Source organism: Bradyrhizobium sp. 6(2017) (genome assembly GCF_011058295.2).
Lineage (GTDB): Bacteria > Pseudomonadota > Alphaproteobacteria > Rhizobiales > Xanthobacteraceae > Bradyrhizobium > Bradyrhizobium septentrionale.
Window position 1 is genome coordinate 7,212,775 of sequence record NZ_CP049289.2, and the last position, 229,068, is coordinate 7,441,842.

Annotated in this window: 209 protein-coding genes, 1 other RNA gene, 7 pseudogenes and 1 riboswitch (2 of these 218 cut by a window edge); of the genes and pseudogenes, 110 read left to right on the forward strand and 107 right to left on the reverse strand. The window is 64.6% G+C overall.

What is annotated here, in order from left to right; translation table 11 throughout:
* The 11 genes from G6P99_RS34295 to G6P99_RS34345 form a co-directional block, all read right to left on the reverse strand.
* On the reverse strand, positions 1-1,041 hold the 5' portion of the coding sequence (locus G6P99_RS34295) for an AAA family ATPase (RefSeq protein ID WP_165125153.1). 201 nt of this gene lie to the left of the window's left edge; the window shows 1,041 of its 1,242 coding nt (coding positions 1-1,041); the start codon lies at positions 1,039-1,041; its stop codon lies off the left edge, out of view.
* Positions 1,028-1,654, reverse strand: coding sequence for a DUF7146 domain-containing protein (locus G6P99_RS34300; protein ID WP_165125156.1), 627 nt, complete (start codon positions 1,652-1,654; stop codon positions 1,028-1,030). Before G6P99_RS34300 ends, G6P99_RS34295 begins: the two co-directional genes overlap by 14 nt.
* A 265-nt stretch (positions 1,655-1,919) precedes the next feature.
* On the reverse strand, positions 1,920-2,186 hold the full coding sequence (locus G6P99_RS34305) for a hypothetical protein (RefSeq protein ID WP_234622333.1): 267 nt from the start codon (positions 2,184-2,186) through the stop codon (positions 1,920-1,922).
* A gap of 259 nt (positions 2,187-2,445) precedes the next feature.
* Positions 2,446-2,721 carry a hypothetical protein gene (locus tag G6P99_RS34310; protein WP_246709695.1) on the reverse strand — a complete coding sequence of 92 codons (276 nt, stop codon included), beginning with the start codon at positions 2,719-2,721 and terminating at the stop codon, positions 2,446-2,448.
* A complete protein-coding gene (locus G6P99_RS34315; protein WP_165125159.1) occupies positions 2,718-2,900 on the reverse strand; it encodes a hypothetical protein in 183 nt (60 codons plus the stop codon). Before G6P99_RS34315 ends, G6P99_RS34310 begins: the two co-directional genes overlap by 4 nt.
* A gap of 56 nt (positions 2,901-2,956) precedes the next feature.
* Positions 2,957-3,208 (reverse strand): hypothetical protein, encoded by a 252-nt coding sequence (locus tag G6P99_RS34320; protein ID WP_165125162.1) that lies wholly within the window; start codon positions 3,206-3,208, stop codon positions 2,957-2,959.
* A complete protein-coding gene (locus G6P99_RS34325; RefSeq protein ID WP_246709696.1) occupies positions 3,177-3,671 on the reverse strand; it encodes a hypothetical protein in 495 nt (164 codons plus the stop codon). The genes G6P99_RS34320 and G6P99_RS34325 overlap by 32 nt, the downstream gene beginning before the upstream one ends.
* A complete protein-coding gene (locus G6P99_RS34330; RefSeq protein WP_165125164.1) occupies positions 3,661-4,263 on the reverse strand; it encodes a hypothetical protein in 603 nt (200 codons plus the stop codon). Before G6P99_RS34330 ends, G6P99_RS34325 begins: the two co-directional genes overlap by 11 nt.
* Positions 4,260-4,841, reverse strand: coding sequence for a class I SAM-dependent methyltransferase (locus G6P99_RS34335; protein ID WP_165125165.1), 582 nt, complete (start codon positions 4,839-4,841; stop codon positions 4,260-4,262). The genes G6P99_RS34330 and G6P99_RS34335 overlap by 4 nt, the downstream gene beginning before the upstream one ends.
* Positions 4,841-5,155, reverse strand: a complete 315-nt coding sequence (locus G6P99_RS34340) for a hypothetical protein (protein ID WP_165125167.1) — start codon at positions 5,153-5,155, stop codon at positions 4,841-4,843. The genes G6P99_RS34335 and G6P99_RS34340 overlap by 1 nt, the downstream gene beginning before the upstream one ends.
* A gap of 156 nt (positions 5,156-5,311) precedes the next feature.
* Positions 5,312-5,563 carry a hypothetical protein gene (locus tag G6P99_RS34345; protein ID WP_165125169.1) on the reverse strand — a complete coding sequence of 84 codons (252 nt, stop codon included), beginning with the start codon at positions 5,561-5,563 and terminating at the stop codon, positions 5,312-5,314.
* Between the two features lie 379 nt (positions 5,564-5,942).
* On the opposite strand from G6P99_RS34345, the gene G6P99_RS34350 reads away from it, so the two are divergent.
* The 17 genes and pseudogenes from G6P99_RS34350 to sbmA all read left to right on the forward strand — a co-directional run bounded on the left by G6P99_RS34350 (position 5,943) and on the right by sbmA (position 17,852).
* Positions 5,943-6,563: a YqaJ viral recombinase family protein gene (locus G6P99_RS34350; RefSeq protein WP_165125171.1), complete on the forward strand. Its 621-nt coding sequence runs from the start codon at positions 5,943-5,945 to the stop codon at positions 6,561-6,563.
* A 161-nt stretch (positions 6,564-6,724) separates the two neighbouring features.
* Positions 6,725-7,561, forward strand: coding sequence for an ERF family protein (locus tag G6P99_RS34355; protein ID WP_165125173.1), 837 nt, complete (start codon positions 6,725-6,727; stop codon positions 7,559-7,561).
* Positions 7,558-7,992, forward strand: coding sequence for a hypothetical protein (locus G6P99_RS34360; protein ID WP_165125174.1), 435 nt, complete (start codon positions 7,558-7,560; stop codon positions 7,990-7,992). Before G6P99_RS34355 ends, G6P99_RS34360 begins: the two co-directional genes overlap by 4 nt.
* A 171-nt stretch (positions 7,993-8,163) precedes the next feature.
* Positions 8,164-8,511 carry a hypothetical protein gene (locus G6P99_RS34365; RefSeq protein ID WP_165125176.1) on the forward strand — a complete coding sequence of 116 codons (348 nt, stop codon included), beginning with the start codon at positions 8,164-8,166 and terminating at the stop codon, positions 8,509-8,511.
* A 26-nt stretch (positions 8,512-8,537) separates the two neighbouring features.
* The gene (locus tag G6P99_RS34370) at positions 8,538-8,720 is read left to right on the forward strand and encodes a hypothetical protein (RefSeq protein WP_334261812.1); all 183 of its coding nucleotides are present in this window, start codon (positions 8,538-8,540) and stop codon (positions 8,718-8,720) included.
* A 12-nt stretch (positions 8,721-8,732) separates the two neighbouring features.
* Positions 8,733-8,894: a ribbon-helix-helix protein, CopG family gene (locus tag G6P99_RS34375; protein ID WP_165125182.1), complete on the forward strand. Its 162-nt coding sequence runs from the start codon at positions 8,733-8,735 to the stop codon at positions 8,892-8,894.
* Complete coding sequence (locus G6P99_RS34380) at positions 8,891-9,481, forward strand: hypothetical protein (RefSeq protein WP_165125185.1); 591 nt, start codon at positions 8,891-8,893, stop codon at positions 9,479-9,481. The genes G6P99_RS34375 and G6P99_RS34380 overlap by 4 nt, the downstream gene beginning before the upstream one ends.
* A 39-nt stretch (positions 9,482-9,520) precedes the next feature.
* Positions 9,521-9,922, forward strand: coding sequence for a hypothetical protein (locus tag G6P99_RS34385; protein WP_165125188.1), 402 nt, complete (start codon positions 9,521-9,523; stop codon positions 9,920-9,922).
* A gap of 52 nt (positions 9,923-9,974) precedes the next feature.
* Positions 9,975-10,808, forward strand: coding sequence for a hypothetical protein (locus G6P99_RS34390; protein ID WP_165125191.1), 834 nt, complete (start codon positions 9,975-9,977; stop codon positions 10,806-10,808).
* Complete coding sequence (locus tag G6P99_RS34395; protein ID WP_165125194.1) at positions 10,805-11,134, forward strand: DNA-directed RNA polymerase subunit alpha C-terminal domain-containing protein; 330 nt, start codon at positions 10,805-10,807, stop codon at positions 11,132-11,134. Before G6P99_RS34390 ends, G6P99_RS34395 begins: the two co-directional genes overlap by 4 nt.
* Positions 11,131-11,781: a hypothetical protein gene (locus tag G6P99_RS34400; RefSeq protein ID WP_246709698.1), complete on the forward strand. Its 651-nt coding sequence runs from the start codon at positions 11,131-11,133 to the stop codon at positions 11,779-11,781. Before G6P99_RS34395 ends, G6P99_RS34400 begins: the two co-directional genes overlap by 4 nt.
* A gap of 18 nt (positions 11,782-11,799) precedes the next feature.
* Positions 11,800-12,114, forward strand: coding sequence for a helix-turn-helix transcriptional regulator (locus tag G6P99_RS34405; protein WP_035978766.1), 315 nt, complete (start codon positions 11,800-11,802; stop codon positions 12,112-12,114).
* A 46-nt stretch (positions 12,115-12,160) separates the two neighbouring features.
* Positions 12,161-12,981: pseudogene (locus tag G6P99_RS34410) on the forward strand (IS630 family transposase).
* 447 nt (positions 12,982-13,428) lie between these two features.
* Positions 13,429-15,273 (forward strand): alpha,alpha-trehalose-phosphate synthase (UDP-forming), encoded by a 1,845-nt coding sequence (locus G6P99_RS34415; protein WP_165125197.1) that lies wholly within the window; start codon positions 13,429-13,431, stop codon positions 15,271-15,273.
* Positions 15,274-15,865: 592 nt separating this feature from the next.
* Positions 15,866-15,988 (forward strand): annotated as a pseudogene (locus G6P99_RS34420) (GTP-binding protein); the annotation flags it as partial.
* An 81-nt stretch (positions 15,989-16,069) separates the two neighbouring features.
* The gene (locus tag G6P99_RS34425; protein WP_084518314.1) at positions 16,070-16,270 is read left to right on the forward strand and encodes a hypothetical protein; all 201 of its coding nucleotides are present in this window, start codon (positions 16,070-16,072) and stop codon (positions 16,268-16,270) included.
* Positions 16,271-16,661: 391 nt separating this feature from the next.
* Positions 16,662-17,852: a peptide antibiotic transporter SbmA gene (gene sbmA, locus G6P99_RS34430; protein ID WP_029078764.1), complete on the forward strand. Its 1,191-nt coding sequence runs from the start codon at positions 16,662-16,664 to the stop codon at positions 17,850-17,852.
* A gap of 913 nt (positions 17,853-18,765) precedes the next feature.
* Here sbmA and murD read toward each other — a convergent pair.
* The 7 genes from murD to rsmH are packed head-to-tail and all read right to left on the reverse strand — an operon-like array spanning position 18,766 to position 27,478.
* Positions 18,766-20,166, reverse strand: a complete 1,401-nt coding sequence (gene murD, locus G6P99_RS34435) for a UDP-N-acetylmuramoyl-L-alanine--D-glutamate ligase (protein ID WP_029078908.1) — start codon at positions 20,164-20,166, stop codon at positions 18,766-18,768.
* Positions 20,167-20,174: 8 nt separating this feature from the next.
* Positions 20,175-21,281 carry a phospho-N-acetylmuramoyl-pentapeptide-transferase gene (mraY, locus tag G6P99_RS34440; RefSeq protein ID WP_029078909.1) on the reverse strand — a complete coding sequence of 369 codons (1,107 nt, stop codon included), beginning with the start codon at positions 21,279-21,281 and terminating at the stop codon, positions 20,175-20,177.
* Between the two features lie 10 nt (positions 21,282-21,291).
* Complete coding sequence (locus tag G6P99_RS34445) at positions 21,292-22,725, reverse strand: UDP-N-acetylmuramoylalanyl-D-glutamyl-2,6-diaminopimelate--D-alanyl-D-alanine ligase (protein WP_029078910.1); 1,434 nt, start codon at positions 22,723-22,725, stop codon at positions 21,292-21,294.
* Positions 22,722-24,200, reverse strand: a complete 1,479-nt coding sequence (locus G6P99_RS34450) for a UDP-N-acetylmuramoyl-L-alanyl-D-glutamate--2,6-diaminopimelate ligase (RefSeq protein WP_029078911.1) — start codon at positions 24,198-24,200, stop codon at positions 22,722-22,724. Before G6P99_RS34450 ends, G6P99_RS34445 begins: the two co-directional genes overlap by 4 nt.
* A gap of 49 nt (positions 24,201-24,249) precedes the next feature.
* Positions 24,250-26,016, reverse strand: a complete 1,767-nt coding sequence (locus tag G6P99_RS34455) for a peptidoglycan D,D-transpeptidase FtsI family protein (RefSeq protein ID WP_165129075.1) — start codon at positions 26,014-26,016, stop codon at positions 24,250-24,252.
* Positions 26,017-26,027: 11 nt separating this feature from the next.
* A complete protein-coding gene (gene ftsL / locus G6P99_RS34460) occupies positions 26,028-26,480 on the reverse strand; it encodes a cell division protein FtsL (protein ID WP_035976317.1) in 453 nt (150 codons plus the stop codon).
* A 2-nt stretch (positions 26,481-26,482) separates the two neighbouring features.
* Positions 26,483-27,478 carry a 16S rRNA (cytosine(1402)-N(4))-methyltransferase RsmH gene (rsmH, locus tag G6P99_RS34465; RefSeq protein WP_029078913.1) on the reverse strand — a complete coding sequence of 332 codons (996 nt, stop codon included), beginning with the start codon at positions 27,476-27,478 and terminating at the stop codon, positions 26,483-26,485.
* 470 nt (positions 27,479-27,948) lie between these two features.
* On the opposite strand from rsmH, the gene G6P99_RS34470 reads away from it, so the two are divergent.
* Entirely contained in the window at positions 27,949-28,824 is an 876-nt protein-coding gene (locus G6P99_RS34470; protein WP_029078914.1) for an N-acetylmuramoyl-L-alanine amidase, read from the forward strand.
* Between the two features lie 122 nt (positions 28,825-28,946).
* Here G6P99_RS34470 and G6P99_RS34475 read toward each other — a convergent pair whose 3' ends face one another.
* Entirely contained in the window at positions 28,947-30,182 is a 1,236-nt protein-coding gene (locus G6P99_RS34475; protein WP_029078915.1) for an RNA polymerase sigma factor, read from the reverse strand.
* Between the two features lie 69 nt (positions 30,183-30,251).
* Positions 30,252-30,611 carry a YciI family protein gene (locus G6P99_RS34480; RefSeq protein WP_165125200.1) on the reverse strand — a complete coding sequence of 120 codons (360 nt, stop codon included), beginning with the start codon at positions 30,609-30,611 and terminating at the stop codon, positions 30,252-30,254.
* A gap of 236 nt (positions 30,612-30,847) precedes the next feature.
* Here G6P99_RS34480 and G6P99_RS34485 point away from each other — a divergent pair, with 236 nt between their 5' ends.
* Together G6P99_RS34485 and G6P99_RS34490 are read left to right on the forward strand one after the other, a co-directional pair.
* Complete coding sequence (locus G6P99_RS34485) at positions 30,848-31,003, forward strand: hypothetical protein (RefSeq protein WP_165125203.1); 156 nt, start codon at positions 30,848-30,850, stop codon at positions 31,001-31,003.
* A gap of 8 nt (positions 31,004-31,011) precedes the next feature.
* Positions 31,012-31,212 carry a hypothetical protein gene (locus tag G6P99_RS34490; protein WP_029078917.1) on the forward strand — a complete coding sequence of 67 codons (201 nt, stop codon included), beginning with the start codon at positions 31,012-31,014 and terminating at the stop codon, positions 31,210-31,212.
* 21 nt (positions 31,213-31,233) lie between these two features.
* Here G6P99_RS34490 and G6P99_RS34495 read toward each other — a convergent pair whose 3' ends face one another.
* Positions 31,234-31,665, reverse strand: coding sequence for a PAS domain S-box protein (locus G6P99_RS34495; RefSeq protein ID WP_029078918.1), 432 nt, complete (start codon positions 31,663-31,665; stop codon positions 31,234-31,236).
* A 95-nt stretch (positions 31,666-31,760) separates the two neighbouring features.
* Positions 31,761-32,663, reverse strand: a complete 903-nt coding sequence (locus G6P99_RS34500; RefSeq protein WP_029078919.1) for a LysR family transcriptional regulator — start codon at positions 32,661-32,663, stop codon at positions 31,761-31,763.
* Between the two features lie 149 nt (positions 32,664-32,812).
* Here G6P99_RS34500 and rnpB point away from each other — a divergent pair.
* Positions 32,813-33,227, forward strand: an RNA gene (rnpB, locus tag G6P99_RS34505) — RNase P RNA component class A.
* Between the two features lie 254 nt (positions 33,228-33,481).
* The gene (locus G6P99_RS34510) at positions 33,482-35,137 is read left to right on the forward strand and encodes a hypothetical protein (RefSeq protein WP_029078920.1); all 1,656 of its coding nucleotides are present in this window, start codon (positions 33,482-33,484) and stop codon (positions 35,135-35,137) included.
* Between the two features lie 308 nt (positions 35,138-35,445).
* On the opposite strand, the gene G6P99_RS34515 is transcribed toward G6P99_RS34510, so the two are convergent.
* Entirely contained in the window at positions 35,446-36,897 is a 1,452-nt protein-coding gene (locus tag G6P99_RS34515) for a GntP family permease (RefSeq protein WP_165125206.1), read from the reverse strand.
* A 4-nt stretch (positions 36,898-36,901) separates the two neighbouring features.
* On the reverse strand, positions 36,902-37,921 hold the full coding sequence (locus tag G6P99_RS34520; protein ID WP_029078922.1) for a patatin-like phospholipase family protein: 1,020 nt from the start codon (positions 37,919-37,921) through the stop codon (positions 36,902-36,904).
* Positions 37,922-38,150: 229 nt separating this feature from the next.
* On the opposite strand from G6P99_RS34520, the gene G6P99_RS34525 reads away from it, so the two are divergent.
* Positions 38,151-38,513, forward strand: coding sequence for a ClpX C4-type zinc finger protein (locus G6P99_RS34525; protein WP_029078923.1), 363 nt, complete (start codon positions 38,151-38,153; stop codon positions 38,511-38,513).
* Between the two features lie 268 nt (positions 38,514-38,781).
* Positions 38,782-39,309, forward strand: a complete 528-nt coding sequence (locus G6P99_RS34530; RefSeq protein ID WP_029078924.1) for a hypothetical protein — start codon at positions 38,782-38,784, stop codon at positions 39,307-39,309.
* A 69-nt stretch (positions 39,310-39,378) separates the two neighbouring features.
* Here the strand turns inward: G6P99_RS34530 and G6P99_RS34535 are convergent, their stop codons facing one another.
* Positions 39,379-40,095 (reverse strand): alpha/beta fold hydrolase, encoded by a 717-nt coding sequence (locus G6P99_RS34535; protein ID WP_165125209.1) that lies wholly within the window; start codon positions 40,093-40,095, stop codon positions 39,379-39,381.
* A 107-nt stretch (positions 40,096-40,202) separates the two neighbouring features.
* Between G6P99_RS34535 and G6P99_RS34540 the strand changes: the two genes are divergently transcribed.
* The gene (locus G6P99_RS34540) at positions 40,203-40,946 is read left to right on the forward strand and encodes a sulfite exporter TauE/SafE family protein (protein ID WP_165125212.1); all 744 of its coding nucleotides are present in this window, start codon (positions 40,203-40,205) and stop codon (positions 40,944-40,946) included.
* A gap of 30 nt (positions 40,947-40,976) precedes the next feature.
* Here the strand turns inward: G6P99_RS34540 and G6P99_RS34545 are convergent, their stop codons facing one another.
* From G6P99_RS34545 to G6P99_RS34560, 4 genes are all read right to left on the reverse strand, one after another.
* Positions 40,977-42,362, reverse strand: a complete 1,386-nt coding sequence (locus G6P99_RS34545; RefSeq protein WP_029078927.1) for an MATE family efflux transporter — start codon at positions 42,360-42,362, stop codon at positions 40,977-40,979.
* A gap of 84 nt (positions 42,363-42,446) precedes the next feature.
* Entirely contained in the window at positions 42,447-44,249 is a 1,803-nt protein-coding gene (locus G6P99_RS34550) for an ABC transporter ATP-binding protein (protein ID WP_165125215.1), read from the reverse strand.
* A gap of 365 nt (positions 44,250-44,614) precedes the next feature.
* Positions 44,615-46,204 (reverse strand): DHA2 family efflux MFS transporter permease subunit, encoded by a 1,590-nt coding sequence (locus tag G6P99_RS34555; RefSeq protein ID WP_029078929.1) that lies wholly within the window; start codon positions 46,202-46,204, stop codon positions 44,615-44,617.
* Positions 46,205-46,255: 51 nt separating this feature from the next.
* Positions 46,256-47,575 carry an HlyD family secretion protein gene (locus G6P99_RS34560; protein ID WP_029078930.1) on the reverse strand — a complete coding sequence of 440 codons (1,320 nt, stop codon included), beginning with the start codon at positions 47,573-47,575 and terminating at the stop codon, positions 46,256-46,258.
* Between the two features lie 190 nt (positions 47,576-47,765).
* On the opposite strand from G6P99_RS34560, the gene G6P99_RS34565 reads away from it, so the two are divergent.
* Together G6P99_RS34565 and G6P99_RS34570 are read left to right on the forward strand one after the other, a co-directional pair.
* A complete protein-coding gene (locus tag G6P99_RS34565) occupies positions 47,766-48,410 on the forward strand; it encodes a TetR/AcrR family transcriptional regulator (RefSeq protein ID WP_029078931.1) in 645 nt (214 codons plus the stop codon).
* A 151-nt stretch (positions 48,411-48,561) separates the two neighbouring features.
* Positions 48,562-49,404, forward strand: a complete 843-nt coding sequence (locus G6P99_RS34570) for a GNAT family N-acetyltransferase (RefSeq protein WP_029078932.1) — start codon at positions 48,562-48,564, stop codon at positions 49,402-49,404.
* Positions 49,405-49,449: 45 nt separating this feature from the next.
* Here G6P99_RS34570 and G6P99_RS34575 read toward each other — a convergent pair whose 3' ends face one another.
* Complete coding sequence (locus G6P99_RS34575) at positions 49,450-52,119, reverse strand: flavin-containing monooxygenase (RefSeq protein ID WP_029078933.1); 2,670 nt, start codon at positions 52,117-52,119, stop codon at positions 49,450-49,452.
* Positions 52,120-52,522: 403 nt separating this feature from the next.
* On the opposite strand from G6P99_RS34575, the gene G6P99_RS34580 reads away from it, so the two are divergent.
* Positions 52,523-53,011, forward strand: coding sequence for a twin-arginine translocation pathway signal (locus G6P99_RS34580; RefSeq protein ID WP_029078934.1), 489 nt, complete (start codon positions 52,523-52,525; stop codon positions 53,009-53,011).
* 20 nt (positions 53,012-53,031) lie between these two features.
* A complete protein-coding gene (locus G6P99_RS34585) occupies positions 53,032-53,661 on the forward strand; it encodes a ferric reductase-like transmembrane domain-containing protein (RefSeq protein ID WP_029078935.1) in 630 nt (209 codons plus the stop codon).
* Between the two features lie 63 nt (positions 53,662-53,724).
* Here G6P99_RS34585 and G6P99_RS34590 read toward each other — a convergent pair whose 3' ends face one another.
* Positions 53,725-54,429 carry an SDR family oxidoreductase gene (locus G6P99_RS34590; RefSeq protein WP_029078936.1) on the reverse strand — a complete coding sequence of 235 codons (705 nt, stop codon included), beginning with the start codon at positions 54,427-54,429 and terminating at the stop codon, positions 53,725-53,727.
* A gap of 90 nt (positions 54,430-54,519) precedes the next feature.
* Entirely contained in the window at positions 54,520-54,714 is a 195-nt protein-coding gene (locus tag G6P99_RS34595; protein WP_029078937.1) for a hypothetical protein, read from the reverse strand.
* Between the two features lie 213 nt (positions 54,715-54,927).
* Here G6P99_RS34595 and G6P99_RS34600 point away from each other — a divergent pair, with 213 nt between their 5' ends.
* On the forward strand, positions 54,928-55,746 hold the full coding sequence (locus G6P99_RS34600; RefSeq protein WP_029078938.1) for an extracellular solute-binding protein: 819 nt from the start codon (positions 54,928-54,930) through the stop codon (positions 55,744-55,746).
* Here the strand turns inward: G6P99_RS34600 and G6P99_RS34605 are convergent.
* From G6P99_RS34605 to G6P99_RS34620, 4 genes are all read right to left on the reverse strand, one after another.
* Entirely contained in the window at positions 55,720-56,418 is a 699-nt protein-coding gene (locus G6P99_RS34605) for an ABC transporter permease (RefSeq protein ID WP_029078939.1), read from the reverse strand. The genes G6P99_RS34600 and G6P99_RS34605 overlap by 27 nt on opposite strands.
* Before the next feature lie 171 nt (positions 56,419-56,589).
* Positions 56,590-56,973: a response regulator gene (locus G6P99_RS34610; RefSeq protein ID WP_029078940.1), complete on the reverse strand. Its 384-nt coding sequence runs from the start codon at positions 56,971-56,973 to the stop codon at positions 56,590-56,592.
* Positions 56,974-57,085: 112 nt separating this feature from the next.
* On the reverse strand, positions 57,086-58,297 hold the full coding sequence (locus G6P99_RS34615; protein WP_029078941.1) for an extensin family protein: 1,212 nt from the start codon (positions 58,295-58,297) through the stop codon (positions 57,086-57,088).
* Positions 58,298-59,055: 758 nt separating this feature from the next.
* Positions 59,056-59,400, reverse strand: a complete 345-nt coding sequence (locus G6P99_RS34620) for a hypothetical protein (RefSeq protein WP_156928412.1) — start codon at positions 59,398-59,400, stop codon at positions 59,056-59,058.
* A gap of 210 nt (positions 59,401-59,610) precedes the next feature.
* Between G6P99_RS34620 and G6P99_RS34625 the strand changes: the two genes are divergently transcribed.
* The 5 genes from G6P99_RS34625 to G6P99_RS34645 all read left to right on the forward strand — a co-directional run bounded on the left by G6P99_RS34625 (position 59,611) and on the right by G6P99_RS34645 (position 64,506).
* Positions 59,611-60,315, forward strand: a complete 705-nt coding sequence (locus tag G6P99_RS34625; protein ID WP_029078943.1) for a DUF2147 domain-containing protein — start codon at positions 59,611-59,613, stop codon at positions 60,313-60,315.
* 181 nt (positions 60,316-60,496) lie between these two features.
* Positions 60,497-61,597 (forward strand): helix-turn-helix domain-containing protein, encoded by a 1,101-nt coding sequence (locus tag G6P99_RS34630; protein WP_029078944.1) that lies wholly within the window; start codon positions 60,497-60,499, stop codon positions 61,595-61,597.
* Between the two features lie 120 nt (positions 61,598-61,717).
* A complete protein-coding gene (locus G6P99_RS34635; RefSeq protein WP_029078945.1) occupies positions 61,718-62,332 on the forward strand; it encodes an inner membrane-spanning protein YciB in 615 nt (204 codons plus the stop codon).
* Positions 62,333-62,488: 156 nt separating this feature from the next.
* The gene (locus G6P99_RS34640; RefSeq protein WP_245284544.1) at positions 62,489-62,815 is read left to right on the forward strand and encodes a hypothetical protein; all 327 of its coding nucleotides are present in this window, start codon (positions 62,489-62,491) and stop codon (positions 62,813-62,815) included.
* Between the two features lie 158 nt (positions 62,816-62,973).
* Positions 62,974-64,506: a FecR domain-containing protein gene (locus G6P99_RS34645; RefSeq protein ID WP_371261139.1), complete on the forward strand. Its 1,533-nt coding sequence runs from the start codon at positions 62,974-62,976 to the stop codon at positions 64,504-64,506.
* A 69-nt stretch (positions 64,507-64,575) separates the two neighbouring features.
* On the opposite strand, the gene G6P99_RS34650 is transcribed toward G6P99_RS34645, so the two are convergent.
* From G6P99_RS34650 to G6P99_RS34660, 3 genes are all read right to left on the reverse strand, one after another.
* On the reverse strand, positions 64,576-65,403 hold the full coding sequence (locus G6P99_RS34650) for a class I SAM-dependent methyltransferase (protein ID WP_029078948.1): 828 nt from the start codon (positions 65,401-65,403) through the stop codon (positions 64,576-64,578).
* A gap of 115 nt (positions 65,404-65,518) precedes the next feature.
* Positions 65,519-65,932 carry a hypothetical protein gene (locus tag G6P99_RS34655; protein ID WP_156928413.1) on the reverse strand — a complete coding sequence of 138 codons (414 nt, stop codon included), beginning with the start codon at positions 65,930-65,932 and terminating at the stop codon, positions 65,519-65,521.
* A 79-nt stretch (positions 65,933-66,011) separates the two neighbouring features.
* Positions 66,012-66,317 carry a nickel-binding protein gene (locus G6P99_RS34660; RefSeq protein ID WP_029078950.1) on the reverse strand — a complete coding sequence of 102 codons (306 nt, stop codon included), beginning with the start codon at positions 66,315-66,317 and terminating at the stop codon, positions 66,012-66,014.
* A 172-nt stretch (positions 66,318-66,489) separates the two neighbouring features.
* On the opposite strand from G6P99_RS34660, the pseudogene G6P99_RS34665 reads away from it, so the two are divergent.
* Together G6P99_RS34665 and G6P99_RS34670 are read left to right on the forward strand one after the other, a co-directional pair.
* A pseudogene (locus G6P99_RS34665) lies at positions 66,490-66,714 on the forward strand (winged helix-turn-helix domain-containing protein); the annotation flags it as partial.
* 189 nt (positions 66,715-66,903) lie between these two features.
* A complete protein-coding gene (locus tag G6P99_RS34670; protein ID WP_246709902.1) occupies positions 66,904-68,316 on the forward strand; it encodes a hypothetical protein in 1,413 nt (470 codons plus the stop codon).
* On the opposite strand, the gene G6P99_RS34675 is transcribed toward G6P99_RS34670, so the two are convergent.
* Together G6P99_RS34675 and asd are read right to left on the reverse strand one after the other, a co-directional pair.
* Positions 68,317-69,114, reverse strand: coding sequence for an NUDIX hydrolase (locus tag G6P99_RS34675; RefSeq protein WP_084518323.1), 798 nt, complete (start codon positions 69,112-69,114; stop codon positions 68,317-68,319).
* Positions 69,115-69,238: 124 nt separating this feature from the next.
* Positions 69,239-70,108 (reverse strand): archaetidylserine decarboxylase, encoded by an 870-nt coding sequence (gene asd, locus G6P99_RS34680; protein WP_029078952.1) that lies wholly within the window; start codon positions 70,106-70,108, stop codon positions 69,239-69,241.
* A 34-nt stretch (positions 70,109-70,142) separates the two neighbouring features.
* Between asd and G6P99_RS34685 the strand changes: the two genes are divergently transcribed.
* The gene (locus tag G6P99_RS34685) at positions 70,143-71,807 is read left to right on the forward strand and encodes an aminotransferase class III-fold pyridoxal phosphate-dependent enzyme (RefSeq protein WP_029078953.1); all 1,665 of its coding nucleotides are present in this window, start codon (positions 70,143-70,145) and stop codon (positions 71,805-71,807) included.
* A 282-nt stretch (positions 71,808-72,089) separates the two neighbouring features.
* Here the strand turns inward: G6P99_RS34685 and G6P99_RS34690 are convergent, their stop codons facing one another.
* The 3 genes from G6P99_RS34690 to G6P99_RS34700 form a co-directional block, all read right to left on the reverse strand.
* Positions 72,090-72,707, reverse strand: a complete 618-nt coding sequence (locus tag G6P99_RS34690; RefSeq protein ID WP_029078954.1) for a hypothetical protein — start codon at positions 72,705-72,707, stop codon at positions 72,090-72,092.
* 247 nt (positions 72,708-72,954) lie between these two features.
* Positions 72,955-73,644 (reverse strand): class I SAM-dependent methyltransferase, encoded by a 690-nt coding sequence (locus G6P99_RS34695; RefSeq protein WP_029078955.1) that lies wholly within the window; start codon positions 73,642-73,644, stop codon positions 72,955-72,957.
* Between the two features lie 33 nt (positions 73,645-73,677).
* Positions 73,678-74,733 (reverse strand): glycosyltransferase family 4 protein, encoded by a 1,056-nt coding sequence (locus G6P99_RS34700; RefSeq protein WP_165125218.1) that lies wholly within the window; start codon positions 74,731-74,733, stop codon positions 73,678-73,680.
* A 138-nt stretch (positions 74,734-74,871) separates the two neighbouring features.
* On the opposite strand from G6P99_RS34700, the gene G6P99_RS34705 reads away from it, so the two are divergent.
* The 5 genes from G6P99_RS34705 (at position 74,872) to G6P99_RS34725 (ending at position 81,154) form a co-directional block, all read left to right on the forward strand.
* The gene (locus tag G6P99_RS34705) at positions 74,872-76,254 is read left to right on the forward strand and encodes a TAXI family TRAP transporter solute-binding subunit (protein WP_029078957.1); all 1,383 of its coding nucleotides are present in this window, start codon (positions 74,872-74,874) and stop codon (positions 76,252-76,254) included.
* 116 nt (positions 76,255-76,370) lie between these two features.
* Complete coding sequence (locus G6P99_RS34710) at positions 76,371-77,153, forward strand: sulfite exporter TauE/SafE family protein (RefSeq protein WP_035976367.1); 783 nt, start codon at positions 76,371-76,373, stop codon at positions 77,151-77,153.
* Positions 77,154-77,339: 186 nt separating this feature from the next.
* Positions 77,340-78,029 (forward strand): L,D-transpeptidase, encoded by a 690-nt coding sequence (locus G6P99_RS34715; protein ID WP_165125221.1) that lies wholly within the window; start codon positions 77,340-77,342, stop codon positions 78,027-78,029.
* 206 nt (positions 78,030-78,235) lie between these two features.
* On the forward strand, positions 78,236-79,804 hold the full coding sequence (locus tag G6P99_RS34720) for a DUF4403 family protein (protein ID WP_029078960.1): 1,569 nt from the start codon (positions 78,236-78,238) through the stop codon (positions 79,802-79,804).
* 135 nt (positions 79,805-79,939) lie between these two features.
* Positions 79,940-81,154, forward strand: a complete 1,215-nt coding sequence (locus tag G6P99_RS34725) for an ABC transporter substrate-binding protein (RefSeq protein WP_029078961.1) — start codon at positions 79,940-79,942, stop codon at positions 81,152-81,154.
* A gap of 140 nt (positions 81,155-81,294) precedes the next feature.
* Here the strand turns inward: G6P99_RS34725 and G6P99_RS34730 are convergent, their stop codons facing one another.
* From G6P99_RS34730 to G6P99_RS34750, 5 genes are all read right to left on the reverse strand, one after another.
* Positions 81,295-81,510, reverse strand: coding sequence for a dodecin family protein (locus G6P99_RS34730; RefSeq protein WP_029078962.1), 216 nt, complete (start codon positions 81,508-81,510; stop codon positions 81,295-81,297).
* A 192-nt stretch (positions 81,511-81,702) separates the two neighbouring features.
* Positions 81,703-81,990, reverse strand: coding sequence for a hypothetical protein (locus G6P99_RS34735; RefSeq protein ID WP_165122994.1), 288 nt, complete (start codon positions 81,988-81,990; stop codon positions 81,703-81,705).
* A 282-nt stretch (positions 81,991-82,272) separates the two neighbouring features.
* Entirely contained in the window at positions 82,273-82,965 is a 693-nt protein-coding gene (locus tag G6P99_RS34740) for a TetR/AcrR family transcriptional regulator (RefSeq protein WP_029078964.1), read from the reverse strand.
* Between the two features lie 88 nt (positions 82,966-83,053).
* Positions 83,054-83,842, reverse strand: coding sequence for an enoyl-CoA hydratase/isomerase family protein (locus tag G6P99_RS34745; RefSeq protein WP_029078965.1), 789 nt, complete (start codon positions 83,840-83,842; stop codon positions 83,054-83,056).
* 32 nt (positions 83,843-83,874) lie between these two features.
* On the reverse strand, positions 83,875-85,620 hold the full coding sequence (locus G6P99_RS34750; protein WP_029078966.1) for a CocE/NonD family hydrolase: 1,746 nt from the start codon (positions 85,618-85,620) through the stop codon (positions 83,875-83,877).
* Positions 85,621-86,026: 406 nt separating this feature from the next.
* Here G6P99_RS34750 and G6P99_RS34755 point away from each other — a divergent pair, with 406 nt between their 5' ends.
* The 6 genes from G6P99_RS34755 to G6P99_RS34780 all read left to right on the forward strand — a co-directional run bounded on the left by G6P99_RS34755 (position 86,027) and on the right by G6P99_RS34780 (position 94,731).
* The gene (locus tag G6P99_RS34755; RefSeq protein WP_029078967.1) at positions 86,027-87,331 is read left to right on the forward strand and encodes an MFS transporter; all 1,305 of its coding nucleotides are present in this window, start codon (positions 86,027-86,029) and stop codon (positions 87,329-87,331) included.
* 72 nt (positions 87,332-87,403) lie between these two features.
* Positions 87,404-88,558 carry a mandelate racemase/muconate lactonizing enzyme family protein gene (locus G6P99_RS34760; RefSeq protein WP_035976324.1) on the forward strand — a complete coding sequence of 385 codons (1,155 nt, stop codon included), beginning with the start codon at positions 87,404-87,406 and terminating at the stop codon, positions 88,556-88,558.
* 226 nt (positions 88,559-88,784) lie between these two features.
* Complete coding sequence (locus G6P99_RS34765; protein WP_029078968.1) at positions 88,785-89,858, forward strand: HlyD family secretion protein; 1,074 nt, start codon at positions 88,785-88,787, stop codon at positions 89,856-89,858.
* Positions 89,855-92,185, forward strand: a complete 2,331-nt coding sequence (locus G6P99_RS34770) for an ABC transporter permease (protein ID WP_035976325.1) — start codon at positions 89,855-89,857, stop codon at positions 92,183-92,185. The genes G6P99_RS34765 and G6P99_RS34770 overlap by 4 nt, the downstream gene beginning before the upstream one ends.
* On the forward strand, positions 92,172-93,143 hold the full coding sequence (locus G6P99_RS34775; protein ID WP_029078970.1) for an HlyD family secretion protein: 972 nt from the start codon (positions 92,172-92,174) through the stop codon (positions 93,141-93,143). Before G6P99_RS34770 ends, G6P99_RS34775 begins: the two co-directional genes overlap by 14 nt.
* 190 nt (positions 93,144-93,333) lie before the next feature.
* Positions 93,334-94,731 (forward strand): glycerophosphodiester phosphodiesterase family protein, encoded by a 1,398-nt coding sequence (locus G6P99_RS34780; RefSeq protein ID WP_245284545.1) that lies wholly within the window; start codon positions 93,334-93,336, stop codon positions 94,729-94,731.
* Positions 94,732-94,892: 161 nt separating this feature from the next.
* Here the strand turns inward: G6P99_RS34780 and acpA are convergent.
* Positions 94,893-96,016 (reverse strand): annotated as a pseudogene (gene acpA / locus G6P99_RS34785) (acid phosphatase).
* Positions 96,017-96,141: 125 nt separating this feature from the next.
* Between acpA and G6P99_RS34790 the strand changes: the two are divergent.
* Positions 96,142-97,368, forward strand: a complete 1,227-nt coding sequence (locus tag G6P99_RS34790; RefSeq protein ID WP_165125224.1) for a cytochrome-c peroxidase — start codon at positions 96,142-96,144, stop codon at positions 97,366-97,368.
* A gap of 40 nt (positions 97,369-97,408) precedes the next feature.
* Here the strand turns inward: G6P99_RS34790 and G6P99_RS34795 are convergent, their stop codons facing one another.
* The 3 genes from G6P99_RS34795 to G6P99_RS34805 all read right to left on the reverse strand — a co-directional run bounded on the left by G6P99_RS34795 (position 97,409) and on the right by G6P99_RS34805 (position 99,228).
* Complete coding sequence (locus G6P99_RS34795; RefSeq protein WP_029078972.1) at positions 97,409-97,615, reverse strand: hypothetical protein; 207 nt, start codon at positions 97,613-97,615, stop codon at positions 97,409-97,411.
* Positions 97,616-97,951: 336 nt separating this feature from the next.
* A complete protein-coding gene (locus tag G6P99_RS34800) occupies positions 97,952-98,470 on the reverse strand; it encodes a PRC-barrel domain-containing protein (RefSeq protein ID WP_029078973.1) in 519 nt (172 codons plus the stop codon).
* A gap of 356 nt (positions 98,471-98,826) precedes the next feature.
* Complete coding sequence (locus G6P99_RS34805; RefSeq protein ID WP_029078974.1) at positions 98,827-99,228, reverse strand: PRC-barrel domain-containing protein; 402 nt, start codon at positions 99,226-99,228, stop codon at positions 98,827-98,829.
* A gap of 284 nt (positions 99,229-99,512) precedes the next feature.
* Between G6P99_RS34805 and G6P99_RS34810 the strand changes: the two genes are divergently transcribed.
* Together G6P99_RS34810 and G6P99_RS34815 are read left to right on the forward strand one after the other, a co-directional pair.
* Entirely contained in the window at positions 99,513-100,250 is a 738-nt protein-coding gene (locus G6P99_RS34810) for a response regulator (RefSeq protein WP_029078975.1), read from the forward strand.
* A 2-nt stretch (positions 100,251-100,252) separates the two neighbouring features.
* On the forward strand, positions 100,253-101,611 hold the full coding sequence (locus G6P99_RS34815; protein ID WP_029078976.1) for an ATP-binding protein: 1,359 nt from the start codon (positions 100,253-100,255) through the stop codon (positions 101,609-101,611).
* A gap of 28 nt (positions 101,612-101,639) precedes the next feature.
* On the opposite strand, the gene G6P99_RS34820 is transcribed toward G6P99_RS34815, so the two are convergent.
* A complete protein-coding gene (locus G6P99_RS34820) occupies positions 101,640-101,834 on the reverse strand; it encodes a hypothetical protein (protein ID WP_029078977.1) in 195 nt (64 codons plus the stop codon).
* Between the two features lie 375 nt (positions 101,835-102,209).
* Between G6P99_RS34820 and G6P99_RS34825 the strand changes: the two genes are divergently transcribed.
* The 7 genes from G6P99_RS34825 to G6P99_RS34855 all read left to right on the forward strand — a co-directional run bounded on the left by G6P99_RS34825 (position 102,210) and on the right by G6P99_RS34855 (position 108,738).
* Complete coding sequence (locus G6P99_RS34825) at positions 102,210-102,746, forward strand: lytic transglycosylase domain-containing protein (protein WP_029078978.1); 537 nt, start codon at positions 102,210-102,212, stop codon at positions 102,744-102,746.
* A 200-nt stretch (positions 102,747-102,946) separates the two neighbouring features.
* Positions 102,947-103,090: riboswitch (TPP riboswitch) on the forward strand.
* Positions 103,078-104,103 (forward strand): FAD-dependent oxidoreductase, encoded by a 1,026-nt coding sequence (locus G6P99_RS34830; protein ID WP_029078979.1) that lies wholly within the window; start codon positions 103,078-103,080, stop codon positions 104,101-104,103. Its footprint overlaps the riboswitch before it by 13 nt.
* Positions 104,104-104,110: 7 nt before the next feature.
* The gene (thiS, locus tag G6P99_RS34835) at positions 104,111-104,308 is read left to right on the forward strand and encodes a sulfur carrier protein ThiS (RefSeq protein ID WP_029078980.1); all 198 of its coding nucleotides are present in this window, start codon (positions 104,111-104,113) and stop codon (positions 104,306-104,308) included.
* Positions 104,309-104,491: 183 nt separating this feature from the next.
* The gene (locus G6P99_RS34840) at positions 104,492-105,274 is read left to right on the forward strand and encodes a thiazole synthase (protein WP_029078981.1); all 783 of its coding nucleotides are present in this window, start codon (positions 104,492-104,494) and stop codon (positions 105,272-105,274) included.
* Positions 105,261-105,869 carry a thiamine phosphate synthase gene (locus G6P99_RS34845; protein ID WP_029078982.1) on the forward strand — a complete coding sequence of 203 codons (609 nt, stop codon included), beginning with the start codon at positions 105,261-105,263 and terminating at the stop codon, positions 105,867-105,869. Before G6P99_RS34840 ends, G6P99_RS34845 begins: the two co-directional genes overlap by 14 nt.
* A gap of 181 nt (positions 105,870-106,050) precedes the next feature.
* Positions 106,051-107,949, forward strand: a complete 1,899-nt coding sequence (thiC, locus tag G6P99_RS34850; RefSeq protein ID WP_029078983.1) for a phosphomethylpyrimidine synthase ThiC — start codon at positions 106,051-106,053, stop codon at positions 107,947-107,949.
* Positions 107,950-108,342: 393 nt separating this feature from the next.
* Positions 108,343-108,738 (forward strand): hypothetical protein, encoded by a 396-nt coding sequence (locus tag G6P99_RS34855; RefSeq protein ID WP_029078984.1) that lies wholly within the window; start codon positions 108,343-108,345, stop codon positions 108,736-108,738.
* 267 nt (positions 108,739-109,005) lie between these two features.
* Here G6P99_RS34855 and G6P99_RS34860 read toward each other — a convergent pair whose 3' ends face one another.
* Positions 109,006-110,679 carry a flavin-containing monooxygenase gene (locus tag G6P99_RS34860; RefSeq protein WP_029078985.1) on the reverse strand — a complete coding sequence of 558 codons (1,674 nt, stop codon included), beginning with the start codon at positions 110,677-110,679 and terminating at the stop codon, positions 109,006-109,008.
* A gap of 155 nt (positions 110,680-110,834) precedes the next feature.
* Here G6P99_RS34860 and G6P99_RS34865 point away from each other — a divergent pair, with 155 nt between their 5' ends.
* Entirely contained in the window at positions 110,835-111,233 is a 399-nt protein-coding gene (locus G6P99_RS34865; RefSeq protein ID WP_029078986.1) for a hypothetical protein, read from the forward strand.
* Positions 111,234-111,476: 243 nt separating this feature from the next.
* The gene (locus G6P99_RS34870; RefSeq protein ID WP_029078987.1) at positions 111,477-111,992 is read left to right on the forward strand and encodes a mismatch-specific DNA-glycosylase; all 516 of its coding nucleotides are present in this window, start codon (positions 111,477-111,479) and stop codon (positions 111,990-111,992) included.
* A gap of 129 nt (positions 111,993-112,121) precedes the next feature.
* Here the strand turns inward: G6P99_RS34870 and G6P99_RS34875 are convergent, their stop codons facing one another.
* Positions 112,122-112,556, reverse strand: a complete 435-nt coding sequence (locus G6P99_RS34875; RefSeq protein ID WP_029078988.1) for a hypothetical protein — start codon at positions 112,554-112,556, stop codon at positions 112,122-112,124.
* A 281-nt stretch (positions 112,557-112,837) separates the two neighbouring features.
* Between G6P99_RS34875 and G6P99_RS34880 the strand changes: the two are divergent.
* The 3 genes and pseudogenes from G6P99_RS34880 to G6P99_RS34890 all read left to right on the forward strand — a co-directional run.
* Positions 112,838-113,047, forward strand: a pseudogene (locus G6P99_RS34880) (YeeE/YedE family protein); the annotation flags it as partial.
* 150 nt (positions 113,048-113,197) lie between these two features.
* Positions 113,198-113,677 carry a DUF6691 family protein gene (locus G6P99_RS34885; protein ID WP_029078989.1) on the forward strand — a complete coding sequence of 160 codons (480 nt, stop codon included), beginning with the start codon at positions 113,198-113,200 and terminating at the stop codon, positions 113,675-113,677.
* Positions 113,678-113,682: 5 nt separating this feature from the next.
* Positions 113,683-114,078 carry a RidA family protein gene (locus G6P99_RS34890; RefSeq protein ID WP_029078990.1) on the forward strand — a complete coding sequence of 132 codons (396 nt, stop codon included), beginning with the start codon at positions 113,683-113,685 and terminating at the stop codon, positions 114,076-114,078.
* Between the two features lie 360 nt (positions 114,079-114,438).
* Here G6P99_RS34890 and G6P99_RS34895 read toward each other — a convergent pair whose 3' ends face one another.
* On the reverse strand, positions 114,439-115,200 hold the full coding sequence (locus tag G6P99_RS34895; protein WP_029078991.1) for an SOS response-associated peptidase: 762 nt from the start codon (positions 115,198-115,200) through the stop codon (positions 114,439-114,441).
* Positions 115,201-115,263: 63 nt separating this feature from the next.
* Here G6P99_RS34895 and G6P99_RS34900 point away from each other — a divergent pair, with 63 nt between their 5' ends.
* The 5 genes from G6P99_RS34900 to G6P99_RS34920 all read left to right on the forward strand — a co-directional run bounded on the left by G6P99_RS34900 (position 115,264) and on the right by G6P99_RS34920 (position 117,769).
* The gene (locus G6P99_RS34900; protein ID WP_029078992.1) at positions 115,264-115,764 is read left to right on the forward strand and encodes a hypothetical protein; all 501 of its coding nucleotides are present in this window, start codon (positions 115,264-115,266) and stop codon (positions 115,762-115,764) included.
* 41 nt (positions 115,765-115,805) lie between these two features.
* Complete coding sequence (locus G6P99_RS34905; RefSeq protein ID WP_165129077.1) at positions 115,806-116,225, forward strand: NUDIX hydrolase; 420 nt, start codon at positions 115,806-115,808, stop codon at positions 116,223-116,225.
* 99 nt (positions 116,226-116,324) lie between these two features.
* Positions 116,325-116,702, forward strand: a complete 378-nt coding sequence (locus G6P99_RS34910) for a TIGR02301 family protein (RefSeq protein WP_029078994.1) — start codon at positions 116,325-116,327, stop codon at positions 116,700-116,702.
* The gene (locus tag G6P99_RS34915; protein ID WP_165125227.1) at positions 116,692-117,348 is read left to right on the forward strand and encodes an HAD family hydrolase; all 657 of its coding nucleotides are present in this window, start codon (positions 116,692-116,694) and stop codon (positions 117,346-117,348) included. The genes G6P99_RS34910 and G6P99_RS34915 overlap by 11 nt, the downstream gene beginning before the upstream one ends.
* 154 nt (positions 117,349-117,502) lie before the next feature.
* Positions 117,503-117,769, forward strand: a complete 267-nt coding sequence (locus G6P99_RS34920) for a hypothetical protein (protein ID WP_028332620.1) — start codon at positions 117,503-117,505, stop codon at positions 117,767-117,769.
* Between the two features lie 12 nt (positions 117,770-117,781).
* Here the strand turns inward: G6P99_RS34920 and G6P99_RS34925 are convergent, their stop codons facing one another.
* Positions 117,782-119,116 (reverse strand): dihydroorotase, encoded by a 1,335-nt coding sequence (locus tag G6P99_RS34925; RefSeq protein ID WP_029078996.1) that lies wholly within the window; start codon positions 119,114-119,116, stop codon positions 117,782-117,784.
* 128 nt (positions 119,117-119,244) lie between these two features.
* Here G6P99_RS34925 and G6P99_RS34930 point away from each other — a divergent pair, with 128 nt between their 5' ends.
* The 5 genes and pseudogenes from G6P99_RS34930 (at position 119,245) to G6P99_RS34950 (ending at position 124,820) form a co-directional block, all read left to right on the forward strand.
* A complete protein-coding gene (locus G6P99_RS34930) occupies positions 119,245-120,126 on the forward strand; it encodes a YgfZ/GcvT domain-containing protein (protein WP_165125230.1) in 882 nt (293 codons plus the stop codon).
* Entirely contained in the window at positions 120,123-120,749 is a 627-nt protein-coding gene (locus tag G6P99_RS34935) for a DNA-3-methyladenine glycosylase I (RefSeq protein WP_029078998.1), read from the forward strand. The genes G6P99_RS34930 and G6P99_RS34935 overlap by 4 nt, the downstream gene beginning before the upstream one ends.
* Positions 120,746-121,357, forward strand: coding sequence for a YfbR-like 5'-deoxynucleotidase (locus tag G6P99_RS34940; RefSeq protein WP_029078999.1), 612 nt, complete (start codon positions 120,746-120,748; stop codon positions 121,355-121,357). Before G6P99_RS34935 ends, G6P99_RS34940 begins: the two co-directional genes overlap by 4 nt.
* Before the next feature lie 126 nt (positions 121,358-121,483).
* Positions 121,484-121,987: pseudogene (locus tag G6P99_RS34945) on the forward strand (tyrosine phosphatase family protein); the annotation flags it as partial.
* 112 nt (positions 121,988-122,099) lie between these two features.
* Positions 122,100-124,820: a DUF2339 domain-containing protein gene (locus G6P99_RS34950; protein WP_029079001.1), complete on the forward strand. Its 2,721-nt coding sequence runs from the start codon at positions 122,100-122,102 to the stop codon at positions 124,818-124,820.
* A gap of 4 nt (positions 124,821-124,824) precedes the next feature.
* On the opposite strand, the gene G6P99_RS34955 is transcribed toward G6P99_RS34950, so the two are convergent.
* From G6P99_RS34955 to G6P99_RS34995, 9 genes are all read right to left on the reverse strand, one after another.
* The gene (locus G6P99_RS34955; protein ID WP_165129079.1) at positions 124,825-126,564 is read right to left on the reverse strand and encodes a methyl-accepting chemotaxis protein; all 1,740 of its coding nucleotides are present in this window, start codon (positions 126,562-126,564) and stop codon (positions 124,825-124,827) included.
* 352 nt (positions 126,565-126,916) lie between these two features.
* Positions 126,917-127,150 carry a DUF6894 family protein gene (locus tag G6P99_RS34960; protein ID WP_016844381.1) on the reverse strand — a complete coding sequence of 78 codons (234 nt, stop codon included), beginning with the start codon at positions 127,148-127,150 and terminating at the stop codon, positions 126,917-126,919.
* Between the two features lie 154 nt (positions 127,151-127,304).
* On the reverse strand, positions 127,305-127,883 hold the full coding sequence (locus tag G6P99_RS34965) for a hypothetical protein (RefSeq protein ID WP_029079002.1): 579 nt from the start codon (positions 127,881-127,883) through the stop codon (positions 127,305-127,307).
* Positions 127,884-128,070: 187 nt separating this feature from the next.
* Positions 128,071-129,057, reverse strand: coding sequence for an MDR family oxidoreductase (locus G6P99_RS34970; protein ID WP_029079003.1), 987 nt, complete (start codon positions 129,055-129,057; stop codon positions 128,071-128,073).
* 44 nt (positions 129,058-129,101) lie between these two features.
* Complete coding sequence (locus G6P99_RS34975; RefSeq protein WP_029079004.1) at positions 129,102-130,346, reverse strand: MFS transporter; 1,245 nt, start codon at positions 130,344-130,346, stop codon at positions 129,102-129,104.
* A gap of 253 nt (positions 130,347-130,599) precedes the next feature.
* A complete protein-coding gene (locus tag G6P99_RS34980; protein ID WP_029079005.1) occupies positions 130,600-132,078 on the reverse strand; it encodes a cell wall hydrolase in 1,479 nt (492 codons plus the stop codon).
* A gap of 123 nt (positions 132,079-132,201) precedes the next feature.
* Positions 132,202-132,495, reverse strand: a complete 294-nt coding sequence (locus G6P99_RS34985) for a hypothetical protein (protein WP_156928416.1) — start codon at positions 132,493-132,495, stop codon at positions 132,202-132,204.
* Between the two features lie 37 nt (positions 132,496-132,532).
* The gene (ppdK, locus tag G6P99_RS34990) at positions 132,533-135,460 is read right to left on the reverse strand and encodes a pyruvate, phosphate dikinase (protein ID WP_029079007.1); all 2,928 of its coding nucleotides are present in this window, start codon (positions 135,458-135,460) and stop codon (positions 132,533-132,535) included.
* A gap of 91 nt (positions 135,461-135,551) precedes the next feature.
* Positions 135,552-135,707, reverse strand: a complete 156-nt coding sequence (locus G6P99_RS34995) for a DUF3096 domain-containing protein (RefSeq protein ID WP_084518327.1) — start codon at positions 135,705-135,707, stop codon at positions 135,552-135,554.
* A gap of 235 nt (positions 135,708-135,942) precedes the next feature.
* On the opposite strand from G6P99_RS34995, the gene G6P99_RS35000 reads away from it, so the two are divergent.
* On the forward strand, positions 135,943-136,302 hold the full coding sequence (locus G6P99_RS35000) for a DUF1236 domain-containing protein (protein ID WP_029079008.1): 360 nt from the start codon (positions 135,943-135,945) through the stop codon (positions 136,300-136,302).
* Between the two features lie 116 nt (positions 136,303-136,418).
* Here the strand turns inward: G6P99_RS35000 and G6P99_RS35005 are convergent, their stop codons facing one another.
* The 9 genes from G6P99_RS35005 to G6P99_RS35045 form a co-directional block, all read right to left on the reverse strand.
* The gene (locus G6P99_RS35005) at positions 136,419-137,519 is read right to left on the reverse strand and encodes a hypothetical protein (RefSeq protein WP_029079009.1); all 1,101 of its coding nucleotides are present in this window, start codon (positions 137,517-137,519) and stop codon (positions 136,419-136,421) included.
* 139 nt (positions 137,520-137,658) lie between these two features.
* The gene (locus G6P99_RS35010) at positions 137,659-138,030 is read right to left on the reverse strand and encodes a GFA family protein (RefSeq protein WP_198031129.1); all 372 of its coding nucleotides are present in this window, start codon (positions 138,028-138,030) and stop codon (positions 137,659-137,661) included.
* 2 nt (positions 138,031-138,032) lie between these two features.
* Positions 138,033-138,626 (reverse strand): class I SAM-dependent methyltransferase, encoded by a 594-nt coding sequence (locus tag G6P99_RS35015; RefSeq protein WP_029079011.1) that lies wholly within the window; start codon positions 138,624-138,626, stop codon positions 138,033-138,035.
* Between the two features lie 3 nt (positions 138,627-138,629).
* Positions 138,630-140,858, reverse strand: a complete 2,229-nt coding sequence (gene glyS, locus G6P99_RS35020) for a glycine--tRNA ligase subunit beta (protein ID WP_029079012.1) — start codon at positions 140,856-140,858, stop codon at positions 138,630-138,632.
* The gene (locus tag G6P99_RS35025) at positions 140,858-141,793 is read right to left on the reverse strand and encodes a glycine--tRNA ligase subunit alpha (protein ID WP_029079013.1); all 936 of its coding nucleotides are present in this window, start codon (positions 141,791-141,793) and stop codon (positions 140,858-140,860) included. Before G6P99_RS35025 ends, glyS begins: the two co-directional genes overlap by 1 nt.
* A 266-nt stretch (positions 141,794-142,059) precedes the next feature.
* A complete protein-coding gene (locus G6P99_RS35030; protein WP_029079014.1) occupies positions 142,060-142,251 on the reverse strand; it encodes a hypothetical protein in 192 nt (63 codons plus the stop codon).
* A gap of 116 nt (positions 142,252-142,367) precedes the next feature.
* Complete coding sequence (locus tag G6P99_RS35035) at positions 142,368-143,279, reverse strand: S49 family peptidase (RefSeq protein WP_029079015.1); 912 nt, start codon at positions 143,277-143,279, stop codon at positions 142,368-142,370.
* 245 nt (positions 143,280-143,524) lie between these two features.
* Positions 143,525-144,352 (reverse strand): tRNA1(Val) (adenine(37)-N6)-methyltransferase, encoded by an 828-nt coding sequence (locus G6P99_RS35040; protein WP_246709700.1) that lies wholly within the window; start codon positions 144,350-144,352, stop codon positions 143,525-143,527.
* Complete coding sequence (locus G6P99_RS35045) at positions 144,345-144,572, reverse strand: DUF2007 domain-containing protein (RefSeq protein WP_021080019.1); 228 nt, start codon at positions 144,570-144,572, stop codon at positions 144,345-144,347. Before G6P99_RS35045 ends, G6P99_RS35040 begins: the two co-directional genes overlap by 8 nt.
* Before the next feature lie 134 nt (positions 144,573-144,706).
* Here G6P99_RS35045 and G6P99_RS35050 point away from each other — a divergent pair, with 134 nt between their 5' ends.
* Positions 144,707-145,717 carry a polyprenyl synthetase family protein gene (locus tag G6P99_RS35050; protein WP_029079017.1) on the forward strand — a complete coding sequence of 337 codons (1,011 nt, stop codon included), beginning with the start codon at positions 144,707-144,709 and terminating at the stop codon, positions 145,715-145,717.
* Between the two features lie 444 nt (positions 145,718-146,161).
* Here G6P99_RS35050 and G6P99_RS35055 read toward each other — a convergent pair whose 3' ends face one another.
* Positions 146,162-147,001 carry an AraC family transcriptional regulator gene (locus G6P99_RS35055; protein WP_029079018.1) on the reverse strand — a complete coding sequence of 280 codons (840 nt, stop codon included), beginning with the start codon at positions 146,999-147,001 and terminating at the stop codon, positions 146,162-146,164.
* Between the two features lie 254 nt (positions 147,002-147,255).
* Here G6P99_RS35055 and G6P99_RS35060 point away from each other — a divergent pair, with 254 nt between their 5' ends.
* Together G6P99_RS35060 and G6P99_RS35065 are read left to right on the forward strand one after the other, a co-directional pair.
* Complete coding sequence (locus tag G6P99_RS35060; RefSeq protein ID WP_029079019.1) at positions 147,256-148,479, forward strand: ABC transporter substrate-binding protein; 1,224 nt, start codon at positions 147,256-147,258, stop codon at positions 148,477-148,479.
* A 148-nt stretch (positions 148,480-148,627) separates the two neighbouring features.
* Complete coding sequence (locus G6P99_RS35065; RefSeq protein ID WP_029079020.1) at positions 148,628-149,731, forward strand: mandelate racemase/muconate lactonizing enzyme family protein; 1,104 nt, start codon at positions 148,628-148,630, stop codon at positions 149,729-149,731.
* Between the two features lie 101 nt (positions 149,732-149,832).
* On the opposite strand, the gene G6P99_RS35070 is transcribed toward G6P99_RS35065, so the two are convergent.
* Positions 149,833-150,204 (reverse strand): hypothetical protein, encoded by a 372-nt coding sequence (locus G6P99_RS35070; protein WP_029079021.1) that lies wholly within the window; start codon positions 150,202-150,204, stop codon positions 149,833-149,835.
* Between the two features lie 195 nt (positions 150,205-150,399).
* On the opposite strand from G6P99_RS35070, the gene G6P99_RS35075 reads away from it, so the two are divergent.
* A complete protein-coding gene (locus tag G6P99_RS35075; protein ID WP_029079022.1) occupies positions 150,400-150,624 on the forward strand; it encodes a hypothetical protein in 225 nt (74 codons plus the stop codon).
* An 86-nt stretch (positions 150,625-150,710) separates the two neighbouring features.
* Here the strand turns inward: G6P99_RS35075 and G6P99_RS35080 are convergent, their stop codons facing one another.
* From G6P99_RS35080 to G6P99_RS35090, 3 genes are all read right to left on the reverse strand, one after another.
* Positions 150,711-150,848, reverse strand: coding sequence for a hypothetical protein (locus G6P99_RS35080; RefSeq protein ID WP_165125233.1), 138 nt, complete (start codon positions 150,846-150,848; stop codon positions 150,711-150,713).
* A gap of 18 nt (positions 150,849-150,866) precedes the next feature.
* Positions 150,867-151,301, reverse strand: a complete 435-nt coding sequence (locus G6P99_RS35085) for a cupin domain-containing protein (protein WP_029079023.1) — start codon at positions 151,299-151,301, stop codon at positions 150,867-150,869.
* 320 nt (positions 151,302-151,621) lie between these two features.
* Complete coding sequence (locus G6P99_RS35090; RefSeq protein WP_029079025.1) at positions 151,622-152,278, reverse strand: glutathione S-transferase; 657 nt, start codon at positions 152,276-152,278, stop codon at positions 151,622-151,624.
* 173 nt (positions 152,279-152,451) lie between these two features.
* Between G6P99_RS35090 and G6P99_RS35095 the strand changes: the two genes are divergently transcribed.
* Complete coding sequence (locus G6P99_RS35095; RefSeq protein ID WP_029079026.1) at positions 152,452-153,675, forward strand: polyhydroxyalkanoate depolymerase; 1,224 nt, start codon at positions 152,452-152,454, stop codon at positions 153,673-153,675.
* Between the two features lie 220 nt (positions 153,676-153,895).
* Positions 153,896-154,684 carry an extracellular solute-binding protein gene (locus G6P99_RS35100; protein ID WP_029079027.1) on the forward strand — a complete coding sequence of 263 codons (789 nt, stop codon included), beginning with the start codon at positions 153,896-153,898 and terminating at the stop codon, positions 154,682-154,684.
* 167 nt (positions 154,685-154,851) lie between these two features.
* Here the strand turns inward: G6P99_RS35100 and G6P99_RS35105 are convergent, their stop codons facing one another.
* From G6P99_RS35105 to G6P99_RS35130, 6 genes are all read right to left on the reverse strand, one after another.
* Complete coding sequence (locus G6P99_RS35105; RefSeq protein ID WP_029079028.1) at positions 154,852-156,588, reverse strand: bifunctional protein-serine/threonine kinase/phosphatase; 1,737 nt, start codon at positions 156,586-156,588, stop codon at positions 154,852-154,854.
* A gap of 60 nt (positions 156,589-156,648) precedes the next feature.
* Positions 156,649-157,467, reverse strand: coding sequence for a formate/nitrite transporter family protein (locus G6P99_RS35110; RefSeq protein ID WP_165125236.1), 819 nt, complete (start codon positions 157,465-157,467; stop codon positions 156,649-156,651).
* A 392-nt stretch (positions 157,468-157,859) separates the two neighbouring features.
* Positions 157,860-158,606, reverse strand: coding sequence for a transporter substrate-binding domain-containing protein (locus tag G6P99_RS35115; protein ID WP_084518333.1), 747 nt, complete (start codon positions 158,604-158,606; stop codon positions 157,860-157,862).
* Positions 158,607-158,762: 156 nt separating this feature from the next.
* Positions 158,763-159,167, reverse strand: coding sequence for a DUF4399 domain-containing protein (locus G6P99_RS35120; RefSeq protein ID WP_371261140.1), 405 nt, complete (start codon positions 159,165-159,167; stop codon positions 158,763-158,765).
* Positions 159,168-159,225: 58 nt separating this feature from the next.
* Positions 159,226-160,821, reverse strand: a complete 1,596-nt coding sequence (locus G6P99_RS35125) for an SUMF1/EgtB/PvdO family nonheme iron enzyme (RefSeq protein WP_029079032.1) — start codon at positions 160,819-160,821, stop codon at positions 159,226-159,228.
* A 210-nt stretch (positions 160,822-161,031) separates the two neighbouring features.
* A complete protein-coding gene (locus tag G6P99_RS35130) occupies positions 161,032-162,222 on the reverse strand; it encodes an MFS transporter (protein ID WP_029079033.1) in 1,191 nt (396 codons plus the stop codon).
* Between the two features lie 74 nt (positions 162,223-162,296).
* Between G6P99_RS35130 and G6P99_RS35135 the strand changes: the two genes are divergently transcribed.
* Together G6P99_RS35135 and G6P99_RS35140 are read left to right on the forward strand one after the other, a co-directional pair.
* Complete coding sequence (locus G6P99_RS35135) at positions 162,297-163,109, forward strand: AraC family transcriptional regulator (protein WP_035976328.1); 813 nt, start codon at positions 162,297-162,299, stop codon at positions 163,107-163,109.
* Between the two features lie 158 nt (positions 163,110-163,267).
* The gene (locus G6P99_RS35140) at positions 163,268-164,632 is read left to right on the forward strand and encodes a malonyl-CoA decarboxylase (protein ID WP_029079035.1); all 1,365 of its coding nucleotides are present in this window, start codon (positions 163,268-163,270) and stop codon (positions 164,630-164,632) included.
* A 164-nt stretch (positions 164,633-164,796) separates the two neighbouring features.
* Here the strand turns inward: G6P99_RS35140 and G6P99_RS35145 are convergent, their stop codons facing one another.
* The 9 genes from G6P99_RS35145 to G6P99_RS35185 form a co-directional block, all read right to left on the reverse strand.
* Positions 164,797-167,166, reverse strand: coding sequence for a TonB-dependent receptor (locus G6P99_RS35145; RefSeq protein ID WP_245284547.1), 2,370 nt, complete (start codon positions 167,164-167,166; stop codon positions 164,797-164,799).
* Positions 167,167-167,479: 313 nt separating this feature from the next.
* Positions 167,480-168,541, reverse strand: a complete 1,062-nt coding sequence (locus G6P99_RS35150; RefSeq protein ID WP_029079037.1) for a hypothetical protein — start codon at positions 168,539-168,541, stop codon at positions 167,480-167,482.
* A gap of 167 nt (positions 168,542-168,708) precedes the next feature.
* Positions 168,709-169,878: a mandelate racemase/muconate lactonizing enzyme family protein gene (locus G6P99_RS35155; RefSeq protein ID WP_029079038.1), complete on the reverse strand. Its 1,170-nt coding sequence runs from the start codon at positions 169,876-169,878 to the stop codon at positions 168,709-168,711.
* A 138-nt stretch (positions 169,879-170,016) separates the two neighbouring features.
* Positions 170,017-170,289, reverse strand: coding sequence for a DUF3297 family protein (locus tag G6P99_RS35160; protein WP_029079039.1), 273 nt, complete (start codon positions 170,287-170,289; stop codon positions 170,017-170,019).
* A complete protein-coding gene (locus G6P99_RS35165) occupies positions 170,286-170,768 on the reverse strand; it encodes a glutathione peroxidase (protein WP_165125238.1) in 483 nt (160 codons plus the stop codon). The genes G6P99_RS35160 and G6P99_RS35165 overlap by 4 nt, the downstream gene beginning before the upstream one ends.
* A 5-nt stretch (positions 170,769-170,773) precedes the next feature.
* Positions 170,774-172,165, reverse strand: coding sequence for an amidase family protein (locus G6P99_RS35170; RefSeq protein ID WP_029079041.1), 1,392 nt, complete (start codon positions 172,163-172,165; stop codon positions 170,774-170,776).
* A gap of 72 nt (positions 172,166-172,237) precedes the next feature.
* On the reverse strand, positions 172,238-172,807 hold the full coding sequence (locus tag G6P99_RS35175) for a c-type cytochrome (protein WP_029079042.1): 570 nt from the start codon (positions 172,805-172,807) through the stop codon (positions 172,238-172,240).
* Positions 172,808-172,939: 132 nt separating this feature from the next.
* Positions 172,940-174,214, reverse strand: coding sequence for a PQQ-dependent sugar dehydrogenase (locus tag G6P99_RS35180; RefSeq protein WP_205751530.1), 1,275 nt, complete (start codon positions 174,212-174,214; stop codon positions 172,940-172,942).
* A gap of 182 nt (positions 174,215-174,396) precedes the next feature.
* Complete coding sequence (locus G6P99_RS35185; protein ID WP_029079044.1) at positions 174,397-174,654, reverse strand: DUF6894 family protein; 258 nt, start codon at positions 174,652-174,654, stop codon at positions 174,397-174,399.
* Positions 174,655-174,977: 323 nt separating this feature from the next.
* Here G6P99_RS35185 and pqqA point away from each other — a divergent pair, with 323 nt between their 5' ends.
* From pqqA to G6P99_RS35220, 7 genes are all read left to right on the forward strand, one after another.
* Positions 174,978-175,058 (forward strand): pyrroloquinoline quinone precursor peptide PqqA, encoded by an 81-nt coding sequence (pqqA, locus tag G6P99_RS35190; protein ID WP_035635412.1) that lies wholly within the window; start codon positions 174,978-174,980, stop codon positions 175,056-175,058.
* A 163-nt stretch (positions 175,059-175,221) separates the two neighbouring features.
* On the forward strand, positions 175,222-176,151 hold the full coding sequence (gene pqqB / locus G6P99_RS35195) for a pyrroloquinoline quinone biosynthesis protein PqqB (protein WP_029079045.1): 930 nt from the start codon (positions 175,222-175,224) through the stop codon (positions 176,149-176,151).
* 20 nt (positions 176,152-176,171) lie between these two features.
* The gene (gene pqqC / locus G6P99_RS35200; protein WP_029079046.1) at positions 176,172-176,927 is read left to right on the forward strand and encodes a pyrroloquinoline-quinone synthase PqqC; all 756 of its coding nucleotides are present in this window, start codon (positions 176,172-176,174) and stop codon (positions 176,925-176,927) included.
* Between the two features lie 11 nt (positions 176,928-176,938).
* On the forward strand, positions 176,939-177,247 hold the full coding sequence (gene pqqD / locus G6P99_RS35205; RefSeq protein WP_029079047.1) for a pyrroloquinoline quinone biosynthesis peptide chaperone PqqD: 309 nt from the start codon (positions 176,939-176,941) through the stop codon (positions 177,245-177,247).
* Positions 177,244-178,464, forward strand: a complete 1,221-nt coding sequence (gene pqqE / locus G6P99_RS35210) for a pyrroloquinoline quinone biosynthesis protein PqqE (RefSeq protein WP_029079048.1) — start codon at positions 177,244-177,246, stop codon at positions 178,462-178,464. The genes pqqD and pqqE overlap by 4 nt, the downstream gene beginning before the upstream one ends.
* The gene (pip, locus tag G6P99_RS35215) at positions 178,454-179,428 is read left to right on the forward strand and encodes a prolyl aminopeptidase (RefSeq protein ID WP_029079049.1); all 975 of its coding nucleotides are present in this window, start codon (positions 178,454-178,456) and stop codon (positions 179,426-179,428) included. Before pqqE ends, pip begins: the two co-directional genes overlap by 11 nt.
* 31 nt (positions 179,429-179,459) lie before the next feature.
* Positions 179,460-180,284: a glutamate racemase gene (locus G6P99_RS35220; RefSeq protein WP_029079050.1), complete on the forward strand. Its 825-nt coding sequence runs from the start codon at positions 179,460-179,462 to the stop codon at positions 180,282-180,284.
* A 147-nt stretch (positions 180,285-180,431) separates the two neighbouring features.
* Here G6P99_RS35220 and G6P99_RS35225 read toward each other — a convergent pair whose 3' ends face one another.
* The 3 genes from G6P99_RS35225 to G6P99_RS35235 are packed head-to-tail and all read right to left on the reverse strand — an operon-like array spanning position 180,432 to position 185,515.
* Positions 180,432-181,625, reverse strand: a complete 1,194-nt coding sequence (locus tag G6P99_RS35225) for a DUF1501 domain-containing protein (protein ID WP_165125241.1) — start codon at positions 181,623-181,625, stop codon at positions 180,432-180,434.
* A gap of 15 nt (positions 181,626-181,640) precedes the next feature.
* Entirely contained in the window at positions 181,641-183,185 is a 1,545-nt protein-coding gene (locus tag G6P99_RS35230; protein WP_029079052.1) for a DUF1800 domain-containing protein, read from the reverse strand.
* A 35-nt stretch (positions 183,186-183,220) separates the two neighbouring features.
* Positions 183,221-185,515: a caspase family protein gene (locus G6P99_RS35235; RefSeq protein ID WP_165125243.1), complete on the reverse strand. Its 2,295-nt coding sequence runs from the start codon at positions 185,513-185,515 to the stop codon at positions 183,221-183,223.
* 193 nt (positions 185,516-185,708) lie between these two features.
* Here G6P99_RS35235 and G6P99_RS35240 point away from each other — a divergent pair, with 193 nt between their 5' ends.
* From G6P99_RS35240 to G6P99_RS35255, 4 genes are all read left to right on the forward strand, one after another.
* Positions 185,709-186,380 carry a DUF4286 family protein gene (locus G6P99_RS35240; RefSeq protein ID WP_029079054.1) on the forward strand — a complete coding sequence of 224 codons (672 nt, stop codon included), beginning with the start codon at positions 185,709-185,711 and terminating at the stop codon, positions 186,378-186,380.
* Between the two features lie 241 nt (positions 186,381-186,621).
* Complete coding sequence (locus G6P99_RS35245; protein ID WP_029079055.1) at positions 186,622-188,421, forward strand: FAD-dependent oxidoreductase; 1,800 nt, start codon at positions 186,622-186,624, stop codon at positions 188,419-188,421.
* A complete protein-coding gene (locus G6P99_RS35250; RefSeq protein WP_029079056.1) occupies positions 188,391-190,238 on the forward strand; it encodes a 2-oxoacid:acceptor oxidoreductase subunit alpha in 1,848 nt (615 codons plus the stop codon). The genes G6P99_RS35245 and G6P99_RS35250 overlap by 31 nt, the downstream gene beginning before the upstream one ends.
* Positions 190,235-191,290, forward strand: a complete 1,056-nt coding sequence (locus G6P99_RS35255) for a 2-oxoacid:ferredoxin oxidoreductase subunit beta (protein WP_029079057.1) — start codon at positions 190,235-190,237, stop codon at positions 191,288-191,290. Before G6P99_RS35250 ends, G6P99_RS35255 begins: the two co-directional genes overlap by 4 nt.
* 167 nt (positions 191,291-191,457) lie before the next feature.
* Here G6P99_RS35255 and G6P99_RS35260 read toward each other — a convergent pair whose 3' ends face one another.
* From G6P99_RS35260 to G6P99_RS35275, 4 genes are all read right to left on the reverse strand, one after another.
* A complete protein-coding gene (locus tag G6P99_RS35260) occupies positions 191,458-192,654 on the reverse strand; it encodes an ABC transporter substrate-binding protein (RefSeq protein ID WP_029079058.1) in 1,197 nt (398 codons plus the stop codon).
* 261 nt (positions 192,655-192,915) lie between these two features.
* Positions 192,916-194,460 carry a SpoVR family protein gene (locus G6P99_RS35265; RefSeq protein ID WP_029079059.1) on the reverse strand — a complete coding sequence of 515 codons (1,545 nt, stop codon included), beginning with the start codon at positions 194,458-194,460 and terminating at the stop codon, positions 192,916-192,918.
* Positions 194,460-195,731 carry a YeaH/YhbH family protein gene (locus G6P99_RS35270; RefSeq protein WP_029079060.1) on the reverse strand — a complete coding sequence of 424 codons (1,272 nt, stop codon included), beginning with the start codon at positions 195,729-195,731 and terminating at the stop codon, positions 194,460-194,462. The genes G6P99_RS35265 and G6P99_RS35270 overlap by 1 nt, the downstream gene beginning before the upstream one ends.
* Before the next feature lie 112 nt (positions 195,732-195,843).
* Entirely contained in the window at positions 195,844-197,787 is a 1,944-nt protein-coding gene (locus G6P99_RS35275) for a PrkA family serine protein kinase (protein ID WP_028342433.1), read from the reverse strand.
* 506 nt (positions 197,788-198,293) lie between these two features.
* Between G6P99_RS35275 and G6P99_RS35280 the strand changes: the two genes are divergently transcribed.
* The 8 genes and pseudogenes from G6P99_RS35280 to G6P99_RS35315 all read left to right on the forward strand — a co-directional run bounded on the left by G6P99_RS35280 (position 198,294) and on the right by G6P99_RS35315 (position 207,240).
* Entirely contained in the window at positions 198,294-198,920 is a 627-nt protein-coding gene (locus G6P99_RS35280) for a hypothetical protein (RefSeq protein WP_035976373.1), read from the forward strand.
* A 68-nt stretch (positions 198,921-198,988) separates the two neighbouring features.
* Positions 198,989-199,434 (forward strand): annotated as a pseudogene (locus tag G6P99_RS35285) (DsrE family protein).
* Positions 199,435-199,672: 238 nt separating this feature from the next.
* Positions 199,673-202,519 carry a bifunctional transaldolase/phosoglucose isomerase gene (locus G6P99_RS35290; RefSeq protein WP_165125246.1) on the forward strand — a complete coding sequence of 949 codons (2,847 nt, stop codon included), beginning with the start codon at positions 199,673-199,675 and terminating at the stop codon, positions 202,517-202,519.
* Between the two features lie 11 nt (positions 202,520-202,530).
* Positions 202,531-203,514 (forward strand): phosphogluconate dehydrogenase (NAD(+)-dependent, decarboxylating), encoded by a 984-nt coding sequence (gnd, locus tag G6P99_RS35295; protein ID WP_029079063.1) that lies wholly within the window; start codon positions 202,531-202,533, stop codon positions 203,512-203,514.
* A 144-nt stretch (positions 203,515-203,658) separates the two neighbouring features.
* Complete coding sequence (zwf, locus tag G6P99_RS35300) at positions 203,659-205,152, forward strand: glucose-6-phosphate dehydrogenase (protein WP_245284550.1); 1,494 nt, start codon at positions 203,659-203,661, stop codon at positions 205,150-205,152.
* A 2-nt stretch (positions 205,153-205,154) separates the two neighbouring features.
* Positions 205,155-205,907 carry a 6-phosphogluconolactonase gene (pgl, locus tag G6P99_RS35305; RefSeq protein WP_029079065.1) on the forward strand — a complete coding sequence of 251 codons (753 nt, stop codon included), beginning with the start codon at positions 205,155-205,157 and terminating at the stop codon, positions 205,905-205,907.
* Between the two features lie 41 nt (positions 205,908-205,948).
* Positions 205,949-206,437, forward strand: a complete 489-nt coding sequence (locus tag G6P99_RS35310; RefSeq protein WP_156928426.1) for a gluconokinase — start codon at positions 205,949-205,951, stop codon at positions 206,435-206,437.
* The gene (locus G6P99_RS35315; RefSeq protein ID WP_165125249.1) at positions 206,434-207,240 is read left to right on the forward strand and encodes an HAD family hydrolase; all 807 of its coding nucleotides are present in this window, start codon (positions 206,434-206,436) and stop codon (positions 207,238-207,240) included. The genes G6P99_RS35310 and G6P99_RS35315 overlap by 4 nt, the downstream gene beginning before the upstream one ends.
* A 21-nt stretch (positions 207,241-207,261) precedes the next feature.
* On the opposite strand, the gene G6P99_RS35320 is transcribed toward G6P99_RS35315, so the two are convergent.
* Positions 207,262-209,070, reverse strand: coding sequence for a glycoside hydrolase family 15 protein (locus G6P99_RS35320; RefSeq protein WP_029079068.1), 1,809 nt, complete (start codon positions 209,068-209,070; stop codon positions 207,262-207,264).
* A gap of 18 nt (positions 209,071-209,088) precedes the next feature.
* Positions 209,089-211,047, reverse strand: a complete 1,959-nt coding sequence (malQ, locus tag G6P99_RS35325; RefSeq protein WP_029079069.1) for a 4-alpha-glucanotransferase — start codon at positions 211,045-211,047, stop codon at positions 209,089-209,091.
* Between the two features lie 203 nt (positions 211,048-211,250).
* On the opposite strand from malQ, the gene G6P99_RS35330 reads away from it, so the two are divergent.
* The 6 genes from G6P99_RS35330 to treY are packed head-to-tail and all read left to right on the forward strand — an operon-like array spanning position 211,251 to position 225,305.
* On the forward strand, positions 211,251-213,212 hold the full coding sequence (locus G6P99_RS35330; protein WP_029079070.1) for an alpha-1,4-glucan--maltose-1-phosphate maltosyltransferase: 1,962 nt from the start codon (positions 211,251-211,253) through the stop codon (positions 213,210-213,212).
* A 10-nt stretch (positions 213,213-213,222) separates the two neighbouring features.
* Positions 213,223-216,528 (forward strand): maltose alpha-D-glucosyltransferase, encoded by a 3,306-nt coding sequence (gene treS, locus G6P99_RS35335; protein WP_029079071.1) that lies wholly within the window; start codon positions 213,223-213,225, stop codon positions 216,526-216,528.
* Positions 216,525-218,672, forward strand: a complete 2,148-nt coding sequence (gene glgB / locus G6P99_RS35340) for a 1,4-alpha-glucan branching protein GlgB (protein WP_029079072.1) — start codon at positions 216,525-216,527, stop codon at positions 218,670-218,672. Before treS ends, glgB begins: the two co-directional genes overlap by 4 nt.
* Positions 218,673-218,675: 3 nt before the next feature.
* The gene (gene glgX / locus G6P99_RS35345) at positions 218,676-220,748 is read left to right on the forward strand and encodes a glycogen debranching protein GlgX (protein ID WP_029079073.1); all 2,073 of its coding nucleotides are present in this window, start codon (positions 218,676-218,678) and stop codon (positions 220,746-220,748) included.
* A complete protein-coding gene (treZ, locus tag G6P99_RS35350; protein ID WP_165125252.1) occupies positions 220,745-222,517 on the forward strand; it encodes a malto-oligosyltrehalose trehalohydrolase in 1,773 nt (590 codons plus the stop codon). The genes glgX and treZ overlap by 4 nt, the downstream gene beginning before the upstream one ends.
* A gap of 4 nt (positions 222,518-222,521) precedes the next feature.
* Complete coding sequence (treY, locus tag G6P99_RS35355; protein ID WP_029079075.1) at positions 222,522-225,305, forward strand: malto-oligosyltrehalose synthase; 2,784 nt, start codon at positions 222,522-222,524, stop codon at positions 225,303-225,305.
* 9 nt (positions 225,306-225,314) lie between these two features.
* Here the strand turns inward: treY and G6P99_RS35360 are convergent, their stop codons facing one another.
* The gene (locus G6P99_RS35360) at positions 225,315-225,623 is read right to left on the reverse strand and encodes a polyhydroxyalkanoic acid system family protein (RefSeq protein ID WP_029079076.1); all 309 of its coding nucleotides are present in this window, start codon (positions 225,621-225,623) and stop codon (positions 225,315-225,317) included.
* A 165-nt stretch (positions 225,624-225,788) separates the two neighbouring features.
* Between G6P99_RS35360 and G6P99_RS35365 the strand changes: the two genes are divergently transcribed.
* Positions 225,789-225,953 carry a DUF3309 family protein gene (locus G6P99_RS35365; RefSeq protein ID WP_021080901.1) on the forward strand — a complete coding sequence of 55 codons (165 nt, stop codon included), beginning with the start codon at positions 225,789-225,791 and terminating at the stop codon, positions 225,951-225,953.
* A 180-nt stretch (positions 225,954-226,133) separates the two neighbouring features.
* Here the strand turns inward: G6P99_RS35365 and ligD are convergent, their stop codons facing one another.
* On the reverse strand, positions 226,134-228,779 hold the full coding sequence (gene ligD, locus G6P99_RS35370) for a DNA ligase D (RefSeq protein ID WP_165125254.1): 2,646 nt from the start codon (positions 228,777-228,779) through the stop codon (positions 226,134-226,136).
* Between the two features lie 106 nt (positions 228,780-228,885).
* On the opposite strand from ligD, the gene G6P99_RS35375 reads away from it, so the two are divergent.
* A protein-coding gene (locus G6P99_RS35375; RefSeq protein WP_029079078.1) for a Ku protein crosses the window boundary here: on the forward strand, positions 228,886-229,068 show its 5' end (the start). The gene runs 705 nt beyond the window's last position; the window shows 183 of its 888 coding nt (coding positions 1-183); its start codon is at positions 228,886-228,888; its stop codon lies beyond the right edge, outside the window.

The window sequence follows — 229,068 nt, forward strand, 5'->3', positions numbered from 1 at the left end:
GCGCCACGTCCCGCCACGGATCACGATGGCGACCTGATCGAAGTCGCTGCCGGTCACGCCGGTGAGCGGATCGGGCCATTCCCAATGCGTGACGACGCCGACGCTGTCGCCGCCCGCGGGGCCGTTCTCCAGCCAGACGCTTGCGAGCCGGAACCAGTCCGAAGCGACCACGGGCGGCGCAAGATTCGCCTTGTCGTTGAAAGCGCGGAAGAACAGCCGATGATTCTCGACACCAGCCTTCGCGCCGTCCTCCTCGCTCATCTGGTTGAGCGCCCTCGCCACGCGCGCCGCATCGGTGAGCGCCTTGGCTCCCCGGCTCGAATCGGTCGTCACCTCGGTGCCCGCTGGAGCCTTGCGGGTATGATGCACGAGATGGATGGCGCAGTTGGCCAGCTCGGCGACCCGGCTCCATTCCTTCGCGATCATGTCGATGGCTGAATTGTCGTTCTCGGAAACCTCATGGCAGCTGACGAACGGATCGACCTCCAGCACATCGATGCCGTGCTCCCTGAGCTGCTGCACGAGGTTCTCGATCACGGGCCGCAGGATGATCGTGCCGCCGCGAATCTCCTTGGCGATCACCAGCGCATGATCGCGGCCCGAATTGACGAACAGCCGGTCGCTGATGTCATCCACCGTCAGGTGATAATGCTTCGCCGCCGCCTGTATCTTGCGCGTGGTCTCCTCCTGCGGGTCTTCGAGATTCCACAGCCAGACCTTGAGCCTGCGCACCGGCAGCACGCCGAGCAGATCGCGGCCAGAGACCATCGCCAAGGCTTCTGCAGCGATCAGGGATGACTTGCCGATGCCGCCTGGCGCAATGGTCACGGTGAGAAATCGCCGCACCAGCAGCCTTCCGTAGAGCCATTCGCGCAGCGGGATGTTCGCAGGATCGGTCCAGATGTACGGCGCCGCAATGATGACGACGCGCTGCTGCTCGCCTTCCTCGGCGCGACCGCGCTTGCGGCGCGCATCATCGAACGGCACGATGATGTCCGCTGGCGAGAGCGTCTTGTGATCCTCATCCTCAAAGTCTGGCACAGCGAGCGCTCCAGACATCGGCTTCGTCCCAGCCCTCTCGCTTCGGTGTTTCGACTTCGACTTGCTTTCCGGCTTTCAGCCAGCGATCCATGCAAACGCCAGCGGCCTTGTGTCCGGGCCTGCACCAGATGCCGCCGATCTTCTGCAGCGGATCATGATCGGCCCAGATCACCAGCCGGTCGATGTCGCCGATCACCGGGAAGGTCTGGATCAGCGATGTCGAGCCAAGCGCCCATGTCGGCGCGTGATCCATCGCGATGCAGGCAAGCGCGGTCTCCGGCCCTTCGGCGATATGCAGCGTGCTGCCGATCTTCGGCTGCAGCTGCATCGCAGCGCCGCTGCAGGTGCCGAGCATCATGCCCTTGCCGATCTTGCGGCCTTGGCGATCCAGAAACAGCCGCTGAACTGCGGTGACCGCGCGGCTTGAGATCGAGCGCATCGCGATCACCACCGCAGGATGCTCGCCACTTTCGCGCGGGCAAGCCGGATGAAACCGAATGTCCTCGATCTCCATCGCCACTGACCAGAGATCGCGGCTCTCGAAATAGCTTTGTGCGAGCGTGCCCCTGATCGGCTGCGCATCATCGAAAGCGCAGCGCGCCAGCATGCGCATGCGATGCTCGCGCTGATCGCTAAGCGTTTCACGTGAAACTGGTTTTTGTTCTCGATGAGGTTCAGACATATCCGATGAAGACCAAAGCCCGCGCGAGCGAAGCACAACAATTATGTCTACGGGTTCGCAGCCCGCCAAGCATCGGACCTGCACGCTCTCGTGGCCATCGAAGATGATCATGCTCGGGTTGCGATCCTCATGCGCGACGCAGCGGCACTTCCATTGCCTGCCGGATCGCACGGCCCCGAGCGCCTGGGCGAGCTGTTCAGCTGTCATGGCTCACCCCCAATTGCTTGCATGGCAGCGCGGATGAAAGCGCTCGCTGGTCGGTGATCAATGGCGTTACCGAGGGCGCGCAGCTTATCCACGCGGGCGGGAATCCCATCAGCCACGAGACGAAGTCCGGATTTAACGCGCCGCACTTTCCCGTCGATGCGACAGTGCGCGAGATCGAACTGATCACTCCCGAATTGAACACTTGCCGGGGCAATTGATCGAGCCGCTTGCGATTCCGCTCGCGCTTGATCGACATGCCCGGTGTATCCTTCCAGTCTCTGTTCGATGCCGTTGACCAGAAGGCCCACGAACCAGTATCGGTCGCGCAGCTGCTCCGCACCCGCGCATGCGGCCTCGACAGGGAGCGCCCCCACGGCGTAACCCAGCGCTTCCAGATCACCTCGCACAAGTCGGAGCCAGCGAGGAGCGGTCGCAAGTTGTTCGCCAAAGACCGTTGCAGGTCGTCGCTCGCCGATGAGCCGAGCCCAAGTCGGCCAAAGGTGCCGTGGGTCTGCCTATCCAGCCTGCTTGCCGATGAGCGAGAACGGCTGGCAGGGGCAACTTCCTGTCCAAACAGGTCGAGCGTCAGGCCATCGCGCTCCTCGCAGGGCGAGCGACCATCCGCCGATGCCTGCGAAGAAATGGCATGGGTCGAATCCGGCAAGGTCGGCAGGTCGAACATCGACAATTGATCGTGTATCGACTTCGCCGTCGGCGATGAGCCGTTCGTTGATGAGATTGCGCAGCCATCCTGCGGCATAGGCATCGATCTCGTTGTAGTAAGCAGTCACACCAGCCGTTCCTGCGCGACCTGCTTGCGATAGTCCTCGGCAATGGCGTCCATCAGCTCCAGCTCGCGATTCGCCAGCGCTTGCGCGATCTTGCCGCGCTCGACCAGCCGCAGATAAATTCGGCGGCGATATTTCAGCTCGCGTTCGGCGCATTGCAGCTTGTCGTGGGCAGTGATCATGCGTCGCCCTCCAGCTGATCGACGACCGCGCCGACGACCGATGTCGACGCGCCTTGCTATCGCGCGTGATCGCGCTCCTGATGTTGGCCAGCTCGGCCCCGTACTGCAGTGCCAAGGCTGAGCAGCACAGCGCCGTCGCGCGCTATCGCTTCGACTTGCTCGCCGGATTTGCCGCCGTTGATGAAGACCTCACCAAGCGCGCCGTCATCGTAGAAGCCGAGCGTGATGGTGTGGCTCTTGGCGAGACCGCCGAAGCTGATCTCGAAAGTCTCGCAGCTACGGCGCTGCGGCAGGATGCGGCGCTGCATGCGGCCCTCCCTTCTTGCGGACCACGCGACCGTATCGCTCCAGTGCATCGGCATGGGCCAGCTTGGCCAATGCCTCGCTGCGAAGGCGGGAGACATTGAAGGCGATATCGGCAGCAGACAGCTCTTCGAGCCTCACATAGACAGGCTCTTCATTTTTTCCCGCGGTACGCACTTTCGGGTAACGCCACTGCAGGTCTGGAAACAGCGCATGCTGACGTGATCCCTCATCGTCGTCGTCGTTCGCCTTGCCGCCGTCCTCGAAAAGATCGCGCAACACTGAGCGGGCAATCTGGCGCAGCTCCAGATGGCAACCCAGCTGCACAAGCATCGGCGCTACTTTCTTCGGATCAAGTTCAAGCATCGCCTCGGTCGCAACCCAGCTCGGGCTGATGCTAGTCTCGCTGCGGCGTTGGTCGATGATGCGGACGATAATGTTGATCAGTACTTGCGCCTCAGGTGCCATCGGTTGCTCCTATTCGTTTGAGCCACGCAGCGACGCGCGGCGCGAGGGTGTGAACATCGTCCAGCATGTCGGGCGTCATGGTTTCGAGAATGTCTTCCGGATGGCGGTGCAGCAGCCCATCGTCGCGGGCGAAATCCATCAGCCGACCCCATAACCACAGCGCTTCCTTGGCGACTGGCGTGATCTTCGGCGGCTCGGTGGCGCGGATGATGCCGTTGGTGGTCGGCATCTGCGTCTGATCGGTCAGCGCAGCCTCGAATTGCTTCTCGGGAATCGCCGCCAGCTTTTGCCAGTTGGCGGACTGCTTGTGGGTGATGCCGTTGGCTTTCAAAGAACTGCTGCCCTCGGGGTAGCGGTTCTTTTTGCTGGGCTGGCCGCCCTTCGCCTTCGGCAGCTTGCGCAGCAACTCGCCAGCTTTGCGCTCGGCGCGCAGGCGTATCTCGCAGGCCTGTCGCTCAGCCTCGGTGTTGTGCGCCTGGCGCGAATAGTGCTCTAGCGCCACCGCCCTGTCGCGGATCGCTTTGACTTCATCGACCTTGTAAGCGGCACCGATTGCGCGGCACATCGCATCGTATTTCGCCAACTGCGTCATGCTCGCCCCTCCCACGAAATGCGCGAGAGCAGCGTCGGCCCTCGATGGCGGCGATCCCAGACGATCCAGCAGAAGGCCATCGCGCTCACGGCGCGGCGGCCCTTCCAGCCAGCCCGATGCATCATCGGCAGGCGCTGGCGGAAGACGTAGACTCGCGCGGGCGGCTGCTCATCGAGACAGAACATCCGTGCTCGGCCAGCTGCGTGGCAGGGATGGCCAGCCTCAAGGAAGCCGAGCCGCATCAGCATAGCGACGTAAGGGCTCAGCTCGATGGCATGCGCGGCGAAGCGCGCTGCGATCTGGAATGGCGGATTCGTCACGATGCCGCGCGTCAGCTTCGGCATGCGCTCGCTGATCAGGAAGTCGCGGCCTCGCGCGATGTCGCTGGTCGCTACGCGATGGCCAGCTCGGCGCAGCACGCGGCTGATCGCACCGTTGCCGTCTGCGGGCTCCCAGATGCGGCGCGGCAATTTCTCGACGCTCAGCAGGGCATAAACGGCAACCGATGGGGTCTCATAGAGATCGCGCCCGCGCACAGCGCGCGGATGCGCCTTCGATTGCGTCGAGAGCGCCACCATCAGTGCACCTCGAACCTCGAGCGCAAGATTCCGGCTTGCTTCAGGGTGGCGACGGCATCATCGAGCGAGCTGGTGACGAGCACCGCGAAGCCACAGGCGACGAGATGCGCCAGCACTTCACTCTGATCTTCCGACACGCGCCCCGTCTTGAAGCGCTTCAGCTCCAGCCAGAACACGTGCGCGTTGGGGCCGACGAAAATAAAATCCGGCCAGCCTGGCATCGCGCCCATGCGCTGCAGTCGCTGACCGCTCAGCGAGTATCGCCTGCCGGTGCGTGGATCAACGCGATGCTCGCGCGCTTCGCCGATCGGCAAGTGCGTGAACTTCCAATGCGGGTTAATCCAGCGCTTGCAGATGTCAGCGAGCGTAGCGTGCGTTGCGAACTCCAGCGGCGGCGGCGGCGCGATGCCTCGTTGCCTCTTGCCCTTGAACAGCGATAGTTGGCGCATGGCGGCTCCCTCCGCGCTTCATCAAGCGGCCTGTTCGTTGTTGTTTTCCGTTGTGCCGTAGAAGCCCCAGAGCGAGATCGGCGCAAAGTAGCCTTCGTCCGCGAGCGCGGCGCGCATACAAAAATAATATTTGCTCGGGAAGAGTCCGCGATACCTGCGCCAATTGCAGACAGCGGCGCACGTCTGGCCGGTGATGCGACCGACAGCCACAGGGCCGCCGAGCGCATCGACAACATCGTTGAATGACCAGAGTGGTTGTAGAGGCCGCGTCATGATGGCGGCATGCTGGGCTTCAAATTATATTTCAGTCAAATGCGCGAGCCGGTCTTCATTGGCCGCACGCGAGCGCAAGGCTGAGGCCAGATAAGTTCAGCTAGGTCCACATCAGCTCAGGTCGCCGCAAACTATTTTTTTGTATGCGAAAAGTGACAGCGCCGCGCTCGAAAAGAATCGCGGCTGCCTCTTGACGCAACAAATTTTTCTGCGCGAAATCACAATGCGCTGAACCTCGCTGCACGTAGATACGGGACGCCGCAGCAGGTGGGAGGACAAAAACTATAATCCAATCGCAGAGCAACAGCCTGCGGCGCACAACACGGAAGCCATCCGGCTTATAGCGTACCTCAACCTGCACTTGCGGGGAGGCGTCCCTATGTCTGAGTTCGACTACCAGATCGGCCGCTTCACTGGCACCAGCGCCAATGTGGTGATGCATGGCAGCGAAGCCGACTGGATCAAGCATTATCGCATGAGGGCCGCGCTCGATTCGCCTGATCCGCCGAACTGGGCGATGCGAGCTGGCGCTCATATGGAAGCCCTCGTGCTTGACTGGCTCGAAGAACATAGCAGCCCGATCACGCGGCGCGGCGAAGTGGTTTACCATCCCGAGATCGCGGACGTATGCGCCAAGCTGGACGGCTATCGCGCCGCCGATGACGCCATCATCGAGGTGAAGTTTCTGTCGCCGCAGCGGCACAGGGACGAGTATCTCCCCGCATACTATCCGCAGACCATGCTGCAGCGGCTCTGCACCGGGGCCAGCAAAGTCGTGCTGGTTGTCGCACAGGGCACCAACGAGCCTATCGACTTCGAGATGGCACATGACGCCGATTACGCCGTCGAGCTGATGCGGCGCGCGGGCATCTTCCTGAACTGCTTACGCACCCTGACGCCGCCTTATCCGATCCCGCCAGCGCCGCCGCCGCCCGAGCGCTGGCGCACGCTCGATATCATCGCCGAGCCGACCAACTGGAGCAGCGAGCTGCTGCTCTAACTTGCCGAATATGACAGCACGGCCGCCGCCGCCAAGCTGCACGATGAGATGGGCAAGGCCGCCCGCGATCTCGTCCCCGATGATGTCGGCAAGGTCTTCGCTGGCGACTTCCAGATCACCCGCAGCCGCAAAGGCGTGCTGTCGATCACGAGGAGAGCCGCATGAACAATCAGCTGCAAGCCACGAGGGACTATCACAGCGTGATCGAACGCGCCGCGATGGACCCGAATTTCGACGTGGACAAGCTGGAGCGCTTGGTCGCGATGCAGGAGGCCAGCCAGCAGCGAAGTGCCGATCAGCTGTTCAACGAGGCGCTGTCGAAGGCCGAAGCCGAGATGAGCGTGATCTCGACCAACGCCAACAATCAGCAAACCAAGTCGCGCTATGCCACCTTCGCGCGGCTCGATGGCGAAATTCGTCCGATCTATACCGGCCACGGCTTTGGCATCCAGTTCAACACCGAGCCGATGGGCGAGCCGAACGTGATCCGGGTCGTCGGGATGCTGTCGAACGGGATGGCCCAGCGCCGCTTCCAGGTAGACATGCCCATCGTCACGCAGGGCATTCGCGGGCAGGACATGATGACCCGCACGCACGCGACGATGTCCGCGATCTCCTACGGCAAGCGTGCACTGGAGATCATGATGTTCAATCTTGCCATCGGCGATGACGACGACGGCAACCGCGCTGGCGGCTCTTATCGCCCGCCAGCGCCAGCGCCAGCGCCGCGCTCGATGGATGAGCTGACCGATCCGCACACTGGCGAGGTCGTGGACCACGTCGATCCCTTCAGGCTGGAAATGCACGAGGGCCAGACGTGGGCCGCCTTCATCGAGCCGCTGCAGCGCTATCTCAAACACTGCAGGAGCATCGCCGAGTGGGACGAGTGGCGGCTGCTGAATCAGGACTTGCTGCTGAAGCTGAAGGAGACGAAGCCGCAGCTATTCCGCCTGTTCGAAAAGAACATCGAAGCCAAGCATGAGGAGCTGACAAAATGAGGTGGGTGCTGACGCCTGTTGGCCTTGAACCGTTCGACGCCGCAGCGCGGGAGTTTCATCGAAGCCAGACCAGCGGCGAGCCGATCACCACGCAGGTGATCGAGATCGAGGCTCTCCATGACCGGGACATGATCGAGCACCGCCGCATCATGGCCACCATCAACGATCTGGCCAAGGCGCTGCGCACCACACCAGAGCGAGTGCGCGCCGAGCTGCTGGTCGCGACCGGCAATTTCCAACTGCTCGGCGAGCTGCTGGGCCGCGAGGTGGTCGCCATCAATTCGATGTCGCGCAGGAACATGAAGGATCACGAACTGCACGAGTTCTGGGATGAGGCGAAGGAAGTGATCAACACGAAACTGCTCGCACGAATTGCCGACCCTGCCGAGAAGGATCGCTTGGCGGCAATGCTATCGCTGCAGCCTGCGTGACCGTATCACGCGCGGCTGCGGTTGGTCCGAAGGCTCGCCGTCCTAACACTGCGCCCCAGCCCTGAGAGGGCGGCGGGCCGAAGGATCGAAAACCAAAACCCAACGGAGGAGACCTCGATGACGGAGATGAATGGCGTCCAGCATGATCCCAGCGAAGAGACCGCCGAGCTGATGCTGCGCGACCTGGAGCGGCTGGCGGCACGCGCCGATGAGCCGTCGATCCGCGTGCAGGAGCTGGTCAAGGCAAAGATACAGCCCTTCGATCAGCAATCGCACGATCAGATGATCAAGTCCGTCGATCAGCTGGCCACCGATTGGGTCAGCCAGCTTGAACATTCCCGGCAAAACAACAAGGCGGTCGAACAGCTCGTGCTCGAACGCGCGGCCAAACTCAGGCATGACATCACCGTCCTGCATGTGCTCGGCGCTGCGGCGCGGGCTGAAGCTGCGCGCGGCGACGAGGTCAATTCCAAATTGGCGCAAGAGATCGACAAGCTGGGCGAGGATCGCGCGGCATGAGGCGCGGCAGCACGATCAAGAAGAAGATGAGCGTCTGGCACTGCCTTGAGCGGCTGGCCGCCGAAAGGAATCCGCGCCTGATCGCGCTGATCGAGATCAAGGACGCGCAGCAGCTACTGAAGCTGCGCGCAGCCCTGCAGGCCTTGGCGGCCGGCAAGGCCAGCAAAGCGCAAATCGCCAACGCCAAACGGCTGCTGGCGCAACCATGAGAGGTCGAGTCCATGAGGCGGAAGATTGTCGCCGCGCTCGATGACCACGACTATGAGCAGCTGGAGCTGCTCGCGACGCTGAGCAGGATCAAGCGGCCCGAGCTGCTGCGCCGGATCATCAGGGCGTATCTCGACAAGGGCAACGCCAACCTCGCCACGGAGCGGGCCAAATGACCGAAGAGCCGCGCAAGCTGAGCCGCCACGAGACCCACGACCTCTCGATGATCATCAAGGACCGCACCAAGGTGCTGCGGGCGCATGCCGAGGAGCAGGCGGCGGCCTGCATGGCCGATTTCGAGCGGCAGATGGCGACGGTCTACACCTTCGATCAGGACGAAGTCTGGCAAAAGGCGACGCAGGAAGCGCAGCGCGTGGTGCAGGAATCGCAGGCCACCATCGCCAAGCGATGCAAGGCGCTCGGCATCCCGCCGACATTCGCGCCGTCGATCAGCGCGAGCTGGCAGGGGCGCGGCGAGAATATGCTGTCAAGCCGTCGCGCCGAGCTGCGCCGCGTGGCCAAGTCATCCATCGACGCGATGACCAAGGCGGCGATCACCAAGATTGAGAAGCAAGCGCTCGATCTGCGCACGCAGGTGATCGGCATGGGCCTGCTGTCGGCCGATGCGAAGATGTTCTTGGAGAGCCTTGCGCCCATCGAGGAATCGATGCGGCAGCTCGACTTCGGCGAGATCGAAAAGAAGCTGGAAAACGAGCAGCAGCTGCGCCTGGCGGATCGCAGACGGCTCTATGGCGGTGAGTGAAATCAGGGCTGGGACATAACCAAGGAAGGGAGAACCAGAATGACTGGAGATATTGCTAAACTCCACTCAACCCTGCCGACGACTGCTGCAGGTTGGGTCGCCCGCGCGAAGCAGCAGGCGCAACCAAAGCTGTACCATCAGCTCCTGCCGGTTTTCAGGAAGCTGGCGCTGGAGAACGAAAAGTTTCTTGCGCTGATCTCAGCAGGCGATGATGAGGACTCGGTCGAAGGCCGCTGCAAGTTTGACGACTTCGAGGCATCTCGCCTGTTGCGAGATGCTGTCGCAGACCAGCCCGAGATCGCATCGCGGAACATGGAGGAATATCTCAAGGCGTTCCGCAAGCTGCAGCGTGATCATCACTGCACTCGAAACGAATTGAGCGAAGAGCGCCGCCGCCTCCGCGACGAGCGGGATCAGGTACGGGCCCAAGCCGCCGAGTGACAGCAAAAGGGGCCGGGGTGATCTATACCCCGGCCAACCTTCCAGAGGGCAAATGAGCAATTCCGAGAGAGTAGTCCCGCTGCCGATCCGCGCCAAACTGATCTGCTCTGCATGTGGTGCTCCCGGCGAAGGCAGCTGCCGATGCGGGGCACCTTACGTATCGCCGGGAGACCGAGCAGAGGAAGCGGTCAAGGCTCACCCGGAAAAATCCGACCGCGCCATCGCCGCTGATCTCGGCGTCGGCACCATGACGGTCAGCAGAGCGCGTAAGAGAGCAACTGTACCAGATGGGACAGTTGGAAAGCGCACCGGCAAGGACGGCAAGGCGCGCAAAACGCCGACGAGTAAGCGGTATCACGCGCCGAAGCGGCACTATGCCGAGCCGGTCGTAATCGCGCTCGCCGATCAAGACAAGACCAGCGCCGAGATCGCCAAGCAAACCGGGATCGGCAAGCGGCAGGTGCGTCATATCATTGAGCGCGAGCAGGTGCGCCGCGAGGCGAAGGCCGAAGCGGCTGATCCCAGCGCGCTGGCAGAGCAGAAAAGGCTTGCCAGTCTCTCGCGCCAGCTGGAGGCAGACTTTGAGTGCCGCGTCACGGAGCGGTATCAGCAGCTGCTCGAAAATATCTGGCCGCGCCTGAAGGAGCGCGAGGCACTGGCTGATCGCGTCATCGTTTCTCGCAAGGGTCTGATGGATCGCCGCACCTACGTCAAGATTCTTGCGCGGCTGCATCCCGACATGGGCGGCAATGCCGAGCTGTTCGATATGTTCAAGCGCCTCGAAACGCTGCTGCTCAATGAGCAGGAGTGCCCCACCGAGCGAGTCGGGTTGCCGCGCACGGCTGCAGAGTGGGAAGAGCGCATGCGCAGCAAGATGCAGCCGTGACCGGCAACCATATGTGGATCACTGAAATGGAGGAAACCATGAGCGAGCAGAGCACCACCGCCACGCCATTGTCGGCACTCGCTGAGCGCGCCACCGCCAGCGGTGCATGGTGGAAGGAAGAAGCACTGGAGCAGCGCAACGAGCTGGAGCTGCCGACCCGCGTGCTGCACGTGCTCGATAACGCTGGCATCACGACCATCGAGCAGCTGAAGGCGGTGGGGCCGCACCGGCTGCGCAAGCTGGATGGCATCGGCAAGCTGGGATTTGAGCAGATCATCACGCTGTTGCGAGCGCTCGACCGGCAGAGCAATGGCGGTGAGCGATGAGGCGCGAGCTGAACCAGCGCATCCGGCATCTTGAGCTGCCGGATCGGATGCGGCATTTGCCGGTCAACGATCAGGGATTCCCGGTGCCGTACTTCGTGCCCTACGTCAACGGCGAGCCCGAGTTTCGCGGCTTCGATGGCGAGAAGATGGTGATCTGCGTGTGGCACAAGCGCTGCTGGCTTTGCGGCGAGCCGCTCGGCAAGTTCATGTGCTTCGTGATCGGCCCGATGTGCGCCGTCAATCGCGTCAGCGCCGAGCCGCCGAGCCATCGGGGCTGCGCGCTCTACGCGGTGCGGGCCTGTCCATTCCTGACGCAGCCGAAGATGCGCCGCAACGAGAAGGACGTGCCCGAGCATCTTGAACCTGCTGGCCTGATGCTGCGCAGGAATCCGGGCGTGACGCTGATCTGGACGACGCTGCGCTACACGATCTGCAGGGATGGCCACGGTGGCGCGCTGTTCAATGTCGGCGATCCCGAGCGCGTCGAGTTCGTCGCCGAGGGCCGCGCCGCGACCCGCGCCGAGGTGATCGCCAGCATCGATAGCGGCCTGCCGGTCCTGCGCGAGATGGCCGAGCGCGACGGGCCTGATGCCGTCGCCGAGCTGCAGACGATGTACGACAAGGCAATGGAGCTGGTGCCTGCATAAGCTGATGAGTCTTTTGCAGTGAAGGAGGAAAGCAGTCGCCTGGGGCACGTAGAGAGCGCAGAGGGAAAGGAGCGCGAGGTGCTGGAAATGGACGACGTAAAGAAGGGAGCGCGGCGGATGCTCACGATGGATCAGGTGCTGGAGCTGGTGCCGGTCGGCAAGTCAACGCTGAAGCGCATGGTCAAGAACGAGGAGTTTCCAAGTGCGCATTACATCAGCCCGAAAAAACTGGTCTGGTATGAAGATGAGATCGAGCTATGGCAGGGAAGCCTGCCAGCCGAGAGCCGCCGCAAGCGGGCCGAGCGGAGGGCCAAAGCTGGCCAGGGGGGCTAACTAGTACCCACTTTTCTTGGAACGTGAGTCGCGATTCAAGATATGGATGATCCCCGAAGCAAGAGAAGTCCACCTTTCGCGGAGAGACCGCAAGGTTCTTGAGGCGTGCTGTCGCTCGCCGGTGACGCTGCAGCGCGATTTGAAGCGGGCGCGGATAGTTCTGTTGGCGGCGGACGGGCGCAGCACCCGCTCGATCGCCAAAGAAGTCGGAGTCCAGCCGCGGATTGTCAGCCTTTGGCGACACCGCTATGCCGATCATGGCCTTGAAGGACTGCACGACAAGCCGCGGCCCGGCAAGCAGCCGATCTATACGAAGGCCACCGACAAGCGGATTCTGAAGCTGCTGCATAAGCCGCCACCGCAGGGGTTTGCGCGCTGGACTGGCCCGCTGCTGGCCGAGGCGCTGGGCGATGTTGATGTCCAATATGTCTGGCGGTTCCTGCGTAGCCACAAGATTGACCTTGCGGCTCGCAAGTCCTGGTGCAAGAGCAACGACCCGAACTTTACGGCCAAAGCCGCCGATGTTGTTGGCCTCTACGTCGCCCCGCCCGCGAAGGCCATTGTGCTATGCGTGGACGAGAAGCCCTCGATCCAAGCTTTAGAGCGAGCGCAGGGTTATCTGAAGTTGCCCAATGGCCGCGCCTTGACCGGCCAGAGCCACGATTACAAGCGGCATGGCACTACGACATTGTTTGCGGCGCTCGAAGTCGCCACCGGAAAGATCATCGCGGCTCATTCAAAACGCAGCTTCAGGAACACATCGATGCCTACGTCAACGCGGACAACGACAAAGCCGAGCCCTTCGTCTGGACCAAGAAAAAGGTTCGTCAACGCCCCTTCAAAGGCCGCCGTATCACTCAGCTCTGATTCCGGCTACTAGGATTGGTAGTTGACCGGGGCGCATCTCGGTATGAACGTTGCAGTCGCGGTCACCTCCTTGAGAGTCATGAGATGGCCGTCCATTATTGGGCGTCGCCGAAATTCAAAAGCGCATCCATCCACGATGATCGAGACGCTGGAAACGGAATGACAAATGATGATCGGCGCGACCATCATGGCCTCACCAAGACCGCCCGATGACGGCAACGATCCTGCGTGCGTTCATAAAGGCGATGAAGTCAAACGCTGTCGTCTTACAATCCGACATGCCGGCGCCTATGCCACCATCGCGCCGCAGTCCTGCATAGGAGTACCGATGTCCCTATTTGGCTCCGCGACTGGTCAGCTTCCTGAAAGCTAGAGCTATTGATCTGCAACTGCATCAAACGGAAAACATCGTCAAACGGAGTTACCATCGTCAAACGGAGTTACAAAGTGGTTCGTATCCATGACACGCTCGACGCGGCAGCATCGGTTTCCGGCAGCACATCACACGCCACTCAGCAAGATGAAACCACTGGCCAAGCGGCGTTCGACCTGCACCTGGATGAGATACCGCTGGAGCGGGAGCAACAAGCCGATGCAGGTCCTTCCCATGCTGTTGTCTCGGTTGACGTGGAGGATCGCCTCGATACGGTAAACCAGCAACCCGACATGAAGCTTGTTGTCGTTTCGAACCGCGTCGCGCCCTTCGACCCCAGTAAGCCCCAGACCGGCGGGCTTGCCGCGGCCCTCGAGCCGGTTGTGGAACGTTCCGGCGCGGTCTGGATGGGCTCCTCGGAGAAGCGCGGCGACGGGACCGAGCAGCCCCTCCCGCTCGTGAAGACCGGTGCAGGCGATGTGGCGAGGCTCGATCTGCCCGCCGCCGACTATCCTGGCTATTATCGAGGTTTTTCGAATTCGACGTTGTGGCCGGCATTGCACTCCCTACCGGACCGGATGTCGGGCTCGGAAGAGGATTATGGCAGCTATCGAAAGATCAACGACTTTATGGCACGTGCGGCGTTCGATTTGCGGGATCGGGACGCATTCTGGGTGCATGATTATCATTTGCTTCCGCTCGGTGCCGATCTGCATAAGCTCGGCATTGAGCGGCCAACCGGCTTTTTCCTACATACGCCATGGCCGGCGCCTGACATGATAGAGCGCGTACCACACCATCGCGAACTGATGACGTCGATGCTGAAGTACGATCTGCTCGGCTTTCAGACGAACCGGGATCTGAACAATTTCCTGGCCTGTCTCCAGACCCATTTCGGCCTGGAGAGCAAGGATGGCGTCGTGACCTCCGAGCGTGGTCAGACGCGACTTCGAAAATTCCCAATCGGTATCGATCCCAAGCAGTTCGCAGGGTATCTTGCGGCAGACCTCTCGCCCGCAGAGCAAGAAAAAATCTCGTCATTATTGCAGAATTTCGAGGGAGCGAAGTTTGCGATCGGCGTAGACCGACTCGACTACACGAAAGGTATCGACAAACGGGTCGAAGCTTTCAATCAGCTTTTAGCGGCCGAGCCGCACAGCATCTCGCTGTTGCAGATAGCGCCGTCTTCACGCGCCGACGTCGAAGAGTATCAAAAATATAAAGACGACGTGGAGAGCGCGATCAACCACGTTAATGCCGAGCATGGCACAGACGAGTGGAGTCCGATCCACTACAGGAATGACTCATTCAGCCAGGCTGCACTCGCGCGCCTCTACCGCGCGGCGCATGTCGGCGTCGTGACACCGTTGCGTGATGGAATGAATCTTGTCGCTAAGGAGTATGTTGCTGCACAAGATCCGAGGGATCCCGGCGTTCTGGTACTATCGAAGTATGCGGGTGCGGCTGAAGACTTCAACGAGGACGAGGCGCTGCTGGTGGATCCGAACCGTCCAGAAGAGATCGCGGCCGCAATTTCCAAGGCGGCCCACATGCCGCTTGAGGAGCGCGTCAAGCGCTGGCGGTCGATGATGGACAAACTTGAATCCTATACCATCCACGACTGGTCGGCGGACTACGTTCGGGAACTGGACAAAGGCCGCGTCACGGTTCCGGCTGATCAGTTCCAGTATCTCGGTCTCGGCTGGACCAACGAGGCCCAAATGCCCCTGTATCAGAACTATGCCGAGGCGCTGACCGCCTACAACGAGATCGATCCCTCGGATGCCGCTTTGAAGGAGGCCGCCTATGCAGACGTGAGGTCGGCCTTTGAGGCGTTAGCGGCTCCACTGAAGCATACGCAGGACAGACTCTGGGATCTGCCGGCGGCGACAGCTTCGCTCGCCAGTCGTCGCGGATAAGAGCCCGGTGCCGGGAATGACTGATTGGGAGAACGCGCTTCTGTAGCAGGACAGAGGAACAAGCCAGATCTGGGGCGCTGACGCGGTTCTCGCGGGCCGCGCAGGCCCGCATGGTGATCGGGAACGTGAATAAGCTGGGCTAGGGACCCCAACCAGCTCGCCAAGCGAATCATTGATATCGCCACTGGCGAGACGCCCGATCGCGATCTTACGCAGAGAAAGAGGGCAAAGACCCGGCTGCGGTGGCGCTAGGCAAGAAGGGCGGGAAGGCGCGGGCGGATACGCCATCGGGAAGGGGCACTCAGTAAGTGCCATATGGCGGGAAGCGAGATCGACACCATTTTCGGCTTCGAAAAGAGTCCACACCCTCACGAAACTGTCGGTGGGCGCAAAGTCGGTCGTAGTAGTCGGGTTGAGCCAAAGCGAATTTTTGACGCCATCGATGGTCGGATATTTGGACCGCCGTTTGGGCGTCAAGTCGCCCTGGTTCGCCGTTTAAGCACTACCGCTTTCCTCAATTAACCAAGCGAAATCTTTCGGGGGCAGTTTTCAAACTGACCCACTACCCAAAGCTGGCTAGGGGGCTAAAGCAGTCGAGGGCGGCCCCCAACGCCCTTGGAAGTTAAGCGAACCGCGTCAAACCCGTCTGGTCTTTATCGGCCGTGATCTGCCGATCAATATCCTCAAGCAAGGCTTTGAGGCCTGCTGCGCGTAACTGGCGGCATGCGATGGTTACTTGAAGCAAATGGGCAGCCTCTCGGTCTACGTCCGTTTACGCGCATTCACAAGGAGCGCAATGGGCGACGTCATTCGATTTACTCAAAGATCCGAGATCGAGCGGGCTCGTTTGATTCGAGAAGCTCGCGCGATCTACGCCAGCATATTCCCGCCGAACGATGCGGTCAGCCAACAGCCGGATGGCCGCCCCTCTCAAGGGACGCTACCGGGCGCATCGGATCCGATCCCTTTTTGCAAACTCGCAGTCGAGGGCGAATGACGGCATCCAACTTCTTTACGCAGCCAACTCTGCGTAACGGCTTCTGGTAAATTTGAGAAGTCGAGCAATGTCCGCTATTCGGTCGTTATCCGGGGGTAACCGGACGTATCGCGGAGACCGCATTCGGGCGCGAATGACTCATCGACCGCCCAGCAATCTATTTCAGAGCTCAAATCAAACATCTTCGGCGGGCAAGTCTGAGCCAGCATGAGAAGGAACTGCCAATGAAACGGCGAGCGTTCATATTCTGAGCCGATGGGGCTTGCGGCCCAGAGCCGATTAGTTTCGATTGGCTGGGATGATCTGGCTTATGCCGCCTACGGTGGCCCCTGCATGCTCGGTCTTCTATAAGAAAGCCCGCAAATTCTCTGACCCGAGCGGGATACCAAACATGTTCGTTTCATTTTTCCCCCGACCCAAGCTGTTCTTTCTGTCGGTAGTTGTCTGGACGGCGCTGGCAATGGCGGTTTGGTATGGCTTTGCCAAAAATTTCTTCCAAGCGGCTGAACAGCCGGTCGGCCTGGCGACGTTCTGGGCGGCACCGGCGCTCTGGTTCGATCTCTATTTTGCCCTGTGCGCCGCGCTCTTCGCGGCGGCCTGGATTGTGTTGGCGCCGCATCCCTGGGCGAATTGGTCTATTCTCGGCTCGGCGCTGATCCTGTTCACCTCCTACTTCCAGGTCCAGGTCAGCGTCGCGATCAACAGTTGGTATGGACCGTTCTACAACCTCGTCCAGGCCGCGCTTTCAAAATCAACGCCGGTCACGGTCGAGCAGTTCTACGGTGAATTGTCGACCTTTGCCGGCATCGCAGTGGTCGCGGTCGCGGTCGGTGTGGTGACGCGATTCTTCGTGAGCCACTACATCTTCCGCTGGCGGACCGCGATGAACGATTTCTATGTCACCAACTGGCCGCGGCTGCGCACGATTGAAGGCGCCTCGCAGCGGGTGCAGGAAGACACCATGCGCTTCGCGACCACCGTGGAAGGTCTCGGTGTCAATCTCATCAGTGCCGTGCTAACGCTCTTGGCCTTCCTGCCGGTTCTGATGAAGCTGTCCGGCGACATCACGGAGCTGCCGCTGGTTGGCGTCATCCCCTATCCGCTGGTGTTCGCCGCCGTGATCTGGTCGGTGCTCGGCACTGGCGTTCTCGCGCTGATCGGCATCCGCCTGCCGGCAATCGAATTTTTCAACCAGCGGGTTGAAGCGGCCTATCGCAAGGAGCTCGTGCTCGGTGAGGATGAAGCTGCCCGTGCCGATCCACCGACATTGAGCGTGCTGTTTGGTGATATCAGAAGGAACTACTTCCGGCTTTACCTGAACTTCATGTACTTCAACATCGGCCGCATCGTCTATCTGCAGACCGACGTCGTCTTTCCCTACCTCCTGCTCGCACCGACGATCATGGCCGGCAAGATCACGCTCGGTTCGATGAACCAGATTCTGAATGCGTTTTCGCAAGTGCGAACCTCGTTTCAGTATCTCGTCAATTCGTGGAGCACGATCGTTGAACTGATTTCGATCTATCAGCGGCTGCGGGCTTTTGAGGCTAAGATCGGTGGCCAGTCCCTTTCCTTCGATTGAGAGAGGGACGGAGCCCCTATCGTTGCGATGATCTCGCCTGCTGGGACGTCCGTATGAGTCCGTTCGTGGCACATAGCTGCCCCGGACGTGTGCGACGGCACGTCCGCAGTTGGCGAAAGCCGACACCGCATTCCAGGCGCATCCGTTGGCATCCAGCCCGAAAAAAATTCGGTCAGATACGAAGATGAGTCGAGAGCTGGCAGGTGAACCTGCCAGCGGAGAGCCGCGCCAAGCGGAAGCGCAAGGCGGGATAGCGTGGCTCAGCTGGGGCCATATACGCTAGGCCGGGGCCGTAGGGGCTCAGGGGCCTTTATATACTAAGCCGGGGCCTATTCGGGGCCTGAGCCTGCCAGCTCAGGTCCTTCGCTTTTCCAAGGCATTGAAAAGCCAACATTATTTATTCGCAAAGGGCTCTGGACAACAGGCCCACACGACTTCGCCGTCCGCTTCGCGCGCTCTCGTCAGTCACACGCTCGGCGTCCACCGCATCCCACACCGCGTTCGTGACGACCGCGAAGCGCCCCTCGATCGGGTGAGACGGGCGAACCATACACCGAGTGTTCTGATAAATAGAAATGTTTTTGTTGCGGGGGCTTGCGCCGTCGGGCAACTCAGTGATTGGCGCGTAAGGGAGGCACCGGCGGAAGGGTTCCCTCCCCCTTGCGGGGGAGGGTTAGGGAGAGGGGTGCCACACGACGTACTCTCTCCGCATTTGTCGCCGAGGCAAGCGAACAAGTTGCAAGAGCGATGCGTTCAACAATCAGCTCAGCCCGCGGCCACCCCTCTCCCCACCCTCTCCCGCAAGGGGGGAGGGAGCCTGAGAGACGTGCTCACCTCGCATACGATGAAGAAAAACCAATTCCCATCGATACTGTCCGGCCAGCGCTCTACCCATCCTCCGACGTCGGAAACGTCACACCATCGGCTTGACGCCGGGCAGTGCCTGGACGATGTCGCGGAAGGCGGCGCCGCGGATTTCGAAATTGCGGTACTGGTCGAACGAGGCGCAGGCCGGCGACAGCAGCACGACGGCCTCGGAGAGCCCCGACACCTCGGCATCGCGCGCGGCGCTGGCGATCGCGGCGTCGAGCGTGCCGGACATTTCGTGCGGCACGCGCTCGCCGAGCGTGCCGGAAAACTCGGCTGCCGCCTCGCCGATCAGATAGGCCTTGCGGATGCGCGGGAAATAGCCGGTGAGACCCGTGATGCCACCGGCCTTCGGCTTGCCGCCAGCGATCCAGAAGATGTCGGCGAAGGACGACAGCGCATGCGCGGCCGCATCCGCATTAGTGCCTTTGGAGTCGTTGACGAACAAGACGTTGCCGCGGCGGCCGACCTGCTCCATGCGATGCGCGAGACCCGGAAAACTGCGCAGGCCGTTCTGCAGCACGTCGGTCGTAATCCCCATCGCGAGCGAACAGGCCGAGGCGCAGGCCGCGTTCTGCGCATTGTGCAGGCCGCGCAGCGAACCGATGCCGCCGAGGCGCGCGATCTCGCTGCGCGCTGCGCCCGATGCACGCACGATGGTCTCGTGCTCGACATAGAGGCCGTCGGGCAGCGGGTTCTTGACGGAGATGCGCACCACGCGCTTGCCGGCGCGATCGAGCCTATCGGCGATATCGCGGCACCAGCCGTCATCGACGCCGACGATCGCGGTGCCGCCCTGCTGCACGCCCGCGACCAGCCGCTCCTTCACCGCGGCGTAATGCGCCAGCGTGCCGTGGCGATCGATGTGGTCCTCGCTGATATTGATCAGGATGCCGACCGAGGGATCGAGCGACGGCGCGAGGTCGATCTGGTAGGACGACATCTCGATGACATGGACGCGGCCCATCCGCGGCGGCTCCAGCGACAGGATCGCGGTGCCGATATTGCCGCCCATCTGGGTGTCGTAGCCGGCGACCTTCATCAGATGCGCGATCAGCGCCGTGGTGGTCGACTTGCCGTTGGTGCCGGTGATGGCGACGAACGGCGCGTTCGGCGCGTGACGGCGCCGCTCGCGGCAGAACAATTCGACGTCGCCGATCACCTCGACGCCGGCATCGCGCGCCTTCAGCACGCTCCAGTGCGGCGCCGGATGGGTCAGCGGCGCGCCGGGCGTCAGGATCAGCGCGGCGAAATTCGCCCACGAAAGGTTACGCAGATCCGCGGTGGTGAAGCCGGCCTGCGCGGCCTTGGCGACGTTGTCGGCACTGTCGTCAGCCGCGATCACTTCCGCACCACCGGCCTTCAGCGCATGGCAGCTCGCAAGCCCGGAGCCGCCGAGCCCGAACACTGCGACCGTCTTGCCGGAGAAGGAGGTGACCGGGATCATGGCGGCGCTCAGCGCAGCTTGAGGGTGGACAGGCCGGCGAGCGCCAGCATTACCGAGATGATCCAGAACCGGATCACGATCTGCGGCTCGGTCCAGCCCTTCTGCTCGAAATGATGGTGCAGCGGCGCCATCCGGAACACGCGTTTTCCGGTGAGCTTGAACGAGGTGACCTGCACGATGACCGAGACCGCCTCCAGCACGAACAGGCCACCGATCACGGCGAGCACGATCTCGTGCTTCACCGCAACCGCGGTGGCCCCGAGCATGCCGCCGAGCGCCAGCGAGCCGGTGTCGCCCATGAAGATCGAGGCCGGAGGCGCGTTGAACCAGAGGAAGCCGAGGCCCGCGCCAAGCACCGCGCCGCACAGCACCGCGAGTTCACCGGTGCCGGCGACGTAATTGATCTGCAGATAGTCGGAGAACACCGCGTTGCCGGTCAGATACGAGATCATGCCGAAGCTTGCGGCCGCGATCATCACGGGCACGATGGCAAGACCGTCGAGGCCGTCGGTGAGGTTCACGGCATTGCCGGCGCCGACCATCACGAAGGCGCCGAAGATCACGAAGAACCAGCCGAAATTGATCACCATGTCCTTGAAGAACGGGATCGCCAGCGAGGTCGAGGACACGTCGCGGCCGAGCCGGACCAGCGCGTAGCAGGCGGCAATCCCGATCACCGCCTCGATCAGCAGCCTGAGCTTGCCGGCGAAGCCAGAGTGTGACTGCTTTGTGACCTTCAGATAATCGTCATAGAAGCCGACGAAGCCGAAGCCGAGCGTCACCGCCAGCACGATCCAGACATAGGGATTGAGCGGATTGGCCCAAAGCAGCGTCGACACCACGAGCCCGGACAGGATCATCAGCCCGCCCATGGTGGGCGTGCCCTTCTTGGAGATCAGATGCGACTGCGGACCATCGGTGCGGATCGGCTGGCCCTTGCCCTGCCGCAGCCGCAAATGATCGATGATCCAGGGCCCGAACAGGAACACGAACAGCGCGCCGGTCACCATCGCACCGCCGGTGCGGAAGGTGATGTAGCGGAACACGTTCAGGCCGCTGCGGAATGCCCCAAACCCCGGAACGGTGTTGGACAGCTCGATCAACCAGTAGAACATTCAAAAGGTCCTATACCGCTTCTTCGTGCGCGGCCTTGCCGGGGAAGCGTTTTTCCAGCGCGCTGACAATGAGCTTCATCTTCGATCCCAGCGAGCCCTTCACCATGATCACGTCACCGGCACGGACCGCGGCGACCGCCTGCGCTTCGAGCGTCGCCGAGCTCTCGGCATAGCCTCCCCGCTTGCCGGTGGAAAGGGCATCCCACAAATTCCGCATCAACGGACCACAACAATATACGAGGTCGATGCGGTTGGCGGTCACGGCTTCGTTGAGGCCGCGGTGCAAATCCGGCCCGGTCGGCCCGAGCTCGAGCATGTCGCCGAGCACCGCGATGCGGCGGCCATGCGGCCCGGTTTTGGCCTGGCCGAGCACGTTGAGGGCTGCGCCCATCGAGGCCGGATTGGCGTTGTAGCTTTCGTCGATCAGCGTCGCCTCGCCATGGCCGACCTCGAGCGTGCGGCGGAGGCCACGCCCGGTCGGCGCCTCGAGCTGCGACAGCGACAGCGCCGCGCGCGCGATATCGGCGCCGAGCAGCGAGGCGCCCGCGAGCACCGCGAGCGAGTTCATCGCCATGTGGCGGCCGGGCATGCCGATCTTGTAGGTGATGTCATGGTCCAAGATATCCGCATGCACGGCCGAACACGTCGCGTGCAGCGAGAGGTCGATCAGCCGCGCCTCGGCGCGCTTGTCGGTGCCGAACGACACGATGCGCGAGATGCCGGCCTGCTTGGCCTGCTTCTGCAGCCGCGCGAATTGCCCATTGTCGCGGTTGAGCACCACCGCGCCGCCGGGCTCGACGCCGGAGAAGATCTCCGCCTTGGCGTCGGCGATCGCCTCGATGCCGGAGAAGAACTCCAGATGCACCGGCTCGATCGTGGTGATGATGGCGACATGCGGCCGCACCAGCTTCACCAGCGGCGTGATCTCGCCGGCATGGTTCATGCCGATCTCGAACACCGCAAAGCGCGTGCTCGCAGGGCAGCGCGCCAGCGACAGCGGCACGCCCCAATGATTGTTGAACGACGCCACCGAGGCATGGGTCTCGCCCTGCGCCGACAGCACGCGGCGCAGCGCCTCTTTTGTCGAGGTCTTGCCGACCGAGCCTGTCACCGCGATGATCTTTGCGTTGAGCCGCGCACGCGAGGCGTGGGCGAGCTCGACGAGACCGGCGAGCACGTCGTCGACCACCAGCAGCGGCGCGTCGGCGGGAAATTTTGCTCGTTGCGCGGTCTCGACCACGGCAAGCCCGGCGCCGGCCTTCAGTGCCGCCTCGACGAAGGCGTGGCCGTCATGGACGTCGCCCTTGATCGCGAAATAGGCTTCGCCCTTTGCAATGCTGCGGCTGTCGATCGAGAGCCCGGTGACGCCCTCCGGCAGCGTGCCTTGGGTGGCGGCGTGCATCGCTTTCGCCATCGCATCCGAGGTCCACAACATCGTGCTCATGCGCCGCCCTCCGCAGCCAATGCATTGGCAACCGCTTCATGATCGCTGAACGGCAAGGTCGTGTTGCCGACGATCTGCCCGACCTCGTGGCCCTTGCCGGCGACGACCAGCGCATCGCCCGGTTCGAGGCCGGCGATCCCGGCGCGGATCGCCGCGGCGCGGTCGCCGATCTCGCGCGCGCCCTTCGCCGTCGCCATGATCGCGGCGCGGATCGCCTCCGGCTTCTCGCTGCGCGGATTGTCGTCGGTGACGATGACGTGATCGGCATTCTCGGCCGCGATCGCGCCCATGATCGGACGCTTGCCGGCGTCGCGGTCGCCGCCGGCACCGAAGATCACGACGAGCTTGCGCTTCGCATAGGGCCGCAGCGCCTGCAGCGCCTTGGCGAGCGCATCGGGCTTGTGCGCGTAGTCGACGAAGATCGGCGCACCATTGTGCTCGCCGACGAATTCCAGCCGGCCTTTGGCGCCTTCGAGATGCTCAAGAGTGCCGAACACGTCATCCGCGGCGCTCCCGGTGCCGATCGCAAGGCCCGCCGCGACCAGCGCATTCTCGATCTGGAATTCGCCGACCAGCGGCAGCCGGATCGCGTGCCGGCGCCCGCGGTGCTCGATCGCGAGCTTCTGGGCAAAGCCCTCGATGGCGGCATCGACCAGCTTGATGCCCTCGCCCGCATCGGCGTTGCGGCCGACCGTGATGATGCGCAGGCCGCGCGCCCGCGCCGCATCGATCACTTCGCCCGAGCAATCATGATCGGCCGAGATCACGGCAGCGCCGCCATCCGCGACGAGATCGCGGAACAGCCGGAGCTTTGCATTCAGGTAATGCGCGACGTCGGGATGATAGTCCATGTGGTCGCGCGACAGATTGGTGAAGCCGCCGGCTTCGATGCGCACGCCGTCGAGACGATACTGGTCGAGGCCGTGCGAGGAGGCCTCAAACGCCAGATGGGTGACGCCGTCGCCTGAGATCTCCTCGAGCTGGCGATGCAGCGCAATCGGATCGGGCGTGGTCAGCGAGCCGTAGACGGTGCGCTTGTCCGACACGAGGCCAATGGTGCCGATGCTCGCGGAGGAGTGACCGAGCCGCTGCCAGATCTGGCGCGTGAAGGCGGCGACCGAGGTCTTGCCGCTGGTGCCGGTCACCGCCGCGATCGTCTTGGGCTGGCGCGGATAGAATTTCGCCGCGGCAAGCGCCAGCGCGCGGCGCGGATTGGGCGTGATCACGAACGGCGCGCGGGCGTGACCCTGGCCTTTGCCTTGACCTTGCGGCAGATGGTCGCTGGCGACTGCGACCGCGCCTGCGGCAATCGCCGCATCGACGAAACGCGCGCCGTCGGTCCGGCTGCCTGATAGCGCGAAGAACAGGTCGCCCGGCTTCACCGCACGGCTATCGACCGCAAGCCCTCCGACCGTGACAGAGGAGGCACTCGGATCGATCGTGGCGTCATCGCTGAAGAGGTCGCGAAGTCTCATGATCTTCCAGTCTGGCCGGCGCTGTTCTGGCGCCGCGTTCATGTACGCCTTACTGGGTTGTTCTGGATGCCGCAAGAATAAGGCGGTCGGACGGCGGCAGGTCGAACCGAGGTTCGACGCCCAAAAGCGGCGCAATTCGGGCGATCACATTGCCGCCGGTCGGCACCGCATTCCAGCCCGAAGTGATGAAACCATAGGTCTCCTTCAGGGGCTGCGGTTCGTCGAGCATAATCAGCAGCTGGTATTTCGGATTGTCGGCGGGCAGGATCGCGGTGAACGCGTTCAGCACCTTCTTCTTCGCGTAGCGGCCGTTGATCACCTTCTCCGCTGTGCCGGTCTTGCCGCCGATATAATAGCCCTTGACGTCGGCCTTCTTGGCGGTGCCGATCTCGGCGTTAAGCCGCATCAGATAACGCATCTTGTCCGAGGTCTCGGGCTTGATGACGCGTTTGGCGAGCGCCATCGCTTCCCGCTCGGTGCGCTTGAGGAAGGTCGGCGGGATCAGATAGCCGCCATTGACCAGCGCATCGATGCCCATCACCGCCTGCAGCGGCGCCACCGCGACGCCGTGACCGAACGAGATGGTGACGGTGTTCAGTTCGCCCCACTTCTTCGGCACGATCGGCGAGGCGCTCTCCGGCAGTTCGGTGCGCAGCCGCTCGAGCTGTCCCATCTTGCGCAGGAAGGCCTTGTGCGCGTCGACGCCCATCGCCAGCGCAATGCGCCCGGCGCCGATGTTGGAGGAATAGTAGAACACCTCCTTCATGTTGATCATGCGGCCCATGTTGTGATCGTCATGGATCGCGAACTTGCCGTAATGCAGCGGGCCGCGCGCATCCCACATCGAGTTGAGGTCGAACCGGCCGCTATCCAGCGCCATCGCCAGCGTGAACGCCTTGAAGGTCGAGCCCATCTCGTACACGCCGGTGGTCAGGCGGTTGATGCGATCGGGATCGTGCGCCTCCTTCGGATTGTTCGGATCGAAATCGGGCAGCGACACCATCGCCACGATCTCGCCGGTGCGCACGTTGGAGACGAGGCCCGAGGCGGCCTTGGCCTTGAACTTCTCCTTGGCCTTGATCAATTCGTCGCGCAGCGCGTGCTCGACGCGCAGGTCGACCGACAATTCAACCGGCTTCTGCAGCCGGTCGGTGGCAAAGCCCGCGCGATGCAGATCGGCCAGACCATTGCTGTCCAGCCACTTCTCCATGCCGGCGATGCCCTGATTGTCGATATTGACGAGGCCAATCAAATGGGCGACCTCGTTGCCGGTCGGATAGACGCGCTTGTTCTCGCGCAGGAAGCCGACGCCGGGAAGGCCGAGGCGGTGGATGTCGGACTGCTGCTTCGGCGTGATCTCGCGCTTCAGCCAGACGAAACCCTTGCGCGACGACAGGCGGTCGCGGACCTCGCCGGTGTCGAGATCGGGCAAGGTCGCGGTCAGAAGCTCGATCGCCTCGTCCTTGTCGATGAGGCGGCGCGGCTCGGCGAACAGGCTCGGCGCCTTGACGTCGGTGGCGAGGATTTCGCCGTTGCGGTCGGTGATGTCGGGCCGGGCGGTTGCGATCGCATCCTGCGAGGCGGCGCGCCGCGCGCTGTGGCTATCGGCGCCGACCGCGAACAGCATCAGCCGTCCGGCCAGCACGCAATAGACCACGGCAAAGGCGACAATGGCCAAGCCGACGCGCGCGCGCGCCTTCGCGGCACGATCGACATTGCTGCCGTACAGCAGCGTGCGGATCAGCCGCTGGCTCCAGGGTTCGGGCTTGGGCTCGGGCTTGCCGGCCGGTTTGTTGGCGGGTGCCGGATCGGTCATGGCTGGTCCCGTCATTGCTGATCTCCCCCGCCCTGATCGGTGTCCGCGGTGGGCGCAGGCTGGTCGGCGGTCGGCTGGTCTGACGCCGGCTTCGCAATCGACCCGGTGGTGCTGTCGGGCGCCGCGGCGGCCTCGATGGTGTCGATCATCGCGCCGATCGGATCGCGCGAACCGGGCCGCGTGAAGTTCGGCGGCCGCTCCGGCAGGTTCTTCAGGGAATCATACTGGTTGGCGTTGACCGGCTTCAACGGCAGATGACGCTCGGCAAGCCCCTGCAGCCTGAGCGGCGCGTCGAGCTTGGCCCATTCGGCGCGCAAGGTGGCGATCGCGTTGCGCTGCTCGCGAATTTCCGCGTTGAGCTGCAACACGCGTTCGACGCGGGCGGTCGATTCCATCTTGATGCGGTAGACGTAGGATGCCGCGAAGATCAGCATGCCGATGACGAGGAGATGGAGAAGGCGCATCGTCACCCTCCCCGCTTCAGGTCTGATAGCCGCGGCCACGACGGCAGGTCGTCGTCGACATGCACTGGCGCTGTGGTGCGTTCGGCCGCACGCAGTTTTGCGGAACGCGCGCGCGGATTGGCGGCGAGTTCGGCTTCGCCCGGCGTCACCGGACGCTTGGTGAGGATCTGAAAGCTCGGCGCTGCCTGCGCGAGCTCGGGCAGATGCCGCGAGCCGCCGGCGACCTTGCCGCGTTCAGTGAGGAAATTCTTGACGATGCGGTCTTCCAGCGAGTGGAACGAGACCACGACGAGCCGTCCGCCCGGCTTCAGCACACGCTCGGCCGCGGCGAGCGCGCGATGCAGCTCGTCGAGCTCTTCATTGACGAAGATGCGCAGCGCCTGGAAGGTGCGCGTCGCCGGATGGATCTCGTTCGGCTTAGCGCGCACGACCTTGGCGACGATGTCGGCCAGCGCCTGCGTCGTCGTGATCGGCGCGTCCTTGCGCGCGGCGACGATGGCGCGGGCAACGCCGCGCGAATGACGCTCCTCGCCGAAGATATAGATGATGTCGGCGAGCTCTTTCTCCGAAGCGGTCGCCACTACATCGGCCGCGGTCGGGCCGCTCTGTCCCATCCGCATGTCGAGCGGACCGCCGAGGCGGAACGAGAAGCCGCGCTCGGCCTGGTCGAGCTGCATCGAGGACACCCCGACGTCCATCACGACACCGTCGACCGCATCACACCCCTGCCCGGCGCAGACCTCGGCAAGATCCGAGAAGCGGTCCTCGACCAGCGTCAGCCGGCCGCCGGCGCCGTCGACCAGATCAAAGCCGCCTGCTATCGCGGTGCGGTCGCGGTCGATGCCGATCACGCGCGTGTCGGCGACATCGAGGATCGCACGGCTGTAGCCGCCGGCGCCGAAGGTCGCGTCGACATAAATGCCACCGGCGCGCGGATCGAGATACGCGACCGCCTCGCGGCCCAGCACTGAAATGTGACGGGGCGCACGCTCGCTCATGCGCCGCCCCTGGGCAGGGCCGCGTAACTGGCATGCAAGCTGGCTGCGCGCCGACTCATTGCGCCTCGAATCCTCGCGCTTTACCTGACCGTTCCTGCGAAAAAGCCGCTGTGTGATACCAGCGCCAACTCCCGTCCTCGGCCGCAAATCCTGATATCCGACCGGAATTGGGAGGGTTTCCATGGGATTTCGCGCAAAAGCGGACCTTGGCCGTCCCCCAAAAACGGTTCGGCACTTCAGCTCTCAGTAACGGCACTTAACGTTAAGAAAACGTTGATGATCGGTTAGCGGAATCGCGCGCCTTTGATCCACTTTCGAGTGATACCCTTGGCCGCTACTCCGGGCACAATTGTGCGCTCTGGAACCGGCGGGCCGATTGCGCGGCCCTGCACGGTAAAGGAATAGTAAACGCCTATTTGTTTATCCATATGTCAAAATGCTTTCTCCTGGTTCGGGTTTGAGTGATTCGTATGGCTTCAGGTTCGTCTTCGTCCGGCAACGCTGATCAGAAGCGTCAGCGCGCCCTCCCTGTTCCGAAGGGAGTGGCCGACGCGAAGACGTTCACGCCGGATTCCTCGATCGCCTCCGACGTGATCCCGTCGGTCAATTTCGGCGATCGCGCCAATGACCGGCAGCCCGACATGATCCTGCTGCACTACACCGGGATGCCCGACGTCGAGGGCGCGATCACGCAGCTCTGCACCGCCGGCACCGAGGTCTCGGCGCATTACATCGTGCTCGAGGACGGACGGATCGTGCAGTGCGTGCCGGAGAGTAAGCGCGCCTGGCACGCCGGCGTGGCGGCGTGGGCCGGCGAGGACGACATCAATTCCTGCTCGATCGGCGTCGAGATCGTCAATCGCGGTCACGATTGGGGTTATCCCGATTTTCCGCTGCGCCAGATCGCCGCTGTCATCGCGTTGTGCCGCGGCATCATGCTTCGCCGCAAGGTGGTCTCGCATCGGGTGCTCGGCCATTCCGACGTGGCGCCGGCGCGCAAGAAGGATCCCGGCGAGAAATTCCCGTGGCACTCGCTGGCCAATTCCGGCGTCGGGCACTGGGTGCAGCCGGCGCCGATCGTGCGCGGCGACGCGCTGCAACTCGGCGCGATCTCGGACAACGTCTCCAACATGCAGGCCGCGTTCCGCCGTTACGGCTACAACATCCCGACCAACGGCAAGTTCGACGGCGCGACCATGGAGGTCGTCACCGCTTTCCAGCGTCACTTCCGTCCCGAGCGGATCGACGGCATCGCCGACCGCTCCACCATGGCGACGCTGCACGCGCTGCTCGAAAGCCTGCCGCCGGATGCGGCGGCGCCAACGGTGGTGGCGAAGGCGAAGTAGGGTTTGGCTATAGCCTCTCCGCCGTCATTGCGAGGAGCGAAGCGACGAAGCAATCCATCTCACCGCTTGCGGCCCTATGGATTGCTTCGCTTCGCTCGCAATGACGCGGAGACTTTTGTGGTTCACCCCAGCTCCGCGATCCGCCGCGCATAGAGCCGCCGCAGCGGTTCGAGCTGTGTCGCGGCGGTGGCTGTGAGATACGCCGCGCGCGCTTCGTCCTTGCGGCCGAGGCGGCGCAGCAAATCGGCCCGCACCGCGGGAAGCTGGTCGTATCCCTTCAGGCTGCCGCGGGCGTCCAGCGCATCGATCAGGTCGAGCGCCCGTGCCGGGCCGTCGACCATCGACACCGCGGCAGCGTGGTTGAGCTCGATCACCGGCGACGGGCTGATGCGCAGCAGCACCTCGTAGAGACCGGCGATCTGCGCCCAGTCGGTATCCTCATAGCTCGGCGCACGCGCATGCAGCGCGGCGATCGCGGCCTGCACCGCATAGGATTGCGGCCGGCCCGGCATCCGCAGCGCCGCCTCGACCAGCTCGAGGCCTTCGGCGATCTGCTTATTATCCCACAGAGAACGGTCCTGCTCCTCGAGCAGCACGATGTCGCCGCCGGCGGTCTGGCGGCCGGCACGGCGCGCATCGTGCAGCAGCATCAGCGCCAACAGGCCCTTGATCTCGCCGCGCGCCGGAATCAGCGCATCGAGCAGCCGCGCCAGGCGGATCGCCTCGCGCGCAAGATCGGGCCGCATCAGATCCTCGCCGGAGGTCGCGGCATAGCCTTCGGTGAACACGAGGTAGATCACCGCGAGCACGCCCGCAAGGCGCGGCTCCAGCGCCTCGCGCTCCGGCACCTCATAGGGAATGCCCGCGAGCTTGATCTTCTGCTTGGCGCGCACGAGGCGCTGCGCCATCGCGTCCTCGCTGACCAGGAACGCGCGCGCGACCTGCGCCGTGGTCAGCCCGCATACCGTACGCAAGGTCAGCGCGACCTGTACCTCGGCAGCAAAGGACGGATGGCAGCAGGTGAAGATCAGCCTGAGCATGTCGTCGTCGAGCGATGCATCGGCCGGCTCGGGCGGCGCCTTCGCATCCAGCAACAATTGATGCGTCAGCTCCTGCTGCTTGCCGCGAAAGCTGACGGCGCGGCGGACGCGGTCGATCGCCTTGTTGCGGCCGACGTTGACCAGCCAGGCGCGCGGATTGGCGGGGAATTCGTCGATCGGCCAGCGCTGCAGCGCGACCGCGAAGGCGTCCTGCAGGGAATCCTCCGCCAAATCGAAATCGCCGACGAGACGGATCAGCGTCGCGAGCGCCCGGCCCGCCTCGTCGCGGAAGATTTTCTCGATCTGGCTCGGAGTCATGTCCATCCATCGTTACTCAGCGGCCGCGCCAGGCGACGCGGCCGCTGCATTCATGATGCGACAATGGCGTCATCGCGGGTTGTCGTAGATCATCACCGGCCTGACTTCGATCGATCCGTCCCTGGCGCCGGGGATCCGCGCCGCAAGGCCAAGCGCAGTGTCGAGATCCTTGGCCTCGACCAGATAATAGCCGCCGAGCTGTTCGCGGGTTTCCGCAAACGGACCATCCGTCGTCAGCGTCTTGCCGTCACGGACCCGCACCGTGGTTGCCGTCGACACCGGCTGCAGCCCGTCGCCCGCCTTGAAGTGGCCGCTCTGGATGATGGACTGGGTGTAGACTCCGTACTCCGCCGACAGGGCCTTGCGGTCGTCAGAGGTCATGTGCGCGTATTGCGCGTCGCTCCGGTAGATCAGCAGCAAATATTGCATCTCATCTCTCCTCTTGATCGGCTGGATCGCCGACACCCAGTCGAACGGGCGACACGAAAGACGACATCGTCAGGATAAATTATTTGGCCGCCCGGCGTGAATGCATCTCCCGCCTGGCGATGGTCGGACCAGGCCAATGCTTATATCGGATAATTCGATAGTAACAGCCAATATTGTTCGTTTGTCTAACTCATCGCGGCGCGTAGCCTTGAGGCCGGATGCTCGGAGGACTCGCCATGAGATCACTGCAGCAAACAGCAACGCACCTTTCGCGGCTCCTGCTGCGGACGCTGTACCGAATCCTGCGCAGCCGGATCGTGACAAGACCGGGCCACCGCGCCAGCCAGATCGCGTCCGCCATCGCCGCGAGCGGCAATCCCCTAGGCGTGTGAGGCCGGCAATGCAACGGGTAACCGCGCGTTTGAAGGCGATGCGTCAGCTGATCGCCGACGAAGGGCTGACCATCGCGATCCTGGCGGCGGTTGCGTCCGTCACGGTGATCGCGTTTGGCTTCCGTGCGGAAGCCGACATCGTGGTCTCGATGCTGATCATCGGCCTCGTCACGGCGCTGGCCGAAACTCGTCTGCGATCGGGAAAATAGCTGGCGTTCGCACGGCCGGCTTCATGATGACGATCCGGCTTGCTGCGCCGCGCGGCGACGCAATTCCTTGAGTTCCTCGAAACGCTTGGTCACGTCGCGCATCACGGCCACGGTGCCGGCGACGTGTCCCGCGTCGTGCAGCATCACGATGGTGAATTCGACGGAGATGCGTGCGCCGTGCTTCGTCAACGCAGGCACCGACAACAGATCGCCCTGACCGTAACGGCTCGCCCCGGACGCCATCGCGTGCCGGTAGCCGGCCCAGTGACGCGCACGCAAGACTTCCGGAATGATCAGGTCGAGCGATTGCCCTATCGCTTCGTCGGCTGTGAAGTCGAACATCCTGACCGCACCGGGATTCCACAAGGTGATGCGGCCTCTCGCATCGGTCGCAACGATCGCGTCGGACGCGCCATTGAGCAACGCGTCTCCCACCGCTGCCGCAATATCCATCGCTTGACCTCCAGCTGATCCCGATCCCGTTCTGAACTCGGACGTTCGCGCTGACAAGCGAAGAATCGCGATGCAATCGATCGGCAATACCGATATCAATCGCGCCGCCTGCGCACGCCCGGCTTCGCCCGTGCGACGTCCGCGCCGGAGCGGGCCTGGGATGCCGCGAGGCGGTGCATGATCTCGACCGCGCGCGCCAGATGGTCGTCCTGGCTATCAGCCGGATAGGCGACATAGGCCGGCATCGCAAAGCTGGGCGCGCCGGCGACGGCGTGGAGCCGCCGCGCCTTCAGGAGCGGCTCGACGATGCGGCGCGCGAAGAAGCCGGAGCCGCCATTCTCCAGAAGGTGCTGCAATCCAAGCCAGCCGATATTCACCGTCAGCGCGGGGCCGGCGAAGTTCGGAAACAGCGTAGAGTGACGCGCGTACAATTCAGCGCCCCAATCGACATAGACATAGCCCTGCCCCGGCTCCGGTGCGCTCTTGGGATCGGTCGAGACCAGGATGAGCTGCTCCTCGAACAACTGTTCGACCTTGAGGCCGGGGCGGCTCTGCGGCGTGTACATCACGCCGATATCGATGCGGCCCTCGACCAGCCCCTGCATCAATTCGGGCTCGAGCGCGCTCTCGGCGCGGATCGAGACGTCGGGATGTGCCTGCGTCATCAGCGGCAGCCAGCGCAGCAAATACTCTTCCCAAAGTCCGATGCGCCCGCCGACCACCAGCGTCGCGGAAAACCCCTTGGGGATTCCGACATCCTGGCGCGCCTGCTCGACGGTACGAACCAGCACCGAGGCGTGCCGCTGAAACTGCCGGCCCGCCGGCGTCAGCGTGGTGCCTGCCTTGTTGCGCACGAACAGCACGCAGCCGAGCTGCTGCTCCAGCGTGTGAATGCGGGTGCTGACCGTCGACTGGCTGACGTGCAGGCGTTCCGCCGCGGCGATGAAGTTGCCGGCGCTCACCACCGTCAGGAACGTTCGGGCCAGTTCGGTGTCCATTGCGAGAAACCCTTTGGCGCGAAACCCTTGGATCGATGAATTCGATATCAAAGGGTTATCCTTCGCGAATGTCAAAACCGGGCAAATCGGCCCGAGTTAGCCATCGCAATCGCTTGACGCGGACCTCCAAAGCCCGCATGCGTAGCCCGTCAGTCGGCCGGACGGCCGCTCCCGCTGGTGCCAAAAGGCCGCGGGGGAGGAAAGTCCGGGCTCCATCGACATACGGTGCCGGATAACGTCCGGCGGGGGCGACCCCAGGGAAAGTGCCACAGAGAACGAACCGCTCCCTCCTCGGAGGAAGTAAGGGTGAAAAGGTGCGGTAAGAGCGCACCGCGTTTCCGGCAACGGAAACGGCATGGCAAACCACACCGGGAGCAAAACCGAATAGGGACGGCAACGCGGTTAGTTCGCGCATGCGCGATAACACCGCAGGGCGATGTCAGGCCCGCTGTCCGGGTAGGTTGCTCGAGGCAAGGTGCAAACCTTGTCCCAGAGGAATGGCCGTCACGTACCATTCGCAAGAATGGTGCCCTACAGAACCCGGCTTACAGGCCGGCTGATATCCTAAAGCGTTTTCGAGCGAAGTGGAGTTCCGGTTCGCGTGAAGAAAACGTGTCTTGCTAAGGTGGTCCATGAGGGGCTCGGCGCAACACGCCGGGCCCCTCGCCATTTCCGATGTGCCACCTGTGCGCGCTGTGATGTTGATCGCCTCTTTGCTAAACTGCGGGCACGGCACTGCACCTTCGAGGGCATCAAACCACGCTGCTGATTTCGCCAGGACAATCCGCAACGCAGGGCACACGCAGGAGGCAAAAGGCATGACCTATTTTGATCTCGGGCCGTACAGCCGCAAAGTCACCACATCCTCGCCGGACGCCCAGCTCTGGTTCGACCGCGGGCTCAACTGGCTGTTCGGGTTCAACCACGGCGAAGCGATCAAGTGCTTCCGCAAGGCTCTCGATTACGACGCCGAATGCGCGATGGCGCATTGGGGCATCAGCTACGCCGCGGGGCCGAACTACAATCTGCCCTGGGTTCGCTATGACGCACAGGGACGCCAGATGGCGCTCCAGGCCTCCTACGACGCGATGCACGACGCGCTCGCCCACGCAGGAAAGGCAAGCGCGGTGGAGCGGGCGATGATCGAGGCGCTGCCCGCACGCTATCCGCAGCGCGAGGCGATCGAGGACATGGCGCCATGGGACAAGGCCTACACCAGGGAGATGCGCAAGGTGTTCGCGGCCTTTCCTGACGATCTCGAGGTCCGCGCGGTGCTCGCCGAATCGATCATGAACGAGACCCCATGGCAGATGTGGGACCTGCCCTCCGGCAAGCCGGCCGAGGCTGCCGGCACCGAAGAATGCAAATCGATCCTCGAACAGGCATTCGACAAAATTCCGGCGGCGTGGGATCACCCGGGCCTGCTGCACCTCTACGTCCACCTGATGGAGATGTCGCCGTTCCCGCAGCTCGCGCTGCGGGCCGGCGACCGGCTGCGCGAGATCGTGCCCGACAGCGGTCACCTGATTCACATGCCGACGCATCTCGATGTGCTGTGCGGGCATTACAACGACGTGCTGCGCCACAATCAGAAGGCACTGGCGACCGACCGCACTTTCCTTCGCTATTCGGACGATCCCGGCGTCTACCTCGTCTACGTCATCCATAACTTCCACTTCGCGATCTACGGCGCGATGTTCCTCGGCCAGTACGCGCCCGCGATCGCTGCTGCCGAGGAGTTGATCGCCACCGTGCCGGAGCCGGTGCTGCGCATTCCGTCGCCTCCGATGGCGGATTTCCTCGAAGGCTATCTGACGATGAAGCAGCACGTGCTCGTTCGCTTCGGAAAGTGGCGCGAGATCATCGAGCAGAAATTGCCCGACGATCGCGACCTCTACTGCTCGGTAACGGCGATGATCCACTACGCCAAGGCGCTCGCGCATTCGGCGCTCGACAATGTCGCGGAGGCCGAGGCCGAGAAGGCATCGTTCGTGGCGGCGAAGGCCCGGGTGCCGGAGAGCCGCCTCGTGCATAACAACAAGATGGTGAACCTGCTCAACGTCGCCGAAGCGATGCTGAACGGCGAGCTGGAGTACCGCAAGGGCAACTATGACGTCGCATTCGGGGAGCTGCGCAAATCGGTCGATCTCTCCGACGCGCTGCCCTATGACGAGCCCTGGGGATGGATGCAGCCACCCCGTCACGCGCTCGGCGCGCTGCTGCTCGAGCAGGGACATATCGCGGAAGCCGAGGCGGTCTACCGTTCCGATCTCGGTCTCGACGGCAAGCTCAGCCGGGCCTGCCAGCATCCCGACAATCTGTGGTCGCTCCATGGCCTGCACGAATGCCTGCTTCGCCGCGGCGAGAAGGCGGAGAGCGCGCTGATCAAGCAGCGGCTCGATCTCGCGCAGGCGCGGGCGGAGATCCCGATCAAAGCATCCTGCTTCTGCCGACGGACGGCGATGGCCGCGTAGGCGGCCGCTGCCAACCCAGGGCGGCGATCGCGATGCGGACCGCGCCATTGCTGGCGTTGTGGCGGCCGCATCCCCATTTAGCGGGAGCCCGTTCGAGCGGCATGGCAAACCACAACGGGAGCAAAACCGAATGGGGACGGCAACGCGGTTTTCGAGCGAAGTGGAGTTCCGGTTCGCGTCAAGAAAACGCGTTTTGCCAAGGTGGTCCATGAGGGGCTCGCCGCAACACGCCGGGCCCCTCGCCATTTACAGTGACCGTCATTCCAGGGCGCGCCTTGCAGCCAGCAGTGCCGACCCGTCGCCTCGCGTCAGAACGACCCGAATGCGGTGCCGATCGCAATCACCGTTGCGAGAGCGATAATGGAACTCGCAATGCCGACCATGACAATGTCGAGATAGCTATCGCGATGCTTGAGCCCACAGATCGCAAGCAGGCTAACGACCGCGCCGTTGTGAGGCAGAATGTCCAGTGTTCCCGAGCCGATCACGGCGACGCGATGCAAAAGGCCGGGGTCAATACCCGCCTCCGCGGCAAGATCCATATAGGTCCGGCCCAGCGCATCGAGCGCAATCGTCAAGCCGCCGGAAGCCGACCCCGTCAGCGCGGCAAGGATGTTCGTCGCGACTGCGAGCGACACCAGTGGGCCGCCCTCAATTCGCAACACCCAGTCCCGCACCACGCCGAAAGCGGGAAGCGAGGCGATAACGGCGCCGAATCCGACAAGGCTTGCGACGCTCAGCGCCGGCAGGACCGACGCGTTGGCACCGGCATCCATGGTTCGTCGTAGTTCAGGCAGTCGCGTCCAGTTGCAGAGGATGACTGTCACGATCGCTCCCGCCAACGCCACGACAACCGACCAAACACCGGCCACGGCAGCCAGTGATGTATTTCCCCACCGCTGTTCGGCCAGGAATGAGAAATCAAGCCGGGGCAGGACAACGAGCGACGTCACCAGATTGACGGCGACGACCACGATCAGGGGAAGGATGGCGTTGAAAATCGGGACAGCGGCGTTGCTGTGATATCCATGACGGATCTCCGCCGGATCGAATTCTCGCGCCGTCGTGGCCCGCTCGCGCAACAGCTCATCGTCGGCTGCATCCGCCGAAACCGGCGGCTCGTCGCCATAGCCCTCATTTGCGCGGCGCGCTGCTTTCTCTGCGCGAAGCAGCCACCATAGCCCGACGCCCAGCATGATGATCGATGCGACAACGCCGAGGCCCGGTGCGGCAAAGGGGGTCGTGCCGAAGAAAGGCATCGGTATCGCATTCTGTATCGACGGCGTGCCCGGCAGCGCCGACATGGTAAAGGTCGAAGTCCCGAGAATCACCGCCGCCGGGACCAGACGACGCGGAATCCCCGCCGTGCGAAACAGCGACTGCGCCATCGGAACGATGACAAAGAACGCGACGAAGAGGCTGACGCCGCCGTAGGTGACCAGTGCACCTGCGAGCACGACCGCGAGGATGACCCGACGTTCGCCCAGACATCGGGAGATGAAGCCCGCGACCGCAGTGACCGCGCCGCTGTCATCCATGAGCTTCCCGAACACGGCGCCAAGCAGAAAAATAGGAAAGAACTGCGCGAGAAACTCCGACGCACTGCCCATGAAGGTCTGCGTCCAGTTGGCAAGCAACGGCTCGCCACCGAAAGCTGCGGCCACCAGCGCACAGAGCGGCGCGAGCAGCAGGACGCTCCAACCGCGGAAAGCAAGACAGACCAATAGTCCAAGCCCGACGAGAATGCCGAGAAGGCCCATCGCCTCAGCACTCCGTCAGCAGAATATCGAGATCGGCGGTCGAACGCTCACCGAGATCGGCGCCATGCGCGTCGAGGAATTCGCCGGCGGCTCGCCGCCCTTCCTCGTGCAGCTTGGCCACGAAAGCCCATTCGGCATTAAGCTTGGATGACGAACCGAACGTCGCAAGCATGTCGCTCTTGATCCGGTGCGTCTTCATCTGCGCCCAACGGGCACCTTCTCCGGTGCCAGGGGCGGCAACTTGACGAAGCAACGCGATCATCCGCAGCTCCTTTGCCAGCGGCGAATTGAACGAGATCTCGTTGAGTCGGTTGAGAATGTCCGCGGCCGTGCGCGGCTGCTCCAGTCGCTCGGTCGGGTTGATCTGGACGAGGACGGTGTCGCGCGCGTCGGTCTCGCGAACGAGCGGCGTAATCGTGGGGTTGCCCGCATAGCCGCCGTCCCAATAGGGCTCGCCATCGATCTCGATCGCAGGAAACATCGTTGGCAGGCAGGCCGACGCGAGCAGGACATCCGCGGTAATCTCCGCGTTGCGAAAAATCCGTCCGCGCCCCGTGCGCACGCGTGTGGCGGTTATGAAGAGCTTGATCGGCGCGCGTGCAAGACGCTCGAAATCGATGCTGTCGTTCAATATGTCGCGCAGCGGATTGAAGCCCAGCGGATTGAGGTCGTAGGGTGAAAGCATCCGCGACATCAAATCGGTGAAGAGATAGGCCGGAGAGCTGTCGAGCGACCAGCGTCCCATCAGGCGGTCGAGCGGCGACCGTTGCAACGGACTGAATGCGGCAGCGCGCGAGACGCTTCGCCAATATTTTTCAAGTGCTTCGCGTGCGCCCGCAGCGCCGCCCGCGGTCCACCCGTCCGCCAGCACGGCGGCGTTCATCGCTCCGGCCGATGTCCCGGATATGCCCGCAATCTGAAACCATGGCTCTTCGAGAAGCCGATCCAGGACGCCCCATGTGAACGCACCATGCGATCCGCCACCCTGGAGCGCCAAGTCTACGAGCACGGGGCTACGGTTCATGAGACCACGTTCACCAGCACGCGAGACGCTCATTATGTCGCGGTTTGGCCAAACATGCGAGCCAAAGTTGCGGTCACCGCCTGGTTCCGATGGCGAACTTCGAACGAAATTGTCTCATCCCGCAGCGAAGCGAGCCAATCGCTGCAGTGTCGTCATAGACCCACGTTTCTTAAAAGGCGACATACATAGGGCGGCCGGCGTAGAGTGCGCCCTTCGCGGAGGATCGCAGATGGACCTTCAGACGATCATTCAGGCGGCACGCAGGATCAGTGGCCGCTCGGGCTTCATCACTTTTGATCAACTGAATGAATTGTGCCCGAAAGGGCTTAGCGCCGACGACGTCGAAGCGCTCCTCGGCGCGCTCAAGAGTGAAGGAATCCGCCTCGCGGACCATGAGGAGGAGGCATCGACGGGGCCATCATGCTCGTTCTGCGGAAAGGCCGCGCCGCAGGTCCTGCAACTGGTGGCAGGACCCAAGGCATTCATCTGCAACGAATGCGTCCAATTGTGCGTGCAGGTCTTTGCCGCCGACCATCCGGAGTGGCTGGCGGAGCATCGAAAGTTTGTCGAGGGGTTGCCGAGCAAGCCCTGATCGGGTCCGAATCTCACGTAAACAATCTCCTGCGGACTCTGAACGCCGAGTTGCAGGCCCGAGCGCGATCGCATGCGCTGCTCGTGAAGCTCGGAAACAACGCCATCAGCCAGTTAGGACGATAGCGGCAGCGTCAACAAAATGCCCGGCAAATAGAGCTTCGAATGCGGTGGCAAATTAGCCATCCAGCGGCGTTAGAGTTATGATCAGCTGGAGCTGGACGTCTCCCTCTGCCCGGGATTCAGAAAAATCAAACGGAGGAATGGTAATGTCGGTCGCCTGCAAGTTCGAGCGCAGCATTCTCAGCCACGAAGAATATGAGGCAATCCGCCTGACGCATCATCCCGCCATCTACAACGTCGAGGTGGCTGAGCTTGAGGCTATGCGACCCCGCTTGCGCAAGATGCGCGACAAGGAGCGAACGGTCAGCCGACAAAAGCAGCGAGAGAGCCGCGGAAAAGCCGAGGCTCGCGGGACAAGCTTTCCAGGAACCGACAAGCATGCTTCAGAACGAAAGCAAGTCTTCGCGGCGGCGGTGAAGCGGGTGAACACGGAGCTCAGGCGTCTGCATAACCTCGCAGCTCGGACCGCGCATGTCGAAGCAGCTCGAAAGGCCCTCGCACTGCACCGAGCCGCGAACTTCATGACTCGTCCCTCGGCCGGCGCTACCGCGGGCGACGGCATGGTGCCGAAGCCAAGCGAACGCCGAAGAAAGATCATTGCAGGCGCGAAAATCGGACGAGTATCGCAGGCCACGAAAGTCGCTCAGGCCGTGCGCGACGCGCGTGGTGCATGACCCTGGCCAAACAAACGCACCTGATCGATTCCGGCGCGAAGCTTCGCATCGCCCCGGAACGACGGCTCGTCAGGAAACGATCTCCTGCAACAGCGCCATCAGCGCCTCCGGCGCGGTGACGTTCGGCGAGTGGCTGGCGTCGATCTCGAAATAGCGCCAGCCGGCTTCGTTCCTGGTGCGCCTGGCGAACTGGCCGAACGTGTCGGCCTGGGTGGTGCGGGTGGCGTAGATGTAGCTGCGCGGCAGGGTCGTCTCGCCGTGCTGCAGCTTCAATTTCTGCTCGAAGCATTTGATCGGCATGTCGACCCGGCGCGCGGTCAGCCATTCGACGTCTGCTGGAGATGTGTCCGGCGGCGTCGGCATCGGCGGGATACGCCAGCCGTCGGCATCGTGCGCGAGCTCACGCATGGTCTCGATGACCGGCTCGTTGAGGTCGAACAGCGACTGGCCGTCGCGCGGCACGAAGGCATCGAGATAGATCAGCTGCGCGATGCGCTCGCGTACCCGGTCGGCGATGCCGGTCGCGACCATGCCGCCATAGGAATGGCCGATCAGCACGACGTCACGCAGGTCTTCGTATGAGATGACGTTGAGCATGTCGCGGATATGCGCTTCCAGATCGAGCCCCCGATGGGCGAGGTGCGCGCGCTCGCCGAGCCCGGTGTAGGTCGGCGTGATCAGCCGGTGCCCGGCAGCCTGCATCAACGGATGCATCTTCTTCCAGACCCATCCTGCCGACCAGGCGCCGTGACAGACCAGAAAGGTTTTCGACGAACTCGAAGTCATTGGGATGCTTCCATTCCGATTATGGTTGATGAGCCGCGATTTTGAAGTGTACCCGCCACGCGCGTCGTGTAAACGTCGCTGCAAATGATCAGAAGAACGAGACGAGGATGACCCCGGCTGGTTACGCGATCCTGTTCTTCGGCGCGCTGGCCGGCGGTTTCGTCTCCGGCCTTGCCGGCTTCGGCACCGCGCTGATGGCGCTCGGCATCTGGCTCTATGTGCTGCCGCCGACACTTGCGGTGCCGCTGGTGCTGGTCTGCTCTGTGATCGCGCAGGTTTCGACGCTGCCGTCGATCTGGAAGAGCATCGATTTCCGCCTGGTCTGGCCGTTCGTCATTTGCGGCCTCGCCGGCGTGCCGATCGGCATTCTGCTGATCGCGCGGGCCGATCCCGGCGTGTTCAAGCTGACGATCGGCATCTTCCTGTTGGCGTTCCCGACCCTGCTGTTCCTGCAGCGCAAGCCGATGTCGATCTCGTTCGGCGGCAAATGGGCCGATGGCGCCATCGGATTTGCCGGCGGCATCCTCGGCGGCCTCGCCGGACTGTCCGGCCCGCTGCCGATCCTGTGGGCGAGCGTGCGCGGCTGGGGCAAGCAGCAGCGGCGCGGCGTGTTCCAGATCTTCAACTTCACGATTTTGGCGGCTGCGCTTCTCATCCAGCTCGCCAGCGGCCTGGTGAAACCGGAGTTGATCTGGCTGGTGGCCCGCGCGTTTCCCGGAACGCTGCTCGGCGCCTGGCTCGGCGCGCGGCTCTATCACGCGCTCAGCGACCGCAATTTCTCCGACGTGGTGCTGGTGCTGCTGTTCCTGTCCGGTGTGGCGCTGGTCTGGAACGGGCTGGCGCCGCGATGATCAACCGCCATCGCAAATTGGCGCAGCCGGTCATCCCACCGGCTCGAGACCAACACGTTCCGGAGCAACGTCGCGCGGCGGTGGCACGAGACGTTTGCTGAATTCGCGACGGAGCAACCACAAGCTCAGACCGGCCTGCAGCGTCGTCGTCACGATCGACAGGTACCACACATGCTCGATCCGGAAGCCGGGCCGCGTCGAGAGCCAGATCACCGGCACCGCATAGGTGACGAGGCGCACGACCGAACTCAGCAACACCGGCCTGGTGTTGCCGAGACCCTGGAACACGCTGTTGCAGGTAAAGATCAGTCCCTGCGCGACGAGATTCATGGAGACGAAGTGCAGAAACTGGGCGGCGACCGCCATGGTCTCCCGATCGTTCGAGAAGCCGTCGAGCAGCAGCCCCGGCTTCCACTGTGCGAGAACCGTGAAGACGATCATCACGACCGTGCCGATCAGCACCGCCTTGACGAAGGTATCCTGCACACGCTTGCCATTGCCGGCGCCGAAATTCTGTCCGGCGATCGGGCCGGCGGCAAGCGCCACCGCCAATGCCGGCATCTGGATCAGGCCGAGCACGCGCGTCCCGATGCCGAACCCGGCCTGGGCCGCCGGGCCGAAATCGCGCAGCACATAATAGATCACGCCCATCCAGGCGAAGATGAGCGCGAACTCGCCGCCGGCAGGCAGCCCGACATTGAGGATCCGCTTCCACTGCCGGAGTTGTGGACGCCATTGCGCGGGATCGAATCCGACATAGCGTTCCAGCTTGCGGAAATACGCAAACAGCATCAGCACGCCGATGAGCACGGCGATCGAACTTGCCAGACCTGCCCCGGCAACGCCGAACGCGTGACCGGTGCCCCAGCCCGCGATCAGGACCGGCGCCAGCGCGATGTTGATGATGACTGCAACCGCCTGCACCAGCATGCTGGGCCGCACGATGCCGGTGGCACGCAGCGCCGAGGCCATCACCTGGGTGATGAATTGCAGCGCCAATGCCGGCATGAACCACAGGAGATAGGTAGTGCCGGCTTCGATGGTGGCCTGGTCGGCCGCGACCGAGCGCATATAGAGGCGCGACAGCAATGCCCCCGCGCACAACGTCAACAGCCCAGATAGCACCGACAACACGATCGACTGATTGAACACGAGGTTGGCATCGCTGCGATCCTTGCGTCCCACTGCATGCGCGATCAGCGAGACGGTGCCAACGCCGAGCACCTGCATCAGCGCGTTGACGAGGAAACCGGCATTGCCGGCTGCAGATACGCCCGCGACGGCAGCCTCGCCGAGACCGGCGACAAAATACAAATCGACCAATTGGCAGATCATGATCGTGATCATGCCGACCACGATCGGGGGAGCCATGACCAAGATGTGGCTCACGATGGAGCCGCGCGTAAGGTCTTTCATTTCAATTCCATTCTCAAAATCGATTCTCATATCGATCCGGGCGCGTGGCTGTCGGAGATCAATCCGTCAGCCACGCGCCGTCGCTTACTCCGCCGCCGCAGCCTGACCGAACTCGGTCGCCTGGCGCTCGAACAGGCCGCGGTAGATGCCGCCGGGACGTGCGGCGAGCGCCTCATGCGTGCCCTGCTCGACGATCTCGCCGCGATCGAACACCAGGATGCGATCCATGCTGCGCACCGTTGACAACCGGTGCGCAATCACGATCGAGGTGCGGCCCTTCATCAGCCGCTCCATCGCCTGCTGGATCAGCGCCTCGGACTCTGAGTCGAGGCTCGAGGTCGCCTCGTCCAGGATCAGGACCGGCGCATCCGCCAGGAAGGCGCGCGCCAGCGCGACGCGCTGCCGCTCGCCGCCCGACAGCTTGACGCCGCGCTCGCCCACCAGCGTGCCGTAGCCCTTCGGCAGCCGCATGATGAAGTCGTGCGCATTGGCAAGCCGCGCCGCCTGCTCGATCGCCTCCATGCCGGCGCCCGGCCGGCCATAGGCGATGTTCTCCGCCAGCGTGCGGTGGAACAGGATCGGCTCCTGCTGCACGATCGCGATCTGGCTGCGCAGCGATTGCTGCGTCGCCTTGGCGATATCCTGACCGTCGATCAGGATTTTGCCACTGGTGACGTCGTAGAGCCGCTGCACCAGCTTGACGAAGGTCGTCTTGCCGGAGCCGGAGCGCCCGACCAGACCAACGCGCTCACCCGCATCGATGTCGACCGACAGCCCGTCATAGAGCGGCCGGCGATGGCCGCCATAGTGGAACGTGACGTCGTCGAACACGATGCGGCCGCCCTGAATGTCGATCGTTGCAGCGTCGGCCGCGTCGACAATGCCGAGCGGCTCGCCATGGATCTGCACCAGCTCCTCCATGTCGTTCACCGAACGCTGCAGGTTGTTGATGTGCATGCCGACATCGCGCAGATAGGCGTGGATGATGTAGTAGCTGGTCAGGACATAGGTGACGTCGCCCGGCGTGGCGCGGCCGGCCGCCCACAGCAGGATCGCACCGCCGATCACCGAGGCGCGGAAGCACAGCAGCACCAGGAGCTGCGCGGTCGAGGTGTGGTTGTAGCGGAGCCAGGTCCGCCGCACCCGGCGCCGCCAGCGGCTGATGACGCCGTCGAGCCTGATGTCCTCGCGTGTTTCGGCGCCGAACGACTTCACCACCGCGTTGCAGGTCAAGGCATCGGCCAGCGTGCCGCCGACCTTGGTGTCCCATACATTGGAGACGCGCGCGGCCGGCGCGACGTAGCGCACCTGGAACGCCATGGTCATCGCGACATAGATCACCGAGCCTATGGCGATCACCGCGCCGAGCTGCGGCCAGTGCAGCCCGAGCAGGATCATCGAGCCGAGCAGCACCACGAGCGACGGCAGCAGCGCCATCAGGATGGTGTCGTTCAACAGGTCGAGCGCCCACATGCCGCGCGTGACCTTGCGCACGGTGGAGCCGGCGAACGAATTGGCGTGCCAGTCGGTCGAGAAGCGTTGCACCCGCATGAAGGCCTGCTGCCCGACATCGGACATCGTCTTCAGCGTGAACGGCACGATGGTCGTAATGCCGACCAGCCGCAGCATCAGCGACAGTGCACCGAGGCCTACGATGGCGCCGAATGCCAGCATCGCAGCATGGCGTGCGGCGGCGTCCGTCGAACCCGCGGTCAACGCATCGACCAAATGGCCGGAGAATATCGGCATGAACAGGTCGGCGGCGGTCGCACCGAGGAAACCCGCGGTCACGGCCGAGGCGCGGAGCGGCTGTTCCAGCCAATGGCGGAACACGAATGGCAAGACGATCCGGATCGCGGCCGGTCGCTTGGATGTCAGAGAGGTCATGGCACATTCCGGCCACGCCTATGCAGCGCAAGCCGGCTCCACTTAAGGCGACTGGCGGACGGAATCCGGCCGCAGGAGTCGCTGAAAACAATCGGTAATTTGTTGGGAAGCTTTGATGATCGGGGATCAGGCCCGATCAGCGCCAGGAGCTAACGCGTAAGCGCGTCCAGCACCATCGAACGCGGGCGCACGATCTGCGAAACAAACGACTTCATGCGCATCTCCCGGGTTCGAGTAAGGAATGCGCTGCTTATAAATGCATCAGGCGCGATTGGCAAGATGACAAGCGCGTGAGTGCGGCACTGTGTCGGCGATGCAACGCTCTGCACGCCAACGGGTGCACACGACGCGCGATACCGATGCTCTCAATGCGCGTCGCCGCCTACGTCGGTCATCGGCGGCGGCTTGTTGACGAACAGCACCAGCAGGCTGAGGCCGACATAGAACAGCGACAGCATGAAGAAGGCGTCGCCGTAGCTCATCACCTGGGCCTGGCGGTGCACGATCTGCGAGAGCTGCTTCACCGCCATCATGGTCGAATCGCCCATGCCCTGCAGGCGCTGGGTGAAATTGTTGAGGGTCTCGACCGCGGTCGTGTTGCCCCAGGTCACGCGGTCCTGCAGCCGCGAGATGTGCAGATCGGTGCGGTGGTTGAGCGCTTCGTTGATCAAGGCGAGCCCGACCGCGCCGCCGAGATTGCGCATCAAGTTGAACAGGCCGGAGGCGTTCTTGACGCGGTCGGGCTCGAGCGTGGCGAGCGCGATGTTGTTGGTCGGCACCATCGCGCACATCATGCCGATGCCGCGCAGGATCTGCGGCACCAGCAGCTCGTAGAAATCGTACTCGCGCGTGATCCAGGTCATCTGCCAGGAGCCGAGCGCGAAGGTGACGAGGCCGAAGGCGATGATGTAGCGCAAATCGACCTTCTGCATCAGACGGCCGACCACCGGCGCCATGAAGAACATGGTGATGCCGGAGACGAACATGGTCTCGCCGATCATCAGCGCACTGTAGCCGCGGACCTCCGCGAGATAGCGCGGATAGACGTAAGTCAGGCCGTAGAGCCCGATGCCGATGCAGAACTGCAGCACGCAGCCGACCGCGAAGTTGCGGTTGGAGAAGGCATAGAGATCGACGATCGGCTCCTCCACGGTCAACACCCGCCAGAAGAAGGCGATCGCCGACACGAAGCAGATCGCGGCGCAGATCGCCACCGAGGTGTCCTGCAGCCATTCATATTGCGGACCTTCCTCCAGCACATATTCGAGCGAGCCGAGGAAGCCGCCCATGAAGATCAGGCCCCACCAGTCGAAACGCTCGAGCAGCGCGAAGTTCGGCTGGTCGAAATCGACCAGCGCCAGCACACCTATCGTGATGATGATGCCGGGCACGATGTTGATGAAGAACAGCCAGTGCCACGACATCAGATCGGTGATGAAGCCGCCGACCGTTGGCCCGACGGTCGGCGCCAGGGTCGCGACCAGCCCGATGATCGGCGCCACGATGTAGAACTTGGAGCGCGGGAAGATGGTGTAGGCCGAGGCGAACACCGTCGGGATCATGCCGGCGCCGAGAAAGCCCTGCAGCGCGCGCCACAGGATCATCTGCTCGATCGTGGAGGCGAAGCCGCACAACAGGCTGGACACGGTGAAGCCGAACGCCGAGATCGCGAACAAGAGCCGGGTGCCAAGCGCGCGCGACAGGAAGCCGGACAGCGGGATCGCGATCACCTCGGCGATCAGATACGCGGTCTGCACCCACGACACTTCGGTCGAAGACGCCGACAGGCCGGCCTGGATCTCGGTGAGCGACGCCGAGACGATCTGGATGTCCAGGATCGACATGAACATGCCGAACACCATGATGATGAACGCAACCACCCGTTTCGGCTGGAGGCGCTCGGACTCCGAGGCGCCGGCCATCATCGAGGGGGAAGCAGTGGTCGCGTCGGCCATGGGCTTATCAAGCTCCGCGCTTCGAACCCTCAGGTCCGAAGCTTCAAGGCATCACTGCGGATGGATCATCATCGACGCGTCGAGATCGGTATCGGCGTCGGCGTCGGCCGCGCCCTCCCTGGTGTCGACGGTGGTGTAGACCGACATGCCGGCGCGCAGCATGCCCTGCTTGGCGACGCTGTTCGGCACGCGGATGCGGACCGGCAGGCGCTGCACGATCTTGGTGAAATTGCCGGTGGCGTTGTCGGGCGGCAGCAGGGTGAACACCGAGCCTGCCGCCGGCGAGATGCTGTCGACGATGCCGGTGAATTTGCGGAAGCCGTAGGCGTCGACCTTGATCGTCACCCGCTGGCCGGGACGGATGCGCTTGAGTTGGGTCTCTTTATAGTTCGCGTCGATGAAGACGCCGTCGAGCGGCACCACATTGCCGAGCCGCTGGCCGACATTGATGTAGTCGCCGGTATTGACCAGGCGGTTGGAGAAGGTGCCGTCGACCGGCGCGCGGACCTGAGTGAAATCGAGATCGCGCTCGGCCTTGGCGAGCTGGGTCTGCAATTCGGCAAGCTGGGCGCGGGACTCAGCCTGCTGCGCCCTGGTCACATCGACATTGCTCTTTGCGGCATCGAAGGCGGCCTGCGCCGAGCGCACGGCGGCGGCACCCTGATCACGGCCGGCTTCCGAGACCTCGAAAGTGGCGCGCGAGGCAAAGCCCTTGGTGCTCAGCGCCTGCTGGCGATCGAAATCGAGATCGGCACGCTTCAGGCCGGCCTGGGCGGACACCAGCTGGGCCTGCGCCTGCTCGACCGTGCTCTCGGCTGCCGCAACTTGGCGGCCGAAGCGCTCGATCGTCGCCTGCTGGGTCGCGATCCGGGTGCGCGCGGCATCGGCCGCGATGCGATAGTCGCCGTCGTCGATCCGGAAGATCACATCGCCGGCGCGCACCAGCGCATTGTCGCCGGGCAGGATCGCCGCGATATGGCCCGCAACGCGCGCGCCGAGCATGGTGTTGTTGGCGCGGACATAGGCATCGTCGGTCGAGACGTAGAAGCGTCCGACCATCAGGTAATAGGCGGCATAGCTTGCGGCCGCGATCGCGAGCAGGCCGACCACGCCCATCATCACGAATTTGCGCTTGCCGGATTTCGGCGGCGCAGAAGCAGCGGGCGAAGCCGCCGGCTGCTCGGGCGCAGAAGCGGGTGGCGCCTCGGCGGGACGCTTGGATTCGTCACGCCTGGCTTCGTCGGCCCTTTTGGTTTCGTCAGTTCTGGCTTGCTCGCCGAGATCGGCGGATGCATCGCGCGCCTTCGCGTCCTCGGCCATCTCAGGCCCGGAACGAACAATGCGTGCAGCCTGATCTCGTGCTGCGGCCATAGCCGAGGCTCCCCAAAAAAGTCTCGATGCCCGCGATGGCGGAATAAGGGCCGTGCGGCTCATCGTCACTCCCACCAATAGCATTGACCGAACCGTTCGGTCAATCTATATTCCCTCGGCAGGGATTATAACGCTTCGATTCTCAACCTTGCGCATTCCGGGTTGAGTTCTTTGGCGAGAAGCTAAATCAATGGTTGCAGCCCCCCGAGTCTCCCTCCAGCCAGTCGGCGAGGAGGAGCCGTCAAAACGACGCCAGATCCTGGACGGCGCCCGCAAGGTGTTCCTGGAGCTCGGTTTTGACGGCGCCAGCATGGGCGAGATCGCCCGCGCCGCTGCCGTCTCCAAGGGCACGCTCTATGTCTATTTCCCCGACAAGGCCGGGCTGTTCGCGGCGATCGTCGAGGAGGAAAAGCTCGAGCAGGGCAAGGTCGCCTTCAATTTCGACCCCACGCGCGACGTCGACACCACCCTCCCCGAATTCGGCCGCGCCTATGTCGCGGTGCTGTGCCGGCCCGGCGGCGGTTCGGCGATCCGCACCGTGATGGCGATCGCCGAGCGGATGCCCGAGCTCGGCAGCCGGTTCTACACCCACGTGATCGCCCACACCGTCGACCGCTTCGCCGCCTATCTCGAGGCGCGCGCCGCGCTCGGCGAGCTCGTGATCGATGATTATCAGCTCGCGGCCTGGCAGTTCATGCAGATGTGCCAGGCGACGCTGTTCCAGGCGTTCATCTTCCAGGCCAATCCGTCGCCCTCGCCGGAGCGGATCACTGTTGTCGTCGACAGTGCAACGCGGGTGTTCTTCGCGGCGTACCGGCCGAAGCAGGCGAACTGATCTCGCACCGTCATTGCGAGGAGCGTCAGCGACAAAGCAATCCACTCTTCATCCTCGCGGCGCGATGGATTGCTTCGCTTCGCTCGCAATGACGGGGAGACATTAGCGCGCTACCATGGCCGTTGCGGCGCCAATTCGAGGATGGCCATCCATGAACGACCTCAGCATCCGGCATATGCGGCCAGACGAGATCACGCTCGCGGTGGATTGGGCCGCGGCAGAAGGATGGAATCCCGGTCTCGCCGATGCCGCGTGCTTTGCCGCCGAGGACCCGCACGGATTTTTCATCGGCGAGTTCGACGGGCGGCCGGCCGCGGTGGTCTCCTGCGTCAATTACGGCGCGCAGTTTGCGTTCCTCGGCTTCTACATCGTGCGTCCGGACCTGCGCGGCCGCGGCCATGGCCTGAAGATATGGAATGCGGCCATCGCGCATGCGCATCCACGCGTGATCGGGCTCGACGGCGTGGTGGCGCAGCAGGCGAACTACCAAAAATCCGGCTTCGTGCTCGCTTACGCCAATGTGCGCTATGGCGGCACGGTCGCAGCACCATCCGCGCCGAACGCTGACCTCGTCGCGCTGTGCGATGTGCCGGCGGCGCTGATCGAGGCCGATGACGCCACGGTCTTTCCGGCGCCGCGTCCGGCCTTCCTGCGCGCCTGGATCAATACATCAGGGCATCTCGGGCGCGCGCTGTTGCGCGACGGCAGGCTGGCCGGCTGGGGCGTGATCCGCCCGTGCCGCACCGGCCGCAAGATCGGTCCGCTTGTCGCCGATGACCGCGCTGGCGCCGAGACCATCCTGTCGGCATTGCTTGCAAGTGCCGGCAGTGGCGAGATCTTCCTCGATGTCCCCGCCGTCAACCGCGACGCCGTCGCATTGGCGGAAGGCCTCGGGCTCTCGCCGGTGTTTGAGACCGCGCGAATGTATACCGGCGCGATCCCGCCCTTGCGGATCGATCGCGTGTTCGGCGTCACGACGTTCGAGCTAGGTTAGCGCTTCGGTCCTGGTTGAGAACCGAAGCGCCGCAAGACTCCCAGTCTAGTTCGCCGCCGCGTTGATCTGCGGCGCGGTACTGCCCTGCTCGATCTGTTCGGACAGTCCGGCGAAGCGGCGCAGCGCCTGCGCCATCTTCGCGCGGCCGCTGACGCCGGTGATGATGACGTCGACCATCACGAAGGACGAGTGGAAGTGACCACTGCCCTTGAGCTGCTCGACCTTGACGCCGGCCTTGGCGAGCGCGTCGCCATAGGCAACGCCCTCGTCACGCAGCGGATCGAACTCGGCGGTCGCGATGAACGCCGGCGGCAGGCCGTCGAGCTTGCCGCGCAACGGCGCGACGCGCGGATCAGTGCGGTCGGCGGGCGAGCAGTACAGGTCCCAGAACCAGTGCATCAGCCCGCGGGTCAGGAAGTAGCCGGCCGCGTTGTCGACATAGGACTGCCGGTCGAAGGAGGAGTCGGTGACCGGACAGATCAGGAGCTGGCCCGCGATCTCGGGCCCGCCGCGATCGCGTGCGAGCTGGCAGGTGACGGCCGCGATGTTGCCGCCGGCGCTCCAGCCAGCGACCAGCACGGGCCCTGCCCGGCCGCCAAGTTCGGCGGTGTGGGCGGCGATCCAGCGCGTTGCCGCATAGCCGTCCTCGGCCGCCGCCGGGAAGCGATGCTCGGGCGCATGGCGATAACCGACGCTGACGATGATCATGCCGGTGCGCCGGCACAGATCGCGGCAGAACGGATCGTCCGACAGCTCGTCGCCGAGCACCCAGCCGCCACCGTGGAAATAGACCACGATCGGATGCGGCCCCGGCGTCGCCGGCCGATAGAGCTTGTAGGGCAGCGGACCGTCGGCGCCCTGCAGCATGCCGGTGCCAACCTCGCCAACGGGACGGCCGGCAGGACGGCCCTTGTTGAACTCGGTCAGGAAGTCGCGCGCGCCCTGCGCACCCATGGTCTCGATCGGCGGCAGGTTCATCTCGCCGAGCATGCCGAGCACCAGCCGCACGTCCGGCTGCAGCCGCACCACCTCGCCGTCATTGCACTGTTCGGCAACGCCGGGACCTGACAGCTTGAAGCCGAGCATGCCGCGGCCGACCACCTCGTTGCAGATGCTGCGATACGGACCGACGCCGCCGGTATAAGGCATCACGCCCTGCGGCTTGCCGGGGACGTTGGCGCCCGTGTACCAGGTGTTGGCGAGCCGGTGCAGCGTCAGCGTCGCGCAGTCGGCCATGTGCCGCTCCCAGCCGGTCTGCGCGTTCTCGGTCGCCTCCATCGTGGTGAAGCCGTCGTCGCGCAGCGCGGCGATCCGCTCGACCACCCAGTCGACATGCTGCTCGATCGACACCGCCATGTTCGACAGCACCGACGGGCTGCCGGGGCCGGTGATCATGAACAGATTGGGGAAGCCCGCGACGGTGACGCCGAGATAGGTCTGCGGTCCGTGCGCCCAGACATCCGACAGCGACTTGCCGCCGCGGCCGGAGATCGGATGCACCGCCATGATCGCGCCGGTCATGGCGTCGAAGCCGGTCGCGAACACGATGACGTCGACATCGAAGCTGCGCCTGTCGGTCGCGATGCCGTTGGCCGTGATCGCCTTGATCGGCTCCTGCCGCAGATTGACCAGCGTCACGTTCGGACGGTTGTAGGTCGCATAGTAATTGGTATCGAGGCAGGGACGCTTGGCGCCGAACGGATGATCGTGCGGGGCGAGCGCCGCGGCGATCTCCGGATCCTTGACCACGGCGCCGATCTTCTCGCGGATCAGGTCCGCGACCAGCCTGTTGCCGTCGACATCGACCGCCTGGTCGGCCCACAGCTGGGTCAGGATATGAACGAGGTCGCCCGCAGCCCACGCCTTCTCGAACCGCTCGCGGCGTTCGGCGTCGCTCAATTGCCAGCTCACCACGGTCTGCTGCGGATACGGCACACCGGCCATCGACCAGCGCGCCTGCTCGCGATAGGCCGCACGGTCGCCCTCAAAGTACGTCTTGCGATCCTCCGGCGCCGGACCGTTGCCGGCAGGCAACGCGAAGTTCGGCGTGCGCTGGAATACGGTGAGTTGCGCGGCCTGTTCGGCGATCAACGGAATCGATTGTATGCCCGATGATCCGGTGCCGATCACGGCAACGCGCTTGCCCTTGAGATCGACGCCCTGATGCGGCCAGCGGCCGGTGAAATAGATCTGGCCCTTGAAATCCTTGACGCCGTCGATCTCGGGCGGCTTCGGCGCCGACAGGCAGCCGGTCGCCATGATGTAGTAGCGGCACGAGACATTGGCGCCGTTGTTGGTCGAGATCTGCCAGCGCGCGGTCGCATCATTCCAGGTCGCCTGCGTCACCTTGGTGCCGAAGCGGATATCGCGGCGCAGATCGTAGCGGTCGGCGACGAAGCCGAGATAGCGCAGGATTTCCGGCTGGGTCGCGTATTTCTCCGACCAGGTCCAGGCCTGATCGAGCTCGGGGTCGAAGGTGTAGCTGTAGTCGATGGTCTGGATATCGCAGCGCGCGCCGGGATACCGGTTCCAGTACCAGGTGCCGCCGACGTCGGCGCCCTCTTCGAGCGCAACCGCCGAGAAGCCCGCCTTGCGCAGCCGATGCAGCAGATAAAGACCGGCGAAACCGGCGCCGACGACCGCGACGTCGACTTGCTGCGTGGTTCCGCTGTGCGTGGAGTCCGAAGCGCGTGCTGCAACTGCTGCGTCTGGCATGCCATTCCTCCCGTATGTTTTGATTTGACGGAAGGCTAGCCCTGCGCTTTCAGTTTGTCATCACGACAAACGCAATCAGAGGTCGCCGCAATTGTGACGCGCGCGGCCTGAAGCGAAACGCGCAGCGCGTAGACGCAAGTGGTGTTGCTCGGGCCCACGCACTCGGGTCTAAGCACATGAGTGAAGGTCGACGCCGCATCCCGCTTTTGCGAGCGAACCGCAGCGTTCCGCCGCACCGCATATACGGACGCATGGATTGCCTCGCCAACGGCGCGGGTTGAGCGGCCGGCGCCCATTCACAACTCTGCGACCGATCGCGCCCTTCGCCTCCCCCAACTGGGCAGCTCGCGCTTGTTGTTGTACCCTGAGCGGAGCAACTGCACGGTCGCCAGGAGGAATTTACATGACCACCGTCGTGTTCAACCGTCGCAACCTCCTCGCCGCTGGCGGCTCCGTCCTGGTAACAGGAGTTGCCGGGCTGCTGTTGCCCGCCCGCGCGGAAGGCCTCGCACCGACCGATTCGATGTTGGGCGGATCGAACAACTACCGCAAGGGTGCGCCGATCGTCGACCGGATCGGTAAGGGCGGCTTCTGGATGAGCGGCACCGTACGCCGCGCTGGCGACGGAACTCCGCTTGCCGGGCAGCGTATCCAGATTTGGGCGCACACGACCGAAGGGCAGGAGCACGAGCCGCAGAGTCATGGAGCCACGCTCACCGACAAGGACGGGGCGTTCCGTCTCGAGATGCCACAGATCATTCCCATCTTTGGCCAACCGCATGGTCACCTCGCGTATGACAGCGGTGAATTCAAAACTGTCTTCCTGCGTCCCATCATGCGGAGCGCAAAAGATACCAGCCTGGAGGCGCACTTCGTCCTTCAGCCGGTCTGACCGGGTTGGGATCAAAAAGGATGAGATTGGCCCGGGTAACCCTGATCTGGGCCGCTCTTGGAGCCGCCGTTTGCGTGCCGATCGCCGCTGCAGCGGCGAGCCCGCTGCTCGCATGGCGCGGTCCGATCTACATCCTGGCCGGATTCGCAGGAATTATCGCACTGGGACTTGTGCTCGTTCAGCCTTTACTCATTGGCGGCTACCTGCCGGGACTGGCGGCTTATCGTGGACGGCGTGCACATCACTGGATCGGAGGCACGCTGGTCGTGGCGGTGCTGGTCCACGTCGGGGGCCTTTGGATCACCAGTCCGCCGGACATGATTGACGCCCTTCTCTTCTCATCGCCGACGCCGTTTTCGCCGTGGGGTGTGATCGCCATGTGGGCAATCTTCGCCGTCGCGCTTTTGGCGGCACTGCGTCGGCGATTGGGACTGCGACCGCGAACGTGGCGCATTGCTCACATGTCCCTTGCGGTGGTCATCGTCGCAGGGAGTGTGGTCCATGGCATGCTGGTCGAGGGGACGATGGAGACGGTGTCGAAGGCGGCCCTTTGCGCACTGGTCCTCGGCGCGACCATAAAAGTCATGGCTGACTTGCGGGTGTGGCGAAAGCGAGCGACGTCGCGCGCAGAGAGGATTGTGCGACAGTAGACTAGGCGGAATTGATAGCGATACGGATCATCGGAACGTATTCCGAGTTGGGTCACTTGAGCCTCAAATCGACCGCATGAGGCCGCCATCGACGCGGATGTTCTGGCCGGTGATGTAGGCCGCGCCGTCGGAGACGAGAAACGCGATGGTTGCGGCAATCTCCTCCGCCTTGCCGTAGCGCTTCATCGGCACGCTGTCGCGGCGCTCGTCGGTTGCCGGTAAGCTGTCGATCCAGCCCGGCAACACATTGTTCATCCGGACATTGTCGGCCGCATAGCTGTCGGTGAACAGTTTTGTGAACGCGGCAAGCCCGGCGCGGAACACCGCCGAGGTCGGAAACATCGCGCTCGGCTCGAATGCCCAGGCGGTGGAGATGTTGACGATCGTGCCGGATTTTTGCGCCTGCATGACCGGTGCGACGAGACGCGTCGGGCGGATCACGTTCATCAGATAGACGTCGAGCCCGGTGTGCCACTGCTCATCAGTCAGCTCCAGCACACCCGCACGCGGGCCGTGGCCGGCGCTGTTGACCAGGGCATCGATGCGGCCCCAGCGCGCCATCACGCCGTCGACGGTGCGCTTCAGATCATCGTTCGAACGGTTGGAGCCGGTGAAGCCAATGCCGCCGAGTTCGCCGGCCAGCGCCTCGCCCTTGCCCGATGACGACAGGATCGCGACGCGAAAGCCATCGGCGGCAAGCCGCCGTGCCGCCGCCGCGCCCATGCCGCTGCCGCCTGCGGTGACGAGTGCGACCTTCTCCAAAGCCATGACCTGATATCCCTGTGATGACGAACCTGGCGCAAGATCTATCATCAGGGATCGCGCGGCGCGACACCCGGTCTGCCGCGCAGTGTCGCACTATTTGCGGAATACCTGCTTTGAGCAGGCTTCGAACCGGGCGACCGGCCGGTCCATCTGCCACAGCTCGACATCATGGTGATCGACAAGACGGCTGGCCGATGTGATGGCCTGGTCATCGTTGCTGCAATCCAAGTTGACCACGCCGATGGATCGGCTGTGCGGTCCAACGATATAGGCGCGATAGGTCGTCATCTTTGCCTCCAGGGACTGCGCTCTGCTAGCGAGCTCGCCCGAATGTGGACAGGAGGACGTATGAATTCGAGGTGGGATACCCCGCTATGGTGTAAACACGGTATAAGCGCCGCCAGGTCACAGGGGATCGCGCGGCGCTGTATCCGGCCCGCGTTGCGTCACCGGATCAATTGACGCATGGTGATCGCCGGCCCTACATCCTATCCTGACCGCATGACATCCCTCCTCCGATACCTCGTCATCGCTGCCGTGCTGCTGTTCGCCGGTCCCGCGTTGGCGCAGACGCCCACCATCATCGTTGCCTCGACGACATCGACCGAGCAGTCCGGCCTGTTCGGCTATCTCTTGCCGCACTTCACGCAGGCGTCGGGCATTGCCGTAAAAGTGGTCGCGGTCGGCACCGGCCAGGCGCTCGACATCGGACGGCGCGGCGATGCCGATGTCGTGTTCGTGCACGATCGCGTGGCCGAGGAGAAATTCCTGGCCGAGGGCTTTGCGACCAAACGGTATGACGTGATGTACAACGATTTCGTCATCGTCGGCCCGAAGACCGATCCGGCGCATATCGCCGGCGACAAGGATGTCGCGGACGCCTTGCGCAAGATCGCCGCGACGACATCCGCCTTCATCTCGCGCGGCGACCACTCCGGGACGCATGAGGCCGAGTTGCGGCTCTGGAAGGATGCCGGTGTCGATCTCGGTTCCGCGAAGGGCCAGTGGTATCGCGAGATCGGCCAGGGCATGGGTCCGGCGCTCAACATGGCGTCGGCGTCGAATGCCTATGTGCTGTCAGACCGCGGCACCTGGCTGTCATTCAAGAATCGCGGCGAGCTCGCCGTGCTGACCGAAGGCGATAAGCGACTGTTCAATCAATACGGCGTGATGCTGGTCAATCCGGCAAAGCATCCGACGGTAAAGGCCGCCGACGGACAGGCCTTCATCGACTGGCTGGTCTCGCAGGCCGGGCAGTCGGTCATCGCCGGCTACAAGGTCGGCGGCGAGCAGCTATTTTTCCCCAACGCCGCGCACTAGCAGAAACGCGATCGTGCTGACGCTGACGCTCAGCACAAGCAGGATCACACCAAGGCCGAGACCGAGCGCCAGTTCGCCCTTGCTGGTTTCCAGCGCGATCGCCGTCGTCATCGTTCGCGTGTAGCCGCTGATATTGCCGCCCACGATGATGATGGCGCCGACCTCCGCGATGGCGCGGCCGAAGGCGGCGAGGAACGCGGTGAGAAGCGAGGCGCGGCCAAGCGAGAACAGCAGCGCAAGGCTGCGCAGGCGGGACAGGCCGTCGGTGCGTATCAGGTCGGCGTATTCCGCCCACAGCAGCGCGACCGGACGATGCACCAGCGCGACCACGATCGGCGTCGCCAGGATGACCTGCGCCACCACCATCGCCGTCGGCGTGAACAACAGGCCGGCGAAGCCCAGCGGTCCCGAACGCGACAGCAGGAGATATAGCCCGAGCCCGACCACCACCGGCGGCAGTCCGAGACAGGCATTGGCGAGCACGATCACCACCTGCCGTCCGCGAAACCTTGATATCGCAAGCCAGCCGCCGATCGGCGCGCCGATCAGAAGCGCGAGCAGGCTCGCCAGCAAGCTGACGCGCAACGACAATGCGACGATCCCGAGCAGGACCGGATCGCGACTGGCGATCAGTGACGCTGCCGCCGTGATCGACTGTGCGAAGTCATTCATGCCGGCCTGGAGCCCCTTCCGTTCCGATCGAATCGGAACGGGGCTCCAGATCCTTGCCTTGACGCGCTTTCTTCACGCGAACCGGTATCCACTTCGCTCGAAGACACTTTAGGAGACACGTTTGCCACGCCCAACGTCCGCATCGCCAATGTTGCGGGAACGATCAATCGCTCAGGCCGGTGCGCCGTTCTTGAGCAGCTTCGTCACGGCCGCGACCAGCTCGTCGGGCGAGAACGGTTTGTTCAGCAGCACGCTGTCCGCCACGCCCCGGGTGGGCCATTCGTCGCCGCCGCCGCCGGTGATGTAGAGCACCGGGAATGACGGATCGATCTCGCGGGCGCCGCGCGCCACGCGCCAGCCGTCGAGCCGGCCAAGCAGGCGGATGTCGGTGACCAGGGCACTGTATTTGGTTCGGAACGCCTTCAGCAGCGTCAGAGCTTCCTCGCCCGAGCCTGCGATCGCCGGCTCATAGCCGCCGTCCCTCAGGGCGTCCTCTACCATCATCTGAAGATCACGATCGTCTTCGATGACGAGAATGATCGGCACGTCTTGCAAAACCTATCCCCCAGTAACCAGCCGGGTGCGCCCGGCTCGCGAGCATACGCAGAAAATAGTGGCTACCGTTTGCACGGCATCCCCAGTAAAAATACGGGTATCAGACGCGTCCCTATTCGTCGGCGAATTCGTCTTCTTCGTTGACCCCCGCTTTACCCCGCGGGACCGGCTTTCTGCCGCCGAGCGATCCTGTGACATAAGGTTCGCGCGTTGCATAGGGGTTACGGCCGCCGGCGCGCGCCGCGACCTCCTCGCCGGAGACGGCGGCCGGCTGGCAGATCAGGCGCCGGCTCGCCCGGCGCATCAGATCCACATGGATGTGGTCGTAGTGATAGACGTTGGAGCCTGGCGCCAGCACGGTGGTGAATTGCTGGCACGCGGCGGCCTGGATGTCGCGCAGGAAGCCCTGCTCTTCCGGCAGGCCCTTCCAGCCATCCTTGACCGAGATGCGGCGGCCGTCGGCGAGCGTGAAGGCTGCGATATCGAGCGCATTGCCGAACGCGTGCTCGGAAATATGCGCGTGCGAATTGCCGTTCATGCCGCGGCAGGAATAGGCCGAGATCTGCTTGATCTCGACGACGCGCGCGCCGAACCAGCGCTGTGCCGCCGGCTGCACGGAATCGGCGAGCCAGCGCTCGAGCACCGAGACGATCGGGCACGCCAACGTCGCCGCCGGCTTCACTGCGACCGGGCCGACCGTCATCACCGGGTTGCCGCCTGACGGACCGAGCCGTGGCGGCGGCGCGCCTGATGGCTGCTGGGAATAAGGCGCCGGCGAGTAAGGCGCGGCCGCGCTGTCGCGCCGCTGATTGGATGGCAGGCCCGGATAATAAGGTCGCTCGCCGCTGGCGTCGGGCGCGCCGTCAGGCGGCAGGTCGATCTCGTCCTGTTGCGGCGGAACGCCGGGCGCCGACAGCGAGACCGGCCCGTTCGGCTGGCTGCCATAGCTCGGCTGGCCGACCGCCTGATCGGAGTATGGCGCCTGCGCGGGCGGCGGGGACTGCCGGTTGATCGGCCAACGCGGCTGGTTGCCGATCGCGGCCGGCGGACGCAGGCTGTCGTCGGCAAATCCGTAAGCCGAACTGGCTTCGCCGAGGGCGCCGACCTTGAGCGGGAACTCGGCGCCGCAGGCACCGGGCCCGGAGATCGGATCGATGCGGACGAGGTCGGCGCTTTCCTTGACCGCGCCGGATTTCAGGCAAGCGGCCTCAGCCTCGGCCCGCCACGGCTCGCGCTCAGCGGTCTGAAACAGACCGCGGCCGCAACCAGCAAGCGACACAAGGACAAGGGAGCCGACGAGATACAAACGAACTCCACGCGTCATGGCGCGGAGGTTCTGCGAATTTGATTAAAGACTCTTCAACGCAATTCGACGCGTTGATTTCAACGCTCCTTAACCATACGTTGGAACCCGGCCGAGCAACTCGCGCGCTGCCGGGATATGTCTCCATCACCAAGTGTAACGAACGACGCCCTTGCCGCCATAGGACGACGTGACGTCGGAGAACTCGCCTTCGAAGGTCAGCAACCGCCCGGAAGGCCCCCCAGGCACTGTCAGGTTCACAGGCCCCCGGAATATATTTGGGGACGCTTCAACGCCTTGATTCGACGCTGTTTTGATCCGGGCGCCGCAATGCGGCATTGCCTGGGAATAGCGGGCCGGACAGCAACGCTGACTTTTTCGGCCAGGAACCGATTGCTAGCTTCAGCGTTAATGCGGGCAGCGTTGTGAACCAAGGGAGCACCCCCAATGGATTTCGCGAGTCCTCTGCTGAGCAAGCTGAGCATTGTGGCCGCGTACATCGCGTTCGCCTTCGTCGGCGCCATCATTCTCGGCGTGTTCTAGGACATTCGGCTCCTGGGACATTCGACTTGGCATTGAGTTCAGCGCCCGGCGGTCGCCCCGCCGGGCGCTTTGCGCTTGGTGACAGCCTCCATCGTCGACCCGTCATCCTGAGGTGCGAGCAGAGCGAGCCTCGAAGGATCGACGGCCACCGGCCGGGCCGTGCATCCTTCGAGACGCGCGCAAGAGCGCGCTCCTCAGGATGACGGTGACAGGGCGCGCGGCACCCCGCCATCCTCTCAAAAATTCGAGCAGCTCGATCCGGTGATGCCGCCGATCGTGAAATCGTGGCAGACCAGACCGGGATTGTCGGGATCGGGATAGCCGTCGTCGCGACGGCGCGGCTCGCGGACGGTTCGGCTGAAGCGCCAGCCGCGGGCGCGCATGCAGCTTTTGTATTGCCGCGACGTCGGCGTGCCGTTCTGCGGTGCGCCGAACTGCGCATCGCAGAATGCGGTGTCGACATGCAGCGCGTTGTCGCCGCGCCGCTGCTTCAGCATGTTGGTGTAGATGTCGTTGCCGGCATGGGCGGCGACGGCGCTGCCGGCGACGAGCAGCAGCGCGACCAGGCTCAAGCGTTTCATGTTTGCCTCCATCGCTTGCGGAAGTGCGTTGACCTCCGTCGGTCGCGCGCGACGAAGCGTCCGGTTCGAAGGCGTTCAATTACAAATTGGACAGCTGCAAAGTCAGGAGCGCGGCTCGCCCTACGTGACATCGATCACGGAAGCCGGCGCCGGCAGCGCGTAGCGTCCGGATCAATCGAACCCCGCCGCCCAACGCCCACGGAGACTGTCATGAAGACGTTCGTTGCGATCGCCGCGCTGCTGATGGCCACCACATCAGCCCATGCCCGCGGCTCCGGCATCACCTTCCAGATCGACGGCCAGCGCATCCATGTCGAGGCGCCGCGCAATTGCAGCGCGCTGTCCTGCATCCGCATCTCGGCGCCGGGCTATAGCGGCACGATTGGCAACATCAACCTCAAGGGTCTTGGCTCGAAGTCAAACGATGATGACGATGTGGCGTCGTCGGAGGCGCCGCCTGCAGCGCCACCACCTGCGCCCGCTCCCGCGCCTGCGCCGGTGCAGGCCGCCGCGCCGCAGCCGGTGCCGGCCGCGCCGGTTGCAACGGTGGTCGCGCCTTCAGCGCCTGCACCGGCCCCGGTCGCGGCACAGCCGGCACCGCAACCCGCTCCCATTGCCGCCGCCCCGACACCAACCGGACCGGTCGGCGTCTGGGTCACCGAAGAGAACAAGGGCAATGTCCGCGTCGAAGCATGCGGCGCCAATCTGTGCGGCTATTCGGTGAAGACCAACGAACGCATCCTGATCAACATGAAGCCCGACGGCAGCAAATGGAGCGGCCGCATCCACGATCCCGACTCCGGCCGCGACTACGACTCGACGATCGCGATGAAGGGCTCGAATGCGATGCGCGTGCAGGGCTGCGCCTTCGGCGGCATGTTCTGCGGCGGCCAGACCTGGAAGCGGGTCAGCTAGGCCGTCGCAATTCGAGATCCCTCCAGTGTCCGCTGCCGCGCAACCGGCTGGCGGACATCGGATTTTGAACATCCGCCCTGACGCTTTATCGCGGCTCGTACCCATCCCTTCATGCGGATCGCCTGAAGCGCTATAAGAACAGCATTGTCGAGGGTGAATTTGAACCTGCGGGCGGCTTACGATGGCGTTGACGGCTCTTGAGCTCGGTCTCCGGGGAGCAGTGGTCGCACTGTTCCTGGTGGTTTGCGCGGTGCTGCTGCTGCGCTACGCGGCGGTCAATCGCACCGCAAGCCTCGGCGCCGCGATGGGCGCGGCCGGCGCGGCCTATGCGATTTCGACCGCACCATTCTTTCCCGCAGCGTCATTCGGCTGGAGCTCGCCGTTCATCGCCTTCGCCATGGGCTCTCCGGTGATCTTCTGGCTGTGGGCTCGCGCGATATTCGACGAGCAGTTCGTGTTGCGGCCCTGGCACGCTGCCATATGGACGCTCCTCGCCGGCCTAGGCGTTGTCAGCCACAATTGCTGGACGATCTGGCCCGATGTCGCCAAGACGTGCGGCCGCATGCTCGCGCTGGCGACGATCGCCTTCGCCGTGCTCGGGGTCACGCAAATTCCGAAGGGCTGGCGCACCGCCGTGACGACGGCGCGCGGCCGGCTGTTGATCGCGCTGGTGATCGGCGTCGGTCTGCAGATGGTGCTCGCCGCCGCGGCAGGGCTGGCGGCAATTCCGACGCGGTCGATCAGCCTGAGCGCCGCGCTCGGCCTGGCTACATTCGCGCTGATGTCGATCTGGATGATGCTGTTCGATCCGCCCGTCGGCGAGCCGGCCGCGGCCGGCACCGGCGGCCAGGCTGGCCGGGCGTCCGGATCGTTCGAGCCCGATGGCCCGTCACCCCAGGACCGCGCGTCGCTCAATCGCCTCAGCCACCTGATGACGACCGAGCGCGCCTACCGGCAGGAAGGGCTGACCATCGGCCTGTTGGCGGCGCGGCTCGGCATGCCGGAATACCGGCTGCGCACGCTGATCAATGAGGGACTCGGCCACCGGAATTTCAACGCCTTCCTCAACCGCTATCGGCTCGACGAGGCCAAGGCGGCGCTCGCCGATACCAGCCAGGCCGAGGTGCCGGTGCTGACGATTGCGCTCGATGCCGGGTTCCAGTCGCTGGCGCCGTTCAACCGCGCCTTCAAGGCGGACACCGGGCTGACGCCATCAGAGTTTCGCCGGCAGGCGGCTGCCGCGCAAACCGCTGATACGGCGGAAATTGCCCGCTCGGAGTGAGAATTCGCTCCTCGATTTCAGAAATCGATAGGCCTGCAGCACCACAATCTGCCTCACTGGTGCCGACGCATGCACCGCTTGTGCGGCGGCGCGACACGGCAAGCGGAGTTTCAACGCCCGATGAAGCACTTCCTCAACGCGGCCAGGCTATTGGCCCTCGACCTGGCGTCGACCCTGGTCTTTCTTGTTCTGTTCCTGCTGACCCACAACACCGCGCTCGCGGTCGGCCTCGGCATCGCGTTCGGCGTTGGACAGATCGGCATCCAGCTCATGCGCGGGAAGCGGATCGACACCATGGAGTGGCTGAGCCTGTTCCTGGTCGTCGCCGCCGGCTCCGCGACCCTGCTCACCCATGACCCGCGCTTCGTGCTGTTCAAGCCGAGCATCATCTACGCGATCGTCGGCGTCGTGATGCTGAAGCCGGGCTGGCTCAATCGTTATCTGCCCAAGATCGCGCAGACCGTCGTGCCCGATGTCGCCGTCATGGTCGGCTATGCCTGGGCGGGCCTGATGTTCGTCTCCGCCGCCGTGAACGCCTTCGTCGCGCTGACCTGCGAGATCACGACATGGGCGATCGTGATGCCGATCTATGGCATCGTGAGCAAGATCGTGGTGTTCCTCGGCGGCTTTGCCGCGATGCGCTTCACCGCCAGGCGCCGCATCCGCGCCATGCCGGAGGCACAGCGCGAGGCCGTGCTCACGCTCGAGGGAGCTCCGGCGACGGCGACGCCGTAGCCGCCGACGTACCCCGTCCGGGGCGTGGTGGACGAAACAATCGGGCGCGCGACGAAACGATTTTGCGGTACTGACGAAGAATTGCTGAAACCGGGCCTCCGTAGTCATGCGCCCGGCAACGCGCTGCTTCGGCGCGATCACCACAAGGGGGACATCATGGCTTTCACCGCTTCCGCGCTCCGTCATGGCAAATTGCTGGCGGCAACCGCGTTCACGTTCGGTCTGTTGACCTCGGCGTCCTATGCCTACACCGACGAGCAGCAGCAGATGTGCACCGGCGACGCGATGCGGCTGTGCAGCTCCGAGATCCCCGACGTCGATCGCGTCACCGCCTGCATGGTCCGCCAGCGTGCGCTGCTCAGCGACGGCTGCAAGGCGGTTTTCCACTACGTGCCGCCGGCAGCGGCCCCGCAGCCCGCGAGCTACACGCCTGCGACCAAGCCGGCGAAACCACTCAACATCACCCCTCACAAGCGCGGCTAACCAAACCCCGACTGCGACCAAGCACCGTGCTTCCCGCGAGGGAGCGCGGTGCTTGATCGTTGCGGCCTGCCATGACAACAAGGCGGGACCGTTCATTCGGCATTCAGCCGGACGCGGCTCAATTGCGAGCCCCAAGTGCCTCCCGGGAATCGATGGTGATGCGCCGCACCTTCCTCTTCGCGCTTCTGCTTGGCATCGGCGCCACGATCGGTTGGCATACAACGGCCGATGCCGCGCCCGACCTGATGCAGCTTGCGCAAGCACAGCCGGCGCCTTCGCCGGCGCCGAGCGCGACACCCGCTACGCCTGCGCCCGCAACACCTGCTCCGGCCGCGACGCCGCAGGCCACAGCGCCCGAGCCGATCGGCAACGTCGCGACGCTGACCGGCACCGCCACGGTCATCCGCAACAACGCGACGACGCCGCTGCAGATCCGCGACGACATCTTTGCCAATGACGAGGTCGCGACATCGGCGACCTCCTCGCTCGGCATCACCTTCAACGACGGCACCACTTTCAACCTGCGCGCCAACGCCAGGATCGCGATCGACAATTACGTCTATGAGGACGGCGGCCAGCAGAACAGCGCGCTGTTCAACGTCGGCAAGGGAACGGCGGCCTTCGTCGCCGCCGCGGTCGCCAGGACCGGCGACATGAAGATCTCGACGCCGACCGCGACACTCGGCATCCGCGGCACCACCGGCCTTGTCGAGGTGCCCGAAGGCGCGACCGCGACCAGCAACAATGTCGGCATCAAGCTCTATCCCGACGCCGACGGGCATGTCGGCCGCATCGAGGTCAATGACCGCAGCGGCGCCTCGCTCGGCGTGCTGACGCGCGGCGCGAGCGGCTTTGCGATTCGTCCAGGCAGCGGCGGCGCCCGCTTCGCCGCGGTGCCGCTGACGATCTCGCCGCAGCAGATGACGCGCGACCAGGGCTTCGTGCGCCAGGTCCACAGCGCGCAGACGCTGGGTCGTCAGGTGGTGTCCGAGCAGCGCGACTTCCGCCGCGCCAATCCCGACTTCCGCAGGGCCAATCCGGCCGCGCCCTATCCGAACCGCGGCCAGCCGGTGCAGCCGAACCTTCAGCGCCAGAACGGCCTGCCGGGCCAGAACCGCAACGCTCCGCAACAGCCGGGTCAGCAAAACCGTCCGGGCCAGCAGCAGCCCGGCCAGCCGAACCGTCCGGGCCAGCCGCAGCAACCGGGCACGCCCGGCCGGCAGGGCTCGCAGCAGCCGGGCACGCAGCAGCAAGGCGGCGCGCAGCACGCGCTGCCCGGCCAACCCGGCGGCGCGACGCTGCCGCACGCGCCCGGTGTCCAGACGCCGGCCGGACAACAGCCTGCGCGCCAAGAACCTGCACGCCAAGGCGGCGCGACGCAGCCCGGTGGACAACAGTCGCCTGCACGTCAGGGCGGCCTGCAGCCCGGTCGCACAGTGGCGCCGGGCGGCGTGCGCCAGCCCGGACAACCGGCGGCTCAGCCGGGTCAGCCAGGCGTGCCGCGACAAGGCACGGCGCAGCCGGTGCCGCCGGCACCCGGCCAGATCCGCCCCGGAATCCAGCAGGCCGCACCGGGCATCCGCCCCGGCATGCAACGGCCCGCACTGCAGCCACGCCCCGGCTTCGTGCAACGGCGCGCACCGCCGCCGCCGCGCGCGGCAAAGCCGCCGCCCAAGGACAAGCGCCAGTAGAAGAACGAATGTGGCGCCGGCGAAAAACGCCGGCGCCACGCTCCGATCGAAAAAGCAGCAAGCGGCAGATCAGCCCCGCCTGGTGATCACGGCCTCCAGATATTCACTGGGGATGACCAGCGTCCCGTCCTTCGCGACATTGAACTGGTCCATCAGGCGGAACATGTCGGCGGCGAGCAATTGCTGCTTGACGGCATCTATCGCTCCGAATGCTTTCAGTACCGGACCGTAATAAGTGCGGAAGATCTCGAGGAAATGCTCGCGCGACCTGTAACGGAAATTGAAGTGCCTGCGCGTGGCCTCAACCGTCGCCTGGGGACCGAACAAGGCGACGAGATGGGCTTCGGTGCCCCATAGCGCGGGAGATTTCACGCCCGGGGCCGGCGGCACATATTTGCCGATGGTCTTGAACACCTGGCCGATGAAACCCTCCGGCGTCCAGCTCGCAAGGCCGATCTTGCCGCCGATGCGACAGACGCGGCGCAGCTCATTCGCGGCCTGCTGCTGGTCGGCGGTGAACATGACACCGAATGTCGACAGCACGACGTCGAAGCTCGCATCGGCAAACGGCAGCTTCTCCGCGTCCGCTTCCTGGAACGTGACGGGCAGCCGTTCTGCGGCCGCGCGCTCGCGGCCGCGCTCGAGCAACGCTCCAACGTAATCGGTCGAGACCACGTCGGCAAAGCGCCGCGCGGCCGCCAGCGTCGCATTGCCGTTGCCGGCGGCGACGTCGAGCACCATTTGATTGCTGCGCAGGTCGACTGCCTCGCAGAGCGTTTCACCGACGATCTGAAGCGTGGTGCCGACGATGGCGTAGTCCCCCGAGCTCCAGGTGGCTTGCTGGCGTGCCTTGACGGCGGCGAGATCGACAGCGGGCATTTCGGTCTGAACGTTCATGTGAATCTCCTTTGAGTATGAGGTGCGGCTTCCGGCGAGACCGCAGCCTCGCCGGAAGTCCGTAAGTCGCGTTGAAATGCGTAGTGCAGTGCAATTGGCCCTGCGGTGCGGCGGACTACGTGCGACGGTCGAGAAAGACCGTGATGGTCGATGCGGCAGCAATGCTCCAATCAGAGCGATGGCTGCAGCCGTGCTTGCTACGCTGAGGCCAGACGACGGCCTGCTGCACTGGAGCTGCACGATGCTCCAGAACGACAGGCTCCTCCGCTCTGGTGAACACGGGTGAAGACAAACCGGCGATCACCAGCCCGAGAAGCCCGCTTCGAATGATCGGCCGAGCGCAGCGGTCGCCGGCGCCCTTCGACCGCCGGCTGCCGGGCTCGCGCGGCATCAGGCCGCTGACTTGCCGCTCGCGGTTTGCAAGCATGCCTGCGACCAATTGATTGACGATCCGGCGGATGCGCAAAAGCAGGATGGAAAAATGCCTACGTACCGGACTTGACACGGACTCCATGAATGAAATCGACATAATCGTTTCCTTGATCAAATAGTGATGGCGTCCCGGATAATCGATTGGCCGGGATACGCCATGCGACGCCCCCCAGGCGTCACTCGGCTGCAATGGGCGGTTGGACCGGATCACCACGCACCACCACGGTTGTCGCGACCTTGTAGAATTCTTCGCCCGGCATGCCGACGCAGCGCGCATGCTCCCGGATCGAGTCGCCGTCGCGCGCCTCGTAGATGCAGAATGTGCCAATGCGACCATCTGCCTCATGCACCACGTAGCTACGGATCCAGCGGACGCGGTCCGGCATCTGCTGATCGCCGATCCTGGCGGAGGTTGCGCCGGCAAGCTCCAGCTCGCTCATGTTTGCCCAGGCGCTCGGACGGCGAATGACATAGAGTTCCATCGAAATCTCCTCAGTTGCGAGTGTTGAACAGCAGGCCTGGCTCCGATGATCGCGAGCCGTGAGAGATGTATAGGCGCCGTCGACGCTGACTGTCCTTACCGCGGCCTGATCATTGTCTGATCTTTGCCTGATCTTTGCCTGAACCTTTTCCGCCGAGCCCGCACACATAGACATGGCCTTCGGATTTGGACTGTTCGAGCTTGATGAAGCTGGCCGCGTCCTGCTGTGCGCGCGGCATGAGGTCCCATTGCAGCCGCGTGTGTTCGATTTGCTGGTTTACCTTGTTCGGCACCGCGACCGCGTCATCTCCAAGGAAGAACTGCTTGAAGCCATCTGGCCGGATGTGACGGTCACGGACAACTCGCTGCAGCGCGCGGTGAGTTCGTTGCGCGCCGCGCTGCGCAAGGGTGGCATGGACGGAGCGATCCGAAATCTCCCAGGCAAGGGATATCGGTTCTTTCACGATTCCGAGATCAAGCAGCCGGTACCTGCTGCGCACAATTCAGACGGCACAATCGGTGCAATCGGAGCAATCGGTCTCGCCCGACGCGCAGCGGCCGGACAATTATGGCTGCAGGCGGCAACCTTGTTTCAGAGCGCCGATGAAGACGGCGCGCTCAGCGCCGAAGATCTGCACGATTGGGCGCTCGCGCTGCAATGCCTCGGCAGAGCCGCGGCAGCTATCCCTGTTCTGGTTCGCGCGGTCGGCGCAAAGAGCAAGGCGGGCGACGCTGCCGGGGCAGCGGTCGACGCGATCGCGCTCTCGGGTTTGCATTTCGAGAGCGGTCAAGCCGCGATCGGAAAAGGCTGGCTCGCACGCGCGGAAGACTGGACCGCAACGCTCGACGATCCTCCGACGACGGCCCTGCTGCTATGGATGAAGTCGAAACTGGCTGCCTTCGATGGCGAGCCGGAACAGGCACTCGCGTTGGCCGACGCTGCCTACGCTGCCGTCAGATACAAGGATGCACTCAACATCGAAGCTCTGAGCCTCGCCTATCGCGGCTTCTATCGGCTATGCCTCGGCGACACCCATGGCGGACTGGCCGATCAGGACCACGCCGCCGCGGTCGCACTGTCCAGCAACAATCTGGACCCGATCATGGGCGGCAACCTCTACTGCAACATTCTCTGGGCAGCCCGGATGTTCGGAGATTGGGCACGGGCCGACCAGTGGACACGGAGCTACCAGAGTTTCTGTTCGAGCAGCGGCATGGAACTGACGGGTTCATGCCAGCTGCATCGCTCCGAGGTGCTCGGCGTCAGGGGCTCGCTCGACGAGGCGCTGGCTCGGATTCAGGACGCGCTCGCGCGCCTGACCAGCGATGCGCCGTGGTCGATGGGCGATGCCAACCGGGTGCTTGGCGACATTCTGTCTGCGATCGGCAATGATGACGCAGCGCTTGAAGCCTATGACAAGGCCTACACGCTGGGCTGGTGCCCGGAGCCGGGCCGCGCGATGTTGCTGCTCGCAAGAGGCGAAGCGGAAGCCGCGCATGCGAGCCTCGAACGGAGCCTGATCGGCAAGACCTGGTGGACCCTGCAGCGGCGGGGAATCCTGCTCGCGCATCTGGCGCTGGTTGCGGCACACACGAATCGGGCCGGTCAGGCCAAGGCATTGATCTGCGAACTTTCGGGAAGTCCGGATCGCTGGCCGATGCCCTCGATCCGCGCGCTCACCAACGAAGCGCAGGCGATCCTCGCGCTGTCCCGGCAGGATCACGAAAAAGCCATGCGGCATCTCCATCTCGCCCGCCAGCTCTGGTCGAGCATCGACGGACGGGTCCAGATCGTGCGGCTGAGGCTTCAGATCTGCAGGCTCCAGCTGGAGCACGGCGACATTCGCGGCGCCATGGCCGAGGTTCATGCGGCACAGCTCGTGGCACGTGAATTGGGTTCGCCCAAGCTCAGCAGCGACTGCATGGCCTTGCAGCGTGAGATTGACGGCTGGCAGCCAGCCGCGGCTCCGGCTGTACGACGTCAGGGCATCGGCCGCTGATCAGGCCGCGCGGCGCAGCCAGTCGCGCACGCGTTCGATCAAGTTCTTGCGCGGCCTGGGCTGGACGGTCATCGCACCCGGCGCGATGTCGCGCAGGGATGACGACGGCGCTTCGGATGCGGTCGCCTCCGCGACATGCTCCGCCTCGACCACGTCGCCAGCCTCCGCAGCGCTGCGGTCCGGCGCCATCGCCGGCGTGTCGCCTTCGCTCTCAGCCAACGCCGTCGGTTCGATGGCCGGCATCTCCGCCAGCACGGGCGCATCAGCGACGTCAGGCGGGTTGACGGCGTCCTGCTCCTCGATGACCGGCGGCCCCATCGCCGCGCGGCTGCGCCGCCGCTCCGCGGCCGCAGCGCGTGCCAGCGCCCGCCGCTCACGCTCGGCATCCGCTGCGGCCTGCAGCGCGATCGGTCCGACATTTTCCAGGAACGCACGCTCATAGCCGCGCGACAGACGCTCGAGCGCCGCATCGAGCGGCAGCCAGTCGACCTCCCTGATGTCGCTCATCAGCGCGCGCACCGGCTTGCCGCCGGCTTCCATGCGCCAGTAATGCACCACCTTGGAACGGCCGCCGGAATCATAGACCAGCGTGCCGAGGAATTCGTGCACGTCGACGTCGTGGCCGGTTTCCTCCAGCACCTCGCGTTCGGCGGCATCGCGCGGCGTCTCACCGTCGTCGAGCTTGCCCTTCGGCAGCACCCACTCATTGCGCTTGCGCAGGCGCACGACGGCAAAGCGCGGCGGTGTCTCCCGCCGCAGCACAATGCCTCCCGCCGCCAGCACCGGCGTCCGCGCCATCTCGTGTCCCAAAGTTTGCGATTTGAGATCGTCGCACGACGATCCCCGCTATTCTAAAGCATGATCCGGAAAAGTGGAAACCGGTTTTCATGCTCAAAAAATGACGCGTCGGGCAAAAAAGCGATCACATCGCAGGCTTTCGCAGCAGCGGCTCGCCGCATTTGATCCGCGCTCCCTCCGCGACGTTGTCGCAGAATTCGAAATTGCCGGGCGCGAGCACGATGATGGTCGAGCCGTGCTCGAACCAGCCGAGCTCATCGCCCTTCTTGACATGTTCGTCGCAGGGGAAATCCACCGGACCCCGCGACTGCGCGTTCAGCGTGATGTCGAGGAAATGCAGGCGGAGGCTCGCCACCAGGATGGCGGCGACCGGAACCAGCGTCAGCGCCTCGCCGGTCGCAAGCTTCCCGCGCAGCACCGCGCGCTCGTTCTTGCAGAACAATCGCTCGATCCGCTTCAGCGCGATCGGATTGACGTTCCAGACGTCGCCATGAATGAACGTCACCTTGTCGATCGCAAGGTCATAGGGCGCGTGGAAGCGGTGATACATGCTCGAGGTCAGCCGCAGCGTGACGAAGCGGCCGTTCCTGTGCTGCTCGACCAGCGCGGGATCGCCGAGCAGATCGAGCAGCGAATAGGGCGCGCCCTTGACCTGGAACAATTGGGTGTCCTCGATCCGCCCGTGCGCCCCGACGATTGCATCCGACGGGCTCGCGATGACGGCGGGATCGGCCGCGGCCGGTCGCAGGCCGGGCTTCAGCTCGCGGGTGAAGCAGTCGTGCAGGCTCTTGAACTCGGTCTTCTTGGCCTCCGACAGATCGAGGTCGGAGAACAGCTTCCAGCAGGCGATCGAGGCGTCGCGCACCAAGGGGTTCTCGACCTTGGAGAACCAGCCCATGAAGCGGGTCAGCGCCGCCCGCGGAATCCGGTTGGTGAGCAGGAAATTGAGGTCCTCCTGCTGGGTGAATGCCGAGATCAGGCCCTTGACTGTCATGAATTTGTTAGGTGCCGAGGCTAGCGCTTCTGTCATGGAAACATCCCTTCCGATTCTCTCGCTGTCCGCCGCCGCGCTCGCCGGCGCCGCCGCAGCTTTCCCCAAAGTCAAAGCCCGGCTTGCCCTGTCGCGCGCCAAGCACCGCTCGCTGACCGGGCATTCCAAGATGTCCAAGATGGTGGCGCGCCTGGTCCCGCACTACGAATTCGACATCGACGCGTTCTTCCGCTCCGACGGCGCGCCCGCCGACGTCGCGATGCAGCGCCAGGACGGCTTCTTCCGGCTCGCCGGGGTGTACCAGGACCGCTACCCCAAGGGCCGCGCGCTCACCGCCGAGGTGACGGAGCGCATCTCCGATCTGCAGTTCACCGAGACCTACCGCGTGCCGTTCCCGTACAGCCGCCTGGTGCGCGAGCATCTCAGCACCTCGGCCTTCGTGCAGGCCTCCAGCGGCGTCACCGTGACCGATCTCGACGGCAATCAGTTCTACGACCTGACCGGTTCCTACGGCGTCAACATCTTCGGTAACGACTTCTACAAGGAGTGCATCACCGAGGGAGAGAAGCGGGCGCACGCGCTCGGTCCGGTGCTCGGCCCCTACCACCCGATCATCGCCGACAACGTCAAGCGGCTGTGCGAGATCTCCGGCCTCGACGAGGTCTCGTTCCACATGTCCGGCACCGAGGCCGTGATGCAGGCCGTGAGACTCGCGCGCTACCACACCAAGCGGACGCATCTCGTTCGCTTCGCCGGCGCCTATCACGGCTGGTGGGGCGAGGTGCAGCCCGGCGTCGGCAATCCGGTGTCGCCGCACGAGACCTTCACGCTCGCCGACATGTCGGAGAAGACGCTGCACGTGCTGAGGACGCGCAAGGACATTGCCTGCGTGCTGGTCAACCCGCTGCAGGCGCTGCATCCGAATGCCAACGCGCCCGGCGATTCCGCGCTGGTCGACAGTTCGCGCTCCTCCCGATACGACCGCGCCGCCTACACCGAGTGGCTGAAACAGCTGCGCGAGGTCTGCACCGAGCGCGGCATCGTGCTGATCTTCGACGAGGTGTTCGTCGGCTTCCGCCTCGCCGCCGGCGGCGCCCAGGAATATTTCGGCGTCAAGGCCGACATGGCGACCTACGGCAAGAGCCTCGCCGGCGGCCTCCCCGTCGGCGTGGTTTGCGGCCGCAAGGATCTGATGCGGCGCTTCCGCGACGACCGTCCGGCCGACATCTGCTTTGCCCGCGGGACCTTCAACTCGCATCCCTATGTGATGACGGCGATGGACGAGTTCTTGAGCCGGCTCGCCAGCCCGAACTTCCGCTCGATCTACAACGGGCTGGACGAGACCTGGAACGGCCGCGCGACGGCGCTCAACGACCGCCTTGCCGCTCAGGGCCTGCCGGTTCGCGTCGGCAACATCTCGTCGATCTGGACCGTCTATTACACCGAGCCGTCCCGCTACAACTGGATGCTGCAATACTATCTGCGGGCCGAGGGGCTGGCGCTGAGCTGGGTCGGCACCGGCCGCCTGATCTTCAGCCTGAACTACACCGACGCCGATTTCTCCGAGGTTGCCGACCGCTTCGTCGCGGCAGCCGAGAAGATGAAGCGTGACGGCTGGTGGTGGCACAAGGAAGGCCTCACCAACAAGAACATCAAGCGGCAGATCCTGAAAGAGATGGTCGCCGTGAAGTTCGGCCGCTGAGGCCTTATCGGCCCTGACGCTTCCACGGGCTCCCCTCACCTCTCCCGCTTGCGGGGGAGGTCGTAGCGCATCGCGAGATGCGCTACGGGTGGGGGCTCTCTCCCCACAAAGATTATCGCAAGCGGTGACACCCCCACCCCAACCCTCCCCCGCAAGCGGGAGAGGGAGCGCAGTCCCGTTGTATTGAGCGGTTCGGCCTGATCGGTTCACAGGTGTCCCAAGACGTAGATGCCCGGGACAAGCCCGGGCATGACGCATTTCGGAAAGATGAGGGATCAACGATCAGGCGTGCTTGACGTGCTTCTCGAGGCCCGGATCGATCAGCTCGCCCTTCATCAGGAACAGCGGCGCCTTGTGATAGAGCTTCAGGTCGTTGAAGGGGTCGGTGACGATCTTGGTCATCCAGACGAGGCCGGTCTCGATATCGCGGATGAAGAACAGATGGACAGTGCGGAACAGGAGGCCGCCGATGCCGACGAAGAGCCAGACCTTGGCCACTTGGCGGGTGAAGTCGCCCATCGTGACCCAGGGCTTGAACAGCCCGAACAGGGTCGGATCGAAATACAGCACCATCGGCGACAGTGCCCAGATCGCCATCAGCACGACCTTGCGCTGCAGGTTGTAGCCGACCTTGATGTCTTCCTTGTGCTCGTGGGTGGCCTGGTTGACGTGGTCATAGCCCTTCGGCTCGAAGAAGAAGTGACCGGCCTGGCGTGAGGTCATCGAGACCAGCCAGCCGACCAGCGCCGACACCACCGGATCGAAGAACAGCATCACATAGGCGAACAGGAAGCTCAGCGCGCTGACGAAGTGCAGGCTCTGGTTGATCCGGCTGTGATGATAGAAGCGGTGGTCATCCCAGCGCTGGGTACGGAGCTCTTGCAGGAAGTTCTTGATCATTGGTTCCCCCAACATCTTTCGGGACTGGATTTACAGGGATTCGATGTAGCGCGTGTGACATCATCATAATGACATATGACAATGCGGAGCGACGCCTTGACGCAACTTGAGAAGGGTCTCGCCTCATCCCGAACAGGTTCACGGGGATGAGGCGAAAGATATCGCGGCCTCCCGGTTGAGGGTGCGCCGTGCGCACCCTCAACCGGCAGGATCGAGGCTTGGCCCGCCTGGGCCGCCTCAGGCCCTATCAGGCGGCCTTGGCCACATCCGCCTTGCGGAAGCGGACCAGCGAGAAGTGGCCGAGCGGCGGGATCAGGCGGCGTTCCGCGAGCTCCATGCCGCGCGCGCCGGCGAGCCACTTGGTGTAGCGCGACCAGGCGAATTCGGCGGTCCGGAACCCGAGCGGGCGCACCACCGGCTGCAGCTTCTGCTCGATGAAGCGGCGGACGCCGGCATCGGCGCTGACCCGGGTCAGGATGATCAGCTCGCCGCCCGGACGCACCACGCGGGCGAACTCGTCGAGCGCGGCTTCCGGGTTCGGCACCGCCGACAGCACGTACTGCGCCATCACCACGTCGAACGAATTGTCGGGGAATTCGAGCTTCTCGGCGTCCATCACCGCGAGGCCCTCGACATTCTTCAGGCCCTGCTCGGCAACCCGCTTCCTGGCCTTGTCCAGCATCGCTTCCGAGATGTCGGTGCCGAAGATGCGGACGTTCTGGCTATAGAGCGGCAGCGAGATGCCGGTGCCGACACCGACCTCGAGCACGCGGCCACCGATCTTGTTGGTGGCCTGGATCGCAGCCTGCCGGCCCTTGCTGAACACGCCGCCAAACACGAGGTCGTAGATCGGTGCCCAGCGGTCATAGGCCTGCTCGACCGTCTCGCGGTCGAAGTCCATGGAACGGTCGGCACCCAGCTTGATGATTTCAGCCATAGATAGTTTCTCGTCTCTCGTTCGGTTGAGCTGTTAATTCGGAACCGCACTGCGGCCGGCAACGCGGCGGGCGGGCCGCGGCGCGCGGCTCGGCTGCAACGTGGCCAGATTGCCGATGAACTGACGCGCACTGTTTTCCCAGGAACGCTCCAACGCAAAATTGCGGCAGTCGGCGCGCGACATCGTCAGCGCACGCAGGCAGGCGGCGCGCAGGTCGTTGTCGATCGCGCCGATCGGATGGTCCGCGATGACGTCCTTCGGGCCGGTGACCGGGAACGCCGCGACCGGCGTGCCGCAGGCCAGCGCCTCGAGCTGCACGACGCCGAAGGTGTCGGTCAGGCTCGGGAACACGAAGACGTCGGCGGCGGCGAGGTGCGAGGTCAGATCCTGGCCCTTCTTCTCGCCGAGGAAGATCGCGTCGGGATATTTCTGCTGCAATGCCGCGCGTTGCGGACCGTCGCCGACCACGACCTTGGAGCCCGGCAGGTCGAGCGACAGGAAGGCGTCGAGATTCTTCTCCACCGCGACGCGACCCATGGTCATGAAGATCGGCCGCGGCAGATCGAGGGTGGCCGGCTGGTCCGGATTGAATATCCTGGTGTCGACGCCGCGGGTCCAGAAGCCGAGCCTGCGGAAGCCGCGTTCGGCAAGCTCTGATCGCAGCGAGTCGGTCGCGACCATCGTCATCGATCCGGCAGCGTGGAAATGCCGCAGCACCGCATAGCCGACGCTGTCGGGAATGCCGGTGCGCACCGAAACATATTCCGGAAAGCGCGTGGTGTAGGAGGTGGTGAAGGCGAGCTTGTTGCGCTGGCAATAGCCGCGCACCGCCCAGCCGATCGGCCCTTCGGTCGCGATATGGATCGCCTCGGGTGCCGCCTCCTCGATCCGGCGCGCGATCTCGCGGCGGTTCGGCAGCGCCATCTGCAGGCCCGGATAGGTCGGCACGCCGACCGAGCGGAAACCGTCGGGGGTTAAGAATTCGATGTCGGCGCCGAGCCCGGCTGCGCTGCGCGCAAGCGACGTCAGCGTCCGGACCACGCCGTTAACTTGTGGATGCCAGGCATCGGTCGCAACGAGAATGCGCATCGCAGGAGATCCAAATCGTTAATCTTGATTCTGCTCGCACGACGTTCTGACATGGATGTTTCAAACGTATGACGTCATCGAAATGTTAGGTTGTTTTTCGCGGCAAACCGCCGCTTTTTCGTGTATCGTGACAGTGAGATGTCAGAGCAGAGTGAAAATCCCGGCACCACGCGCCGCAGGCTCCGGCGGCGAAACTCGTCGCTCTTGATCCTTGCGACCGGCATGCTTTTGTTCGGCCTCGCCGCCGGCGCGCTGTTCTATGGGCTGCGTCCGGTGACGCTCTCGATCGCGGTCGGCCCGACCGGCAGCGAGGACGTCAAGCTGATCCAGGGCTTCGCACAGGCCTTTACGCACGACGCGAGCGCGGTGCGGCTGAAGCCGGTCACGACGCAGGGCTCCGCCGAAAGCATCGCGCTGTTCACCGCTAACAAGGTCGACCTCGCGGTGGTCCGCGGCGATCTCGATTTGCCTGCGAGCGCCGAGTCGGTTGCGATCCTGCGCAAGAACGTCGTCGTGCTGTGGGCGCCCTCGGGCGGCAAGGGCAAGCGGCGATCCGCGAAGATCAAGAGCATCGACGATCTCGCCGGACACAAGGTCGGCGTGGTCGGCAGCACCCCGGCCAATGTCACGCTGCTGCGCGTGATCCTGACCGAGTCCGGCGTCAACCCCGACAAGGTCGCGGTCGGCCAGTTCAAGACCAGCCAGATCGCCGACCTCGCGCGCGATCCCTCGCTCGACGCCTACATGACGGTCGGCCCGCTCGACAGCAAGATCACGTCGGATGCGATCACCGCGACGGCGGCCACGCGCGGCGAGCCGGTATTCCTCCCGATCGATGTCTCGGAAGCCATTGCGCAGAAGCATCCGCGCTACGAATCCGAGGAGATCGCCGGCAGTATCTTCTCGTCGTCGCCGGCGCGACCGGAAGACAAGGTCGAGACTGTCGGCGTCAATCACCTCATCATCGCGCAGCATCGGCTTGACGACGCCACGGTCGGCGCGCTCGACCGGCAATTGTTCACGCTGCGGCTCCAGGTCGCGCGCGATCTGCCGGCGGCCTCCAAGATCGAGAAGCCCGACACCGACAAGGATGCCGCGCTGCCGGCTCATCAGGGCGCGGCGGCCTATATCGACGGCACCGAGCGCACCTTCCTCGAAAAATACTCCGACTACATCTGGGGCGGCATCCTGCTGATCTCCGGCCTCGGCTCGGCCGGCGCCTGGCTGCGCCACTACATGAAACGCGAGGAGCGCGAGCACTACATCACCCATCGCGACAATCTGCTGACGCTGATCTCGCGGGTGCGCGGCGCCGAGACGACGGAGGAGCTCGCGGCGATGCAGAGCGATGCGGACGCGCTGTTGCGCGAGGCGCTCGATTGCTATGACGACGGCGCGATCGAGGAAGGCGATCTCTCGGTGATCGGACTGACGCTCGAGCAATTCCACCACGCCGTCACCGACCGCCGCGCCGCGATCAACGGTGACCGGCCGGGCCTGCCGAGGATGCGCGCCGGCTAGGCGCGCGCACGCCGATTGCACCGAGAGCAATGTGCACCGAGAGCAATGTTTGGATTGCGCGTGCATGCGCGCGTGGCCATGTTGAGTGCGACCACAACACTCCGCACGACACCATGATGATCGCCTCCGCCATGACAGACATGCCCGCGCCGTTCGTGCTCGCGGTCGCGCTGGCTGGAGTGTTCCTGATCGCCTTCATGAAGGGCGCGTTCGGCGGCGGCTTTGCCATCGTCGGCATCCCGCTGCTCTCGCTGGCGATGGATCCGATCGCGGCGGGCGCGCTGCTGGCGCCGCTGTTTGTCGTCATGGACATCACGGCGCTGCGATTCTGGCGCCCCAACACCTGGTCGCGCACAGACCTCGCGATGCTGCTGCCGGCGCTCGTGATCGGCATCGGCATCGGCTATTTCGTGTTGCGCGATCTTGACCGGCATGCCGTCGAGATCGTGATGGGGCTGGTGACGCTGGTGTTCGCCGCGCTGTGGTTTCTCGGCGGCGGCGAGATCAAGCCGCGCCCGCGCTCGACGATCAAGGCGACCTTCGCCGGCCTGTCCTCCGGCGTCACCACGATGGTGGCGCATTCGGGCGGACCGCCGCTGGCGATCTATTTGCTGCCGCTCGGCATGTCGAAGACGCTTTACGCCGGCACCACCAGCCTGTTCTTCACGGTCGGCAACCTGCTGAAGGCCGGTCCGTGGCTCGTGCTCGCCACGCCCTCGCGCGGCCTGTGGATCCTGATGGCGCTTTGCGTGCCGGCCGTGCCGGTCGGCGTCTGGGCCGGTTGGCGGTTGCACGAACGCCTCGACCAGCGCGCGCTCTACCGCGCCTGCTACGCCATTCTGGTCATCACCGCGGCCAAGCTGCTGTGGGACGGATTGGCCGGATACGTCCACCCCTGAGGTCTTGCCGTCCCTCCCGGCAACCCGCCCTTAACCGCTCGACGAAACACGGACGAAACAAATCCCTAACGGCACGAAACCATTTTGGCGATTTCGTGCAAACGTCCTGAAACGCCTGATCTGTACTTGTTTGACCCAACGACGCGCCGGAACTGGCGCGCAGGGCGCAAACAACAGGGGTCGACAATGTTCAATTCCATCAAGCTGAACGCACGTCTCGCTGCCGCCGCCTTCGGTGCGCTGGCGATCGGTACCGTCGCTTTCTCGAATTCCGCCGCGGCCGCGCCGCTGCCGATCTTCCCGTTCATCCTGACGCCGCCGACCCAGGCGGTGCAGCCGCCGGTGCAGTCGATGCCGCAGGCGCAGGAGGAAGACCGTTCGGTTGAATTGCCTGCCCGGCTGCGCCGCCAGGTCGTCACCTATTCGACCCGTGAGGCGCCGGGCACCATCATCATCGATACCCCGAACACCTATCTCTACCTCGTGCTCGGCAATGGCCAGGCCATGCGCTACGGCATCGGTATCGGCCGCGACGGTTTCACCTGGTCGGGTACCCAGACCATCACCAAGAAGTCGGAATGGCCGGATTGGACCCCGCCCCCGGAAATGATCGCCCGCCAGCCCTATCTGCCGCGCCACATGGCCGGCGGCCCCGGCAACCCGCTCGGCGCCCGCGCCATGTATCTCGGCGACACCATCTATCGCATCCACGGCACCAACGCGCCGGAGACGATCGGCACCCGCGTCTCCTCGGGCTGCCTGCGCCTGACCAATGCAGATGTCTCCGACCTCTATTCGCGGGTCAGCGTTGGCACCAAGGTGATCGTGCTGCCGATGACCGACCGCCGCGCCGACCTCGGCTCAGCCACCCGCTAAGCCGGACATATCGAGACATCGACAACGGCCCCGGTGCCACGCCGGGGCCGTTGTCCCGTTCATAATCGTTAACCTCCGTGGCGATCGCTTGGCGATCTCTGGCCGCGACCTGCTTCCGCCCCCGAACCAGCTTGATCCGGCCACACTGGCGCCCTGCTCGGGGGGCCTGTACAACCCCGGTCAAGTTCATTTCTACCGGGGGGATGATGCGTCTACCGATGCATCCAAGGACGATAGCGCTCGGGATCACGGTGGTGCTGATCTCGTTCGTGATCAGCCTTAAGGCGATGGATTGGCTGGCGCCGAGCGCCACCGTGCCGTCGCCGCAGCTCACGCAACTGCCGCCGCTGCCGCAAGCGCCGCGCTCCTCGACGGTCGTGGCGCAAGTCTCGGTCGCGCTGTCGGCGATCCGCGACGCCGCCGAACGCGGCGCGCCGAAGACCTTTGGCGGCAAGGCCGACAATCCGGTGCAGCAGATCCTGCAAAATGCCGATATCAGCTGGACGGCATCGCGCGGGCCGATCGCGGCGACCGGCGCGCAGGACGTGCTGACGCTGACGACCCCGATCAGCGGAACGCTCAAGGTCACCGGTTCGCTGTCGGCGCAGGCGACCGGCGCGGTCAGCAACGCCCTCGGCAGCCTGCTCGGCGGCAATGTCGCCAAGCAGATCGGCGCGGTGAACATCAAGAACGTCAACGCCAACGCCGAGATCAAGGGCAGCGTCACCCTGACCTCGCGGCCGAAGCTCGGTGCGTCCTGGCGGATCGAGCCGAACCTGCAGGCGCAGGTCAATCTCGGCGACACCAGCCTGTCGGCCGCCGGCGTGCGCATCAGCGTGCCGGCCCAGGTCAAGCCGGTGATCGACAAGGCGGTCGCCGACCAGATTTCCGTGGTCGAGGCGAAATTGCAGAACAACCCGGTGTTCCAGAACAGCGCCCGCGCGCAATGGACCAAGGCCTGCCGCTCGATCCCGCTGCAGGGCACCGGCGGCACGTCGTCGATGCCGCCGATGTGGCTCGAGCTGAAGCCGATCCGCGCGATCGCCGCGCAGCCGAAGGTCGATGCGTCCTCGATGATCCTGACGATGGGGATCGAGGCCGAGACGCGGATCACGGAGACGCAGACCACCCCGAACTGCCCGTTCCCGGAAAAACTCTCGATCGTGCCGCCGATGCCGAGCCAGGTCGCGGTCGGCCTGCCGGTCGACCTGTCCTTCACCACGCTGACCCAGCTGGTCGAGGCGCAGCTCAAGGGCAAGACCTTCCCCGAGGACGGTTCCGGCCCGGTCGACGTGACCGTCAAGAGCGCGAGCATCGCCGCCTCCGGCGACCGGCTGTTGATCTCGCTCCTGGTGCACGCCAAGGAAAAGACTAGCTGGTTCGGCCTTGGCGCTGAGGCGACCGTGTACATCTGGGGCCGGCCACGGCTCGACCAGCAGGCGCAGACATTGCGGCTGGCCGACGTCGAACTGGCGGTCGAATCCGAGGCCGCGTTCGGCCTGCTCGGCGCCGCCGCGCGCGCGGCGATCCCGCACATGCAGCAGGCCCTTGCCGACCGCCTGGTCGTCGACCTGCAACCGTTCGCGAGCAACGCGCAGCGCAAGATCGCCGCCGCGATCGCCGATCTGCAGAAGAACGAGGAAGGCATCCGCGTCGACGCCGAGGTCAACAGCATCCGGCTCGCCGGCATCGAGTTCGATTCGAAGACGATCCGGGTGATCGTCGAAACCGACGGTACCATCAAGGCCGCCGTCACCGCGCTCCCGGCGCTGTAAGGACGCGGATTCGGCTGTTCCGCCCGTCCGCCATGCCCAGAAAGTCGTCTTTGCGACAGGTTGCCGCACCGGATAGAAGGTGCCCGTGGAAGCAACCCCAAAAGTAACCTCCAACGAAAAAACGGGAGAAACACGATGAAATCGCTCTTGGCCGCAGCAGCGGCCGGCCTCGCACTGGCGGCCTCCGGCACCGCGGCCAACGCCCAGATCTCCGACGACGTCGTCAAGATCGGCGTCCTCACCGACATGTCGAGCCTCTACGCGGACGCCACCGGCAAGGGCTCGGTCGCCGCCGTCGAGATGGCGGTCGCCGATTACGGCGGCAAGGTGAAGGGCAAGCCCGTGCAGGTGGTCGTCGCCGATCACCAGAACAAGCCCGACGTCGGCGTCAACATCGCGCGCAACTGGTATGACAATGACAAGGTCGACGCGATCTTCGACGTGCCGACCTCCTCGGTCGCGCTGCCGATCTCGGCGCTGACGCGCGAGAAGAACAAGATCCACATCAATTCCGGCGGCGGCTCCTCCGACATCACCGGCACCGCCTGCTCGCCCAACACGGTGCACTGGACCTACGACACCTACGCGCTGTCGAACGTCGCCGGCAAGGCGATGGTCAAGCGCGGCGAGGACACCTGGTTCTTCGTCACCGCCGACTACGCCTTCGGCATGGCGTTGGAGCGCGATGCCGCCAATGTCGTGAAGGAGACCGGCGGTAAGGTGCTGGGCGACGTGCGGCATCCGCTCAACTCGTCGGATTTCTCGTCGTTCCTGCTGCAAGCACAGGCGTCGAAGGCAAAGGTCGTGGCGCTGGCGAATGCCGGCGGCGACACCACCAACGCGCTGAAGCAGGCTTCCGAGTTCGGCCTGACCCAGGGCGGCCAGAAGATGATCGCGCTGCTGCAGGAGATCACCGACACGCACTCGCTTGGCATCAAGGCCACCCAAGGCCTGATCGTCACCGACGCCTTCTACTGGGACATGAACGACGAGACCCGCGCCTTCTCGAAGCGCTTCAACGAGAAGGTCGGCCACATGCCGACCATGATCCAGGCCGGCCTCTACTCGGCGACCATGCATTACCTGAAGGCGATCGAGGCAATCGGCACCGACGAGGCGCCGAAGGTGATGGCCCAAATGCGCGCCACGCCGGTCAACGACTTCTTCGCCAAGAACGGCCATATCCGTATCGACGGCCGCATGGTGCACGACATGTACCTGTTCGAGGTCAAGAAGCCCGAGGAATCCAAGGGCGAGTGGGACCTCTACAAGCTGATCGCCACCGTGCCCGGCGACGAAGCCTTCCGCCCGCTCGACAAGGGCGGCTGCCCCCTGGTGAAGTCGAACTAGAGCGTTTTCGAGCGAAGTGGACGCCGGTTCACGTGAAGAAAACGCGTCAATACAACAAGCTAGAGCTTCGGTTCTGATTCAAATCAGAACCGAAGCTCTAGACGCCATCGCGAATTCGTGGGGAGCGGCTTTGCGAGCGCTTACGAACCTTCGAACTTGAATGAGACTTTCAACTTGGCACGGTAAGCTTCGACCTTGCCTGCGGCGTCCAGTTGCAGATCGAGCTGGACGACCTCGGCGACGCGCAAATCGCGCAGGGACTCTCCGGCCCTGCTGACCGCCGCTGTGGCGGCCTTTTCCCAGGAGTCCTTGCTGGTACCGATCAGCTCGATAACCTTGTAGACGCTCTCAGCCATGTCGTCCTCCCGTTGCTGTCAGACAGGACGCAAACGCTCCTGCCGCGACCAGCCTAACATCGGGATTTCCGGGCTGATAGGATGCGCCGCACCAATCAGCGTGCAGGGCGGCGCGCCGGCACCGTGCAGAACTTCGACCACGCGATCACCGGGACCGCGCAATCGATCCGCTTCGCTTTGAAAGCGCTAGCTCTATCGGCCTGCACGATGCGAACCGTGGCGCGGCGCGTGAACGATGCCGATGCCGCTCTCCTGGGCCTGAAGCGCCTGCAGCACTGCGGGCGGCTCCAGCACCAGTTTTGCCGCCGGCGTCGGCGCGCCGTTATTGAGCACGTCCCGATAGGGATAGAGCGCCTGGTAGGCGGCCGGCTCGGAGATTGCAGCCTGGGCCGAGGCCGCCGTCGCCGTGACGGCCGACAGCGCCAGGGCCAGGGCGATGGTTTTGAACGTGATTCCGACGTGGGAAATCCTGGTGGTCATGGTAACGCTCCCGCGATTTGCATCGCATACGATTAAGTCGCTCGCGATTTATAAAGGCACGGCGCGGCCGGCTTTCAAGTATCCCGATTTAATCGGATGCGATTTATTCGGGCGCGGGGTTTCAAATATCCGTGTGATCCCAAAGGACCTGCGTAACCCGCAAGGCTGGGCTGATCGAGCGGCGCGGCTCGCACGTCCGGTGCCACCGGCAAACGCCGTTCTGGAGAAGCTCAAACCGCGTGCGCCCCGTGTTTCGACCGGGTCAACGGCGAGGTGCCCCCTTCAGCGCTTCTGTGCGTTCCCTCTGCCCTTGGGGACGTTGGCGAACACCGTCTCGTCAACGAGGCGCCAATACGCCTCGACGACCTTCGGGTCGGCGGAGGACAGTCCGCCCGTCACCTGCATTTCAGGGCCAAATTCCGACAGCGTGGCGGTCAGGCTGACCATCATGTAGTGAAAAAGAATGGGGTCGACGGCGGGCAGCAGACCCTGTTTCTGAACTTCGATGATTTGCGGCAGCAATCGCTCCAGCAGCGGAGCCAGGATCGCTTCGGCCACCCATTTCAGCCGCGGATTATCTGTCAGCGTCTCCTGCCGCATGAATCGATGAAATTCAGGAAACGCGACCGTGAAGCGGAACAGCGTGGTGTATTCCTGGCGGAGCCGCTGCAGCGGCGACAGATCGGATGCTTCGGGCGCCGAGATATCCCACCCGGCCCGAATCTGGGCGAAGGCGTGCTCCGCCGCCGCTCGCCACAGGATCTCCTTGCTGCGATAGTGATAGGTGATCAGCGGATGTTGCAAGCCGAGCCGATCGGCGATGGCCCGAATGCTTGCGGCTTCGAATCCGCGTTCGGCAAATTCCGCGATGGCAGCATCGAGGATCGAGGTTCGGGTCTCGATCGAACGCTGTTGTTCGGCTCGTTGGCGCGGGCGGCCGCGACGCCCGGTCGCCAGCTTCGTTTTCTGCGTCATTTGGCCTTCGATTAGCATGCTTCCCGGCCGAGCGTCACGCGACGTGTCGAGCGGCTCGTCGCGAGCCCATCACCGGCGGCCGCGCGACCTATTTGCCTTCGAACACGAGCGGCGGCGGCTCGATGTCCTTGTCGAAGGCTGCCGCGGTGTTGGCAAAGCCGCGCTGGGCGTCGGCGCCGTTGTAGAGCTCCATCGCGACATCGAGCATGACGAGATCCGCGGCGGCGACGCCGCCGCTCGACCACGCCTTGAGCAGGGTGCGCGTCGCGGCATATGACCTGGTCGGCCCCGTCGCGAGTTGCCGGGCCAGCGCCGCCGCGGTCGCCGAAACTTCGTTCTCGGGCACCACATGGGTGGCAATTCCGAGCGCGCCCGCTTCCTGTCCGGAGATCGGCTCGCCAAGCATCGCAAATCGCGATGCGCGCGCCCGGCCGGCGCGATCCGCGATGCGCTGCAGGGCGCCGGCGATCGGAAGCATCGCCGTCGTGACCTCGACGCAACGGAACGTCGCGTTTTCGGCGGCGACAAGAAAATCGCACGCCAGCGCCAGCTCGAAGCCGCCGCCGAAGGCAATCCCCTGCACCACCGCCACTGTCGGGATCTTCAGCAACTCGATCGCCCGATAGGACGTGTTCACGTCGGCGACAAACGTCCTGAACCAGTTGACGTCCTTGCCCGGCCATTCGCGCACCTCGCCGCCGAAGCTGAAGTGCGGTCCTTCGGCGCGCACCACCAGCACGCGGATGTCGCTTTCGCTGGCCTGACGCACGGCGGATCGCAAGGCCTCCGCAAAGCGCGAGTCCAGACGATTGAATGGCGGGTTCGCCAGCACGATGGTCCCGATGGCACCGTCTCGTTCAAATCGAATAGTCGTCATGGCGCACGCGCTCCCTTGTGCCGGTGTTGGTGTCAGGCCTGCTGTTGGTTGACGGCGTCAGGAATGATCGGCAGCAGCAGATGGGACGGACGCTCCGCGTCCCGATAGACCTTGTGCGTGACGGTCCTGCTGCTGCAGACGTGGTACGGGATGTACTCGACATTGGTCATCGCTCCTGTGCCGGTCGGGACATCCATGCAGGTGATGTCGAGGCAGATGCGATGGCCGGCCTTGAACTGGTTCGCGGTGGCGAGGATCTGGATCCGGTACTCGACCACGTCGCCCGGCGTCACAGGGGCGATGGCATCCTGCGTCAGTCTGTGGAACGGCTCCCAGGGCTTCGAGCGCTGCTCGTCGAGCGCGCGATAGGACGCCTTCAGCCAACCCCGCGTCAGCTCGCGCTCGGGCAATGTCGAGGGAACGTCGCGCTCGCCTTCGCGCGCAGTCCGGACCGACACGTCGGGGCCGACGTCCTTGAGCACGACGATCCAGTTGGTGTCGTCCTGATCGATCGCAGCATACAGCGTCAGCGTGATCGGGCCGGCAACGGTGACGTCATGCGGCAGCGGATCGGTCATGTAGCGCAGCCGCTCGACCTTGGTCGTCCGCGTCAGCGGCATCTGCGTGAATACGTCGGGCTCGCGGGCCGAAGCGCCAGCCTCCGCGGCCGACCGCGGCGGCTCGGTCGACAGCGCCTCCCAATGGGAGAGATGGTATTTGGTCCACTGCGTCTCCGGCAGCGGCCAGTTCGCGCCGGTCCGCCATTCGTTGGCACCCATCAGCCAGTAGCGCACCGGCGGCTCGTCCATGATGCCGGTGTCGTGCCCCTTGAGCCAGTGATCGTACCAGCGGATGATTTCATCATGGAGCTGGTGGAACGGCCGCTCGAGATGAGCCGGCCCGGTGAACAGCAGCTTCTTCGGCGCATCGACGTTCTGGAAATAGTGCTGCGCACCGAGCCAGTGCAGCTTGTAGGTGTACGCGTAAGCGCCGGAGCCGGTGTAGAACGGAATCGTGATCTTCCTGAAGATCTCCTCCGCACGCTCGACGGTGCCGTCCGCCTCCCAGGGATGCGTCATCATGAGATACATGATGAAGGTGCGCTGCCCCTTCTGGGTCAGGATGTTGTAGAGATTGATGTACTGCTTGAAGTCCGGGTTCCGCATGGCCCGGCGCCACAGCTCTTCCTCGGCGGGCGGCAGCTCACCAGGGCGGTCGCGCGTTTCATGGACCGTGCTGAAGACGTCGAGCAGATAAGGGAAGCTGTGCAGGACGCCGCCGGGATTGAAGTCGCGGTATCCGAACATGCCACCATACGCGCTGCACGCGTCATAGGGGAAGATGGCCCTCAGCGCGGGATGTCCTTGCGCGGCTGCACGCCATTGTTCGCCGGCAAATCCGGAGATGCCGACCATCCCGACCTTGCCGTCTGACCATGGCTGCTGCGTGATCCATTCGATCAGGTCGTAATGGTCGGTGTCTTCGTGGCCATAATGCCCTTCCGACTTGGCCGAGCCGCGCGGCTGGGCGATCACGTGGACATAGCCATTGGCGATGAAGCGCCGCGTATCTCCCGCCTCGATCGGACCGAACCACAGCGGCGCGTGAGCCGGCTGCGGCGGCAGGATGTCGGCGATGTCGGGTCCCTGGATGTCCTTGTTGTGCAGCGCTGACGCATACAGCACGGGGTATTGGCCGGCTGCGTCCGGACGGTAGACGTCGACCGCAAGGCGAGTGCCGTCCCTCATGGCGACGCTGATGTCGCGTTCCTCGATCATCGTTTCATCCCGGTGTTCGCGACCCTTTCGGTCGATGCCTCGTGGCGGTGCAAGCACGCTTCCCGCCCGATCGAACAGACCATGGCACAAAACTTTACTTCCGTAAAGTATAATTTTTCGCGGCATCGGAACGCCGTGGAACGGCTCGACATTCCTCGACAATTCCGAGGCTCCGGATCGACCCCGATGCCGACCGGCGCGGCGGGACGGATCGACGCAACTACCCACCATCTGCTTTTGAGATGGCGCCATCTGAACAAATCATTGTTCGCAGCGCGCGCCGACCGATAAGGCGTCTCATCCGCCTGACCGGCGCGTTGCCCGCCGCCGAAGAGAATGACGCCCGGACGTCCGGACGGCAGACGACACGCCATGTGCGAACAACAACAACGACACGGGAGCGAGCATGTCCGAGCCGGTTGCCGACAGGGCGATAAGGAAGGCTTTCGTGCGGCTGATGCCGGTGTTGTTCGTCTCCTACATCCTTGCCTATATCGACCGGGTCAATGTGGGATTTGCCGCGCTGAGGATGAATGCGGATATCGGCATCTCGTCTTATGTCTACGGGCTTGGAGCGGGCGTCTTCTTCCTCGGCTATTTCATTTGCGAGATCCCGAGCAACCTGATGATGGCGAAGGTCGGCGCAAGGCGCTGGATCTCGCGCATCATGATTTCCTGGGGTCTGATCGCGGCGGCAATGGCGCTGGTGCAAGGGCCTGCCAGCTTTATCGTGATGCGCTTTCTGCTCGGCGCTGCGGAAGCCGGGTTCTTTCCAGGCGTGATCCTGTATCTAACCTATTGGTTTCCGCAGCAGTACCGCGCGCGCATGATCGCGGCATTCATCGTCGCGGTGCCGGTCTCGCTCGCGCTCGGCGGGCCGATCTCGACGGCGATCCTCCAGATGGATGGGTTGGCCGGCTTGAAGGGATGGCAATGGCTGTTCATCCTCGAAGGCCTGCCGACCACGCTGATGGGCCTCGTCTTCCTGAAGGTGATACCCGACCGGCCGAGCGAGGCCCGATGGCTCAGCTTCGAGGAGCGGAGCCGACTGCAGAACGCAATCGACAATGAGGAGCGCGCGATCGCAGTCCATGGCCTGAGCGTGCTGCAATCCCTGGCGGATGCGCGCGTGCTCGCGCTCGCCTTCATCTGGTTCGCGAACACCACGGCCAATCTCGGCCTCGCATTTTTCCTGCCGCAGATCCTGAAGGGTCTCGGCCTGACCGACATGCAGACCGGAATCACGACCTCGGTCCCCTACATCTTCGGCACGCTAGGCATCCTCGCTTTCGGCTTGATCTCCGACCGCTACAATGAGCGCCGCTGGACGCTTTGCGCGACGCTCGCCCTCACCGCGTTCGGTCTGGCCGCGGCCGGCATGATGTCCGGATCGCTGCTCGCCGTCGCGGTCATGGCGGTTGCCGCAGTCGGCATCTATGGTGCCAAGCCGCCGTTCTGGCCGCTGCCGTCGACCTTCCTGTCGGGCAATGCCGCGGCCGCCGGCATCGCGCTCATCAACGCGATCGGAAACCTCGGCGGCTTCGTCGGACCCTATGTGATCGGCTGGATCAAGGATGCCACGCACAGCTACGAGGCCGGGCTCTACTTCCTCGCCGTCCTCACCTTCGTCGCCGCGGTGCTGGCGCCGATCATCGTGAGCAGCCGCTTCATCGGCGCCGCGAATGCGCCGGCGACGCTGAAGAGGGCTTGAGCCGGCACCCTGTTCGAATTGACGTTTCGATGCTGTGACACGCACACGCATCATTGAAAGGGAGCAGCAACCATGACCATCAGCATCGCGCGCATCGAGGCATTTTTGTTTCGCGCCGAAGTGAGCGAGCCCGTCAAGACCTCGTTCGGCAGCATTCCACGGCGCAGCGTCCTGCTGTTGCGCGTCGAGGATTCCGACGGCGCGCATGGCTGGGGAGAGATCTGGTGCAACTTCCCGCCCTACAGCGCCGACAACAAGATGCGGCTGCTCGAAACCGTGATCTGCTCCGCGGCGCTCGCCGGAACCTATCTCGATCCCGCGGACGCCTGGCACACCCTGACCGCGCGGACCCACCGCTGGGCGCTGCAGGGCGCGGAGCCCGGCCCGTTTGCCGCCTGCCTCGGCGGGCTCGACCTCGCGCTGTGGGATCTTGCCGCGCGGCGCGCCGGACAATCGCTGCGCGCCATGCTCGCCGGGACGGCGGCGCGCGACGTGGTGCCCGCCTATGCAAGCGGCCTCAATCCCGACACCGCCGCAGAGACGGTGGCGCGCTGTCGTGACGCCGGATTCCGCGCCTTCAAGGTCAAGGTCGCGTTCGGCAGCGAAACCGACACCGCCGTTGTCGCCAACATCACGCGCGACTTGCGATCGGGCGAACGGCTGATGGTGGATGCGAACCAGGGCTGGGATCTTGCTGAAGCGCGCCGCGCGGTGCCGCGGCTCGGCGCGTTCGGCCTCGGCTGGATCGAGGAGCCGCTTGCAGCCGACCGCCCTGCCGTCGAATGGGCGGAACTTGCGTTGCTGTCGCCGGTTCCGCTGGCGGGTGGCGAGAACGTCTTGGGCTATGAGGCGTTCGCAACCTTGATCGGCAGCGGTCATCACGGCGTGGTACAGCCCGACATGCTGAAATGGGGCGGCGTCACCGGCGCCACTGCTGTCGGCCGGCGCGCGGTGCAGGCGGGACGCTCCTACTGTCCGCATTGGCTCGGCAGCGGCGTCGGTCTGCTTGCTGCGGCCCAGGTGCTCGCCGCGGTCGGCGGCCCCGGCTTGCTCGAGCATGACGTGATGGAAAATCCGTTGCGCGAAGCGCTGGCGCAACCTTTCCCGCGCGTGCAGCAGGGACTGTTCCCGCTGCCGCACGGACCAGGCCTGGGCGCAGAGCCGGACCTTGCGGCCGCAGCGGACTGGCTGGTGACACGCGCCGAGTATCGCGCACCGCGCGCCTGAGCCCGCCTGGCTACGTGACACCAACTCGCCTTCGCCGCCGACCGTACGCGCGAGGGGCCGACCAGCGAGAAGCGGAAGCGCGCCCGGCAGCCCCCCGGGCGCGCCTGCTTGCAACGCGATTGATCAAATCGGAGCACAATTGAACAAGTCCGCCGAGGTTGGACAGGATTTAACATCCGCGCCATAGTGAATGGCTATCGTGGTCATGAGCCAAGTGGAGTGAGCCATGGACGTGCAAGCCTCTGGTAACGAAAACCAAAGCACGCCCGAGCCGACATCTGCACCAGGCCAAGAGAATCCGCCCGCGAATCCGCACGCTGCGACGCGCACGCCGGCCATCATCGTCGGTGTCATTGCCGCCATCATCGTTGCGCTGTCGATCTATTATCTGCTGCGGCCCGAGCCGCTGCTGGTGCAGGGCGAGGTCGATGCGACGCGGCTCGATATCGCCGCGCGCGTCGACGGCAGGGTCAAGGAGATTCCGGTCGAGCGCGGCCAGAATGTCACCGCGGGCGCCGTGCTGGTGCGCATCGACAATCCGGAAACCCTTGCAAAACAAGATCAAATGCGCGCGGCCAAGGCGGTTGCCGATGCCCAACTCGCCAATGTTCTGGTTGGCACACGGGCCGAAACCATCGCCGCGCGGAAGGCGGAGATGGAGCGCGCGGAGGCAGCCCAGGTGCTGGCGCAGAAGACCTTCGATCGCGCCAAGACGCTGACCGAGCAAGGCAACGCGCCGCAGGCGCGTCTCGACCAGACCACCGACGCGCTACATGAAGCCGAGCGCGGGCTCGATCAGGCCAAGTCGGCCTATGAGCAGGCGGTCAACGGCTACACCAAGGAAGAGCGCGCGATCGCGAAAGCCAATGTCGGGAAGGCCGAAGCGGACATTCAGAGTGTCAAATCGGTCATCGATCAACTCGCGGTCTATGCTCCCATCGCCTCGCAGGTCTATCAGCGCAATGTCGAGCCGGGCGAATATGTCTCGCCGGGCGTGCCGCTGGTGACCCTGATCGATCTCGGCGATCTCTGGGTCCACTTCGATCTGCGCGAGGATCTGGTCAAGGGCCTCAAGGTCGGCGACAAGTTCGACGTCCGCATTCCCGCGCTCGACGACCGTCACGTCACGGTCGAGGTCAAGCTGATCGCAACCAAGGGCGAGTATGCGAGCTGGCGGGCGACGCGCGCCACCGGCGATTTCGATTTGCGGACATTCTCGATCCGCGCCTATCCGGTGCAACCGGTGCCCGAATTGCGGCCGGGCATGAGCGCCTATCTCGATTGGCGGTCGCGCCAATGAGGCTGGCATCGAAGCCGGGATTCTGGCTGGTCGCGCAGCGCGAGTGCCTTTGGCTGTTCCGCGACCGCGTCGCGCTGCTCCTGATCTTCGGCGTGCCGCTGTTCGCCTTCGTGGTGCTCACCACCGTGTTCAGCCAGCCGGTGATCCGCAGTCTCGGCGTCACGATCGTCGACGCCGACAAGTCGGATAGCTCGCGCGCATTGATGCAGCATGTCGCGGCGTCGCCGAGCCTGCGAATCGTCGACGATTCCGGATCGCTGTCGACCGCCGTGCAGGACATCCGGTCCGGCAAGGCGATTTCGGCGATCTTCATCCCGCCGAATTTCGACCGCGACCTGAAGGCCGATCGCCGCCCGCAGGTCGTCGGCTTCTACAACCAGCAATTCCTGACGGCGGCCGGCATCGCGTCCTCCGGGCTGAGCGATGCACTGACCGCCGCGGCGAACGCGGCAGCTCCGGCCAGCCGCGCGGCACCGGCGCCGGCCTCAATGGGCACGCTGAGCGCGGAGACCATCGCACTGGTCAATCCGCAGAAGAACTACGGGCAATTCCTGTTGCGTGCGCTGCTGCCCACCATCATCCATGTGGTGATCACGCTCGCAGCGGGCTATTCGGTCGGCTCCGAATTCCGCCGCCGCAATGCGCGAGAGTGGCTCGCAAGCGCCGGCGGCGATCCGGTCGCAGCACTTGCCGGCAAGCTGGCGCCGCTGTTTGTGATCTTCATCGTGATCATGCTGGCCCAGCCGCTGGTGCTGGAGGGCGTGCTGCAGATTCCCTTCAAGGGCGACGCGTTGCTGATGATCGCCGCCGGCTCGCTCCTCATCATCGCCTATCTGTCGGTCGGCGCGCTGCTGCAACTTCTGGTCGGCGATCTCGCGACCGGGCTGGGACTTGCCGGCCTGATCGCCTCGCCTGCGTTCGGCTACGCCGGCGTCGGCTTTCCCACCATCGGCATGAACACGTTTGCGCAGGTCTGGAGCGCGATCCTGCCGCTGCGCTGGTACATGGCAGTCCTGATGGGACAGGCGGCGCGCGGGTTGCCGGCAACGGAATCCGCTGTTCCCTTCGCCGCGCTCGCCGGCCTCGCGCTGCTGTTTGCCGGCCTCGCATGGCTGCGCATGGCGAGCCTGACGCGCAGGGGCTGGTTCGCGACAGAGAGGCCGGCCGAACCTCCGGTTAGCGAACAGACATCGCCAGGCGTCGGCGGCGCCTTCATCGGAGAGTGGCGACGCGTGCTCGGAACGCGCAGCGCGTTCACCCTCTTGTTCCTGGCCCCGCTGATCTACGGCATCTACTATCCGCAGCCCTATCTGAACCAGATCCTGCGCAAGCTGCCGATCGCGGTGGTCGACAATGATCTCAGCGATCTCTCCCGCCAGATTGTCGAGACGCTCGATGCCAGCGGCACGTTGAGCGTGACGGTGCGCGCCCGCACGCTGGCGGAGGCGCGCACCGCGATCGATCGCGGCGAGGCGTTTGCCGCGGTCCAGATCCCGCCCGATACCGAGCGCGACGTGCTCAAGGGCATCACCGCCCACATTCCGGTCTACGCCGACGCCACCTATCTGTTCGTCTTCAGGTCGACCGCCAGCAGCGTCGCCACCGCGATCGGCACGCTGACATCGGAGCTGGTGTCGCGGGGCGGCCGCTCCGACGGCAGCCTGGTCAAGGCGAAGCTCGCGAGCCTCAGCCCGGCCGATGTTCTGCTGCAACCGATCTTCAACCCGGTCGGCGGCTATGCGAGCTACATCGTGCCGGCGGCATTCATCCTGATCCTGCAGCAGACGCTCCTGATCGGCGCGGCGATGCTGACCGGCACGGCGCTGGCCAGCGGCCGCGGCGCGTTCGCCGGCGTGTTCGGGCGCGGCATCGCCCATCTGACGATCTATTTGCCGGCGCTCGCGCTCTATCTGATCGTGCTGCCGCGCGTCTACGGTTTCTCGACGCTGGGGCATCTGCCGCAGATCTTCGCGCTGGCGACCGTCTTCCTGCTGGCGACGAGTTTTATGGGACAGGCGATCGGCGCCTGGTTCACGCGGCCGGAAAACGCCACCATCCTGCTGCTGGCGACCAGCCTGCCGCAATTCTTCACCGCCGGCTTTGCATGGCCGCGCGAGGCCATCCCCGCTGCGGCCACCGCGCTGGGCCGGCTGTTTCCGGCCGACTCCGCGATCGACGGCCTCGTGCGCATCAACCAGCTCGGCGCCAGCATCTGGGAGGTCTCGCATGACTGGCTCGGACTGTGGTGTTTGGCGCTGGGCTATTTCGCACTCGCCGTGATCTCGGCGCTGGTGTTCAAGAGAGGACCGCAACATGCCCAACGCTAGGCGCATCGCCATCATCGCGGTCCCGCTTGTGCTCGTCGCGGGCGCGCTGATCTATTCCGAGAACCGCGCGACGTCGTCCCCCGCAACCGTCGGTGTCGTGCGCTCGACCGAGGTCAGGGTCGAGCCGGAGGTGAACGGCCAGCTTATGTCGATCGCGGTCGAGAAAGGCGCGCAGGTGCACGCAGGCGACGTTCTCGCCAAGCTCTCCGCGGTCGAGTTGACCGCGCAGGCGGACCAGGCGCGGGCCGCGCTCGCCGCTGCGGTCGCAAGCCGCAACAATGTCTATGCCGGCGTTCGCCGCGAGCAGGTCGATTCCCTTAAGGCGGCCATCTCCAAGGCCAAGTCGCGCCTCGACTATGTCGAGGTCCAGCTCAAGCGGATCAGCACATTGGCGAGCCAGAGTTTTGAAACCCAGCAGGCACTCGACCAGGCCGAGAATGACGTGGCGGCGGCGCGCGCCGGCGTGGCGGCAGCCCAAGCCAATTACGACGCCGCAGTGGCGGGGCCGACCAAGGAGGAGCGCGCCATCGCCGACGCCCAGGTGCAGGCGGCCGCGGCCGCCGTCGCGGTGCTCGAACGCCGGCTCGACAAGATGGTGCTGCGCGCGCCGGCCGACGGCGTGGTCAGTGTCATCGCTGCGGAAGTGGGCGAGAACGTTCGCGCGGGCCAGCCGATCCTGATGGTCGCGGCGGCCGGCAAGCAATGGCTGTCGTTCAACGTGCGCGAGGACCATCTCGACGGCCTTGCGATCGGAAAGACCGTGAACGTGATCCGGAATGCCACCGGCGGCGCGACCAAGGCCGCGATCACCGAATTGCGGCCGCTCGGCACCTTCGCCACCTGGCAGGCCGAGCGCGTGATCGGCGATCATGACCGCAGCACGCTGCGGCTGCGTCTCGATCCCGCCGGCGCCGCGGAAGGCCTCGAGCCCGGCATGACCGTCCGGATCGAGCGATGAAGCGCGCGACGGTCGGCCCCGAACCGCGGTGACGTGCGCGTCGCCGCGATGCATTTCAAAAGCTTTGTCGGCCCACCCCGCCCGACAGTCATCCAGCTGTCAGGAGATTGAGACAAGAAGACAGCAGCGTCGAACGGCTCGGCCCTTGTGGCACTGGACCCGACGCTACACCAAAGATGGAGGCGTGGCCGTGAAGCACATTCGTTCAGGACGGAAAGTACATCTCGCAGCGATGCTGTTCGGTGCGGCGGCTTTGGCGATGCTCCCGCCATCGATCGCGTCAGCGCAAACCACGTCAGTGCCGGCCGGCAACAAGCCCTTCCTGACCCTCGATGGAAAGCCGCCGCTCGTCATCGGGCATCGCGGCGTGCCGGGCCTGGTGCCCGAGGAGACCGATGCATCGTATGAGCTCGCCGCCGACCTCGGAACGGATTCGCTCGAAGAGGACCTGCACCTGACCAGGGATTGCGTGCTGGTGGCACGCCACAACCCGTGGCTCGGCGACAACACCAACATTGCCGAGGTGGCGAAGACCAATCCGGAGGTTGCGGCCCGCAAGCGCACGGCGCCGGGTGTCCTCGTCAAGGGGAAATGGGCGCAAGCTCCCACCGGCGGGCCAGCCGACTACCTCACCGATCTCATCGATCCGGCCGATCCCAAATCGGTGCTGAAAGCACTGATCGTGGATGGCGATGACCACACCAACGACTGGTCGATCACCGACTTCACCATGGCCGAGCTGAAGAACTGGATCGCCGGCACCACCTATGATGCGGCCAACGAGAGGCCGAAGCTGTTCAACGGCAAATTCCCGATCATCAGCTTCCAGGACATCATCGACATCGCCAAGGCCAAGAGCAAGGCAACGGGACGTCCCATCTCGGTCTATCCGGAAACCAAGAATCCGAGCTGGAACAATGCCCAGGCCATCGCCAATGGCTGCGGTGCGCCCGGGAGCCACCCGCTCGAGGATGCCCTGATCAAGATCATCAAGGAGAACGGCCTCAACGCGAAGGACGCTCCGATCGTCGTTCAGAGCTTCGAGGCCGGCAGTCTGAAATACATGCGCGGCCATGGACTGGAAACGCGGCAGGTCCAGCTGATCGACGGCAACGGTGTCGACTTCAAGACCGGCAAGGTCCTGCTGAACAACATCGCCAATTCCCGCCCGTACGACTGGACGGTTGCGGGCGACTCGCGCGGCTTCGATGCGATGCTGACCCCTGAGGGCCTCGCGGAGATCAAGACCTATGCCGACGGCATCGGTCCGTGGAAGGCGTATATCGTTCCGTTGAAGATCTCACCCTGGAAAGACAGCAACGCCGACGGCAAGCCCTACAAGGGATCGACGCCGGAGGCCTCGACGCAGGAAGCAACCAGCGTCATTGCCGATGCGCACAAGCTCGGCCTGTTCGTGCATGTCTTCACCTTCCGGAACGAGAAGAAATATCTGGCGGCCGACTATCGCGGCGATCCGGGCCTGGAATATCTGAAGTTCTTCCGCCTCGGCGTGGACGGGGTCTTCACGGATTTCACCCACACCGGAGTCGCCGCCCGTGCGGCCTATCTCCGTGAACTGGGCTGGTGACGCCGGCGATGCGAAGGCCGCGGATGCATGTCGTGCAGCGCCGCGGTCACACGTTCATCTGAAAGCGATGCTGCCCGGCCTGTGGCCGATGGCAAGGCGTGAGCGGAAGCGCCTCGCGCTCTGGCTCCTGAGCGCAGGCGGACGGGTACACAGCCTCCGCCTCACTTCCCCTTAAGCGCCAGCGCGCTGGTCAGGTCGCCGAGCGGCTTCTGACCACGAGCGGCGATCGCAGCGTCGCGCACGGTGATGCCGTGCAGCGTCGGCAGTTCGAAGCGGCGCGTGATGAAGCGCAGGATCGATGTCGTGTCCATCGGCGTATGGTCGACATAACCGCGGCGCGCATACGGAGAGACGATGATGGCCGGGATGCGTGAGCCAGGGCCCCGATCTGCGGCACAAGCGTCGTCGCATTCTTCGGATCCGCATAGGCCTTGTCGCCATCCTTCGCGGGGTCGTTGCCGCTCGGCTGATAGGGCGGCTGCATGGTGTTCACGGCGTAGAAATCAGGGGTGAGATTGCCGTCGCCGGCATATTTCGGAATGCCGTCCATCGCCGATTTCGGCGAGTTGGCGGCCTGCGTCAACGTCACGCCATCGCGCTCGACAACGGAGATCGACGGCTTGGCGGGGTTGGTATCGGCACGGGGATAGTAAGGTACGCAGGCGCAGACCAGCCATTGATGGTTGAGGAAGGAGCCGCCGAAGGCCCCCATGAAGAAATTGTCGGCCAGCACATATTTCTCGGCCACCTTCCACATCGCCAATTTCGATCCGTCCCACAGGCTCATCACCAGGGCGCCCGAGTCGGCATGGGCAACGAATTTGTCGTTACGCCCGCCATTGATCTGCATCTGGTTCTGATAAAAGCGGTGCCAGAGGTCGCGCGTGATGGTGCCGTAGCTCAGCCTGAAGCCCTTCGGATCGTCAGCATAGAAGGGGCGATTGGGCAGATGCTCGGTCTCGGCCTGGGTGATCGGCGGCGTGACACCCTTGGCGGTCAGGCCTTCCCAGATCGGCGGTAACTCACGGAACCGCTTGCCGTCGCGATCGCGCTGGATCCGCGTCGAGGCGGACGCCTTGGCCACGCCATTCGCGCCCGGAAAACTGCCGTAGAGATTGTCGAAGCTGCGGTTCTCCGCATAGATCACCACGACCGTGTCGATCAGCGCCAGATCGCCGGCGGCATCCTTCTTGGCGCCCGGACTGTCCCCGGCTGCCAGCGCCGGACCGCACGCACCGATGAAGAAACTCGATGCAAAAACGACAACCGCCGATTTCGTTCGCATTCCAGCCCCCTGCACTCACCGGATTGTTGCTATCGTTCCGTTCGGTCTTCGTCATAGCCCAGACGCTCGGCAAAGGCACCTTCGGATCGCCATGACGATGTCCAGCCATAGGCGCGGTTTGCAACATGCGGATTAAGTATCGGGCTTTCGCGTCCGCGATCGTGTTGCTGGCTTTGACCATCGGTCCCGGCCAGGCCAGGCAGGAAATGTCGCGTGCCGAGGCGCGCCGGCTGGCCGAGCGTCTCAGCGCACTCGGTCAGGCCCTGTTCTTCGATCCATCTATCTCGCCGTCGGGCAAGCTCGCCTGTTCATCCTGCCACGATCCCGCCCGCGGTTTCGGCCCGGCCAATGCCATGGCGGTGCAACTGGGAGGTGGCGACCTGCGTCAGCCAGGGGTGCGCGCCGTCCCCTCCCTGAAATATCTGCAGGTGGTGCCGTCCTTCACCGAGCATTTCCATGATTCCGAGGACGAGGCCGACGAAAGCGTCGACAATGGCCCGACGGGTGGCCTCACCTGGGACGGGCGGGTCGACCGTGGTGCCGACCAGGCCAGGATTCCGCTGCTTTCGGATTTCGAAATGGGCAATCGGAACGAGGCCGACGTGGCCGGCCGGGTGCTCGCCGCTGGCCATGGCAAGGCGATCGCGGCAATTGCCGGGCCCAAGAAGGCCGCCAATCCCGCCACCGTGTACAAGACGGCCCTCAAGGCACTCGAAGTGTACCAGCAGGACTATCGGACTTTTTATCCCTATTCGAGCAAATATGACGCGATGCTGGCCGGCAAGGCCGAACTCACACCCGCGGAAGCGCGGGGGCTCGACCTGTTCAATGCAGCGAACAAGGGCAATTGCGCCTCTTGCCACATCAGCCGGCGGGGCAATGACGGCACCCCGCCCCAGTTCACCGATTACGGACTGATTGCTCTCGGCGTGCCGCGCAATCCCGACATTCCCGCCAACAAGGACCCGGCCTATTTCGACCTCGGCCTCTGTGGACCCCTACGCACGGATTTCCTGAAGCGCGAGGACTATTGCGGCCTCTTCCGTACCCCGACACTCCGCAATGTCGCGCTACGCCAGACCTTCTTTCACAACGGCGCGGTGCATTCCCTGCGCGACTCCGTGCGGTTCTATGTCGAGCGGGAAACCCGGCCCGAGCGTTGGTACCCGCGCAACGCCGACGGCAGCATCGACAAATATGACGATCTGCCCGACAGGCCAAAGGCCAACGTCTGCATGGATCCGCCGTTTGACCGCAAGGCTGGAGATGAGCCAGCCCTGACGTCGGCCGAGATCGACGATGTCGTTGCCTTTCTCGGGACGCTGACCGACGGATATCAGCCGGCGAAGTGAAGGCTCACACCGAGCCCGGCGCCCGGTCGTGGCGTCAGCCTCAGCCAGATTTTTTGGGCAACCCGAGAAGGCCTGCGACCGCCTCGGCCCCTTTGCCGGAAGCGGAGACTTCCCCATTGTCCCTGACCTCCAGGACAGCGCCATTGGAGAAACTGAGGGACCAGCCATCATCCGTGCCGTTCCGGCGCCGATCGGTCAGCTCAATGCCAGCTGCGGAAATCACTGCGGTGGCCTTGTCGACGTCCATGGTCGTCACCTCTTGCAGGCGTCGGAGTATTCTTCCTCGGCCAATGGATCGTGAAGTCGAGGCACTCTAGAGCGTTTTCGAGCGAAGTGGATACCGGTTCGCGTGAAGAAAACGCGTCAAACAAGAATCTAGCGCTCCGTTCCGATTCCATCGGATCGGAAATAGCTCTGGAGGAAGGGATTGGCGGCAGTATGAACCAGGCAGAGGTTTCCGCAACATCAAGTATGAGACCGCGGCGTCTCGTGCGACAGCAGACGAGCGGCCTTTCGTGCAAAGCACAACAAAACGCGCCCGGCAGCACCGGGCGCGTTTGGCTTTCATAGCATGCGATGCGCGTTACTCGGTCGCGTATTTGAACTCCGGCATCGCCTTCAGCTCATCCTTGGTCGCATTGAACACTGCGTGGTCCGGATACCAGGGATTCGGCTTCGATGCCGTCGCAGCCGGTGCCGCGCCCGTGGTGGTCGTCGACTTGGTCGTGCTGCCGGTGTTCGACGCGCCGGTATAGGCGACCGGCTCGCTTGCGAACTTCACCTTGTCGAGCGGCACGGCGACCAGATGCTCGCCGACGCCAAGGAAGCCGCCGACGCCGATCACGACCACCTTGATGGCGCCGTCCTTGTCCATCAGGAGATCATTGATCGACCCGACGCTCTCGTTCTTGTCGTTGTACACGCTGAGGCCGACGACCTTCGAGGCGCGCCAGTTGCCCTGATACGAGGCCGGTGACGTGGTCGATGTCGTCGATGCCGCCGGGGACATTTTGTCGCCCTTGTCGGTCGGCGTCTGCGCAAAGGCTGCGGTTGCAAGCAGCGCGGTGCCGGCAACGCCGGCAATGATGGATTTCATCAACATATGGCTCTCCTCATTTCGCAAAATCGTTGCAGGGAGAACCTGTCATCTCGGCAACCGTTCCTACCGGGCCTGCGATCAAAAGCCGCCCCACTACTCGGGAACGTCACTTGGGAACGCGCAGGGAAGCGATGCAGCAAACCGGAGCGTGGGGACGTCAAGCGCAGCGAACGCTGCGGTGCTTGACGAGAGCGATCTTGATCTCTCAAGTAGGTTGCGGTTGAGCCTCACGACTGCGCCGGACGCGCAGTCCCTGATGTGACGATGTTTGGCTCACTAAGTCGTCCCGGCGAACCGCGCTGCACCTTCGTCGCAACGGGCTGGCGCTCGCCGCAATGTTTGCGCGAAGTGCCGCGCGCTCAGAAGCCGCCCCAGTATGGCGGCACGCCGTAGAAGCGATGCAGCTCGACTTCCTGCGAGCGGTCGCCCCAGTCGAAATCCTTGTCGGCGCGGAACGACGGTGCGCGCTTCAGCTCGTCATCCTCGATGTCGAGCTCGTAGGCTTCGAACTTCAGGTTGTAGTGCAACCGGCCCCAAGGCAGCGGAAGCAAATTGGTTCCAATGCCGAGGAAACCGCCGAAGCTCAGCACCGCGTACGACACCTTGCCGGAGATCTTGTCGATCATCAGCCGCTCGATGTGGCCGACCATGTCCCCGTTGGCCCGGCGCACCGCGGTACCTTCGACCCGATCGCTTGCAATGAGCTGATGCGGTCTGATGCTGGTGTCGGTCGTCGTCTCGGTACTGACCTCGACAGCCATCTCACCCTCCTCGCCTGAAAGTAGAAACAACGCGTCGCCGGGGTTCGGGTTCCGGCCCCGGATATGACAGCCAGGCTTCCTTTTCGGGCTGCCGTGATCACGGACCCCGGGGCTCCGGCCGGCAACAGATCGGCCCGAATTTCAACGCATTGGCTTGATGACAGAGCGATAACTTTTCTCGGCCCCGGCGACCTGTAAACTCCGTCAGCCGGGCAAGATTTCAGAAATATACTGAAACAAAATTCCTGAGCCGCTTCCCCCGAATCACGGACAAAAGAGTCGGTATGACCCAGGCTGCGCCCAATATCCTAGTCGTCGAGGACGACCGCGAGACGCGGTCCCTCATCGCAAAATATCTCCGGACCAATTCCTGCCATGTCACGACCGCCTCCGACGGCCGCGAAATGGCCAAGGCCATGACCGACCACCGGGTCGATCTCCTGGTGCTCGACGTCATGCTGCCCGGCGAGGACGGCCTCAGCCTGTGCCGCAAGGTGCGCGCGGAGTCGCAGACACCGATCATCATGCTGACCGCGCGCGGCGAGGACGTCGACCGCATCCTCGGCCTCGAGATGGGTGCCGACGACTATTTGGCCAAGCCGTTCAACCCGCGCGAGCTGCTGGCGCGCATCAACGCGGTGCTGCGCCGGCAGGCCGCCGCGCGCAACGCCAGCGCGATCGAGGGCGCGACCACGCTGAGCTTCCTGGGCTGGCGCATCGACATCCGCCTGCGCGAGCTGCGCAACCCGGAGGGTGCGCGCGTCGCCATGACCAGCGCCGAATTCGACCTGCTGCGCACCTTCTGCGAGCGGCCCGGTCGCGTGCTGTCGCGCGACAGCCTCCTCGACCTGACGCAGGGCCGCAGCGCCGGCTCGTTCGAGCGTTCGATCGACGTGCTGGTGAGCCGCATTCGCCGCAAGATCGAGCCCGATCCGCAGGAAGCCACCATGATCAAGACTGTGCGCTCCGGCGGCTATGTGTTCACTCCGAGGGTGGAGGCGGTTGCCGCCACGAGCAACTGACGATGAAGCTGCTGCGCGTGCTGAGTCTGCGGGGGATCGGCGCCCAGATGGCGGCGCTGGTTGTCGTCTCGATCGTCGCGCTGCATCTGATCATTACCACCACCTTCCTGATCCATCGCCCTGACAGGGCGGAGCCTTCGGATCGCGGCCACGCCCAGCTCGCCGCTGCGGCACAATTGCTGGGGCATGCCCCGGCATCGGAGCGGCCGCGGCTCCTGGCTGATGTCATCAGAGCCTTCCCGCAACTCGCAATCGGCGACCTGCCGGCCGATACCGGCGCGCTCACCGAGACCGACACGCCGAACCTGCACGCGCTGCGACGGCTCGGCGCCGGCTATCACGTCTTCTCGCTGCCGCGCGAGGCGGGCAGCACGCCGCATGACGGCGACATCCGCCGCGTCGCGATCCGCCTGCCCGATGGCGCCATGTTCGCCGCCAACTTGATGCCGGATCAGCATATGCGGCCGTTCTGGGGTGGGCCGTGGATGATGACGGTGCTGTTCGCCGTCATCAGCGTCACCCTGCTCGGCCTGTGGGCGGCATGGGCGCTGACGGCGCCGCTGTCGTCCTTCGTCAAGGCCGCCGAGACCTTCAGCCTGAACGGCGCCGCCGCGCCGCTGCCCGAGCGCGGCCCGGAGGAGATCCGTTCGCTGGCCAAGGCGCTCAACCGGATGCGCGAGCGCATCACCGCCTTGATCGACGACCGCACCAAGATGCTGGCCGCGATCAGCCACGATCTGCGCACGCCGATCACGCGGATGCGGCTGCGCGCCGAGTTCATCGAGGACGAGACCCATCGCCACCGCATGCTGCGCGACCTCGACCAGATGCGCTCGATGCTGGAATCGGTGCTGTCGTTCCTCCGCAACGACCGCAAGCTCGAGGAGATGACGCTGGTCGACATCGCGAGCACGCTGCACCTCGTCACCGACCAGTTCGCCGACATGGGGCACAAGGTGAGCTACGAGGGGCCGCAGCACGCCATGGCGACCGCGCGGCCCGCCGACCTGCATCGCTGCATCACCAATCTGGTGGAAAATGCCGCACGCTTCGGCGGCGAAGTCGCCGTCCGGCTCGACGTCAAGGCTAACAGTCTCGTCGTCGACATCGAGGACGACGGCCCCGGCATTTCGGACGCGCACAAGGCGACCGTGCTGGAGCCGTTCGTGCGCGGCGACCAGGCGCGCAACATGGACGAGGCCGAGGGCTTCGGCCTCGGCCTGTCGATCGCCAACGCCATCGTGCTCGCGCATGGCGGCACGCTGTCGCTGCACGATCGCAAGCCGCACGGGCTCGTGGTCCGGATCGAATTGCCGGCGCGTCAGCAGCAGTTGCAGCCGCCGCAGAAATCTGCGGCCTGATCAGGCTGATCTGAGCGACAACAAAGATTCAGGCGGCGAGTGGCGTGAGCTGCGCTACGTCATAGATCGCGATCGCCTCGAAGCGGTAATTGCAGGCGCGGCAATTCCACAGATAAGACGTGCGCCCCTCACTGTGCTCCACCCAATCGGGGCGGGCGATCGGCTTGCCGCATTGCGCGCAGGGATTTTCGCGAGGCATATAGCCTGTGTCCTGACGGACCATGGCGCATCTCCCGAATGATGTTTTCTTGCGTGCTTTGGAAGGGACAGACGCGCTGACTGAGTGCGCGCTGCCATGGATGAAGTGTAAACCTTCACCGAATCGTTTGCACGAAAAACCTTTGTGGATAGCGTGCGGCAAAAAGCGGCCAAGAAAATTGGAGCGGAAAAACTGAAGCAGACAATTCTTGGCTGAGACAATTGAAGCAAACAATTTGAAGCATCTGTTTCCGCAAACGCGTTGTCCACTTCACCGCCATCCGGACAATCACGGATGCAGAACCTTCGCTGATGCGAAGGTTTTGCCACATTCCTGCCCGCTCGCCGTACCAATCAGACCGCAGAACCGACGCGCATCTGAAAGCCCCGAGCGACCGAGATGAAGACCGTACAAGCCCTTAGCTGCCTTCTTGGCTGCCTTGCCGCGATTGCGGTGCTGGCCTCCGGCACCAGCGCGCATGCACAATCGCGCGCGCAATATGAGGCGATGGTGGCAGCCGAGGCGCAGGCGAACCTGGTGCCGGAAGAGCTGGTGCATCGCGTCATTGTGCGCGAGAGCAAGTACCATCCGCAGCTGATCGGGCGCGGCGGCACCATCGGGCTGATGCAGATCAAGCTCGGCACCGCGCGCGGCCTCGGCTACACCGGTACCGCCGAAGGTCTGCGCGACCCCGGAACCAACCTCAAATACGGCGTCAAATACCTCGCCGGCGCCTTTCGCGCCGCCAATGGCGATCACGACCGAGCCGTGCGTTATTTCGCGGGCGGCTATTACTATGTCGCAAAGCGCCAGCGCGGGGATCACCTCAAGCAGGCGAAGCATGGCGGCGCGGGTGCAGCACCGAAAGAGCTCGCCAAACAGGACCAGATGACGCCGAATAACGCCGAGGCGACGGCGGAACAAGCCGAAAAATAAGTGCTTTCGTGTCCCGGACGCGGTGCGACGCGCAGCCTTGCTCCGCGGAGCCGGGACCAATGTTCGAGGATGGTGGGCCCCGGCTCAGCAGCGCACCGCTGTCGCGCTGCGCTGCGTCCGGGGCACGAGAGTTTTGCGCACGTCGCGGCGTGCCGTCCCTGGCATACAAGTTGACACACCCGCCCATCCGCCTACATTAGGGGCGTTCCGAGGGGTGCTCCGAAGGAGGAGCTGAGATACCGCAAGCTTGGACTTCGCCATCACGGCGATCAGTTCGGGACCGCGGTGACCCTTTGAACCTGATCCGGGTCATGCCGGCGAAGGGACAGGGATGTATCAGACGTCAAGACCGCGGGGGGATTCCCCCGTCTCCATCATCGGCGCAGGCATAGCCGGCGCCTGGCATGCGCTATTGCTCGCAGAGGCCGGACGGGCCGTCACCCTGCATGAGCGCAGTGACGCCGCGATGACGGAATCCACAAGCCACTTCGCCGGCGGAATGCTGGCGCCCTGGTGCGAGGCGGAGGCGTCGGAGCCCGTGATCTCGCGGCTCGGCATCCGCGCGCTCGATCTGTGGCGGCAGCATTTCCCCAAAACCCCGTTCAACGGCTCGCTGGTGGTGGCGCATCCGCGCGACCGCGCCGATTTCGAGCGCTTTGCCCGGCTCACCACCAATCACCGCCGGCTCGACGCTCAAGAGGTGAGTGCGCTCGAGCCGTCGCTCGAGGGCCGTTTCCGCGATGGCCTGTTCTATCCCGACGAGGGCCATGTCGAGCCGCGCCGCGTATTGCCGCAACTGCATGCCGCGATCGCCAAAGCCGGCGGCACCATCAAGTTCGGCAGCGACGCCGAGGCCCAAGATCTCGCCAAAGATCTCGACGGCCTCGTGATCGACTGCCGCGGCCTTGCCGCGCGCGACCGCGAGCCGAGCCTGCGCGGCGTCAAGGGCGAGATGATCATCATTGAGACCGCGGAGGTCGAGCTGTCCCGCCCGGTGCGGCTGATCCATCCGCGCTGGCCGCTCTACGTGATCCCGCGCGGCGACGGCCGCTTCATGCTGGGCGCGACCTCGATCGAGGCCGAGGACAACGGCGTCAGCGTGCGCTCGGCACTGGAGCTGCTCGGCGCCGCCTATGTGGTGCATCCTGCGTTCGCCGAGGCGCGCATCGTCGAGTTCGGCGCCGGCCTGCGCCCGGCATTTCCCGACAATCTGCCGAAGATCAGGATCGAGCAGGACCGCATCACGGTGAACGGACTCTACCGTCACGGCTTCCTGCTGGCGCCGGCGCTGGCCGAGCTGACGCTGAGCTATCTGGCACGCGGCGAAATCGACAATGAGGTGATGCAATGCGCGTGATCGTCCAATGCGTATGATTGTAAATGGCGAGCAGCGGGAGATCGCGGCTTCCAGCGTCGATGCGCTGCTGGCCGAGCTCGACTACGAGGGCACCCATTTCGCGATCGCGCTGAATTACGACGTGGTGCCGAAGAGCCGCTGGGCGGAGACCGTGCTCAAGGCCGGCGACGAGATCGAGATCATCACGCCGCGGCAGGGAGGGTGATGGTGATGCAAGCACGAACTCTCTCCACGTCGTCCCGGCCGAGTGCGCGCTTGCGCACGGAGCCGGGACCCATACGCCGCGGCCCTTCCTTGGGCACGCTTGGAGACGCTCGTCGCAACAATGCCCGGTCGTGGTTATGGGTCCCGGCCTTCGCCGGGACGACGGCATAGTGTGAGGAGACACATGGTCACCTTCTACGGCAAATCCTTCCCCTCCCGCCTGTTGATCGGCACGGCGCTCTATCCGTCGCCCGCGATCATGCAGGGCGCGATCCGCGCCTCGGGTGCCAGCATCGTCACCGTATCGCTCCGTCGGGAAGCCGCCGGCGGCAAGACCGGCGATGCGTTCTGGTCCTTGATCCGCGAGCTCGGCGTCACCGTGCTGCCGAACACCGCGGGCTGCCGCAGCGTCAAGGAGGCGGTGACCACCGCAAAGCTGGCGCGCGAATTGTTCGGCACGCCGTGGATCAAGCTCGAGGTGATCGCCGACAACGACACGCTGCAGCCCGACGTGGTCGGCCTGGTCGAAGCCGCCGCCATCCTGATCAAGGATGGATTCGAGGTGTTCCCCTATTGCACCGAGGATTTCTCGGTCGCCTCACGCCTGGTCGATGCCGGCTGCAAGGTCGTGATGCCGTGGGCCGCGCCGATCGGCAGTGCCAAGGGCATCACCAACCGCGACGCGCTGAAGCTTTTGCGCGACCGCCTGCCCGACATCACGCTGGTGGTCGACGCCGGGCTCGGCGCGCCGTCGCATGCCGCCGAAGCGCTCGAGCTCGGCTACGACGCCGTGCTGCTCAACACCGCGATCGCCAAGGCCGCCGATCCCGTTGCGATGGCCAACGCCTTCCGCCTCGGCGTCGAAGCCGGCCGCACCGCCTATGAAGCCGGGCTGATGGAAGCCCGCGACTTCGCCTCCCCCTCCACCCCTGTCGTTGGGACCCCGTTCTGGCATGCCGTATCCTGATCCGTTCTATCCCGTCGTCGACAGCATCAAATGGGTCGAGCGCCTGACAAAGCTTGGCGTCGGCACCATCCAGCTGCGCGCGAAGGAGCTCGACGATGCCGGGGCGCTGCAGATCGTCAGCGACGCGCTGGCGATCACGAAGGGCACGCTGACGAAGCTCGTCGTCAACGATTACTGGCGCGCGGCGATCGTCGCCGGCGCCGAGCATCTGCATCTCGGCCAGGAAGACCTCGCCGACGCGGATCTCAGTGAAATACGCAAAGCGAAACTGACGCTCGGCGTCTCCACCCACGACGATGCGGAGCTCGCGACCGCGCTCGCGGCAAAGCCCGACTACGTCGCGCTCGGCCCGATCTTCTTCACGACGCTCAAGTCAATGCGGTTCGAACCGCAGGGCATTGCGAAGATCACCGAGTGGAAGAAGCGGATCGGCGCGATCCCGCTGGTCGCGATCGGCGGCATCAAGTTCGAGCACGCCGCCGAGATTTTTGCCGCCGGCGCCGACTCGATCGCCGTCGTCTCAGACGTCACCCAGAACGCCGACCCCGATGCGCGGGTGCGGCAGTGGCTCGGCCTCAGCGCGGAGGCCGCGTGATGCAAACTCTCGTTCCACACACCCTGCTGTCGTCGGCCGGCTTGACCGGGCGATCCAGTACGCCGCGGCGTCTCCGTATCCCACCGCGGCCTCTGGAATACTGGATCCCCGCTTTCGCGGGGATGACAGCGGTACTCAACTCGCGCGCAGCGATGCCAACGAACTAAAAGGAGGATCCCTCATGAACATCCGCTCCAACCCCGACACCACACGGCCCGCCGTCACCACGGGCTCGCTGCCCTCCTCGCGCAAGATTTTTGCGACGCCGGAGGCCGCACCCGATCTCCGCGTTCCCTTGCGCGAGATCATCCTGTCGGAAGGCGCCGGCGAGCCGAACCTGCCAGTCTATGACACGTCGGGTCCCTACACCGATCCGGCCGTCACCATCGACGTCAACACCGGCCTGCCGCGCAATCGCCTCGCCTGGGTCAAGGAGCGCGGCGGCGTCGAGGAATATGAGGGGCGCACCATCAAGCCGGAGGACAACGGCAATGTCGGCGCCTCGCATGCCGCCAAGGCGTTCACCGCGCACCACACGCCGCTGCGCGGGCTCGACGGCCACAAGATCACGCAGCTCGAGTTTGCCCGCGCCGGCATCATCACCAAGGAGATGATCTACGTCGCCGAGCGCGAGAATCTCGGCCGCAAGCAGCAGCTCGAGCGCGCGGAAGCCGCCCTCGCCGACGGCGAAAGCTTCGGCGCCGCGGTGCCGGCCTTCATCACGCCGGAATTCGTCCGCTCGGAGATCGCGCGCGGCCGCGCCATCATCCCCTCCAACATCAATCATGCCGAGCTCGAGCCGATGATCATCGGCCGCAACTTCTTGACCAAGATCAACGCCAATATCGGCAACTCGGCGGTGACCTCGTCGGTCGAGGAAGAGGTCGACAAGATGGTGTGGGCGATCCGCTGGGGCGCTGACACCGTGATGGACCTCTCCACGGGGCGCAACATCCACACCACCCGCGAATGGATTCTGCGCAACTCGCCCGTGCCGATCGGCACCGTGCCGATCTACCAAGCGTTGGAGAAGTGCGACGGCGATCCGGTCAAGCTGACCTGGGAGCTCTACAAGGACACCCTGATCGAGCAGTGCGAGCAGGGCGTCGACTATTTCACGATCCACGCCGGCGTGCGGCTGCCCTACATCCACCTCACCGCCAACCGCGTCACCGGTATCGTCTCGCGCGGCGGCTCGATCATGGCGAAATGGTGCCTCGCGCATCACAAGGAGAGCTTCCTCTACACCCATTTCGACGAGATCTGCGACCTCATGCGCAAGTATGACGTCTCGTTCTCGCTCGGCGACGGCCTGCGCCCCGGCTCGATCGCCGACGCCAACGATCGCGCGCAGTTCGCGGAGCTCGAGACGCTCGGCGAATTGACGAAAATCGCGTGGGACAAGGGCTGCCAGGTCATGATCGAGGGCCCCGGCCACGTGCCGATGCACAAGATCAAGATCAACATGGACAAGCAGCTCAAGGAATGCGGCGAGGCGCCGTTCTACACCCTCGGGCCGCTGACCACCGACATCGCGCCGGGCTATGACCACATCACCTCGGGCATCGGTGCGGCGATGATCGGCTGGTTCGGCTGCGCGATGCTCTGCTACGTCACGCCGAAGGAGCATCTCGGCCTGCCCGACCGCAACGACGTCAAGGTCGGCGTCATCACCTACAAGATCGCCGCCCACGCGTCTGACCTGGCCAAGGGTCACCCCGCAGCCCAACTGCGCGACGACGCGCTGTCACGCGCCCGCTTCGACTTCCGCTGGCAGGACCAGTTCAACCTCGGCCTCGACCCCGAGACCGCGAAGAACTTCCACGACGAGACCCTGCCGAAGGAAGCCCACAAGGTCGCGCATTTCTGCTCGATGTGCGGCCCAAAGTTCTGCTCGATGAAGATCACCCAGGACGTCCGCGACTACGCCGCGACACTGAACGACCCGACGGGCGTTGGGGCGTCGATGTCAGGCGTCATCGAGGACGGCATGGCGACGATGAGCGCCAAGTTCAAGGAGATGGGCGAGAGCTTGTATCTCGATGCGGACAAGGTGAAGGAGAGCAATCGGGTGTTGTGAGGGCTCGCCCTCTCCGCTCGTCATGCCTGGGACAAAAGCGCGAAGCGAGTCTTCGCGCCCGATGACCAGGCATCCCATCCAGAACGAAGAGGCCGGGCGAGAGCCCGGCCTCTTCGCTTCAACGGCGCTCACTCATAAATCCATCGCGTGTGTGCGGATTGTACAGGGGCAGTCACGACAGCAACCGGCCCAAGGCCGCCACGTGGTCCGCAGAACCATTGACTTGGATCAACGAAAAATCCGCTGTCTCATCGCATGCCAGATGCTCAAAAGCGATGAAGTGCCGCGTCGATGATGCTATCATGCTCCCCTCAAATAAACGATTTGGCGACAATTCCACGTCCGGTTCGCAGAGGGTCCAGTAGCCTAATGACCATTTAATTGGAGATTTTCATGAGAACCTTCAATGCGGTACTATTCGTGCTTCTCGTTGCGCAATCGGCCTCGACACAGGCTGCCGATTTGAACGGAGCCTGGACGATCGACGCCTCGGCCTGCGATAAGGTATTCACCAAGGAGAACAACAAGCTCGCGTTCAAGAAAGATGCCGATCTCCACGCGGGCGGCTTAATCGTCCAGGGAAAGCAAATCACCGGCACGTTTCAAAAATGTACTGTCAAATCGTTGCACGATGACGGGCAGAATGTTCGAGTGATTGCGTCGTGCTCGGACGGCGTCGCGATTTCAGACGTAGCAATCGACGTAAAACTCTCTGGCGAGAATAAGATCACACTCAGCGCCAAGGAGCCGGTGCCAATGGAGACGCCGTATGTTCGCTGCTCGATGTGATATCGGTGGCGACGGCCTGAGAGCGACGTGGATGATCGACTATCGAAGGTCCTAAATGCGGACAGTGTAGATAGCTGTCTACTGCACCGGATTGCTTCGCTTCGCGCCCCTGGTTCGACCGCGCGGCGAGGTAGAACGACGATCAGAGCGGTTCGGTGGTCCGCGACGGCACCTTTGCGAGCCATCGTAATGATCGCGATAACGACCGCGAGAAGATGGTGGGTTACGCTTCCGCCTTCGCTCGTCGAGCTACGGCGCTAACCCACCCTACGAGGCCGACGCGCCAACAGCCGCCGCCTGCGCGCCAGCCCGCGCCCCCGCACCAAACTCAATCTCCTGATACCCCTTCGCCGCAACCTCGTTGATGATCCCCAAGAACTTCGGCGTGCCGCCGTTGTAGACGAAGTAGCGCACGGTGCCCTCTTCGTGGCCGGCGACGTTGGAGTTGTAGCCGGTGAACCACGACTTGGCTTTGCGCATCAGCATGATCTCGTACATTTTTGCCACATGCGCGGTCCAGCGCTCCTGCGCTTCGAGCGTGGCGTCGGCGCGGGTCAGGCCGCGGTCCCACATGTATTGCAGCAGGTTAGTGCACCAGTTCACCCCATTCTCGATGCCGCGTGGAAAATTGGTCGAGGCCGACGCGCTTTGCGGCCCCGTGGGCATCAGCAGGTTCGGGAAGCCGTGCACGAGCATGCCGAGGAAGGTCGACGGCGCCTGCTTCCATTTGTCGGCGAGACGTTCGCCGCCGATGCCGGTGATGTCGATCAGGTCGTAGGCGCCGGTGATGGCGTCGAAGCCGGTGGCGTAGACGATGACGTCGAACTCGTAGTCGCGCGCCGTGGTGCGCAGGCCGGTCTCTGTGACGCGCACCAGCGGCGTCTCGCCGAGATCGACGAGATGCACATTGTCGCGGTTATAGGCTTCGAAATATTGGGTCTCCAGCGGCAGGCGCTGCACGCCAAAGCCGTGATCCCGCGGGATCAGCTTTTCGGCGACATCAGGATCATTCACGCGGCCGCGGATGCGGTCCGCGATATAGGCTGATAGTTCGGCATTGGCCGCCTCGTCCATAAAAATCTCGCGAAAGTTCGCGAGCCAGATGCCGAAGCCGGGCTCGTCGTAGAGCTTGTCCCACAGTGCCAGCCGCTCCTCGCGGCTCACCTCGTAGAAGCCGCGCTTGTCGGGCCCGTGCACGAAGCTGCCCGGCGTCAGCGCGCAGGCGGCGAAGATCTCGTCGTAGCGCGCGCGGATGTCGGCCATCTCGTCCACGGAGATCGCCGAGTTGTTGAGCGGCGCGCTCCAGTTCGGCCGGCGCTGGAACACGGTGAGTTGGCCTACCTTGTCGGCGATCTCGCCGATCACCTGAATGCCGGTGGCGCCGGTGCCGATCACAGCGACCTTCTTGCCCGCGAGATCGACCGGCTCGTGCGGCCAGTAATAAGTATGGAACGAGCGGCCCTTGAAATCGTCGATCCCAGGCACACGCGGCATGGTCGGCGCCGAGAGCAGGCCGATCCCCAGCACCACGAAGCGGCAGGTCAGCCGGCGGCCATCGCTGATCCTGAGCTGCCAGAGATCGCGCGTCTCGTCGAACTGCATCGCCTCGACCTTGCAATTGAACTGCATGTACTTGCGCAGGTCGAACTTGTCGGCGACGTAGTTGAGGTAGCGCAGATTCTCTGATTGCCCGGAGAAGCGCTCCTTCCAGTGCCACTCGTCGAGCAGCTCGCGCGAGAACGAGAAGCCGTAGGTGTAGCTTTCCGAGTCGAAACGACAGCCCGGATAGCGGTTCCAGTACCAGGTGCCGCCGAGATCGGGCGCGCCTTCGAGCACGCTGGCGTCGATGCCGAGATCGGCGAGCCGCTTGATCTGGTAGATGCCGGCGACGCCGGCGCCGACGACAATCACCTCGTAATGGGTTTTCGCCTCTCCCGTCATGTCCTGCTCCAAAATTCTTCTTGATCTGTTGGGATGGATTACAGACCCTTTTGCCAGCGCAGGCAACCGGGCGCGGGCGGGCACAACTTGCGTTGAGGCGCTGGGCGCTCCACATCATGCGGACGATTGATCACTCACACTTCACCGAGACGGACATGACCGACAATCTCACCGGCGTCTGGGACGGCAGCTATGTTCAGCCGGGCTCCGGTATGGTCACGTTCCTGGCGACGCTGATCGACGCCGGCGGCGCGCTCGGCGGCAGCGTAACCGAGCCTTGCTTGACGCCGGGCTGCCCGCTCGCCACCCACAATGCCTCGCTTGCAGGTCATCGCTCCGGCAGCGCGGTGACGTTCGTCAAACGCTACGAGCCACCCGGTTACGGCTACGGCACCGTCCACTACGAAGGCGCGGTCAATGCCGACGCGACCGAGATCGACGGCCGCTGGAGCATCCGCGGCACGAGGTTCTCGGGAACGTTCCTGATGGTGCGCGCGACGGGGCCTGCGCAAGCGGTCACGACCGAGGAAGAGGTCAAGGAGCCGGTTCGTTAAACAACGATGGCGTTAGGTTGAACCGGTCAGGCCGCAGACACGCTCCACCTCTCCCGCTTGCGGGGGAGGTCGTATCGCATCGAAGATGCGATACGGGTGGGGGCTCTCTCCACGATGTGACTCGCGGAGAGAGCCCTCCAGCCCCCCGCAAGCGGGAGAGGGAGCGCACCGCCTGTGCGACTACCACTCAACCTAATTCCATCATACGCTAGCGCGTGGATACGCCGTCCAGTCTCTTGTCAGATGCCCGCTAATAACCTTCACCGCCTCCCCGACCAACTCCGCGCCAATCTGCGCCTGGTGTTCGTCGGCACCGCGGCCAGCACGCGCTCGGCCGCCGTCGGGCATTACTACGCGCATCCCGGCAACCGGTTCTGGCGCGCGTTGCATGAGGTCGGCATCACGCCGCGGCGCTATCGGCCGGATGAGTTCGCCGCCCTGCTCGAACTCGACATCGGCTTCACCGATCTCTCCAAGAGCGGCGCCGGGATGGATCATCAGATCGCGCGGGGGGCGTTCGATGTCGCAGGCTTCAGGGCGAAGATCGAGACGTATCGGCCGAGGACCATCGCCTTCACCAGCAAGAAGGCCGCGAGCCTGTTTTATCACCGGCCGACCAGTTCGCTCGCGTTCGGCCGGCAGCCGCAGATCAGCGGTTTTCCCGATGTGTTCGTGCTGCCGTCGCCGTCGGGTGCGGCGTCCGGGCATTGGACGCTGCAGCCGTGGCGCGAGTTGGCGCAGTGGATCGCAGGGCCGTAGGTGGGTTAGCCGACCACGTCCGCCGTAGCTCAACGAGCGAAGGCGGAAGGCGTAACCCACCATGTGCTCGTGAAGGTCGGCGGGTTACGCTTCGCTAACCCGCCCTACTGACCTACGAGTCGAACCGCGCTATTCCTTCAACGTGATCGCAAGCCCGCTGAGGTCGACATTGGCCATCAGGCCGATCTGCTTGCCGCTCAATTCGAGCACCGCGCCGTTCTGGTTGGTCAAGAGGATGCCGCGCACGCCGGCGCCGACGGCAACGCCCATGCCGGCCGCGGCATAGACGCCGGCGATGTCCTGGGCGCGGCGGATGTTGCGCACCCGCCCCTGCAACGTGGTCTGGGAGCCGCCGAACACGAGGCCATAGTCCAGCCCGCCGGCGGTGAGCCCGTAGGTCTGGCCGTGGAAGGTCAGGACGCCCTTGCCGGCGGAGCCGCCGAAGATCCAGCCGCCCTTGAAGATCACGAGCGTCACGGCGCCCTCGTCGGCCAAGGCGGCGGACGAGCCGGTTAGCAGCGCCAGCGCGAATAGCGCGGCGCGGATGGCGGATGACAATCTCATGGGGGTTCTCCGGACGAAGTGAGATGTAGGTCGAATCGCGGCAATCCAGCCGGCTGATGGCATCGTTGAAATGCCGGCAAACACGCGGGATTACGCTTGTTCCTGATCTGGCGGAGTCTATCATCGCCTCCACAGTCGCGCGACCGTTGACGCATCCGCGCCCGCCACTTTGCCGGATCGTTGAGGTGTTCGCGCAACAGGGATCAGCATTGATGCACGATTTCACCCCTTTTTCCGGCCTCGCCGGCGGCGCGCTGATCGGGCTTGCCGCGGCGCTGCTGATGCTGCTGACCGGGCGAATCGCAGGGGTCACCGGCATCGTCGGCGGCCTGCTGCAGGCCGATACCGCCGACCGCTCCTGGCGCGTCGCGTTCATCGCGGGGCTGATCGCGGCGCCCCTGATCGCGGCGCTGTTCGGCGCGCCGCTGCCGCGGCCGGCGATGAATGCGAACCTTGTGGTGATCACGATCGCGGGATTGCTGGTCGGGTTCGGCACAAGGATGGGCAATGGCTGCACCTCGGGCCACGGCGTCTGCGGTTTTGCGCGGCTGGTCCGGCCGCTCGATTGCGGCCACCATCATCTTCATGCTGGCGGCGATCGCGACGGTCGCGATCGCAAGACACGGATTGGGAGGCTAGCGATGCCGGTTCTCGCCAGTTTTGTTTGTGGCCTGATCTTCGGCGCGGGCCTGCTGATCTCGGGCATGACCGACCCGCAGAAGGTGCTCGGCTTCCTCGATCTGTTCGGCGCCTGGGATGCGACGCTCGCTTTCGTGATGGCCGGCGCGGTTGCGGTCGCAGCGACGGGCTTTGCGATCGCGCGGCGGCGCACCGCGCCCGCCTTCTCGCAGCGCTTCGTCTGGCCCGACCGCAACGACATCGATGCGCCGCTGGTTGCCGGCGCCGTGCTGTTCGGCATCGGCTGGGGCCTCGCCGGCATCTGCCCCGGACCGGCGCTGGTCAACCTCGCCGGCCTCTCGTTGCCGATCGTGGTCTTCGTCATCGCGATGCTCGCAGGCATGATCGGTCAGAATCTCTTCGGCAAGAATCTCCGGCGCCGCCATGCGGCGGCGCCGCGCAGCATCGACACCGCTTCCCTTCCCTCTCGCGCAGACGGGTGATCCCAATGACAGAAACGACAGCGATCAAGCACTTTCCTCCTCCGCCCGGCGTCCAGGCGCCGCCGCTCTCGTTCGGCGCCCGCGTCGGCGATTTGCTGTTCATCTCGGGCATTCCCGGCTTCGACGCCAACCGCGAACTGCCCGACGGTTTCGAGGCGCAGTTCGCCAATGTCGTCACCAACTTCAAACGCGTGCTGAACGAGGCCGGCGCCACGATGCGCGATCTCGTCAAGGTCAACGTGCTGCTGACCCGCGCCTCCGACGTCGCCACCATGAACGTCCTCTATGCCGGCGCGTTCGGCCCCGCGCCCTACCCCGCGCGCACCACCTGCGTCGTGGTGGCGCTGCCCAATCCGAAGATGCTGATCGAGATCGAGGGCGTGGCGTCCGTGAAGGGGTGACAACTCTCTCCGTCATTCCCCGGTGCGCAATTGCGCACCTGAGGGCGCGCCGCGGCCCCTCGGCTCGAACACTGGTGTCTCTGGAATACTTGATCACCCGCATGCGCGGGTGATGACACCGAACAAGCTGTTTGGCAGGTTGAATCGAGGACCATCTTCATCGTCGTCCTGGCCTAGTGCGCAATTGCGCACGGGAGCCAGGACCCATTACCCCAGATCTCAATTGTTGCGCGACGCTGGGGCCACAATCCCGTTCACGATCAACTGCGGTGGTTATGGGTCCTGGCTTTCGCCAGGACGACGATGTGGAGAAATCTGTACCTGTATTCGCGCCACGCACCACGCTTTTCCAACCGATCGCTAAAACAACGACCCCTGCCCGTCGTCCTCCCGCACCGACGTCTTGCGCGGCGCCGCTTTCTTCGGCTGCGGCGCGTCCTCCGCGGCGATCTCTTCCGCACTCATCGGCAGCAGCAATTGCGCGTCGTCATTGGCAACACTGTTCACCCGCATCGTCACCTGGTGCCAGGCGAACTCGCCGACATCGGGTCCCCTCAGCATCGGCATCACGTCGTCGACGTCGTTCGGCAGGCAATCGAGCCAGCGCGCGAATTGCTCGGGCCGGATCGTGACGGGCACGCGGTGATGCAGTTGCGCGAGGTCGGGGCTTGCGGGCGCGGTGACGATTGCGACCGTGTCCTGCTCCTCGCCGTTCGGCCCCATCCAGGTTTCGGCGAGCGCGGCGAAAGCGAGCGGGTGACCGTCGCGGCGATGGATGAAGAACGGCCGCTTGCGGCCGCCGGCATCCTGCCATTCGTAATAGCCGTCGGCCGGGATCAGAGCGCGGCGCCGCTTGATCGCGTTCTTGAAGGCCGGCTTCTCCCGCACCGTCTCGGATCGGGCATTGATCAGCAGCGAGAAGGTTCGGGGGTCCTTGACCCAGGACGGGATCAGGCCCCAGCGCATCAACTGAAAATGCCGGCCACCATTCTGCAGCAGCACCACCGGGATCGGCTGGGTCGGCGCAACATTATACCGTGGCGGAAAATTCGGCTGCTCGATATAGCCGAACATCTCGCGCAAGGCCGCCGGCGGCGAGGTTATGACAAAGCGTCCGCACATATTCCGTCCAGAGTGGTATCCGTTTATTCTGCCTTAACTTGGACCGTTAAAGACTGCGATCAAATGACCTCAACGGCCGCCATAGCGGGCTCTTCCCCGCGACCGACGTACCCCGACGAGGCGCGGGCGGCGCTGTTGCGCGCCGCCAACATCAATCCCCGCACCGGGCTTGCGACCGACTACCTCAATCACTTCAACGAAGCCATCATGCTGCTGGAGATGGTGCCGGACCTGCCGGAATGCGCCAGCGATTTCCTGGAATGGCAGCCACTGTCCTATGCCGAGCATTTCACCGCCTCAAATTTCAAGGCGCGTGACCTCGCGATCGAATCCTATGAGACGGCAGACGCCGGAATCCGGGCCGAATTCGACCAGCTCACCGACAGCATGACAAAGATCTTGACCGAGGTCGGCTCCGCGATGCGGCAATTGCATCAGGACAAGAGCCGGGTCGCGCTCGCCGAGCAGGCGATCGTCTGGGTCAAGCCGCTGGTGATGCTGACCGCCGGCATCATCAACGGCGCCGCGGAGGCCGATGTCGACAGCATCATGGCGGGCGCCTGATTTATCGGGCATATAGCGCTTGAACCTGATTGTTGATTGCCTTGACCCCTCCCGAACCTCCGATCCGCCCGCAACTCGCCGTGTCAGGCGTGATTTTTCGCGACGGCAAAGTGCTGCTGGTGCGCCGGGCGCGCTCGCCCGGAAAAGGCTTCTATTCACTGCCCGGCGGCCGGGTCGAGTTCGGCGAATCCTTGCACACCGCCCTGCACCGGGAGATCGACGAGGAGACTGGCCTCAGGGTCGAAATCCTGGGCATGGCCGGCTGGCGCGAGGTGCTGCCGACCGGCCCCGGCACCGGGCATTATCTGATCATGACATTCGCGGCGCGCTGGGCGTCCCACGAGCCCGTCCTGAACGACGAGCACGACGATTTCAAATGGCTGGCGCCGGAGGCGATCGGCGACCTCAAGGTCACCGGCGGTCTCCATGAGGTCATTGCGGCCGCCCGGCGGCTGGTTTGAGGCCTGTTTTGGGGCGTATGGGAGGCGGTATTAAAGGCCCTTTGCCACCTTGCCTCGGGCGCATTGAGGGGGCATACCACGGCCATTCCGGAACCCCTGATGATCAGAGCCTTTCTCGCCGTTGTGATCCTGATGTCGGCATGCCTTGCCTCGCCCGCCCGGGCGCAGGACGCGGCTGCGCCGTTCGACGGCGACCTGCAGCGGCTGGCCGAGATCCTCGGCGCCCTGCACTATCTGCGCGGCATCTGCGGCTCCAACGAGGGCGCCAAATGGCGCAACGAGATGCAGGCGCTGATCGACGCCGAAACCCCCTCTGGCGACCGCCGCGCCCGCATGATCGCGGGCTTCAACCGCGGCTATAACGGCTTCCAGCAGACCTACCGCTCCTGCACCCCCGCAGCGACCGTGGCGATCCGCCGCTACATCGAGGAAGGCTCGAAAATCTCGCGCGACCTGACGGCCCGCTATGCCAACTGACCGCGCGATCTTCTTCGACCTCGACGGCACCCTGACCGACCCGAAGCCCGGCATCACCGGCTCGATCCAGTATGCGCTGGGAAAGCTCGGCCGGCCGGTTCCCTCGCAGGACGAGTTGACCTGGTGCATCGGGCCGCCGTTGCGGGCGAGCTTTGCGCTGCTGCTCGGCGGCGAGGAGTTCGCCGACCGCGCGGTGGAGTTGTACCGCGAGCGATTCGGCAATGTCGGGCTGTTCGAGAACAGCGTCTACCCTGATATTGCCGCGGTGCTGGCGGCGCTGCGCGAGCGGCCGGGCCGCATGTACGTTGCGACCTCGAAGCCGCATGTGTTCGCGAGCCGGATCGTCGCGCATTTCGGCCTGAACGGGTATTTCGACCATGTGTTCGGTTCCGAGCTCGACGGAACGCGGGTCAACAAGGTCGACCTGCTCGCCTATGCGCTGGAGCAGACCGGAGCCGATCCGGCCGAAGCCGTGATGATCGGCGACCGCAGCCACGACGTGATCGGGGCTATCAGGAACGGCATCCGCGCGGTCGGCGTCACCTATGGCTACGGCACGCCCGAGGAGCTGCTCGAGGCCGGCGCCAGCCAGCTGTGCGCCTCGCCGCGCGCGGTGCTGGACCATATCCACAGCTCATTTGGCTGACGGCGGCCGCGATAGCCGGAATTCCCCTTTAAATGCCGTAGCGCGCGTTAACCTTTTCGAAAGATGTGGGCTAGGCGGTACCCGCATGCGTGATACATCTCGCGCGTCGCAGTGGTTCGCGTCCGGACCGCGCGCATTCATTTTGATGAGTTCCATGCGCCATCCAGCGTCCTTTCCCCATCACCAAGACCCGCGTCCCGATCACGAGCAGAAGCAAGCCGCGCTGGGCTACCTGAACGAGGCCTGGGCGGAAGCGCGTCACGACGGCGTCGATGGCGACTGCCTCGCGCAGGCGAGCCTGTTTGCGGCGCTCGCCGAGCTGGTCGGCACCTATGGCGAGGATGCGGTGGCGAAGTTCGCCGAGGGCCTCGCCGCGCGCGTGCGCAACGGCGAGTTCTCGCTGGCGCTCGCCCGGCAGTAATCGCCCCAGCCGTTACGGCTTCAGCGTCTCGAGGAACCGGACCGGCTCGCCGAGCGACGGCGTCGTCAGTTCGCCCTGCCACATCACCCGCCTGCCGCGCACGAAGGTGCCGACCGGCCAGCCCTGCACCCTCACGCCGTCATAGGGCGTCCAGCCCGCGCGCGAGGCTACCCATTTGTTGGTGATGGTCTCGCTGCGCTTGAGGTCGACCACGGTAAAGTCGGCGTCATAGCCCGCCGCGATGCGGCCCTTGCAGGCGATGTTGAACAGCCGCGCCGGCCCCGCGCTGGTGAGATCGACGAACCGAGCCAGCGACAGCCGTCCGGCATTGACGTGATCGAGCATCAGCGGCACCAGCGTCTGCACGCCGGTCATCCCCGACGGCGAGGCCGGATAGGTTTTAGCCTTCTCCTCCAGCGTATGCGGCGCGTGGTCGGAGCCGAGCACGTCGATGATGCCCTGCTCGATGCCATACCAGATGCCGGCGCGGTGATCGGCCGAGCGCACCGGCGGGTTCATCTGCGCCAGCGTGCCGAGCCGCTCATAGCATTCGGGCGCGGCCATCGTGAGGTGATGCGGCGTCGCCTCGCAGGACGCGACATCCTTGTGGTCGCGCAGATACAGGATCTCTTCCTTGGTCGAGATGTGCAGCACATGGATGCGCTTGCCGGTCTCGCGCGCGAGATTGACCAGGCGCTCGGTTGCCATCAGCGCCGCGGTCTCGTCGCGCCACACCGGATGCGAGCGCGGATCGCCCTCGATCCGCAGCGGCTTGCGCTCGTTGAGGCGGTATTCGTCCTCGGCATGGAACGCGGCGCGGCGCCGGATCACCCGAAATATCCGCCGCAGGCTCTCGTCGTCCTCGACCAAGAGCGCGCCGGTCGAGGAGCCGATGAACACCTTGACGCCGGCGCAGCCCGGCGCCCGCTCAAGCTCCTGCAAATCCTGCACGTTCTCGCGGGTGCCGCCGATGAAGAAGGCGAAATCGCAATGCATGCGGTGGTGGCCGCGCTTGATCTTGTCGGTGAACGCCGCTTCCGTGACAGTCAGTGGGTTGGTGTTCGGCATCTCGAAGACAGCGGTGACCCCGCCCATCACGGCGCTGCGCGAGCCGGTCTCGAGATCTTCCTTCTGCGTCAGCCCGGGCTCGCGGAAATGCACCTGGGTGTCCATCACGCCGGGCAGGATGTGCAGGCCCTTGCAGTCGATCACCTCGCCGGCCGCGACCTGGCCGAGCGAACCGATCGCGGCGATACGGCCGCCCACGATACCGATATCGCGCACGCCCTCGCCGTCCTGATTGACCACGGTGCCGGATTTTAGAATGGTGTCAAAATGCTGATTCATCGGTCCTCGGCGCCCGCTTTCGGCTGTCGCGCGGGCCTTGTTCGGCGCACTCTAGCGCCTTAGCTTGGCAGGGGATATCCGCGGCCTGCGCGTTTCCCAAGGAACTTGGAAAAGAGCCAATTTTGCGAATGAAAGCAGCGTTTCTTCCAGATCGGGGCGTGGTCAAAGTCTCTGGCGAGGACGCCCGCAACTTCCTCAACGGCCTCATCACGACGGATGTCGAGCAGCTGCGCCCGGGACAGGCGCGGTTTGGCGCGCTGCTGACGCCGCAGGGCAAGATCATCGTCGATTTCCTGATCACAGAGATACCCACTGGCCATGGCGGCGGCTTCCTGATCGACGCGCCGCGCGCGCTCGCCAAGGGGCTCGCCGACAAGCTCGGCTTCTACAAGCTGCGCGCCAAGGTCGTGGTCGAGAACCTCACGGACAGCCTCGGCGTGCTGGCAGCCTGGGACGGAGAGCCGGCGGCGATCCCCGATCTCGCTTTCGCCGATCCGCGCAACCCGGCGCTCGGCTGGCGCATCCTGATCCCGCAAGATCTGACGCAGAAGCTCGCTGATCTGATCGGCGCCGAGCTCGTCGACGATGGCGCCTATGAGGCGCATCGGATCGCGACCGGCGTCCCGCGCGGCGGGCTCGACTTCATGTATGGCGACGCGTTCCCGCACGAGACCAACATGGACCGCCTCAACGGCGTCGATTTCGACAAGGGCTGCTATGTCGGCCAGGAGGTGGTGTCGCGCATGCAGCACCGCGGCACGGCGCGCACCCGCACGGTGAAGATCATTCTCGACGGCCCCTCCCCCGAGACCGGCGCGACAATCCTCGCCGGCGACAAGCAGGTCGGCACCATGGGCTCCACCGCAGGCGAAAACGGCTTGGCTCTGGTCCGCATCGACCGCGTCGCCGATGCGCTCGACGCCGGCCTGCCGCTGACCGCGGGCGGGCTCGCGCTTCATCTCGCCGAGCCCGACGCTGTCCGCATCACACCCAAGCAGACCGTCGCATGAGCCGTACCGCGCAACTGCATCCCGACGGCAAGACGCGCTGCCCCTGGCCGGGCGAGGACGCGTTCTACGTCGCCTATCACGACAATGAATGGGGCGTGCCCGAATATGACGACCGCGCGCTCTACGAAAAGCTGATCCTCGACGGCTTCCAGGCCGGCCTCTCCTGGATCACGATCCTGCGCAAGCGCGAGAATTTCCGCAAAGCCTTCGACGATTTCCAGCCCGAGAAGATCGCGCGCTACAACGCCAAGAAGGTGCACGCGCTGATGAACGACGCCGGCATCGTCCGCAACCGCGCCAAGATCGAAGGCACGGTGGCGAGCGCCAAGTCGTATCTCGAGATCATGGAGAAAGGCCCCGGCTTCTCGAAATTCCTCTGGGACTTCGTCGACGGCAAGCCGAAGGTCAATCAGTTCAAGACCACGGCAAGCGTGCCGGCCTCGACGCCGGTGTCGATCAAGGTCTCCAAGGAGCTCGGCGGACGCGGCTTCAAGTTCGTCGGCCCGACCATCGTCTACGCCTTCATGCAGGCGACCGGCATGGTCAACGATCACCTCGTCACCTGCTTCTGCCATGAGGCCTGCAGCGGGAAACTCCGCACACCGCGGCCCAAGACGAAATGACTGCGCGTAACTCGACGGAGACCGCCCGCGCCTGGCAGCGGATGTTGTCCGGGCGCCGGCTCGATCTGCTCGACCCGTCGCCGCTCGATATCGAGATCGTCGACATCGCGCATGGATTGGCGCGGGTCGCGCGCTGGAACGGACAGACCAGCGGCGCGCACATCTTCTCGGTGGCCCAGCATACGCTGCTCGTCGAAGCCGTGATGCGCCAGCAGACGCCGCGCGTCGACGTCCGCGTGCGGCTTGCCGCGCTGCTGCATGACGCACCGGAATATGTCATCGGCGACATGATCTCGCCGTTCAAGGCGGTGCTCGCCGGCGAATACAAGGCGGTGGAGAAGCGGCTGCTGTCGGCGATCCACATCCGCTTCGGCCTGCCGCCCGTGCTCGCGGATGAGATCACCCAGCAGATCAAGTCCGCCGATCGCGGCGCCGCCTATCTCGAGGCGACGCATCTGGCGGGATTTTCGCAGGCCGAGGCCAAGCGGCTATTTGGCCGCGATCCGGAATTGCCGGAGGCGACCGAGCGCGACTATCTGACGCCGTGGACCGCAGCGAGGGCCGAAAAGCAGTTCCTCGAGCGCTTCAAGGCATTGCACGCGTCATAGGGGCGACACCACGAAACGCGCCGTCGGTTGCGGCGCAAAACGAAGCGCAGGCATGGCAGCGCGCCTTTGCCCACCCGGGAGCAGCCGTTATAATCGGATGCACGCACCCGATACCCAAGGACCATCATGCTTCACGTCTGCTCGCTCGCCGCGCTCTCCGACACGGTTCGTGCCACCGGCGCCAGCCATGTGCTGACCGTGATGGCCAATGTCGACCAGGTGCAGCGCCCGCCCTCGGTGCTGCCGGCCAACCATCTGAAAGTGTCGATGGACGACATCATCGAACAGATGGACGGGTTCGTGGCGCCCAACGAGACGCATATCGAGAAGGTGCTGACCTTCGTACGCGGCTGGGATCGCCGCGCACCGATGGTGGTGCATTGCTACGCCGGCATCAGCCGCTCGACCGCGAGCGCATTTGCCACCGTCTGCGCGCTCAATCCGCACCGCGACGAAATGTCCATCGCCCGGCTGATCCGCGAGGCCTCGCCGATCGCGGCGCCCAACCGGCTGATCGTCAGCCTCGCGGACAAGGCGCTGGGACGCGAGGGCCGGATGCTGCGCGCGCTCGATGCGATGGGTCCGGGCAGCATGAGCGTCGAAGGCCGCCCCTTCCACATCGATCTGGAATACCTCGGCTCGCACGCCCGATCGCTTGAACTTCCAGTCCTCCCAACTGCACTACTAGGTTGCGACGGGCGGCCGGCTGGCCGATGGTCCGGCGCGTCCTGCCGGAGGCCCGATGTTCGATTCGCCGTTCGATTTCCTCACCCTCGTCCTCGCCATCGTCGCGCTTATTTTCGCGCGCCAGGCGCTGGGCCGGATCGCGCTGCTGCAGCGGCGGCTGGACGCGATCGAGGCCGCCGGCGCGGCCGCCATGCGAACGGTCATGCCGCCGCCTTTGGCACCGCTGCAGGAGTTCGAGCAGACACTCCCGGCGGCACCTCCGATCGCACCGCCACCGCTCCCCGAGGCTGTACCGAGCGGGCCGGACGCGCAGACAGAGCCGACCGCGGATGCTGCGAGCGCCGCGCCACCGCCCCTTCCGCAACCCCCGCCCGCGCCGGAGCCAACGCCCGGCTTCGAGGAAACGCTCGGCACGCAATGGGTGGTGTGGATCGGCGGCCTGACGCTGGCGCTCGGCGGCTTCTTCATGGTGCGTTACTCGATCGAGGCCGGGCTGCTCGGCCCCGGCGTGCGCACAATGCTCGGCGGATTGTTCGCGCTCGCGCTGCTCGGCGCCGGTGAATGGACCCGGCGCAAGGAAAGCATCTCCAACATCGCGGCGCTGCCGATCGCCAATATTCCGGCGATCCTCACCGCCGCCGGCACCGCGGTGGCGTTCGCGACCGTCTACGCCGCCTACGCGCTGTACGACTTCCTCGCACCGGCAACCGCCTTCATTCTGCTCGGCATGGTCGCGCTCGGCACGCTCGCGGCCGCGCTGCTGCACGGGCCGGCGCTGGCAGGGCTTGGCATCGTCGGCGCCTTCGTCACGCCGATCCTGGTCTCCTCGGACAAGCCCGACTTCTGGTCGCTCTACATCTATCTCGCCATCGTCACCGCCGCATCCTTCGCCCTCGCCCGCATCCGGCTGTGGCGCTGGCTTGCGGTGACGACGATCGCCTTCGCGCTGCTGTGGACCTTCCCGTGCCTGCAATGCGGGCCGGAGATGGTCGCGCCGCACGTCTTCCACGTGATCGCGGGCTTCGCGCTGGCGGCGCTGCTCGTGGTCTGCGGCTTCATGTTCGGCCCCGACGGCGATGGCGAGGAAATCGAGCCGATCTCGTCGGGATCGCTCGCGGCCTATCTGTTCGGCGCGATGCTGATCGTGCTCAACAGCGCGCACGCCGACATCGCGATGATCGGCTTCGCGCTGCTCACAGCCGGCAGCCTGCTCGTCGCCTGGCGCGCACCGGCTGCCACCCGTGCGATCGGCGCCGCGTCACTCTTCGTGTTCATCGTATTCGGCGAATGGGCGATCCGCCGCAACGTCGACATGCTGGTGCTGCCGGGCGGCGCGATCCCCGGCATCGGCCCTTCCGCGACCGACGGTTCGGTGTCGCTGCATCTCGTCACCGCGGCGCTGTTCGCAGCCGCGTTCGGCATCGCCGGCTTCCTCGCGCAACTGCGCTTTGCCACCACGAAGGTCACTGTGACCTGGGCCGCGGCGGCGGTATTCACGCCGGTCGCGCTCCTGGTCGCGCTCTATGCGCGCATCGCGCATCTCGACCGCTCGATCCCGTTCGCGATCCTCGCCGTGCTGCTGGCCGCGGCCTACGCGGCCGCGACCGAGGCGCTGACACGGCGCGGCGAGCGGCCGGAGCTGTCGCCCTCGATTGCGTTGTCGGCGACCGGCGCGCTCGCCTCGCTGGCGCTTGCGCTGACCTTCGCGCTCGACAAGGGCTGGCTCACCATCGCGCTGGCGCTGGTGTCGATGGGCACGGCATGGCTCTCGGTGCAGCGGCCGATCCCGTTCCTGCGCTGGCTCGCCGCGATCCTCGCCGGCATCGTGGTGCTGCGCATCGGCTACGAGCCGCGGATCGCCGGCGATGCCGTCGGCACCACGCCGATCTTCAACTGGCTGTTGTGGGGCTATGGCGTCCCGGCGCTGTCGTTCTGGGCCGCAAGCCATTTCCTGCGCCGCAATGCCGGCGACGTCCCGCTGCGGATCATCGAATCCGCCGCAATCCTGTTCACGGTGCTGCTCGCCTTCATGGAGATCCGCCACGCGGTCAATGGCGGCGATGTCTATCGCGATAGCGCCGGGCTGACCGAGGTCGCGCTGCAGGTCGGCGTGACGCTCGCGATGGCGATCGGGCTGGAGCGATTGCGCCTGCGCACCGGCAGCATCGTCCACAATGTCGGCGCGGTCCTGCTCACTGCCTTCGCCGGGCTTGCCAGCGTATTCGGGCTGCTGTTTCTGGAGAATCCGATGCTGTGGGCGCATGACGTCGGCGGCAGCTTCATCAACCTGCTGCTGCTCGGCTATGCGCTGCCGGCCGTGCTGGCGCTGCTGCTGTCCTACGCGGTGGCGGGCCATCGTCCCGCTGTATACGCCAATACGATCGCAGCCGGCGCGCTGATCCTCGCGCTCGCTTATGTGACGCTTGAGATCCGCAGGCTCTATCACGGACCGGTGCTGGTGCGCGGCGAGACCACGGGCGCGGAGCAATATACCTATTCGATCGCCTGGCTGATGTTCGGCGTCGCGCTGCTCGGCATCGGCATCGTGGTCAATTCGGAGCGGGCGCGGCTCGCGTCCGCTGCCGTGATCGGCCTGACAATCCTGAAGGCGTTCCTGGTCGACATGTCCACACTGACCGGTGTCTACCGGGCGCTGTCGTTCATGTGCCTTGGCATCGTGCTGGTCGCGATCGGCTGGCTGTACCAGCGGATCCTGTTTCGCAGGCGGGCCGTCGCCGCAGCGCCGCCCCCGCCTGTTCCGCAAGCGGGGGGATAAGGCATCACGCCGCGCGAATCGTCCTGAGGAAGTTCGCGACCTCGAGTTTGAGGCGCTGGCTATCGCCCGACAGCGATCGTGCGGCCCCCAGGACCTGCGAGGAGGCGGAGCCCGTCTCGGTTGCGCCGCGCTGAACGTCGGTGATGTTGGCTGAAACCTGCTCGGTGCCGTGCGCGGCCTGCTGCACGTTGCGCGATATCTCCTGCGTTGCCGCGCCCTGTTCTTCCACAGCTGCAGCGATAGCCGAGGAGATTTCCGCCAGACGCTCGATCGTGCCACTGATCTGTTCGATGGCCTTGACCGATTCCTGCGTCGCCACCTGGATGCTGGAGATCTGTTGTCCGATTTCACCGGTCGCCTTCGCCGTCTGCTCGGCCAGCGCCTTCACTTCGGAAGCAACCACGGCGAAGCCGCGGCCGGCCCCGCCTGCACGTGCGGCCTCGATAGTCGCGTTCAACGCAAGGAGATTGGTCTGGCCGGCAATGGTGCTGATCAGTTCGACGACATCACCGATCCGGGTCGCGGCTTTCGACAACTCGCTGACGCGATCGGTAGTGACGTGCGCTTGACCGACAGCATCGCTGGCCATGCGCGCCGATTCCTGGACTTGGCGACTGATCTCGCTGACCGAAGACGACAATTCCTCGGTCGCCGACGCCACCGACTGCACGTTCGCAGAGGCCTCCCCTGAGGCCGCGGCCACCACTGTGGCGCGTTCCTGCGCCCGTTCGGCGGTCGACGTCAGCGTGCCCGCGGAAGCCTCGAGTTCGGTCGATGCCGAGGAGACGGTCTCGATGATCTCGCCGACCGCGCCTTCGAACGCGTCGGCGAGCTTGAACATCTCCGCCTTGCGCCGTTCCGCCGTGAGTTCATCCTGCTTGACCTTGGCCGCCGTCTCGTCGCGGGCCTTCTGCTCGGACATAAGCTTGAACCTCTCCACCGCGTCCGCCACGCCGCCTACTTCGTCCTTTCGGCCGAGCCCCGGAAGGACCACGCCAAGATTGCCGCCGGCGAGCTCTTTCATCGCAACCGTCAGGGCGCGTATCGGGCGGACCACCGTGAACAGCGAGAAAATCCAGCTCGCGATCAGCAGCAACGCAACACCGCTGCCAACCGAGAGCAAGGTGCGTTCGACCGAAGCTTCCTCCGCCTCGGCGGCCGACCGCGCATCTACGCTGCGGTGCCTGGCGAACTCGGCAATCTTCTCGGCGTTACTCTCGGTTTCGGTATTGATAGGAAGGGTCACATCCTTGCGGATTTGCGCGATCTGATCCGCGAACCTGGAGAGCTGCGCCGCCGTTTCCGGATTGGCGTCGCCCGCGACCCGCTTCGCTTCCAGATCGATGGTTCGCCTGCGTAGGACCTCGAGCTGCCCTTTGCCCTTGTCGAACGCCTCGATCAAGACCGGAATCCGCGCGATCCGTTGGCCGTTCTCGGGCGATTTGGACAATCGCGCCATCTCTTCGGCATATTTGAGCGCCGAGGTCTTGCGTCGCAGAAAAACTTCATCGGCCTTTTGCAGCTCAGCTTCCGATCCTGCGAGCAGGATGTCGCGGACCGCCATCTGCATGCCGCGCAACTCTGCCATGGTGGCGGCTGAATCGCTGACAATGGCTTGCTGCCCAGCGGCATATAACGTCACCTTGCGAATATCAGCGGCACCAGTCATCTGCAGAAAGATCATCAACCCGACCAACAGCACGGCCGCTATCGACGTGATCGCAAGCTTTGTCCCGATACGCATGTCCCGAATAAATCGTGTCACGGAGCTCTCCGAACGACAGGTGCATTTCCGACGCGATTCCAACCGCCCGTGCGAGGGAGCGAGTGCGACATAATGTGGCACGCTGCTCGATGTTTGGTTAACACGGCCTCCGTAAGACTACCGGCGCCGACGATGGGATGCGTGAAGAACGAACGCAGTGCGATTGAGTTGGAAAAAGCGACGCGCCCAGGTAGCCGCAAGCGTTGGGAAGTGAACACCGAAGTCGCCGGTCAGCGTGTCTGGCGAGACGAACAGCTGGGTGACGGCGAGGCAAGGCGACGAACTCGCCGCCGACTGGAGGGTGAGCGCATGCGCCACGCCACGAGGAGAATTAGTCGACGGACTCGGCGACCAGGCGAATCCTGAACACCGGCTTTCTGCCCTCGTCGAGCAGCTCCATGTGCCATTCGCTGTTCTGCTTCAGATTGCGCGAAATGCTGCCGAGGAAATTGCCGCAGACCTTGGTCATCTCGGCCCAGGCCACATCACGGCTTTCAAACTCCGTCGCGTGGTCGGATGCGCCAGCGTAATCGCCGTCACTGATCCGGAAAAAATACTGCGCCATATGACTACTCAAAATCGGAGCCCCCAACATCTCGCCGCCTGGCGAACGCTAGGTATTGAGTAGATAACAACGCGTGGCGACCGCCATCCGTATGACTACGGCTTGGCGGCGCTATTCCCGTTAGCGCGCAGATGAAACGTTAGTCAGCAGAGCGTTAGTCGGTGGAGCGGCGCAACTCCGGCGCGCTCTCGACCTTGGCGGGTTCGGCCTTGACCGGCTCGAGCTTCGCGCTTCCGACCTGCGGCGTCTCAACGCGCGACACTTCGGTCTGCGAAGCATCCGCGGATCGGGTGCGCGGGTGCAGCGAGCGTGGCCGCGCCACCGCGCGCGCCATCAGCATCTGCTGGCCGCCCTGGTGACGGAATTCGCAATAGGCGAAGCCCATGCCCGAGACCGAGCCGCGGAACGAGCGCTCGTCCTGCTTGTCGAGGTTGAAGCACGGCTCGAACGGAATGCCCTTCAGCGAGGCGCAAACGCTCTGACCGCGGATTTGCAACGTGTTGCCGGGCAGGCGCACGTGACGGATCGGACCGGAGCCGGAGAACTGGACCGAGCCTGCCGCGCCCATGTCGTCGAGGATGCGGCCGGCGCCGCGCGTGCCATCGAAACAGGTGAAGGCGAATACCTTGCCCGCGACGAACTTGCGGGCCTCATCGGCGTTCATCATGCCTGCGAACGCCGGCACGACCATTGCCCCGGCCGTGACGGCCCCCAACACCAAACGCGCAAGCATGAGCTACTCCACTTACGAGCGCGGGCACCCGCTCCTTGTTGAGCATGATCCCCGCCACCGACGCTTCTCGACGTCTGCGCGAGGAAACCCGGCCCCCCGGGATCATGCTGCAAGTCTCTTTACCCGCTGCTTACCATACCAACCGTGGCAACATTGGAGCAGCTTGGTTGGTAAAGTCTGAACGTCCTCAGACTATTTTTACCACGATCCGCCCGCGGACCTGGCCGCCGAGAATTTTCGCGCCGTAGCCCATGACCTCGTCCAGCGCGATTTCATGAGTGATATCAGCAAGTTTTGCCTTGTCCAGATCGCTGGCGAGACGACGCCAGGCGGTCCGCCTGAGTTCGATCGGGCACATCACAGAATCGATGCCGAGAAGGCACACGCCCCGCAAAATGAAGGGCGCGACCGACGACGGCAGGTCCATACCAGCCGCCAGGCCGCAGGCCGCGATGGCGCCGCCGTATCTGGTCATCGAAAGCAGATTGGCGAGCGTGGTCGAGCCGACGCTGTCGACGCCGCCGGCCCAGCGCTCTTTGGCAAGCGCCTTCGGCGCACCCGACAGTCCGGCACGGTCGATCACCTCGCTGGCGCCGAGCGCCTTGAGATAGTCGGTCTCCGACACCCGCCCGGTCGACGCGATGACGTGGTAGCCGAGCTTCGACAGCACCGCGATCGCGACCGAGCCGACGCCGCCGGCAGCGCCCGTCACGACGACCGGGCCGCTCTTCGGCGTGAGCCCGTGCTTCTCGAGCGCCAGCACCGACAGCATCGCGGTATAGCCGGCGGTGCCGACCGCCATCGCATCGCGTGCGGAAATGCCGTCCGGCAGCCTTACCAGCCAGTCGCCTTTGACGCGGGCCTTTTCCGCATAGGCGCCGAGATGGGTCTCGCCCATGCCCCAGCCGTTGCAGACGACCTTGTCGCCCGCCTTCCAGTCGGGATGGCTGGATTGCTCGACCGTCCCGGCGAAATCGATGCCGGCGATCATCGGGAAGCGGCGCACCACCGGCGCCTTGCCGGTCAGCGCGAGGCCGTCCTTGTAGTTCAGCGTCGACCATTCGACGCGGACGGTGACATCGCCGTCCATCAATTCCGCGTCGTCGAATTGGGTCAGTGCGGCGGTGGTACCCTTGTCCGCCTTGTCGATCCTGATTGCCTTGAACGTTGCCACGATGAGCACTCCCCGTAATCCGTTTCGGAAAAGTGTTTAACCCATCAGGCGGGCTGCGCAACCGGGCGCACGACCGGCTTTTCGACGATTGGCAGGTTGATCAGCGCCGACAGCACGCCGAACACCACCGACAGCCACCAGATCGGGGTGTAGGAACCAACCTGCTCGAACACGATGCCGCCGAGCCAGACCCCGAGGAAGCCGCCGACCTGATGGCTGACGAAGGCGAAGCCGTACAGCGTCGCAAACCAGCGCGTGCCGAACATCAATGCAACCAGCGCCGAGGTCGGCGGCACCGTGGAGAGCCAGGTCAGGCCAGAGATTGCGCCGAATGCAATCGCCGAGAAGGTCGTGATCGGGAACGAGATGAAGGCGATGATCGACAGCGCGCGGGTGAAATAGATCACCGACAGGATGTAGCGCTTCGGGAACACGTTCTGCAGCCAGCCGACGCTGAGCGAGCCCATGATGTTGAACAGGCCGATCGCCGCGATCACCCAGCCGCCGGTCGAGGCCGGAATGCCGCGGTCGGCGAGATAGGCCGGCAGATGCACGGTGATGAAGGCGAGCTGGAAGCCGCAGGTAAAGAAGCCGAGCACCAGCAACACATAGGAGCGATGGCCGAAGGCTTCCGCCAGCGCGGTCTTGAACGATTGCTGATCGGCAGGCGCGGCATCATGCGTCTCTGCCGGCGGCGTCGAGAGCGCCAGCGACAGCGGCAGGATCAGCAGCATCAGCGCGGCGAACACGACGAGCGCGGTCTGCCAGCCGAAATTGTCGATCATCGCAACGCCGAACGGCGCGAACAGGAACTGGCCGAACGAGCCCGCGGCGGTGCCAGCGCCGAGCGCGATGCCGCGCTGCGCGGGCGGCAGCAGCTTGCTGAACGCGGACAGAACGAGGTTGAACGAGGAGCCCGACAGGCCGAAGCCGATCAGGACGCCGGCGCCGATATCGAGCGACAGCGGCGTCGTCGAGTAGCGCATCAGCAGCAGGCCGGCAGCGTAAAGCAGCGCGCCGACGATCATCACGCGCAGCAGGCCGAAGCGGTCGGCAATCGCACCGGCGATCGGCTGGCCCAGACCCCACAACAGGTTCTGCAGCGCCAGCGCGAGGCCGAACACGTTGCGGCCCCAGGCGAATTCATGGCCCATCGGCTGCACGAAGAAGCCGAGGCTGGAGCGCGGGCCGAAGCTCAACAATGCGATCGCGCAGCCGCAGACGATGATCACGAGCGGCGTGCGCCAGGTGCCGGACGCCGGTCGAAGATCCCCGGTGGTAACGGCCATGTTGTCTTCCCCCGCAACTGCTGCGGGGGAACCGCCCCGCCGAACATTACGGGGAGTTAATGCATCTGCATGAAAACCCCAAGAGGGTCCGGGAGAAAAATCTTCGCCCGCAGGGCTGCTCTGCAGATTATGCGACCGTCATTCCGGGGCGATGCGGAGCATCGAACCCGGAGTCTCGAGGTCGATTGATTGCCCAGACCATCGGGATTCCGGGTCTGGCCCTGCGGGCCATCCCGGAATGACGTGCAAAACGCTATCGCTTGGCGCTGGCCTGTTCGGCCGAACTCTGGGCGGCCTCGGCGAGCTGCGCCGAGATCTTGGCGGTCTCGGCCGGGTTGCCCCAGCTCGGCGCGTCGCTGCCGTCGCCCCAAGCGCGCGGGCGATAGAAGGTGTGGACGCCGAACTTGTACATCTTCTTCATTTCGCTGACCCAGGACGGCCGCACCCAATAGGCATGGTAGTGGGTCGAGCGGTCGACTTCGGGCAGCCACAATTTGCCGTCGAGCATCGCTTTCGCGATCTTCTTCGCTCGGTCCCACATATCGGGCTCGCGGACGACGTCGGCGGTGTTGTCGCAGGCGAAGGTGAACTGACAGGCGTAGTGCCGGTTCTTGTTCTGGTAGACCACGCCGCACACCGTCTCCGGATATTTGCCGGAGAAGGCACGGTTCAAGACCACTTGGGCGACCGCGATCTGGCCGCGCACCGCTTCGCCGCGGGCTTCGAAGTAGACCGCCTCCGCCAGGCACTTCTCCGACTTGGCGCGCGACTTGTCGTCGAACAGGCCGAGCCGCTCCGCCGGCGTCTTGGTGTGCTGGTCGTCGGCGTTGACCTCGCCCTTCGGCGCGATGCTCTCGCCCATCTCGCCGGCCCTGACCGGGCCGTCGGCATCGACCGGCAACGACGCCATCACCTTCATGTCGGGATCGGGCTGCACGGCCGGCAGCACGACGACCGGCGCCTCGCCGGGCTGCCAGCGCTCGAGATTCTCGGGCGTGCCGAGCGAAGAGCCGAAGAACAGGCTGGCGGTCTTGAATGCAAACGGATCGCGCTCGCGCGCTGCATCGGCGGGCGCAGCAGCAGGCTTCGCAGGAGCCGGTTTCAGATCGTCGAGCGGGCTGGCCTCGAGCGACAGCGACACGTCGTATTGTTGCGGTGACGGCTTGGCATATTGCGGCAGCGGCGGCGCGCGCAGCGCCTCCTGCAGTTCCGGATCAAGCGGCGCGCTGTCGGCCGGTGCGGTCGCGGTCTTCATGCCTTTGATCGACGAATTCGATGTCGCGGGATCCTCGTTCGCCGGCGCCGTATTTGCGGGCTCTGCAGGCTCGACCTGATCAGGCCGCCTGACCACGAGACGATCGCCCTTCAGGGTGCGATCGACCTTGGGAAAATCGGATGCCGCGTAACGCGGCGGCGGCGCCGCGATCGGATTGCGCGTCACCGTGCCGGTGATGTCGACGCTCGAATTGTCCAGCCTGGCGAGCAGGATTTGCGGGGCCTGCGGCGCGGATGTTCCGATCGGACGGCCGAAGCTGTAGGTGGCGACCTGGATCGAGCCGACCGCGGAGGCGAAGACGCGCTTCTGCCAGCGCTCGGCGACGCCGGGCTGCCGGGCCAGGAGCGAAGCAATATCCTGATATCCGATCTCGGTCGGCATCAGTGCGAAGATGCCAAGACCGAGACCGAAGAGCGCAAGACGTGCGCCCTTCGGCCGGTTACGCGACACAAACATCGTACGCTCACGCAACGCTTACTGAGTGCAATCGAACGCGGTACATCCGCGCAATTCGACCTTTCCCGTTGCTAACTTGTTTAGGTTGCCGCGGAGTTAATCGGCGTTGCACGCGCGCTACACTCAAGCGATCGCAGCGTCTTCGCGCGGCGCATCGCGCGCCTTGGTAAATGCGCGGCGCAAGAAGGTCGTGAACATCCGGTCAACGAAGATGGTGAACAAAGTCTTGCACGCAGCCTCCACCGTCATTGCGAGGAGCGCCAGCGACGAAGCAATCCATGTCTCAGCAAGCGGCGCGATGGATTGCTTCGCGGAGCCTGTCATCCGGCGGCGCTTCGCGCCGACCGGGTGGCTCGCAATGACGATATCCGCTGGCAGCGCTCCAGAAACACGTATGCCCGGGACAAGCCCGGGCATGACGTCGTTTGTGACCTACGTAGCTTGCGCCAGCTAGTTACGCCTGGCTGGCGGCGGCCTTGCCGAGCGCGGCCTGGGCTGCTGCGAGACGCGCGATCGGCACGCGATAGGGCGAGCAGGACACGTAGTCGAGCCCGACCTCGTGGCAGAACGCAACCGATGCCGGATCGCCGCCGTGCTCGCCGCAGATGCCGACCTTCAGATTCGGACGCGTCTTGCGGCCGCGCGTGACGCCGATCCTGACCAGCTCGCCGACGCCGTCGCGATCGACCGAGATGAACGGATCGATCTCGAGAATGCCCTTGGCGACATAGGTGCCGAGGAAGCTCGCGGCGTCGTCGCGGCTGATGCCGTAGGTGGTCTGCGTCAGGTCGTTGGTGCCGAACGAGAAGAACTCCGCGGTCTCGGCCACCTCGCCCGCCATCAGGCAGGCGCGCGGCAGCTCGATCATGGTGCCGACCTGGTAGCTGAGCTTGGCGCCGGTTTCCTTCATCACCGCCTTGGCCATGGCATCGATCCGCGCCTTGACCAGATCGAACTCGGCCTTGGTCGCGATCAGCGGCACCATCACCTCGAGGCCGACCGGCTTGCCGGTGCGCTTGCCGGCTTCGACAGCCGCCTCGAAGATCGCGCGCGCCTGCATCTCGGCGATCTCCGGATAGGCGATCGCGAGACGGCAGCCGCGGAAGCCGAGCATCGGGTTGAACTCGGACAGTTCGCGGGCGCGGTCCGCGAGCTTGCGCGGATCGGTGTTCATGGCGCGCGCCACTTCCTCGATCTCAGCCTGGGTGTGCGGCAGGAACTCATGCAGCGGCGGATCAAGCAGACGGATCGTGACGGGCAGGCCCTTCATGATCTCGAACAGCTCGACGAAGTCGGCGCGCTGCATCGGCAACAGCTTCGACAGCGCGGCGCGGCGCGATTGCTCGTCCTCGGAGAGGATCATCTCGCGCACGGTGCGGATGCGGGTCTCCTCGAAGAACATGTGCTCGGTGCGGCAGAGGCCGATGCCTTCGGCACCGAACTTCACCGCGGTGCGCGCGTCATCGGGCGTGTCGCCGTTGACGCGGACGCCGAGCTTGCGGACCTCGTCGGCCCAGCCCATCAGCGTGCCGAACTCGCCGGACAGTTCCGGCTCGATCATCGGCATCCGGCCGGCCAGCACCTGGCCGACAGAGCCGTCGATGGTGATGACGTCGCCGGTCTTGAAGGTGCGCGAACCGATGCTCATGGTGCCGCGGCCGTAATCGACGCGGATGGTGCCGCAGCCGGAGACGCAGGGCTTGCCCATGCCGCGGGCGACCACCGCCGCGTGCGAGGTCATGCCGCCGCGGGTGGTGAGAATGCCTTCCGCGGCGTGCATGCCGTGGATGTCTTCCGGGCTGGTCTCGATGCGGACCAAAATCACCTTGCGCCCGTCGGCCTGCAGCTTGGCCGCTTCATCCGACGAGAACACGATCTCGCCGGAGGCAGCACCTGGCGAGGCCGGCAGGCCGGTCGCGATCACGTCGCGCTTGGCGGCCGGATCGATGGTCGGGTGCAGCAGCTGATCGAGCGAGGCCGGATCGATCCGCGTCACCGCGTCCTTCCTGGAGATCAGGCCTTCATTGGCGAGTTCGACCGCGATGCGCAGCGCCGCTTTCGCGGTGCGCTTGCCGCCGCGGGTCTGCAGCATCCACAGCTTGCCCTGCTCGACCGTGAACTCCATGTCCTGCATGTCGCGGTAGTGCTTCTCGAGCAGCGTGTAGATCCGCGTCAGCTCCTTGAAGGCGTGCGGCATCGCGGCTTCCATCGACAGCTTGTCGGAGCCGGATTCCTTGCGCGCTTCCTCGGTGATGTCCTGCGGCGTGCGGATGCCGGCGACGACGTCCTCGCCCTGCGCGTTGATCAGGAACTCGCCGTACAGCTTGCTCTCGCCGGTCGAGGGGTTGCGGGTGAAGGCAACGCCGGTGGCCGAGGTCTCGCCCATGTTGCCGAACACCATCGCCTGCACGTTGACGGCGGTGCCCCAGGATTCCGGGATGTCGTGCAGCTTGCGGTAGGTCACCGCGCGCGCGTTCATCCAGGATGAGAACACCGCGCCGATCGCCCCCCACAGCTGGTCGTGCGGATCCTGCGGGAAGTCGTGGCCGGTCTCCTTGGCGACCGCTTCCTTGTACTTGCCGACCAGCTCGACCCAGTCGTCGCCGGTCAGGTCGGTGTCGAGCGAATAGCCCTGGCCGTCCTTGAAGGTGTCGAGGATGTCCTCGAAGTGATGATGCTCGAAGCCGAGCACCACGTCGGAATACATCGTGATGAAGCGGCGATAGCTGTCATAGGCGAAGCGGCGGTCGCCGGAGAGCTCGGCGAGCGCTTCGACCGTGCGGTCGTTGAGGCCGAGATTGAGCACGGTATCCATCATGCCGGGCATCGAGGCGCGCGCACCCGAGCGCACCGAGACCAGCAGCGGGTTCCTGGCATCGCCGAAGGTCTTGCCGGTCAGCTTGCCGACATAGTCGAGCGCCTTCTCAACCTGAGATTTCAATTCCTTCGGATACGTCTTGTCGTGTTCGTAGAAATAGGTGCAGACCGAGGTCGGAATCGTGAAGCCGGGAGGCACCGGCAGGCCGAGATTGGCCATTTCCGCGAGGTTGGCGCCCTTGCCGCCGAGCAGATCGCGCAAGGTCGCCTGGCCCTCGGCCTTGCCGTCACCGAACGTATAGACCCACTTGCCGGCCTTGATCGCAGCCGGGGCTGCCTTTTTCGCCGAAGTTGCCGCCTTCACCGGCGCCTTGCTGGCGGGCTTTGCAGCCGGCTTCGCAGTCGATTTGGCGGCGGGTTTCGGCGCCGCCTTCGGGGCGCTCTTCTTCAGCGCCTTGCGCGCCGGCGCGGCCTTGCGGGCCGCTGCGGAGGGCTTTGATTTCGCTGCAGTTTTCTCGGCAGTTCTCGCTGCAGTTTTCTTGGACTTCGCGACGGCTTTGGCCATGTCAGACAACAATCCGGAAGGAGGGGTCGAAGATGCGCGCCTTACACCATTTTGGGGGGTTCCGCGCAAGCCGCGAAACCCCGCTTTCCCGCTACAGGTGCAGCCAGCGCAACAGGCCCATCCCCACCAGACCGACGAAGATCAGGTAGATCGCGACGATGTAGTTGAGGAGCCGCGGCATGATCAGGATCAGGATGCCTGCAATCAGAGCGACAATGTGCGGCAAATGCCCAGCGGTGATGACCATTGAAGTTTCTCCGGCGGTTTTTGGAGGAGCGAATCGAGCGGCAGTTTATCCGCTGCGCGGGTTCCCACATCAAGACGCCCGTCACGCCCGCAGGTTCCCGCACCTCACCAAAATTGCTCCAAAATGCCGCGTGTATGGCGGCGGTTTTTCCGGAACATCACCACACCCCGATGCATTGGCTCGCCATGTGCGCTGGCGAAGGCCGGCGTGCTGCGTGAAAACAATGGAGCGAGCCATGCGAAACAGAATACTTGCCGTTGCAGCGGTTGCTGCCGCGATCACGGTGCCGGCTGTTGCCGCACAGGCCCAGACCGTCGGCATTGTCCGCGGTGGTCCGGCAGTCGCCGTCGAGGATGACGGAGCAATCGCGGTCGAGCAGCGTCCGGCATTCCGCGAATACATCGTGCGCGAGCGCGTGCCGAACTACACCGTTCCAGATCGCGTCGTGGTCGGCACCGTGCTGCCGGACGTCGGCGTGACCTATTACGACGTGCCGCAACGGTTCGGGGCGACGCCCTATCGCTACACCGTCGTGAATGGCGAGACCGTTCTGGTCGAGCCGCGTTCACGACGGATCGTTCAGGTGGTCGAATAAGCCCCCAGCCGCCTGAACGCGATGTCCGGGCGCCGCGCAAGCGGATGTGCGTGCAGATCGACCGGACTTGAAAGCCTCGCCCGGCCTCCCCACCGGGTGGGGTTTTTCATGGATGCCTACGATTTCAGGATCGAGAGCAGCGTCGAGGTCGACTTGTGACTCTTGATCGCGGCGTCCTGGAAATCCTGCGTCCAATTGGCCGCCTGCCGCTCCTCCGCGCTCATCGAGGAATATTGCTTGAGGATGCCGAGGCTGAACTGGCGCGGATCGCCAGCGGACTGGCTCTGCTTCAGCGCGTCGAGCACCGCAAGGCGGGTCCGCGTGTTGAGTTCCTGCTTGGCCGCGAAGATCTCGTCGGTGGAGAACTTCTTGTCCTGGTTCAACGAGATCGCCGACAGCGAACGGTTGTCTAGCGAGGACAGGTCGGCGAGCTGTCCGGTCTTGCGCCTGGCATCGTAGACCAGTTCCTTGCCGTTGCTCGCAGCCTGACTCTTCTGCCGATCGAGGAACGCGCGCACGTCGCTTGCCACGCTGCTGAAGTCGCGCGTGTTGCCCGTCGCGGGAGATGTGGTCCCCGCCAGCGCGGCCGCGATCGGGTCACCGGTAATTCCAGATGGCGCCGTGTTCGGATCCTGCTGCGTCGCCTGATAGCCTTTCAGCACCGCGGCGCGCTGGCTGGCCCAGGTCGCAGTTGCCTTCTCCTCGTCGCTGGCGCCATCGAGATAGTCGAGCGCCGCCTTGTAGCTGACGCTGTAGTCGCCGGTCAGGCGCGTGGTCGCGAGCGAAGGCGCCAGCGCCGTGTCGAAGCGCTGCTTCAGTTCGGTGGCGGCAACCGCCTGCTCGTCCGGCGTAAACTTGCCGCCATTGTTGGTCGAGATCGCAAACAGCGAACGGCGATCCAGCGTCGAGAGATCGATCGTGGTCTTGCCGTCGACGATCGGCGCCTTGACGCCGGCCACCGTGTAGAGCCGATCGAGCGTGACGCGCGCGTCGCTCGTCACCGTCGCGAAGTCGGGCTGCGGCGCCTTGGCGAGCTGGGCGCGGGCGGCATCCGACAGCGTGAGGTTGGTTGCGGCATTTGACGTCGACGACGCCGACAGATCGCCGGCCGTGCCGTCGCCCGACAAGGTCGCCGCCAGCGAGGGCGTCGCCGCGGCCCGCGCGTAGGCCGAACCATATTGGGCGTAGGGATTGGGCGTGGTGCCGATCGAGGTCATCGGGGAGGTCTCTGCATTGGCGCAAAGGGCGATTTCTTAAGAAATCGTCGACCCGGCAGGACCTTCGCAGGGCATGGTTAACAAATTGCAAATTGTGTCCAAATATTTCCGGCGCGACCCGCCGCTCGGCGGCGCCCCCTCATTTGTCCGCGACCCAGCGGTGGCGACGCTGGGTGAAGACGGATTGCGACGGCGCGGGAAAGTCGGGGTCGGCGAAGGCACCAACCGCAACGCCGATCAGATCCGGCGCGCGGCGCGGCTCCCAATAGACCGACGTTCCGCAATTCGGACAGAAATGGAACACCACCGCAGACCCGCTGTCGCCGATGCGGCTGTATTCGCGCGCCTCGCCCTGCGGCTCGACATCGGCGCGCGGAAAGAACGCCGCGACGCCATAGGTGCTGCCGGTCCGCCTCTGGCACTCCAGGCAATGGCACAGCGATATCCTGAGAGGCTCGCTCTGACAGGTGACGCGGAGCTGTCCGCAGGCGCATGTCGCGAGCCTCGCCATCATCACCTGCCTTTGCTTGCGACCAGCCGGTGAATGACTTTGCCGGACGACGCGCTGACGACTTCCTCATCGAGCAGCAATTCGGCCGCCGCCAGTTCAGTCCGCACCAGGGCCGCATCGAAAGCTGCATAGAGCCGGCCGTGTGCATCACGCGCATCGTCACCCGCGGTGACACGCCAGCTCAGATAGAACACGCCGCCCGGCTTCACGAGTTCGAACATGCGGCGCACCGACGGCACGATCAGCGCGTGATCGAGATGCATGATCACGGTCTCGCAGAGCACATTGTCGAAGCTGCCGGAGGCGATGCCGCGGAGGTCAGGCAGTTCGGCACGCACAAAGCGCAGCGCCGGATAGCGGGCGCGGGCCTCCGTGAGCAGGCCCTCGGAGGCGTCAAAACCTTCGGCCGGAAAACCGTTGGCATTCAACCACGCCACCTCGCGGCCGCTGCCGCAGCCGATATCGGCGGTTGTGCCGCCCTTGACGAAGAAACGTGTGACGATCTCCTGCAGATCGACCGGCGCCGGTTGTTCGTGCCAGTCCTGCGCAAACGCCGCCGCTTCCTTGTCGTAAGCGGCGAGCGTTGCGCGGTCCATCGATCAGCCCTCGATCCTGGAGAAATCCGCAACCGCACGCGTCGCGGCGCGGATCTCGTTGAGCAGTTTCAGGCGGTTTTCGCGCACCTTCGGGTCATCGTCGTTGACCTTGACCTTGTCGAAAAACGCATCCACCGCGGGACGCAGCTTCGCCATCGCGCTCATCGCGGCGGCAAAGTCTTCCTTCCCGACTGCGTAAGAAGCCTCGTTCTTCACCTGCTCGATCGCCTTCGCCAACGTCTTCTCTTCGTCGAGCTGGTACAACGCGGCATCAGGCGCGCCATCGAAGCTGCGCTTGTCCTTCTTTTCCTCGATCGAGAGGATGTTGCTGGCGCGCTTGGTTCCGGCAAGTAGGTTCTTGCCGTCGTCACTATCGAGGAACTTTCCGAGCGCTTCGACGCGCCGAACGATCAAGAGAAAATCATCATTTCCTTCAAGAGGCCCCACGCCGAGTTGCTGAAGCGAAAGAACGGCATCAACCAAGTCGTGTCGAGCCCCCTGATCGCGAAGTTGAACCTTCAAGCGATCCACAAAAAACGCCAGCAAATCTATCGTTCGAACATCGTAGTGATGTGGATTGAGGTAAGTTCCGTACGAAACCGATTTGGTTCCCTCAACATGAGTGGCACCAACGCTTTCGGCGACGGATACGCGGCGAGTGAGGTCTTTCAGTTCTTGTGCCATCAGTATCGGACCGAACTTGTCGTCGATTAGGCTTCCCATAGCGATTCGAAGCTGGTTCTCCAAGACGATCCTAATTATTCCAAGAGCCGCACGCCGCAAGGCGAATGGGTCTTTGCTCCCCGTCGGCTTTTCATCGATCGCCCAGAACCCCGCCAGCGTATCCAGCTTGTCCGCCAGCGCCACCGCGACGCTCACCGGATCGGTCGGCACACGGTCCGTGGGCCCCTGCGGCTTCCAGTGCTCCTCGCTCGCGGCAGCGACCGAGGCATCCTCGCCCTGCGCCAGCGCGTAGTACTTGCCCATCAGGCCCTGCAATTCGGGGAATTCGCCGACCACTTCGGTCAGCAAATCCGCTTTCGCGAGGCGCGCCGCACGCTTGGTCTTCTCGACGTCGGCGCCGACCAGCGGCGCGATCTCGGCGGCGAGCCGCTCGATCCGTTTGATCCGCTCCGCCTGCGTGCCGAGCTTCTCGTGGAACACGATCTGCTCGAACTTCGGCAGCCGATCTTCCAGTCTGGTCCTGAGATCGGTCTCATAGAAGAACTTCGCATCCGACAGCCGCGGACGGATCACGCGCTCATTGCCGGCGACGATGGTCTTGCCGCCGTCGGGCGCCTCGATGTTGGCGGTCAGCACGAACTTGTTGGTCAGTTTGCCGGTCTTGGGATCCTTGACCACAAAGCACTTCTGGTTGTTGCGGATGGTGGCGCGGATCACCTCGTCAGGAATCGCCAAAAATTCCTTCTCGAACGATCCCATCATCACAACAGGCCATTCGACGAGGCCGGACACCTCGTCGAGCAGAACCTGATCCTCGACCAGTTCGAGGCCCTGCGCGAACGCCAGCTCCTTGGCGTCCTCGAGGATGATGTCCTTGCGCGCCTGCGGATCGAGGATGACTTTTGCGGCCTTCAGCTTGGCCTCGTAGTCCTCGAAGCGGCGTACCGAGATCGCGGCTGGCGCCATGAAGCGGTGGCCGTAGGTGGTCTGCCCGGCCTCGATGCCGTCGACGGAGAATGTCACGACATCGGGCTCCTCGGTCTCCAGACCGAAGGTCGCGGTGATGGCGTGCAGCGGGCGTACCCAGGTGAGCGAGCCGGATCTCGCCGAGCGCGCGCCCCAGCGCATCGATTTCGGCCACGGGAAGGTGCGGATGATCACCGGCAGCATTTCCGCGATTACGTCGATCGCGGCGCGGCCGGGCTTTTCGATCAGCGCGATGTAGAAATCGCCCTTCTTCGGATCGGTCTGGATTTTTGCCTCGCTGATCGAGGACAGGCCGGTGGCCTTCAGAAATCCCTGGATCGCGGGCTCGGGTCCGCCGACGCGCGGTCCGCGGCGCTCTTCCTTCAGATCGGGCTGGCGTGCCGGAATGCCGTGCACGGTGAGCGCCAGCCGCCGCGGGGTCGCGAACGCCTTGGCGCCTTCATAGACGAGGCCCTCGGCGACGAGCTTGTCGGTCACCATGCGGCGCAGATCGTCCGCCGCCTTCGCCTGCATGCGCGCGGGGATTTCTTCCGAGAACAGTTCGAGGAGAAGATCGGGCATCAGACCGCCCTGCCCGTTTCAGTGTGGATCCACGCCTCGCCGCAGGCCTTCGCCAGGTCGCGCACACGGGCGATGTAGCTCTGCCGCTCCGTCACCGAGATGACGCCGCGGGCATCGAGCAGGTTGAACACGTGGCTCGCCTTGATGCACTGGTCGTAGGCCGGCAAGGCCATCAGATGTTCCTTACTGTTCCCGCCCTCACGCCAGCCGGCAGCGAGATATTTGCGGCAGGCGTCCTCGGCCATCCTGAACTGCTCGAACAGCATCGCGGTGTCGGAATATTCAAAATTGTGCCGCGAATATTCCTGCTCGGCCTGCAGGAAGACGTCGCCATAGGTGACCTTCTCGGCGCCCTCGCGGCCGTTGAAGTTGAGGTCGTAGACGCGGTCGACGCCCTGCACATACATCGCGAGCCGCTCGAGCCCGTAAGTGAGCTCGCCCGCGACCGGCGCGCATTCAACGCCGGCGACCTGCTGGAAGTAGGTGAACTGGCTGACTTCCATGCCGTCGCACCAGCATTCCCAGCCCAAACCCCAAGCGCCAAGCGTCGGGCTCTCCCAATCGTCCTCGACGAAGCGGATGTCATGGACGGCGGCGTCGATGCCGATCGCGGCGAGCGACTTCAGGTACAAGTCCTGAAGGTTCGGCGGCGACGGCTTCATGATCACCTGGAACTGGTAGTAGTGCTGCAGCCGGTTGGGGTTTTCGCCATAGCGGCCGTCCTTGGGCCTCCGCGAGGGCTGCACATAGGCAGCGTTCCAGGGCTTTGGGCCCAGCGCGCGCAGCGTGGTCGCGGGATGGAAGGTGCCGGCGCCCATTTCCATGTCGTAGGGCTGCAGGATGACGCAACCCTGCTCGGCCCAGAATCGCTGGAGAGCCAGGATGAAGCCCTGGAACGAACGTTCCGGGCGCATGTGGTCAGGCAGGGCGTCCATCGTCACGACAGGTCTCGCGAGGGGGGTTGTGAAGCGCGCGGGACCGTATCGGCGGCAGCCAATGGAATCAAGGCGATGGGGATGTTTCTGCGAGCTGTCGTCGCCCCTCCCGCTTGCGGGGGGAGGTCGGATCGCATCTTTGGATGCGATCCGGGTGGGGGCTCTATCCACGATACGACTCGTGGATAGAGCCCCCACCCCGACCCTCCCCCGCAAGCGGAAGGGGAAGCACAATCCCTGAGTGGCAAGATTGGGAGACCTAAGGCCTAGCCCGGGCGATAGGCCCCGGTCACGGGGTCGCGGCGCAGGGTCTTGATTTCGCCCGCATGCGCGGCCTCGGCCACGCGGGACAATCGCGCCTCTTCCAGTTCCTGGTTGATCCGGACGGCCGTCTTGTAAGCCCAGCGGACCACGGCCAGGCCACCCAGGACGCCTGCGAATGCAATCAGCGGCGGCATCGGTCGATCCTTGTCGTTCACGTCTGTCAGGCCCCCAATGACAGGCATTCTTGCGCAAGCGGGCCTGCGCCGCAATCGCACTTTTGGGACTAAATGGCGCGCTCACAACCGTGTGTTCACAGCCCGAATCTGGCCCAAATCGCCCGTGTTTCCAACGCCGAGATCAGATCGTCCGGCAGCGCGGCGATGCCGTCCAGGGCCGCCAGCGAGCCCGCCCCCGGCGCCCGGCGGCCGAGCAGGCCGGACAGCATGCCACTCGCGGGCGCGATCACCGGGGTCAGCACCTTCTCGCCATAGCGGGCCCGCAAGGTGGAGCGGAGGTCGCCGATGGCGTCGGCAAGCCCAAGACCGACCGCGGTCTCGCCCGCCCAGTACTCGCCGGTGAACAGCGCGTCGTCTGGTGCCTTGAGACGGCCGCCGCGGCTCTGCTTCACCAGCGCGATGAAGATCGCATGGATCTCGCGCTGGATCGACTTGAGCCGGGCGACGTCATCGGGGTTTTCGGGAAGGAACGGATCGAGCATCGCCTTGTGGCTGCCGGCCGTATAGAGCCGCCGCTCGACCCCGATCTTCTTGATCGCCTCCTGGAAACCGAAACTGCCGCCGACCACGCCGATCGAGCCCAGGATCGAGGACGGGTCGCAATAGATCTCGTCGCCGGCGCAGGCGATCATGTAGCCGCCGGAGGCCGCGACGTCTTCCGCGAACACCAGCACCGGCAACTTCTTCTCGGCCGCCAGTTGCCGGATGCGCAGATAGATCAGCCGGGACTGCACCGGCGAGCCGCCCGGCGAATTGATCACCAGTGCCACCGCCTTGGCATTCCGAGTGCCAAAGGCACGCTCCAGCATCTTGGCGACGCCGGAGAGCGTCATGCCGGGCCGCAGAGGCGTCACCGCGCCGATCACGCCTGACAGCCGCACCACCGGCACCACCGCCGTGCCGCGCCTGAACCGCGCCGGAAGCATTTTCTGCGCACGCTCGAGCAGTCCCGGACGTCTGGCGCGATCACTTATTTGTTCACTCATGCCGTTACCTCGAATTAACCACTTTTTATCACGCCAGTGTCATTGGATTCCGTGGAACGCGTTTTGCATTTTGTCATTGAGGTTGCAACGCGCGGCGGAGAGGGACTCATGAAGATCTACCTGCTGATTTTGCTGATCGGTGCGCTCCTGGCGGCGATCCACTTCACCTCAACGCCTGATCGCCAGTCAGAAACGGCTTCGCAGTAACTTAGTGCCAGTCACTACGTGGGCAGTTCGCCTGCCCGCTAGCGCCGCGCCAGCGGCAATTCTCCCTTTCCAGCCAAGATCTCCTGCACCCATTTATTGGGCACACCTGACTCTTCCTTGAGCAGCAATGCGGCATGGAGCCGCGTCGGCGCCCGGCCGCCCTTGACCGCCCGCACCAGGATTCGAATGGCCGGCGACGTCGCGTCGGCGTGAACCGGCAAGATCTCGAGGCTGCCGAAGCCGCGGTCCAGCGCGGCCAGCACTTCGGCAATGCCGTCGGCCCGCCAGATCAGCGCCAGCTGCCCGTTCGACCTGAGAATCCGCCGTGCGACGTGGACCCAGCCGGCGAGCGTGGTCGCGGTTGCGACATGGGCGCGCTCCCGCTCGCCGTCCGGCGAGGCCTGGTGCCGCGACGGATCGTTGAACGGCGGGTTCATCAGCACGACGTCGGCGCTGTCGGGTGTCAGGCCGGCGTCATCGAAGGCGGCAGCACCGGACTCGACATCGAGCACGATCACGTCGGCCATGATCGCGTTGGCGCCTGCATTATTCCGTGCGAGCTCGGCCAGCGCCGGGTCGATTTCGACCAGGACAAGATCGATCCCCCTCACCCGCCGCGCCACGGCGAGCCCGGCGGCGCCGACGCCGGAACCGAGATCGACGACGCGGTCGCCGGATCGCGCCGGCGTCGCCGCGGCCAGCAGGATCGCGTCATGGCCGGCGCGGTGGCCGCCGCGCGGCTGCCGCAGGCGCAATTGCCCGCCGAGAAATCCGTCTTCGGTGATGTCGGCGGCCGGAGACTCCTTTTTTGACGCGTTTTCTTCACGCGAACCGGGGTCCACTTCGCTTGAAAACGCTCTAATCATCGGCCCGCAACTCGTGGCCGAGGCCGGCGTCGGTCAGGAGCTGGCGGGCCTCGTGGTTGTCGTCCTCGTGCACCAGGATCCGCCGCGGCAGCACGCCGAGCGAGCCCTCGATGATGCTCATGTTCTGGTCCAGCACCAGATGATGGATGTTAGCGCTGTCGAGCAACGCGCCGATGGCGGAGACCAGCACCACGTCATTGGTCCGTACCAATTCCCGCAAAACGCACTCTCCTGTGGCCCCGGCTGTGCGGCTATTGCGCCACATGTCAATAACTTGATGGCCTTGCCGCTGCACCGCGCAGTTTCTATTGTTATAGCTGAGCTAGTGCGAAATCGGCAAAATTGGAGACCAGCGTGGCGGTTATTGTACCCTTCGAAAGCCCGTCCAATGCTTCGATCGACGGGCTGGTGGGACTTCTCGCCGCGGACATGGAGCGCGTCAACGCGACGATCCTCTCCAGGACCGGCTCCGAGGTCACCATGATCCCCGAGGTCGCCAATCATTTGATCTCCTCCGGGGGCAAGCGGCTGCGTCCGATGCTGACGCTGGCGATGGCCCAGCTCGCGGATTATTCGGGCGACGGCCATATCAAGCTCGCCGCCGCCGTCGAGTTCATGCACACCGCGACCCTGCTGCATGACGACGTGGTCGACGAGAGCGAACTGCGCCGCGGCAAACTGTCCGCGCGGATGCTGTGGGGCAATGAGGCCAGCGTGCTGGTCGGCGACTTCCTGCTCGGCCAGGCGTTCCGCATGATGGTCGAGGTCGGCTCGCTGCGCGCGCTCGACATCCTGTCGGCGGCCGCCGCTACCATCGCCGAGGGCGAGGTGATGCAGCTTGCGGCGGCCAAGAACACCGCGACCACCGAGGACGAATATCTCGCCGTGATCCGCGGCAAGACCGCGGAGCTGTTCGCCGCGGCCTGCGAGGTCGGCCCCGTGATCGCCAACCGGCCGAAGGCCGAGCAGACCGCCTGCCGCTCGGTCGGCATGAATCTCGGCATCGCCTTCCAGCTCGTCGACGACGTGCTCGACTATGGCGGCAAGTCGGCCAAGCTCGGCAAGAATGTCGGCGACGATTTCCGCGAGGGCAAGATCACGCTTCCCGTGGTGCTGGCGTTCCGCCGCGGCAACGACACCGAGCGCAAGTTCTGGATCCGCGCACTCGAGCGCGGCGAGATCGGCGCTGCCGACCTCGACCACGCGATCGGGCTGATGACCAAGCACCGCGCGCTCGAAGACACGATCAGCCGCGCCCAGCACTACGGCGCGATGTCGGTCGACGCACTGGCGCTGTTCCCGCCCTCGCCGATGAAGACGGCGCTGGAAGAGGTCGTCGCGTTCTGCCTGGCGCGGTCGCATTAGGCTAGACACTCCCTAGCAACATAGACGACGTCGTCCCTGCGAAAGCAGGGACCCATAACCACCGAATTTGGTGATGAACGGGATCGCGGCCCCAGCGTCGCGCAACAATTGAGATTTGGGGTAATGGGTCCCGGCCCCCGTGCGCAATTGCGCACTAGGCCGGGACGACACTGAGTGTGTCGCGCGATGGAGGATCCTCTCGATTAAAGATACCGAACAACGCGGTGTCATCACCCGCGCATGCGGGTGATCCAGTATTCCAGAGACGCCTGTGCTTGAACCGATAGGCCGCGGCCCACTGGATCGCCCGGTCGAGCCGGGCGATGACAGATGAGGATGAGGGTACAACTTCGCATTCTCGCGACATGAACCGTCCGCTGCGCGCGCCCCGGAATGACGAAAAGAGAGGCGATCCGCGCTACAAAGCGCGCGGCTCGCCCCACGCTACCCCTCCACCGGCACCCAGATCTCGAGCCCGCCGTTGCCGCTGTTCTTGTCGAACTTCTCGTCGTAGCGCTCGAAGCTCGGGGCGTCGGCGACCTTCATGCCAGATTGCGGCAGCCAGCGATTCCAGATCGTGTTGACGGTGCGGCGGATGGTCGAGACGTGGTCGGTGTGGGTGAACACGAGATATTTCTGCGCCGGGATTCTGACGTGCGCGAACTCGCGCGGCAGGTCGGAGAAATCGGCGACCTCCAACCCTGCGATGTAGTCGAAATTGCCGGCGTCGTCGCCGTTGCAGCAGACGCCGTAGGCGATGCTGCCGACCTGGCGAGGGATATGCGCGCATTGCTGGTGGAAGCCATGCCACTGGTTCGGGATGCCGGCCGTGCTGTCATTGACGTGGTTGTAGCGCTCGCCGACACCGGCGACGAGAAAGGCCTTGCCGGTTGCGATACGCGGCGGATCGATGTGATCGAGAGCGGTCGAGATCATGGTGATCGGCTCCTGCAGCTTGAGCTTCGTCAGGCACGTCGTGGCGCGCACCGTCTCGGGCGTGACGCCGAAATGGTCGCGAAACGCGCGGGTGAATGCTTCGTGGGAGCCGTAATCCGCATCCAGCGCCAGGCTGAGAATATCGGGCGCCCCGGCCGCGAGCTCGCGCGCGGCCTCGCTGAGGCGGCGCGCCCGCAAATAGCGCATCACCGAGAACCCGGTTGCTTCCGCGAACGCCCGCACCAGATGAAAGCGCGAGACCCCGGCGACGGCTGCAATGTCATCGAGCGTCATCGGCCGACGGAGGTGGCTCTCGATGTACCAGAGCGCCTTCTGGGCTGGATTCATGGACGACGGCCTTCCTTCAAAGCACGCACATCATGCGCGTCTGCCTACGCGGCGCTTGACAGTCCTTGCTGCGCAACGGTGGAAACTCTGGTTCCGCTCTGCGGAAATTTACCGCAAAGCCGTCGCTGGTAACACCGTTGCAATCGTGCATACTCGCAGTTGCATCGATCCGACGGCTCATCAAGCTGCCCGAAAATCAAGACTGCACGAGCCGCGGCCAGCATGTCAGGGAGGACAATGATGCACTACCACGCCTGAGCTATGTCAACTGCGTCAAATCAGCGGCGCTTGCGGGGCTTCTGACGATCGCCGTCGCAACCGCCGCCAACGCACAGAAGAAATACGATCCGGGCGCGACCGACACCGAGATCAAGGTCGGCAACATCATGCCCTATTCGGGTCCGGCGTCCGCCTACGCCACGATCGGCAAGACCGAAGCCGCCTATTTCAACAAGCTCAACAGCGAAGGCGGCATCAACGGACGCAAGGTCAACTTCATCTCCTATGATGACGCCTACAGCCCGCCGAAGATGGTCGAGCAGGCCCGCAAGCTGGTCGAGAGCGACGAGGTGCTCTTGATCTTCAATCCGCTGGGAACGCCGGGCAACACCGCGATCCAGAAATACATGAATGCCAAGAAGGTGCCGCAGCTGTTCGTCTCCACCGGCGCCGCCAAGTGGAACGACCCGAAGAATTTCCCGTGGACCATGGGCTGGCAGCCGAGCTACCAGGTCGAAGCCCGCATCTATGCCAAATACATTCTGCAGAAATATCCCGGCAAGACCATCGGCGTGCTCTATCAGAACGACGATTTCGGCAAGGACTATCTGATCGGGCTGCACGACGGGCTCGGCGATCAGGCCAAGAAGCTGATCATCGTCGAATCCTCCTACGAGACCTCGTCACCGACGGTGGATTCGCAGATCGTGCAGATCAAGGGCGCCAACCCCGACATCTTCGTCAACATCGCAACCCCGAAATTCGCAGCGCAGGCGATCAAGAAGGCCGCTGAGCTCGACTGGCATCCGGTCCAGTTCCTGACCAACGTCTCGGTCTCGATCGGCGGCGTGATGAAGCCGGCCGGCTACGAGGCGAGCCAGGACATCCTGTCGACCCAGTATCTGAAGGATCCCGCGGATCACGAGTGGAAGAACGATTCGGCCATGAACGAGTGGCGTGCCTTCATGACCAAGTGGTATCCTGAAGGCGACCAGAACGACGCCTCGACCGTGTTCGGCTATGGCGTCGCCAAGGGGCTGGAGCAGGTGTTGCGGCAATGCGGCGACGACCTCACCCGCGAGAACCTGATCAAGCAGGCGGCCAGCCTCAACTTCGAGATCGGCATCTACCTGCCCGGCACCAAGATCAAGACCGGGCCGGATGACTATGCACCGATCGAGCAGTTGCAGATGATGCGCTTCAAGGGCGAGAGCTGGGAGCGGTTCGGTCCCGTCATGAGCGGCGAGAAGAGCTCGTAACAGCTTTCTCCACAATTCCGCAGTCCCCGATGCCCGGCCTGAAACCGGGCATCCACGTCTTCGACACGATTGACGAGCAAGACTCGTCACAAGCAAGAGTTGGGATGGCCGGAACCAGGCACATCCTGCGATCGGAAGGACAACAACAATGAAGATCACCGATGTCCGCGCCCACCATATCCGGATTCCCTATGACGCAGGGCCAGCGAGCTTCCGCCAGGGCGCATCCGCGATCTCGGCGCTCGATATGGTGCTGGTCGAGGTGTCGACCGATGCCGGCCTGACCGGCTGGGGCGATGCCTTCGCTTATGTCTGCCCGAAGACGAGTTGCGCGGCGGTGACCGAGATGATCGCGCCGCAGGCCCGCGGCCTCGACGTGCCGGACGCTACCCAAATTCCCGCCGTGATGGAGCAGATCCAGCGCAATCTGCACCTGTTCGGCCGCTACGGCATCACGATGTTTGCGATCTCGGCGCTCGACATCGCGCTGTGGGATCTGGCCGGCAAGGTGAAGGGCACACCGCTGCATCAATTGATCGGCGGCGCGCGGCGCAGCTCCATTCCGGCCTATGCAAGCCTGATGCGGATCGGCAATCCCGCGCAGATCGCGGCCGAATGCAAGAAGGCGATCAAGCTTGGCTATGCCGCGATCAAGCTGCACGAGACCACCGTGCCGGCGGTATCAGCCGCACGCGAGGCGATCGGCCCCACCGTGCCGCTGATGGTTGACATGAACTGCCCGCTGGACGGACCGGCGGCGATACAATTCGCCCGCAACTGCAAGCAGGCCGGGCCGATGTTCCTGGAGGAGCCGGTCTGGCCGCCGGAGGATTTTGCGACGCTCGCCGAGGTGCGCAAGGAAGGCCGGCTCGATATCGCGGCCGGCGAGAACGCCTGCACCGTGCACCAATTCCGCCAGATGATGACTGCCGGCGCCGTCAGTCACGCGCAGCCGTCGGTGATCAAGGTCGGCGGCGTCACCGAATTCCTGAAGGTCGCCGTGCTTGCCGACGAGTTCGGCGTCCAGGTGATTCCGCACTCGCCCTATTTCGGGCCGGGCTTCCTCGCCACGCTGCATCTGATGGCGATCCGCGACGAAGGCCTGATCGAAATGTTCTTCATGAAGCGCCCTGCCTGCCTGTGGGGCGACCGCATCGCCGTCGACGCCAACGGCCATGTCGCCGTGCCGCAGGGCCCCGGGCTCGGCTACGAGCCGGATCGCGACGTGATGGAGCAATTTCGGGTGGCGTGAAGCGCCTCCCTGTCATTGCGAGCGAAGCGAAGCAATCCATCGATCCGCGCACGAGGAAAGACGGATTGCTTCGTCGCTTCGCTCCTCGCAATGACGGGAGGCTACTTCGTCCCATCCTTCGCAGCAGGTGCAGCATCCTTCGTCGTCGGAGCGTCGGCTTTCTTCTTCAAATCTTCGGTCAGCTTGGCCTGCGCCGCCTGCTGATCGGCAACGAGCTTCTGCAAACTCGCAACCGAACTCTTCAGGCTTTCGATCTGCCGGCTGGCTGCGTCGAGCTTCTGCTGATGATCTGATGTCAGCTTGTTGATGGTCTTCTGCAGGAAATCGACATTGCTCTGCAGACAGCTGGTGCGCCGCTCCATCGTCTTCTCGACAGTGCAGATCTCGATGCCGGGAACGTCTTGCGCATGCGCAGTTCCGACGACGCCGAGCGCAATCAGCGCGAGCAAGGCAACAGCGATACGAGCGAACATCATCATCCCCAATCAGACGCGTCTTTCACAGTTTTGTGCTCGCGACGCTGAAAGCTGGGCAGACATACCACACTGAAACCGCATTCAAGCGGTGTGCTTCACCCATTGCGAGGATTACTCGTGGGGACGGGGGCCTTCGGAACTCGTTTGGTTCGACCTCTTTTGGCTCGGCCTTGGGCAGTGGAGACAGATCGTATGGCTACGCGCGAAAAACGGCTGGCGCAATTCGACGGCAATGGCGAACCTTCGCCGGAACAACGCGTGGAAGTGCTTTGTGAGGATCACAGCGGAACGTATCAGCTGCCGTTCGCCTGCCGTTTCATCGACGGCCAGTGGCGCAATGACACGACCGGCGGCGCGCTGGAGGTCAATGTCATTGCCTGGCGCATGCCGCGCGTGAAGCAGGCGGGCATGGCGTAACAGCGCCCAGGCGCTGTTTCAAAACGCGACGCGCACGCGCAACGATTTTAAGGTTTGGAACGCGGGTGGAACGAACCGCGTCCGAATCACTGATCGAGCGCCGTACTCCGTTGTTCACGGCTAGATGTGGTCATCAGTCCGAGGCTGCGCACCACATACAGAAGCATCACGATCGGCCGCAGCCAGCGGCCGACGACAAAGGTTAATTCCTCCGCAGACGACATTGCGATCCCTCCTCGCGGTCATTTCCACGACGTGACCGGCGGCACCGTCTCGGTCGCCGGCGGCACATCCACGGTCTTGAAATCGGCCGGGCTGACGATCTCGAGGTATTCCATGTCCTTCGAGTAATCGAACAGATAGTGGGTGATGCCGGGGCGCTGATGGATGACGTCGCCCGCCTCGACCAGCGTCTCCTTGTCCTCGTACATGAAGCGGGCCCAGCCCTTGGTCATGATGACGATCTGGAAATCGCACAGATGCTTGTGCCAGCCGGTGCCCTGCTCCGGCGGCAGATCGGGATTGGCCTTGACCAGATGGCAGATCACCTGCCCGCCGGTGGCGTCGGCGATGCCGAGATCGCGATACAGGAAGAAGTCGCGCAGACCTCCGCCCTTGAACTCGGTGTCGCCTGGTTTGACGTGGGAGAATTTGCTGACGACGGCGTGCTGATTCATTTCAAGCCTCCACGGTTCTCGTGTTCGCGAGATCGCGGCGCGGGCTCAGCGTCCAAATTTTCGGCAGCGTCGCATCGTCGCGGTCACAGCTCGATGTTGCTATGCGAAATCCTTGCCAGCCCGATCGTGCTGCGGCGATCGGTCTCGCCGCGAGCTGATGCCGCAGTGGAAGCGTTTGGCGCAAAGCGCAAATTTGGGTTCGGCGCGGATTACGTCGCGCGCGCTGCGCGCCGCCGGGACCTGACGCCGACGGCACGTCTGTTGAGCAAGGCTTGCCTGGACCTTGAGCCGCCGCCGCAGGCAGGCGGGGCGTGCGCTGCCTAATATTCGACCTCGAGCTCCTCGACGTCGGCGGGCTCGGCCTTCGCGGCCTCGATCCATTCCTGCATCTCGGGCATCGCCATGATGGTCTTGGCATAGGCCGCGAGCACCGGGTCGAGCTTGACGTCATAGGTCATGAAGCGGGTCACGACCGGCGCATACATCGCGTCCGCCATGGTGCGGCGTTCGCCGAACAGGAACGGCCCACCGGATATGCCGAGGCAGTCGCGCCAGATCACGCAGACGCGGTCGATGTCGGCCTGCGCCCGCGACCAGATCTTGAAGCCGGGGAAATGGCCCTTGAGGTTGACCGGCAGCGAGGCCCGCAGCGTGGTGAAGCCGGAATGGATTTCGCCCGAGATCGAGCGGCAATGCGCGCGCTGGATCCGGTCGTCCGGCAACAGCCCGGCATGCGGCATGATCTCGTTGAGATACTCGCCGATCGCCAGCGTATCCCAGACGGTCGCGCCCTCGTGGCGCAGGCAGGGCACCAGGATCGACGATGACAACAGCAGCAATTCGGCCCGTGCCGAGGCGTCGTCGGGCGCGGTGACCACCTCCTCGAACTCCAGCCCGGCGAATTTCGCCAGCAGCCAGCCGCGCAGCGACCACGACGAATAATTCTTGCTGCTGATGGTGAGTGTCGCTTTCGCCATGCCCGCTCCTCACGCCTGAACGCGTCCTTGGCCCCGCACCTGCGCGCCGGTCCAAGCCGCCGCGCCCCCGAAGCCGTTCATTTTTGCAGCAAGCCACGTGCCAATTTGCCGGGCAGCCCGCCCCCTCTCTGGCGTCGATATTGCATAGCCAGCCGGGCCAGGGGCGGATGCGTATGATGTCAATGATGTACCAAGCCTATCAGAACCACATGGACTTCACGGCGCCTTGGCGGACCGGGGCTGCAGCGGCGCTGAAATACCTCAATCTGGTGCCGCAGGGCGCCACCGACCGGGTGTACGGCCGGCTCGCAGCGGCGCTCGAGCTGATCTCGCGCTCCACCCTGACCTACGCCCGTCCCGACTACGCCATCGGCAGCGTGACTGTCGGCAACAGGGAATACCAGGTGACCGAGGAGGTCGCCTATGCGACGCCGTTCGGCTCGCTGCTGCATTTCAGGAAGGTGGACGGACCGGAGCAGCCGCGGATGCTGCTCGTGGCGCCGATGTCCGGCCATTTTGCCACCCTGCTGCGCGGCACCGTGAAGACGCTGCTGCAGGACCACGACGTCTACATCACCGACTGGCACAATCCGCGCGACATCCCGCGCAGGGAGGGCCGCTTCGGGCTCGAGGACTACACCGACCACCTGATCGACTTCCTCGGCCAGCTCGGCCCGCGCGCGCACATGGTGGCGATCTGCCAGCCCTCGGTCTCGGCGCTGGCGGCCGCCGCGATCATGTCGGAGGACAATCATCCGGCGCGGCCGGCGTCGCTGACCCTGATGGCCGGACCGATCGACACGCGGATCCAGCCGACCAAGGTCAACGAGTTTGCCAAGAGCAAGCCGATCAAATGGTTCGAGGACAATCTGATCAACTACGTACCAATGCAGTGCAAGGGCGCGCTGCGCCAGGTCTATCCCGGCTTCGTGCAGCTCACGGCGTTCGTGTCGATGAACCTGGAGCGGCATATCAAGCAGCACATCGATCTCGCCGACCATCTCGCCAAGGGCGAGACCGCCAAGGCCGAGCTGATCAAGACCTTCTACGACGAGTATTTTGCGGTCATGGATCTGCCGGCGGAGTTCTACATCGAGACAGTGCGCGACGTGTTCCAGGAGCATCTGTTGCCGCAGGGCATGCTGATGCACCGCGGTCACCCGGTGAACCCGGCGGCGATCCGGCGCATGGGCCTGATGACGGTGGAAGGCGAGAAGGACGACATCTGCTCGATCGGCCAGACGCTCGCAGCCCAAGACCTCTGCACCGGCGTCCGCACCTATCGCAAGGTGCATCACATGCAAGCCGGGGTCGGCCATTACGGCGTGTTCTCCGGCAAGCGCTGGAACAACGAGATCTACCCGCTGCTGCGCGATTTCGTGCATGTGAATTCGTGAGAGCTGACGACGCTCTCTCCCCGTCATTGCGAGCGCAGCGAAGCAATCCATCGCCCTCATACGCGGAAGAATGGATTGCTTCGTCGCTTCAGCGCAAAAATTGCTTTGCATTTTTGTCGCGAGCTCCTCGCAATGACGACGACTAGTCATAGCTGATCCCGAGCAGTAGTCTCCCCGGCCACGACGACCCCTTCCCAAGAATCGTCCAGGGAGAAACTCCATGCGTTCCGCCACCACCTTCCGCGCCCTCGCCTTGATCGGCGCCCTCGCCTTCACGTCAGCTGCTGCCGCCGCCGAGGTCCACGTCATGATCTCGGGCGGGCTGACCGCGGCCTACAAGGCGCTGGTGCCGGAGTTCGAGCGCAAGACCGGGCACAAGGTGGTGACCGCCTTTGGGCCGTCGATGGGCACCACGACCAACGCCATTCCGGTGCGGCTGGAGCGCGGCGAGCCGGCCGACGTGCTGATCATGGTCGGCTATGCGCTCGGCGACCTCGTCAAGCAGGGCAAGGTCGTGGCCGACAGCCGCGTCGACCTGGTGAAATCGCCGATCGGGATCGCGGTCAAGGCAGGCGCACCGAAGCCGGACCTCAGCTCGGCAGAGACCGTCAAGCAGGCGCTGCTGTCAGCGAAATCGGTCGCCTATTCCGACAGCGCCAGCGGCGTCTATGTCTCAACCGAGATGTTCGCAAGGCTCGGCATCGCCGATCAGATGAAGGACAAGGCGCGGATGATCCCGGCGACCCCGGTCGGCGAGATCGTCGCCAAAGGTGAGGACGAGATCGGCCTGCAGCAGATCTCCGAGCTGAAGCCGGTCGCCGGCATCGACATCGTAGGCCCCCTGCCGGAGCCGTTGCAGAAGATCACAGTGTTCTCGGCCGGCATCGCATCGGTTTCAAAGGAGCCCGACGCCGGCAAGGCGCTGATCAGCTTCCTCGCTTCGCCGGACGCGCGCGACGCGCTGGTCAAGAGCGGGCTCGATCCGATTCCGGCGAGCGCGACGCATTAGCGAGGCATCGCCTGCTCTATCCCCGTCATTCCACCCTCCCCGTCATCCTGAGGAGCGCGTAGCGCGTCTCGAAGGATGCACGGCCCCGCTGGTGGCCGTCGACCCTTCGAGACGCGCGCAAGAGCCCGCTCCTCAGGGTGACGGGACTAAGTTGACGAGGTTGATCCCTACCGCAAATGATGCGCGGCGTAGGCGAGCAACAGGATGACGACGAGCGCCAGCAGCAGCGTGGTCGACTTCCAGAACAGCACCGGGTTGCGCTCGATCAGCGGGGTCGATGACGTCGTCAGATATTTTGCGTTGGGATTGCGCAGGTCGAACAGGAACTCAGAAAAACTCTCGTAGCGCTTGAGCGGATTGGCGTGCACGGCGCGCTCCAGTGTGCCATCGACCCAGTTCGGGACGTCGCGGCCGCCATGTGCGGCCGGACGATAGACCAGCCTGTTGAAATCGGACCGGGTGCGGGCGCGGGCAATCTGCGCGCCATAGGGCAAGCGTCCGGTCAGCATCTGATAGGTGACGACGCCGAGCGAGAACAGGTCGGAGCGCGCCGTGCCGGCCTCGCCCAGAAAATACTCCGGCGCGGTGTATTGCTGGGTGCCCAAAATATCCTCGCCGCCCGACGGCGCCGCGTCGGCGACACCGGCGATCCGCGTCGAGCCGAAATCGATGATCTTCACCGTGCCGGTCCGGTCGATCATGATGTTGTCGGGCCTGATGTCCTGGTGCAGCATCTCCTTGCGGTGGAACGCGCGCAGGCCTTTTGCAATTTGCTCGGTGATGTCGCGCACCGTCTCCAGCGCGGGCGACGGATTATCGATCATCCACTGCGTCAGCGTCTGGCCGTCGATATATTCCATCGTCACATAGAGGAAATTGCGCCGGCGCTGCGGCAGAAACGGCTTCAGCACATGCGGGCTGTCGATCCGCTTGGCGACCCACTCCTCCATCACGAAGCGCTTCAGATAGGCCGGATCGTCGCGCAGATCGATCGAGGGGATCTTGATCGTGACCGTGGTGCCAGTCTCCTCGTCGACCGCGAGATAGATGTGGCTGCGATGTGATGCATGCAGCTCGCGCACCACGCGGTAGCCGTCGAACAGCATCCTTGCATCGAGCAGCGGCGGCAGCGGCAGCTCGGTCGGCTGGCCGAACACCTCGCTGGCATCGCCGTCGGGCAAGGCGTCGATCCGGATGATCTGCGCGGTGAGATTGTCCGGGCTGCCGCTCTCATAGGCCTGCTCGACGATCGATTTCGCTGTAGCATCGAGATCGCCAGCGCCGTCCAGAATCGTCTTCGCCAGCTGGCGCGGGGCGACGTGCTCGTAGATGCCGTCAGTCACCAGCAGGAAAGTGTCGCCGCGCTCGAGCGGGAGATTCTGGTAGTCGATCTCGAGCTGCGGGTTCACGCCGAGCGCGCGGCCGAGATAGCTTTGCTGCGAGGAGATCACGACGCGATGGTCGGTGGTCAATTGCTCGAGGCTGGTGCCGACGACACGGTAGATCCTGCTGTCGCCGACATGGAACAGATGCGCCGTGGTCGATCGGATCACCATGGCGCTCAGCGTGCAGACGTAACCCTTGTCCTTGTCGTAGGGATTCTGGCTGCGCCTGGTCTGGGCGTGCAGCCAGGAATTGGTCGCCTCCAGCACCCGCTGTGCCGAGCTCTTCACCGACCAGGATTCCGAGGTGCAGTAATAGTCGGTCAGGAAGCTCTTGACCGCTGATTCGGCGGCGACGCGGCTGACGCTGCTCGACGAGATGCCGTCGGCGAGCACCACAGCGACGCCCTTCAGGCCGAGCAGCGGCTCGTCCGGGATCAGCACGCCGTGAAAATCCTGATTGGTGTCCTTGCGGCCCCTATCAGAGAATTGCCCGACCGATATTTTCAGCGCGCGCGGCATCGACCGTCCCAATGCGAATGGGGCCCTCCATGACAGGAGAGCCCCATCAGCCGGCCTGGATCAAGCCGCGAGGCGCTGGCGCTTCGGCGCCGTCTTGATATGCGTCGTGTAGAGCGTGAGCCCAGTGAAGGCGAGGCCGCCGACCAGGTTGCCGACCACGGTCGGGATCTCGTTCCAGATCAGATAGTCCATGATCGTGAAGTGACCGCCGAGCATGAGGCCGGACGGGAACAGGAACATGTTCACGATCGAATGCTCGAAGGTCATGTAGAAGAACAGCGTGATCGGCATCCACATCGCGATCACCTTGCCGCTGACCGTGGTCGAGATCATCGCGCCGACCACGCCGGCCGAGACCATCCAGTTGCAGAGCATGCCGCGGATGAACAGCGTCAGCATGCCGGCCGCGCCATGCGCCGCGTAACCGACGGTACGGCTCTCGCCGATGGTGCCGATCACCTGGCCGACCTTGTCGGGCGGCGAGGAGAAGCCGAACGTGAAGACGATCGCCATCATCACCGCCACCGTGAAAGCGCCGGCGAAATTGCCGACAAACACGAGCCCCCAGTTGCGCAGAACGCCGCTGAGCGTGACGCCGGGCCGCTTGTCGATCAGCGCGAGCGGCGACAGCACGAACACGCCGGTCAGCAGGTCGAAGCCGAACAGATAGAGCATGCAGAAGCCGACCGGAAACAGCGCGGCGCCGACGATCGTCACGCCGGTGTTGACGTTGATGGTGACCGCAAACGCCGCCGCCAGCGCCAGGATCGCGCCGGCCATATAAGCGCGGATCACGGTGTCGCGCGTCGACATGAAGATCTTGGATTCGCCGGCGTCGACCATCTTGGTGACGAATTCGGACGGTGCGAGATAGGCCATTCGTAAAGTCCCCTTGCGCAATTCGGCCGCGCCGGAGCCATGCCGGAAGCGACGCGGGTTGATTGAAATGCTCGTCCGTCCGGGGAGATGGGGGTCTGACGATGCTCGAGACGCCCGGGCCGGGCGCCTTGATCCCCTCGCCTTGGCCTTCACTGGCTTCGGCAATCCGGAGGACGGCAGTCGTCATTGACTGATGCAATCAAAAGCAATGCATGTGCCAACCGCAGGCGTCGGCCACAGTCTTAAAATTCGTTTTAATACAATAGCTTACCAGATCATCCGCGAGGCAGGCGGGCGCGATGGCGCCGAATTATGCAGCTTGCACAGATGTCGCCCACGCCGACGCGCGGTCCGGCGGCGGGCACCGGCGCGACCGCCGCGTCCGCGCGGACCTACTTCACCGCGGTCCGAACCGGCGAGCCCTTCAGCCCGTTATTGTCATAGGCCTTGCGCAGCGTGCCGTTGGCGATTGCCTCCGTCATGAACTTGGTGGCGAACGCCGCGGCGAGCGGATGGTTGAGCGGCACCGCGACCGCGGTGACGGTCTGCTTGAAGGTTTCATCCAGCACGCACGTGCCCGGAATCTTCTTCGCCATCGCGATCAGCTGATCGCGCGATAGCGCGAAGGCGTCGACCTCACCGCTCTTCAGGAGATGGAAGATCTCGTCATAGGTCTGATAACCCGTGACCCTGGCGTGCTTGAGATGCGCGATCGCACCACGCATGGTCGTGGTGTTGTTGACGGCGGTGACCTTGACGCCGTCCTGGTCGAGCGTTGCGAAATTCGTGATCTTGGAACCCGGCCTGACGATGTAGGTGGCGTCGGCGACCTCGTAGATCGGCCCGAACGTCATCCTGGTTTCGCGATCGGGATCCTTGGGCAGGAAGGTGACGTCCCAGCTGTTGTTCGACGCCGCGTCGGTGATCTGGCCGGAATTCTGGTGCACGACGTATTCGACCGGCACCCCGAGCTGCGCCGCCATCGCCTTGCCGAGATCGACGGGAACGCCGGCATAGCCGTTCTCGGTTTTGGTCGACCAGAACGCGCCGCCGGCCGGGCTGATCGCGATCGCGACCCGGAGCTTTCCGGTCGGCGCGATCTGATCCTTCAAGGCGTCGGCATTGGCAGATGTGGCCATCATCATCGCTCCCAGAACGAGGCCAGCCAGACGCTGCAGTCGAGACGACATCGGTGCCCCTCCACGCCGAATCTTGTTGTCCGGCAGGCGCGCAACAAACCGCACGGCATGGCCCGGCGCAAGCGCCGGTCCCGCAGGGGAGCTATCCGTATCGGCCTATCTGACCCGGATGGTGATTTTATCGGAGACGACGGGCGGGCTGAATGGATAGTGCTTGGCGTCGCCCAGCACCAGCTGCAAGGTATGCTTGCCCCGCGGCAGGTCGAGCTGCGTCTCGGTCTGGCCTGCTCCGAAGTGCAGATGAGACTTGTCCGAAGGAATCGGCTCGTTCGGATTCAACGGCTCACTCACGTCGATCAGAAGATGGTGGTGGCCGCTGTTCGGATAGTCGTCGCCGGCATGGGTGACGCCCATGTTGCGCAGCCCGAAGCGACACCAGAACGGGCTCTTCACCGTCACTCCGTCGTGCGGCCAGAGGAAATACAGCTTGGTGTCCTTCCCTGCCGGCTTGTTCTGCGCGCTGGCCGGAGCCGCGAACAACGTCAGTGCCGCGGCGAGCATGATCAAGCCTGTACTTTTCATATCCCCTCCATGAAACCCCGCGATTGCAGATGATCGCTCAGGGAGACAGCGCGACCCGGAAACCGTGGGTCGGGTAGCGCACATTGGTATCGTAATTGTCGCGATTGGCCGGACGGACATAGCGCGCGTCGTTCTTCCAGGAGCCGGAGCGAAGGACATGGGAGGCGCAGTCGCCGCCGGACCACACCGCGCCGTCGACCGGCGCGCCCTGGTAGCTCCTGTGCCAGCAATCCTCCACCCATTGATCGACCCCGCCGCCCATATCGTAGAGGCCGAACGGGTTCGGCTTGAAGCTGCCGACCTTGACCGGTTGTTCGGTCGCAGCATTACCGCCGCAATCCTTGCAACCTGCGTTGCCCGATTGCATCTGGTCGCCCCACCAGTATTTCGATTGCGTTCCGCCACGCGCCGCATACTCCCATTCGGCCTCGCTCGGCAGCCGATAGGCCTTTTTGGTGCGTTCGGCGAGCCACGCTACATATTGCTTCGCGTCATTCCAGCTCACATTGGTGATCGGAACGTCGTCCTTGCCGGTGACCGTGAAGCCGCAAGCCTTGGCCTCCGCGCAGGCATTCCATTCGCGCACGGTGACCGGATATTTTCCCATGGCGAACGGCTTGACCGTCACCTTGCGGACCGGCCGCTCCGAAGGATCGTCATTGCTGCCCATCGAGAAGCTGCCGCCCTGCAGCGAGACCATTTCGGGCTCCGGCACCGACACGGCGGGACTGGCGGAGGGTGCAGCCTGAGGCAACGCCTGCTGTGTCGGCGCTGCGCTTGGGACCTGACTTGGGATTTGACTTGGGCTCTGGCTTGGGACCGGACTTGCAGATTGAGCTGGAGCCGGGCTCGGAGCCGGCTGCTGGACGGTCGGCGATGCCGCCGGCGACGGAGGTGCCTTTGCCACGTCGGCCGGCTTGCTGCGCGGTTGCGCGAGCATGTACCAGAGCACGCCGCCGGCGATGATTGCGACCGCCAATCCGAGCAGCGTGAGCAGGATGGACTCACGGCGCCGGCGCGTCCTTTGGTACGCGGCGGCGTCCGGCAGCACGCGATAAACCCGGACCGGATCGGTGATGTTCTTGACCTTGCGGTCGCCAAGCGATTCGTATCCGCAGACCATCTTGTGCTTGATCTGCTCGTAGATGCCGCCGGAGATGAAGACGTCACCCGGCGCCGCAATCCCTTCGAGACGCGACGCCACATTGACGCCGTCGCCATAGATATCGTCGGGCTCGATGATGACGTCGCCGAGGTTGACGCCGATTCGGTACTCGATCCAGTGATCTTTCGCGATCGCCGCGTTGCGGCCGATCATGTTCTGCTGGATCACGATGCTGCAACGGACGGCCTCGACCGGACTGTCGAATATCGCGATGAAGCCGTCGCCGGTGGTCTTGACCAGCTTGCCGTGGTGCTCGGCAATGGTGGGCTCGACGAGATCGCGCACGATCCGCTTGACGCGGGTATGCGTGCCTTCTTCATCGAGTTGCATCAACCGGCTGTAGCCGGCGATATCGCCGGCAACGATCGCTGCCAGGCGCCGCGGCATCGAATTGCCGGGAGTCTCGCCGGGGGGCTGTGTATTGTCGGGCTGTGACCGGCCTGACTTGAAGTCGCGAATTTCTCCCATAGCGCTCCGGCTGCTCCAAAAAATTTCGTGCTCGAGGCGCAACCGGCGCCTTCGTCCCCGAGGCTCGGTTAAACCTACCACACCTTCGGATTGGAACAAAGTTTCGCGAAGCGTGACCAAGCTCACGGACTGCCGCCAGTGGATGAGCACCCGCCGGCCAGCGGGCGGGTACTATCTCAACGGCAAACCGGCTGGCAAAACACTATTGCGTCAGCCTGCCCGCGTGGCCGGCGTCCGGATCTCGCGCGGCAGGATGATCGCGGCCGCAATCGCCAGCAGGCACAGCGCGGCAAAGGCACGCAGCATCGTGGCGAAGCCCCCCTGATCGTACAGCCAGGCCACCAGGCCGACCGAGGCGCCGGCCGCCGTGAAGCCGACGAAATAGCGCACCGCATAGGCGCGCGAGCGCCATTCCTCGGTGGTGTACTTGCCGACCATGGCATCGTTCACCGTCACCTGGCCGAACGCGCCCATCACGATGCCGATCGAGACCACGATCAGCGGCAGGTTGGACAGGTTCGCCGCGAGATAGAGGAACGGCGCCAGCATGAACGACAGCGGCAGTGCCACCGTCTTCAGCGAATGCCTGTCGAGCAGCTTGCCGATCGTGTACTGCGTCATCGCGCCGAACACATAGACCCCGGCCGCGATCACGCCGAGCAGCGCCGGGCTCCCGGTCAGGTCGGCGAGCCGTTCGGCGAACAGTTTTGGCAGCGCCACCGTCACCGCGTTGAAGGTCGTCGAGATCGCGATCACCACGATCAGGAGCGACAGCACCACGCGCCACATGTCCTGCTTGGCGACGCGCGCCTGGGCTGCGGCCTGTTTGGAGCCCTTGCGGTCCTCATGCACCACCGTCATCGCAAAGACGACGCCGATCAGCACGGTGACGGCGCCGGGCACGATGAAGGCCCAGCGCCAGCCGAGATACTGGCCGATCACGCCGGTGACCAGCGCCGACGAGGCGACGCCGAGATTGCCCCAGACACCGTTGATCCCCATCTCGGCGCCGAGCTTCTCGGCATAGGACACGATCATCGCGGTGCCGACCGGATGGTAGATCGAGGCGAAGATGCCGATCGCCAGCAACGTCGCGCCGAGCTGCAGCGGGCTCGAGACGAAGCCGACCGAGATCATCGACAGGCCGATGCCGACGAAGAAGATCAGCATCATGTGGCGGCGGCTCCAGCGGTCGCCGAGCCAGCCCGTGATCAGCGAGCCGGCACCGAAGGCGATGAAGCCCGGCGTCGCATAGGGCAGCAGTTCCGAATAGGCCATGCCGAGAGCCGGGCCCATGATGATGACGGCGGCGGCGAAGATCAGCATCGCGTAGTGATCGATAAAATGGGCGGCGTTGACGAAGGTGATCACCCGGCTCGGACTGTTGCTTGGGCTATTCATGGCACGTCTCTCACGCGATTCTTCAATTGCTCGAAAAATAGGTTATAGGTGCTTGTCCTGACGGGATGTCGCCAATGACTATCGCTGAACCGCCAATCAGAGCCCTCCACAAGGACCGGCGCATCACCGGCGACGGCGTGCACCTGGTCGCGCGCAGCTACCCAAAGGGCGTCCGGCTCGACCCGCACATGCACCGCGAGGCCCAGCTGGTCTATGCCGCCTCGGGTACCATGCAGGTGACCACGCCGAAGGGCCGCTGGCTGGTGCCGCCGGACCGCGCGGTGTGGGTTCCTGCCCTGCTGCCGCATGCGATCGATGTGCTCGCCGACATCGAGATGCGCACGCTGTATTTCGACCAGGCCTGGCTCGCACGCGAGGAGCGCAGCGACAGCCTCGACCACGAATTCGTGGTGCGGGTCTCGCCCCTTGTGCACCAGGCGATCCTAGCGCTGTTCGACACATCATGCGGACGCGAGCGCACCGACCTCTTGATCCGCCTCGTGATGCTGGAGCTGCACCAGGCCGAGGATTCCGCGACCTTCATCCCGCTGCCGCAGGAGCCGCGCTGCCGCCGCGCCGCCGATATCGTGCTCGCCGATCCGACGGGGGATCACGAGATCGACGCGCTGGCGCGCATGGTGGGCACCTCGGCGCGGACGCTATCGCGGTTGTTCTCGGTGGAGACGCAGCTCTCCTTCAAGAGCTGGTGCCAGCGCGCCCGCATCGCGGCCGCGATCGAGCGTCTGTCGACCAATGCGAATGTTTCGGTCAAGCAGGTCGCCGCCGACCTCGGCTATGCCAGCGTGCCGGCATTCTCCCACGCGTTCCGCCAGGTCACCGGCAAGACACCGACCGCGTTCGCGGAGAAAACGTGCGAGAAAACGTGAACGGGATTCGTCATCGGGAGTAGTCATGACGAATTATACCGCTGTCGGGCTGCGACATATTTCCGTACGATCCCTGCGCTTGATTGCAGTCCTCCCGACCTTAAATCCCGTGTAAGGTCCGGCTTCACTGGATGCGACCCGCTGGATACGACCTGCTCATGGCCAACGCCTTTTTCTCCGACCTGCTGTCCACGATCTCCGAACGCGGCCGCGTGCTGCTCGGCCGCGCCAGCCCGGCCGACGACAAGCAGGATCCGTCCGAGCTCTTGGAATTGTGCGAGGCGCTATTGTCCGGCCGCGGCGAAGCCTCCGGTACCGCGATGGCGCGCGAAGTGCTCGACCGCTACCACCATCTCGATACCCCCGGGCGGCTGTCGTTCTTCCAGACGCTGGCGCGCGATTTCGGGCCCGATCACGCCAGGCTGGCGCAGGCGATCGAAAGCTGGCGCGCCAAGGTGAACGACACGGCCAATGGCGACGACGCCAGCGATTTGCATTTCGCCTCCGAGCCGCGCCGCCAGGAATTGATCCGCCGGCTCAATCGCGCGCCGGGCGGCACCGCCGAGCTGGTGTCGATGCGATCCGATCTGCTTTCATTGATGAAGGGCAACAAGGACCTCGCCGCGCTCGATCGCGACGTGTCGCATTTGCTCTCATCCTGGTTCAACAGGGGATTTCTGGTGCTGCGCAGGATAGACTGGTCATCGCCGGCCAATATTCTGGAGAAGATCATCCGCTATGAGGCCGTGCACGAGATCCGCGACTGGGACGATCTGCGCCGCCGCATCGATCCGGTGGACCGCCGCTGCTACGCGTTCTTCCACCCGGCGCTGACCGACGAGCCGCTGATCTTCGTCGAGGTCGCGCTGACCGAAACCATTCCGGGCGCGATCGCGCCGCTGCTGGCGGAAGAGCGCGAGCCGGTTGCGGTCGAGCGGGCCCGCACCGCGGTGTTCTATTCGATCTCCAACACCCAGCGCGGACTTGGCGGCATCTCCTTCGGCAGCTTCCTGATCAAGCAGGTGGTCGAGGAACTGCGCCGCGAATTGCCCAAGCTCGACACCTTCGTGACGCTGTCGCCGGCGCCGGGCTTCATGCAGTGGGTCAAGCAGGCCGACGACGTGCCGCTCACCGATGAGGACCGACAGCTCCTGGAAAGCCTCGGCAAGCCCGGCTGGTCCGAGAACCCCGAGTTCGCCGCGCAGCTGCGTACCGTACTGGAGCCGCTCGCCGCCTACTACTTCCTGAAGGCGCGCACGCCGAAGGGACGGCTGATCGATTCGGTCGCGCGCTTCCATCTCGGCAACGGCGCACGGCTGGAGCGGATCAACTGGCTCGGCGACCTCTCGCCCAAGGGCCTGCGCGAATCCGCCGGCGTCATGGTCAACTACCTCTACCGCCTCGACGACATCGAGAAGAACCACGAGGCCTACGCCAACAATGGCGAGGTGATCGCCTCGAGCGCGGTGAAGAAGCTGTTGAAGGGCGAAGGCCGGCGGCTGCTGGACATGCGGCTGGGCTGAGAGGGCGCTCTCTCCACGTCATTGCGAGCGGACAGTCTCAGTCGTCGTCATGCCCGGGCTTGACCCGGGCATCCACGTCTTTGGCGCCCCACGTAAGAAAGACGTGGATGGCCGGGTCAAGCCCGGCCATGACGATGCTGATAGGTTGTCGACACTCTCTGCGCCTAAAACCTCGCCCGCGCCATCAGCCGCACCGTGCGGCCCTGCCCCGGCGAGATGTTGTTGTTGCCGTCGGCGGAGGCCCAATAGCCCTTGTCAAAAATGTTCTCGACATTGAGCTGGGCGCTCCAGGTCTCGTCGATCTTGGAATAGACCGCCGCATCGAAGCGGACGAAGCTCGGCAGCCGCACGGTGTCGTCGGACGAGGCAAAGGAATCGCCGAAATAGATCACGCCGAGCGCGGCCGCCCACATCGGCGTGAACTGATACTTGTTCCACCAGGCAAACTGATTATACGGCACGAGCTGGACGCGGTTGCCGGGCACGACGGTCGCCGACGTCGCGCCGGTGATCTTCGCATCGGTATAGGCATAGGCCAGCGACGACTGCCACTGCTCGGTGACATAGCCGGTCAGGCTCGCCTCGACGCCGCGCGTCAGCGTGCTGCCGGAGGGGAAGAAGAAGCCGGGATTGTTGCCGTCGGCGATCGGCTGGTTGGTGCGGTTCAGATTATAGACCGCGGTCGAGAACAGCAGCTTCGGATTGATGTTCCACTTCATGCCGAGCTCGACATTCTCGAAGCGCTGCGGCTGCAGGATCAGCGTGCCGTCGGTCAGCGCGCTGAACTGGTCGCCCGAGGCCGGCAGATACGAGATGCTGTAGGCGGTATAGACCGACATCGAATCCATCGGCTTGATGATCAGGGCGCCTTGCGGCGACACCAGATTGTCGACGCGGCCGCGGTTGATGTTGGTGTTCATGTCGGTGGCCGACATGTCGTAGCGGTCGAACCGCGCGCCGGCGATGATCTGCACGGCGCGCGAAATCTCGATGGTGTCCCTGACATAGCCGGACTGGATGTTCAGCGCGTAACGGCTGTTCGAATCGGGCGTGGTGACGCCGTCGGTGTTGGTGCCGGTGAAGTGGTGGATGAAGGTCACCGGGCCGAAATAGGTCGGCGCGAACGGGTTCTGCACGATGGTGTTGGTGCCGTTCGGGAACACGCCGGTATTGCGGATGTCGACGCCGGTCTGACGGCCTAATTCGGTGCCGAAGCCTACGGTGTGGAACAGCGGTCCGGTCCAGGTCTTGTAGGTGAAATCGGTCTGGTTGAAGACATTGTCGCGGTTGGTGGTGTGCTGATAGGCGCCGAGATTGACCGCGGTATCCGCCGGATTGACCGCGCCGGCGAGCGCACCGCCCGTCGGATAGACGTTCTGATAGAACTTCTGGTAGTCGGCGGCGAAGGTGCCGTTGCGCACCGTCAGTCCGTTCTCGAAATTGTGCTCGATGATTGCCATGCCGGTCTGCACCGTCGCCTGCGCGGTGTTCAGCGCCGGACTGCCGAAGAAGGTCGAGAAATCGCCGTTCGGCGCAAACGGCGTGGTCGGATTGAAGCGGGTCGCGCCGCCCGGCAGGCCCTGCGAGGGATTGCCGCGATCGGCGGTGCGCTCGTCGTGGAAATACTCGTAGCTCAGCTTGATCTTGGTGTTGTCGTCGGGCTTGAGCGTCACCGTCGGATTGATGCCGTAGCGTTCCAGATGGTTGAAGTCGCGGAACGCGTCGGCGCCCTCGTAGAACACGTTGAGCCTTGCTGCGACGTTCTCGTTGATCGCCTGTCCGGCATCGAGCGTGACGCGGCGATCGCCCCATGAGCCGGTCTGCGCGGTCGCCTCATAGACGCGGTTGCCGTCGGCCTCCTTGAGCGTGCGGTTGAGCAGGCCGCCGCCGGCGCCGCGGCCGAAGGTCAGCGCGCTCGGCCCCTTCAGCACCTCGATGCTCTGGGCGTTGTACAAGTCGCGGAAATACTGCACGTCGTCGCGGAAGCCGTTGACGAAGAAATTCGCGCTGGAATCGACGCCGCGGATCACCAGCTCGTCGCGATTGCCCTCGCCCTGATGCACGGCGACGCTGGGGACGTAGCGGGTGACGTCGGTGAGGCCCTGGTAGTTCTGGTCGCGGATCTGCTCCCGGGTGATGACGTTGAGCGATTGCGGGATGTTGACGATCGCGGTGTTGGTCCTGGTCGCAACCGAGGTGCTGTTGGCGAAATAGCCCGACGTGCCGGTGCGCGCGTCCTGCGATTCCGCGAACGGCTTTGCCGTAGCCGCCGGCTCGATCCGCCGCGCGGTCTGGGTGCGGCGGCCGCGCGTGGCCGCAGTGTTGCGCGCAGTCTTCGGCGCGCTGCGGCGGCGTTGCGCCGCCGGCGGGGTGACGGTCACCGGCGGCAACGTCGAGACGCCTTGCGTCGGCGCCGACTGCGCCTGTGCAACCGAGGTTGCGAGCGGAACGCTCATAGCGAAATAGCTCGCCGTGAGCAGCGAAAGCTTCGCCAGCAACGCAGTGTGGCGGTTGGTTTGTGATCTCGATGTCATGACGTCGTCCCCAAGCAACTCTCGAAGCAACTCTCGCCTTGCACGAAGGCGATGCGCCGTCCTCTAGAGACGTGGGGCGCCATGCGTCCAGACGACGCGGCCGGGAAAATTTTTGCGCGACAACGGAATAAAATCGCGACGAAAGCGCGCAGGTGCGCCTCGCGGCGAGCGCAGCGTTGGAAAAGTCAAGGATGCAAATGGTTTCTGTCGGCTTCCGGGTTTGCGCCGGGAAACGAAGAACGGCGCTTGCGCGCCGCCCTTCTTGTAGGAATTCCAGATTGTATCGGTTCTAAAGGCGCTACGGATGCCGGCGTCACGCCGTCGCGGATCGCGGCCGCAGCCCCGCCGGCAGATGCGCGTCGATCCAGCCAGCGATCGCGCGCTCATTGCGATGGTAGAGCAGGCCGGCGGCGATCACGGCAATTCCGATCAGCGACAGCGCGAACGGAAACCACAGCGAGTCCTTGAACACGACGTCGGCCAGATGTCCGAGATAGATGCAGATGCCGAACGCGCCGAACACCGCATAGGCGCGCCGCATCAGGATCACGGCGAGCGCGATCAGGCCGACATTGAGCAGGCAGTAGACCGCCTTGCCCAGTTCGGTCGAGCCTTCAGACGCGGTAATTCCGCCCCAGAACGCCATCAGGCCGAACAGATGCAGCCAGAACGCAAAGTCGCCGTTGCGGCTGCGATAGTCGACGATCCACGCCACCGCGAGGACGGCCAATCCGAACCAGATCGACACGCGGCGCCGCGTCTCGAAGTCGGCATAATCCATGCCGCTGAACCATGGCGCCAGATCCATCGACATGAACCACAGCGCGAACGCGATGATCGCGACGATGAAGGCGAAGCGGAAGTAGCGCAGTGCGACGATGCCGGCGGCAATTGTTGCGATCTCCATGAAGAGCCAGCTGCCCTTCACCCAGATGTAGAAGTCGTGCACGGTTCCGGGCTTACCGAACTTCCCCCACCAGCCGAGCTCATCCTGGATGCCATAGACCGCGAGCGGCGCCATCGAGACCGCGATCGCGATCAACAGGCCGCCGGGAACCCGCAGATTCTTGCCGTACCAGAGGTGGTGACCAGCGACAGTGAAAGCGGTGGCGTAGGCGATCGCGCAGGCCGTCAGCGCCCGGCCGCCCATCTGGGTGAACGCCAGGGTCGAGAACAGGCCCATGGCGCCGATCACGATCAGCGCGCCGACGTACCAGAGCACATGCGCGGCATCGAATTTCGCTGCCGGGCCGGCGCCACTGTCCGCACCCTTCCCGTCGCTGCTCGCCAGGAAGGCGAGCAAGCGTTCCAGATCAGCCGCGCTGATCACCCCGGCATCGGCGGCGTCCCGGAGATTCTTCGCTGAATATGGCATGCGGCTATCCTCATGGCCGGTTCCGCGCCTCTCCCGGTGACCCGAAAGAGGCGTCTCTCCAGCATGAGTATACCGAACATGAGCAACGTTCAATATTCTCTTGAGCGTCGCTCACATTATTTTGCGAGCAGACTCAAGGATGCCGGGCCGGCCGGATTGGGCACGGGCTACGCCGCCAGCGCCTTCATCTCCGCATAGAGGTCGGATTTGCCCTCAAAACCGATGCCCGGAAGGTCGGGCATCACGATGTGGCCGTTCTCGACGCGCACGCCGTCCGGGAAACCGCCATAGGGCTGGAACAGGTCGGGATAGCTCTCATTGCCGCCAAGGCCGAGGCCGGCCGCGATGTTGAGCGACATCTGGTGGCCGCCATGCGGGATGCAGCGGCTCGGCGACCAGCCGTAGGTCTTCAGCACCGCGAGCGTGCGCTGATACTCGCACAGCCCGTAGGACAGCGCGCAGTCGAACTGCAGCCAGTCGCGGTCCGGCCGCATGCCGCCGTAGCGGATCAGGTTGCGCGCATCCTGGTGGCTGAACAGGTTCTCGCCGGTCGCCATCGGGCCGGGATAGAACTCGGCCAGCGCGGCCTGCAGCGCATAATCTAGCGGATCGCCGGCCTCCTCGTACCAGAACAGCGGATACTCGCGCAGCATCTTGGCGTAGGCGATCGCGGTCTCCAGATCGAAGCGGCCATTGGCGTCGACCGCAAGCTGCGCGTTACTGCCGATCTCCTTGAGCACCGCCTCGATCCGCTCGCGGTCCTCCGCGAGCGGCGCGCCGCCGATCTTCATCTTCACGACGTTGTAGCCGCGATCGAGATAGCCGCGCATCTCCTTGCGCAGCGCGCCGAGATCCTTGCCCGGATAGTAATAGCCGCCGGCGGCATAGACGAAGACGCGCGGATTGGCGCTCACGCCGTGGCGCTCGGCGAGCAGCCGGAACAGCGGCTTGCCGGCGATCTTCGCCACCGCGTCCCACACCGCCATGTCGATGGTGCCGACCGCGACCGAGCGCTCGCCATGGCCGCCCGGCTTCTCGTTCGACATCAGCGTCGACCAGACCTTGTCCGGATCGAGATTGCCGCGGTCGGCATCGAGCAGCGATTTCGGATCGGCCTCAAGCAGGCGGGGCGCAAAGCGCTCGCGGATCAGACCGCCCTGCCCGTAGCGGCCGTTGGAATTGAAGCCGTAGCCGACCACCCGCCTGCCGTCGCGCACCACGTCGGTGACCACGGCGACCAGGCTCGAGGTCATCTTGCTGAAATCGATATAGGCGTTGCGGATCGGCGAGGAGATCGGCTTTGTGACCTCGCGGACGTCGAGGATACGGACGGACATGATCGTGCTCTCTGAGTAAGAACTGGCGCTTCCGCCCCACCGTCATTGCGAGGAGCGAAGCGACGAAGCAATCCATTCTTCGGCTTGCGGCGCGATGGATTGCTTCGCTGCGCTCGCAATGACGGCGGAGGAAGCGCCTCAGGACTTCGCCTTGTCCCGGAAATACGGCTCGACCGGCCCGTGCACCTTGATGGTCAGCGGATTGCCGTAACGGTCCTTGGCGTTGCCGGCGGTGACCCGCACCCAGCCCTCGCTGATGCAGTACTCCTCGACATTGGTTTTCTCGGCGCCCTTGAAGCGGATGCCGACGTCACGCGACAGGATCGCCTCGTTGTAATAGGGGCTCTTTGGATCGATCGAGAGACGGTCCGGAAATTGCTCGTTGGTGGTATCGTCGTTGTTGTCGCTCATAGCAGCGCCTCGATCTCCTTCTTCAATCCTTCGGGCCGGGCGGTCGGCGCGTGCCGCGCCACGACCTTGCCGGAGCGATCGACCAGGAACTTGGTGAAGTTCCACTTGATCGAGGGTCCGAGCAGGCCCGACTTCTCACGTTTCAGGTGCTCATACAATGGATGCGCACCGGCGCCATTGACGTCGATCTTGGCGAACATCGGAAACGTCACGGAATAGTTGGTCTCGCAGAACGAGGCGATCTGCGCTGCGTCGCCCGGCTCCTGCGCACCGAACTGGTTGCACGGAAAGCCGAGCACGGCAAAGCCGCGCGGCGACAGGTCGGCGTGCAGCTCCTGCAGGCCCTTGTATTGTGGCGTGAACCCGCAGGCGCTCGCGGTGTTGACGATCAGCAGCACCTGCCCCTCGAAGCGCTGCAGCGGCACGTCGTCGCCGGACAGCGACTTGGCGGTGAAATCATAGACGCGTGACGTCGTCATTGCCGTTACCCCGCTGGATCGATCGGCGACGACGGCGTGCCGCCCGCCTCGACCGCCTCGCCCGCGGCAAGGCAGAGGTCCTCGCGGTAGCGGCCGGCCACCAGCTGCACGCCGACCGGAATCCGCCCCACGAGGCCGGTGGAGACGACGAGCCCGGGAAGCCCCATGAACGGGATCGCGATCTGCGGCAGCTGCGCATGCCACACCCGCGCGAACGAGGCCTCGTCCTTGCGGTCGAGATGGTCGGGGAACGGCAGCTCGCCGGACACCGGCATCAGCAGCACCGGATATTTGTCGAAGAAGGCAAACCATTCGCGGGTCAAGGTCGCGCGGCGGGTCAGCGCCCGCGACAGGTCGAACGGATGTACCCTGGCGCGGACGCCGCGCAGGCAGGCCAGCGCACCGGGATCGCCCTCGCGCTCGGCGAAGGCGAGCTGGGCCTCGTAACCGTCGCCGAGCCAGAGCCGGGTCTGGATCTCCGCCGCCTCACGCAACGACGGCGTGTCGGCGATCTCCTCGACGATCCAGCCGGCCTCTCGCAACCGCTTGCCGGCATCGGCCACCGCGGCGACCACTTCCGGCACCGGATTGAGACCATCGGGATTGAGGCACATCGCAACGCGCTTTTCCCGCGGCGGGCCCTCGAGGGGCACCGGCGCATACCAAGGGTCGCGATAGTCGGGCGCCGACATCGCGGCAAGCGAGATGCGCAGATCGTTGACGGTGCGCGCCAGGGGCCCCGACACCGCGCTGATCTGCGGGCCGATCGGCCGCTCCGGCAGCGCCGAATTGAAGGCCGGGATACGGCCCATGCTCGGCCGCAGGCCGTGCACGCCGCAGGCATAGGCCGGATAGCGGACCGAGCCAGCGATATCGGTGCCGTGGGCGATATGGCCGATGCCGGCCGCAACCGCCGAGCCCGCGCCGCCCGACGAGCCACCCGGGGTGATGGCTGGATCGCGCGGGTTCTTGGTGTCGCCGTGAATGAGATTGGTGGTGAACCAGCGATAGGAGACCGCGGGACAATTGGTGCGGCCGAGCAGCACCGCGCCGGCCTTGCGCAGATTGGCGACCACCGGGTTGTCGACCCTGGCGATGAGGTCGCGCTGCGCCTTCAGCCCGTTGGTGGTGGCGTAGCCCTCCTGGTCGACATTGACCTTGATGGTGATGGGCACGCCGGCGAGCGGACCGACCGCCTCGCCGCGCGCAATTGCCGCATCGATCGAAGCGGCTTGCGCCAGCACGTCGTCTGGCCGGTGATCGACCACCGCATTGATCTTCGGGTTGACCGCGTCGAGCCGGGCGAGCCCGGCCTCGGCCGCCTCCTTCGCCGATACCTTCTTTGATTTGATGAGGCCGGCGAGTTCAGCCGCCGACAGACGCCAAAGATCCTGCATGTGCAACTCCGTGTGACGCAGGCGTTTTAGCGCCGCACGGAGAACAAGGCCAGCGGCCCGCCGCCCGATGTTTCAGCGGACGTGCGCGATGTAATAGGCAAGGTCGGCGATCTGCTCCTTGGCGACCGGCTGCATCACGTCGGCCATGGTCCCATCGTAGCCGTGGCGGCTGTTGTCCTTGTATTCGGCCATGGTCTTGGCGAGGTAGTCCTCGCGCTGGTTGGCGATGCGGGGGACGTTCTCCTTGCCGGAGAAATCGGTGTTATGGCAGGCGTTGCAGCGGTTCTGCTGCACCAGCGCCTGGCCGCGCGCCATCCGCGCCGGATCGCCGGCCTCGGTGGGCGGCGTGGGCTTGGGCAGGGTGGCGATGAAATCAGAGAAGGCGCGCAGATCGTCGTCGGTCATCGACTTCGCCATCTCGTTCATCGGCTCGAAGGTGCGCAGCTTCTCGCGGAACATGAGGAGCTGGATCAGCGCATAGGGCGCCTGCTGGCCCCCGAGCGAGGGCGTGTTCTCGGTTTCCGAGGTGCCACGCTCGCCGTGGCAGGCAAAGCACGCAGCAGTGCGCTCCTGGATGGTCTCGGCATTTGCGGAGAATGCGGTGAATGCAAACAGGAGCGTGGGAATAGTCATCTTGCGCATTAGCGGCTCCTGGCACTTCAGTCATTCCGGGCTGGTGCTCAGCACCAGACCCGGAATCTCGAGATTCTCAGATGTGCAATTGCACATCATAGTTCGATGCTGCGCATCGCCCCGGAATGACGTTGGTGGTTGTTACTGGTTGGCGACCTTCTGCTTGCCGTAGCTGATGCGATAGACCGCGCCGTTCCAGTCGTCGGAGACCAGCATCGAACCGTCCTTCAGCAGCATCACGTCGACCGGGCGGCCGGCATACTTGTTGTCCTCGAGGAAGCCGGTCAGGAACGGCTCGACCGACTTCACGGTGCCGTCCTTGTTCAGCTTGACGACGACGATGTCACCGCCCTGCTTCTGCGACTTGTTCCAGGAGCCGTGGCGCGCGACGAAGATCGCGTCCTTGTAGGCCTTGGGGAACATGCTGCCGGTGTAGAAGCGCATGCCGAGTGAAGCGGTATGCGGGCCCATCAGGCCGACCGGCGCCGTGTAGTCCTTGCAGTTCTTGCCCCAGCCGAGCTCCTGGTCGATGATGTTGCCCTGCCAGCAATACGGCGCGCCGAAATCCTCGCCGGCCTTGGTGACGCGGTTGAGCTCGTCTTCCGGCACCGTCTCCGACAGCCAGTCGCGGCCGTTGTCGGTGAAGTACATCTGCTTGTTCTCGGGATTCCAGTCGAAGCCGACCGAGTTGCGCACGCCGAGCGCGTAGACCTCGGCGCCGGAGCCGTCGAGATTCATGCGGCGGATCTGGCCGTGGTCGGCGTCATGCAGCACGTTGTTGCCGGGCTGCCCGACCGGGACATAGAGCTTGCTGTCGGGACCGATGGCGATGAACTTCCAGCCATGCGCCTCGTCCTTCGGCAGCTTGTCGTAGATGACGGTCGGCTTCGGCGGGTTGTCCAGATTGTCCTCGATCTTGTCAATCTTGGAGACCTTCGAGAGCTCGGCGATGTAGAGCGTGCCGTCCTTGAAGGCGACGCCGTTCGGACGATAGAGGCCCGAGGCGATCACCTTGACCGAGCGCTTGCCGTCCTTGTTGACGATCGCATAGACCTTGTCGACCAGCCGGCTGCCGACGAACACGGTGCCCTTGTCGCCGAGCGCCAGCGAACGCGCATTGGCCATGCCCGCGGCATAGACCTCGACGTTGAAGCCGGCCGGCACCTTGAGCTTGGCGAGCGGCAGCTTGTCGGGTGCGGACGGCAGCGGCGGCGGCGCCACCGGCGCGAGCTTGGCGGCGGCCTCATTGTCCGGACGCCCGATCATGGGCGAGCCCGGCGGTAGCGGCTGCGCGGCAGGCGCCGCGCCTGCCGCCGGCGGGGTCGCCGGCTGCTGCGCCGCAGCAGAGAGCGTGAACGCCCCCAACATCGCCCCGGCAAGCAGCAGGCGGCGCGGTGCGAACGAGTGTTTTTTCATGATTGTTCTCCCCTGGGTGGAAGCCGTTGTTGATTGCGCCATTGAGGTCGATCGGCGCGGTTCGGCTTTCCGTTCATAGCCTTGGGAATTTGTCCGGACAATTGCAATCGGAAACATGCTGGCATCGGGCCAACGCATGGTTGTGACCACGCGGCCTTGTCGGCGTGCGTCGATGCCTTATCTCAGTGCCTTGTCAGGGAGCGGTCCGGGCGATCGAGAATCGCCTCGGTGAAGGGAAACTCCAGCACGATCTCGCCCTCGTCGTCGGTCACCTCGATCACCGCGCTGAGCAGTGCGCCGTCGGCGCCCTCGGTCTTGAGCAATTCGCGAATCATCGCCCGTGCCATTTCCCACGCACGATCCGGGTCGCGCAGGATTTCGCCGTCAGGGTCGGAGATCAGCTCGTCGCCGATTCGGGTGTTGAAGAAATAGCGTGGCATCGGCTGAACTCGGCTCGGTTAGTCGCTCCCGTCGCCGGAAGCTGTAGAATCGTCATCAGGACCTTCGGAGGACCGCGCGGCCCCTGTTCATTAGCCCAACATCACCATTCATCCTGTGGCGAACAACAGGAAAAAGGTCTGACGGCACGGGCTTTTGACGGGAAATGCGTGCACAAATTTGTGACTGGGCCAGTTCCGCTTGCCGCAGTGCAGCATGCCTTTGAGCAGGGCACGTTGCAAAAAATTTAAGTGGCGAACTTTTCCAACCGCAGTAGTTTAACTGCAGGGCGGAAAGTTCGTCCGGTTGCAACAAGGAGAGCCTAATGGCCTGGAAAGCACCGAAGATCGTGGAAGTGTCGGTCGGCATGGAAATCAACATGTATATGTGCGCCACCCGCAAGTAAGCGGCAGCGCCCCATACACGTCTAGCGTTTTAGCGCAGGTGGACATCCGGGCGTAACGCGCTCCCGAGCAAGGGAGTGTGTTTCAAATCCGGGGTCCACCTCGTAACGTTTCTGGGTCCAGATCAAACCTCGTCAGGGCCAAACTTTCTCCAGGGGACGGATCATGCTTCGTGTCGTCGTCCTGGGTGCCGCGGCGGGTGGCGGCGTTCCGCAGTGGAACTGTGGCTGTGCCGTCTGCAGGACGGCGCGAAGCGACCATCCGGAATTGCAGAGCACGCAAGCCTCGATCGCCGTCAGCGGCGACGGCGCGCACTGGTTCCTGGTCAACGCTTCCCCCGATCTGCGTCAGCAGCTGATCGCCACGCCGCAGTTGCATCCGAAGCCCGGCGCCTTGCGCCACAGCCCGATCGCCGGCGTCATCCTCACCAATGGCGAGATCGATGCGGTCGCGGGGCTGCTGTCGATGCGCGAGGGTTCGCCATTTGCGATCTACGCCCATGAGCGGGTGCTCGCGATCCTGCGCTCGAACAGCATCTTCAACGTGCTCAGTGAAAAGAGCGTCGCGCGACGGCCGATCGCGGTCGATCAGGGCTTCGAGCCGGCTTTGCCCGACGGATCGCCGTCGGGGCTCGAGGTGCTGCCGTTCGAGGTTCCCGGCAAGGGCGCCTGGTATCTCGAGGGCAAGGCGCACCCGGCAGGCGCCGACGGCGTCGGCGATACGCTCGGCCTGCGCATTGCGGACAAGCGCAGCGGCCAATATTTCTACTTCCTGGCCGCCTGCGCGCGGGTCACCGACGACCTGAAATCGCGGCTCAAGGGCGCGCCCCTCGTGTTCTTCGACGGCACGGTGTGGCGCGACGACGAGCTGATCGCGGCGGGGCTTGGCAACAAGACCGGCCAGGGCATGGGACATATCGCGATGTCGGGCGATCAGGGTGCGATCGCGAGCCTCGCCGCTCTCGACATCGGACGAAAAGTGTTTTTGCATATCAACAACTCCAACCCGGCGCTGCTTGGGACCTCGGCCGAGCGCAAGGCGGCCGAACAGGCGGGCTGGCAGATTCCTTCCGACGGAACGGAGATCGTGCTGTGAATGTCGTGCTGACCTCTGGAATGACCGCGCTCTCGATCGGCAAGGGCATCACGCTCGACAGCGCCGAGGCGATGGAGGCGACGCTGCGCCAGATCGGCGCGACGCGCTATCACAGCCTGCACCCGTTCCACCGCCTGCTGCACGGCGGCAAGCTGAACAAGGGCCAGGTCCAGGCCTGGGCGCTCAACCGCTATTATTACCAGAGCACGATCCCGCTGAAGGACGCGATGGTGATCTCGCGCTTCCGCGACCGCAACACACGAGTCGAGTGGCGTCACCGCATCGAGGATCATGACGGCGATCTCGGCACTGAGGGCGGCATCGAGCGCTGGCTGAAGCTGACCGAAGGCCTCGGCCTCGCCACCGCCTATGTGGAATCCACCGAAGGCATTCTGCCGGCGACGCGTTTCGCCGTGGAGGCCTATGTGCATTTCTGCCGCGACCGCACGCCGCTGGAGGCGATCGCCTCCTCGCTCACCGAATTGTTCGCGCCGAACCTGCACGAGGAGCGCATCTCGGGGATGCTGAAGCATTACGACTTCGTCAACCCCGATATCATGAGCTATTTCAGCCGCCGCCTGACCCAGGCGCCGCGCGACGCAGGCTTCGCGCTCGAATACGTCAAGCAGCATGCCAAGACGCCGGCCGAGCGCGAAGCGGTGTGCAACGCGCTGATCTTCAAGACCAACGTGCTGTGGGTGCAGCTCGACGCGCTGTATCACGCCTATGTCGACGGCCACATTCCGCCCGGCGCGTTCGTGCCGAAAGCGAGTTAGGAACGAGATCAATGGCCAGCCGCAACATCAGCGTCAGCGAGACCAGCCGGCCGAAACTGCCGCGCCACACCAAGCTGAAATTCGACGAGACGCGGCAGGTCTGGGTGATCCTGGCGCCGGAGCGTGTGCTGGCGCCGGACGAGATCGCGGTCGAGGTGCTGCATCTCTGCGACGGCGTGCGCAATGTCGCCGAGATGGTGGACCAGCTCGCGGAAAAATACGCCGCGCCACGCGAGGCGATCGCGACCGACGTGATCGCCATGCTGCAGGATCTAGCCGACAAGGGCTTTCTCACCGAAGCGCGCGAGAGCACAGCATGAGTGACACGCTCGCCGACAACAAGACGACACCATCAGGCCCGAGCGACGGGCTCGCGGTGCTGCAAGGCGCCCGCTCGGCGGCCGAGACCTACGGCATCCCGCTCGCGGTGCTGCTCGAGATCACCCACCGCTGCCCGCTGCAATGCCCCTATTGCTCGAATCCGGTCGAGCTCGACCGCGGCTCTACCGAGCTCACCACCGACGAATGGAAGAAGGTGCTGAGCGAGCTCGCCGAACTCGGCGTGCTGCAGATCCATTTCTCCGGCGGCGAGCCGACCGCGCGCAAGGACATCGTCGAGCTGGTGCAGCATGCGACCGATGTCGGGCTCTATTCCAACCTGATCACCTCGGCCGTGCTGCTGACCAGGGACAAGCTCGCGGCGCTGGCCGATGCCGGCCTCAGCCATGTGCAGATCAGTTTTCAGGGCAACGAGCCCATCGTCGCCGATCGCGTGGCCGGGCTGAAGGACGCGCACAAAAAGAAGCTCGAGGTCGCGAAATGGACGCGCGAGCTTGAACTGCCGCTCACGGTGAATGCCGTGATGCACCGGCAGAACCTGCATCAGCTCCCCGACATCATCCAGATGGCCGTCGACCTCGACGCCGACCGGCTCGAAGTCGCCAACGTCCAGTATTACGGCTGGGCGCTGAAGAACCGCGCCGCGCTGATGCCGACGGTCGCGCAGATCGAGGAGACCAGCCGCCTCGTCGAGGAGGCGCAGGCCCGCCTGAAGGGCACGCTTGCGATCGACTATGTGGTTCCGGATTACTACGCGCTGCGGCCGAAGAAATGCATGGGCGGCTGGGGCCGCCAGTTCTTCAACATCTCGCCGGCCGGCAAGGTGCTGCCGTGCCACGCCGCCGAGAGCATCACCGGGCTCGAATTCGAATCGGTGCGTTCGAATCATTCAATCGCCTGGATCTGGCAGAACTCGGAAGCCTTCAACCGCTATCGCGGCACGGGCTGGATGCCGGAGCCGTGCAAGTCTTGCGAATTCCGCGAGGTCGATTACGGCGGCTGCCGCTGCCAGGCCTTTGCCCTGACCGGCGACGCCGGCAACACCGATCCGGCCTGTGCGCTGTCGCCGCGGCACGAGGAGATCTTCAAGCAGGCCGAGCAGGAATCCGCCGGCATGCAGAATCGTTTCCTCTATCGCAATTTTGCCGGCGGCACGCTGGAGACGGACGAACGCCAGGACAAACGTGATGGCGCCTGACGCCGACGTCGGCAAGGCCGCGAGGCGCGCCGATCCGTTTGCGCCCCTGACATCGGAATGGCTCGATGTCGGCCGTGGCCACAACCTTCATGTCGAGAGCGTCGGTCGCGAAGGCGGCGTTCCCGCGGTCTATCTGCATGGCGGGCCCGGCAGCGGCTGCCAGCCCGATCATCGCCGGCTGTTCGACCCCGAGCGCTTTCACGCCGTGCTGTTCGACCAGCGCGGCTGCGGCCGCAGCCGGCCGAAGGGCAGCCGCGACCACAACACGACGCAGCATCTGATTGCGGACATGGAGAAGATCCGCGAGCGGTTCGGCTTCGCGCGCTGGATGGTGGTCGGCGGCTCCTGGGGCGCGACGCTGGCGCTGGCTTATGCCCAAGCCCATCCCGACCGCGTCAGCGGCCTGGTGCTGCGCGCGACCTTTCTCGGCACCGCCGAGGAACTGGAAGACGTTTTTCTGCGCGCCTTGCCGCGGTTCTATCCGTCCCTCCACGAGGACTTCCTCAACTTCCTGCCCGAGGGCGAACGCGTAGCGCCGCTTGCGGCCTATTATCGTCGCATCCTCGATCCCGACGCCGCGGTGCATGCGCCGGCCGCGCGCGCCTGGCACGACACCGAGCGCACGCTGTCGGAGCATGCGCCGAAGCAGACGCGGCTTGAGCTCCAGAAAACATCGGGCGCCCTGCCCTCGACGCCGTTCATGGAAGCGCACTACTTCGCCAATGACTGCTTCATGCGGCCGAACCAGCTGATGGACGACGCCGGCAAGCTCGCCGGCATTCCCGGCATCCTGGTGCAGGGCCGCTACGATCTGCTGTGCCCGCCCGCAACCTCGCACGCGCTCGCCGCGCGCTGGCCGGGCAGCGAGGTCCGCATCATCGATGGCGCCGGCCACATCCTCTACGACCCCGGCATCCGTAATGCTGTGATGAAGGCGATCGCGGATCTGGCGTCAAAAGTGTGATCGACGCCTGGAGCCGTAGCTTGGAACCGCAATGACCGGTCAAAATCTTCACAGTCTGAGAAAGCCTGTTGCAGTGTTTGACGCGGGCATCGGCAGTTATGCGGCCGTGGCCGCGTTGCAGCGCGCTTTGCCCAAGCAGGACATCCTCTATTTCGCTGACAGAGCGAGCTTTCCTTACGGCAGCAAGAGCAGAGAACAGCTTCTGGGGATTCTGAACCGAACCCTTCGTTTCCTTTGCGGCTTCGATCCCGCCGCCATCCTCGTCGCGTCCAATGCCCCGTCGATAACCGTCCTGGACGACCTGAAGGATATGGTTTCGGTGCCGGTGTTCGGGGTGCACCCACCGGTGCGGGAAGCCTTGCAGCGCGCGAAGGAGCGAGACGTCGCGGTCCTCGGCGTTCAATCCCTTGTCGAAAGTGCGGAAATGCGGACGTTCGCTGCCGCCGAGGCCGGCGAACAGGTTGACCGCGTTCATCTCGTCAACGCTTCGCCGCTCGTGGAGCTGGTGGAGAGCGGAGCGTTCCTGTTCGACCACATCGGGGTGCAGGAGAAGGTCGACGCATTTGTCTCGGCGCTGGACGCACGACATCCGGGCATCGGAGCGATGACGCTGTCCAGCACGCATCTGCCCTGGCTGCGGAGCTTTCTGGAGATTTCAGCACCGGAACGGCCCCTCCTCGATCCTTTGGACAGCGTGCTCGGCGCCGTTGTGCCTTTGGCAGTTGAAGGCCAAGGGCAGATCCTGGGCCTGGTTACCGAGAACGACCGCTACACGGCAAACGACTTCCAGCGCATGCTCGAAAAGCTCGGGATCACTCTCCCGCTGCATGTCGTCTCGCGCCTGACCGAGGATTGATCGCGCCCGCCTCCGCCACCTGCACTATTTCTGAATAATAGAAGAATACCGTTGATTTGCCCGACGTGTCAAGTTGCCGTGTCGAACACCGGCAACCGACGGCTACTTTGCATGGGGTTGTTTTCGATATTTTGGCAGCGCGCCCCTTCAAACCAAATTCAGATCCTTCGGCTTGATGCCGGAGAAGATGCGCTCGAGGCTCGGCTGCTTCAGGCCGTAGACGCGCTGGAGCAGGCCGGCGAAGAACGCCCGGTAGTCGGTCAGAACCGGATAGTCGCGGTTCTGGAACAGCGTCGCCTCCGCGACCTTGACCTGCTCGCCGGCCATGCGCCCGCCATTGATGCCGCCGCCCATCACCCAATAGACACTGCCATGGCCGTGATCGGTGCCGTGGTTGCCGTTCTCGCGGAAGGTGCGGCCGAATTCGGAGATCACGACCACGACCGTGTCGCGCCACATCGCAGGCCCGATCTCCTCGGCGAAACCGGCAAGGCCGCGGCCGAGCTCACCGAGGCGACTGGCAAGATAGCCGGTCGCGGCGCCCTGGTTGACATGGGTGTCCCAGCCGCCGACATCGACGAAGCCGAGGTTGAACTGCTCACGCATCAAGTGACCGATCCGCCGCGCCGACAGCTCGAAGCCCCGCGGCGACACCGCGCCGCGGTTCGCCGCCGTCATCTCCTCGGAGACGGATTTGTAGACATCGTCGCGGACGCGAAAACCTTCCGCAACCGCGTTCGCGAGGCTGCCCTGCTTGTACATCTGCTTGATCAGCTGCGCCTGGCGGTCGTCGACCCCGGGCTTGCTGACGCTCGCGATGCTGGTGTTCGGGACCTGGGCATGGCCGCGGAAGATCAGCGGCAGCTGGTCGGTGAAGGAGATTGGCCTCACCCGCGTCAGCTCGCTGGCCAGCCGGCTCATGAAGCCGGAGCGGTAGTCGCGGCTGCCGCCGACCGTCTGGCCGAGTTCGATCGTGTCCTGGGTCTCGAAATGACTGCGTGAGAGGTCGTCGGTACAGCCGGCGAACGGAACGAATGCGATCTCGCGTTTGGCCCAGAGCGGATAGATCGAATCACGCAGCGCCGGATGCAGCCCCCATCCGGCATCGAGCGCCAGCGCCGCGTTCGGATTGCCGGCATCGGGCCGCGCGATCGCAAGCGTCGGGCGCGTGGCGTAGTAGAACTCGCTGCCGACCGGCACGATCACATTGGCTGCGTCGTAGGCGCCGCGCAGGAACACGACGAGCAGGCGCGCATCGGTCGCGGGCGCCGCCCAGACCCGGCCGGCGACGGTGAGAGATGCGGAAGCAGCGAAGGCCTTGATCAGTTCGCGGCGGTTCATTGGCGAACCTCCCTTTCAGTGCATGAACTCCGGTGACGACAGGAACAGCGTGTTCCAGTCCTGCGGCGAGACCGCCTGGTCGAGGGCTGCGAGCGTGGTCGGGCTCAGCGTCTGCCTGATGGTGCTGAAGTAGAGTGCGTTCATGACCTGCGGAAACGCCGGCTGGTCGACGGCATTGGGCTCGTTCGGCTTGAACAGCCCGGCCGAACCGGAGCCGATCGCCCGCGCGATCTCGAAGCGCAGCATCATCTGCCCCGGCCCGTTCCAGGCCGTCGACAGCATCGAATAGCCGTCAGGCGTCTCGTGGTTGAACAGGCCTTCCGACAGCCGGTTGAGCCAGCCCTGAATCGGCATCGTGTTGAGAATGACCTTGGTGTCGTAGGCGAGCCGCACCGCCGAGATCACGTAGAGCACCGGATCCTTGAACTTGGCGCCATCCTTCAGCGTCGCGCTGAACTCGGGCGCATGCACCAGCGTCGACATCACGGCGGCGATATCGCCGTCGGTGTTCTGGAAGGTCTGCGCCATGCGCTGCACCAGCGCGTCAGGCGGATTGTCGGACACGAAATAGGTCGCGAGCTGCCTTGCGATATGCGTGGCGGTGGCTGGGTGACGGCAGAGGATGTCGAGGGCTTCGTCGACCTCGGCAAGGCCGCGGCCCTTGATCTGATGGCCGAGGAAGGTCTTGTCGCCATAGTCGTGGCGCGCCGGATTGAACTCGAAACCGCCTTCACGGACCAGCTGGGATTGCAGCTCCGGCTTCAGCTTCGGATCCTCCGACGCGAAGTCGACGCCGACGCCGGTGAGGATGCGCGCCAGCGCCTCGACGTCGGCCTGGGTATAGCCGGAGCCGACGCCCATTGTGTGCAGCTCCATGATCTCGCGGGCGTAGTTCTCGTTGAGGTGGCCGGCCGCGTTGTCGGCATTGTCGAGATAGCGCAGCATCACCGGATGATGCAGCGTCGCGGCGAGCAGGTCGCGGAATTTGCCGAGCGCATGGTCGCGGATCGCGTGATCCTCGTAGTCGCCCAGCAGCACGCGGATCACGGCCTTGTACTGGAACACGTTGAAGTGGTTGAACCAGAACCAGGTCATGCGCTCGCGCAGCTGATCCGGCGCATAGAGCGCGCGCAGGATGGTGCGGGCCGCGGCCTGCTTGACGCGATCGTTCATGCCCTGCTGGAAGACCGTCTGCGCCGCCCTGCGCTGCTCGGGATCGGCGACCTGGTTGGCCGATTTGGCCTGCAGGTCGAAAGCGACCGCGATATCGAACGGAAAGCGATGCACGTCGGGCATCGCCTCGATCTGCGCACGCACCGCCGGCGGCAGCGCGACATTGGCCGGGTGCAATTGCTCCTGCAGCCAGCGTTCGACGCCGACCTCACGCAGATGCGCCGCGCTCGAGGCGTTGACGCCCCAGCTTAGGCGATCGAGCAGCGCTACGTCCTGCGCCGTGAGTTCGGCCGCCTGTGCGGGCTGGCGGCACGCCACCAGCCCGATGATTGCACCGATCAGGAATTTCGCGACGCTCTGCGACCCGAGCGAGGCCGTGATGCTCATGGATGCTGACCTGCTCCGCGCATGACGTCACGCCCTCAGTGTTTGCACTTGCCGGGAGGACAGGCCGGCGCTGCCCGCGGCGCGGGCGCGGGCCTTGGCGGCGCCGCCATCCGCGGCGGCGGTGCTGCGCGTTGCGCCTGCACCGCCGGACGCGGCGGCGGCGGTGGTGCAGCGCGCGGAGCCGGTGCCGGACGCGGCGGCAAGGCTGCGGCGCGCGGCGGCGGCGCTGCGGCACGCGCCGGCGCGGGCCGCGAGACCGGTGCCGGCGACACCGCGGCATGCGCGGGCGCCGACCGCGCAGCCGGCGTCGGCCGTGGCGGTGTCGCGCGGCTCGTCGGCGACGGAGCCGGCGTGGGCTTCACATTGCTGGTCGGTGCCGTCGCGGCATGGCTGAGCGGTTGCCTGCCCGGCTTGCCGGCCGACGCGGGCGACGCGGGCGCGTTTGCCGCCGGCGCAGCCGTCGGCTTGGCCGGAGGCGCAGGTTGCGCATTGGCAGGCGCCATCGCGGTCGCCGGCTTGCCTGGCGGGAGCGCATTCGGCTTTGCGCCGGGTTGCCCGACGCCGGGTTGCGCGGCGCCCGGCTGCACGGCGCCATGCGGCGTCGCGTTGGCTGGCGCGGTCGCCGACTGCGGCAGCGGCGGGCCATTCTTCGCGCCCGGCAGAGTGTGCGCACCCGGCGCGCCCGGTGCGGTTGGCGCGCTCATCGCATTCGGCGCAGCCGCAGCGTTCGGCGCAGCGCCAGGGGCTCCCATCGCCGCGCCTTGTGCCGGCGTCACGCCTTGCGGCGCGCCCGGCCGTGTCAGATTGGCGCGCTGCATCGCCGCCGCCGGCAGTTGCGGTGCCGCCGTCACCGGCGCGCCGCCCATCGCCGCCGTCACCCCAGCGGCATGGAGCTGCGCCGGCGTGGGGTTGGGATTGTTGATCACCGTATTGATGACCGTCGTGTTGTGGATGTTGTTGAACACGATGTTGTTCTGCGGCGGCATCACATAGGCCGGCGCGGCGACATAGGCCGGGATCGCCACGAAGAACGGCGTCGGCAGCACGAACAGGCCGATCGGCGGCGGTGGTGGCGGCAGCACCACGAAGTCCGGCGGCGGCGGCGGCAGGAAGAACACCGGCGGCGGCGGAGGCGGCGCGAAGGCGAACACCGGATCGCTGTAATAGAGCACCGGGCGGTCGACATAGACGATCTCGTCGGGCGGCGGCGGCGGCACGTCATAGTCCAGCACCGTGAACTGCGGCGGCGGCTCCAGCGCGGCCGACAGATAGGCGAGCCGGCGCCGGGCGTCGTAGGCATGCGGCCCGCGCGGATAACGCCGCAGGTACGACCAGTGCGCATCGGGCGTGTCGGCGTTGTAGGTACGCCGCCAGGTGATGGCCTCGCGCCGCGCCGCGACGATCGCGCGCACCCGCTTGGCCAGCGGATCGTTCGGATAGGCCTGCAGATAATCCTCGTAGCCCTGCAGCGTGTCGCGCTCCAGCGCCGCGGCGTAGGCATCCTGCGCCGGGAAATCGCGGATCGGCTTGGTACGCAGACCGGCATCGACCTGCTGCGGCGGCGCATCCGGCTTGCGCTCGAAGAACATGAAGGGCGCGTCGACCTTCTGGGCATTCCAGGGGATCTCGGCGCCCTTGGTCATTTCGTTGACGCGCAGGCGAACGCGGTCGAAGACCTCGGGCAGGGTCAGGCCGCCGGCGCGGATCATTTCTGCCAATGCCTGCGCGTAGGGCCCGTAAGGCGGCGCCCCGTCAGGCGCGACGGTACCGGGCGCCGAGTTGAAGGCGATCAGCATCTTCGGATCGGGATCGACCAGCGCAAGGCCACCGGCCAGCGGCTGGCCTTCCTTGGCGAACGGATTGCTGCGCGCGGCATCGAGCACGATCACGCCGGCCTTGATCGGCAGCGCCGACAGCTGATGGCTGTAATCCGAGATGCGGATCGCCTCGACCGGCACGTCGGTGTCGCGGGCGATCTTGGCATCGACCGGCACGAAGTAATTCTCGCCGGTCAGCTGCACGCCGTAGCCGGCGAGATAGACGAAGGCGACGGTGTTCGGTCCGGCGTCCTGCACCTTCTGGATAAAGTCGCGGAACGACTTGCGCAACGTCTCGCCGTCGAGATCGCGGGCCCCGATGACGTCGAAGCCGGCGGCCTGCAGGGTCTGCGCGATCAGGCCGGCATCGTTGGCGGCCGTCTGCAGCGCACCGGCCTCATAGGCGCCATTGCCGACCACCAGCGCGAGGCGCTTCTCCTGATCCTGCGCGTGCACGGGAAGCGACGCGAGCGACACCAGACCGACAATCAATGCCCACAGAATGCGTGCCATAGCGGTCGTCCCTTTGCTTCTCGAGAGTTGGCGAAACGAATGGAAATGCTACCTCTGTGAACCCGCGCTGAACAGGATTGCAGCAATTGTGGCAATCCTTGGTATGCACGCTCTCGGGCACTGGGAACCTGCTTCCCCGGCCCGCGTGATCAGGCGATATTGCGCAGATAAAACAGGCAAAAAGGAGCACTCGATGCCGATCGCCGGACAAGGCATGCTGCTGACGTCGATGGATATCGACAGCTTACACGAGGCTGAATTCAATCGCTGGTACGATCGCGAGCATCTCGAAGAACGCGTCGCCATCGACGGATTCGCGGAAGCCCGCCGCTATGTCGCCCATGACGGCAAGCCGAAATATCTCAGCCTCTATTCGACCGCGACCTTCGACGTGCTCGAGAGCCCGGCCTACCGCACGGCGCTCGCCAACCAGACCGACTGGTCGAAGGCCAATATCGCGCGCTTTCAGAACATGATCCGCGGCGTTGCGCGCATCACGATCAGCCGCGGCGTCGGCAGGGGCGCTGCGCTCGGCATCATCCGGCTGCGCCCGCCGGCCGACGGCGCGGACAATCTCCGCGCTGCATTGCGGGAGCAGCTCGATCCGGCATCGCGCGACGGCATTATCTCGATGCACCTGCTGGAGAACGACCCTGTGCTGTCGAAACCGCTCACTCCGGATGCGGCGACGGCCGATCCCGGTGCCGGCGACTGGTTCGTGCTGATCGACGCTACCGATGTCGGCGCGGTCCCTGCGGCCGCTGCTGCGATCACCGGCAACGCAGCCTTGAAACCGCTGGTGGTCACCAGCGGCGTCTACCGGCTGCTGTGGGATATCGCGAAGAGCGACCTTCCGCGCGGATGACGGTAGGTCGTGGCGGTGCACGCATGCTGCACCGCCACATAACGCAATCGAGATTAACGCTCTGCGCACATCAGCCGCGCGAAAGCGGATGATCGGGCAATTTAGCCTTTGCCTTCTCTGGAACGGCTCTAATAAGATAAACCTATGATCCAATTCAAAAACCAGAACAACGCGACGTGAGCGTTCGTCGTCAACGATAAGGCCGCGCGGTCAGGCTTTTTCGCGCGGGTCAAAGGTAGGAATGAAACCGACTGATATCTCGGCGCCGGATTACTTTCATAAAGTAGTCGATTGCCAATGGGCCTGCCCCGCACACACCCCCGTTCCCGAGTACATCCGGTTGATTGCTGAGGGGCGTTACAGCGACGCCTACATGATCAATTGGCAGTCCAACGTGTTCCCGGGGATTCTGGGGCGCACCTGTGACCGTCCATGCGAGCCGGCGTGCCGCCGCGGCCGAGTCGAGGAAACTCCGGTCGCGATCTGCCGCCTGAAGCGCGTCGCCGCCGACTTCAAGGACGACATCAAGCATCGCCTGCCGAAGCCGGGGCCGAAGAACGGCAAGCGCATCGCGCTGGTCGGCGCCGGCCCCGCCTCGCTTGCGGTGGCGCGCGATCTTGCGCCGCTCGGCTATCACTGCACCGTGTTCGACGGCGACCCCAAGGCCGGCGGCATGATGCGGAGCCAGATTCCAAAGTTCCGCCTGCCCGACAGCGTGATCGACGAGGAGACCGACTACGTCCTCAACCTCGGTGTCGAGTTCAAGGGCGGCCAGCGCGTCGACAGCCTGAAGCAGCTTCTCGCCGAGAACTACGACGCGATCTTTGTCGGCTCGGGCGCGCCGCGCGGCCGCGAGCTCGACATTCCCGGCCGCAAGGAGGCCGCCGCCAATATCCATATCGGGATCGACTGGCTGGCCAACGTGTCGTTCGGCCATGTCGACAAGATCGGCCGCCGCGTCATCGTGCTCGGCGGCGGCAACACCGCGATGGATTGCTGCCGCACCGCGCGCCGCCTCGGCGGCGAGGACGTCAAGGTGATCGTGCGCTCGGGCTTCGAGGAAATGAAGGCCTCGCCCTGGGAAAAGGAAGACGCGATCCACGAGGATATCCCGATCCTCAATTTCATGGTGCCGGTGGCGTTCAAGCACGTGGCCGGCAAGCTTATCGGCGTCACCTTCCAGAAGGTGCGGGCCGAGTACGACGCCAAGGGCCGCCGCGATCTGGTGCCCTCGGGCGAGCCCGACCAGACCATTCCCTGCGACGATGTGCTCGTTGCGGTCGGCCAGGAGAACGCGTTCCCCTGGATCGAAGCCGATTGCGGTATCGAATTCGACAAGTGGCACATGCCGAAGGTCGACCCCAAGACGTTCGTCTCGACCAATCCGAAGGTGTTCTTCGGCGGCGACGCGGCGTTCGGGCCGAAGAACATCATCTGGGCGGTGGCGCACGGCCACGACGCCGCGCTTTCCATTCACAAGATGCTGTCCGGCGAGGACATCAACGAGCGCCCACTGCCCGAGGTGCACATCTCCTCGCAGAAGATGGGCATCCACGAGTGGAGCTACGACAACGACATCTCCGCCGACAAGCGCTTCAAGGTGCCGCATCGCGACAAGGTGATCGCGCTGAAGGACATCCGCGCCGAGGTCGAGCTCGGCTACGACCTCAAGCTCGCGCTCGGCGAGGCGCAGCGCTGCCTGAATTGCGACGTGCAGACGGTGTTTTCCGCGCCGCTCTGCATCGAATGCGACGCCTGCGTCGACATCTGCCCAATGGACTGCATCACCTTCACCGAAAACGGTGAGGAGGATGACCTGCGGCAGCGGCTGAAAGCCCCCTCGCCGCATCACGACCAGGCGCTTTACATCGCAGAAGGCCTGAAGACCGGGCGGGTGATGGCAAAGGACGAAGACGTCTGCCTGCATTGCGGGCTGTGTGCCGAGCGCTGCCCGACCGGCGCCTGGGACATGCAGAAGTACCTCATCGATATGGTTCAAGCGGGATCAACATGTCAGTCCAAAGCCCGATCAGCAGCGTAAACGACTTCGTCGTCCGTTTCGCCAACGTCAACGGTTCGGGCTCGGCGTCGGCCAACGAGCTGTTCGCGCGCTCGATCCTGCGCCACGGCGTGCCGGTGTCCCCGCGCAACATCTTCCCCTCCAACATCCAGGGTCTGCCGACCTGGTATGAGGTGCGCGTCACCGAGGAGGGCCATCTCGGCGCCCGCGGCGGCGTCGACATGATGGTGGCGATGAACCCGCAGACCTGGGACAAGGACGTCGCCTCGATCGAGCCCGGCGGCTATCTGTTCTACGATTCGACCAAGCCGATGCCGACGTCGAAATTCCGCGAGGACATCACCGTCATCGGCGTGCCGCTGACCGCGATCACCAACTCGACCTACACCGATCCGCGGCAGCGCCAGCTGTTCAAGAACATCATCTATCTCGGCGCGCTCTGTGCGCTGCTCGACCTCGACCCCAAGCTGGTCGAGCAGCTGATCGGCGAGCAGTACAAGGGCAAGGAGAAGCTGCTCTCCTCCAACGTCCATGCGCTGCATCTCGGCCGCGACTGGGCGCTGCAGAACCTGAAGTGCCCGACCGGGCTCCGGGTGAAGAAGTCCGACAAGGTCGGCGATCGCATCTTCATCGAGGGCAACAGCGCGGCCGCGCTCGGCGCCGTCTATGGCGGCGCCACCGTGTGCGCCTGGTATCCGATCACGCCGTCGTCATCGGTGGCGGAGGCCTTCACCAGCCACTGCAAGAAGTATCGTCACGATCCCGAGACCGGCAAGGCGAAGTACGCCATCGTGCAGGGCGAGGACGAGCTCGCCTCGATCGGCATCGTGATCGGCGCCTCCTGGAACGGCGCGCGGGCCTTCACCGCAACCTCCGGCCCGGGCATCTCGCTGATGACCGAGTTCATCGGCCTGTCCTATTTCGCCGAGATCCCGGCCGTGATCATGAACATCCAGCGCGCCGGCCCCTCGACGGGCATGCCGACCCGCACGCAGCAATGCGACGTGATCGCCTGCGCCTATGCCTCGCACGGCGACACCAAGCACGTGCTGCTGTTCCCGGAAGATCCGGCGGAGGCGTTCGAGTTCGCCGCCGCCGCCTTCGATCTCGCCGAGCGGCTGCAGACCACGATCTTCCTGATGCTCGATCTCGACATCGGCATGAACCACCGGCTGTGCCGCCCGCTGAAGTGGGATGACGCAAGGCAATATGACCGCGGCAAGGTGATGACCGCGGAGATGCTCGAGGAAGGCCGCGACTTCGGCCGATATCTCGACGTCGACGGCGACGGCATCCCCTATCGGACCTATCCGGGCACGCATCCGACCAAGGGCTCCTACTTCACCCGCGGCACGTCGCGCGACCGCTACGCGCGCTATTCCGAGGAAGGCGCCGTCTACGCCGACAACATGCAGCGCCTGGTGCGCAAGTTCGAGACCGCGCAGGACATGGTGCCGCGGCCGCTGCAGGCCAATGCGGCGAAGCCGACCAAATGCGGCGTGATCTATTTCGGCTCGACCTCGCCCGCGATGGACGAGGCGATCGGAATCCTGGAGTCGCGCGGCCATCAGCTCGACCGCATGCGCATCCGTGCCTTCCCGTTCCACTCCAGCGTCGCGAGCTTCATCGCCGATCACGACTTCGTCTATGTGGTCGAGCAGAACCGCGACGCGCAGCTCCGCCAGCTGATCGTCAACGAGAACGGCATCGACCCTGTGCGGCTGGTGCCGATCCTGCATTATGACGGTACGCCGATCACCGCGCGCTTCATCGCCAATTCGATCGGCGACCACCAGGATCATCTCAAGGTGACCCCTCTCCGCAAGGCCGTGTCATGACCTACATTGCAAAGCCCAAATTCCATCATCCCGGCCTGCCGAAGAACGACCTCGGCTACACTCACCGCGATTACGAGGGGAAGATCTCGACCCTGTGCGCCGGCTGCGGCCACGATTCGATCACCGCCTCGATCATCGAAGCCTGCTACGAGCTCTCGATCGAGCCGCACCGGGTGGCGAAGATTTCCGGCATCGGCTGCTCGTCGAAGACGCCGGACTATTTCCTCGGCAATTCGCACGGCTTCAACTCGGTGCATGGCCGCATGCCGTCGGTGCTGACCGGCGCCAACCTCGCCAACCGCGACCTGATCTATCTCGGCGTCTCCGGCGACGGCGATTCCGCCTCGATCGGCTTCGGCCAGTTCGCGCATTCGATCCGGCGTGCCGTCAACATGACTTACATCGTCGAGAACAACGGCGTGTACGGCCTGACCAAGGGCCAGTTCTCGGCGACCGCCGACCGCGGCTCGAAGTCCAAGAAGGGCGTCACCAACACCGACAATGCGATCGACCTGGTTGCGATCGCGCTGCAGTTAGGGGCCACCTTCGTGGCGCGCAGCTTCTCCGGCGACAAGACCCAGCTGGTGCCGCTGATCGCGGCCGCCATTCGTCACAAGGGCGCGTCCTTCATCGACGTGATCAGCCCTTGCATCGCCTTCAACAACCACGCCGGCTCGACCAAGAGCTTTGACTATGTCCGCGAGCACAATGACGCGGTGAACCGCCTCGACGTGCTGGTCGGCCGCGAGCCGATCAGCGTCGACTACGCGCCGGGCACCGTGCAGGTGGTCGAGCAGCATGACGGCACGCGGCTCGCGCTGCGCAAGCTCGACGCCGACTATGATCCGCACGATCGCCTCGGAGCACAGACGTTCCTTCAGAAACATGCGGCCAAGGGCCAGATCGTCACCGGTCTGCTCTATGTCGATCCGGACGCCGAGGATTTGCACACCCATCTCGACACCGTCGAGACGCCGCTCAACACGATGGACGAACAGGCGCTTTGCCCCGGTTCGGCCGTGCTGGACAAGATCAACGCCAGCCTACGCTGAGCACTCGGTGTCGTCCCTGCCTAGTGCGCAATTGCGCACGGGAGCAGGGACCCATAACCACCGATGCAGATTGTCGAGCTACGCTGGAACGAGGAGTCCCGTTCACAACTGAAGCCGCAGCGTATGGGTCCCTGCTTTCGCAGGGACGACAGCGGAGTTGGTGACGGCTACTTGTCGCTCAGCACATCGCCGAACAGCGCCCAGGACTTGCCGTCGAACCGCGCCATCTGGATCTGGCGGATCGGCGTCACATTGTCGGGCTCGGTCTGCACCTTGATGCCCGGCAGCAGCATCGGCAGTTCGAGCGCCTTCAGATTGGTGGCCTGCCTGATGATGTTGTCGCGGCTGTAATCGCCGTTGCAGTTCTTCAGCACCGCCGTCATCACCTGGGCGACCGTGTAGCCCTGCACGTTGAAGAGATCGCCCGGGCTCGCATTCGGCTGGTACTTCTTCATCCAGGCCGAAAACTCCTTCTGCGCGGGATCGTCGGCCCAGCGCGGATCGGTCGGGTCCTTCAGATAAAGGCCGGTCACGACGCCGATGACGTTCTCGAGCCCGGCCGGCTCCAGCACGGCGGAGACGGAGTTGGAGACGGTCGGCAAGATGGTCAGCGGCTTCCAGCCCATGCTCGCCGCCTTGCGCAGCGCCTGGGCTGCGAATTTCGGCGTCGCTTCGGCGAAGAACACGTCCGCACCGGACTCGCGCATCGTCACCATCTGGGAATCAATGGTCGGGTCGGTCGTGAGGTAAGTGGTCTCCGCGACGATCTGGCCGACATGCTCGCCAAGCCCATCCTTGAAACCCCTGAGATAATCCTTGCCGGCGTCCTCGTTCGGCGTGATGACGGCGATCTTGGCGTCCGGCTTGGTCTTCAGGATGTATTTTGCGTAGAGCCGTCCTTCCAGTTCGTAGGTCGGATTGAAGCCGACCGTCCACGGGAACTGCTTCGGGTCGTTCCAGCGCGTCGCGCCGGAGGACACGAACAGCTGCGGCACGTGCTTGATGTTCAGATACTTCTGCACGGAGATGTTAGGCGCGGTGCCGACCGCGCTGAAGATCGCGAGCACCTCGTCCTGCTCGACGAGCTTTCGGGTCTGCTCGACGGTCTTCGACGGCGAATAGGCATCGTCGAGACTCTCGAAGTCGATCTTGCGGCCGTTTATGCCGCCCTGATCGTTGAGCATCTGGAAATAGGCGGCTTCGGCGCGTGCGATCGTGCCGTAGGCCGATGCCGGGCCGCTATAGGGCGCGGTGTTTCCGATCCTGATCGCGGTGTCGGCGGCAACGGACGGTGAGATCGACGCGGCCGTGAGCGCGGTGAAGGCGAGAAAGCCCGCCAGGCGGGAGCGAGTTGACAAGGGCATATCCTTTTCTTGGTTTTCTTGACGCGGCGCACATTATCAATCGCGCCTGCGCAGGCAATCGCCAAGAAGCTCCAAGAGGAGCGCTGCGCAATTTCCGCATGCCGGCGATCACGTTCGCGCGCGGAACGCTCGCGCTTTCAACTCCGGAATGTTGCCGGGATGTTCATGATGTGAGCCCTCGATAGAAATGAAGGTTCACCAAGCAAGACAGGCATTCCGCGCGGCGGTCGGCGCCGCGCTATCCGTTCGCTCGTGTTGTCCTCAAGCCGCGACCGCAGCCGCGCGCGGGCTGACGACGTATTCCTTCAGCACCTTGTCGGTGCCGTCGACTTCGGTCAGCGCGACGTCGTAGGACCAGAGATCGGCGAGATGCTGCAGCACGCGCCGCGTGTCGGTCTCGTTGAGCTGCGCGCCCTTCACGGTTGAGTGACGCAGCATCAGACGGCGGTCACCGTCGAGATCGACATCCACGACCTCGATATTGGCGTCGACAAAGCCGACGTCGTATTGCCGCGCCAGCTCGCGCCTGACCCGGCGGTAGCCACGCTCGTCATGGATCGCATCGACCTTGATCCCCTGGCTTTCCGCGGGGTCGTCGTGCAAATGGAACATGCGGAAGCGCCGGATCAGCGCCGGGCTGAGGAACTGGCTGATGAAGCTTTCGTCGCGGTAGTTGCTCCAGATCTCGCGCAGCACGCCCTCGACGTCACCCTTGCCGGCGATGTCGGGGAACCATTCGCGGTCCTCGTCCTCCGGCGTCTTCACGATCCGCTCGATGTCCTGCATCATGGCGAAGCCGAGCGCATAGGGATTGAAGCCGGAATAGCGGCGGTCGTCGAACTCGGGCTGGAACACCACATTGGTGTGCGACTGCAGGAATTCAAGGAAATTGCCGTCGGTGAGCCGGCCCTGCTGATGCAGCCGGCTCATGATGCGGTAATGGACGTAGGTCGCGGTGCCCTCGTTCATCACCTTGGTCTGGCCCTGCGGATAGAAGTACTGCGCGATGTGGCGCACGATGCGAATGAGCTCGCGCTGCCAGGGTGCGAGACGCGGCGCGGTCTTCTCGAGGAAGTAGAGGATGTTCTCCTGCGGCAAACCGAGCAGCGCGTGGCGGCGCTCGGCGGTGAGCGCGGCCTTGCTCTTGGCCTTGGTGTTCGGCACCGTCCGCCACAAATCGTTGAACACGCTTTCCTCGTGCTGCCGGCGCTCGCCGGCGCGCTTCTCCTCGGCCCGCAGGTCGAGCGTCTTCTTGCCGGGATAGCGGTCGACGCCATGCGACATCAGCGCATGCGCGGCATCGATCGTCCGCTCCACCGTCTCGCGGCCATGGCGGTCCTCGCAGACCGCGATGTAGCCCTTGGCGAATTCGAGATAGTCGAGGATGCCGTCGGCGTCGGTCCACTGCTTGAACAGATAGTTGTTCTTGAAGAAGTGATTGTGCCCGAACGCCGCGTGCGCGATCACCAGCGTCTGCATCGTCGCCGTGTTCTCCTCCATCAGATAGGAGATGCACGGCGAGGAATTGATCACGATCTCATAGGCGAGGCCCATCAGGCCCTTGCGATAGGAGGCTTCCTGGAAGGCGAACTGCTTGCCGAACGACCAGTGCTTGTAGAACAACGGCATGCCGACCGAGGAATAGGCGTCGAGCATCTGCTCGGCGGTGATCACCTCGATCTGGTTGGGATAGACGTCGAGCCCGAGTTCGGTGCGCGCGACTTTCTCGCAAGCGTCGTGAATCCGCTGCAGCGTCTGGAAATCCCAGTCGGCGCCCTCGAACAGCCGTTCGCCGGAAGAACCCATTACGCTACCCTTTCCTGCTTGCTGCGGCGCTTGAACAGGTCCTGGAACACCGGGAAGATCTCGCCGCGCTCGCTCACCTTGCGCATCGACAGCGGGGCGCCCTCGTTGCGGAGCCGCTCATAGAGCGTCCAGAGCGAGGAGTCGGGCATGTCGAAGGTGTAGTTGGCGGCTTCGCCGACCTCGAGATAGGCGAAGAACTGGCAGACCGGCAGGATCTTGTCGGTCAGGAGATGGCCGGTCAGCCCGCTGTCCGACGTCATGTTGTCGCCGTCGGAGGCCTGGGCGGCGTAGATGTTCCAGTCGGCCGGCCGGAAGCGGGTGCGGACGATGTCGTTCATCGCAACCAGCGCGCTGGACACCAGCGTGCCGCCGGACGCCGGCCCATGAAAGAACGTATCCTCGTCGACCTCCTCGGCGCGGTCGGTGTGGCGGATGAACACGATCTCGACGTGCTTGTAGCGCCGCTTCAGGAACACGTAGAGCAGCATGTAGAACCGCTTTGCCAGGTCCTTCATGTGCTCGGACATCGAGCCGGAGACGTCCATCAGGCAGAACATCACGGCCTGCGCCACCGGCTTCGGCACCGTCTCGAAGCGGCGGTAGCGGATGTCGATCGGATCGATGAACGGAATGCGCTTGACCTTGGCCTTCAGCGCTTCGAGCTGCGCCACCAGCTCACGGCGCCGCGTCTCGTCATCGCATTCCGCAAGCTCGGCCTCGAGCGCCTCGAGCTCGTCCTTGCGCGGCCGGCGCAGCGCCACACGTCGCGCCAGCGCCCGACTCACCGTGCGGCTGATCGAGATGTTGGCGGGCGAGCCCGATGTCGCATAACCCGCGCGCCGGAGGCCCTCGCTCTCGGTTTCCGCGAGCTTGCGCTTTTCAAGGTCGGGCAATTCGAGGTCGTCGAGGAAAAGGTCGACGAACTCCTCGCGGCTGAGCACGAAGCGGAAGGCGTCCTCGCTGTCGCCCTCGCCGGCGCCGGAGCCCTTGGCACCGCTCTGGTTCGGGCGCTGCAGCCAGTCGCCCTCGACGAACTTCTTGTTGCCGGGCAGCACCATGTCGCGCGTGCCGCCCTCGCGCCGGAACCGCGGCTCGTCCATGCCGTCCAGCGGGATCGTCACCTCGCCGCCCTCCAGGACATCCTTGATGTCCCGGTCCTGCGACGACTTCTTGACAGCCCCCTGCACCAGCGCCTTGGCGCGCCGCAGGAAACGCTGACGGTTCTCCAGGCTCTTGCTACCCGGATTCAGCCGCCGATCGACGATATGCATGACCACTTTGCATCTGCCTCGCGCCGGATGCGATCATCACCAGTCGCATCGCATTCTTATTGGACGGGACGGAACGGAACGGAGAGCCGGTGCCGGCTCTCCGGATCGTGCACTAGCCGGCCTGCTTGACCCGCATGTACCACTCGACGAGCCTGCGGACCTGGCGCTCGGTATAGCCGCGCTCCACCATCCGCTCGACGAACTCGCCGTGCTTCTTCTCGGTCTCGCCATCCTTCTTCGATCCGAACGAGATCACCGGAAGCAGATCCTCGACCTGCGAGAATATCCGCTTCTCGATCACGTCGCGAACCTTTTCGTACGAGGTCCAGCTCGGGTTCTTGCCATTGTTGTGCGCCCGCGAGCGCAGCGAGAACTTGACGACCTCGTTGCGGAAGTCCTTCGGGTTGGCGATGCCGGCCGGCTTCTCGATCTTGGTCAACTCCTGGTTCAGGAGCTCGCGGTTCATCAGCTGGCCGGTGTCGGGATCCTTGAAGTCCTGATCCTCGATCCAGGCGTCGGCGTAGTCGACGTAACGGTCGAACAGGTTCTGGCCGTAGTCGGCATAGGATTCCAGATAGGCCTTCTGGATCTCGTTGCCGATGAACTCGGCGTAGCGCGGCGCGAGATCGGCCTTGATGAATTCGAGATAGCGCTTCTCGGTCTCGTCAGGCAGCTGCTCGCGGCGGATCGCCTGCTCCAGCACATACATCAGGTGCACCGCATCGGCGCCGACTTCGGTGGTATCATGGTTGAAGGTCGAGGCCAGCACCTTGAAGGCAAAGCGGGTGGAGACGCCGTCCATGCCCTCGTCGACGCCGGCCGCGTCCTTGTACTCCTGCACGCTGCGCGCCTTCGGATCGGATTCCTTGAGGCTCTCGCCGTCATAGACCCGCATCTTGCCGAACAGCGTCGAGTTCTCGTGCTTGCGCAGCCGCGACATCACCGAGAAGCGCGCCATCGTCTCCAGCGTCGCCGGAGCGCATGGCGCGGCGGCAAGCTCGGAGCCCTGGATCAGCTTCTCGTAGATCTTCTGCTCTTCGGTCACCCGCAGGACGTACGGGACCTTGATGACGCAGATGCGGTCGATGAAGGCCTCGTTGTTCTTGTTGGTCTTGAAGCTCTGCCACTCCGCCTCGTTGGAGTGCGCGAGGATGATGCCGGTGAACGGAATCGCGCCGATGTTCTCGGTGCCGATGTAGTTGCCCTCCTGCGTCGCGGTCAGCAGCGGGTGCAGCATCTTGATCGGCGCCTTGAACATTTCGACGAACTCGAGCACGCCCTGGTTGGCGCGGTTGAGGCCGCCGGAATAGCTGTAGGCGTCGGGATCGTTCTGGGCGTAGGTCTCGAGCTTGCGGATGTCGACCTTGCCGACCAGCGAGGAGATGTCCTGGTTGTTCTCGTCACCGGGCTCGGTCTTGGCAACCGCGATCTGGCGCAGTCGAGAGGGCTGGATGCGTGCGACGCGGAATTGCGAGATGTCGCCGCCGAAGGCTTCGAGCCGCTTGTAGGCCCAGGGCGACATCAGCCCGCTCAGCCGGCGGCGCGGAATGCCGTACTTCTCCTCGATCATCGGGCCAAGCGTCTCGGGATCAAACAGCCCAAGCGGGCTCTCGAACACCGGTGACAGTTCGTCACCCGCCTTCAGCACGTAGATCGGATGAATTTCCATCAGCGCCTTGATGCGCTCGGCAAGCGATGACTTGCCGCCGCCGACCGGCCCGAGCAGATAGAGGATCTGCTTGCGCTCCTCGAGGCCCTGCGCGGCGTGGCGGAAGAAGCCAACGAGGCGCTCGATCGTGTCCTCCATGCCGTAGAAGCCGGCGAAGGCTGGATACGATCTGATCGTACGGTTCAAAAAGATACGGCCAAGGCGTGGGTCCTTGGCCGTGTCGATCATCTGAGGCTCACCGATCGCCGCTAATAACCGCTCGGCCGCATTGGCATATCGCATCGGATCGCTTCGACACGACTCCAGATACTCGGCCATCGACATGTCGGTCTGGCTTCGCGCTTCAAACGACCTTGCGAAGGCGTTGAACAAAGAATCGTTGTACATGATCCCTCTCTCCACGATATGTATCGCCGCACGACTGACACGAGTCGCAACCAGAGCATCCAAGGATCGAATCAGCGTCGGCACGCTGGGTCCATTGGACACTCGACCGACTCACTTCGGCAATGCACGGCGCGTGCAGCCTCTGCCTTATCAACAGGCAGGAAGCTTAATGGTTCATCAATATCCCCCGACGGTAGCCTGTTTTTGACGGTTGTAGCGCCTCCGCAACATCCGTGGTTTACCGGGGCCCAGGCCTCCGAGGCGGATATCCGAGCGGGGCAACTTCCCCGTCCGGCGATGAACGTTAGCCTCCCTGAAAAGGTGTGACCGTCCAGCCTTGGCGTCAAGATGCATGCCTCACAAGCTGCATGAACAATCTGTCAGACAGCGTTGAACGTGCCTCGTTGTCGCCGCGACTAAGGCAACGAGCCCGCGCAGTTCCGCGCGGCACCATTGCCGCGCCTAGATGTGACACCTTGGAGGCACGGCATATTCCCGAGACGGTCATGCAGCGGACGTTCCTTGTTGTCGCACTCGCAGCCGCGGCCTGCGCCGGCGCGGCGTTAACCGCCCAGACGCAGGAAGCCGTCGACAAGGCGACGGCGGCGGCCTTCGACAACAGGATGTTCGCCGGCCCGCCCGGCGCGAAAGCCTATGCCTGCTTCGTGCGGCGCTACGATGCAAATCATCTGGCGCAGCACCCGAAGCAGAAGGTCAGCGCGATGAAGCTTCTGGTGTCAGCCGAAGACGCGCCGGAGGACAAGACCACCAATTACGCATTCCGGCTCGGCGTCACCTACCGCCACCGCCCCGGCAATTTCGACTCCAGCGGCTGCAACCACGCGATCGCAACCGAGTCCGGCCACGAGGTACGCTTCGAATGCGACGTGGATTGTGAGGGCGGCGGCATCACCGTGGCGTTGTCGAAGGACAACAAATCCGCGATCGCGCGGCTTGGCCGCATCCTTGGCCGCATCATGGTGTGGAATCGCGACAAGCCCGACGACGACGCGCGCGAAGCGCTGTTCGCAGGCGCCGACGACAAGATCTTTCGCGTCGACCGCGCGAACTCGAGCGAATGCGCCGAACTTGTGACCGACCGCCAGGAACTCGCTGCGCTCCGCCACAAGTGATGGGCTTGCCCAAGCCGAAAACACCAAGTCGAAAACACCAAATCAACAACATCAGCGCGAGGGACGCCATGCACCGACGCAGCATTCTGTGGGGCACCCTCTCGGCGATCGGCGCCGTCTTTTGCGGCGTCACTGGCGAACGCCGCCACCGCGGCACCGCCGCAGAAGCTGAAGGTGGTCTATCACCTCGATGACCTCGACAAGGTCAATTTCGTGATCGGCAACATCCAGAACCATCTCGACGGCGTCGGCGGCCCGGACAATGTGACGATCGCGCTGGTGGTGCACGGCCAGGCGCTGAAGGCGGTTCATTCGGCCACAGCCAACCCCGACCTGGCAAAGCGTCGGGCAGTTCACGAGGTCCGGAATTGAGCTCGCCGCCTGCCGCAACACCATGAAATCACAGAACATCGGCCTGAAGGACCTGCTCGCGGGCTTCGTCGCCGCCGAGCGCGGCGGCGTGGTCCGCCTCGCCGAGCTGCAATCCCAAGGCTACCTCTACCTGCGGCCCTGACGCGCGGCCATGCGCCGCAACGCGTCATAAAAATGTGCCGAGATCAGGGTCTGCTCGGACCGCCTCCCAAGGGAACGCGAAGGGATCGAGAAGGGATCGAACTGTTGTGAATGGCGTTATCCCTTGGGAATGCCGATATTCCGCCCGGGCTCCACCTCATGTTGACAATCCGTCTCTGCCCCCGAAAGCTGCCCGGGAACCCAAAAATCGACCCTCGATCGAACGAGAACAGGCACCCATGAACCCCGTCAAAGCACTCGAAAATCACCGCCAGGCCGTCTGGCTGGACTTCCTCGCCCGCGGCTTCGTCGCCAAGGGTGACCTGAAGCGGCTGATCGAGACCGACGGCGTCAAAGGCGTGACGTCCAATCCCTCGATCTTCGAGAAGGCGATCGGCAGCTCGGACGAGTATGACGGCGCGATCGGCCAGGCCCTCAAGAAGGGCGACCGCTCGGTCGCCGACCTGTTCGAGCATCTCGCGGTCGAGGACATCCAGCACGCCGCCGACGTGCTGCGCCCGGTCTACGACAAAAGCCACGGCGGCGACGGCTTCGTCAGCCTCGAAGTGTCGCCCTATCTCGCGATGGACACCAAGGGCACGATCGCGGAGGCCGAGCGGCTCTGGAAGGACGTCCACCGCAAGAACCTGATGGTCAAGGTGCCGGCGACGCCGGAGGGATTGCCTGCGATCGAGTATCTGATCGGCGAAGGCATCAGCATCAATATCACGCTACTGTTCTCGCAGGAGGTCTACCGCCAGGTCGCGGAGGCCTATCTCAAGGGCCTGGAAAAATACGTCACCAAGGGCGGCGACCCCTCCCATATCGCAAGCGTCGCGAGTTTCTTCGTCAGCCGCATCGACTCTGCCGTCGACAAGCAGCTCGACGAGAAGATCGCGAAGGCCAACGATCCGCACGAAAAGGAGCGGCTCGCGGCGTTGAAGGGCAAGGTCGCGATCGCAAATGCGAAGCTCGCCTACCAGGACTACAAGCGCCTGTTCTCGGGCGCGCGCTGGGACAAGCTCAAGGCCAAGGGCGCCAAGCCGCAGCGGCTGTTGTGGGCGTCCACCGGCACCAAGAACAAGGACTACAGCGACGTGCTCTATGTCGAGGAGCTGATCGGCCCCGACACCGTCAACACCGTGCCGCCGGCAACGCTCGACGCGTTCCGCGATCACGGCAAGGTGCGCGACAGCCTCGAGGAGAATGTCGACGACGCCCGTCACGTGCTGGAGGAGCTGGAGAAGTCCGGCATCTCGCTCGATGCAATCACCGAGGAATTGGTCAAGGACGGCGTCAAACTGTTCGCCGATGCGGCCGACAAGCTTTACGGCGCGGTTGCCCACAAGCGCGCGACCTCGCTCGGCGGCGGCATCGACCACCAGAAGCTCGTACTCGGCGCCACGATCGAGAAGGCGGTCGAGAAGAGCGCGGAGGAATGGCGCGCCTCGGCCAAGATCCGACGGCTGTGGCAGAAGGACAAGTCGGTCTGGACCGGCGACGACGAGAACAAATGGCTGGGCTGGCTGACCAGTGCGGCCTCTGCCGATGTGGCCGACTACGAGGATTTCGCGCAGCGCGTGAAATGGCAGAACTTCACCGACGCCGTCGTGCTCGGCATGGGCGGATCGAGCCTCGGGCCGGAGGTGCTGGCGCAAACCTTCCCGCACCGCACAGGCTTCCCGCGGCTGCACGTGCTCGACTCCACCGACCCGGCGCAGGTGCGCGCGATGGAGGAGTATGTCGACATCTCCAGGACGCTATTCATCGTCTCCTCCAAATCCGGCGGCACCACCGAGCCGAACGTGATGAAGGACTATTTCTTCGATCGGGTGGCCAAGGCGATCGGCAAGGATTTGGCCGGCCATCGTTTCATCGCGGTGACCGATCCAGGCTCATCGCTGCAGAAGGTCGCGATCAAGCAGGGTTTCGCCCGTATCTTCTACGGGGATCCTGCGATCGGCGGCCGCTATTCCGTGCTGTCGCCGTTCGGCCTGGTGCCGGCGGCCGCCGCAGGCATCGACGTCCGCAGCCTGCTCGGCCATACCCTCGCCATGGTGCGCTCCTGCGGGGCCGACGTGCCGCCGCAGGAAAACCCGGGCGTGCAGCTCGGGTTTGCGATGGGCATCGCCGGGCTCGACGGCCGCGACAAGGTGACGATCTTCTCCTCGCCTGACGTCGCCGATTTCGGCGCCTGGGCCGAGCAGCTGATCGCGGAATCCACCGGCAAGGACGGCAAGGGCCTGATCCCGATCGAGGGCGAGACGATCGGTGACGCCGCGGTCTACGGCAACGACCGCTTCTTCATCGACCTGCGCACCGAGGGCGAGCACGATGCTGCCCATGAGGGAAAACTCGCCGCGCTGGAGGCCGCGGGTCATCCCGTCGTGCGCATCGTGATGAAGTCGATCGACCATATCGGCCAGGAGTTCTTCCGGTTCGAGATCGCGACCGCGGTGGCAGGCTCCATCCTCGGCATCAACCCGTTCAACCAGCCCGATGTCGAGGCCGCCAAGATCAAGACGCGCGAGCTGACGGCAGCCTTCGAGAAGACCGGATCGCTGCCGGCCGAGCAGCCGGTGGTGTCCGCCGACGGGGTCGATCTCTACACCGATGCGCAGAACGCCGAGGATCTGCGCAAGGCCGGCGCCAATGGCGACCTCAATTCCTGGATCAAGGCCCATCTCTCGCGCTCCGGCCGCGGCGACTATGTCGCGCTGCTCGCCTATATCGAGCGCGACGGCGACACCATCGACGCCATGCAGGCGATGCGGCTGAAGGTCCGCGATGCCAAGCACCTCGCTACCTGCGCCGAGTTCGGCCCGCGCTTCCTGCATTCGACCGGGCAGGCCTACAAGGGCGGCCCCGACAGCGGCGTGTTCCTGCAGGTCACGACCGACGATGCCCAGGACCTGCCGGTGCCCGGCCAGAAAGCGAGCTTCGGCGTGATCAAGGCGGCGCAGGCGCGCGGCGATTTCGACGTGCTCACCGAGCGCGGCCGGCGGGCACTGCGCGTGCATCTCAAGGGCGACCTCGCCTCCGGGCTCGCGGCGCTCGACGCCGCGATCTCGGCTGCGTTGAACTGACGGAGGCGAGGATGCAACTCGGCATGATCGGCCTCGGGCGGATGGGCGGCAACATCGTCGGCCGCCTGATGACCCAGGGCCATACCACTGTGGTCTATGACAAGGATCCCAAGGCGGTCGCGGCGCTGGTGGCGGACAATGCCACCGGCGCCTCGTCGCTGGAGGATTTCGTCCTCAAGCTGGAACCGCCGCGCACCGCCTGGGTGATGCTGCCGGCCGGCAAGATCACCGAAACCACCATCGACGCGCTCGCAAAGCTGATGCAGCCCGGCGACGTCATCATCGACGGCGGCAACACCTTCTGGCAGGACGACGTCCGCCGCGGCAAGGCGCTCAGGGAGCGCGGGCTGCACTATGTCGATGTCGGCACCAGCGGCGGCATCTGGGGCATCGAGCGCGGCTATTGCATGATGATCGGCGGCGACAAGGGCGTGGTCGATCGGCTCGACCCGATCTTCAAGACGCTGGCGCCAGGCAACGGCGACATCCCGCGCACCCCCGGCCGCGAGGGCCGTGATGCCAGGATCGAGCAGGGCTACATCCACGCCGGTCCTGTCGGCGCCGGCCATTTCGTCAAGATGATCCACAACGGCATCGAATACGGCCTGATGCAGGCCTATGCCGAAGGCTTCGACATCCTGAAGAACGCCAATATCGAGGCGTTGCCGCCGGAGCATCGGTTCGATCTCGACATCGCCGACATCGCGGAAGTCTGGCGGCGCGGCAGCGTGATCCCGTCCTGGCTGCTCGACCTCACCGCCTCGGCGCTGGCGCACAACCACACGCTCGACAATTATTCCGGCTTTGTCGAGGATTCCGGCGAAGGCCGCTGGACCGTCAATGCCGCGATCGATGAGGCGGTGCCGGCCGAGGTGCTGACGGCTGCGCTCTACACCCGCTTCCGCTCGCGCAAGGATCACACCTTCGCGGAGAAGATCCTCTCGGCGATGCGCGCAGGTTTCGGCGGCCACAAGGAGCCGCCGAAGAAGGCTTAGAGCGTTTTCGAGCGAAGCCTGTCCCGCATTTGATGCGGGATGGGCACCGGTTCGCGTGAAGAAAACGCGTCAAAACCAGAACCTGGAGCCCCCGTTCCGATTCAATCGGAACGGGGGCTCTGGAACATAACCGCGGAAGGTCACGTGCAGAAGAAACCCGATCCCTGCTCCTTCATCATCTTCGGCGCTACCGGTGATCTGACACACCGGCTGGTCGTCCCGGCGCTCTACAATCTTGCCGCAGGCAATCTGTTGCCGGACAAATTCTGCGTCGTCGGCATTGTCCGCAAGGGGATGTCGAGCGAGCAGCTGACCGACAGCCTGATGCAGGGCCTTCGCAAATTCGCCACCCGCCCGGTGGATGAGGCGATCGCGAAGCGGCTGTTCGAATGTGTCACCTCGGTCGAGGCCGATCCGCGCGATCCTGCGTCGTTCGATGCCATGAACGAACGGCTCGACAGGCTCGAGACGGCGCGCGACACCGGCGGCAACCGGCTGTTCTATCTCGCGACTCCACCGAGCGCCTTCCTGCCGATCAGCGAACAGCTCGGACGCACCGGCATGCTGGAGGAGAACGGCGCCTGGCGGCGGCTGATCATCGAGAAGCCGTTCGGCACCGATCTGGCATCGGCCAAGGCGCTGAACGCCGCGCTGCTGAAGCTGATGGACGAGCACCAGATCTACCGGATCGACCATTATCTCGGCAAGGAAACCGTCCAGAACATCCTGGTGCTGCGCTTTGCGAACGGCATGTTCGAGCCGATCTGGAATCGCAACCACATCGACCACATCCAGATCACCGTGGACGAGAAGCTCGGCGTCGGCCATCGCGGCAGCTTCTATGACGCCACCGGCGCGCTGCGCGACATGGTGCCGAACCATTTGTTCCAGCTGCTGTCGCTGGTGACGATGGAGCCGCCGGCGCGCTTCGATGCCCACGCCGTACGCTCCGAGAAGGCCGAGGTGCTGAGCGCGATCCAGACCCAGAGCGAGCAGGAGGCGCTGTCCAATTCGGTGCGCGGCCAATACCGCGCCGGCCGGATCGGCGACACCGAGATCGAGGACTATCTCAAAACACCTGACGTCAAGCCCGGCAGCTCGACCGAGACCTATGCCGCACTGAAGCTGACTATCGACAATTGGCGCTGGGCCGGCGTGCCGTTCTACCTGCGCACCGGCAAGGCGCTGACCAGCAAGCGCACCGAGATCGCGATCAAGTTCAAGCAGGCGCCGTTCGCGATGTTCCGCGATACGGCGGTCGACCGTCTGTCGCAGAATTACCTGGTCATCTCCACCGAGCCGACCGAAGGCATCGAGCTGCAGTTCAACACCAAGGTGCCGGGCCCGACCATCAATATCGACGGCGTCGAGATGAAGTTCCGCTACAAGGACTACTTCAAGGCCGAGCCGTCGACCGGCTACGAGACGCTGATCTATGACTGCATGATCGGCGACAATCTGCTGTTCCAGCGTGCCGACAGCGTCGAGGCCGGATGGCAGGCAGTGCAGCCCTTCCTCGACGCCTGGAAGAGCGCCGGCGGGCGCGGCCTGCAACCCTACAAGGCCGGCAGCGAAGGCCCGGAGGCCGCCAACGCGCTACTGACGCGCGACGGCCGCAGCTGGCGGAAGCTCGGCTGATCATGGCTACCGGCGGCGAGCGCAAGATCATCACAGTCGCCGATCCGGCGGCACTGGCGCATGCCGCCGCCGAACGGGTGATCGCGAGGCTTGCCGAGAACAGCGGCCGGATCGCGGTATGTCTCACCGGCGGCTCCAGCCCCAAGGCGCTCTACCAACTGCTGGCGACGCCGGATTATCGTGAGAGGATTCCATGGGACCGCGTCGACTGGTTCATCGGCGACGAACGCCTGGTGCCGCGCAAGGACAAGCTGCACAATATGAGCATGGCGCGCGAGGCCTTCCTCGACCGCTGTGCCCCGGCCGCCAATGTGCACCCGATCGCAACCGACACTGCCGACCTCAGGGATCCCGACGTCAGCGCGGCGCTGTATGAGAACGAGCTGATGGCGTTCTACGGCGCCGAGCAGCTCGATCCGGCGCGGCCGCTGTTCGACCTGGTGCTGATGGGCATCGGGCCCGATGGCCACACCGCCTCGCTGTTTCCCGGCTACCCTGCGGTCGAGGAAACCCGGCGCTGGGTGGTCGGCGTGCCCAAGGCCAATGTCGAGCCGTTCGTGCCGCGCGTGTCGCTGACCTTGCCCGCCCTCGCCTCCTGCCGCGAGATTCTGTTCGAGGTAGCAGGCGAAAGCAAGCGCGCGATCTTGACGCGCCTGTTCGCGGGCGAGAACCTGCCGGCAAACCGCGCGCGATCGCAGGGCGAAACCGTCTGGCTGATAGATCACGCCGCGCTGCCGGAGGATTTTCTTGGGTGACTGTCTTGGCTGACGGGCAAAACCCCTGCGCACTGGTCGTGATGGGCGTCTCCGGCTCGGGCAAGAGCACCATCGCCGATCGCCTCGCGATCAGGATCGGCTGGCGCTTCGAGGATGGCGACAGTTTTCATCCGCCAAGCAATGTCGCGAAGATGCATTCCGGCCAGCCGCTCACCGACGAGGACCGCTGGCCCTGGCTGCGCGCGATCGCCGATGAGATCGATCGCATTTGCGGCGTCCGCGAACGTGCCGTGATCGCCTGCTCCGCGCTGAAGCGCGCCTATCGCGACATCCTGCTGCATGGCCGCGACGATGTCCGCATCGTCTTTCTCGATGGCACGCAGGAGCTGATCGCGGCGCGGCTCGCCGCACGCAAGGACCATTTCATGCCGCCGGGGCTCCTCGCCAGCCAGTTCCGCACGCTGGAGCCGCCGACGCCGGATGAACGCCCGATCACGGTTGCGATCGACCGCTCGGTCGAAGCCATCATCGAAGACATTGTCAGTCAACTGAAGCTGGATCGCCCATGACCCGCATCGCCCTTGTCGTGTCCGATGTCGACGGCACGCTGCTCACCAAGACCAAGACCCTGACCGACGACGCCAGGGCGGCGGTGCGCAGGCTGCATGAGGCCGGCATCGGCTTCACCATCGTCTCCAGCCGCCCGACGATCGGGATGAGCTTCCTGGTCGCGCCGCTCGCGATCACGCAGCCGATCGGCGCCTTCAACGGCTCTTCGATCGTCGATCCGCAAATGAAGCCGCTCGAGCAGCATTTGATCCCTGCAGCGACGGCGAAAGGCTGCGTCGACCTGTTGCGCAACTATGGCGTCGACATCTGGCTGTTCACCAACGATCGCTGGCTGACGCGAAATCCCAACGGCGAGTACACCGCCCACGAGCAGCACACCATCAAGCACGATCCGACCATCGTCGACGACTTCACGCCCTATCTCGGCCAGGCCTGCAAGATCGTCGGCGCGAGTTCGGATGCCGCCCTGCTGCAGCGCTGCGAGGCGGAAATGCAGCAGATGGTCGGCAATGATGCGACCGCGGTCCGCTCGCAGACCTACTATCTCGACGTCACCCCGCCCGGTCATGACAAGGGCACCTTCGTCGAGGGCATCGCGAAACGCCTTGGCGTGTCGCTCGAGAATGTCGCCACGATCGGTGACATGCAGAACGATCTGCCGATGTTCGCGAGAAGCGGCGTCTCCTTTGCGATGGGCAATGCCAGCGATGACGTCAAGGCACGCGCCACGCATGTGACCGAAACCAACGAGCACGACGGTTTCGCCCGGGCGATGGATGTGGTGCTGACGCTGGGCCGTTAATGCGCAAAGCAAAAGCCACGATCAGGTCGACCGCTGCACCGCCGGCTTCTCGGCGGCCGCCCGGGCGTCGCTGAGATTGTGTGCGGTGTTGATCAGCGCGATATGGGTCAGCGCCTGCGGGAAATTGCCGGTCTGCCGGCCGGCGCCGCTGTCGAACTCCTCCGCCAGGAGCCCGAGATCGTTGGCGACCGCCACCACGCGGTCGAACATGGTCTGCGCCTTGTCGACATCGCCCGCCAGCACATGGGCGTCGGCGAGCCACAGGCTGCAGGCCAGGAACGCGCCCTCGATCGGCTGGATCTCATCGGAGACTTCGCGCGGATCGTGCCGCAGCACGAAGCCGTCGCGCATCAGGTGCCGCTCGACCGCCTCGATCGTGCCGCGGATGCGCGGATCGGCTGGCGGCAGAAAGCCGACCGACGGCAGCAGCAGCAGGCTGGCGTCGAGCAGCCTTGAGCCATAGCTCTCGACGAAGCTGTTGAGGCCGGGATCGAAGCCCCGTTGGCAGACATCGCGATGGATGGCCTCGCGCAGCACCTGCCATTTCAGCAGCGGCGCCTTGAAGCCGAACCGCTCGGCACTCTTGATGGCGCGGTCGAAGGCGACCCAGCACATCACCTTGGAGAACACGTAATGTCTTGGCTGGTCGCGGCGCTCCCAGATGCCGTGATCCGGCTGGTCCCAGACCTCGGCGAGATGATTGACGACGGTGCATTCCAGCGACCAGTTCTCCTCGTCGAGCTTCAGCTTGGCCATGCGGGACTGATGGAAGGCATCGATCAGCTCGCCATAGACGTCGAGCTGCAGTTGCGCATGCGCGGCGTTGCCGACGCGGACCGGCTGCGCGCCTTCATAGCCGGGCAGCCATCCGGCCTCCCATTCCAGCAGGCGCCGCTGCCCCAGGATGCCATACATGATCTGCATATTGGCGGGCGCGCCGGCCGCGGCCCGCAGCAGCCAATTGTGCCAGGCCGCGGCCTCCTCGGTGTAGCCCGAATTCATCAGCGCCAGCAGCGTGAAGGTGGCGTCGCGCAGCCAGCAGAACCGGTAGTCCCAGTTGCGCGCGCCGCCGAGCTTTTCCGGCAGTGAGGTGGTGGGCGCCGCGACGATGCCGCCGGTCGGCCTGAAGGTCAGCGCCTTCAGCGTGATCAGCGAGCGCATCACGAGGTCGCGTTGATCGCCGCCGTCATAGGTCGAGCGGCTGCACCATTCCTTCCAGTAGTCTTCGGTATCCTTCAGCGCCGCCTCGGGATCGATCGGCTGGGGCACCGGCCGATAGGACGCTCCGTAGGTCAGCACGAACGGCACGGTGTCACCCGCGCCGACCTCGAAATCGGCGATCGTGGTCAGATCCTTGCCGCGGGTTTCGACCGGCGTGCGCAACACCGTCATGTCCTGGCCACTGATCGCCAGCAGCCCCTCGCCGTCGGGGTTCTTCTTCACCCAGGGGACATCGACACCGAAGCCGAAGCGGATCACCAGCTCCATATGCATCCTGACGCGGCCGCTGATGCCGCGAACCAGACGCACCACGTCGGAGGCGTGGCCGCGCGGCGGCATGAAGTCGATCAGGTCGACCACGCCGCCTTCGGTCTCGAACCGCGTCTCCAGGATCAGCGTATCGTCCCGATAGCGGCGCGAGGTCCGCCTGATCTCCCCGGCGGGCGCCAGCAGCCAACGGCCGTTCCTCGGCGTGCCAAGCAGCGCCGCGAAGCAGGCGTCGGAATCGAATGCCGGCCAGCACAGCCAGTCGATCGACCCGTCGCGGCCGACCAGCGCCGCGGTCTCGCAGTCCCCGATCAGTCCGTAGTCTTCGATCCGAGAAGCCACGCGCCGTGCTCCGCGTTGTCAGGCGTGCGACCGTTCCCGGGTTGCGCGCTTGAGCGCGTCGATGTCGATCGCCGACGCGAGATGCTCAAGCGAGACCGGCAGCCGCCGTTTCCAGTTCGGATGCTCGTAGACGGTGCCCGGGATGTTCGGCTGATCGACGATGCCGAGCAGATCCTCCATCGACACCGCCATCATCCGCGATCGCGTCCGCGCCAGGAAGCTCGCCACCGAACAGAAATCGTGGCTGTGGATGTCGTGCCGGCGCAGCACCTCGTCGAGCTGGCCGAGCGCGTGCCAGCGCCCCTCGTCGGTCTCGCCGGGATCGATCCCGAGCGCGCGCTTGGTCTTGAGGTCGCTGAACGAGCGCCAGCCGGCATAGGTCGAGAGGTCGTGGGTGTTGAAGGTGACCAGTGCGTTCGGCAGATAATAGTCGGCATTGCGGAAGACGCCCTGGTCGTCCGTCTCGAACATCATCACGAGATAGGACCAGACGCCCCAGCCGTTCATCTGCTCGCGGAAGCCTTCGGGGACGGTGCCGAGGTCCTCGCCGATCACGACGCAGCGGTTGGCTGTGCTCTCCTGCGCGGTCGCCGCCAGCAGCGCCTCGAACGGCATCAGCACATAGGCGCCATTGGCCGGGCCGAAGCCGCGTGGCACCAGATAGAGCCGCTTGAGCCCGAAGGCATGGTCGAGCCTGATCGCGCCGGCATGGTGCATCGAGGCGCGCAACATCTGCCTGAATGGCTCGAAGGCGCGCTGTTCGAGGCCCGCGGCGTTGAAGCCGGCAAGTCCCCAGTCCTGACCCGCGGTGTTGAGCGGGTCCGGCGGCGCGCCGACGCCGAGATGGCGCGAGATCGCGGTCTGCTCGTTCCAGGCGTCGAAGCCATCCGACTGCACGCCGACCGCAACATCGAGATAAAGCCCGACCCGCATGCCGAGCTTGTGCGCGAGCGCCTGGCAGGCGCCGAGCTGGCGGTCCGCGGTCCATTGCACGAATTCGACGAACTCGACCTCGGCGGCCGAGTCGCGCGCGCGATGCAGCTTGCTGCAGGCGGAGTCATTGGGCTGCCGCCATTCGTCCGGCCATTCCCACCACGGCGTGTTGAGCTTGTGCCTGATCACCTCGAAGCAGGCGAAGCGCGTCAGCAGCGCGCCTTGCTCCTTGCGATAATCCTCAAAATCCTGCCAGCGGCCGAGCCCGGGGTTGGCCTTGAAGGCGGCAAAGGCCGCCCGCAGCGCCCGCCATTTCAGCGCCGCCACGCCGACATAGTCGACCATGTCGTGGGAGCGCAGGTGCGCCAGCGCGGCTTGCGTCTCCGCATCGATGCGGAATTCGGCAATCTTCTCGACGTCGATATAGAGCGCGTTGAGAAACAGCCGGCTGTTCGGCGAATATGGGCTGCAATCGCCGGGCCGGTCGTCGAACAGCGCATGCAGTGGGTTGAGCCCGATGCCGTCGGCACCGAGCCGGCGGGCGAATGCGAGCAGGCCTTCGAGATCGGTGAAGTCGCCGATGCCCCAGTTGCGCGATGACCGCACGCCGTAGAGCTGGACCGCGATCACCCAGCAGCGATCGAACTCGCCGCCGAACGCGCCTTCCGGAGCCACCAGGAGCGGCAGCTCCTCGCTGCCCGATGCGTCGGATAGCTGCAACCGGTGCACGCCTTCGCCCAGACCGGACGGCCACGTCACACTCCGCTCACGCGTCTCACCTTGCGCGAGGACGCCGGTGCCATTCATGATCTTCCAGCGCACCGGCAGCTGGGCCGCCTCCGAGAGCTGTGTTCGCCCGCCATCTCGGGTGCCGTGGCCGGCGCGGATGACCACCGGATCGGCGACGATCCGCCGCGGCGGCTGGGGCGGCAACGCGTCGAGGATCGCGGTGAGCGCCTCGCGGGTTGTCACACGGCGGTGACCGCTACCATCGATATACTCGGTCTGGATTCCCAGGGTCTGGGCTTTGGCGTAAAGGTCCATTCGGCACGCTACTTGCTCGCAACGGTATTGGGATCGTTGCTAAATTGTACAGATACGGGAAAGGGATAGTTGATGTTCAACGCTCTACCCTATCAGGCGTTCCCGCCGGGAACCATTGTCCGACGAGCGGCTTTCTATATGGATCTGGCGCGCCTCCTTCCCGGCGCGGGGACTTCATTTGCCTATTCAATGGCGGCATCACCGTGAACAAAACCGCCCGGCCTGTCGAGAGTGCCCACGGCACTTTTCATATCACCGATGTCTATCCGTCGGTTGATGGCGGCCGCTTTCCGGTCAAGCGCATCGCGGGCGAAGCCGTCGAGGTGTGGGCCGACATCTACCGTGACGGACATGACGTGATATCAGCGGCACTGGTGTGGCGGCGCGAGGGCGACGGCGAGTGGCAGGTCGCGCCGATGACGCTGCACAGTGACGACCGCTGGGGCGGCGCCTTCGTGCCCGAGCGGCCCGGCCGCTACTCGTTCGCGATCGAAGCCTGGACCGACCAATTCGCCAGCTGGCGGCATCGCTTCGAGCAGAAGCAACGCGACGGCAGCGACCACACGCTGGACGCGCTCGAGGGCGCTGGCATGCTGACCCAGGCGCAGGCCGGGGGACCTGCGGCAGCCGCCGTCATCATCAGGCAGTGCGAGATCTTTCTGCAGACCGGCGAGCCCGGCGCGCTGCTCGCGCCGGAATTGCGGGAGGCGATGGCGGGCAGCCAGTTTCGCCGCGACCTGGTGCGATCGCAGCTCTACCCTCTGACCGCGGACCGGCCGCGGGCCCGCACCGGCGCGTGGTACCAGATGTTTCCGCGCAGCCAGGGCAAGACATCAGGCAAGACGCCGGGCGTGCATGCGACCTTCAACGATTGCATCGCGCGGCTTCCCGACATCGCCGCGATGGGCTTTGACGTCGCGCTGCTGGCGCCGATCCATCCGATCGGGCAGCAACACCGCAAAGGCCGCAACAACGCCGCCATTGCGCAGCTAGGCGATCCCGGAAGCCCCTATGCGATCGGCGCGGCCGAGGGCGGCCACGACGCCGTGCATCCACAGCTCGGTACGCTCGACGATTTCCGCGCTTTTGTAGCGGCATGCGAGATGCACGGCCTCGAGGTCGCGCTTGATTTTGCCGTGCAATGCTCGCCCGACCATCCCTGGCTGACCGAGCATCCAGAATGGTTCAAGCGGCGCCCGGACGGATCGATGCGCACGGCCGAACATCCGCCGCAGCGCTGGGACGATGTCGTCAACCCCGATTTCGGCTGCGAGGATGCCGGCGAGTTGTGGCGCGCATTGCGCGACGTCGTGCTGTTCTGGGTCGAGCAGGGCGTCAAGATCTTCCGGGCCGACAATCCGCACACCAAGCCGCTGGCATTCTGGGAATGGCTGATCCGCGAGGTGCAGGACCGCGATGCGGATGTGCTCTTCCTGGCAGAGGCCTTCGTACGGCCGAAACTGATGAACGGTCTCGCCAAGCTCGGCTTCACGCAGTCCTACAGCTATTTCACCTGGCGCACGCAGCGCGTCGAGCTCGAGCAATATCTCGGCGAGTTGATCGGCTATCCCGAGCGTGACTTCTTTCGGCCGAATTTCTTCGTCAACACACCAGACATCCTGCCTTTCCACCTGCAAAGCGGCGAATCCTGGATGTTCAAGTCGCGTGTCGCGCTGGCCGCGACGCTCTCAAGCAGCTACGGCATCTACAGCGGCTTCGAGCTCCTCGAGCACACGCCGGTCCCCGGCCGCGAGGAGTATCTCAACTCCGAGAAATGCGAGATCAGGGTCCGCGACTGGGATCAGGCGGGGAACATCAAGCCCTATATCGCCGCCCTCAATCGGATCAGGCGTGCCAATCCGGCCTTGCAACAATTCGCGGATCTGCGCTTTATCAATGCCGATGACGGCGGCGTGATCGGCTTCGTCAAGCAGGCGACCGATCAGACCAATGTGATCGCGGCCGCGATTGCGTTGTCGCCAGAGCCGCGTGAGGTCTGGCTTCCGCTCGGCGACGTCATGGTCGGCCGTGGCGAAGCTCGCCGCCCCGTCACGGAAGTGGAAGACCTTGTCACTGGCGAGCGCCATGCGCTCGAATGGGGAGGCGTCCGTCTACGCATCGATCCTGCGCGCGATCCCGCGCTGCTGTTGCGCTGTGTCGCCTGAAGGAGCCGACATGAACGTATTCTCCTCCGTCAATACCCAGGAGAAGGTCGCGACCGAGACCGCGGACCAGCTGTGGTACAAGGACGCCATCATCTACCAGCTGCACGTCAAGGCGTTCGCCGACAGCAACAATGACGGCATCGGCGATTTCACGGGGCTGACGGAGAAGCTCGGGTATCTGCAGGAGCTCGGCGTCACCGCGCTGTGGCTGCTGCCGTTCTATCCCTCGCCCGGCCGCGACGACGGCTACGACATCGGCGACTATGGCGACATCAATCCCGATTTCGGGACGATGAAGGACTTCAAGCGCTTCATCCAGGAAGCCAAGAAGCGCGGCCTGCGCGTCATCACCGAGCTCGTCGTCAACCACACCTCGGACCAGCACGCCTGGTTCAAGCGCGCACGCCGCAGCCCGCCGAATTCGAGCGCGCGAAGCTGGTACGTCTGGAGCGACACCGACCAGAAATACCTCGATACAAGGATCATTTTTACGGACACGGAAAAGTCGAACTGGACCTGGGATCCGGAAGCCGGCCAGTTCTACTGGCACCGCTTCTTCTCGCACCAGCCGGACTTGAATTTCGACAATCCGCGCGTTGTGCGCGCCATCGTGCAGGTGATGAAGCGCTGGCTCGACACCGGCGTCGACGGCTTCCGGCTCGACGCCATTCCCTATCTATGCGAGCGCGACGGCACCAACAACGAGAACCTGCCGGAGACGCATGCCATCATCAAGCGGCTGCGCCAGGAGCTCGACGCCTATGCCAAGGGCAAGATCCTGCTGGCCGAGGCCAATCAATGGCCGGAGGACGTGCAGGAATATTTCGGCCATGGCGACGAATGCCACATGGCCTATCACTTCCCGCTGATGCCGCGCATCTACATGGCGATCGCGCAGGAGGATCGTTTCCCGATCACCGACATCCTGCGGCAGACGCCCGACATTCCGGCCGCGGCCCAGTGGGCGTTGTTCCTGCGCAATCACGACGAGCTGACCCTGGAAATGGTCACCGACGTCGAGCGCGACTATTTGTGGTCGACCTACGCCAACGATCCGCGTGCCCGCATCAACGTCGGCATTCGCCGACGCCTTGCACCACTCATGGATAACGACCGCCGCAAGATCGAGCTGATGAACTCGCTGCTGCTGTCCTTCCCCGGCACGCCGATCATCTATTACGGCGACGAGATCGGCATGGGCGACAACATCTATCTCGGCGACCGCAACGGCGTGCGGACGCCGATGCAGTGGTCGCCGGACCGCAACGGCGGTTTCTCTCGCGCCGATCCCGCGCGGCTCTACGCGCCGATGATCATGGACCCGGTCTACGGCTACGAATCCGTCAATGTCGAGGCGCAGTCGCGCAGCCTATCGTCGCTGCTGTCGGCGACCAAGCGGCTGATCGCAGTGCGCAAGTCGACGCTCGCCTTCGGGCGCGGCACCATGACCTTCATCCGCCCCGAGAACCGCTCGGTGCTCGCCTATGTCCGCCAGTACCAGGGCGAAACGATCCTGTGCGTCGCCAATCTATCGCGCTCGGCGCAGGCCACCGAGCTCGACCTCTCCGCCTTCAAGGACCGCATTCCGCTCGAGATGCTCGGACGCACACGCTTCCCGGCGATCGGCGAGCTGCCCTACATGATCACGCTCGCGCCCTACGGTTTCTACTGGTTCCAGCTGCAAGAGCGCGACAAGTCCGAGCCGGTGACGCCGCGGGCGGTGCCGGAATTCGAGACGCTGGTGGTGCCGCTCGGTTCAACCTGGACCTCGCTGGCGCGGGAGCGCGGCGTGTTCGAGCACGATGTGCTGCCTGGCCATCTCGCCCGGACGCGATGGTACCCGGAGCATTCGGCCAAGGCGATCCAGGCGGCGCTGGTGTCCGCGATCCCGTTCTGCGACATCGGCGACAACCGGCCCTGGCTCATCTGCTTCGAAACGACGCAGCGCGGTACCACCAGCCGCTACGTGCTGCCGATGCAGATCGAGTGGGTGCGCTTCGACCGCGAGCGCTACAATCCGCGCGCCTTCGCCGCCGTGCGCCAGGGTGCGCGCGAGGGCACGCTGCTTGATGTCGCCACCGACCAGATTTTCACCGGCCTGTTCCTGCGCAATCTCAGAGAGAACCTCACGGTCGACGAAAGCGAGCAGGGCCTGAAGCTCGAATTCCGGCCGACCAGCCGCTTCTCCGACCGGCCGGTGCGGCAGCCGGAGCGGATCCGTGTGTTCGAGAACGATCAGCCGCACTCGACCGCGCTGGTCGACAATGAATATGTCACCAAGATTTACCGGAAGCTCGAGGTCGGCATCAATCCCGAGATCGAGATGGGCCGCTTCCTCACCGAAGTGGTCGGCTTTCTGAACAGTCCCGCCCTGCTCGGCACCGCCGAGCTGCTCGAGGGCGACAAGCGTAGCGCCATCGCCGTTCTGCATGCGATGGTTGTCAACCAGGGCGAGCTCTGGGCGGTCGCCGCCGCCCATCTCGACCGCCTGGTCGAACGGCAGCGCCTGCTCGCGGTGAGCGAACACCCGTCGGAAAACGGCGATCATGCCACCTGGCTGCGCCACATGGCGCACAGCGGAAAACGCCTCGCCGAGCTGCATATCGCACTTGCCAGCAACCGAGACCTGCCGGACTTCGCGCCCGAGCCGACCAGGCCGGAGGACCTGCAGCGCTGGAACGATGAGATCATGGCGCGCGCCGAGCGCGTGTTCGACACGCTGAAGCAGCGGCGCGGCTCGCTGAAAGAGGCCGAGCGGCTGCTGGCCGATCAGTTGCAGGCCCAGCACGACATGCTGCCGGAGCGCCTCAAGGCGCTGCTACCGCGCGAGACCGACGGGCTCAACATCCGCCATCATGGCGACCTGCATCTTGGCCAGTTGCTGGTCGTTAAGGACGACGTCTTCATCATCGATTTCGACGGCGGCCCCGGCCGGACCATCGCCGAGCGCCGCCGCAAGGCGCCGCCGGCGCGCGATGTCGCCGGCCTGATCCGCTCGATCGACTATGCGGCGACTGCCGCGCTGGAGCGGGCGCTCAAGGTCGCGCCCGACGAGAGCGGCAGGCTGAGCCTTGCTCTGGCCGAATGGCGCGACCAGGCTGCGGATGCCCTGCTGGCGGCCTATCGCGAGACCATGGCCGGCCAGCGGCTGTGGCCTACAGATGCCAGGGCGGCCGATCGCCTGCTCAACTTTTTCCTGCTTGAGAAAGCCTTCTACGAGATCGAGTATGAGCTGGCCAACCGGCCAGATTGGCTCCGCGTCCCACTGACTGGCCTGTTGAGACTCCTGGCCCAACAGCCGCATGAGGTTGCATGACCAAATTGCCCGCCGAGGCCTATGCCATCATCGAGGGCCGCCACTCCGATCCCTTCCACTATCTCGGGCTGCACACCGAGGGGGATCACAGCGTCGTGCGCGCGTTCCTGCCTGATGCCAGCAATGTCGAGGCGATCGGCGAGCATGGCGAGGCGGCGCCGCTGGCCAAAATCCATGATTCCGGCCTGTTCGCGGGTCCCCTGCCGAACGGTTCGACGCGCTACCAGCTCCGCGCCCGCTTCGGCGACAATGTGGTCGAGCTCGAGGATGCCTACCGCTTTCCGCCGATCCTGAGCGATTTCGATCTCTACCTGCTCGGCGAGGGCACCCATCAGCGCGTCTACGACACGCTCGGCGCGCATCCGATGACGCTCGACGGCGTGGACGGCATCGGCTTCGTGGTGCTGGCACCGAATGCGCGGCGGGTCAGCGTGGTCGGCGACTTTAATTTCTGGGACGGACGGCGTCATCCGATGCGGGTGCGCGGCCCAGGCTATTGGGAGCTGTTCATCCCGCGTGCGCGCGTCGGCGACCACTACAAGTTCGAGATCGTCGCGCGGAACGGCCAACATCTGCCGCTGAAGTCCGATCCCTTGGCGTTCGCCGCCGAGGTGCGTCCGAAGACCGCCTCGATCGTGATCGATGAGCGCAAGATCCCGCACCCGCGCCCGGCGCCCGATCGCGTCAATGCGCTGAGCTCGCCGATGTCGATCTACGAGGTCCATCTCGGGTCGTGGCGGCGCAAGGGCCGCAATGAGTGGCTGACCTATCGCGAGATGGCAGAGCAGCTTCCGGCTTACGCCAGCGACATGGGCTTTACCCATATCGAATTCCTGCCGATATCAGAGCATCCGTTCGACGGCTCCTGGGGCTACCAGCCGACCGGCATGTTCGCGCCGACCAGCCGCTTCGGCTCACCCGATGATTTCGCCGCGCTGATCGATGCCTGCCATGGTGCAGGCCTCGCCGTGCTGCTCGACTGGGTCCCCGGGCATTTCCCCGACGATCCGCACGGCCTCGGCCATTTCGACGGCACCGCGCTCTACGAGCACGCCAACCCGTTGCAGGGCCGTCATCTCGATTGGGGCACGCTGATCTACAATTACGGGCGCACCGAGGTCACCAACTTCCTGGTGTCGAACGCGCTGTTCTGGCTCGAGCGCTACGGCATCGACGGGCTGCGCGTCGATGCCGTCGCCTCCATGCTCTATCTCGACTACAGCCGTCCCGCGGGCGGCTGGATCCCGAACAAATATGGCGGCCGGGAGAACATCGAAGCGATCGAATTCCTGCGCCGCTTCAACACCGAGCTGTTCGCGCATTTTCCGCAGGCGACGACCGCAGCGGAAGAATCCACCGCGTGGCCGCAGGTGTCGCGTCCCGTCGAATATGGCGGGCTCGGCTTCGGCTACAAGTGGAACATGGGCTGGATGCACGACACGCTGAAATACATCAGCAAGGATCCCATCCACCGGAAATTCCATCATGGCGACATCCTGTTCGGCCTGCAATACGCCTTCTCGGAGAACTTCATCCTTCCGCTGTCGCATGACGAGGTCGTGCACGGCAAGCGTTCGATCCTCGGCCGCATGCCCGGCGACGAATGGCAGCGCTTTGCCAATCTGCGTGGCTATTACAGCTTCATGTTCGGGCACCCCGGCAAGAAGCTGATGTTCATGGGCTGCGAATTCGGTCAGGAGCGCGAGTGGAATCACGATCACTCGATCGATTGGCACCTGCTCGACCAGCCGAAACACCGGGGCGTTCAAAACCTGATCCGCGACCTCAACCGGCTCTATCGCGCGCTGCCGGCACTGCATGAGCTGGACTGCGACCAGGCCGGCTTCGAATGGGTCATCACCGACGACGCCAACAACAATGTGTTCGCCTGGATCCGCAAGGGCAATGATGCGCGCGCACGCTGCCTCGTGGTCGCAAACTTCTCGCCCAACGTCTATCGCAACTATCGGGTCCGCGTGCCGTTCGCGGGCAAGTGGCACGAGGTGCTCAACTCGGATTCCGCACATTACGGCGGCACCAATGTCGGCAATGTCGGCGAGGTGCGTACCTCGGAGGGCGCCACGCCGGAATTGAACCTGACCATTCCGCCGCTGGCTGCGATCTTCCTCGTACCGGAAAGCTGATTCATGCGACTGAGCGGGGGAACGTCCGCGCGGCTTGGTGCAAGCTGGGACGGCAGAGGCACCAATTTTGCGCTGTTCTCGGCCAATGCGGAGAAGGTGGAGCTGTGCCTGTTCGACGGCCAGGGCCGCCGCGAGCTCGAGCGGATCGAGCTGCCGGAGCGCACCGAGGACGTCTGGCACTGCTACCTCAACGATGTCTCGCCCGGCCAGCTCTACGGCTATCGCGTCTACGGGCCGTATGCGCCGGAGCGCGGCCACCGCTTCAACGCCAACAAGCTGCTGCTCGATCCCTATGCCAAGCGGCTCGCCGGCCGGCTGGTGTGGAGCGATGCGCATTTCGCCTATCGCACCGGCAGCGCGCGCGAGGATCTCTCATTCGACCGGCGCGACAATGCCCGCGGCATGCCGAAGGCGATCGTGGTCGACGAGACCTTCAACTGGGGCCGCCGCGAGATCCGGCCGCACATTCCCTGGGAAGACACCATCATCTACGAGGCGCACGTCAAGGGCCTGACGCAGAAGCGCGAGGACGTGCCGCCGAATTTGCGCGGCACCTATGGCGGCTTGTCGTCGCCTGCGATGATCAATCACCTCAAGCGGCTCGGCGTCACCACCATCGAGCTGCTGCCGATCCACGGCCTGATCGACGACCGCGTGCTGGTCGAGAAGAAGCTTTCGAATTACTGGGGCTACAACACCATCGCCTTCTTTGCACCCGAGGCGCGCTACGCCCAGGACAATGCGCTCGACTCGTTCCGCACCACGGTGGCGCGGCTGCACGATGCCGGCATCGAGGTGCTGCTCGACGTGGTCTACAACCACACCGCCGAGGGCAACCATATGGGCCCGACGCTGAGCTTCCGCGGCATCGACAACGCCTCCTATTACTGGCTGAACCGCGAGAACCCGCGCTTCTATGACGACTTCACCGGCTGCGGCAGCTCGGTCAACCTCACCCATCCGCGCGTGCTGCAGATGGTGATGGATTCGCTGCGCTACTGGGTCGAGGTCTGCCATGTCGACGGCTTCCGCTTCGATCTCGCCACCACGCTGGCGCGCGGGCCGAACGGGTTCGATCGCAACCATCCCTTCCTCGCCGCGATCCGCCAGGACCCGGTGCTGGCGACCGTGAAGATGGTCGCCGAACCCTGGGACCTCGGTCTCGGCGGCTACCAGGTCGGCGCGTTCCCATCGCAATGGTCGGAATGGAACGACCGCTATCGCAGCGCGATGCGGCGCTACTGGAGCGGCGAAGGCAGCCTGGTCGGCGACATCTCGGGCCGCATGACCGCTTCGTCAGACCTGTTTCACCACGACAACCGCGCGACCCGCGCCAGCGTCAACCACGTCACGGTGCATGACGGCTTCACGCTCGCCGACCTCTTCAGCTACAACGAGAAGCACAACGAGGCCAATGGCGAAGACAACCGCGACGGCTCCAACGACAATCACAGCAACAATTGCGGCCATGAAGGCCCGACCGGCGATCCAGCCATCGTCGCGTTGCGCCGCCAGCTCCGGAAGAATGCGCTGGCCTGCCTGCTGCTCGCACAGGGCACGCCGCTGATCCTCGCCGGCGACGAGGTCGCCAACACGCAAGGGGGCAACAACAACGCCTATTGCCAGGACAATGAGACCGGCTGGATCGGCTGGGAGAACCTCGGCACCGACGACGACGCCATCGGTTTCATCGGCCATCTCACCGCGCTGCGCCGCCGCTTCGGCCAGATCCGCTGCCAGCGCTGGCTCGACGGCCGCCGCACCGACGGCAGCTATGGCGTATTGTGGTTGACGCCCGCGGCCGAGGAGATGAAGGAATCCGACTGGAAATTCCCGGAGAGCCGGTTCCTCGCCTACGTGCTGGGGCCGATGGAACCAGGGCAGGAGCCGATCTTTATCGTGCTGAATGCCGCGCCGCAGGAGATCGTGTTCAGGATGCCGAGGATAGCGGAATACAGCAGCTGGCAGCAGGTCTTGAGCACGACCAGGGCGGAGCAAACGGCGGAGCAATTCGCATCCGGCGCCGATGCCACGGCACCGCCGCGCTCGGTGCTGGCATTTGCAGGCTCCGCATGAGCACACAGCATTTCGGCGCTGAGCTGACACCCGATGGCGCCCGCTTCCGGCTCTGGGCGCCCGCGGCCAAGCGCGTCGACCTGCTGCTCGACAAGCCGGATGAGCGGAGCCGCGACGCACACGCGCTGACGCGTGATGCCGCCGGCTGGTATGTCGCCGAAATCCCGGGTGCGCGCGCCGGCACGCGCTATAAATTCCGCGTCGATGACGAGGTCGATGTGCCCGATCCGGCCTCCGCCTTCCAGCCGGACGACGTGTTCGGCCCGAGCGAGGTGATCGATCACTCCGCCTTCAAATGGCGCGCGACCGAGTGGCGCGGACGTCCCTGGCACGAGGCCGTGATTCTCGAAGCTCACGTCGGCACCTTCACCCCGGAGGGCACCTACCGCGCCATGATCGACAAGCTCGATCACCTGGTCGCGACCGGCATCACCGCGCTCGAACTGATGCCGCTCGCGGATTTCGCAGGCAAGCGCAACTGGGGCTATGACGGCGTGCTGTGGTACGCACCCGACAGCGCCTATGGCCGCCCCGACGACCTCAAGACGCTGATCGACGAAGCGCATCTGCGCGGGCTGATGGTGATGCTCGACGTGGTCTATAACCATTTCGGCCCGGAGGGGAATTACCTCGGCCGCTATGCGCCCACCTTCTTCAGCGACGCGCATACGCCGTGGGGCAATGCGATCGATTATCGCGTGCCAGAAGTGCGCGCGTTTGCGATCGGCAGCGTGGTGAGCTGGCTGCGCGACTATCGCTTCGACGGGCTGCGGTTCGACGCGGTCAACACCATCGTCGAAGCCGGCGAAATCTTCGTCATCCATGACTTCAGCAAGGCTGCGGGCAAGCTCGCCGCCGAGACCGGCCGGCAGATCAACCTCGTGCTCGAGAATGGCGACAACATCGCAAGCCTGCTGGATGCCACCGAAGACCCGCCGCACGGCAAATTCCGCGGACAGTGGAACGACGACTATCATCACGCCTGGCACGTGCTGCTGACCGGCGAAACGCAGGGCTACTATGGCGACTACCGGGCGCCGAAGCAGGATCTCGCCCGCGCGCTGTCGTCCGGCTACATCTACCAGGGCGAAGTCTCGGAGTTCTGGGGCGGCAAGGCCCGCGGCGAGCCGAGCGGCGCGCTGTCGCCGACCTGCTTCATCAACTTCCTGCAAAACCACGACCAGATCGGCAACCGGCCACTCGGCGATCGCCTTGTCAGCATTGCGAAACCGGAAGCGGTCGAGGCGGCCTTGGCGGTCACGCTGATCGCGCCGACCACGCCGATGCTCTTCATGGGCGAGGAATGGGGCGCGACGACGCCCTTCCCGTTCTTCTGCGATTTCAAGGGCGACCTCGCCAACGCCGTCCGCGCCGGGCGGCGCAAGGAGTTCGCCTGGGCCTATGCCAAATATGGCGACGACATTCCCGATCCGCTCGCCGACGAGACGGTGGGATCGGCGGTGCTCGACTGGGCGGCGCTCGGCCACGATCCGGCCCGCGCGCGGCTCACGCTGGTGCGTGACCTGCTCGCTGTACGCCGGCGCGAGATCACGCCGCGCCTTGCAGGAGCCCGTTTCGGCGATGCCAGCGTGGCGGGTGACCTCTTGACCGCCCATTGGCAGATGGGAGACGGCCGCACGCTGCGGCTGACAGCCAATCTGTCGGATCGCGCCATCACCGGCGTGCCGGAACCGAAGGGAACTGCGATCTGGGGCGGCGCGTTGTCGAGCGACCTCCCCGGCTGGGCGGTGCGCTGGCACATCGGATAGCACAATGCCTTCGGCGATCCCGATCGCGACATACCGACTGCAACTCACCGCCGATTTCGACTTCGATGCCGCCACCGTCGTCGTGCCGTATCTGAAGGCGCTCGGCATCAGCCATCTCTATGCCTCGCCCTTCACGAAGGCGCGCAAGGGCTCGACTCATGGCTATGACGTCGTCGACCACACCGAGTTCAACCCGGAACTCGGCGGCGAAGACGGCTTTGCGCGGCTCAGCAATGCGCTCAAGCGCAACGACCTCGGCCTGATTCTTGATTTCGTGCCGAACCATGTCGGCGTGCATTTCGCCGACAATCCGTGGTGGCTCGACGTACTGGAATGGGGACCACTGTCGCCGCATGCGGCCTCGTTCGACATCGACTGGGACCTGCTGCCCTATCGCGCGCGCGGCGGCGTGCTGCTGCCGATCCTCGGCTCGTCCTATGGCCAGGCGCTGGAGCGCGGCGAGATCGCGCTGCGCTACGACGCAAGCGAAGGCAGCTTCTCGGCCTGGTATTTCGAGCACCGGCTGCCGATCGCGCCGGAGCGCTATGGCGAGGTGTTGCGGACCATTGTCCGCGAGGCCGCCGCCGAAGACAGTCCGGCCGGACGCGCGATGCTCGAACTCGCCGCCCGGTATCGCGGACTGCGTCACCCCAACCGCGTCGAGGCCCCGGCACTGAAGGAGGGGATCAAGGCGATCGCGGGCAGCGCAGAGATCATCGCGCGCGGGCTCGATGCTTACAGCGCCGGCGAGGACCGCCCTGCCCAGACGCTGGCGTTGCATCACCTGCTGGAGCGGCAGCACTACAAGCTCGGCCACTGGCGGCTCGCTTCCAGCGACATCAACTATCGCCGCTTCTTCGACGTCAACACGCTGGCCGGCCTCCGCGTCGAGGACGCCGCCACCTTCGAGGCGAGCCACAGCCTGGTGAAGCGCCTGATCGCAGAGGACCGGCTGCAGGGCCTACGGCTCGACCATATCGATGGCCTGCGCGATCCCGCCCAATATTTCCATCGCCTCCGCCGCCTGATCCGCTCCGCGCAGGGCGCCAAGGCCAAGCCGTTCTACATGGTGATCGAGAAGATCCTCGGCGAGGACGAGAAGCTGACGAAATTCAGCGGCGTCCACGGCACCACCGGCTATGAGTGGATGAACACAATCAGCCAGGTGCTGGTCGATGCCAAGGGCCTCGAGCCGCTCAACGAGATCTGGCGCCAGATCAGCAACCAGTCGCCGAACCTGACGCCGGTGCTGCGCGCGGCCAAGCGGCGCGTGCTGGAGACCTTGCTGACCAGCGAATTCACCGTGCTGGCGCGGCTTTTGGCGCGCATCGCCAGCGGCCATTATTCCTCGCGCGACTTCTCCGCCGACAGTCTGCGGCAGGCACTCGAGCTCTACGTGCTGCACTTTCCGGTCTATCGCACCTATCTCACCGCCTCCGGCCCGACCGCACATGACCGCGCCCTGATCGACGAGACCATCGCGCGCGCCCGCGCCAACTGGTTCGCCGCCGACGAAGGCATTTTCGATTTCCTGCGCGACGCGCTGACCATGGACCTGCTGAAGCCCGGCCGTCCCCCGCACAGCGCGCCGCGGGTGCGCCGCTTCGCGCTGAAGGTGCAGCAATTCACCGGGCCAATGATGGCCAAGTCGCTGGAGGACACTACCTTCTATCGCTACCACCGCCTGCTGGCGCTCAACGAGGTCGGCGGCGATCCCGCGGCGAGCGCGATCGCGCCCGAACGCTTCCACGCCATGATGACGGCCCGTATCAGCGAATGGCCGCACGGCATGACGTCGACCGCGACCCACGACACCAAGCGCGGCGAGGACGCCCGTGCGCGGATCATGGCGCTTGCGGAAATCCCCGGCGAATGGACCAGTGCGGTGGCGCGCTGGAAGGTCCTGAACGCGCCGCATCTGGTGCTCGGCGGCGAGATGCGCGCGCCATCGGCGACATTCGAATACATGCTATATCAAGCCCTGATCGGCGCCTGGGATCCGGACGATGACTCCCTCGTCTCGCGCATCCAGGCCTACGCGCTGAAAGCCGCACGCGAGGGCAAACAGGAGACCAGCTGGCTCAATCCGCACGAACCCTATGAGGCCGGTGTCAAGACCTTCATCGAGCGGATCCTCGATCGCAAGACCTCGCCCGAATTCCTCGACGCGCTGGAAACGCTGGCGCAACGCACCGCGCTGATCGGGGCGCTGAACTCGCTGAGCCAGATCACGCTGAAGGCGACGATGCCAGGCGTGCCGGATTTCTACCAGGGCACCGAAAGCTGGGATCTTTCGTTGGTCGACCCGGACAACCGCCGTCCGGTCGACTTTGCCGAACGCGCAGGAATGCTTGCGGCGCTGGAGACGCCGGATTGGGATGCACTGGCACAGAGCTGGCGCGACGGCCGCCTGAAATTCGCCTGGACGCGGCATCTGCTGCGCCTGCGCAACGAGCTGCGCGACGTCTTCGCCAACGGTGACTACCAACCGCTCACCGTCGGCGGCCCGCATCGCGACCACGTCATTGCCTTCGCACGGCGCCATGGGCGCGACGCGGTCATCGTCGCGGTGGCGAAATCATTCGCGCCGTTCACCCAGGGCGGACGCAGCTGGCCGCGCCCCGAGGCGTTTGAGGGCGAGATCGACGTGGCCGGATATGCGCTCCCGGGCGGCGAAAGCAGGATTCAGCTTTCAACGCTGTTCGCCCATCTGCCGGTCGCGGTACTGAAGGCGAAGGCCGCGGCGGGCGCGAAGCAAGCCGCGAGGCGCGCGCGCTCGCACGGCTAGCCTCGCGGATCAACGCTTGGTCAGCAGCAACTGTCCGCGCTTCTGAATCGCAATCTGCGCGACTTCGGCAAAGCGCTGCAGCAGCCAGGGCAGCGTCACCTCGAGGCGGACATGGCTATCCTCGACATCGAGATGCCCGGCCGCGACCTGCCCCAGCGCGCGGACGCGAAAGCTCATGCGGTTGTCGTCCCAGCGCTCTTCATCGACACTCAACACCGGCACGCTGGCCACCGCGCGCGACAAGCCCGGCTTCAGGCGGCGCATGGCCTCGTCGCGGCCGAGGCTATGGGGAATCGAAACGATCAGCGGCGCCGACATCGCGGTGCACTCCTCCATGGATTATGTTGATGTAGTTCTGTTCCTCACAAATGGAAGATATGTGGACTTTATCGCGACGCGAGTGCTGGAACCTTCACAGTTCCGGTTTGTTTCCTCACGCGAAGGGCAGAGACCACAGGCCCACGGAGCTGAGGAGAGCTTGAGATGTCAATTGGAACGATCATCCTTATTATTCTGGTCATTGCGCTGCTTGGCGGCTTCAGCGGCATCGGCGGCGGACCGTTCTACGGCACCGGCTATTATGGCGGCGGCGGTCTCGGCCTCGTGATCGTGATCCTGCTGATCCTGCTACTGCTCGGAAGGCTATAGCGCCTGGCAGTGCTGTGCCCGATCCACATCCACATCAACGACTGTCATCACCCGCGAAAGCGGGTGATCCAGTATTCCAGAGCCGTAGACGATTAAGCCGATAAGCCGCGGCGTACCGGATACCCCGCTTTCGCGAGGTATGACGACCTAAGCCAGCGACACAGACTTGCCCAACATTTGCTACTGTGCCGCGAGCTTCTTCATCGCCGCCTTGATCGACGATGCCGCATCCTCATAGCCGTCCCACGCCTTGGTCTTCGCCAGCAGCGCCGGCACTGTCCGCACCGTATACTTCTTCGGATCGAGATCGCCGCGCAGCTGCGGCCAGGTCAACGGCATCGACACCGTCGCGCCCGGACGCGCCCGCGGCGACAGCACCGCGACCGCCGTCGAGAGCCGGTCGTTGCGCAGATAGTCGAGGAAGATCTTTCCGGTGCGCTTGGCCTTGGACATGTTGATCAGATAGCGCTCGGGATCGTCCTGCGCCATCCACTGGCAGATGCCTTGCGCGAATGCCTTGGCTTCCTTCCACGTCACCTTGTCCCTGGCGCCTGCGAGCAGCGGTGTCACGACGTGAAGGCCCTTGCCGCCGGTGGTCTTGCAGAAGCTTTCGAGGCCAACGGCCGACAGCCGCTGGCGCATGTCCTTGGCAGCATCGATCACGTCGCTGAACGCGACGTCGGGCGCGGGATCGAGATCGAACACCAGCCGGCCCGGCGTGTCATAGGCATCGGGCGCGCAATTCCAGGGATGCAGTTCGAGGCCGCCAAGCTGCGCCACCGCCGCCAGCCCCTCGACCTGGTCGATCTGCAGATAGGGTTTGCGGTCGCCGGACACCTTGGCGAGCTTCAGGAGCTTCGATGTGCCGGCCATCGCGTGACGCTGGAAGAAGGTCTCACCCTTGATGCCATCAGGGGCGCGCACGATCGAGCATGGCCGGCCCTTGAGATAGCCGATCATCCATGCGCCGACCGCCTCGAAATAGTTGGCGAGGTCGAGCTTGGTCACCGGCTCGCCGTCGCCGGCATCGGGCCACAACGCCTTGTCCGGATGGGAGATGGCGACGCCCATCACCTCGCCGGATGATTTCCCGGATGATCTTCCTGTGGCCATCGGCCTCACCACCTTGGTTACGACCGGCCGCTCGGCCTCGACTTCATGCGCCGGCTTGTCCTGGCGCAGGCCCTTGAATGCGGCCTGGCGAATATTACCGGCGTCGGTCCAGCCGGCGAACTCGATCTCGGCGACCAGCTCCGGCTTCAGCCAGTGCACGTCGCGAGTTTTCTTCGGCGCGTCCTTGCCGCCGAACGGGCTCGTGTCGGATGCCGCGGCCTTCAGCGCCGGCATGATGCGGCGGACCGTGTCCTGGCCGAAGCCGGTGCCGACGATGCCGACAAAGGCCAGATGATCGTCGCGATAGACGCCGGCCATCAGCGAGCGGAATTTGCCGTTGGTGGTCTTCCAGCCGCCGATCACCACCTCATGGCCGGCGCGGATTTTTGCTTTGGTCCAGTCATCGGACCGGCCCGAGCGGTAGGCGCCGTCGAGCCGCTTGGAGACGATGCCTTCCAGCCCGAGCTTGCGCGCGGAATCCAGCACTGCCTCGCCGCGCTCCTCGAAATGCTCGACATAGCGGATCAAAGGGTTCTTGCCCTTGCGTCCCTCAAGCAGCGCTTTCAGCCGCGCCTTGCGCTCGGTGAGCGGCAGCGGGCGGAGATCCTCATTGCCGGCAAACAGCAGGTCGAAGGCGTAGAAGATCAGCCGGTCCGTCTTGCCGTCGGACAATGCCGCCTGCAGCGTCGAGAAATGCGGCATGCCGCCCTCGTCGAGCGCGACGATCTCACCGTCGATCAGGACGTCCGGCAGCTTGGCGGCTTCCTTTGCGATCGCGCCGAATTTGTCGGTCCAGTCGAGCGCCTTGCGGGTCTTCAGCACAGCCGCGCCGTCCTCGACGCGGAGCTGCACGCGGTAGCCGTCGAACTTGATCTCGTGGCACCAGCCCGTACCATTTGGCGGACGCTCGACTGCGGCGCAGAGTTGCGGCGGAACGAAATCCGGCATCTCCGCCACCCGCTTCGGCTGCGCCTTTGACACTGCCTTCAATTGTTCCTTTAATTTTGTCTTGGGCGGCGGCGCCTTGGTCTTCGCGCGCGCGTCCGCAGCCATGCCGTGATTGGACTGCCAGACCGCGTCCGCTTTGGCCTTGCCGTTGCCTTTGGCCAGCATGAACGGCTTCGGCGCGCGGCCCTTGCCGGCGGCGATCTCTGCCATCGAGCGGCCGGAGGCGACCGAGCGGTCCTCCTCGAGGATCGCCTCGCCATTGCTGTCAACGGCAAATTCGTCGCGGTGCTTGATCAGGAGCCAGTTGGTGCGCTTGCCGCCAAAGCGGTCGTTCTTCATCCGCACCAGCACCCAGCTGCCGTGCAGCTTGTCGCCGTGAAGCGTGAACTTCAGATCACCCTTCCTGAAGCCGCGCTCGGGATCGTCAGACTCCCAGGTGCCGCGATCCCAGAGCTGCACCGTGCCGCCGCCATACTGGCCTTCCGGAATCGTGCCTTCGAAATCGCCATAGTCGAGCGGATGATCCTCGACCTCGACCGCGAGCCGCTTGTCATGCGGGTCAAGCGACGGCCCGCGCGTCACCGCCCAGGACTTGAAGACGCCGTCGAACTCGAGCCGAAAATCATAATGCAGCCGCGTCGCGTCATGCTTCTGGATCACGAAGCGCCGTAGCTTGCCGGGCGCCACCTTGACGTCGCCCGACGGCTCATTGGTCTTCTCGAAGTCGCGTTTCTTGCGATAGGTGGTGAGGTTTCTCAGCGACACTTACAGGCCTCGGCACAAACGGCGGCCGCCGCGAGCCTGCGGCCATCAGGAACCAAAACCTACGGTATCCGTTCAAGTTCCAAACTCAAGCTGTTTGGAGGCGATCATGGCCGCTCCCCGCGCCTACTGGAAAGGCACGCTCAAGCTTTCTCTGGTGTCATGTCCCGTGGCGCTCTATCCGGCCTCGACGGCGGTCGAGAAGACCCGCTTCCACATGATCAACCGGGAGACCGGCAACCGGCTGAAGCAGCAGATGGTCGATGCCGAGACTGGCGACGTCGTCGAGGGC

Coding starts and splice junctions, on each gene's coding strand:
- G6P99_RS34455 (WP_165129075.1), bottom strand. CDS start 26,016: ATGACCGATCCGGCACCCGCCAACAAACCGGCCGGCAAGCCCGAGCCC.
- G6P99_RS34755 (WP_029078967.1), top strand. CDS start 86,027: ATGTCCGAGCCGGTTGCCGACAGGGCGATAAGGAAGGCTTTCGTGCGG.
- G6P99_RS34315 (WP_165125159.1), bottom strand. CDS start 2,900: ATGATCACTGCCCACGACAAGCTGCAATGCGCCGAACGCGAGCTGAAA.
- G6P99_RS35010 (WP_198031129.1), bottom strand. CDS start 138,030: ATGGCGAGGCTCGCGACATGCGCCTGCGGACAGCTCCGCGTCACCTGT.
- G6P99_RS34975 (WP_029079004.1), bottom strand. CDS start 130,346: ATGGCCGTTACCACCGGGGATCTTCGACCGGCGTCCGGCACCTGGCGC.
- G6P99_RS34790 (WP_165125224.1), top strand. CDS start 96,142: ATGCGGATTAAGTATCGGGCTTTCGCGTCCGCGATCGTGTTGCTGGCT.
- G6P99_RS34655 (WP_156928413.1), bottom strand. CDS start 65,932: ATGTCGATTTCATTCATGGAGTCCGTGTCAAGTCCGGTACGTAGGCAT.
- G6P99_RS34300 (WP_165125156.1), bottom strand. CDS start 1,654: ATGCGCATGCTGGCGCGCTGCGCTTTCGATGATGCGCAGCCGATCAGG.
- G6P99_RS34365 (WP_165125176.1), top strand. CDS start 8,164: ATGCTGCGCGACCTGGAGCGGCTGGCGGCACGCGCCGATGAGCCGTCG.
- G6P99_RS35175 (WP_029079042.1), bottom strand. CDS start 172,807: ATGCGCAAGATGACTATTCCCACGCTCCTGTTTGCATTCACCGCATTC.
- G6P99_RS34520 (WP_029078922.1), bottom strand. CDS start 37,921: ATGAACCGTAGCCCCGTGCTCGTAGACTTGGCGCTCCAGGGTGGCGGA.
- G6P99_RS35055 (WP_029079018.1), bottom strand. CDS start 147,001: ATGAATCCAGCCCAGAAGGCGCTCTGGTACATCGAGAGCCACCTCCGT.
- G6P99_RS35265 (WP_029079059.1), bottom strand. CDS start 194,460: ATGGGTTCTTCCGGCGAACGGCTGTTCGAGGGCGCCGACTGGGATTTC.
- G6P99_RS34510 (WP_029078920.1), top strand. CDS start 33,482: ATGACCTATTTTGATCTCGGGCCGTACAGCCGCAAAGTCACCACATCC.
- G6P99_RS34625 (WP_029078943.1), top strand. CDS start 59,611: ATGAAGACGTTCGTTGCGATCGCCGCGCTGCTGATGGCCACCACATCA.
- G6P99_RS35180 (WP_205751530.1), bottom strand. CDS start 174,214: ATGAAAAAACACTCGTTCGCACCGCGCCGCCTGCTGCTTGCCGGGGCG.
- G6P99_RS34685 (WP_029078953.1), top strand. CDS start 70,143: ATGGAAACATCCCTTCCGATTCTCTCGCTGTCCGCCGCCGCGCTCGCC.
- G6P99_RS35065 (WP_029079020.1), top strand. CDS start 148,628: ATGAAGATCACCGATGTCCGCGCCCACCATATCCGGATTCCCTATGAC.
- G6P99_RS34500 (WP_029078919.1), bottom strand. CDS start 32,663: ATGGACACCGAACTGGCCCGAACGTTCCTGACGGTGGTGAGCGCCGGC.
- G6P99_RS34550 (WP_165125215.1), bottom strand. CDS start 44,249: ATGACCTCTCTGACATCCAAGCGACCGGCCGCGATCCGGATCGTCTTG.
- G6P99_RS35070 (WP_029079021.1), bottom strand. CDS start 150,204: ATGTTCGCTCGTATCGCTGTTGCCTTGCTCGCGCTGATTGCGCTCGGC.
- G6P99_RS35115 (WP_084518333.1), bottom strand. CDS start 158,606: ATGGCCACATCTGCCAATGCCGACGCCTTGAAGGATCAGATCGCGCCG.
- G6P99_RS34360 (WP_165125174.1), top strand. CDS start 7,558: ATGAGGTGGGTGCTGACGCCTGTTGGCCTTGAACCGTTCGACGCCGCA.
- G6P99_RS35000 (WP_029079008.1), top strand. CDS start 135,943: ATGCGAAACAGAATACTTGCCGTTGCAGCGGTTGCTGCCGCGATCACG.
- G6P99_RS34955 (WP_165129079.1), bottom strand. CDS start 126,564: ATGCGTATCGGGACAAAGCTTGCGATCACGTCGATAGCGGCCGTGCTG.
- G6P99_RS35150 (WP_029079037.1), bottom strand. CDS start 168,541: ATGCCATATTCAGCGAAGAATCTCCGGGACGCCGCCGATGCCGGGGTG.
- G6P99_RS35015 (WP_029079011.1), bottom strand. CDS start 138,626: ATGGACCGCGCAACGCTCGCCGCTTACGACAAGGAAGCGGCGGCGTTT.
- asd (WP_029078952.1), bottom strand. CDS start 70,108: ATGACAGTCAAGGGCCTGATCTCGGCATTCACCCAGCAGGAGGACCTC.
- G6P99_RS35025 (WP_029079013.1), bottom strand. CDS start 141,793: ATGGACGCCCTGCCTGACCACATGCGCCCGGAACGTTCGTTCCAGGGC.
- G6P99_RS34605 (WP_029078939.1), bottom strand. CDS start 56,418: ATGAATGACTTCGCACAGTCGATCACGGCGGCAGCGTCACTGATCGCC.
- G6P99_RS35105 (WP_029079028.1), bottom strand. CDS start 156,588: ATGCCGCGCGCGCTGAAAATATCGGTCGGGCAATTCTCTGATAGGGGC.
- G6P99_RS34900 (WP_029078992.1), top strand. CDS start 115,264: ATGACCTCAACGGCCGCCATAGCGGGCTCTTCCCCGCGACCGACGTAC.
- G6P99_RS34830 (WP_029078979.1), top strand. CDS start 103,078: ATGTATCAGACGTCAAGACCGCGGGGGGATTCCCCCGTCTCCATCATC.
- G6P99_RS35185 (WP_029079044.1), bottom strand. CDS start 174,654: ATGCCACGCTATTTCTTCAACACCCGAATCGGCGACGAGCTGATCTCC.
- G6P99_RS34635 (WP_029078945.1), top strand. CDS start 61,718: ATGAAGCACTTCCTCAACGCGGCCAGGCTATTGGCCCTCGACCTGGCG.
- G6P99_RS35100 (WP_029079027.1), top strand. CDS start 153,896: ATGCGTTCCGCCACCACCTTCCGCGCCCTCGCCTTGATCGGCGCCCTC.
- G6P99_RS34380 (WP_165125185.1), top strand. CDS start 8,891: ATGACCGAAGAGCCGCGCAAGCTGAGCCGCCACGAGACCCACGACCTC.
- G6P99_RS34825 (WP_029078978.1), top strand. CDS start 102,210: ATGAAGACCGTACAAGCCCTTAGCTGCCTTCTTGGCTGCCTTGCCGCG.
- G6P99_RS34695 (WP_029078955.1), bottom strand. CDS start 73,644: ATGGCTGAAATCATCAAGCTGGGTGCCGACCGTTCCATGGACTTCGAC.
- G6P99_RS35245 (WP_029079055.1), top strand. CDS start 186,622: ATGAAACCGACTGATATCTCGGCGCCGGATTACTTTCATAAAGTAGTC.
- G6P99_RS34530 (WP_029078924.1), top strand. CDS start 38,782: ATGTCGGTCGCCTGCAAGTTCGAGCGCAGCATTCTCAGCCACGAAGAA.
- G6P99_RS34705 (WP_029078957.1), top strand. CDS start 74,872: ATGTCAGAGCAGAGTGAAAATCCCGGCACCACGCGCCGCAGGCTCCGG.
- G6P99_RS34875 (WP_029078988.1), bottom strand. CDS start 112,556: ATGAGATTGTCATCCGCCATCCGCGCCGCGCTATTCGCGCTGGCGCTG.
- G6P99_RS35145 (WP_245284547.1), bottom strand. CDS start 167,166: ATGACATCGAGATCACAAACCAACCGCCACACTGCGTTGCTGGCGAAG.
- G6P99_RS34330 (WP_165125164.1), bottom strand. CDS start 4,263: ATGACGCAGTTGGCGAAATACGATGCGATGTGCCGCGCAATCGGTGCC.
- G6P99_RS34570 (WP_029078932.1), top strand. CDS start 48,562: ATGAACGACCTCAGCATCCGGCATATGCGGCCAGACGAGATCACGCTC.
- G6P99_RS35135 (WP_035976328.1), top strand. CDS start 162,297: ATGACTATCGCTGAACCGCCAATCAGAGCCCTCCACAAGGACCGGCGC.
- G6P99_RS34870 (WP_029078987.1), top strand. CDS start 111,477: ATGCCCGCTAATAACCTTCACCGCCTCCCCGACCAACTCCGCGCCAAT.
- G6P99_RS34355 (WP_165125173.1), top strand. CDS start 6,725: ATGAACAATCAGCTGCAAGCCACGAGGGACTATCACAGCGTGATCGAA.
- G6P99_RS34765 (WP_029078968.1), top strand. CDS start 88,785: ATGGACGTGCAAGCCTCTGGTAACGAAAACCAAAGCACGCCCGAGCCG.
- G6P99_RS35220 (WP_029079050.1), top strand. CDS start 179,460: ATGACCGGTCAAAATCTTCACAGTCTGAGAAAGCCTGTTGCAGTGTTT.
- G6P99_RS35080 (WP_165125233.1), bottom strand. CDS start 150,848: ATGTCGTCTGCGGAGGAATTAACCTTTGTCGTCGGCCGCTGGCTGCGG.
- G6P99_RS34805 (WP_029078974.1), bottom strand. CDS start 99,228: ATGGCTGTCGAGGTCAGTACCGAGACGACGACCGACACCAGCATCAGA.
- G6P99_RS34860 (WP_029078985.1), bottom strand. CDS start 110,679: ATGACGGGAGAGGCGAAAACCCATTACGAGGTGATTGTCGTCGGCGCC.
- G6P99_RS35085 (WP_029079023.1), bottom strand. CDS start 151,301: ATGAATCAGCACGCCGTCGTCAGCAAATTCTCCCACGTCAAACCAGGC.
- G6P99_RS34995 (WP_084518327.1), bottom strand. CDS start 135,707: ATGGTCATCACCGCTGGGCATTTGCCGCACATTGTCGCTCTGATTGCA.
- G6P99_RS35225 (WP_165125241.1), bottom strand. CDS start 181,625: ATGAACCGCCGCGAACTGATCAAGGCCTTCGCTGCTTCCGCATCTCTC.
- G6P99_RS34775 (WP_029078970.1), top strand. CDS start 92,172: ATGCCCAACGCTAGGCGCATCGCCATCATCGCGGTCCCGCTTGTGCTC.
- pqqA (WP_035635412.1), top strand. CDS start 174,978: ATGGCCTGGAAAGCACCGAAGATCGTGGAAGTGTCGGTCGGCATGGAA.
- G6P99_RS34985 (WP_156928416.1), bottom strand. CDS start 132,495: ATGCCCGGGCTTGTCCCGGGCATACGTGTTTCTGGAGCGCTGCCAGCG.
- G6P99_RS34940 (WP_029078999.1), top strand. CDS start 120,746: ATGACTGCGCGTAACTCGACGGAGACCGCCCGCGCCTGGCAGCGGATG.
- malQ (WP_029079069.1), bottom strand. CDS start 211,047: ATGGACCTTTACGCCAAAGCCCAGACCCTGGGAATCCAGACCGAGTAT.
- G6P99_RS34470 (WP_029078914.1), top strand. CDS start 27,949: ATGGCTTCAGGTTCGTCTTCGTCCGGCAACGCTGATCAGAAGCGTCAG.
- G6P99_RS34980 (WP_029079005.1), bottom strand. CDS start 132,078: ATGTTTGTGTCGCGTAACCGGCCGAAGGGCGCACGTCTTGCGCTCTTC.
- G6P99_RS34475 (WP_029078915.1), bottom strand. CDS start 30,182: ATGACTCCGAGCCAGATCGAGAAAATCTTCCGCGACGAGGCGGGCCGG.
- G6P99_RS34595 (WP_029078937.1), bottom strand. CDS start 54,714: ATGACGACCTATCGCGCCTATATCGTTGGACCGCACAGCCGATCCATC.
- G6P99_RS34745 (WP_029078965.1), bottom strand. CDS start 83,842: ATGACGACTATTCGATTTGAACGAGACGGTGCCATCGGGACCATCGTG.
- G6P99_RS35035 (WP_029079015.1), bottom strand. CDS start 143,279: ATGAGTGAACAAATAAGTGATCGCGCCAGACGTCCGGGACTGCTCGAG.
- G6P99_RS35315 (WP_165125249.1), top strand. CDS start 206,434: ATGACCCGCATCGCCCTTGTCGTGTCCGATGTCGACGGCACGCTGCTC.
- G6P99_RS34820 (WP_029078977.1), bottom strand. CDS start 101,834: ATGGTCCGTCAGGACACAGGCTATATGCCTCGCGAAAATCCCTGCGCG.
- G6P99_RS35140 (WP_029079035.1), top strand. CDS start 163,268: ATGGCCAACGCCTTTTTCTCCGACCTGCTGTCCACGATCTCCGAACGC.
- G6P99_RS34855 (WP_029078984.1), top strand. CDS start 108,343: ATGAGAACCTTCAATGCGGTACTATTCGTGCTTCTCGTTGCGCAATCG.
- G6P99_RS34915 (WP_165125227.1), top strand. CDS start 116,692: ATGCCAACTGACCGCGCGATCTTCTTCGACCTCGACGGCACCCTGACC.
- G6P99_RS34495 (WP_029078918.1), bottom strand. CDS start 31,665: ATGGATATTGCGGCAGCGGTGGGAGACGCGTTGCTCAATGGCGCGTCC.
- pip (WP_029079049.1), top strand. CDS start 178,454: ATGGCGCCTGACGCCGACGTCGGCAAGGCCGCGAGGCGCGCCGATCCG.
- G6P99_RS34620 (WP_156928412.1), bottom strand. CDS start 59,400: ATGAAACGCTTGAGCCTGGTCGCGCTGCTGCTCGTCGCCGGCAGCGCC.
- G6P99_RS34645 (WP_371261139.1), top strand. CDS start 62,974: ATGCGCCGCACCTTCCTCTTCGCGCTTCTGCTTGGCATCGGCGCCACG.
- G6P99_RS34895 (WP_029078991.1), bottom strand. CDS start 115,200: ATGTGCGGACGCTTTGTCATAACCTCGCCGCCGGCGGCCTTGCGCGAG.
- G6P99_RS34960 (WP_016844381.1), bottom strand. CDS start 127,150: ATGGCGCAGTATTTTTTCCGGATCAGTGACGGCGATTACGCTGGCGCA.
- G6P99_RS34345 (WP_165125169.1), bottom strand. CDS start 5,563: ATGACGCGGCCTCTACAACCACTCTGGTCATTCAACGATGTTGTCGAT.
- G6P99_RS34540 (WP_165125212.1), top strand. CDS start 40,203: ATGACCCCGGCTGGTTACGCGATCCTGTTCTTCGGCGCGCTGGCCGGC.
- G6P99_RS35365 (WP_021080901.1), top strand. CDS start 225,789: ATGTCAATTGGAACGATCATCCTTATTATTCTGGTCATTGCGCTGCTT.
- G6P99_RS35360 (WP_029079076.1), bottom strand. CDS start 225,623: ATGTCGGCGCCGCTGATCGTTTCGATTCCCCATAGCCTCGGCCGCGAC.
- G6P99_RS34920 (WP_028332620.1), top strand. CDS start 117,503: ATGCGCCATCCAGCGTCCTTTCCCCATCACCAAGACCCGCGTCCCGAT.
- G6P99_RS34925 (WP_029078996.1), bottom strand. CDS start 119,116: ATGAATCAGCATTTTGACACCATTCTAAAATCCGGCACCGTGGTCAAT.
- G6P99_RS34590 (WP_029078936.1), bottom strand. CDS start 54,429: ATGGCTTTGGAGAAGGTCGCACTCGTCACCGCAGGCGGCAGCGGCATG.
- G6P99_RS34885 (WP_029078989.1), top strand. CDS start 113,198: ATGCCGGTTCTCGCCAGTTTTGTTTGTGGCCTGATCTTCGGCGCGGGC.
- gnd (WP_029079063.1), top strand. CDS start 202,531: ATGCAACTCGGCATGATCGGCCTCGGGCGGATGGGCGGCAACATCGTC.
- G6P99_RS35260 (WP_029079058.1), bottom strand. CDS start 192,654: ATGCCCTTGTCAACTCGCTCCCGCCTGGCGGGCTTTCTCGCCTTCACC.
- G6P99_RS34740 (WP_029078964.1), bottom strand. CDS start 82,965: ATGACGCAGAAAACGAAGCTGGCGACCGGGCGTCGCGGCCGCCCGCGC.
- G6P99_RS34425 (WP_084518314.1), top strand. CDS start 16,070: ATGGGCGACGTCATTCGATTTACTCAAAGATCCGAGATCGAGCGGGCT.
- G6P99_RS34490 (WP_029078917.1), top strand. CDS start 31,012: ATGCAACGGGTAACCGCGCGTTTGAAGGCGATGCGTCAGCTGATCGCC.
- G6P99_RS34840 (WP_029078981.1), top strand. CDS start 104,492: ATGGTCACCTTCTACGGCAAATCCTTCCCCTCCCGCCTGTTGATCGGC.
- pqqC (WP_029079046.1), top strand. CDS start 176,172: ATGACCGCGCTCTCGATCGGCAAGGGCATCACGCTCGACAGCGCCGAG.
- G6P99_RS34725 (WP_029078961.1), top strand. CDS start 79,940: ATGAAATCGCTCTTGGCCGCAGCAGCGGCCGGCCTCGCACTGGCGGCC.
- G6P99_RS34845 (WP_029078982.1), top strand. CDS start 105,261: ATGCCGTATCCTGATCCGTTCTATCCCGTCGTCGACAGCATCAAATGG.
- G6P99_RS35165 (WP_165125238.1), bottom strand. CDS start 170,768: ATGACGACGTCACGCGTCTATGATTTCACCGCCAAGTCGCTGTCCGGC.
- G6P99_RS34675 (WP_084518323.1), bottom strand. CDS start 69,114: ATGGCGCGGACGCCGGTGCTGGCGGCGGGAGGCATTGTGCTGCGGCGG.
- glgX (WP_029079073.1), top strand. CDS start 218,676: ATGCGACTGAGCGGGGGAACGTCCGCGCGGCTTGGTGCAAGCTGGGAC.
- G6P99_RS34600 (WP_029078938.1), top strand. CDS start 54,928: ATGACATCCCTCCTCCGATACCTCGTCATCGCTGCCGTGCTGCTGTTC.
- G6P99_RS35075 (WP_029079022.1), top strand. CDS start 150,400: ATGGCTACGCGCGAAAAACGGCTGGCGCAATTCGACGGCAATGGCGAA.
- G6P99_RS34750 (WP_029078966.1), bottom strand. CDS start 85,620: ATGATCGAGGAACGCGACATCAGCGTCGCCATGAGGGACGGCACTCGC.
- G6P99_RS34700 (WP_165125218.1), bottom strand. CDS start 74,733: ATGCGCATTCTCGTTGCGACCGATGCCTGGCATCCACAAGTTAACGGC.
- G6P99_RS34320 (WP_165125162.1), bottom strand. CDS start 3,208: ATGCAGCGCCGCATCCTGCCGCAGCGCCGTAGCTGCGAGACTTTCGAG.
- G6P99_RS34515 (WP_165125206.1), bottom strand. CDS start 36,897: ATGGGCCTTCTCGGCATTCTCGTCGGGCTTGGACTATTGGTCTGTCTT.
- G6P99_RS34770 (WP_035976325.1), top strand. CDS start 89,855: ATGAGGCTGGCATCGAAGCCGGGATTCTGGCTGGTCGCGCAGCGCGAG.
- G6P99_RS34525 (WP_029078923.1), top strand. CDS start 38,151: ATGGACCTTCAGACGATCATTCAGGCGGCACGCAGGATCAGTGGCCGC.
- G6P99_RS35230 (WP_029079052.1), bottom strand. CDS start 183,185: ATGAGCATCACGGCCTCGCTCGGGTCGCAGAGCGTCGCGAAATTCCTG.
- treS (WP_029079071.1), top strand. CDS start 213,223: ATGAACGTATTCTCCTCCGTCAATACCCAGGAGAAGGTCGCGACCGAG.
- mraY (WP_029078909.1), bottom strand. CDS start 21,281: ATGTTCTACTGGTTGATCGAGCTGTCCAACACCGTTCCGGGGTTTGGG.
- G6P99_RS34485 (WP_165125203.1), top strand. CDS start 30,848: ATGAGATCACTGCAGCAAACAGCAACGCACCTTTCGCGGCTCCTGCTG.
- G6P99_RS34400 (WP_246709698.1), top strand. CDS start 11,131: ATGAGGCGCGAGCTGAACCAGCGCATCCGGCATCTTGAGCTGCCGGAT.
- ppdK (WP_029079007.1), bottom strand. CDS start 135,460: ATGGCCAAAGCCGTCGCGAAGTCCAAGAAAACTGCAGCGAGAACTGCC.
- ftsL (WP_035976317.1), bottom strand. CDS start 26,480: ATGCGCCTTCTCCATCTCCTCGTCATCGGCATGCTGATCTTCGCGGCA.
- G6P99_RS34865 (WP_029078986.1), top strand. CDS start 110,835: ATGACCGACAATCTCACCGGCGTCTGGGACGGCAGCTATGTTCAGCCG.
- G6P99_RS34445 (WP_029078910.1), bottom strand. CDS start 22,725: ATGAGCACGATGTTGTGGACCTCGGATGCGATGGCGAAAGCGATGCAC.
- G6P99_RS35120 (WP_371261140.1), bottom strand. CDS start 159,167: ATGCTCGCCGCGGCACTGACGTTGTTCGCGGCTCCGGCCAGCGCGCAG.
- treZ (WP_165125252.1), top strand. CDS start 220,745: ATGAGCACACAGCATTTCGGCGCTGAGCTGACACCCGATGGCGCCCGC.
- G6P99_RS34545 (WP_029078927.1), bottom strand. CDS start 42,362: ATGAAAGACCTTACGCGCGGCTCCATCGTGAGCCACATCTTGGTCATG.
- G6P99_RS35255 (WP_029079057.1), top strand. CDS start 190,235: ATGACCTACATTGCAAAGCCCAAATTCCATCATCCCGGCCTGCCGAAG.
- G6P99_RS34715 (WP_165125221.1), top strand. CDS start 77,340: ATGTTCAATTCCATCAAGCTGAACGCACGTCTCGCTGCCGCCGCCTTC.
- G6P99_RS34935 (WP_029078998.1), top strand. CDS start 120,123: ATGAGCCGTACCGCGCAACTGCATCCCGACGGCAAGACGCGCTGCCCC.
- G6P99_RS35275 (WP_028342433.1), bottom strand. CDS start 197,787: ATGTACAACGATTCTTTGTTCAACGCCTTCGCAAGGTCGTTTGAAGCG.
- G6P99_RS35290 (WP_165125246.1), top strand. CDS start 199,673: ATGAACCCCGTCAAAGCACTCGAAAATCACCGCCAGGCCGTCTGGCTG.
- treY (WP_029079075.1), top strand. CDS start 222,522: ATGCCTTCGGCGATCCCGATCGCGACATACCGACTGCAACTCACCGCC.
- G6P99_RS34810 (WP_029078975.1), top strand. CDS start 99,513: ATGACCCAGGCTGCGCCCAATATCCTAGTCGTCGAGGACGACCGCGAG.
- murD (WP_029078908.1), bottom strand. CDS start 20,166: ATGATCCCGGTCACCTCCTTCTCCGGCAAGACGGTCGCAGTGTTCGGG.
- G6P99_RS34910 (WP_029078994.1), top strand. CDS start 116,325: ATGATCAGAGCCTTTCTCGCCGTTGTGATCCTGATGTCGGCATGCCTT.
- G6P99_RS34370 (WP_334261812.1), top strand. CDS start 8,538: ATGAGCGTCTGGCACTGCCTTGAGCGGCTGGCCGCCGAAAGGAATCCG.
- G6P99_RS34660 (WP_029078950.1), bottom strand. CDS start 66,317: ATGGAACTCTATGTCATTCGCCGTCCGAGCGCCTGGGCAAACATGAGC.
- G6P99_RS34305 (WP_234622333.1), bottom strand. CDS start 2,186: ATGTCGATCAAGCGCGAGCGGAATCGCAAGCGGCTCGATCAATTGCCC.
- G6P99_RS34585 (WP_029078935.1), top strand. CDS start 53,032: ATGAGATTGGCCCGGGTAACCCTGATCTGGGCCGCTCTTGGAGCCGCC.
- G6P99_RS35280 (WP_035976373.1), top strand. CDS start 198,294: ATGCAGCGGACGTTCCTTGTTGTCGCACTCGCAGCCGCGGCCTGCGCC.
- G6P99_RS35155 (WP_029079038.1), bottom strand. CDS start 169,878: ATGTCCGTCCGTATCCTCGACGTCCGCGAGGTCACAAAGCCGATCTCC.
- pqqD (WP_029079047.1), top strand. CDS start 176,939: ATGGCCAGCCGCAACATCAGCGTCAGCGAGACCAGCCGGCCGAAACTG.
- thiC (WP_029078983.1), top strand. CDS start 106,051: ATGAACATCCGCTCCAACCCCGACACCACACGGCCCGCCGTCACCACG.
- G6P99_RS34710 (WP_035976367.1), top strand. CDS start 76,371: ATGATCGCCTCCGCCATGACAGACATGCCCGCGCCGTTCGTGCTCGCG.
- G6P99_RS34815 (WP_029078976.1), top strand. CDS start 100,253: ATGAAGCTGCTGCGCGTGCTGAGTCTGCGGGGGATCGGCGCCCAGATG.
- G6P99_RS35170 (WP_029079041.1), bottom strand. CDS start 172,165: ATGCAGGATCTTTGGCGTCTGTCGGCGGCTGAACTCGCCGGCCTCATC.
- G6P99_RS34730 (WP_029078962.1), bottom strand. CDS start 81,510: ATGGCTGAGAGCGTCTACAAGGTTATCGAGCTGATCGGTACCAGCAAG.
- G6P99_RS35095 (WP_029079026.1), top strand. CDS start 152,452: ATGATGTCAATGATGTACCAAGCCTATCAGAACCACATGGACTTCACG.
- G6P99_RS35270 (WP_029079060.1), bottom strand. CDS start 195,731: ATGCATATCGTCGATCGGCGGCTGAATCCGGGTAGCAAGAGCCTGGAG.
- rsmH (WP_029078913.1), bottom strand. CDS start 27,478: ATGAGCGAGCGTGCGCCCCGTCACATTTCAGTGCTGGGCCGCGAGGCG.
- G6P99_RS35090 (WP_029079025.1), bottom strand. CDS start 152,278: ATGGCGAAAGCGACACTCACCATCAGCAGCAAGAATTATTCGTCGTGG.
- G6P99_RS34580 (WP_029078934.1), top strand. CDS start 52,523: ATGACCACCGTCGTGTTCAACCGTCGCAACCTCCTCGCCGCTGGCGGC.
- G6P99_RS35110 (WP_165125236.1), bottom strand. CDS start 157,467: ATGGCCTATCTCGCACCGTCCGAATTCGTCACCAAGATGGTCGACGCC.
- thiS (WP_029078980.1), top strand. CDS start 104,111: ATGCGTATGATTGTAAATGGCGAGCAGCGGGAGATCGCGGCTTCCAGC.
- G6P99_RS34800 (WP_029078973.1), bottom strand. CDS start 98,470: ATGTTGATGAAATCCATCATTGCCGGCGTTGCCGGCACCGCGCTGCTT.
- G6P99_RS35310 (WP_156928426.1), top strand. CDS start 205,949: ATGGGCGTCTCCGGCTCGGGCAAGAGCACCATCGCCGATCGCCTCGCG.
- G6P99_RS35240 (WP_029079054.1), top strand. CDS start 185,709: ATGCCGATCGCCGGACAAGGCATGCTGCTGACGTCGATGGATATCGAC.
- G6P99_RS34450 (WP_029078911.1), bottom strand. CDS start 24,200: ATGAGACTTCGCGACCTCTTCAGCGATGACGCCACGATCGATCCGAGT.
- G6P99_RS35030 (WP_029079014.1), bottom strand. CDS start 142,251: ATGCCGCCGCTGATTGCATTCGCAGGCGTCCTGGGTGGCCTGGCCGTG.
- G6P99_RS35250 (WP_029079056.1), top strand. CDS start 188,391: ATGTCAGTCCAAAGCCCGATCAGCAGCGTAAACGACTTCGTCGTCCGT.
- G6P99_RS35125 (WP_029079032.1), bottom strand. CDS start 160,821: ATGGGAGAAATTCGCGACTTCAAGTCAGGCCGGTCACAGCCCGACAAT.
- G6P99_RS34950 (WP_029079001.1), top strand. CDS start 122,100: ATGTTCGATTCGCCGTTCGATTTCCTCACCCTCGTCCTCGCCATCGTC.
- G6P99_RS35235 (WP_165125243.1), bottom strand. CDS start 185,515: ATGGCACGCATTCTGTGGGCATTGATTGTCGGTCTGGTGTCGCTCGCG.
- G6P99_RS35005 (WP_029079009.1), bottom strand. CDS start 137,519: ATGACCTCGATCGGCACCACGCCCAATCCCTACGCCCAATATGGTTCG.
- G6P99_RS35130 (WP_029079033.1), bottom strand. CDS start 162,222: ATGAATAGCCCAAGCAACAGTCCGAGCCGGGTGATCACCTTCGTCAAC.
- G6P99_RS34795 (WP_029078972.1), bottom strand. CDS start 97,615: ATGGACGTCGACAAGGCCACCGCAGTGATTTCCGCAGCTGGCATTGAG.
- G6P99_RS34385 (WP_165125188.1), top strand. CDS start 9,521: ATGACTGGAGATATTGCTAAACTCCACTCAACCCTGCCGACGACTGCT.
- G6P99_RS34565 (WP_029078931.1), top strand. CDS start 47,766: ATGGTTGCAGCCCCCCGAGTCTCCCTCCAGCCAGTCGGCGAGGAGGAG.
- pqqE (WP_029079048.1), top strand. CDS start 177,244: ATGAGTGACACGCTCGCCGACAACAAGACGACACCATCAGGCCCGAGC.
- G6P99_RS35040 (WP_246709700.1), bottom strand. CDS start 144,352: ATGATTAGAGCGTTTTCAAGCGAAGTGGACCCCGGTTCGCGTGAAGAA.
- G6P99_RS34325 (WP_246709696.1), bottom strand. CDS start 3,671: ATGGCACCTGAGGCGCAAGTACTGATCAACATTATCGTCCGCATCATC.
- G6P99_RS34930 (WP_165125230.1), top strand. CDS start 119,245: ATGAAAGCAGCGTTTCTTCCAGATCGGGGCGTGGTCAAAGTCTCTGGC.
- G6P99_RS34555 (WP_029078929.1), bottom strand. CDS start 46,204: ATGGCCGACGCGACCACTGCTTCCCCCTCGATGATGGCCGGCGCCTCG.
- G6P99_RS34335 (WP_165125165.1), bottom strand. CDS start 4,841: ATGGTGGCGCTCTCGACGCAATCGAAGGCGCATCCGCGCGCTGTGCGC.
- G6P99_RS34375 (WP_165125182.1), top strand. CDS start 8,733: ATGAGGCGGAAGATTGTCGCCGCGCTCGATGACCACGACTATGAGCAG.
- G6P99_RS34350 (WP_165125171.1), top strand. CDS start 5,943: ATGTCTGAGTTCGACTACCAGATCGGCCGCTTCACTGGCACCAGCGCC.
- pgl (WP_029079065.1), top strand. CDS start 205,155: ATGGCTACCGGCGGCGAGCGCAAGATCATCACAGTCGCCGATCCGGCG.
- G6P99_RS34480 (WP_165125200.1), bottom strand. CDS start 30,611: ATGCAATATTTGCTGCTGATCTACCGGAGCGACGCGCAATACGCGCAC.
- G6P99_RS34535 (WP_165125209.1), bottom strand. CDS start 40,095: ATGACTTCGAGTTCGTCGAAAACCTTTCTGGTCTGTCACGGCGCCTGG.
- G6P99_RS34630 (WP_029078944.1), top strand. CDS start 60,497: ATGGCGTTGACGGCTCTTGAGCTCGGTCTCCGGGGAGCAGTGGTCGCA.
- G6P99_RS34760 (WP_035976324.1), top strand. CDS start 87,404: ATGACCATCAGCATCGCGCGCATCGAGGCATTTTTGTTTCGCGCCGAA.
- G6P99_RS34575 (WP_029078933.1), bottom strand. CDS start 52,119: ATGCCAGACGCAGCAGTTGCAGCACGCGCTTCGGACTCCACGCACAGC.
- G6P99_RS34615 (WP_029078941.1), bottom strand. CDS start 58,297: ATGACGCGTGGAGTTCGTTTGTATCTCGTCGGCTCCCTTGTCCTTGTG.
- sbmA (WP_029078764.1), top strand. CDS start 16,662: ATGTTCGTTTCATTTTTCCCCCGACCCAAGCTGTTCTTTCTGTCGGTA.
- G6P99_RS34720 (WP_029078960.1), top strand. CDS start 78,236: ATGCGTCTACCGATGCATCCAAGGACGATAGCGCTCGGGATCACGGTG.
- glgB (WP_029079072.1), top strand. CDS start 216,525: ATGACCAAATTGCCCGCCGAGGCCTATGCCATCATCGAGGGCCGCCAC.
- G6P99_RS34690 (WP_029078954.1), bottom strand. CDS start 72,707: ATGATCAAGAACTTCCTGCAAGAGCTCCGTACCCAGCGCTGGGATGAC.
- glyS (WP_029079012.1), bottom strand. CDS start 140,858: ATGCCCGATCTTCTCCTCGAACTGTTCTCGGAAGAAATCCCCGCGCGC.
- G6P99_RS34890 (WP_029078990.1), top strand. CDS start 113,683: ATGACAGAAACGACAGCGATCAAGCACTTTCCTCCTCCGCCCGGCGTC.
- G6P99_RS34640 (WP_245284544.1), top strand. CDS start 62,489: ATGGCTTTCACCGCTTCCGCGCTCCGTCATGGCAAATTGCTGGCGGCA.
- pqqB (WP_029079045.1), top strand. CDS start 175,222: ATGCTTCGTGTCGTCGTCCTGGGTGCCGCGGCGGGTGGCGGCGTTCCG.
- G6P99_RS35160 (WP_029079039.1), bottom strand. CDS start 170,289: ATGAGCGACAACAACGACGATACCACCAACGAGCAATTTCCGGACCGT.
- G6P99_RS34390 (WP_165125191.1), top strand. CDS start 9,975: ATGAGCAATTCCGAGAGAGTAGTCCCGCTGCCGATCCGCGCCAAACTG.
- G6P99_RS34560 (WP_029078930.1), bottom strand. CDS start 47,575: ATGGCCGCAGCACGAGATCAGGCTGCACGCATTGTTCGTTCCGGGCCT.
- G6P99_RS34735 (WP_165122994.1), bottom strand. CDS start 81,990: ATGACCACCAGGATTTCCCACGTCGGAATCACGTTCAAAACCATCGCC.
- G6P99_RS34650 (WP_029078948.1), bottom strand. CDS start 65,403: ATGAACGTTCAGACCGAAATGCCCGCTGTCGATCTCGCCGCCGTCAAG.
- G6P99_RS34965 (WP_029079002.1), bottom strand. CDS start 127,883: ATGCTTGCGCGTTTGGTGTTGGGGGCCGTCACGGCCGGGGCAATGGTC.